Raw genomic sequence first — 230,686 nt, forward strand, 5'->3', positions numbered from 1 at the left:
TATTCGATGGCTAGTAACTATAACCGTGTGCCAAGACCTGCTGTTGTATTTGTAGAAAATGGACAGCATCAACTAGCTATTCGCCGCGAAAGTTATGAAGATATTGTGCAAAACGATCTCCCGCTAACTTTAAAAAAGGGTGAGTAAATTTGAGGAAAAATAAGTGGGTATTACTAGCGTCCATTTCAACTTTTATTTTGTTGTGGGGCGTTGTCTATTGGGTGTTGGCGTCTAAAGGTATTCTCGGACCTGGTTCGTAAGACAGAAATTGGCTTGCGGTAAAAGTACAAATCGTGTAGGATAGTCAAAGATTATGTACAGCTAGAAAAAGAGGGAATAGACAAATATGTTAATTCGATATAAGAAAGCTTTAGAGAAAATAGCAATGGGGCTACTTTCATTTATGCCTAATGAAAAAGACGTAAAAAAGCTTACAGAGACCATCCACTCCTATGAAAATGACGATAATTGGGTTTTATATTTATGGAAAAAGAATGATGAATATGTTGGCATTGTTGGGCTTGTCATTGATGAGCATAATACAGCTACCATCCAGCATGTATCGGTGATCCCTTCCTATAGGGGTGAAGGCGTAGCAACGGAAATGCTTCAAGAAGTGGCAGAACTTGGCCAATATGAAAGTGTACGTGCTACCGATGCAACACGGAGCTTGGTTCAAAAATGTATCCATTGTAAAGATGAAAAAGCAGACGATTAACAGCGTCTGCTTTTTCTTTGTTTGCTTTCTTGCCGCTCTGCAAGAATATGTGAGCGATCTCGTAGCATATGTTTATGAAGAAGATAGTTTGAACTACTAGAAGGCAAGAGCTGTATACGTGCAATCGTTAACTCCAGCAAATTGGGAGAGAGAGGGAGCTGGATAGCTTGAAAGGAATTGCCCGTTTTCAACGAAATAAGGGTCGTTGTTACTTGTGTTAGGAGTTGCTGATAATCGATTTCTTGGAAAAAAATATGGCCTTCATTTTCTTGGAAATTATGAAGTGCCTTTTCTAAAATTCGTATAGCGCCAGTATTGTTACCACGTCGCCAATGATAGAAACCTGTTGCAAGCTGCACATAGCCAACAAGCGGATGCATTTTATCACCAGGTGCAATTTCCTTCCAATATTCCTCCAGTACTTCATGGCATTCAAAAAAATCTTGATTGCCATTAAAATAAGCACAGTAATCTATAAATAAAGTATGATGCTGTGGATGCATTTTGGACTCCTTTCCACTATACTAAAAGAACATAGAATCTCAGGGTGGTAAAATAATGTCTTATGAAGTAAAATTAGAAGCCTTTTCAGGGCCTCTTGATTTATTATTGCATTTAATTCACAGATTGGAAATTGATATCTATGATATCCCAATGGCTGAAATTACACAACAATATATCGACCATATACATGCAATGCAAGTACTGGAATTAAATGAAGCAAGTGAATATTTAGTAATGGCAGCAACATTGCTGGCAATTAAAAGCCGCATGCTATTGCCGATTCATGAAGGTGAAATGGAAGACGCAGAATTAGAAGTGGACGGCCCTGACCCTCGTGAAGAACTGGTGCAACGCTTAATTGAATATAAAAAATATAAGGAAGCAGCCAGTAATTTGCAAGAGCTTGAAACGGACCGATCACAAGTATTTACAAGGCCACCAGCTGATTTAACAGGGTTGGCCTCGGATGAACAAATGGCTTTGTTTGATTTAAATGTGAACATCTATGATATGCTTGGAGCATTTCAAAAATTGATGCGTCGCAAAAAATTAAAGAAACCACTAAAAACGACAGTAGCGAGGCAGGAAAGATCAGTAAAAGATCAAATGCGTTCTGTTGTTGATTCTTTACGTTTAACAGGTGGACGTGCATCATTTTTCGAGCTTTTTCCCTATGAAGATAAGCCGACACTTATTCTGACGTTTGTTTCCCTTCTAGAACTGATGAAACGTCAGGTCGTCGTCGTAGAACAAGATGGTAATTTTGAAGAATTAACGGTTACCTTGCAGAAGGAGGAATGGGAAGATGACGAAAACTTTGATGTTACAGAGTAGAATTGAAGCCTTATTATTCGTTGTTGGAGATGATGGCTTAACGATTAAACAGCTATCGCAACTTTTAGGAGAACAGGAAGAGCTGATTGTTCAGGCGATGAGTGCATTGAGAGAAGCCTTTGACGAAGATGTAGCAAGAGGCATTACTGTGAAGGAAATTGCAGGCGTTTATCAGCTCATTACAAAATCTGAGTTTGCTGATACGATTCAAAGATTAGTAGAGAATCCAACGGCACAATCCCTATCCCAAGCCTCCTTGGAGGTGCTGGCGATAGTGGCTTACAAACAGCCCATTACACGTGTAGCAATAGAAGATTTGCGCGGTGTAAAGTGTGAACGACCAATTCAAACATTAGTGTCACGAGGATTAATTAAAGAGGTAGGGCGTTCAGAAGGAACTGGACGTGCCATACTATATGGAACGACAAAAGAATTTTTACATTATTTTGGCTTAAATACTATTGAAGAAATGCCGCCTCTACCTGAAGAGGATCTTGTTGAAACAGAACAAGAAACAGATTTATTTATGACAAAGTTCCAAGAGACATTTAGCAGTGCAAAATAATGATTAGGTATAATGCGTAGCCTTCAACATAAATATGAATCTATATTTTCCTATCACATTAAATAAGGAGTGGCTCGTTGCTTCGGTTATTTCGTTTAACACTGTTCATGCTCATGATATTAATGGTAATGCTTCCTCAAACTAGCTTTGCCAGAGGGGGAAGTGGCTATGCTGTCTTAGATGGTGCTACAGGCCGCGTTTTAATAGGGTCTAATAGCGATGAACGCTTACCTATTGCTAGCCTAACAAAAATTTGGACAGCACTTGTTGCAATCGAAAATAGTGACCTGCAAGATGAAGTTGTGATATCACCGAATGCCGCTATGGCTGAGGGGAGTTCTATTTATTTACAGGCTGGTGAAACAGTAACAGTCGAAACGTTATTGTACGGTTTAATGCTGCGTTCAGGCAATGATGCTGCGACCGCTTTAGCAGAACACGTAGGGGGTTCTGTGGAGGGCTTTGTCAAATTAATGAATGAAAGAGCTGTGATTGCAGGTCTGACTAACACGGTTTTTATGAACCCTTCTGGTCTTCATCATGATGAGCATTTATCGTCAGCAAGAGATACTGCTGAGATGTTAAGACTTGCTTTGCAAAATAAAACATTTGAGAAAATTGCTTCAACGATTCTTTATCGGGCGAATACGGTAAACGGAATGCTTTGGGAAAATAAACACCGATTATTAAGAGAAGGTTCAGGGATGGCTGCACATATAGATGATGAAACGGAGCAGCCTGTTAGTTCTTTAAAATCAGCGACTGGCACTGCGTTCGCTGGAAAAACCGGCTTTACAAAGGTTGCTGGACGTACACTAGCAACAGCCTTTCAAAAGGACGGGCAAATCTGCATTGTTGTCACTTTAAATGAATCCGATGATTGGAATGTACATCGAGGTTTATCGAATAGAGTATGGCAAGACTATAGCCTTGAAACCGTAGTGAAGAAGGGCAAATACAACGTCAACAAAAAGTTAGCTATTCGATTAGAAGAGCCCGTTCGCCTACAATTAAATAAAGAAGAAAAAGAACAGGTGCGGCAAGTTTTACATGTATCAAGAAAACGTCAAGAAGCTGTCTTGTCGATCTTTATTGGTGAAGAGCGTATTTATGCAACTCCAGTAAAAGTTGAATCAGCAGATCGTTAAAAACGATTTGCTGATTTTTTTAGTATGGAATCTCTGCTAAATGACGGATGACTATAGCATAAACAGCCAAGTGATTCAGTGCAATATGCTTTTATTTTGAGCCGTTCTTTCGTGCTCTTATAATCTGCATTATTAGACAACTAACTGCTTGGAAGAAAGGTGAGTAAATCAATATAGAAAAAGCTGACGTAACAATACATGATAAAAAATTTTTGTGCTACAAAATGTTTCAACAATTGAGCAAACACTAACAAGTAGAAGCTCAAAACGTTTTCATTTCAATATGGACTAACAATTGACAATAAGGACGATTAAAAGCTGCTGAATGATAGCTTTCTTGTCTGTTAAAATAAAGATTTTTAAGTCGATTCGCTTTTTTGCCAAATGAGTATACTGGTTATGAGGAACGTAAAATGTAGGTGCAAATGATAAGAAATTTGTGAATGAGAAATAATTTGGAATACTCAATTAAAAAATGTGAAATTTGTTTTTCTTTAATAATGCTTAAAAGTATGACATAATTTTCACAGATTAGCGGGAAAGATAACCCTATTCATTAGAGCGAAATCGAATGATGACGAAAGTGTCAATGTGAAAGAAAACTAGAGGTGAAAAAATGGAAAGATTACAAAAGGTCATTGCCTATGCAGGAGTTGCTTCAAGGCGCAAGGCAGAGCAATTGATAGTAGAAGGCAAAGTAAAAGTTAATGGTGTAGTTGTTCGTGAGTTAGGAACGAAGGTTTCTAATTCTGATACAATTGAAGTAGAAGGTGTGAAATTGGAAAAGGAAGATAAGGTATATTATTTACTTTACAAACCACGTGGAACAATTTCGGCTGTGACGGATGATAAAGGACGCAAAACTGTCACAGATTTATTTCACCATATTCCGCAACGTATTTTCCCAGTTGGTCGTCTTGATTATGATACATCTGGATTATTATTATTGACAAATGATGGGGAATTCTCCTATATGTTGACACATCCGAAGTTTAAAATTGATAAAACCTATATCGCGCGTGTCAAAGGTATTCCAACAATTGAAGGGCTTAAAAAACTTCAAAGAGGGATTAAATTAGAGGATGGGAAAACAGCTCCAGCTAAGGTTAGTATGACATCCTTTGACGAAAAAGCAGGCAAAGCAATTTGTGAAATTACGATTCATGAAGGACGCAATCGCCAAGTTCGTCGTATGTTTGAAGCCATTGGGACACCTGTTGTCAAATTAAAACGTGAACGCTTTGCATTCTTAGATTTATTCGGCCTTACACCAGGAGAATACCGTGAATTATCAAAGCATGAAGTCAAGCAATTACGTGTTTTAGCGGAGACTGGAAAGCTTGATTAAAGAACATTTGCCAAAAGAAAGTAGATACCACAATAGGTATTATTTGGGTGTTTACACTTTCTTTATGGTGAATTCGTTCATAAATCATTCATAATTAATAGCTAAGTGTTTTTGTATCATTTTGCTATAATAGGTGAGAATAGTACACCTAGTAACAGTTTGTTCAAAAGAACTGTTACACATACAATCTGGTATTGTTGACGTCAATTTGAAAGAAGTTTTTACATAATTAAAGACGTATATAAAATGAAAAAGTTCATTGGGTCTGCATTAGGTAAAAGCTTCGCGTTTACAAACTTTACGCTAAGCCGTAATTGATAGGGGGTTTATTAACTTGGAGAAAAAGAAAAAGCGTCTCGTACTGCGAACGGTCATCTTAGCACTGCTAGCGTTGGCAATCGGGTACACAGTATATGGAACAGCGACAAAGGAAAAAGTAGAGTTAGTGGCAGTAGGCTCTGAAGCACCTGACTTCACGTTAGTAGATTTAAACGGTGAAAAACATAAATTGTCGGATTATAAAGGACAAGGGGTATTTTTAAACTTCTGGGGAACTTGGTGTAAGCCTTGTGAGAAGGAAATGCCTGCGATGGACAATCAGTATCAAGAATTTAAAGATCAAGGTGTACAAACTTTAGCGGTCAATATCGCTCAAACTGATTTTGAAGTGCAGAATTTTGTCGATCGGTATGGTTTATCCTTCCCAGTAGTGATCGACAAAACGAAAAGTGTTATGACTGCTTATAATGTAGGTCAATTACCTGCTACAGTATTAATTGATCCTGAAGGCAAAGTGACTAAGATTATTACAGGTGAAATGACGGAGGAAAATATCGCTTCGTACATGGAATTAGTGAAGCCGGAATAAGGAGTATATGACGATGGAAAAAATCATTTGTGCTTGCGGTCATAGTAACCCATACGGCACGAAGCTTTGTGAGAAATGTGGTCGTCCTTTAACCGAAGAAGAACAGCAAAATAAAGTAGTTGATATGCGCTACGATGGTATGGCCATTCGCTCTAAAACATATAACAAGTCATTTATTGATAAAATATGGAATTTCTTCTCAAGTGTTAAAGTCGGTATATCCTTAATTATTATCACATTAATTGCTGCTTCAATCGGAACATTACTACCACAAGAGTTTTACGTGAAAGCTTCTGATTTGGAGAAGGGAGCTTATTACGCAGACGTTTATGGTACATTCGGTAAAATTTATTATACGTTAGGCCTTTCAGATTTATATAGCTCGTGGTGGTTCCAAATTTTAGTTGGTATGCTTGCTGTATCCATTATTGTGGCAAGTCTTGACCGGGGAATACCACTTTATAAATCATTGAAGAATCAACGTGTGAAAAGACATGAAAGCTTTATGAAGCGTCAGCGCATTGTTGCTGAAGGACAAGTGACAGCAGGCGCAGAGGAAACGCTTGATAAAGTGGCACAAAAAATGTCTGAGATGAGATATTCTGTTCGTCGAGATGGTAGCGCTCTCTTAGCTGAAAAAGGACGCTTTTCTCGTTACGGTCCGTACATAAACCATGTCGGTCTCATTATCTTTTTAGGTGGGGTCATGCTACGTCTGGTGCCAGGTTTCTATGTTGATGAATCAATCTGGGTACGTGAGGGCGAGACACGTGCGATTACTGGCATGGACGGTTATTTCATTGAAAACAATGATTTTGTTTTAGAGACACATGATAATGAACCACAGGGTGAGCAAGTAAAGCAGGGTGTAAATGTTGTTGCGAAAAATTTCCAAACAGATATTACACTATATAAGCAGCCTAAAGATGCTTTGCCAGGTGACACAGATAATCTAGAAAAAGTAAAAGACTATTCCATTCGTGTAAACCATCCTTTAAAGGAAGATGGCTTTGCGCTTTACCAAATGGATTATCGTTTAAATGAATTAAAGCAAATGAATTTCGAATTAATCAATAAAACGACTGAACAATCACTTGGTAAGGTGGAAATTGATTTAACAAACCCAAAAAAGGAATATGATTTAGGTAATGGTTCTTCCGTTCAAATTCTTGTTTATACACCAGATTTTGATGGATTTGAAAATGGGGAGCCACAAACAAAAACATCCATTCCAAATAACCCAGCATTCTTATTTAAAATGACAACACCAGAAACACCTGAAGGCGAAGTGAGCTTTGTTGAAATTATGCAACCTCCTTTAGAGCCGCTTGGTGAAAATAAATACAGAATGAAATTTGCAGCAGCAGAAATGCGTGATATGTCAGGTATTACAGTACGTAAAGATCGTACAATTCCTATCTTATTTGTTGGGGGCGTCATCTTTATGATTGGTGTTGTTATTGGTTCTTACTGGAATCACAGACGTTTATGGATTCAAGTGGAACCAGATGGCCGTGTGTTAATGGCTGCCCATGTTAACAAAAATATGTTCAGCATGAAAAAGGATTTAGATGCTGTTACAACATTTGCTGCATTGCCTCCGTATCAAGATCAGTTAGAGAAAGATGAGGCTGGCGAAGAGTCCACAAATGGTGGCATTAAAGAAAAGGAAGGTGACAACACCTTATGAGTTTGATTGACTTAAGTGGAAACCTATTATTTGTAGCTTTTATTGCTTATCTAGTTGCGACATTATTATTTGGTGGTTCAATTAAGCAAGCAAATGCTACTGGTAAAAATACTGGCAAATGGGGCAAGCTTGCCATTGTGGTAACCATTATTGGTTTCTTATCACAGCTAGGCTATTTTATTACGCGTTGGATCTATACAGGACATGCACCAGTAAGTAATATGTTTGAATTTACGACTGCCTTTGGTATGTTCATTGTTGGCGCGTTTATTTTAATTTATTTTATTTATCGTTTGACTGCACTAGGGCTAGTTGCATTGCCTGTTGCATTATTAATCATCTCATATGCAGCAATGTTCCCGAAAGAAGTAAGTCCGTTAGTACCATCGTTACAAAGTCATTGGCTAACGATTCACGTTATTACAGCAGCATTAGGACAATCTATTTTAGCCATTAGTGCTGTAGCAGGGCTCATTTATTTATTAAAAGTAGTTGATTTAACAAAGCCTTCTAAACAACGTTTTTGGTTAGAAGCCGTGATGTACTGTCTTGTAGTTGTAGTTGGTTTTGTCGCAGTGACATCTACATTCGGTGCTATGGATTATGAGTCTAGCTATAATTATGTGGATAAAGAAGGAACTACTCGTAAAATCATTTACAATTTACCGCCAATTTTCGGTATGAATGAATATGAAGCAGTTGAAGAACATGGTATGTCACCGTTAGTAGAAATGCCTGCATTAATTAATGCCAAAAAATTAACAACTGTCTTTTGGTCATTATTGGTAGGATCAATCTTGTATTTATTAATTCGTTTAATCGCTCGTCGTCGAATTAGTGCCATTTTCCAACCACTTGTTAAACGCGTTAATTTGCAATTATTAGATGAAGTTGGTTATCGTTCGGTGCTGATAGGATTCCCTGTATTTACCCTAGGTGCTTTAATTTTTGCGATGATTTGGGCACAAATTGCTTGGAGTCGTTTCTGGGGTTGGGATCCAAAAGAAGTATGGGCTCTTATTACATGGTTATTCTATGCAGCATTCCTACATTTACGTCTATCAAAAGGCTGGGAAGGTCGAAAATCTGCTTGGTTGGCATTAATTGGTTTCGGAATTATTTTATTTAACCTAATTGCTGTTAACTTAATTCTTGCAGGTTTACACTCTTACGCGTAACTTGTAAAATAACAAGCCTTTTCGCTGTGGCGAAGAGGCTTTCTTTTCTTTTCAATATGTGTCACACCATGTACAATAGAAGTTAGAGAAAGATTGGAAGAGAGGGATCGTGAAAGTGTCAGAAAATATTTCAGTATTAGTAGTAGACGACGAGGATCGTATTCGCCGATTATTAAAAATGTACCTAGAGCGAGAAGGATACCTTGTTGACGAGGCAGAAAATGGTGAACAAGCGATCGAAAAATCTTTAGAAAAAGAGTATCACTGTATTTTACTTGATATTATGATGCCTGAAAAAGACGGGCTAGAAGTGTGTGCGGAAATTCGAGAACGCGCAGCAACACCGATTATTTTATTAACTGCAAAGGGCGAGGAAGCGAATCGTGTACAAGGCTTTGAGCTTGGCGCAGATGACTATATTGTAAAGCCATTTAGTCCTCGTGAGGTTGTGTTACGTGTGAAGGCTATTTTACGTCGTTCACAGGCTTTCTCACCAACGACAAATGCCTCTTCTTCAAAAGATTTAGTAGTGTTCCAGCATTTAATGATCGATCATGATGCACACCGTGTAACGGCAGAGGGCATTGAGGTTAATTTAACACCGAAAGAGTATGAATTACTATACTTCTTAGCAAAATCGCCAGACAAAGTATTTGACCGTGAACAATTACTAAAAGAGGTTTGGCATTATGACTTCTTTGGTGATTTACGTACAGTTGACACACACGTAAAACGTTTACGTGAAAAGCTCAACCGAGTTTCTGAAAACGCTGCTAAAATGATTGTGACGGTTTGGGGCGTTGGATACAAATTTGAGGTTGTCAATGAATAGAATATGGAATAGTGTTGTCGGGAAGCTATGGGTAACCATATTGCTTCTCGTTTCATTTGTATTATTTGTTTTCACGGTATTGATGCTTGAATTTCTTCAAAACTATCATATGCAGCAAGCCGAAATATCTTTACGGCAAACAGCTGCAACAGTAGCAAGTATAGTGGATGACAATGAAACAGCGGAATCTACTTCGGAATTATTAAAAGATATCTTACCTACAGGAACCAATGCATTAATTGCAATCAATCATGTTGAAGTATCCTTTGCCATGCAGGAGGGTGTCAACAAAAAAGAAATACAAGAGACCATTTTAGCCAATAAATCGTTTCGAGAAGTATTTCAATCAGATGAACCTATTACAAAAGAAATGATGATGCCTTCTTCGACAGATCAAGAAAAAATGGAATCTTATGTCGTGCTAGGTTTCCCATTAAATGTTGAAAATGCAGTACACGGAGCTGTCTTCATCTATCAAAGCCCAGATGCACTACATAAAACCTCTAAGGAAACAACGAAAATTGTTTTTTTGGCGGCTTTCATTGCATTTGTGCTGACGACATTCTTCGCGTTTTTCCTTTCCTCACGTATTACGTCACCACTTAGAAAAATGCGAGAGTTGGCTTTTGAAATTGCGAAGGGTAATTTTGAAGCGAAAATGCCAACAACTCAAAATGATGAAATTGGTCAACTTGCTGTTGCCTTCAATCAAATGGGCCGTCAATTAAAGCATAACTTAGAGGTCATCAATCAAGAAAATGAACAACTTTCAAATATTTTGACATCTATGACAGATGCAGTTATTACATTTAACCGTGACCTTACAATATTATTAAGTAATCCACCAGCTGAACGACTTATGCAAAAATGGTTCGTCAATAAAGGCTCACAAAGTGCTAAACCTATTCCTCCAGAGCTGTATCATATGCTTGATCATGTGCTAATGTTTGAGGATAAACTAGAAGAGGAAATTGAAATGGATGGTAACTACTATACATTTACTATTAGCCCTCTTTATAGTGGTGACATGATACGTGGCGCTGTGGCTGTTATTCGTGATATGACTGAGCAACATCGCTTAGAAAAACTACGATCCGATTTTATCGCCAATGTCTCTCATGAGCTACGGACACCAATTGCCATGCTGCAAGGATATTCTGAAGCATTAATGGATGATGATTTTATTCAGGATCAGGAAGAACGTAATGAGATTACTAAAATCATTTATGATGAATCGAAGCGGATGGGGCGTCTTGTAACAGATTTATTAGATTTAGCACGCATGGAATCGGGACATATGACGCTGTATAAAGATGAATTACCGATTAATTCTACATTCGAACGTATTACTCAAAAATTTGCACAGGTTGCAAAGGAAAAACACGTTCGTCTATTGTTTGAAAGTGAATTTAATGACGATGCCATGATTAATATCGATGAGGATCGTATTGAACAAGTGCTCACAAATCTAGTAGATAATGCACTTAGACATACGGATGAAGGAGCAGTCACTGTAAAAGTTGAGCAGGAACCAACATTCGCTAAAATATCTGTTCAAGATACAGGGCACGGCATTCCTCATGACGACTTACCTTATGTCTTTGAACGTTTTTATAAAGCAGATAAGGCACGTACCCGTTCAAAAGGTGGTACGGGTCTCGGCTTAGCCATTGCGAGAAATATTGTGAAGGCACACTCAGGTAATATTATGGTAGACAGTGTGCTGAAAGAAGGTACGACCTTCACGTTTTATTTACCGTTCGATTAATAACATGTATTGCTATTAATTGGCTGTAACTTTCACGAATGTAAGACGACAAATATTATAGAACGGGGGTGGAGTGCTTTGAATGACTCCGTGTTCCATCGACTATACGATGCATATCACCAAGACGTGTTCCAGTTTTTAATATATTTAGTAAAAAACCGTACATTGGCTGAAGATTTAGCACATGAAGTTTATGTACGAGTATTGCGCTCATATGATCAATTTGCAGGTAATAGTAGTGAGAAAACATGGCTTTTTGCTATTGCCAAAAATGTAGCGATTGATCATTTTAGAAAGCAGGCTGTACGCCAGAAGCATTCACTTGATTTCTTTGACTGGGAAACGGAACAGCTCCATTCAACCACACCATCACCGGAAGATATGCTACAGGCCAGTGATGAATTTATGCAAGTAGCGTCAGCACTGGAAAACTGTACAGGCGACCAAAAAATGGTCATTATTATGCGCTATTTTCAGGATTTATCGATTGCAGAAACTGCTCAAATATTAGATTGGACAGAAGCTAAGGTAAAAACGACCCAGCATCGAGCCATAAAATTTTTAAGGCAACAGCTACAGCCGATTAGAGAACAGGAGGCGAAACGGCAATGACGCATAAGCCATTTGATGATGAGCAGCTTGAACATGTATTGAACAATGCCCCTAAGCTTTCTGACCACCGTTCAAAAGAGGACATATTAAATCGGTTAATGGCAGATGCTCGCTTGCAGGATAACAGTTACCTTCAAGAAGCGATACAACAACCAAAAGAGGATGAACAAAAGCAAAGCAATTCCTCCATCCAAGAAGAACGAACAACACGATCTAAGCTTCGTAAAATGCCAATTTTTATGAGCATTGCAGCAGTTTTTGCGTTAACGATACTTGTAGGCTCAATGGTCATGAATAATGATGTTGGACATAAAGATCAAGCTAGTACTGCCGATACGGCTACCTATTCTACTTTACAGGAAGATCTTTCTCCAAAGGAGGCTGCTACGCAAGACGAAGCACTCCAATCTCCTATCGTAGCAGAGCATGAGCGCATGTTATCTTTACGGTCATCTGTCTATGAGGAAGATGTGAAAGATGCTGTCGTTTTCCGTATTGGCTTAGCAGGGCGAGATGCGGAAAGTGTACCAATGACGTATGTGATACCAAATGAGCGAGTAGCAACGGATTTTGGAACAGAAAAACCTTCTACTTTACAGATGTATGAAAAATACGCGCCTCAAATAGATGAGAAAGCTAAAGGATTTACTGATTACCATCCTTACAAAGGTGAGCTGAAGGAGAAGGACGATAAGCTTGTCCATGTGCTACCAAAGGACAATAGCTATGATGTTGCTTCTGCTACTGTCAATGAGTACAAAGGAACTTTGGAGGATACATTCTCTGATTCTGAATATACAGAAGTTGAGATTCAAAATGAAGATGGAACACCTTATGAGTTTTCTCAAGAAGGTGAGCCAAGTCCACCTATGTCATTAACGAACGCCAAGCATTATAATTATTATATATATCAAGATGGTACAGGTGCAGAATATTTATCACCAGATTTCCGTCAAACATTTGCAAATGTCACAGAGGCGCTCACACTGATGAAAAATAAAAATGATGATGTCTATGTGTCCGTTGTTCCTGAAAACGTATCATATACGGTGACAGAGGAAGCAGAGGGCGTAGTCGTTACATTTGATCTTCCGCTTGATTTAACATCAATGGAACCGATTCGTGCCACACAACTGATTGAGGCCATGATGTTAACGGCTGCTAGCTTTGACCAACAATTACGCCTAAATAATGTTGTCCAAGAAAGCTGGGAGGGCTTTGATTTAAAAATGTTTTTACCAAAGCCTGTAGGGCCAAATAAGCAATATATGCCTTAGTCAAAGAAAATAACAATAAGAAATGGAGCATTCCTGTTCGGTGAGGATGCTCCATTTTTTTTACAATGCATACAAGTCTAATAGGTTTTTTGAGCAGAACTATTTACTTTTTGTTGATAATTCTTTATAGTAAAACTGTAGTATAAAATAATAGTGATTCATCTTCGGGGCAGGGTGAAAATCCCGACCGGCGGTAATAGAGTGCTAAACCGTTAATGTTTATTCATTAACTCGAATGGTTTAGGCAAAACTCTTTAGCCCGCGACCTGTGCAAATTTATTTGCATGGCTGACTTGGTGAAATTCCAAGGCCGACAGTTACAGTCTGGATGGGAGAAGATGGAGGTACGATCGTCATTCATTGTTATGAAATGAACTATGACCGAGCGCTTTTTTTGTATGGCTTTTAAAATAGTGCTCAAAAAATAGTTTAGATTGACGCTTATTCGTCATGCCTTTCTCCCTTGTGCTTTTTAATGCATAAGGGTTTTTTCATGCTAACAATTGAAAGATCGTCACCTTTCTTCTTGCGAGATTGAATCAGCAAAGAGGAGAGAGTTTTCTATGAAGAAAAATGTTAAACTTCAATCGTTTATTACGATTGGTATGCTGAGCAGTATTTCGTTTTTATTAATGCTTTTTAATTTCCCAATACCGCCGTTCCCAGCATTTTTGGAAGTGGACTTTAGTGATATGCCTGCATTAATAGCGGCCATCACAATGGGACCTGTAGCTGGTATTTTAGTAGAATTATTTAAAAATGTGTTGGATTGGATTTTCTCGGGTACGCCAACAGGTGTGCCAGTAGGGCATATTGCCAACTTTACAACAGGCATTTTATTTATTTTGCCAGTTAGCTTTATTTTTAATCGTTTTAAAACGACTGCTGGTCTTGTTGGAGGTTTAGCGACAGGAACAGTCGTGATGGCAGTAGGAATGAGCGTTTTGAACTATGTTATATTTTTACCGATGTACACATATTTCCTTGGTATGGAACCTGTTGTAGGTGACTCCCTTTATAAAATGATCGTCGCTGGAATTTTACCATTTAATATTGTAAAAGGTATTTTATTAACAGCTATTATGGCGTTTTTATTTACTACAATGCGCAAATGGATCGACCGCCAGCGCTCTATGTATATAGCAAAATAATGGACCATAAACCTCGAGTAGTTAGCTCGAGGTTTTTTTGTGGGAAGAAGTGATGGGACGAATAAAATTAGAAAAAAGTAGTAGAAAATGCTCGTGCTCTAGTGCTTTATTATTATAATCTAGTCGAAGAACACATTTTCATGTAGAATAGAGGGGAGTTTAGAAAGTTTGAGGAGTTTGAAGAGATGAGTGAAAAAAAGGGACAGTGGTCTAGTAAATTAGGATTTATTTTAGCATCAGCGGGTGCTGCGATTGGACTAGGAGCAATTTGGAAGCTACCGTATGTAACGGGGCAAAGTGGTGGAGGTGCATTCTTCCTAATCTTTGTGTTATTTACGTTATTAATAGGGTTGCCAATGCTATTGTCCGAGTATGTTTTAGGGCGTGGTACACAATCGGAGGCGGTAACCGCGTATAAAAAGGTTGCTCCGACAAAACCAGGATGGGCTTGGATTGGCCGAATGGGTGTGCTAGGTTGTTTTTTATTATTAACATTTTATAGTGTTGTTGGAGGTTGGATTTTTATTTACAGCGGGCTAGGCGTCGCTGGTGCTGTGATAGATCCTGCGATTGATCCAGCTGCACTATTTGGAAAAATTATAGGTACACCTTGGATTACGCTAGTAGGTTTAGCTTTGTTTACATTAGCTAACGTACTCGTTATTTCATTAGGTGTACAAAATGGTATTGAAAAGGCGAATAAATGGATGATGCCGTTACTCTTTGTGATGTTCATTGTTCTGGTTGTGCGTGCTGTCACATTAGATGGCGCAATGGAGGGAGTGAAATTCTTCTTATGGCCTGATTTCTCAAATATTACTGGTAGGGCATTATTAGAAGCGTTAGGACAATCATTCTTTGGATTAGCTGTAGGATTTTCTTGTCTTGTTACATATAGTTCCTATCTAAAAAAAGATGTCAGCCTTCCAAATTCAGCAGGTTCTGTTGTGCTCTTAACCGTGCTTGTATCATTTTTAGCGGGTTTAGCAATCTTCCCTGTTGTGTTTGCCTTTGATTTAGAGCCAGCCGCGGGACCGGGCTTGTTGTTCATGGTGCTGCCGACAGCTTTTAGTCAAATGCCGTTTGGAGAATTATTTTTAGCGATGTTTTTATTGCTATTTTTATTTGCTACATTAACGTCATCATTTAGTTTATATGAGATTATCGTAGCGGCATTTATGGAACATAGTCAGAAATCTCGTCCGATGTGGACGCTTTTACTTGGTGTAGTCGTATTGATTGCGGCTATTCCAGCGGCACTTTCTTCTAGTGTTTTATCGGATGTAACCATTTTTGAGAAAAGTATTTTTGATGCCACTGATTTTTTAGTGTCGAATATAATGCTGCCATTAGGAAATTTATTCATTGCTATTTTTATTGCCCACATAGTGGATAAGGAATTTGTAAGGAAAGAACTGTTAATGGGTAGTCACTTAGGGCAGGGCTATTATGCAACATATCGTATGTTAATGTTAGTCGTTGTACCGATCGTTATTCTAGTTGTGTTCATTAATATGCTATTACAATATTAAAATAAAAAAAGTGTATCCATTGTGGAAATGGATACACTTTTTTTATGCATCGAAAATCAAGATAAATATATTCTAAAAAAAACTATGTTATAAAACCTCACATATCTATTGCGTGAATTTCAATTTTCATGTATTTTAAGAACAGTTATAAAAACGTATGTTAACTAAATTTACATTGGAGTGGTGAAGAGTGAAACATTACACAAAAGAAGATATTATACGCCGAGTAAAAGAAGAAAATGTGAAATTTATTCGCCTACAATTTACGGATATATTAGGAACAATCAAAAATGTGGAAGTCCCTGTCAGTCAGTTAGAAAAAGCATTAGATAATAAAGTCATGTTTGATGGTTCATCCATTGAAGGTTTTGTGCGTATAGAGGAATCTGATATGTATTTAAAGCCTGACTTTGATACATTCGTGATTTTTCCTTGGACTGCTGAGAAAGGCAAGGTGGCTCGTTTTATTTGTGATATTGCCAGACCAGATGGAACGCCGTTTGAAGGAGATCCGCGCTCCAATTTGAAACGCGTTTTAAAGGAAATGGAGGAGTTAGGCTTTACTTCCTTTAATTTAGGGCCAGAGCCAGAGTTCTTCTTATTCAAACTGGATGATAAGGGGCATCCAACACTAGAGTTAAATGATAGTGGAGGCTACTTCGATTTAGCACCGACAGATTTGGGAGAGAATTGTCGTCGTGATATCGTTTTAGAGTTAGAGGGAATGGGCTTTGAAATTGAAGCCTCCCATCATGAAGTCGCACCTGGTCAGCATGAAATTGATTTTAAGTATGCTAGTGCCATTGAGGCATGTGATAACATACAAACGTTTAAGTTAGTCGTAAAAACCATTGCTGCACAGCATGGTCTCCATGCAACATTTATGCCAAAGCCATTATTCGGTGTAAACGGCTCAGGAATGCATTTTAATCTATCATTATTCGAGGGTGATAAAAATGCCTTCTATGATGAACATGCAGACTTACAATTAAGTGCAACGGCACGTAGTTTTATGGCAGGGATTATAAAGCATGTACACGGCTTTACCGCTATTACGAATCCACTTGTTAATTCCTATAAACGACTAGTGCCTGGCTATGAGGCTCCTTGTTATGTCGCGTGGTCTGCTCAAAACCGTTCACCACTAATTCGTATTCCAGCAGCTCGTGGACTATCTACTCGAATTGAATTGCGTTCAGTTGATCCAGCCGCAAATCCATACTTAGCAATGGCTGTTATTTTAGCATCTGGACTTGATGGCATACGGAAAGATTTAATGCCACCTGCAGCAGTAGATCGTAATATTTATAAAATGACAGCAGGAGAGCGAGAGTTGAACGGAATTGATAGCTTACCTTCCTCATTAGAATATGCGTTGATTGAATTAGAGATGGATACCATTGTTCGTAATGCACTAGGCGATCATATTTATGATAAATTTACAGTCGCCAAAGAAATTGAGTGGAATAAATATCGCACACGCGTCCACAACTGGGAACGTGAGGAGTATTTAACGATGTACTAAAAAGCGTTGGAGCTGTTTTGGCTCCAACACTTTTACATTTCCTTTCTTTTCATCTATTATTAGAGAAAAGGAGTGTGGGCAATGACACAAACGACCCAGGTTGTGACCATTCAAAACAATGATATTGTGCAATTTGAACATGACATTAACCGGGCTTTAGTAGATTTAAGAAGCTTTTTAATACTTGATATCAAATACAATACGCTCTATATTGGCGAACAGACAGTCATCCATTCTGCTTTAATTATTTATCAACAAAACGATTAGCAATATGTACTTGAGATGAGTCATGTCATTAAGACGTGACTTTTTTATTGAAATAAAGATAAAAGAAAGGCACGATCTTCTGGAAAAGTTAATGACAATTGGGCCACTTCATTTTTTGATTGCCAAGCAATGTCATAAATTAATTCGTCAGGATCATGAATCATCATTTGTCCGTCAATCATAACTGTTTCAAAGTAATGAACTTCCACAGCTTCATTCTGCTTACAATAAATTTCTTTTAGAATAGCCACTATATAGCCCGTTTCTTCATAAACCTCTCGAATACAGCAAGCCTTAAAATCTTCCGCTGCTTCTTTACCACCTGATGGAACAGCCCACGTTTTTTCTTCTTCCACCGTTCCTTGTAAAACCATTAATAATTGATTGTTATCGTTCAAACAAATAGCAGCAGCACCTTGCCATTTTCCCAAGAGAAAAACCTCCATTTCATTTCTATTTATACTTAATTTACCTATTAAAGAACGTAGTTGTAAATATGTGTAGGGTGGAGGGTGAAAATAAGTAGGGAGAATCGTCGGGAAAATACTTCCCTTTTAACCTGTCCAAAGTTAGCATAAAAAGACAGGTTATACAGCAATATCTATTTTATGATGGAATCAAGGAGTGAAAGCAATGAGTTGGATTGAGTCGATTCAAAAGGCCATTAATTTTATGGAGGATCATTTATTAGAGGACATTACGATTGAACAGATTGCACAGGAGGTTAATTCATCTGTCTTTCATTTTCAACGCACGTTTGCAATTTTGACGGATATGTCCATTGCTGATTATCTGCGACGAAGAAGATTGACATTAGCTGCACAAGAATTAATAGGCACGGAACAAAAAATAATCGATCTCGCCTACAAATATGGCTATGAAACTCCTGAAGCTTTTACAAAAGCGTTTCGTAAGCAGCACCATATAACGCCTAGTGAAGCAAGAAAGAAACAAGGGCCATTACAATCATACAATTGCCTGGTCATCCAGGTAAGCTTGAAGGGAGCAGAACCAATGAAGTATAAAATCGTAGAAAAAGAAAAGTTTCAAATTGTTGGAGTGAAAAGAACGTACAACTGTCAAGACGGGGAGAACACACGAGAAATTCCTCTATTTTGGCAAGAGGTAAATCAAAGTGGCTTCGACCATCAACTATACCAATTAAATAATGGCAATATCAATGGAGTACTAGGTGTTTGTGTACCAAATACAAACCAAGGACAAAAGGGTTTCATTGATTACTGGATTGCTACAGATCATGTAGGGGAAGTAGGAGAAGATCTATTAACAATGGAAGTACCTGCCTCCAAATGGGTTGTCTTTGAAGTACATGGCCCTATGCCAGATGCGATGCAAAATACGTGGAAGCAAATTTATTCAGAGTGGTTCCCGTCCAATCCATACGAACCAGCAGGAACAGCGGAACTTGAGGTTTATCCTGAAGAGGATGCCTATAGTCCTGACTCCTATTCTGAAATTTGGATTCCAATTAAATAACAAGAAAGCCAAGAATGCATGGATTAAGCATTCTTGGCTTTTATTATTCAAAAGAAAATTTATCCTTTTTTTAGGTGTGTTAAAGATGTAAAATATATGTATGTTTAAAATAAACGATTGAGTTAATCGTGATATATTTTCATGAGGGGGTTAAAGTATGATGAGAGGTACGATTCAAAACAAGCGTGTAGAAATTTCACAAGAGGAAGCACAGCATTTCTTAAAAGTAGGGCAAGTAGCACATGTTGCAACGGTTGGTGAGGAAGGTTTTCCATACGTTATTCCGTTTGTCTATGTATATGAGGGAGAAGATAAACTATATTTGCATATTGGTAATATTCGAGAAAGCCATTTTTGGTCAAATATTAAACAAAATCCTAAAATCTGTATCGAAGTGAGTGAGATGGGTGATTTACATCCAGGGAAAAAATATGCCTGTCAATCTGCACTTGTGTATCAAAGCGTGGTGTTGTTTGGACAGGTCGTACGCATTGAGGAGGAGTCGAAGAAAGAATGGTTTTTTGATGCACTGCTTGAGAAGTATGGCAATCCTGCATGGACATTTGAAAAAGAAGGCTATCCAATTCTGCCTAAAATCGAGTTGTTTGAAGTACAAATAGAGAAGTTAACAGGGAAAATTAATCATGGCATGTATCACTAAATGAAGAAGCTAAGAATGATAGAATTCTATCATTCTTAGCTTTTAAATTTGATTTCGCTAAAGCGTATAGTTAGCCAGCAAAGTAAAATTTAATTTTTTCCAGCCTCCAAGATTTTCGTGATATTGGATGCAAAATATGGCTATCTGCGCATCATTCAGTCCCTTTAACTAAATTTATCTATTATTATAAGAGAATAGAAATAACAGGAGGAGGTAGCATGATGAAAATTATAGAGGCTCATTACCCAATCATTAAACAAACCATTAAAAGAGCCCCGACATTTGTGTATAGTATACTAGATCAATTAATAGAAGGTACGGTCTATACAGACACAGAGAATTTACAAACATTATTATTTCAAACAAAATCAGGAATCTATTTTGTAGCTGGCGATTCAATTCATACGGTACTTGACGATCAGCTTGTCTGTTGTTTTCAACAGTCTATAGAGCAAAAGAAACGTTTTACCTTATTTTCTTATTCAGAACATTGGAATATTAAAATTGAACAACTGCTAAATGACCAACTTCGAAAATTAGAGCGCTATACCTTTACTTTCGATGAAAGTTTGTATGATTCTAGAGAGGAGCGGGAAGTACCCAATTTTGAGGTTATGCCTATTACTCATCATCATATAAAAAATGCACAGGCGTTTACCTATGCTTACTACGATGAATATTGGGATTCAACAGCTAATTTCCTTGAAAATGGTTTTGGCTATTGCTTAGTGCTGCAAGAGCAAATCGTTAGTGAAGCTGTCTCTATTTTTAAATCAAATGATTTTGCAGAAATTGATATTATGACAGATTCGAATTTTAGGGGGCAAGGATTAGCTGGCAGGGTTGCCCACATTTTTATCGATCATTGTCTTGCCAACCAGCTAAAGCCTTGCTGGGATTGTGATGTGTCAAATACCGCATCTATGTATCTAGGCACAAAGCTTGGTTTTACGACTCCGCAAAAATATGCTATTTATACAAAGAAGTAGCCCACGCTGTTTGCAAAAACATCGTGAGCGTCATTGTTAAAAAAATCGATGACGTAATTCGAAAACGCGATAAAACAAACGGGCATCTCTAGCCATTTTATGATTTGCATTCATATGGGGGCGGAGGCATTGTTGAAACAATTCATCACAGAACTTTGTGCTACCATGGCGTGCATAGCATTCATCATGCAATTTACAGCAACTATCCACAGCATTTTTAGGCTCACCTGGTCCTGAGCAACCAGGTCCACAGTATCGATAACCGGGATAACAAAAACCGAGCTTGCGATTTCTATTCATCTGTTAAACCTCTCTTTACGATGTTTTTACTATAAAATATGAAACATTTTTTTGAAGAAGCGGATGAAAAACTATAAGACTATTTTTGATTTGTAAGGTTCCTGTAAGCTTTAAAAAAAATAGCTGTAAGGATGGGGAGTTATGCTAGCTATAGCATAAAAGATAAGGAGTTAATTCAACATGAATCCATCTGTTACACAAAAGGAACGTATCGTTTCCTTAGACATTATTCGAGGATTAGCGTTATTCGGTATTTTATTTATTAATGTAGGTGCCTATGTGGTCCTCATAGAGGGAGGTCCTATGCCTGATATGAGTGGTATCAATGGCATCATTGATTCACTTATTGATATTTTCATTGAAAAGAAATTCTTCTCTATCTTTTCATTTCTGTTTGGCGTTGGCTTTTATATTTTTGCTTCACGTGCAGAAGCTCGTGGGGATAGACCAAGAAAGCGTTTTGCTAGACGTTTATTGGCGCTATTATTGATTGGCATTATTCATATTTTTCTATTTTGGGGTTCCATCTTAGCCATTTATGCGGTGATTGGATTTTTATTGCTACCATTTTACTCTGTCAAGATTTCAACTATTAGTAAATGGTTATTTACCATCATTTCACTTCATATTCTTGTTATCCTAGGTCAAATGTATATGCCAAATAATGCTGTTTTATCAGCTATTTATGGCTTATTAGGCAATGATGCCGTAGCGATTTTTATCATGTTTTTAAGTGGTTTTTTAGTTGCAAAAGCTGGTTGGGTTGGCGATATTAGTGAGCATGCTCAAAAAATAAAAAGAGTGCTTTATAGTACATGTCCATTCTTTATTGGATTTTCTCTATGGATTTGGTTCGCATCACAAGCAGATGACCAACAAATCCAATCAATTATTGGCTTAGGAGTTGTGCCAACAACCTATTTTTATTTAAGCTGTTTATTTTTACTATTAGAAAATAAACAAATAGCGAAGCTGCTTCAACCAATTGGACGTGTAGGACAAATGGCGTTTACAAACTATTTGATGCAAAGCTTTATTGGGACGGCTATCATTTCGTTAATGGGCTTACAAGTTGTTTCACCATCAGAAATAGTAATCATTGCAAGCATTACTTTTATCATTCAAATTATCTTTAGTGTGATTTGGTTTAAATTCTTTTCAATTGGACCATTCGAAAAGCTATGGCGATTTATGACTTATGGCAAAAAATCTGTGACAAAGCAATCATAAAACTCTGGAAATCCCAAACATGCATACTGTTTGGGATTTTTTTGCTAAAATTAATTGTATGTTTTTGTAAAAGTGAAACCTATCATGATAGACAATCGTAAACTAGAGAACAGAAATAAAGGAGCGTTTATAATATGGCAAAGCAAATGAAAAAATATATGGCTGTGACAACAGCATCTTTTATGGCTGTGCAATTAGCAGCATGTGGCAATAGCGAAACACAGACAGTAGCTTCTTCTACGTCTACCCTAGTAACGGAAGATCAAGGTCAAGGAAACACAAATGAAGAGATAGCAAGTGTTTATAATAGTGAAATGGCAGATGCCTGTGATGAATGGCAAGAAGGAGACGATGGCTCCTATGAATGTCTTGATGAAAATTCTCCTTACTATGCACAGCATTTCTTTAATGAGCTTATGTATGCAACTGCTGGAGCAATGATTGGAAGTGCTATTTATAAAAGTCGTAATTTAAAAAATGGCACAGATCGAAATGAGCAAAATGGTGGCGGTTCTGCAGTACCGCGATCGACACAAAGTGGTAATGCAAATAATAAATCTACAAATGGTATTACAAACAGTTCAAAAAATAAGGCTGGTACAACTTCAAATGGTTCAAATACTTATTCGAGTGGACAACGCTCTTATTCAACAGACAGTTCATCAAGAAACACGAACTCCTATTCTAATAGCTCCTCCTCCAGCACAGGAAAATCTGGTTTTGGTTCAGGTGGAGCATCCCGTGGCGGCTCGTCCTCCTCATAAAGTGTGGAAAGGGAGCAAATAACATGATGAATCATACACAACAACGGCAAGCGTTCTATTCAAAATTCTCAGACTTTTTTCCTGACTTTGAGGATTTAGAGTATGCGCTATATGATGTCTTAGAATTGCCAAAGCAGCAGATAAATCAACTTCACTACGCAACACAAATACTTTGGCGCATCTTTTTAAAAGTAGGGAAACAATTTAAGCATTTGTCGATTGATCAACTTTTAGCTTTAGGGATTCGCCCTGAAATGATACCGTATATTCAACTAGACTATTTACAACAGCAATCTGTTTTGGCGCGATTTGACTTTGTTTGTACAGAGGAGGGCCACATTAAATGTCTAGAGTTGAATGGAGAAACACCGTTCCTTGTACAAGAAACCTTCGAGATAAATGAGGCACTTTGTCAGCATCTTGGCTATAACAATCCAAATGATACAATAGCCTTACAAAAAACATTGTCAGGTGCGCTTTTTGCTGCTATGCAATATTTACATAATGTTAAAAAGCCAAAGGTTGTCATCACGGGTAAAGCAGCCAAAGAGGATTATGAGGAGTATTGCCAGGTACAGTTTATTAAGCGCTGTATTCCTTTTGATATTGAGTATGTACCTATCCAAGATCTCATCATATTTACTAGTGATACACCACATATAGTACAAGGTCTTTATACACCTGCAATGGAGAAAATCGATATATTATTTCGACCTGCACATCCTGTAGAGTTTTTAATGGATGATGTAGCATCAGATGGTGATCGCATTGGGCTGCATTTGTTAGAACTTGTCAAAAAACGACAGTTAGCTATCATTAATCCGCCTGCTGCTTATGTATTACAATCGAAAATCTTATTGTGGTTAATATGGGAGCGGAGAAACGATCCTTTACTCTTTACCGCTGAGGAACGGGTAGCTATTCAGCAATATATGCTACCAACCTATCTTTCAGCTGAGCCGTTTATTCGTAATAATCTTCCTTATGTGAAGAAGCCTGTTTATTCTCGGGAAGGAAATACAGTAGAAATTTACGCAGCAAGTGGGCAGAAAATAAATGCCTCCACATCCACACATTATGATGATAATTTGTTTATTTTCCAACAGTATGTGGAGATGCCTAGCATGACAATTCAATTAAAAGAAGGATATCAGACTAAAAAATGGCTAATAGGTTCATTTGTTGCTGACAATCGAGCATGTGGTTTAAGCTGTCGTGTCGGTAATCAAATAACAGAATGGGATTCACATTGGCTAGCTGTGGGTTATAGGGACTAACAAATCTAGTTTTGTAGAAGGAGGCTGGGACAAAAGAAAAAATGTTAGACCATTTACAAGTTTGGTCTAACATTTTTTTGCGTTATTAGAACACATATACTTTAATAAATTACAAAAATAACATTCATTTTTTGCTTTTTCTCAATAAAATGAGTTATGTCCCAGCCTCATCGTTTAGTCCTTATTCATTCCAGCCTTTACAGACATCAATCCATTCTTTATAAGGGGCATACGTTTCGAGTTCTGAAATCGTTACCTCAATGGCTGAATTGCTGCTACCACATGCAGGAAAAACAGTGGTAAAACGTCTCAAAGATTCATCTAAATAAATGGCTACACCTTCGTTCACACCAAAAGGGCAAACACCTCCGATATCATGACCAATCATCGTCTCCACATCGTCCTTGGATAACATCTTTGCCTTTGTACCAAACATTGCTTTATATTTTGCATTATCGATTTTAGCATCCCCTGCAGCAACAATTAATACCGCGCCATCATTCACAAGAAAAGATAATGATTTTGCGATGCGTTCGGGCTCACAGCCAAGGGCCTGCGCTGCTAATTCAACAGTCGCTGAGCTTTCTTCCAGCTCTTGTATTTTGTGTTCAACATGCCATTTTGCTAAATGACTACGTACTTTTTCAATCGCCATATGTACACTCCTCCTACTTTTATCAATGACGCCTCGTCATAATGGTGTCCTGATTCATTCGAGCTTGTTCTTCAAAAGCTCCTCTACCTTTAAAGAGGGACTTTTCTGTTTTTTTGTAAAAACAAAAGAAGTCGTTAAATCAAGATAAATTTAATTTTAGCATAATTTTCAGAATATATAGTTGTGAATGCTCTATCTTTCAAGTATGCTAACTATAGGGAGTGTAAAATTACACTGAAAGGGGGTTCCAATGTTAAAGTTTATACAAATCGTATCTGTGTTGATTGGTTTATCAGTAGTGACATTAATGGTTGCATTGATTATCACACTGAATGGCAGCATTCATTTGATACAGTTAGTTTGGACAGTACCTGTTTGTTTATTTGTCCTGTTTATTTGTAGTGTATTTAAATGGACCAACACCAAAAGACGAAGAGGATGGTTATTTGGAGTAATGGGTATTGCCTTATTAATAGCTTCCATCAAACCAATCCAACATTATTATAAAATGAGCATTCCTACTGTTGATGCGGAAATTGATGTATCTGCCTATCAGCCATTTACGCTGGGCAATAAAGTGATAAAGCCTGACACAAAAGCATCCTTACAATTGACCGAGTCATTACCAAGATTAGATGGTGCAACAGCCATGTATCCTTTGTATGCGGCTTTGGTAGAGGCTACTTATCCCAAAGGTGACTATCAGCCAGATACTAGTAGAGTTCAAGTAAGCCGAACACCTGAAGCCTATCAAAATTTAATAGCAGGAGATGTGGATCTTATCTTTGCAGCAGCACCGTCCACCTCACAAGAGTGGCAAGCAGAAAAGGAAGGTCTTACATTTGACATGACACCAATTGGACGTGAAGCATTTGTCTTCTTCGTGCATCATAAAAACAGTGTGGATAATGTCACGCTTGAGCAGGTGAAGAAAATATACGCTGGTGAAATAACCAATTGGCATGAGGTCGGTGGGGAGAATGAGCCAATCCGTGCTTTTCAACGCCCAGCAGATAGTGGAAGTCAAACAACATTAGAAAAATTGATGGGCAATACGCCAATTATGGCGGCGCCTTCTGAAGATATTGTGTCGGGAATGGGAGGAATCATTCGTGAAGTATCACAATATCGAAATTATAAAAACGCAATGGGCTTTACGTTTAGATATTATTCTACAGAGATGGTCGGTAATCAAAAAATCAAATTACTATCCATTGACGGGGTAGCCCCAACAAAAGAAACGATTCAAAATGATACATATCCTTTAGTTGCTGAATTTTATGCCATCACAGCCGGAACAGAAAATCAAAATACGCAGAAACTTATTGAATGGATACTTTCTGAGGAAGGGCAAGCGATGGTTGAAAGGGTCGGCTATGTACCAGTGGAAAATTATTAAAAGGTTTGCTATACTAAGAGCAATAATCGAATGAAAAGTTTTCTAGGGTTCCGTAGCTTTTGCTAGTCTGGTCCGAGAGAAAACCACAAATTAATTTTGTGACACGGAAGGATAAAAGCCTGGGAGATACTGTTTAATGACAGTTTCTTCAGGCTTTTTTGTTTGGCTAAAATCATGTTATTTGGCGAAAGCTGAGGAAGGTGCTTTATCAATCAGTTAATCGACCGTGTCTCATAAAATGGAGGGATTTAGGATGAATAAACAGTGGATCAGTGTCATTATAGCGGCTTGCTTTGAAGTAGGCTGGGTCATTGGTTTAAAGCATGCAACGAGTGTGCTGGAATGGATTGGGACAGTTATTGCTATTTTTATTAGTTTTTATTTACTCATAAAAGCGGGGGAGCATTTACCTGTTGGTACGGTATACGCTGTCTTTGTTGGATTAGGGACAGCGGGGACTGTTTGTGCAGATAGCTTGTTGTTTGGGGAGCCGTGGAAATTAGCCAAAATAATATGTATTGTTGTTTTACTTGCAGGAGTTGTGGGCTTAAAGCTTGTAACGGGAGAGCCGAAGGAACAAGAGGTGAATGAATAATGGCATGGATGGCATTAGTTATGGCAGGGTTATGTGAGATGATGGGCGTATATATGATTAGTAAATATAATAAAACAAAGACTATAAAAAATTTAGGGCTGCTGATTTTTGCATTTACCTTAAGTTTTGCGGGTCTTGCTTATGCGATGGAAACATTACCAATGGGTACTGCCTATGCTATTTGGACAGGAATTGGAGCAGCTGGGGGAGCACTACTGGGTATGTTATTTTTTAATGAATCAAAGGATTGGAGACGGATGGTTTGCATTGTACTTGTTTTAGGAGCAGCCATTATGTTGAAGCTATTGTCGTAAGAAAAAATGCACTTCCCCTTGTAAAAGTGGAAGTGCATTTTTTATATTATTTTTTTACGTCTTTTGTCCATTCTGCTACTTTATCTGGATTAGCTTCCACCCATTCTTTTGCAGCCTCTTTTGGATCTTTGCCATCCATTACTTCAAGCATGACACTTTCTAAATCCTCTGCAGTCCAGTGGAAGTTATCAAGCACCGAGTATACATCTGGTAAATCTTCTTTTAAGCCTTTACGAGCGAATGTATTAATTGTTTCTTCTCCACCATATACACCTTTTGGATCTTCTAAGTATTTAAGATCATATTTTGCAAATTTCCAGTGTGGTGACCAACCAGTTACAATGATTTCTTCTTTATTTTTTAACGCTTTTGCCAATGAAGTTGTCATGGCACCAGAAGAAGATGTAATAAAGTTCCAATCTGCTAAATTATCATATTCTCCTAAAGCTTTTTCTGTAGCAGCAGTAATACCAGCACCAGGCTCGATACCTGTAATAGTATGATCAGCTTCATTTGTTAAATCTTCAATAGAATTTACATTCATATAACTTGGGACAACTAAGCCAATTTTTGCACCAGCAAGGTTTTCGCCAAGCTCATCTAAATTAGCTTTATATTTCTCATATTGTGAGGCGTGTGTATGTGGTAACCATGCCGCTACCATTCCATCAGCCTCTCCTTTCGAAACAGCCTCCCACATAATCGCATTATCCAAAGGAGTTAATGCTACATCATAGCCTAAATCTTCGAGTACTTGCCCCACGACATTCGTTGAGGCGATTTCTGTATCCCATTCAACATAGGCTAAGTTGACCTCCTTAGAATCACTGTTTTTACCAGAGCTTGACCCTGTGTCGCCTCCACTACATGCAGCAAGCATGAGGCCTAGACCTAGAGCCATTCCTAACTTAGATAGTGTTTTCAGTTTCATCGAATCTCCCTTTCTATTCATCGTTTTGTATCAAACTGCCGACACCCATCGCTTGATGGCTGCAGGCGAGAAAGATTAACTATATTCTATAAAGCTTTCTTTTTATTGAAGCTTTGTGTTAAACGGTCAATGATAATCGCAAAAATAACTAAGCCTAAGCCTGCAACGAAGCCATTCCCAACTTGTGTACGCTGTAAGGCTGTTAATACTTCACGTCCTAGACCTGGAGCCCCAATCATAGAGGCGATAACTACCATAGAAAGTGATAGCATAACGGTTTGGTTAATTCCTGCCATAATCGTTGATTTCGCAAGAGGAATTTCTACTTTAAATAGTTTTTGACTAGCCTTACTACCATAAGAGTCTGCGGCTTCTACTAATTCCTTTGGTACCTGACGAATACCTAGGTTTGTCATACGTACAGTTGGGGGTAAAGCAAAAATAACAGAAGCAAAGACACCAGGCACAATCCCGATACCGAAGAAGGCAACTGCTGGGATTAGGTACACAAAGCCAGGCATTGTTTGCATGAAATCGAGTATTGGTTTAATAATGTTTTCAGCTATTGTTGATTTGGACATTAGAATACCAAGTGGAATACCGATGATGATGGATATAATACTTGAAAAGATTACAAGCGTGGTTGTCTCCATAAGGTGAGTCCATAATCCTTGGTTATAGATAAACAGCAAGCCTATTAATGAAAATGCGGCAAGCCCGAATTTTTTACCAGCTACAAAGAAGGCAAATATCACGACAAGTAATATAAGAATAATGGCTGGGATACTAATTAGTAAATCAGTGACCTGATTCATGAGTAGTTTTCCAAATTGTTGAATCGTGTTAAAGAACGCTGAAAAATTACTCGTCAACCAGTCCATAGCTGATTCAACCCACGTAGCTAGTGGAATTGTTGGAATATTATCTAAAAAATTATTCATGTGCTTCGGCCTCCTCATCGCTCGTTGACAGTGCTTGGATGACAACGCCTCTAATCAGAACACCCAGTAAGCGGTCATCTTTGACAACTGCAATAGGAGTAGGTGAATTATAGATCATTCCTAAAATATCCTGTAAAAGCATATCTGGCGGAACAGTTAACACCTCTGATTGCACAATAGAATGGACTGTTTGTTCGTGTTTTTTAGCTGCAGCCAGTGCATCATCAGCTGTAATAAAGCCTTTTAAATGTCTATTTTTATCAACAGCCATTAATAAACTGACAGCCTCTTGACGCATACGTTTAAGCGCTACTTTAGGACCGTCAAGGTCTACATTGACATAAACAGGACGCACCATAACGTTTTCTGCTGTTAATACTTTCGAACGGTCCACATCTTCCACGAATGTTTTGACATAGTCATTGGCTGGATTGGTTAATATTTCTTCTCCTGTACCAATCTGAATGATTGAACCATCCTTCATAATGGCGATGCGATCCCCAATACGTAATGCTTCATTTAAATCATGTGTAATGAATAAAATAGTTTTCTTCAATTTTTGTTGTAGATCAAGTAGCTCATCTTGCATTTCTTTACGGATCAATGGATCCAGTGCAGAAAAAGCTTCATCCATTAATAGTATTTCAGGATCGTTGGCAAGGGCACGTGCTAACCCAACACGCTGCTGCATACCACCTGATAATTGACTTGGGTATTGATCTTTGTATGCGAGTAATCCAGCATTTTCGAGAGCCTGTTCCGCTTTTGCTTGGCGTTCTTGCTTTGAAATACCTCGAACTTCAAGGCCATATTCGGTATTTTGAAGTAATGTGCGATGGGGGAATAAACCGAAGTTTTGAAAAACCATACTCATTTTATTTCTTCTGACAGTCCGTAGACTTTCTTTTCCCATAGTAGAAATATTTTCTCCATCGATATATATATTTCCGCTCGTTGGTTCAATAAGGCGGTTTAAGAGCCGTATAAGTGTTGATTTACCACTTCCTGACAGTCCCATGATCACGAAGATTTCTCCTTCGTTGACCGTAAAGCTTGCATCGTATACACCAACAGTCGCACCTGTTTCTTTTAAGATATCAGTTTTACTTTTTTGCTGTTTAACGAGTTCTAGTGCTTGGGGAATATGTTTACCAAACACTTTTGATACGTGTTCTATTTTAATTTTTTCCATAGAAGCACTCCTTTCGTAGATTATTACTATGTGAGGATAATGATACCCAAAAATAAACAAGTAACAACCTTACTGTAACAAAGAGTTGTTACTTTTGTCAAATCGACTAATAAGAAAAAAACCGTTTAAACGCTGTTATATCAGCGTTTAAACGGTTTTTAATTTGGATATAAAAAGCTTTGAACTCTGGCGAAGCTTTCATCATTTCCGACAAAATAAATAATGTCACCTTCCTCAAATGAGACATAAGGACCAGGGGATAGTAATAATTCATTGCCACGTCGTATACCAACAATGGTGCTTGATGTATTTTGCCAAAAATTTAAGGTTTGTACAGTTTGATGAATGCATGGACTATCAGCTGTCATTTCTAATTGATAAGGAATGAATGGATTGACCGAACGGTAATGCTCAGTGCGGCTAATGAGCTGCTTTGCCTTGTCTTGTAAATTAATTAATTCATGATGCTGCTTTTGAATACTCGTCAATAGTTCATTTTGTATTTCGTGAATGGATTGAACATCATGAAACTGTCTGACGAATTGTGCTGCTTTTTCATACGATTTAATAATTACGCCGCTACCTTTAGAAGCCTCAACAATTTCTAAGTCTTGTAACACGGCAATGGCTCTTCTCGCAGTCTCTGCTGAAACATTGTATTGACTTGCAAGAGAGGATCTTGCGTATATTTTATCGCCAATGCGGTATTTTCTTTCTACGATCTTAGAGGCAAGGTCGATGGCTATTTGTTGATATTTTGGCTGCTTTACTTGAACATTTTTTTCTAAGTTCATTTTAAACTTCCTTTCGTCATTACAGTACCACAGCTTATTATAGACTAGCCTGCACAGAAAAAATAGCACCTCCATAAGCTAGTGGTATATGATGAAAAAGTAATGCTAAAATTTTGGTATCTATCATTTATATTAAAAGAATAATAGCTGTTGTTTGACACTTTTTAGTTATTATTATAAACTAAGTTACGTTATGTAAGTGATGTAAAAATACATGTGCTCAGTTGGCGAATTCAGCCAACTGTTTCTATAGAAGGTTGGAGATTAATATGACAATTACGACTAAAGTTATGGACTTAGTGAAGGATAAAATGACAATCGTGAAGCATACAAATACAGAAAATATTTGTCTAGTTGGCCCAGTGAATTTACCTGTAAAACAAGGCGATTTTTCTGCATCATTTCAATGGTATAACTGGCTAACAGTTGATGCAAATTTAACGAAAGAGGAAATTATTGATGGTTTAGCAAATGCCAATTTAGCATTTTTGCAACAATCATCTGTGCTGGTGTATGGTGATTTTACCCATTCCGAGGATGCTTTAATCCGAATGCATAGTATTTGTCACACTGGTGACATCTTTGGCAGTCAGCGCTGTGATTGTGGCTACCAGTTGCATGAATCCATGAAAATGATCGCAGAGCACGGCTGTGGCGCTATATTTTATTTAGCCGATCATGAAGGTCGTGGCATAGGGTTATTCTCTAAATCTCTTGCTTATTTATTACAAGAGGAAGGGCTAGATACAGTAGAAGCAAATCATGCACTCGGCTTCCCAGATGATACTCGTTCATATGACGAGGCACTTGCGGTATTAGCTACTCTACGCACAAAACCTGTCACACTTATTACAAATAATCCGAAGAAATTGGCTGCTTTACAGGCTCGCGGTATGGCTGCCGAAGGGCATGTTCCATTATGGGGCGGTTTGACAGAGACAAATCGTTTTTATTTAGAAACAAAAGTTGAAAAATCTGGACATATGCGCGAAAAATAATAGGTGGAGGTTGTGATGATGGCAAATGTTGATGAAAAGTATATGCAATTAGCACTCGATTTAGCAGCGAGTGCCAAAGGAAATACGAACCCTAATCCACTTGTTGGGGCTGTGATCGTGAAGAATGGCGTAATTGTAGGCACGGGCTTACACAGAAAAGCAGGTGAACCACATGCTGAAGTGCATGCTTTTCGTATGGCTGGAGAGCATGCACAAGATGCTACATTATATGTAACGTTAGAGCCTTGTTCGCATTATGGGAAGACACCACCTTGTGCGAAGCTAGTGAAGGAATCTGGTGTAAGTCGAGTTGTGGTAGCCATGCAAGACCCAAACCCAGCTGTAGCAGGGCAAGGCATTCAATTGCTACGGGATGCGGGTATAGTAGTTGAGGTGGGAGTTTTGGAGCAACAAGCTCGCCGTGTTAATGAACGTTTCATCCACAATATGCTGACACAACGCCCATTTGTTATTTCCAAATTTGCTATGACTTTAGATGGGAAAATTGCCACACATACAGGGCATTCTAAATGGGTAACTGGCGAGGCTGCACGTGAGGATGTTCACTATATTCGCCATGAAGTAGACGGCATTTTAGTCGGTGTGGGTACAGTCATTGCTGACAATCCTACTTTAACAACAAGATTAAAAGAAGGATACGGAAAAAATCCAACACGTATTATTATGGATAGTTCTCTACGCACACCCGATTATGCAAATGTGTTAAATACGGAGGAAGCACATACGATTCTTGTATGTAGTGAGGACGTAAGCCAAGAAAAAATGAAGCGATTTACAGACAAAGGTGTGACGGTTTTACCAGTACGTAAAAATGAATATGGACTTCAGCTTGATGATATGCTTGAAAAGCTTTATACACATGGCATTACGGATATTTTGCTCGAAGGAGGAAGTAAAATAAATGCTTCTTTTTTACAGCAAGGAGCGATCGACAAATATGTGGTGTATATAGCGCCTAAAGTTCTCGGTGGGAATCTATCATTAACACCGTTTGCTGGTTATAGTCCTTCTCAAATGAATGAGGCATGGAATGTTGAATGGACTTCATTTGATAAGGTAGGCGAGGATTTGCGTATTATTGCTTATCCAAAGCAAGGTGAAGAAAAGTGAACTATCAAGCAGATGTTTGTATAGTAGGGGCAGGACCAGCTGGCGCACTGTTAGCCTACTTACTAGCCAAAAAAGGGCTAACAGTGATCCTACTTGAGCAAAACGCAGCACTTGGTCAGTCATTTCGAGGCGAGCACTTAAATGAAGAGGGCGAGGCTGTTTTAAAAAATCATCATCTTTTTGAGGCAGTTGAGTCACACGGTATATTACGAATGGAGAAGCTGGAGTATTACGCAGATGGTAACGCCTTTAAAACGATTTTTCCTGATGAAGCAGTAGGTCATTTAGGCATACATGTCCCACAAGCTCATTTATTAAAAGGAATTTTACAAAATACACGGCCGTTTCCCAACTTTACATGCTTGCTACATACAAAGGTAACAAAGCTCATCGTAGACACTTCTGGTCATTATAGAGGAGTTATAGCAATAAAAAATGGAAACACTATCAAAATTGATAGCCAATTAATTATTGGTGCAGATGGTCGCTATTCTACCATCCGTAAGGAAGCACATATTGATGTTCAGAAACAGAAACATGGCTTTGATTTACTATGGGCTAAAATTCCTGCACCTTCAAATTGGGAACCTTCTATAAAAATGGCACTAATCGATGATAAGCAGCTGTCATTGTTTACGCAAGTTGGTGGTTATATTCAAATAGGCTGGAATATCGAACAGGGTAGTTTCCCTCAGCTGCGCAAACAAGCTTTTACTCCTTTTATCCAGCAGCTTACAACACAATTTCCACTATTAGCTAATACAGTACAAGAGCATATTCAGTCTTGGAAAGACTTTGTTTTATTAGATGTTTTCAGTAGTCACTGTGACTGTTGGGGTACCCAGGGCATTGTATTGTTAGGTGATGCTGTCCATACGATGACACCAACTGGGGCATTTGGATTAAATAGTGCTCTAAAAGATGCCGATTGTTTGGCATCTTTGCTAAATAAAGACACGTTAGCACAATTTAATGTACAAGATTTTCAACAAATGCGTAAGCAAGCCATTGAGGAAGTATTAGCAAAACAAATTGAAAAAGAGCAAACATTTGCTTCTAACTTTATAAATAAGGCTTCTTGAAAGGGCGAACAACTAGATGAAATTTGGCTTTGATATAGATGACACTTTAATTGATTTACGAGCACACGCTTTTTTACTCTATAATAAAAAACTAGGTAAAAATGTTTCCTTTAAAACCTTTCAAGCCTTACAACGTGTAGAAATACATGAGCCTTTTGGTTTAACAGACGAAGAAGGTTATGCAATGTGGAATAGTACAATGGAGGAGATTTATTTTACGGACTGTCCTTCTTTTGAGGGGGCAATAAAAACGCTCCAAGCTCTAGCGGCGCAAGGGCATGATATTTACTATATTACATCTCGTCCCAAACAATACTGTACACAAACAAAAGCATGGATGGAGGCGCAAGGTTTTCCAATAACGGACGGTCATTTTTTCTGTGGAATGCAGGATGCAGAAAAAGTCAATATTATAAAAGAGCTTGCGTTAGATGTTTATGTAGATGATAAACCAACAGTGCTGGAAACACTTCATGATGTGACAACTAAGGTGATTTTAAAAAATCAATCCTATAACCAGCATGTGAATCTTCCACGTTTATATGATTGGCAAGAGTTTCAAGTGCTGATACAAAAATAAAAGATTGGTACAACGATTATGCGTTCGTTGTACCAATCTTTATTTTTTTAAAATCGATTCAACTTAAAGGTTGATAAATCCTGTTTACTTTTGCCATCTACAATTAATTCCGCTAGTACTTCCCCTACAGCGCTACTAAATTTAAAGCCATGGCCCGAAAAACCTGCAGCAATAATAATATTTTGATGTTTAGGCAAAAAGTCAATTATAAAATCTTCATCAGGAGTCATCGAATACTTGCATGTTTTGCCGTATTTTATTGCACCATGCTTGGGCATAAACTGATGAATGAAATTTTGTAAATCAACAAGATCTGCATCATCAAATGGGCGCAAAGGAGTATTTGGATTGATCACTTCGCCACCATCATGTCGCCCAAGTTTTAATCCTGCTCCATCAATACTAGGAAAGCCGTAGTAGGTTGAATCTGCAAATTCAAAGCAATAGGCTGGGAAATTTTCATCACGATAAAGCTCCTCATCTGCCTCAAACCATGCAAACGTTTTACGTGTTGGGGTAACTGGGATGGTTACGCCCATCGTTTGTAGTAACTCGGTTGCCCATGCACCAGCCGTCACTATTAAGTGCTTTGCTTTGTAAAGGTTATGTACAGTTTGCACCTGTACAATTTCTCCAGCTTGAATAGCAAGTACTTTTTCATTCGTCTGTAAGCTTGCACCAGCCTCTAACGCCAATTTTTGATATGCTCGAATACATGCTTCTACCCGAAGGACGCCTGCTGTCGGCTCAAAGCAAGCCACTAAATCTTCTGGCAAGAATAGCCCTGGCCATTTGTTCATCGCTTCCGCTGCTGAATAATGTTCGAGTGCTAAATCATAGAGTGCTGAGCTTGCCTTGACATTCTGAATAAAGTCACAGGTTGGTTCTCCAATATTGACTACGCCAGTTTGTAAAAATAAGTTCTCATTGGCTAAAGACTCTAGCTCTTGCCAAAGCTCACCAGCTCTTTTTACAAAAGGTACATAGCTAGCCCCTTCACCATAAGCAAAGCGAATGATTCTTGTATCTCCATGATGACTACCTTCTTCATGCGGGGGAGTAAAGGCATCTAGCATAAGAACTTTGTTACCTTTCTTTGCTAAATAATAACCAGCCGCCATCCCCATGGAGCCAGCACCAACTATTATGACATCATATACCATTCTGAATCCCTACTTTTTTGCTCTAGTATAACAGATTAGCAGGGAAGGAAACAGAAATTTTAGAAAATAAATAGGCACAACACCTGCAATCCAAATGGACTAGAGGTGCTATGCATTGTAGATACTTGCTATTTTGAGCTTGGTAGAATTTTATTAAGGAAAATCGCTACTAGCGCAGCGGTTGCGATAGGCGATCCAAATAAATATTGAACGGTTGTAGGTAGTGAATAAAGGAAATCATCAGGCAATAATGTCAGAGCTAACGTTAAAATGACAGGAATCGCAATGACATACATTTCCTTTTCGCCAATATGTTCATTTTTCATCACCTGTAATCCGCTGATGGCAATAATGCCACAGACGATGACAAATACACCACCAATGACTGCTGAAGGAATGGCTGAAATAAGTGCCGCTAATTTACCAGAGAAGCCGAAGATGATAAACCAAATACCTGCTGCTATAAATACTCGACGGCTCGCAATCCCTGTAATTGAGATAACACCTGCATTTGTAGAGTAACCCGTCACAGGTGTAGAGCCTAGTAATGAAGCAATAAAACAGCCAATGCCTTCACCAATAACGCCTCGATTAATTTGTTGATCTGTTAATGGTTTGTCGATGACATTGCTAATGGCAAACCATGTTCCTGTTGTTTCCGCCATTAAGACAATATAAATAATGACCATTGTGATAATGGCTGAGATATTAAAGCTAAAGCCGAAATCTGCAAATGGAATTTGCGGCATACTAAACCATTTTGCTTGTGATACAGGAGATAAATCTAAAACACCCATCCTATTTGCCGCAATACTGCCGCCGATTAAGGCAATGATGACAGATGCAATACGGAATAGACGCCCTTTTTGGTGGAAGACTGTCCCTAACATGACACAAATGATTAATACAATGGCTGAAATCAAAGCTAAATAGATGTTCTGATTAATGGATGCACCTGCTCCATTAAAAATATTATCACTTAAACCGACAGGCATTAAGGAAAGACCGACAACAAAGATAATCGTACCGCCAACAATCGGTGGAATAAATGTTTGAACAATTTTATTGAAAATGCCTGTATAGCCTAAAATAATGACGCAAATAGCACCGATTAAGCTGGCACCTAGCACAGTGCTCCAGCCTAAATCACCACTGCCACTTGCCGCATAGATTCCAACAATAGCCCCTAGTGGAACATAGGAAGGGCCTTGTGCCATCGGTAATTTCATACAAAAATGGGTTTGTACAATAGTCGCAATTCCTGCCGCAATAAAGGTGGATTGAATTAATGCACCTGCCTGCCCTGTTTGTAGACCAATGAGCATGGCAATTAAAAATGGCACAACGTAAACATCCATGGCCATGACATGCTGTAAACCTAATAGAGCTGATTGGCTGAACGAGATTTTTTCATCTGGTAATACGGTTAATTGTGTTTTTCTTGTTTCGTTTGTTCGTTTACTATGTTGCGTTTTCACGAAGTTGTACACCTCAAAATGATAGATTTTTAATGAATAAGAGAATGACTAGTCTCTCGTATGAACTTTACTTCCTTGCACCCATACCTCACGGATATTTTCTGGGCGTACAAGATACATTATTTTTTGGAATATATCGAGTAAATCTTCCTTTTGATCAAAAATTGGAAGCTTAGCAGTAGGGATTTTTGTATCTATAATTTGTACATCCCATGTATAGTTTTCTTGTAAACGCCCAATTGGAAGGCTTAAGCTTTCACCACCACCAGCAGTGGCTAGATAGAAGGCTTCATTAATGGTAATACGTGAATTTGGCACACCTCGTTTTTCAGCTGCAAGGGTTGTATCGACACCATCCTCTAACATTCTTGATGACATAACAGCTTGTCTTGCATTATCAAAAAGACTTGGAGAAAATCCCCCTGAAACATCTGAGCCTAATCCAATATCAATGCCCATTGCATGGAAGCGGGCGATTGGAATCACACTGTTAGCAAAATAGGCATTAGAGATTGGACAATGACCAATGGCAGTGCCTGTTTCAGCAAATAATTGAGCATCATCATCACTTAAAAAGTTACAATGAGCCATAACCGATTTATCACCTAATAAACCAAAATCATGTAAGGCTACTGCATCATTCTTATTAAATCTCTCTTTGACATAACCATGCTCCCAGTCACTTTCGCTACAGTGAGATTGAATATGAGTATCATATTTCGCTGCTAAATCACCTAAGCCCATTAAGGCATCATCTGTACAACTTGGAATAAAGCGAGGTGTGACCACGGGGTAAACACCTTGTTTAGTTGTTTTCGCTAATTCTTTTACCGCTAAAATAAACTCTTCTGTATCAGCTAATGCGGTTTGTGTGTTTGCATCTCGATAAAAATCGGGATTTTGCTCAGGATCATCCATGACCACTTTTCCGACAAGGCCACGTTGGCCCTTTTCAGCACAGATTTTAGCTAACAGTATGCTAGCTTCTTTATGAACTGTCGCAAAATATAAGGATGTTGTTGTGCCATTGGCAAGCAGCGTGCTCACTAAATCCTCGTAAACCTCTTGTGCAAACGTTAAATCCGAAAATTTTGATTCGATTGGGAACGTATAGGTGTTTAGCCAGTCATAAAGTGGAATGTCTAAGGCTGTACCCGATTGTGCCCATTGTGGTGCATGAACGTGCAAGTCAACAAATCCTGGTAAGAAATATTGACCTTCAGCTAATGGATGGAAATTAGGTTGATGTTGATATGTAGTTAATAGTTGTTGGTAATCAGTACGTTCTGGACCGACTGCTTTATCAATCATGCCGTCAGCATTTATGAAAAACAAATAATCTTTTAAAATTTGAACTTCAGTAGCAGATTTACTAGTAAAAGCTGTCCCTTTGAAAATATACGTATATTCAGTCATAAAAACCACCTTAATGTTCGTTTATCGATAATAACACGGATTATTATAGGCTATACAAACGATGAAGTCTATAAAAAAACGAATATTAATGAGTTTGTGAAAGAAAAAAAGAAGCTGTCCAACTACATTTTTACAGCTTTGACAAGCATTGATGGATGAGAAGAAGGCACATGTTTTAGCGTGCCTTCTTTTTATAGAATGGATTCATTGATGATATGAAGAAAGTTATGAAAGGAGGGGGAATGGTGCTGTTCATTTTTTCGTGTACAAAGATAGATAGGACGTTGAATATCAATATCCTTAATAAAAACACGGGCAACTTGTTGCTGCTGGATAAAGCTAGAAGCTGCTATGGACGGAGCTAGCATTGTTCCGAAACCTGCTGCAATAGCATGGATCGATTCATTAATTCCATCTAGTTGCAGTCCTACTTTCGGTGGGGGAATTTTATGCACTTTACATAAAGCATTTAAATATTCTTTTGTGGAACTCCCGTCTTCCCTTGTCACAAAGGGCTGTTCCATAAGTTCTGCGAGGGAAATCGTTTGACCTGCTAATGGATGACTGTATGGCACGATAAACCAATAATCTAAATTCATCAGAAATTGATAATTAATATCAGGATGATGGCCATCTTCTTTAACGATAAAGGCTAAGTCAGCTTTATAATGCAATAATTCCTCAATGACTTGCTGTGAATTAGCCGTTTTTAAATGGAGATTTGTTGCTGGATAAATTTGTTTAAAATGAGCCAACCATTTGGGCAGTAAAAAATGGGAAGGCACATGCGTCGAGGCAATTTGTAATTCCTCATTGCCTGTATATTTCAGTTGTTCAATTTTATATTCAATATCGATTTCTAAATCAAATAATCGCTGTGCCTGTTTATATAAAAACGTACCATTTGGTGTTAATGCAATGCCTCTCCCTTTGGATTCTATCAGGGTCAAACCTAGCTCTTTTTCTAAATTTCGTATTTGAATGGTGACAGCAGGCTGACTAATCATAAGCGTTTGTGCCGCTTTGGAAACACTATTGTGCTCAGCCACCTTTGTAAATAGCCGTAAAGCGTGTAAATTCATATGCAAGCACCTCTCATTAATTTTTTTTATGATTTTATATACATTATATATTAGATTTATTAATTTACGCTCTGTATCCTTATAATTACAGTAGGAAAAAGGGGAGGGGGATAAAAATGACTCGACAGCATATGGGGGTTGTCTTTGGAGGAATTTTATTACTAGTTGTCGCAATGGGAATTAGTCGATTTGCATTTACACCGATTTTGCCATTTATGCGTCATGATGTAGGATTTTCGTTAGAGGTGGCTGGATTTTTGGCTTCAAGCAATTATATTGGCTATTTCATTGGCGCATTATGGGCAGGATTTATTCATCGTCGACGTAAAAATATTTTATTGGCAAGTGTCGTTTTCAATGTTCTATCGGTGGGATTAATGGGCTTGCTAGAGGTGTATTCTGTATGGCTAGTTCTACGTTTAATCGCAGGCATTACAGGTGGGCTTATTTTTGTTTTAACGTCTAGCATTATGATGGATTATTTGGCGAGACATTCATTATCGCGATGGTCTGGCTATGTATTTAGTGGCATTGGTTTGGGAATTGCTATTTCTGGCTTATGTGTTCCTGCAATAGAAGCGAAATTTGCTTGGGAGGGAACATGGCTAGGTTTAGGTATGCTATCAGCTATCTTTTTACTCATTACCTTTATTCTGTGGAGAAATTTAGAGGTTCAAGACAGCATAAAAGTGATGAAAACGCTCGATACCAAAATGACAAGAGGCTTTATGCCATGGCTGATTCTATCCTATGGCTTAGAGGGATTAGGCTATATTATTACAGGTACTTTTTTGGTTGATATTATTCATAATTTCCCTTCTCTCCAAGCTTACTCCTCTTACAGCTGGGTTATTGTGGGACTTGCAGCTATTCCATCAGCACCTGTTTGGACGGTCTTATTGGAGAAGTTTTCAGCGATAAAAATTTTGTTTGTGGCATACATACTTCAAGTGATTGGCATCCTATTACCCGTATTTTCACAAACTGTATGGAGCGTATTGTTAGCATCATTTTTATTTGGTCTGACCTTTGTAGGAATTGTCACGTTAACTACTTCCTATGCACGACAGCTTTTCCCGACACAGAGCGGTTTTGTTGTATCTTTATTAACAACCTTTTATGCTTTTGGACAAATTATCGGACCGATCGTCGCAGGAAAGCTGGTTGAAGTTTATAGTAGCTATAAAGCAGCACTTGTATTTGCTGGTGTCATCGTGTTTCTTGCATTGCTCGTTATGGTAATTGGTAGATGGCTAACTGTAAAAAAAGAAGCTGTTGCAGAACATACAATTTCTATATAGCGCATAAAAGCCAGAAATCCTATTTGGATTTCTGGCTTTATCATTTACTTAAAGAAGCCGTGCCTCTATCTACATGATATTAAAAAATATAATAAAAGTCTATATATTTTTTTCTTTATATGGAAAAATAGATAAGTGCACAAAGGACGTAACGTTACGATTCTACATTGAAATGGGGACTTTATATGAACACAGAACAAGCTATTCAACGTTGGAATCAATATGCAGAGCGGTATACAGCTACCTACGATGAGCAGGGTGACAATCATCGTGTAGTACTGTTAAATCCCACCATCTTTTCTTTACTGGAAGGGCTAGATGGAAAGCATGTATTAGATGCAGGATGTGGAGAAGGATATTTAAGTAGGTTACTAGCGAAGAAAGGGGCAAGCGTAACGGCTGTTGATTTTTCACAAAAAATGCTGGATATTGCTATGGAAAGAACACAACAGCAGGAAGCTATTCAATTTTTACACGGGAACTGTGAAAATTTAGCGTTTCTAGCAGATGAGCAATTTGATGGTATTGTGTCAAATATGGTTCTTCAAGATTTAGAGGACTACAAGGCTGCATTGCATGAAATGTATCGTCTTTTGAAACCTAATAGCATTTTTATTTTTTCAATTCTGCATCCATGTTTTGTGACACCAAATAGTGGATGGATAAGACATGAGCAGCTAGATCAACAGTATTGGAAAATCCAGCGTTATTTTTATGAAGGGGTTTACCAACAACTAGATGCTGACCCCTCAATTGTGCTGTATCACCGTACATTAACAAGCTATGTGCAAGCCATTATTCAAAGTGGCTTTACCATTGAAGCTATTGTAGAGCCAAAGCCATCACAAGACATGCTAGAGAAGTATCCTCAATTTGAGGAAGATTTGCATTGTGCAGATTTTATCGTCTTTAAACTTAGAAAATAAAGGAGAGTGAATCCATGCGTTTATTTCATGTCAGTGAGAACCCTACTATTACGATGTTTCATCCTCGACTACCTGAGCGAGCAGATTTAGATGCAACCAAAGGGCTTGTATGGGCCATCAATGAGAGATGCTTGCCAAATTATTTAACGCCGAGAGATTGTCCTCGTGTTTGCTTTCATGCAGGGGTACAAACAACAGAGCAAGATAGAGGGCATTATTTAGCACAAGCTTCTCATGTAGTGGTCATTGAAAACAAATGGTTTGAAGTATTGAAGAATACGAGACTTTACCTATATGAGTTTGATAGTAATGGATTCTCATTACTGGATGATAATGCAGGTTATTATACAAGTGAATTAATACAAATGCCCATTAATGTCTCTGAGGTTAACGATATAGCTAAAGCATTATTGGAACGGAATGTTGAATTGCGAATAGTGGATCGCTTGTGGGATATCCATGACGAAATCCAGTATACAAGCTTAAATTGGTCGATGTGCAGGATGCGCTTTGCACAGCCAAGACACTAAAGAACAAGCCTCGTCATGCTGCTAGTGCATGGACGAGGCTTGTTTGTCTATTAATTAGATAAAGGTATACAGCTAATTACGAGAAGCAGGGTGATATTCATTGAATCCTACCATCTATTCTTTGGTGGAAGAGCCAGATGGAAAGCATGTATTAGATGCAGGATGTGGAGAAAGATATTTAAAGTACTACTCTAACAAATTTTCAATCTCGTCTTCCAGTACGATCAAAATGAGGTAGTTTTAAAGGGTTTAGGTATATCGTTCAAAGTGGTGTTCACTACTGAATGAAAAAGGAAAAGATACTTTTGCAGAATGGTTGATTGAAGTGGAATCAGCACCACTCCTAGGGGATTTAGCGTCACAGATGAGACACTAGAGCGAACCCAGTGAGTGAAGCCGCTCAACGGACGTCCCCCTGGAAAGGATGCTGGCGGAACGGAAATTAACTCCTCGCCTTGCTAAAAGGTCTTTTTCTGCTAGTAACATGATCCTTTTTCAACACACATTCCCTTTATAACTAGACAGCATGATAACGACCAACAGGAACAATTAAAGGTGTTTTAGAAACAGGGTCTTCAATAACCATGCTATCTAAGTCAAATGTATCTTTAATTAACTCACTTGTCACAATATCTTTTGGCGAACCTTCTGCAAGTAAACGACCATTTTTTAATGCGAATAAGTAGTCCGCATAGCGGGCAGAAAGATTAATGTCATGTAATACCATGACAATGGTTGTACCATATTTTTTATTTAAATCTGTTAGTAAATCTAAAATTTCAACTTGATATGTAATATCTAAAAATGTAGTTGGCTCATCTAAAAATAAAATATCAGTTTGTTGCGCTAATGCCATAGCAATCCACACACGTTGACGCTGACCACCTGAAAGTTCATCGATATTGCGGTCAGCAAACTCTGTAATGTTCATCATTTCAAGAGCTTCTGCAACTGCCTCATAATCTTGTTTGGACCAACCTTTAAATAATGTTTGATGAGGAAATCGACCACGGCCAACTAAATCAGCAACTGTAATTCCTTCAGGAACGATAGGGGACTGAGGTAAAAGTCCTAACACACGAGCTAATTGTTTTGGTGGCATTTGATGAATGGATTTGCCATCTAGCATGGCATGACCACCGGTTGGCTTAATCAGTCGTGCCATTGTTTTTAATAATGTAGATTTTCCGCAACCATTCGCACCAATAATAATGCTAATTTTATTACTTGGAATAGCAATGCTGACATTTTCTAAAATCGTCTTTTGCTCGTAACCAGATGTTATATGTTCAGCCTGAAGCGTATGTGTTGGTTTCATCATATATCTCCCTTTCGATTGATTCGAATTAACAAGTAAATTAAGTAAGGTGCACCAATGATTCCTGTAATAACACCTACTGGATATCTAGCTGTAAATGCGAATTGACCAATTAAATCAGCAGCCAATACTAAAATAACACCAATTAGACCAGCTGGAAGTATATTTGAAAACCCGACACCAACTAATTTTTTGGCAATTGGTCCAGCAAGGAATGCAACAAAGGCAATCGGTCCTGTAGTTGCTGTAGCAAGTGCAATGATTAATACAGAACAAAGCATTAAAATGATTCTTGTTTTGTTTGTGTCTACACCTAGAGAGGTGGATGTTTGTTCACCAAGCTCAAGCATTTCTAAATGCTTCCCGAAAAATAACAGTACAGGTGTAAATACAATGACGATCATCATTAATGGATAGAGTGACTCCATTTTCGCACCATTTAAGCTCCCACTCAACCATCTCATGGCACTTGGAATATCATGTGTATTGCCAATTAGCATTAAATAAGAGATGAATGCATTTAGCATTGCTTGAATACCAATCCCGATTAATATTAATTTGCCAATTGAAAAAGAAGAGCCTCTTGATAAAGCATAAATAATTAGGACAGTAGCTAAACCGCCAATAATTGAAGCGATGGATACAACGATATTACTTGCTTGCAGGACAATAATACAAAATACAGCAGCAGCACTTGAACCAGCTGTAATACCAATAACATTTGGATTTGCTAAAGGATTGCGCAACATAGTTTGGAAAATATAACCTCCAACACCAAATGCAAAGCCAGCAAATGTACCAGCTAACATGCGTGGTAATCGAATTGTGCCTACAGCGAAAGAGGCACCTTGTACATGTTGGCCAAGGAGAACACGGATAACATCTTCAACAGGATAAATCGTGTTACCAAGCATTAGCATTGTGCAACACAGTATTATGGAAATAACAGTCAGTACAGAAGTTATTATGACAAAGCGTCTTTTTCTTCGTTGTCTGCCTTTCATTATGGATATCAATGTTTCATTCATCATAACGCACGCATTTTCGCTTTCATCGTAATTAAAATCAAGATAGGGGCACCAATAAAGGCTGTTAAAATACCCACCTCTAGCTCACCAGGACTGCCGAGAAGTCGACCACAAACATCTGAAAACGTTAAAATAATTGCTCCTGTTAAGGCAGACATAGGAAGGATAAAGCGTATATCAGGTCCTATAATAAGGCGGACAACATGAGTTGCTAATAAACCGATAAAACCAATAGGTCCTGCTAGAGCGGTAGCAGCCCCACATAAAAGAACTCCACCTAGTGCTGCAAACATACGTAGTGTACCAGTACGAACACCTAAACCAGTTGCCACTTCATCCCCGAGTGCTAAAGCATTTAGTGCTGGAGCAGTGAAGAGGGCAATCAATAGGCCTACAACTAAAAATGGAATAAATAGCTGAATAGCGTCCCAGCTTCCAGCTCCTACACTACCAACTTGCCAAAATCGAAATTGATCCATTACATTTGTACGCGGAATCATAACCGCAACGACTAATGAAGATAAAATGGCACTTGTAGCAGCCCCTGCAAGTACAAGCTTTAATGGTGTAGCACCACTTGCACCCATAGAGCCTATTCCAAATACAAAAATAGCAGTGATAATGGCACCCGCTATTGCTAACCATATATATTGATTGGCTGAACTAATGTTTAAAAAGGCGATACCACAAACGACAAAAAGTGATGCCCCTGTGTTTACCCCCAAAATACTTGGATCTGCAATTGGATTACGTGTAACGGCTTGCATTAGTGCCCCAGAAACGCCTAATGCCGCACCACACAGTAAACTAAAAATTGTTCGGACGATTCGTTTTCGAACAACAACGGCTTCATGTGACTGAACATCAGGATGGAACAAGCCATCCATTAGTCCAGTCCAGCCAATTGTACGAGAACCGAATAGTAGCGAAGCAATTACACATAACGCAAGAAAAATGATAAGAAAAAGCAAAACTTTAGCGAAATTTTTAGGGATAAATAACTGCTTCTGTTCGGTAGCTTGTATCTTATTCATATTACTTTATATTTTTTGCTACGTCTGAGATTAATGATAAATAGTCATCAATTGTATAGGCAATTGATAGTGGGCTAGGGGTACCAGCAGCTGCAAGTGGCGTATTATCACCAATAACAACAACATTCCCATTTTGAATAGCAGGTACTTTCCCTAAAATTGGGTCAGCTTGTAATGCTGGTAAAGTTGTTTCATCTCCGTAAGCAATAAAGATTTCTACATCAGCTAAAGCATCTGCATTTTCAGCGCTTAATTCAATATAGAAGCTGCTATCATCCGAAATTTGTTTTGTAACGCTTTCAGGATATTCCATACCTAATTCCATTAAGAATTCACCGCGTGGATCTGCAGGTGTATAAACATAGAATTTTGATAAATCTGTTGGAGTAAACATAGCGAATGCAGCTTTTTTACCTTTAATAGCAGCATGTTCATTCACTTTATCTTGGATCAATTTTTCAGTGTCTTTGATTAATTGTTGACCTTGTGCTTCCATACCCATACCTTGAGCGTTTAATGTAACTTGGTCACGCCAAGAAGTTACCCAAGGAGTTTCTTTATAGGCTACAACAGGTGCGATTTGACTTAATGTCTCATACTCTTCTTGCGTAATACCAGAGTATGCAGCAAGAATGACATCTGGGTTAGAGTCAGCAATGGCTTCGAAGTCTAAACCGTCAGTATCTTGATAAATATTCGGATTTTCTTCACCAAGCTCTTTTAATTTTTCAGCAGTCCAAGGAAGCATACCACTACCATCTTGTACACCATAGTTAGCTGCAGAGAAACCAACTGGCACTACACCAAGTGATAGTGCAACGTCATGGTTAGACCAAGCAATTGTTGCTACACGCTCAGGCTTTTTCTCAATAACAGTTTCACCAAAAGCGTGTTTAATTGTAATCGGATATTGCTGTTCATCAGTAGTTTCTGATGTATTGTCTTTTGTTTGTTCTTCTTTTTTAGCAGTGTCTTTATTAGATGAATCAGAACATGCTGCTAAAGCTAAAACCATTAATGATAAAAGCATTACTATGAACATAGAATTTTTAATTTTTGACATTTTTTTTACCTCACTTTATTTTAAAAAATGATAATGATAATCCTTATCATTCAGAGAAAAATATTACGCTAATTTCAGTAAAAGTCAACAAATATTTTTGCATTTTTGATGTTTTTTTGCTTTATCACAATTATACGATATTCGGTATAAAAACTGAGCTAGAAAAAAGCGGAAATGCCCCGCACTTCTTGGTTGAGAATTCTTAAACTATTATCCTTAATTACACATCCCTAAATTGGTATATGTAACGAATTTTTCCTAGAAGAGACGTTTAGAAAGCAAGCCCCGTCCTACACTTATTGCATGGACTAGGCTTCCTTGTCTATTAGACTGTAGATGTTTGTTCGATTGGTGTGGAAGAAATATGAACTAATTGTTTGTCTTGATAAGTGAAGATGTAATCATAATTAGTTGCCTCATTGAGCATTGTTGGTAAATAATGTTTTAAATCTGCAATGCCAACATTTTCAGGGTGGAAAATCCAAGTAAGGTCCTTCCAATCAAGAATACCCTCTGCAACTTTTATAGGTGTTATATATGTAAAAGATTCAGGTAGTTCTGCTATAAAAGCATACATACAGCCATAGTTAACAACACCATCTGTCCATGTGATTTTTCCTTTATAAGTAATTTCTTCAACCGTAATACCTGTTTCTTCTTTAATTTCTCGTATAGCACCTGCTAATGGCGTTTCGTCCTGTTCAATTTTACCACCTACACCATTCCAGGCTCCCATCCATGCTGGGTAATTTCTATTCAATAAAAGAATTTGTTCACCCTTCTTTAGAAAACAAATTGTAAATTCAGCCAAAATTGTTTCTCCTTTTCTATTTAGTCGTTACTAAAAATATTGTATCAAAGAAATCATTCTATCACGTCAAAATTGCATCCTGTATGCGTGTTATAGTTAATAAAGATAGTTGAAGGAGTGAGAATCACTGTGATATTAATAAGTGCTTGTTTAGCAGGGTTAAGTGTTCGTTATAATGGCACCAACAGTTTAGATGAAAAAATACAAAGGCTTATGTTAGAAAATAAAGCGATTACTGTTTGCCCAGAGCTGATGGGCGGTTTTTCAACCCCTCGGGAGCCTGCTGAAATTGTGGGAGGCAATGGAGGGGATGTACTTGATGGCAAAGCAACCGTTATTGAAAGGACTGGGCGTGATGTCACAGAGCTGTATTTAAAAGGAGCCTATGCGACTTTACAAAAAGCACTTGAAGTAGACGCCTCTCTGGTCGTTTTAAAGGAGTATAGTCCATCTTGTGGTAGTGCAATGATTTATAATGGGGCGTTCAATGGTACTAAATTATTGGGTGAAGGGGTAACTACAGCATTACTACGAAGGTATGGGATTGAGGTTCTATTAGAAGAGCAATTTTTATGAAAGGTCGGTTTTAACGAGAGAGTAACCTTTGTCAGTTAGAAACGTCTGAACTGGTGGGAGGTGGCTTATATGCCATTAACATTCGCACATCCAGCCGCAATTTTACCTTTTTCAAGACGAAGTAAGTACATCCATTTTTCAGCACTTGTACTAGGAAGTATGGCACCTGATTTTGAGTATTTTTTTAGAGGTAGACCAATAGGTGAGATAGGTCATAGCTTAACGGGATTTTTCATTTTTAATTTACCTCTTATTATTGTGATTTACATCATTTATTGTAAGTATGTTCGGCAGCATGTAGTTCATCATTTACCAGTATGTTTACAGGATACAGCTAACCAAACAACTTCCAGGAGTAAACGACTCAATGTCATTGTCTTTGGTTATTCAGCGTTTTTGGGTATGCTCACACATGTCATTTGGGATTCCTTTACACATAAAAATGGATTTATGGTTTCGCATCTATCTATTTTATCAGAAACAATGCCCATTTTCGGTTTTCAATTCCCCCTTTATAAATACTTACAGCATGGCAGTACTTTAGTAGGCATTACGTTGATTATCGGTTATGTCTATGTTAGAGCAGCCCATCAATCAACGAATTCATTGCTCACTATTCATCCTAAACAAAAATTATTTTTCTGGATACAGGTACTTGGATTAGCAATCTTCTATGTATGTTGCTGGTCTATTATAGATGGGGTATCAGTTAGCAATTATGGTGTATGGGTGGTCCGTATGATTGATTCATTTTTCTGTAGCTTGCTAACCATTTGTTTATTGAAAACATATTGGCAAAAATAAATAATAACGAGCATGACAGGACTTCCTTTAAGTGGGAGTCCTTTTGTTCGTTACCTCCTTTTCAGTTTGGATAAAAAGAAAAATACATAGATAACGAAGCTAGCATAAACTAGTATCCAGATGAACTGCCAATAGAACTTACTAGGGATGGATTTTATTTGATCGCCAACAGTCATTATTTCTAAAGAAAGATGGAGTGGTGGTAGAACCAAAATAAGACCTTTCATTTGCGGGATTGAATCTTTTAACGTTGCGACTACCAAGGTTAATAATAAGACGCTAATGACTCCCCACCAAGTGTTTTGTTTATTTTTGACAAGCTCTCTTGTAAAGATAGCAGAGAGAGCAATCCCCAAAATCGCTAAGCTAACATGAGAGAGAAATCCAAGAAATAGGTGTGTAAAGCTTGGTTCCTCGGCAAAAGCATGGATAGCTGTGGGATAAATAACAGAAACCATACTTAAGCTAAAAGCAATCAAAATGGCAATTATAAACAGGCTGAAATGATAAGATGTCGCACCATTTGCATGTAATATCGTTATCATTTTTTGCCCTTCATCCTCTGAATGAAATAGTGTGACGGTAAACCAGCCCATCAGGAAAAAGAGGATTATAGAGGTAAATGAAAAGCTATCTAATATAGGGTTTGGGACGAATGTGTAGTTAACAACAAGACATAAAATAAAAATAGAAAAAGGTGGAATATACTGATAGGTTCTCAAATAATTTTGTAACTGATATCGGCCTAAACTAATCATGTTGTATGAACTTCTCCTTATCATTGATCGGTATGAGTTGTTTAATAGAAGCGTTTTTATCAAGTAGCTGTTGTAAAAGATGGTCAGTACGCTGTGCTTGGATATGGACAATCACTTCATAAAAACCATTCGCTAATGGTGATTGCTGCTGTATTTCCGTTACATGTAATAGATCTTTTATGTATGTAATATTCGAAATTTCAAAAATTAATTGATTGTAGGTTGTAGGAGTAACAGATAAATCCGTTTGCATCACTTCTTTATGGTGAATCATTAGAATCGTATCAACGACATGCTCCAGTAGCTTTGTTTCGTGACAGGATAAGATAATCGTCATCCCTTGTTGTTTGAGCGTCTTCAGTGTTTCTTCCAAATCATTCTGTGTTTGCAAATCCAGCCCTGATAAAGGTTCATCTAATATTAACAAGTCCGTTTCGTTGAGCATAGCCTGCATAATCATTATTTTTTGTTTCATACCTTTAGAAAAATGGGTCATTCTAGTATCCTGTACATCTTCCAGATGAAATAGTATTAATAAATCATTTATTCTCGATAAAAGTTTTTGTTTAGCCATCCCACGGATTCGCCCCATATGCTGAAGATATTCCTTGGGGGTAAATAGAATAGTGGAAGGGGCAACCTCTGGTACATAGCCAATGTTTAAAGCTTGTTTAGAAGACATAAAGGAACCATTGTCTGGCGTAATAAGCCCAGCAATCATTTTTAAGAGCGTGCTTTTGCCAGATCCGTTTTTTCCAACAATAGCAATTATTTGATTGTCGTAGATGGTAAAGGAGACATTTTCTAAAATGGAAGTACCTCTGTATTGCTTAGTGATGTTTCGTGCGTCGAGCAATATGTTCATCAATCTGCACCTACTTATACTGAAATTCATTCATTTCATTGTAAATGATTTGTAGTATGTATGGCAAAAGAAACCATTTTTATTGAAAAACAGTAAGGAGCTGTTGATGATGAACAGAACCTTACTGTATTTTTTACAGCGACCGATATTTTTTTAAACTAATGATATTTAAGGTAATAAATACTACAGCGAAACAAGCAAGAATACTGAGATTCATTATAATATCATTGAAGGAATAACCTTTATACATAACCCCATTTAATGCGTCCGCTGCGTAGTAAAGTGGCATGATACGTCCAATATTTTGAAGCCATTCCGCCATACTATCAAGCGGAAAAATGCCTGAAAAGAATACTTGTGGAACAATAACAAGCGGAATAAATTGCATCATTTGGAATTCTGAAGCGGCAAAGCTTGAAAGCAGGGCACCTAAGGATAACGATACAAGGGCAATCATCATATTAATGAGTAAGACAAGCCAAATGGAGCCTACATGGACAATATCAAGCACATAGATACCAAACAGTACGATAATAATTGTTTGTAGGAAGGCAAATAAACCATAACCGACCATATAGCCTGCTACAATTTCTGAGCGTTTGATAGGTGTTGCAAGTAAACGTTCCAATGTCCCAGATGTTCGTTCCTTTAACAAGGCAATCCCTGTAATTAAAAAGACAAAGAAAAATACGAAGAAGCCAATGAGCATGGGACTAAATATATCAAAAATGGCCGTATCCTTATCACCATAAACATAGTCTGTTTCTAAACTATCTATGGAGTCTTGAGAAGTCTGTAAAAGTTGAGCAAGCTGCATTGTTAAAGCTTTTGACTGGGAAGGATCATCATTTAATAAAGTTAACTTTAGTTCGTTTTGCTCTATTGCTAGCCATCCATCATACTCTTTGTCCTGTAGCTGTTTTTTCGAAAAATCATTTTCTTCAATAATTGTAAAATCCGTCTCTTTCAATTTGTCAATCAATGGTGCGGGACCATTAGAGACGACAAGTGTGACAGAAGCCTCGTTACTATTGAAAATAAAATACATTAATGACAAGACAAGAAGTGGGGCTAAAAATAATAAAGCAAGTGTCCGCTTATCTCGTTTCATTTGTTGTATGATTCTTGTGACGATAGCACCCATTCTCATTGTACGTCACCTCCAGCCTTTAAAAACACTTCATCAAAATCTTTTGCCTGATAATAGGCTTTTAATGCCTGTGGTGTACCTTGTGCAATAATATGCCCGCTTCTGAGCATAGCTAATTGATCGCATCTTTCCGCTTCATCCATCGCATGTGTCGTCACTAAAATCGTTTTATGTTCGTGTTCTTTTAAACGAATAAGTTCTTGCCAAATTTCCTTTTTTAAAACAGGATCAATGCCAACCGTTGGCTCATCTAAAATCAATACCTTAGGATTTTGAATAAGGGCAATGGCAAGGGACAGCCGACGTTTCATACCTCCAGAATAATTCATCACTTTAAGCTGTAAGTCATCGGTCAAACGAACAAGGCTTGCGGCATAGGCTACACGCTCCATTTGCTCCGCCTTCGATAATGAATAAAGCTTGGCAAAAAAATGTAAATTCTCTTCACCAGTTAAATCCGTATAAAGTGCATCTGACTGTGCCATATAGCCAATATCATTCAATAATTGCTTATGTGGAACAGCTAAATCTAATACTTCAATAGTGCCATTATCAGGCTTTAGCATGCCCATAATCATTTTAATTAGCGTTGTTTTTCCACAGCCTGACGGACCAAGTAAGCCCATCAATTGTCCCTTGGGAATATTTAAGGTAAGGGGGGCAATAACTTGCTTATGTTGAAATCTTTTTTCAAGGGTTTTAATAGAGATTGCATGGTTTCCCATATGGATCTCACTCCTTCACTGAACACTATGTTGATTTGATAAAAATTTTACGGTAGCATGTGAACAAATACAATCAACAGTTTGCCTGTAAGTGTTAAGTAACTGGAGGGAAGTTTGTGTCTGTACATGAAAAGATGAATTTTGAAACAAAGCAAGCCATTAAAAAGGTTTTTATCCAGCAAGTAGAGGAGGTCGGCTTTGAACGTGTGACCGTCAAAAATTTAGCGTTAACTGCCCAAATCAATCGTGGAACGTTTTATTTACATTATACGGATAAATATGACGTAATGGAGGATTTGCAACAGGAGCTATTAATGGAATTAGAACGCTATGTCAAACATGTTCAACCAGTGGAAGCATTCCAAACATTAAAAATGGGTCAATTCTATCAACCCTTTATTAAAGTGATAACATGTATAAAAGAGCATGCAACAGCCTTTCGTATGTTATTAGGAGAGCAGGGAAGTCCAGCTTTTACACAAAAGATGAAAACTATCTTTGGCAATCATATTTTGGACAGATTATCAGTGATTCGCGAGGAAGTAAAGGATCCAGAATTTCAGCAATACTTACAAGCCTTTATCGCATCTGCCATTCTGGGTGTAATTCAGGAGTGGCTTGACAAAGGCAATGAAAATTTAACGGTAGAAGAAATGGTCGCTCTCCATTTTCGATTATTACGATTTTTAGGAAATGTAGTAGCCAATAGTTAACGGCACTGTAGCGGTTGGGGATGATAATTGTCAATCTCGTTTAACGAAAAATGACTAGCTAAACTATCGCAAAGTACACCAATTAGAAAATGACTGCCAAGCATCCACCGGTAAGAGCAATCTAGTTGAATATTATCTGAACCGAACAATGTATAGATTGCCCCCTATTATTAAGTGCTTCAATGTGATAAAAGATATTAAAAATTCCAGCACGATAGGCATAGCAAGTTTTAAAGCCTTACTGCTACAACAAAAATAGACCGAAATTTAGCAGCAATAGCCTTGTTATGTTTAGCTCATAAGAAAACAACATTTCGAAGATTGTCACCAAGGTAGTAATAGTAAGGAGTATAAATGGCTAACGCATTATACGTATATAAAAAAGAACATGACGATGAGCCTTTTAGCTAGTCTCACGCATGTTCTGATGATAACCCTTTGTTCAAATTTATTTGTCATAATAATCGTTCAATGCCACTTCCAAGCGTTCTTCTAAATGCTGAGAAATATAGCTTAGCACAAATTGCTCTTTATCCATTTCAATTTGAGCTGACTTGAACATTTTAGTGAAAAAACTTACTTTATGCTTCTCTGAAAAAAGCCGTAATGCTTCCGTTCGCAAAGTAGATACAATCTCATTTTCTATATGACGCTCTCTAATCTTCTGCACAATATCCTTCACACTGTTTTCTTGTAGCTCTGAAATTTGCTGTTGGAGATGTTCATTTTCTTGTTTCAGTTCTACTGTTTCTTTTTGAATTTCCTCTACTTGAAGAGCGGAGTCTGCAGATAATCGCTGAATGTTTTGAGCAAGAAAATCCTGATTGATGTTTACTTGTAATGTTCCTTGCTCTTCATCTGGCAAAATCTGAAAGAGGCCAGTTTGAATCATCTGCTGTAGGACGTTTCCAAGCACATCAATTTTATGTGATAAATCATCAGAATCCATAGTTGTTGCGGTAATTTGATGTTTCAGCAATTGACCATTATCATCAATGCCTAGCAATAATTTTATCCCCCTCACACGATACTCATCCTTCAATAATAAAATCATTCTTAGCCTTACTATAGCAGGCAGGTTTAAACGAATATTACCATTCACATTCGGCGATGCATTGTCAAAAATGTATTGTTCAAATGGTTTTAAATAGTAGCGAAGCATAGCGTCTGTAATATCAAACCAGCCCGCGACTTCTGCTATTGTATAGTGTTTGGATTCATCGATGTCTGTTAAATAGGCATCCTGATAAAGATTCTCCTCTAAAGGCGTATGTTGTAGTGCAACAAACAATGGGTCATCTTGCACAATTCCAAGTACCATTTCTTTTGCATCATTTACTTTAAGCATCCTTTCACACCCCACTTTATTTTTCCCATGACTAATTGTTCTCTATATAGGTTTCTATTCGTTTGGCAGCAATTGTATGCCTATTTTATGTAGGAAATAATCATTAGAACAATGGACCTTTTAATCTTTTATGACTCTTGAGGAAAAAAGTCGTTCTCAGTGGGAATGTATTGATACATAAGTGATAGCGGGGGACACATATAATGTCTACTCCAATGTGTACCTCAAAATTTAATAAATCATACAAACTTCAGCAAGTAATATGTGAGGAACTAAAGAAAGACTCAAAAATCAAATTAGTTTTCAAAAACACCCTCCAACTGTTTGGAAGGTGTTCTAATAATTTAAAATTGAATTCCTGGTGACTTTTCATTGTGTACTTCATATTTGAAAAGCCGATTTTACTTAAAAACACTATGTACTATAGTAATATGAAGCTATCTTTTTCAAGTCAGATGCTTGGAAATTAGCTAAATCAATCTTGTCCATATCCGTCCTTTTAATGACCGTGGTCATTGCAGACCCAGTAGTAGGGTTACCATAATCATCTTTGAAGTGATCTTGCCAATTGATGTGGATATTACCCATATCCTCTACATCCTTTAAAATTTTAAGTAATTTAACTGTATTTTGTTGAGCATCATTTAGCTTTTTCTTTTTTGTTATGGAATCATCAATCATCAGCTTTAAATAATAGGTATCTCCCATGCTTTCAACCCTAATATCTCGATCGCGGCCATCAGTTGTAGTAGTTCCAAATAAATCAGCAGCTATCTTGGCAATACGTTCCTCTAGGGGGATACTTGTATCATTTGCAGCTTTCATATCAATAACGATGGTATCATTTTTCTCCTTTAATTCCTTTTCAGAAATTTTCTGATCGTCACCAATCCTTGTAGTTCCAATAGCACCAATTACAATAAATGTGATGATTAAAATAAACCACCATTTTTTATAAAAAGGTTTATTCATAAATGTTGTCTCCTTACATAATTCGTTATTCTATTAAATTATATCAATAATGGGAGGTATTGTCAGTGGTCACTCCATATAGCTATTTGTCAAAAATTACTCCTCTCAAAGAATGAGTAATTTTTTATATTAACTTACAAATATTTCATACAAAGATGTAACCATTATGGAATCAACCAAATATTGTAAAAACTTAAGAAAAAGTTAAGAATTCTCCTTGCAAATCTTTAAGAAATGCTCTTTATAGTTAGAACCATCAACAATGTAAGCAAAGCGAGGAGAAAACGACATGCAACTCATTACCTTCCTAACTGAATTTATCAAACATCCGAAAACAATTGGAGCAATATCACCTAGCTCCAAAAAGTTGGCTCATAAAATGGTACAACCCATTTGCTTTGAAACGGCTCAATGCATTGTCGAGCTTGGACCAGGGATGGGTTCCTTTACTACAGAGCTTGTGAAAAGAAAGCAGCCAGCTACATTGCTTATTCTCATTGAACATAATGCGATTTTTTGTGAAAAGCTACGTCATCAATTTGCACATGAAGCCAATGTTGTGGTAGTCAATGGCTCAGCAGAAAACTTAAGGCAGTTTATGGACGAACTCCATATAGAAAAAATTGATTATGTCATTTCTGGGCTGCCATTTACCTCTTTAAAGTCTGATGTATCATGTTGTATTTTAAGCAATGTGAAGGATTGTTTACGCAATGGAAAATTTATAACATTCCAATATTCACTTGTGAAAAAAGCATTCTTTCAAACATATTTTGAAGATATTTCTCATGAAAAAGTATGGATGAATATGCCGCCAGCATATGTACTAAGCTGTAAACTTGGTCATACGAGGGCTAGTTAATGGAGCTACAGGATCTTTTAGGATTCATTGAACAATATGGCTATTTTGCTTTGTTTTTTAGTTTATGGTTAGGCATTATAGGGATGCCGCTACCAGATGAGATGATTGTGATGAGTGGTGGCTTTTTATCTTCGTTAGAAAAAATGGTCGTATGGAAATCCTTTTTACTGACCTATTTAGGTGTTGTTTCGGGGCTTTCACTAGGGTATTTCCTTGGTAAAATCTTTGGACATCGAGTGCTCGACAAACTTATCAAAAAGAAAAAGGCAAAATACCTTGTAAAATCAAAGGAATTACTAAATAAATATGGTCGCTTTGCATTAGTTCTGAGCTATTTTATTCCGATTGTTCGACATATCCTACCGTACTTGGTGGGGATGAATAATATGCCCTTTAAAACGTATGCCTTGTTTTCCTATACAACAGGCTTTGTTTGGACATTGATGTATTTTACACTTGGTTTATTATTTGGCAGTCAAATGGAAGTTATTTCGATGCTGGCTATTAAATATGGTATTTATTTTGGAATTTTCAGCGTAATCATCAGCAGTTTTTATTATTTTTATATACGAAAATTAAAAAAATAGTTAAAATGAGGAAACGTTATAATGGACAAATATTTGATTATTGGTGGGGTTAGATGAGTAAAGAAACCATTTTAATTGTAGATGATGAAAAAGAGATAAGAAATCTTATCGCTATTTATTTAAAAAATGAAGGCTATCATGTGCTAGAGGCTTGTGATGGGGATGAAGGCTTACAGCTATTAAAGAAGCATCAGGTGCACTTAATTGTATTGGATTTAATGATGCCTAAAGTGGATGGTACTGAAATGTGTATGAAGGTAAGAGAAATTGCGGAAATGCCTATTATTATGCTGACAGCAAAATCTCAGGATATGGACAAGATTGTTGGCTTAACAATAGGCGCTGATGACTATGTGACAAAGCCCTTTAATCCGTTAGAGTTACTTGCCCGCATTAAATCACAGCTTCGTCGCTATCTGAAAATGAATGGCATGAATAGCAGCAATAGTGAAGAGCTGGAAATCGGTGATTTACGTATTAATACTGCAACACATGAGGTTTTTGTCAATAATGAAAAAGTCAAGTTAACACCAAGAGAGTTTGCGATTTTAGAATTGCTTGTCCGTAATCCAGGCATCGTGATGAGTGCAGAGCAAATTTATGAAAGGGTTTGGAAAGAGGAGGCTTTTCAATCAGAAAATACAGTGATGGTCCATATACGTAAAATTCGAGAGCGAATTGAAACAAATCCAAGAAATCCTCAATATATCAAAACAGTATGGGGAGTAGGATATAAAGTTGAAAAAGATCTTTAGGTTTTTATGTAAGCTCATAGGGCTCTTCAAACAAATCGGTACGAAGATAAAAAACAATATTCAGCGTAGCATTCGAATTCAACTATTTACAACGTTTATCTTATGTGCGCTGGGCAGCTTTTTGGTGTCACGTGCAGTCCTCCCATTGTTTGAGAATATCAATGAGACCGTGATGGTGGATTATAGTGCCAGTATGCAGATGATGTATTATAAGGCACAAGATACAGCAGAATTAGCGATCCAAGAAAATAGTGTTAATGTGTTAAAGCAATGGATTGACCAAGAAAATGACAAGGTGGACAGTGACCAGAATGCTTTACAAATTATTGTGACAGATGAGGGCGGGAAGATTTTATATAAAACCAAGCAGGTCAAAGAGCAAGAAATTGCTCTGCATGAAGAAATAAGAAATGTCATGGATTTTGCAATCAATCAACCGTTTAACCATACGTATCCAGGTGCGATAGAAACATCACGAGAGGCATTTACCACGTTAGTGCCGCTAACCCTGCAAGATAAAAATTATTATTTCTTCGTGAGTGGGCTTCCACAAGGTGAAGCGATAACTAGTACAAGTGAAGGGCCCATACCTTTTTTCATTGGGGTTATTTTGTTTATCGTATCTTTTTTCTATAGTACCAAGCGTAAAATGAATCAAATTGAGGCATTGGCAGAGGGGGTTATGGTCATCGCAAAAGGAAATTTAGCTTATCGTATTGAGAAAAAAGGACAAGATGAAATTGCATTACTAACCGATAATATTAACCAAATGGCGGAAGAAATTATGACAAGCATCGAAATGGAGCGAAAAATCGAGCAACAAAAAAATGAGCTTATTACAAATGTTTCACATGACCTGAGAACACCTCTTACGTCTATTATGGGTTATTTACGTTTATTAAGCGAAGAGAAGTATGAGACGAAAGAGCAGTATGACGAATATTTGAAAATAGCTTTTTCTAAATCTGAGCAATTGAAAAATTTAATTGATGATTTATTTGAGTATACCAAGCTAACGAATGATAAAAATACAATAGTACGACAACAGGTTTGTGTGAATGAGCTACTCGATCAACTAATGGAGGAATTAGTGCCCTTAGCAGAGGAAAAACAACGTATTTTTATGAAACACTTTTCTGAAGAAAAAATTTTTGCAGCGCTTGATTCGGAAAAAATTGTTCGTGTGTTTGATAATTTACTCATTAATGCTATTAATTATAGCGCTGATGATGGAAAAATTATGGTTTCTCTTGAAGGGCAAGACGATCATATGCGTATCTGCGTGGCAAATCAAAGTGATGCCTTTACAACGGAGGAGCTTGATAGTTTATTCGAGAGATTTTATAAAAAGGATCAAGCGAGAACAAATGTTACAGAAGGTTCGGGACTTGGATTAGCGATTGCCAAAAGCATCGTAGAGCTCCATGGAGGAACGATTCACGCTAAATATAAAAACGAGACATTGTACTTTATTATTACATTGCCATTAGCAGCTTCATAAGTTCAATTACAGTGGAAGAATGTAAATAGCATGCTGTCTGTGTTTATGATGACCTAGCATTTCCTGCATGGTTGCTAGGAGAGCTGTGTCCTTGATGAAGAGTTGAATTTCTGTTTGCTTGTATTGTTTTTGAAAGTCAAAAATATAGTCTGTAATGATTTGTAAGTTATAGTGGTTTTGAATCTCTACCTCGACGAAAAACGGCAGTGTTAACTCTGGCAGTTTTGTGCTCCCTCCACGACGAATCCAGACCGCTTCCTGCACATAGTAGCGGATAGGTAATTGTCGATTACTAGCGATAAAAATATCCATAAAAAGCTCCCTTCAGTATGTAATTACAGCCTAAAGGAAATGTATTCAGTCGTCAAAAGAAAACATAAGCTGCTCAGCCAAGGATTATGTGCTGAACAGCTTTTTAGTAGAAGGTGGATAGTAAAGGATAGCGTTACTAAAGTGGTGGATAGCGTTATCAAAGTGATGGATAGCAATACCAAAGTGATAGAAAGCATTTCAAAACTTTTGGCTAGTATTCTCGCAACGTTGGTAAGCATCAAGAGATTCTAAAAAATACTGTAGTATAGGAGACTGTACATCATCCTTACGATAAATAAACCACGTAGGAATTTGTGCTTGCTTGTTCGTGATCGCATGCAGTGCCAATGCTTGTGTGGCACTATATTTTTCCGCGATGGCACGAGGAAGTAAGGTAAAACCTAATCCCGCAGCAACACAGCCTAAGATTCCATCAAGTGTTCCAAACTCCATTCGATTTTGTGGGCGTACACCATCCTCATGTAACCAATGATCTAAAATAGCCCGATAGGAACAGCCATGACGGAATGTAATTACAGTGCTACTCGCTAAATCTCGCAGCTGCTTAATTGGTTTATGCTTGCTAGATGTGACAATAACAAGCTCCTCGTAGACAAACTCCTTTACCAATAGATTTTCTTTATAAACAGGTCCAGTGACAAATGCACCATCTAATTCATAATTTTCTAACCGGTCAATATTATCCTGTGAAGGGCTTGTCAAAATGGTAATATCCACCTGTTCATGAGCTTGATGAAATATGGTTAATAACGCTGGTAAGTGTAGTGCTGCAGTCGTTTCCATTGATCCAATTCGTAATACACCTTTTGGTTCTCCTGTATCCTGAACAATCTCAAAGGATTTTTCATAGAGGTGAAGCATTTTTAAGACTAGCTCGTAAAATTGTTCTCCTTTCGGTGTAAGCTGTATTCCACGATGTCCGCGATAAAAAAATGTTGTGCTATACAGCGTCTCAAGACTTTGAATTTTCATAGAGATGTTGGATTGCGTGTAATTAAGTGCTGTGGCAGCTTTAGAAAAACTACCTGTTTGGACGACTGTCCGAAAGGTCGTTAAATCATTAATATTCATAGATCCTCCAACTATCAGTTTTTTTGATACCTATTATAACGAATTAAGTCTATTTGTGATATCTGGATATTTGTTATAGTAAATTGGAAGGAGTGATTCTATGCACAAGCAAACGATTCAATATGTAATTGGTGGGATTTTTACATTGGTAATCGCCATGGGCATCGCTCGTTTCTCCTATACAGTTATTTTACCGTATATGCAAGAAACATTTGAATTTAGCCGTGCAACAGCAGGATATTTAGCCACAAGCAATTATTTAGGCTATTTAGTAGGAGCATTGGTGGCAGGGCGTTTACCTATATCAAATAAACGCATTCCTTTTTTACAGCTAGCACTCGTTATTAGCATTTTAACTACTGCCTTCATGGGCATTACGAATGCAATCCTTATATGGTACATACTGCGGTTTATCTCAGGTGTAATGAGTGCCTTTATTTTTGTCGTCATTGCGAGCCTTGTCCTTGATCAGTTAGCTAGCAGTCGTAACATGCATCTATCAGGACTTTTCTATAGTGGGGTAGGGACAGGTATTGCTTTAAGTGCCATCATTGTTTCACCAATACATGCCATTTTTCAATGGAATGGAACTTGGATTGCTTTAGCTCTGTTTTGTGTCGTATTGTTTGTGCTGATTATAAGATTCATCAAACCGATCCCACCGTATGAACAACACTTAGTAAGTCAAGCCATTGCGCCTCAGAAAGCTCCACCGAAGACGTGGCTAAAATGGTTAATCATAGCCTATAGCCTTGAGGGGCTTGGCTATATTGTCACAGGTACCTTTATTGTGTCGATTGCACAGGAGTCAACAAGCTTTCATGGAGATGCAGCTTTTGTATGGTTTGTAGTGGGCGTTGCGGCAATTCCTTCATGTATTGTATGGTCGAAGCTAGCACAGCATTATGGCTATGTAAGAACATTACTGATCTCTATGCTATTGCAAGCGTTTGGTATCGTGTTACCTGCATTCACAACGAATACGCTTACCCTTTATGCCAGTGCCTTTATTTTTGGTGCAACCTTTATGGGCATTACAACAGTTGGCACAACATTAGCAAGACATATTGTACCGATAAACAGTCATCAAATTATAGGCTATTTAACTGCTGGTTATGCATTTGGCCAAATGATTGGCCCATCCATAGCAGGGACAATGGCGAATATGACGAATAGCTATCAGTATGTATTGATAGGCGCTGCCGCCGTAGTAGTGCTTGGGGCTCTATGTTTAATTGGTGGGGTAAAATATGATAGGACGACTGCTCCCATAAGTAAATAAAAAAAGTAAGTAAGACCTATCTGCGTCTTACTTACTTTTACATTAATGGATATCTCGTTTCTTAAAGTTCCCACCACGAACTTCTGAAACATCAGAAATGACAACAAAAGCACCTTCATCGATATCCTTTATAATTGAAACTAATTTATTTTCTTCCATACGGTTAATGACACAGTTTAAAATTTCCGTTGGTTCGTTAGAGAAACCACCACGTCCATGTGTATAAGTAACACCACGTCCTAGACGAGCTTGGATCGCGTCCCCAATTTCCTCAGATTTTGCACTAACCACACGAACTTCTTTTGATTTCTCTAAACCAACTTGGATAATATCAATAACATTTTTTGCAATATAATATGTTAAAGCTGAGTATAAAGCACTCTCTAAGCCAAAGATAAAGCTTGCCCCTAAGAAAATAAAGGCGTTGATAAATAAGATAATATCGCCGACTGAAAATGGAATTTTACGTGATAATAGTACAGCTAAAACTTCAGAACCATCTAAAGCACCACCGTTACGTAATACAATCCCGATACCCACACCGAGCAGCATACCACCAGATAAGACAATCAGTAAGGGATCATTTGGGCCTAAAATGGTTTTAACATCATGTAAAAGCACCGTAGAAATGGATAATGCTGCGATACCAGCACTACTCATTAATGCAAAGGTTTTTCCAACTTGCTTATAACCGATATAAATGAACGGAATATTTAAGACAAAGAGCAGTATGCCTAACGGGATTCCGAAGAGGTGAGCCCCCATAATACTTAGACCCGTTACACCGCCGTCAATGACAGCATTTGGAATTAATACAGCTTCTAGTCCATAAGCGGCAATCACTGCTCCAATAATAATCATAATTAATTTTCGTATATTTTCTAGTGACTTTCCTTTTTTCATAAATCTTCTCCATTTCTTTACGTCAATAGTACTTAAGGTTTTGGAATAATATTTATCGCAATTGTTTTAGTCTCAGAACCTTTATTTGAGTCGGCCATATTATAGTATTTAGTGAGTAAATTGTTAAGATCATGTTCGAAGCTTACAAATTGATCAGTAGTTAAGGTTAAATCATGTAAAGAAAAAGTAGCTAAGTCGCTTTCACTTTCTTTTTCTTCAAGTGAGGATAAATAATGTTGATATTTAGACAGTAATGTTAATTGATAATAGGACATATACGTTAATTTTTGCTTCTTCGTTAGTTTTCGCCAATCCTCCTCGCTAAATTTTGCCGCATGTTCATTTAAGGCATAAAATTTTTCTGTAACTGAACGGATTTTTCGCTCTCTAACAATTTTGATGATGTTTTCGTCCATAAGGATTTGAATGTGGCGATATAAAGTAGCTTGTGGCACATCCTTAATGATTGTAATCATCTCTAAAGTACTTAAGCCTTCCTTTTTCATATGCAACAGAGCTTGTAAAATCTTCATTCTCACAGGATGTATTAAGACATCTGCTTTGCTGTGCATCAATTCTCCTCCTTCTAAAAATGAGATGGCTTTAAGGAAAGAAAGTAATATTATCAAAATGAGAACGTTATCAAATATAATATATTTTTTTTAAGATGTACAGTCATATGGCAAGTGAATTTTCCTCTTTTATAGAAGGAACAGGAAATAATTCATTGTATCACTCTCTACTAAGATGGTAGATTAAAAACATAGCAACTATCGTCCCCATCATTAATATCTTCAAAGTCATAGCCTAAATAAATACTTGTAAAAAGGGTGCAAAAGGATGAAGTATAAAGTTTTAACTATTTTACTTTGTGTGATGTTTGTATCTGGTTGTATGCCTAAAGTTTTGACTTTTGTAGGAGAAAATGAAAACTGGGAAGTGCAGTTTGAGGTAACTTCCGACAAAATGAAAAGTGATCAGTGTGGTGCAACGAGTGGCACTATTCGATATATTGGTGATCAACCTCTGCCTAAAGAAGTGAACTATACACTTAAACATGGTATAGAAACTTCTGGTTCAGATTCATTGGATAAAAACGGCGTAATTCTAATGGGGGAAGGCTGTTCCAATGCACTACAAGATACAGAGGTAGAGATAACGATCGCCAATCAGAAATGATTCCTTTAACAGTAAAATAAACACTATAAACTGTATTTCTGAATGCACTTTTAGAAAAATGTCAAAAAGAGAGAAATCGATGGTGTTCGATTTCTCTCTTTCTTTTCGCCTAGTTACGTCTACTCTCATTAGGAGAATTCATTTCGAAGTAGTTTTATTTAATTAAATCAAAAACACCGCAACTATCGTCGTCGCAACAAGCCCAATGACCACAGGGATTAAGTTTCGTCTTGCTAGCTCAAATGGGCTCACATTACAAATGGCAGCGGCTGGAATTAATGCCCAAGGAATCAATGTACTGATACCAATGAAAGACATATTACTTAGCTGATACTATAATTATTTCCCTGAAAAGCATCTTACTTCGTTTATATTCATCTTTTGTGTCAATGACAATTTGACTGAAAAGAGTACTGATTATTTGTTTTCGTTCATTGTCATTTGCTTCTAGCCATAGTTCATCAATGTTATCTACAATCGATCTGTATACATCATTGTTAAATTTCTGGTTTTGTTGAATATTATCTAACTCACTTTGTAATTCTTTTTGTTGAGTACGTAAATCATCTGTAGATGTTATTAGTTCATCAATGCTAATTATATCCGCCTCATACATAGTCTTTTTCTTTTGCATTAATTTTTCTACAGATGCTAATTCAGATTTTAAATTATTAAGTCGTTCAGTAGGTATAGAATCTGTTGGTTCATTACTCGTAATATTACCTATTAATTGATCAAATTGTGCGAATACGGTTTTAACTAAATTCTCCTCTAAGATCATATGACTCGTACAACTTTTTCCAGCCTTTTTTCCTGAACATCGGTAACCTTTTTTTCCATTTGCTTTGTGGCCAGATATTGAATGACCACAACGTCCACACTTTAGAATTTGCGAAAAGTAATAATTACTTGTCTCTCGTTTCGCTCCTGGCGTACGACGTTTATCTAGAACATCCTGAAGTGTCCAAAATTCTTCCTTTGAAATAATTTTTTCATGATTTCCATCATACAAAGTTTGTTCACGAGGAGGTTTTTTATGTCCATATCGATCAGAGTGATTTGTAATGTAACCAGCATAAACAGGGTTATTGGCAATCCCACGAACAGTATCAACATGCCAATTTTCGCTACTTCTTGTTTTATAGCCCATCTCGGTTAATTTAGAAGCAAGTTTAGTGAAACCCATTTCTTTAGAAAGGTCAAATACTTTCTTAACTATTGTTGCTTCATCAGGATTGATTTGAAGTAAATCATCTTTGTAAAAATAGCCATAAGGTGGTGTTCCACCTTTCCATTTCCCTAATTTAACCTTCTTTTCTATTCCTAATTTTACCCTCTCAGCAAGATTCTCACGTTCCCATTGAGCAATAGCAGCAACAAGTGTAATAAAGAGTCGTCCCATTGCGCTAGTTGTATCATAGACTTCTGTTGCGCTTTTAAATTTGCAATTATTTTCGTCAAGGATTTTTAGTATTTCGTATAAATCTAAAACAGATCTCGTAAGACGGTCAAGGCGATATACTAAAACTACATCGATATCTCCATTTTTAACTGTTTCTATCATTCTTTTAAAATGAGGTCGATTCAGATCCTTTGCCGAATAACCATCATCGATATATGGTTCTCCAACAGTCTCCCAACCTTGTGATAAACAATAAGCTTCTAATTTTTCGATTTGCGCTAAAATCGAGTATCCATGTTTTGCTTGTTCATCTGTTGATACCCTAACGTAAATTGCACAACGCATTTAAATCCACCTTTCTATAAACGAAAAGAGCAAACAAATGTCTGCTCCTAATGGTTATTTAAAATTCCACAATCAGTTTTTCTAATTTACCTATGATACGAATATTTTTATCAGTTTTTGGGTTAAAGATTCTTGGTGGATGGCTTGGATTTTCGCTTTGAAGAATAAAACTCCCATTTGTTCTAAACACTCTTTTTAATAATATTTCATCATCTAAACAAACAGCGGCGATTTCACCATTTTCAACTTCATCCTGTTTACGAAGTAATAACATATCACCATCAAAAATCCTTGCACCTATCATAGAATCTCCACTTGCGCGAACGTAAAAATAATCTCCGCCTTTTATCCAATCAGTTGGAGTCGAGCGATATTCTGTAGGTGTTTCGAAAACTACTAAACCTTCTCCGCATGAAACATTCCCATACACTGGAAGATTCACTTCATATGTATCGTCATATTCATCTACTTCAAAAAAATGTGTAAAAGGTACATCAAACATATCAGCCATTACCATAATTTTATCCATTAAAGGTTTATTAGCATTACGCTCCCAAGCAGAAACAGCAGTAGGTGCTACACCTAACTTTTTTGCCAATTCTTCTTGAGTTAATTTATTTTGTTTGCGTAATGCTTTAATTTTTTCACCAACAGTCACTATGTATCTCCTCCTTGATAATCATTATATATAAAAACTGTAAAAAAGTACAGTAAATCTGAAACTTTAATATCATTTTATTAAATAAGTACAGACAATATGTTATTTTGAGTTGAAAATACAGAAAATCTGTAGTATCTTAAATTCAGGAGGTGAGTAAATGTGCAATACACATTAGAACAAGCCCGCATTTTAGCTGGACTAACACAGAAGGAAATGGCTAAAAAGATGAAGATGTCAGAAAAAACGTACATTCAATACGAAAAATACAGACGTATTTTTAGAATGGATCAAGCTTATCTATTCATGAAGTATGTAAATGTACCTTTTGATAGCATTATTTTTTTTGCAGGACAACTACAGAAATTCTGTAGTTCGGATGAACTCTCTTGCACAATCTGAGTAAAAAAGAAGTGCTTTTAATCAGACAAGCTCATTCGACATATTGTGATAAAAAGGAGTGTGATTAATGGAGGGATTTAAAGTCACTGAAGAAAAAGTACGTAAATTAATCCCTATTGTCGAAAAAATTTGGTCTCGAAAGTATGGAGTTGATTTGAAACTAAGTAATTTAACAGTTGGTGGGGTTACTGTTTACCGAAATGATTGCGCAAAGTAGCGCAGTCTAAAAAAGCTTTGTACAAGCATTAGGAGAGGTGAAACCAAATGAACACAACCAACCTTCAATGGCTAGCAATGTCGGATGAAGTTAAACAGGATGAGTTGAATAAGCGAGCGAAAAAACGCTAGGTGGTGAATTAAATGTCCAATGGAAACAAGATCATCACACGTAGTAATAGCAAAATCATGATTAGAGATGGTGAGTTAACGCGGATATTAAATGCTACTGAGATACAACAATGGCACCATATTGTTACAAAGATTGAGCGATTTCAAAATAGTGAGTTGGAGAGGAGAGTTCAATGAAAATTAAGCCTGTACCAGTTGCACTAATCGCTAAGGCAATGACTAAGGCTGTTGCAGCACTTAGGAAATAAAGGAGGAATTTATGAACATTCAAAAGGCAACAAGAATTGCTTTAACAACAGGGCAATTCATTACCAGGGAAACTAAGTATTTTAAACGATACAGAATTTTGCCAACGAAATCAGATAGCTGTTTTGTAGTTCACATTGCAAAGGAATATGTTGACCAAATGGATGAAAAGTATATCCCCGGCAAACGTTGGAATCCGAAGGTCGAGGATATATTGGCGAATGATTGGGTTGTAAAGCCTCTTTAATCAAGACAAGCCCATTGTTTCTTTTACAAAGGCTACACCTAAGTCAGCCAATATGGGCAATGAAACACTTGTTAATTTTGAAGATCTTGATTTAACTTTCTCCCAAATACCAGGGTCTCTGACGTTGTCTAAGAAATTGTGACCTTCCCAAGTGAGAGCGTCAACAGAAACCGCATAAACTTCATCGCCTGCATAGAGAATATCGGCTTTTATAAAGCCAGCATCTAATAGTTTTTGGATTGTATAAATCACAGTTTCTTCAGAGTAAGAAATCATTCTGGAACTACCACAGATGTTATTCAACCAAAGAGTTTCATTAAAATTATTGGATTCGACAGTAAGCAATAAATCTCTTACACATTCTCTATTCAAAATTATATCAATCACCTACCTTTCTACCAATAGTTTAACAGAAAGGAAATATAAGGAGGAATAAAAATGAAAGCAGTAATTAACATCAAAGGTACAAAATTATCAGTGGTTGGTCTTAACATCCATGAGGACCAAATTACAAGTGTACAAGTTGTGGATGGAGAAGGCAAAGTAGCAACGCATTATGATAGCAAGCATGCATCTTATGTTCCAGAGGGCGCAAGTGTAGTCAATCTTAAAGAAGTCCTTGAATTTCCTGACGCTAATAAGGAGATTGTGGAGGACCTCAACCAGCTGATTGTTGATTCTAGGGATCATTTAAAAGATTTAGGAAATCAAATCATTCAAGAAGTATTGATCCATAATGGACTACCTTTTGGTGACAGTAGGCTCCCTAATCTAGTGAAAGAATATAAGGAACATAGTGATTACATTGATGGTGTTGCATCAGCCTTGGAGGTTGTGAAACGTGACAACTATGAATAAACAGTTGAAACGCAAAGCAGTCATTGAACAGCTACAGAAGTTTGGTGTTACCAAAGTCGAAGGACAACCACTGGAAGATGCCTTATACACATCTTTGCTAAAAACATTGGCGCGTAAACGTGCAGCACAAGATTGAAAGTAGGTGAATGAGTGATGTCAGATTTTATTGGAACATGTCCTTATTGTGAAGGTACAACATACGCAGATTCAGTGGATGTTGGTGTAGGTTATGTACAGTGTGGACCGTATCATTGTGAAAATTGCGGAGCTAGTGAAATAGGTCCTGAATTAGATGATTGGTGCTACAAAGATCGTGAAGGGAAAACTATTTACACTACAGGTAAGCGTAGGTATTGGTCTTGGTTGCGTAAAGGTAAAGGTGGGAAGTCGCGTAGTAGAGAAGACTACTCAAAACGTGTATTACGCTACGATGCTCCATTCACCAAAGAAGAATTAGAAAATGGTTTCTACCGAGGGCGGATTTCTCCATATGCAAATACAGTAAATGGTCAGTTGGTTAATCATATTGAAGCAAAAGAAGCTTACCGTCATGGATTACTTGATGAAAAACAGTTGTTATAAGGAGTGAATGAGTAATGATACAGGTTTATTGTAATGACGAAAATGGAGTAAATAGATGGTTGACTGAGCATCACGAATTAGTCTATGTAATCGACATTAAATTAGCTATGAACAATGACGGTGAGTACATCATGGTTGTCTATAGAAAAAAATAAAAGCAGGTGATTCCATGCGTATAGGCCACACACACGCTGATGTATACGACCGTGAATCAGATTACTGGCAAGACATTGAAGACGCGCAGAATGCCCAAATTAAGGCACAAAAAAACTCGTCAAAGGGCGCAACCAATGGCGAGCGTAAAAAAATATATGACACTGGTAGTGTATCACAGGAGGATGCGAAATGACAAAGACAAAAAATGAGCGTATCACAACTTTAGAAAATGAAGTAGCTGAATTGAAGCTAATCGTTCATCAAATTCGTGAAAGTAAAGTGGTTGATGGTGTGAGTTATGCGGAGGAGCCTTCCACACAGATAATTGTGGAGGACATCATCGAATTTGAAGGGCAGCAATATTGCAAGGTTGATCGTGTAGCACGTGAAGGTGATGTTGTTATTTCTTCTGCTATGACATCGTTTTTAGTTGAAAAAGGAAAGCCGTATAAAGTTTCATGTTTTGGTAGAGATCTAGTGCTTAACAAAGAAACATCTAACATTGTGGCTTTGTATAACGTTGGACGTACACCCGAAACAGTAAATGTTTACGAATTAATCAAGCCTAAACCACTAACACCAAATCAACAACGTGCTGAAATTATTGAGAAGGCGAAAGAGTTTATAGAATCAACGAAAAAAACTTGGAGTGGCTTAGTGGTTTCAGGATCTCTAAAAGGCCAGCTCCGCACAGTCGGGAATGTATATCAAGTTATCTTGGGGCAAATTTCACCATTTAGAACAAGAGTTGCAGCTTGCAATGTTGAGTTTGTTATCAATGAAGATAAACGCACAATCGTAGCTTTAATGCAGTCTATTGAATCACCAAAAATATATGCTCGTGGAATCGCAAAGTGTGATCCAAATGACGTATTCAACGAACACATTGGAAAAGCCATTGCTCTAGGACGAGCGCTTGGTCTTGATGTTAGTGAGTTTGAACAGGCGGTGCAGCCAACGGAATTTGTATCAGGACAAATCATTACTTTTGAATCTGATTTAGCAGGAGAAGACAAAGGCGCTAAATTAAAAATTATGAGCATTGAAGACAACACACTTTGGCTTGATGATGGTTTTGAAGGTTATGACTTATGTGATGAGGACTGGAAACCAAAAATCCTCAACGACACTAACGCTATTTATTGAAGGTGATTGATCTTGGAAATTTGGAAATCAATTAACGGATATGAAGGTTATTATGAGATTTCTAATTTAGGAAATGTACGCTCATTAGACAGATTTATTCAATCCAAGCGATGCAGTAAGTATTTCCTCAAAGGAAAGAGATTGAAAGCTAGTCCTGGTAAAATCGGTTATCCAGTTGTTCAATTATTCAAAAATGGAAAAAATGAAAGGATATATGTTCACAGATTGGTTGCCGAACACTTTATCCCAAAAGTAGAAGGTAAAGAAATAGTGAATCACATAGACGGAAATAAAGCTAATAATCATTATCGAAATTTAGAGTGGGTTACTCATAGCGAAAATCATATGCATGCATTTTTAACAGGTTTATTTGTTCCAGGTAGTTCAAATAAAAACGGTAAAGTCCAAGGCGAAAACAACTACAAAGCAAAATTGAAAGAAAGTGATGTCATATTCATATTGGAAAATGCCAGAAGAAATGGCGGCGATATGACTACTGTGGAATTAGCAGAAAATTTCAATGTATCCAGAACAGCAATTTCTGCAATCTTAAATCGAAGAAATTGGAAACACATTAACTAAAGGAGGATCGATAATGGCTACTCTTTACGAATTAACCGACCAATACAAAATGCTTCAAAATTTTATAGAAGAAAACAATGTAGAAGGCTTTGAACTAGCACTCTCGCAAATCATTGGTGATATTGGTGAAAAATTAGAAGGCTATGCCATGGTGCTTAAAAATATTGAGTCAGACATTGCAGGTATCAAGTCTGAAGAAAAGCGATTGGCAGATCGTCGCAAAGCAATGGAAAGTAATCTTGCTCGTATTAAAGAAAATATGGCTGATACCTTATTAACAGTAGAAGGCAATCGAGTGAAGACAGAAAAGTTTACATTCAACTTCCGTAAATCAACATCAGTACAAATTGAGAATGACGCTGCTATCCCTCCACAGTTTATCAAGGTGGAGAAGACAATCAGCCGTTCTGAATTAGCAAAAGCATTAAAAGCAGGTGAGCAAATAGAAGGTGCTCAACTTGTGGAAAATCAATCATTAAGTATTCGATAGGAGGATTATTGGTGCCTAAAATCACTATTGATCCTCGTCTAGAAAATGACAAGGAGTTAAAAAAAGTATTAGACAAAATTAGAAGTGGAGTAGCTGGGCCAACAACCTTAAAGGTTATGTATGTTGGTAAAAGATATGGCGGTTTTCATTATGGAAAAGTCATTGAAGCCACAGCACGGCACGCTAAACGTTCAAACGCTGATTATCCATATCCGAAGTATCAACCTTATAAATGGCAAATTAACGATGAAGATGGCGACTCCTACACTATCTCAAATGATGGAGAAACATTTGAAAGAGATTGGGTAGTGGTGCCAGACAATTATGAAATAGGAACAGTTTTATTAAAAGACTAGGAGGAAAAACACAATGAAAAAATTACTCAATCAAAAGGAACAACACATCGCATTCACACGTGAAGGAGCAGAAGAAATCGTATCAGCTGCCAAAGAAAATGATGCGTTGATCATGAATAAAATCAGTGAAAAGCATAATAAAAATGGTCAGTATTTCTTGGTTGATTTAACGTACCAATACGATACACCAAAAGATGCTATGGAAGGCAAGCCAAAAGATGATGCACCAGATGGTCAAATGAGCATTGAAGAAGTGCATGAAGGTGTTCCATATACAGTCAATCCAGATGGCAGCGTGAAAGTGGAAAATAATGATGAAGAATTGCCAGAATTCGAAGATCCATTTGCAGATGTAGAAGCAAAGCAAGATACATCTACTGATAATGTGCCATTTTAATAGAAAAGGAGTGTGGAAGGCATGCAAGTAGCAAATGCAATACGTGAGAAACAAAAAGCCTTGATTGGCCTAGTAGGTCCATCAGGTAGTGGTAAATCGCTATCGGCCTTACTTCTAGCCTTTGGGATTGTAAAAGAAGCACATCCTGATTTACCAGACGAAGAATTATGGGGGAAAATCGGTGCTGCAGATACGGAGCATAAACGCTTACTCAATTATGTGGGACAAACCCATGGCAATATCACAATTGGTTCTTTCAAATATATCAATTTTGAACCACCTTTTAATACGGATCGATACAACATGGCAATCAAGTTGTTAATGCAACAAGGTGTAGAAGTCATTATTGTGGACAGCCTTTCGCATCAATGGCAAGGCGAAGGTGGGGTAGTTGAAACTCACGGAGGCATGCAAGGTAACTCGTTTCAGAACTGGGGTAAGCTTGCTCCTGAATCTAGCAAGTTAGTAAAAGGTTTAACAACAGCTGCAGTTCACATGATCACAACACTACGAGTTAAAAGTGATTATGTAATTGAGCAAGTCGATGGAAAAAACGTACCCAAAAAGGTTGGTATGAAGCCAGTCCAAAAAGATGATATGGAATATGAGTTCGATACTGTATTTTCAATCGGAATGGATCACATGGCCAGAGTAAGTAAGGACATCACAAATTTATTTGAAGGTGATGAGTTTACTATCACACCTGACATTGGTTCAAAGCTTTATCGCTACCTTGAATTAGGTATTGATGTCCAAGCAGAGGAACGTGCTAGACGTGAAGAGGAAGAAGCAAATCGTTTAAGCAATGTAGCTAAGATTCGCGAGTTGTCTTCCACAGATGAGAGTGTAGCGAAGATTGTTTCAGATTGTGAATTTAAAGCAAATCTACAACTAGAAAAAATGACCGTACCAATGGTCGATAAAATCATCAATTTAATTGGAGGAAAATAATATGTTCAAAATTAATCATGAAGAAGCAAAAGGCGGATTTGAATTAATCGCAAAAGGTGATTACGAAGTTACGGTCCACAATTATGAAATGAAAACAGCTACCACAGGTAATAACCAAGTTGTTGTGGATTATGAAATTCGTAGCGATGTTAACCAACCGCACCAAGGGCAAAAAATCTTATTTGACAATTTCACAGTTACGGAAAAAGCTATGTGGCGTTTCCAAGCAATTTCGAAAGCTGCACAGTTCCCAGATGGTATGAATTTCAACTCATACAAGGAATGGGCAGACACATTAGTCGGTAAGCACTTGGTAGTAACAGTTGGTCACCGTGTAGCCACTAACGGCAAAACATATCCTGAAGTAACTGGATTTAAAGAATCAACAGCAGGAGCGCCACAAGGTAGTGGTTCAATTACAGTAAGTGAGGATGAAGTACCATTTTGATCAGTAAATAAAATTTCATAGAGAGGTCTGTTTTTGCGGACTTCTCTTTTTTATACCCAAAATTTTTGGAGAAGGTGGTTCAAATGGTAGAAAAAGTTAAAGTGACCGCAGAAATGTTCCTAACATCTCTTGAGAACATGCATGAACAATGTAGAAGTTGTAGGTTTTTCACTCATGAAAATGATGGTGAATGTAGTAAACATTCAATAAAACGTAAGGGGAAAGATAATAAGTGTGAAGATTGGAGGTACTTTGCATGAGTGAAAAAGTGAAGGTAAGTCGTGATTGTTCTCAATTAAAAAATAGAACATATTACATCGCTAAAGTTAGATTCTTTGAAGGTAATTGGGAACATAAGGCTGTTTTCTATCACAATAGGGACGGACTTGGTCAATTATGGAGTAACTCATATGAGCAAAGGCATGATATTGACTTTTCTACTTTTTATCAAATTGAAATATTAGAAGAAATAAAAGGCATCAACGAATGAAGGTGGCACCATGAAAGTAATCCCATACAACTTTAACGAAATTCCTGGTGAACTTCGCAATATGCCGAACTGGATATTGTGGAAAGCAGAACAAAAGGATAACGGTAAAATTACTAAAATTCCATATCAAATTGACGGTAATGAAGCTCGTTCAAACGATGCTCGTACATGGTCAACATTTCCCACTGCGGCAAAATTTTATAGAGATTCTAATGCAGATGGAATTGGCTTTGTATTCAGTCGTCGCGATAATTTTGTCGGAATCGATATAGATAAATGCGTTACCTATGCAAACGATGATGAAAAGCATGAAAATCCAATCGTTAGTGATTTCGCTAAAGATGTTATTGAAATGCTTGATAGTTACACGGAATTTAGTGTCAGTGGTACAGGCATTCACATCATCGTACGCGGCAGTCTACCACAATCAATCTGTGGTACAGGTCGTAAAAATGCCAAATTAGGTTTAGAGATATATCAGCATGGACGTTACTTCACAATGACTGGCAACCGCGAAAATTCGAATGAAATTTTTGATCGCACAGACGAACTTGTCGAATTGCTTGAAAAATATTTTGATGATAGCGATTTGCGAGGGCGTGTTGTAAATATTTCTGAATACGAAAACGATGAAATTAAATTATCAAATGAGCAGCTATGGCAGAAGATGTTCAATAGCCGCAACGGTGATGAAATTCGTGCATTATACAATGGACATTTAATCGATGACGACCACTCATCATCTGATATGGCATTAGCAAACCATTTAGCCTTTTGGACAGGTAAAAGTGCTACGCGTATGGATAGCATGTTCCGTGAGACTTCGCTGATGCGTGATAAATGGGACAGAATCACATACGGCGATACAGGTGAAGCGTACGGAGAGCGAACGATTGCAAAGGCTATCGCTTCTACTACCACAACTATATTGGACCATAAAAACGACAGTGAATTTTCATTTGCCATCCACAGTGATGATGTGGTGGAAGAAGTTGAGCAAAAGCCAGCACGTAAATTCAAATTGACCGATTTAGGAAACGCCGAGCGCATTGCATACGAATATGGTCACATCATTCGTTATATTCCATCGGTCGGTTGGTATGTATGGAACGGCAAGTATTGGGAGTTCGATGATAAAGGTAAGCTACACCGATTAGTCGCGAAGGTTGTTCGCAAGCTAGGCGAATCAGAGGACGAAATCGAAAAAAAATGGGCACGTCATTGCGAAAAGCATAATGTTCGTGAAAGCGCGATTAAGGATTTAAAAATTTTAGTGCCAGGAGATAGGAGCGAATTTGATATGAACAAATTTTTATTTAACGTATCGAACGGTATTGTTGATTTGCAAACAGGTCAGTTACAACCTCACGACCGAGAAAAGCGATTAACGAAAATGGCGAATGTCGAATTTGTGGAAGGCGCAAAATGCCCGACATGGCTTGCGTTCCTTGACCAAATATTTTTAGGCGATAAGGATTTAGCGGAGTATATGCAGCGTTTAATAGGCTACTCATTAACAGGTGATATTTCCGAGCAAATTATGATGTTTTTAGTCGGTGGTGGTAGTAACGGGAAATCAACATTTATCAATACAATAAAAGATTTGGTGGGCGAATATGGCAAACAGGCAAAAGCGGACACGTTCATTAAGAAAAAAGATACAGGAGCTAATAACGACATAGCTCGACTTGTTGGATCACGCTTTGTAAGTGCAATCGAATCAGAAGAAGGCGAAAAACTTTCAGAATCATTCGTTAAGCAAATCACAGGCGGTGAGCCAGTATTGGCCCGTTTCTTAAGACAAGAATATTTCGAGTACATTCCTGAATTTAAAGTGTTCTTCACTACGAATCATAAGCCAATCATCGGTGGACTTGATGAAGGTATTTGGCGCCGCGTTAAATTAATACCATTTGATTTGAACCTACCAGCTCATCAACGTGATAAAAAGTTACCTGAGAAGTTATCACTCGAAATGCCAGGTATTTTAAATTGGGCTATTGAGGGTTGCTTAAAGTGGCAGAAGGATGGATTAAAAGAGCCTGCCATCGTTACGAAAGCGACTGGGTTATACAAAGCAGATATGGATATTTTAGACCCATTCTTAATTGAGTGCTGCTACCAAGATAAAGACAATGATCAAATTAAAATCGAAGCAAAAGAGCTTTATAACGTATATGACAGTTTTTGCTACAAATCGGGTGAGCGTACTTTAGGTAATCGTAGTTTTTACAGAATGTTGGAAACTAAGGGGTATAAAAAGGAACGTGGAGCCGGAAATAAATTGTATGTTTATGGAATTACATTACTCGAGAGAGCGCCGAAAGGGGTTACTCAACAGCACGAAAACGTTACTGAGGAAGCCGAAAAAGTCGGTTTTAAGCTTGTTTAGTACCTCACGGTTACTTTAGTAACTATTTTAGCTAACCTTCGAAAAGTCAGACATACCAAGGGTTTATAGTACTTTTTATAGTTAATTAGTTATTTTTGTTATTGGGAAATCAGTTAAATAAAAAAATAAAAATAAATATATAAGTACTATATAAGAGCGTAATACCTAAATGTGAGTAACTAAATTAACTTTTTAGGGTGCGAACGAACTCAACCCCTTGTGGCTGTAAGGTTTGTGAGGTGTTATTTAACTAACATGTAGCTAACTTTTGTGGTTACTTTAGTTAGTAACGGAGCTTTTTTAAAAATATCGATAACTTACAGGAGGTAAAAATGCTTAATGAATTTATAGCCGAAAATTTAACTATGACATATAACTTTATAAAAATGCCTGCAAATGAAGTTTATGAGAGGTATTTAAAATATTGCAAAGTAAAAAAAATCGAGCCGCTGGGAGTAAGAAAGTTTTATAACAAATTGGAACGATGCGGATTCTCTAAATGTAAGGGTACAGGCAATGTACTTTCTTTTAGAGGGGTTCATTTAAGAAAATGTCTGTACTAATGATTTTATCGCAAATATGGAAATTCGGCGGTGTCATTGAACGAGATGAAATGGATGGTAGCCTTGAATTAAAAAATTCTAAGGATATTCCAGCAGAAGTTTTAAAAGCCTCTGAACCAATTTTCAATGAAATAGATGCATACCTCAAATCTGTGGAAGGCATGAAAGGCGCAGATATGACTTTGTGGAAAATGATCGTTGCATTATGTGGTTGGCAGAAAAATGAATCGATTAGCAATTTCTTAAGCAATGATGAAGTTGCATTAAATCTGTTTTGTGATTACCAAGCAAAATTGGCGGTCAATGGTTGGAAGGAAATCTATGTTGATTGGCGCCAGTATGAAAATAATGAATCAAATGAGTTGAAACAAAAAATATATGAACGGGCAATTTTATATGCTAATCAAAATAAGTGATTTACGGCCCTTCTAAGACGTTTTAGAAGACGGATGATAAATATATCCAACTTTGAAATAGAACATCTGTACGGTGCTTGATTTGAGCTAAAACAAGGAGGTTAAGAGAATGAGAGAGATTAAGTTTCGTGCTTGGGATGTTGAATCAAAAGTTTTTATCGATTGGGATAATTTTATGAATAACCAAAGTGGTAACTGGATGATGACTGCATTTAAAAATGATATTTATAAATTCCAACAGTTCACAGGCCTAAAGGACAAGAACGGCAAGGAGATTTATGAGGGGGATATTGTAAAAATCGGCGACTATCCAACGTACGAAGTAACTATAAATGAATTTACACAAATGCATGTAATAGACAATGAAATGGGAATGGAGGAACTTTGGAAAAATCATAAGGTTTGCAAAATCATCGGCAACATTTACGAAAATCTTGAACTGCTAGGTGATTCACAATGATTCACTATAAATACACAGATAAAGAGATTGATAGCGTATTAAAAACATTAACAATCGTTATCGATACGCGCGAACAGGTCAATGACCATATATTGCATTATTTAAGAAAACATGAAATCCCATTCATTAACCGTGCAATTAAAACAGGTGATTATGCTGCAATGATTCCGGCAAATGAAGAACTTGGTATCAAGCGCGATATTTGGCTATCTAGTCGAATTGAACGTAAAGCACATATGGATGAAATCACTGGCAACTTACAAAAAGATACGAAAACAGCTTTTGAAAATGAATTAATACGCGCGAAGGATATTCCTTTCACCCTTTTATGCGAAGATCCTGATGGTTATGGAAAAATGATTCGTGGTGAATATCGAAGCCAGTACAAGCCATTATCTTTACTGGGAATGCTTAATAGTTTCAAATATCGTTACAACTTCGAAATTGTATATTTGGATAAAAAATATAGTGGCAATTTTATTTATTACCATTTTTATTATCAAGCAAAGGACTTATTGAAAAATGGGGTGTTCTAATAATCATGAACATGCGCAATGGGATTCCTATTGTTCAGTCGGTGAAGAAGTCAAAACAGCCACAGGGTAGATTGTGGAAGGCCATACCTAATCCATTTACAAAATATATCGAGTTGTTCATGACAGTCGATGGATGTGAAGTCAATATTATCATGCCTTACGATTTCGAATGGATTCAGCAGTATTTAAACGAGGATTGGATCGAGAGAGGAGTGTGGGATATAGATGAACGCAGACATGCTTGATAAACGTGTAGCGATATTGAAGAAGGTCGATGCACTTACTAACCAATGTAATTGTGAGACAGCGAAAGAAATGGAAAATTGTCCTAACTGCAAACAATTAACAAAGTATGGCCAAGAGTTGCTTGCATTAGTAAACAGTCGAATTAGACTTAACGCATCAATTGATCGAGTGCCTATAAGTAGTTCAAGACTTCCTTTAACCAAAGCCAAATATCTCAAATTAAAACAAGCAGGAAAAACAGATAGATATATAGCTGATATGTTAGGTGCTTCATGTGGGGCACTACAGAATTGGAAAAAGTTAAATAATGTAGAAATGCGATTAAGAGGAAAGAGGTTAAAAGCAAAATGACTATTGAAGATCAAATACTAGCCAATCTAGTATTACGAGAGGTAAATGAGCTGTTACAAAATCAAACAGCTAAAGGCATTGCAAAGTATGGTACAACTGTCAATCCAATGGATCATACAACTATCGAATAGCTGAAGCATTACCGCGAAGAAATGATTGATGGTGCTGTATATGCGACGGTAGTAATTCAAAAATTGGAGGAAATGCAAAAATGAATGAATTAATCAAACAAGTAGAACAATGGTCAATCAATAAGGGATTAGACAAAGCCGAATCTAGTAAACAATTTTTGAAGGTAGTAGAGGAAGTTGGCGAAGTCGCGGCGGCGTTAGCTCGTAATGATAAAGACGCATTGCGTGACGGTATTGGTGATGTAATCGTAACAATGATTATCCTTGCACAACAAAACGATATGGACTTACATGAGTGTTTAAATACAGCTTACGACGAAATAAAAGGGCGGACAGGAAAAATGGTTGATGGTGTATTCGTAAAATCTAGCGATTTATAAATGTTGAGGATAGTAAAAAGCGTGTGGATACAGTGCAGTAGAAAGAAAGGTGGTGTTTATAATGAACCAACAAGAATTTGAAAACTTCATTGAAAAATATGAAGAAGAAATTCTCTTACTTGCAGAACGTGCAGGCATAAGTGTTGAAGCCTTTAAAGATAGCCTGAGGAATGTAATCGTATTTACAGAGGTATTTGTAGATAATGTGATGAGAATTTTTGATAGTGTAAATAATTTTTTTACAGAGTTAGACTTTGAGAAACTTGAAAGAAAAATAAACCAAAGACAGCAGTTATACAAATTAGATTTGAGAAGACCAAAAATCAGAAATCAAGTGATCAACAGGAAACCTCGACATCTCATTAAAAAAGTTATTTATTGATGAAATAAACAAACAAGGTAGGTGCTGCACATGCCTACGTTATCGCGTAGTGATATACAGACAATCGAAAGATATTGGATTGAGCTGGAGCAAAATAGGAAGAAACTAAAATATCGCGAATGGGAACTGTTGCATCCACATAATGAAGGTGGCGAAATGGTTGGAGGTCGTAGTAATACGATTTCTGATACGACAGCTAAGAAAGCTATGCTTCTAACCAATGACGACTATTACCAAAACCTAAAACGCATCATCAAGACTGTGGAGGACCTATACAACGAGTTAGACGATGATATGCGTACCATTGTAGATATGCGTTATTGGGATACAGATGGCTGTTATGAATGGGAGGATATAGCTGACAAGTTGTATATTTCACGTCATAAGGTATTGCGTAAACGTAACATTCTTATTGATAAAACAGCCGAAAGGATTGGTTGGGTGTGATAGATATACAAGATAATGTGTATTACATGGCTCATATTGAAACATATGAAAAAGGTTCTGAACGAGTAGTGTATAAAGAAAGTAAAGGATTATTCAAAACCTTTCGAGATGCAAGTGACTGGCTTATAAATGAGGATATGGAAGTATTCGCTGAACAAGATTGTTTTACAAATGATTTTGAAATATATTTCGAGTTAAATAATGGCGTTGAAATATATGAAGGTTATATTGAGAAATTACATGTGTTGGAAAAGTGAACTTCTTAACACCAGGGAAGTTCGCAAAAAAACAGTGTAAATTGATATTATCAAGTTTTATCAAAAGCGTACGGAAATACGCTAACGAAAATAAGCATTACAAAATAAACACGTTCGCTTGTACGTGTATGTCGGAAACAAGCGATAGGTCACGCCTGAAAAGGTGTGGCTTTTTATTATGCAATTAACTATAAATTGTGGAGGGGATGAACAATGGAACTTACAAAAGCTGAAAAGATTGTATTGGTATCAATGGTTACTGATTGTATAGGTGTCGAAGCGTTTATCGAACTATGTGGAAAAGAAACTGTTAGTAAACTTGATACACTGGCGATTGATTTGGCAGGTAATACAACTCCAAATGAAATGAATGAGATTGGTCCAAGTGTTGTAAAGAAATTAGTTGATAGCATCTTAGAAGATGAATTACCAACTCAATTAGAAGGTAGTGAATAACATGGAACCAATCTACGCTAAGTGTAACAAATCATGTGGTCACAAGTTTTATGTCCAACACTTTAAGAAAGACAAACTTCATAACTCTATCGAGAAGACATACTTCGCCTGTCCTAACTGTGGACGTGAGTATGTCTGTTTTTATACAGACGAATCAACACGTAAGCTACAGGCAAAGATGCGTGAGCTACACCGCAAGATGAAGTGGGCTGATGCTGATAGGTTGAAGCAGTTAATGCAGGACGAGGCACAACTAAAGGACACCATAGCACAGGGTATGGCAAGGGTGAAGCAAGGGGTAGAGCAGCATGAATAGTAAACCTCTACGACCATGCAACAAACCTGGATGTCCAAACCTAACACGTAATGGATATTGCGAACAACATAAGACAACCAAGGCAGACAACAACCGGTACTATGACAAGTACAATCGCAACAAAAAGCACGATCGCTTTTACCATTCGTCATCATGGATTAAATGCCGTGACTACATCAAGATTCGAGATAACGGATTGTGCCAGCATTGCCTAAATGAAAAGCGAATTACAGTCGGAGTTCTTGTCGATCACATCGTGCCACTAACTGCTGACTGGTCCAAGCGATTAGACGAAAACAATTTACAATTGCTTTGTCAATCTTGTCACAACAAGAAGACGACCGAGGATGTACAGAAATACGGTAAGAAATAGGGTATCCCCCTCCATTCGTTTCCCATATGGCAGGGGGCCCTACACCGGCTGACCGATTTCCTCGCAGAAAAACCCGTTTTTGAATATTTTTTCTGGAAAGCTAAGGAAAATGAAAGTGAGGTGATAGTATGGCAGGTCGAAATAAGCAGCCATTGCAAGTGATTCTAGGGAATGGACGTTCTAAACATTTAACCAAGGATGATATAAAAAAGCGTCAAAAACATGAAGAAAAGATGCGTGGACCCTCTGAAAACATTGAAATTCCATCGTATTTAACAGCAGCACAAAAGAAGGAATTTGCAGAGATTGCTGAAAAGCTTGTAGCGCTTGAAATTTTTAGCGAGCTTGATGTTGATTCTTTAGCGAGGTATCTGGACTCGAAGCATCAGTACTTACAACTGGTGAAAGACATACGAAAAATTAAACCAACAGAGACAGTTGAGCAAGAAAACGGCAAAAAAATTACGATTGCTAATGAGGATTATCCAAAGTTGCAACGAACCAAAAATACATTGTTTAATGAATGTCGTTCTGCAGCTGCTGATCTTGGGCTTACTATTACATCTCGTTTGAAATTAGTCATTCCTTCCCCTTCAACTGTGGAAGGCAAAAGCGAGGCGCAAAAGCGTTTCGGTGATAGGTTATGAATTGGGTTTTAGAACGGGTTTTTAACTACTGTGATGATATTCTAAGTGGAGAAATTAAGGCTAGTATTAAACATAAATGGGCGGTTCAACGCTTTATAAAAGATTATAAGGATTGTCAAAACGATGACAGTCCTTTTTATTTTGATGAAGAAGTAGCCGAGGATTTCTATTGGTGGGCAAATGAGTTTGAGCATGTGGAAGGTGTACTTGCTGAACAAAAAGTAGAACTTACTGATTTCCAATTGTTTATTTCAATAAATATTTTTTGTTTCAAAAAGAAGCGCAACGGCGCACGTCGTTTCCGTAAAGTGTATATTCAACTTGCCCGTAAAAATGCAAAATCTCAATTCCTTGCAATAGTAGGTTCATACATTGCATTTTTAGGAAACGAAAAGCAACGTATGTATATAGCTGGATGGCAAAAGGAACAATCGGATGAAGTTTATATCGCTGTCAAAGACGGTATTAATTCAAGTGAATTATTGGACGGTAAGTGGAAAGAAGCATACGGGAAAATTGAAGTGTTTAAAAATGGTTCAGTTATTGTTCCGTTATCTCGTGAAACACGAAAAACAGGTGATGGTAAAAACCCTTCTGTCGGTATTGTGGATGAGTATCACAATCACTTAACATCTGAGATTTATGATGTATTACAATCAGGAATGGTTGCTCGTAAAGAGCCATTGATGTTTGTTATTACCACAGCAGGATTCGATTTAAGTCGGCCATGTTTCGTTGAATACGAATATGTTTCACGCATATTAAATCCTGATGATGATACAGAGAACGATGATTATTTCGGTATCATTTGCGAGCTTGATCCAGGGGATGACATAAAGGATGAAAGTAATTGGATTAAAGCAAACCCTATAGTAGCTACTTATGAAGAAGGTTTAGCATCCATTCGATCAGATTTAAAAACAGCGCTTGATGTTCCTGAAAAAATGAGGTCGTTCTTAACAAAGACTATGAATATATGGGTGGACATGAAAGAAGGGGGCTACATTCCAGCTAATAAGTGGAAAGCAGGACAAATTGAAGCCTTTGAGGTTAGTGGCCGTGATGTTTATATAGGAGTCGATTTATCTAAGAAGATTGACTTAACTTCAGTAGGTTATGTTTTCCCTACGGATTATGGCTACCATGTCGGACAACACTCATTTATGCCTGAAGATGCTTTAGCAGAGCGGAGAGCTAAAGATAAGGTGCCATATGATGTGTGGATTGAAGAAGGATGGATGGATGTCACACCTGGCGCTGTAGTTGATTATAGCTTTGTAGAACAATGGATTTTGGATTTCATCAATAACAATGAATTGAATGTAATTCTATTTTGTTATGATCCATATGGTGCCACGCAGTTTGCTCAAAATATGGCTAACTATGGGTTAACTATTGTGGAGGTCCGACAAGGATTCCCTACATTATCTGAGCCAACAAAAGAGTTCAGAGATTATGTATATCAGAACAATGAACAGCAAAAAAGAATCACACATGTTGGTGATAAAGTACTTGCTTGGGCTGTCGGGAATGCTATTGCTGAAATGGCAGCCAATGAAAGTATTAAACTATCAAAATCAAAGTCCAGAGAACGAATCGATCCTATTGCAGCAGTAATTACAGCATTTGTACAAGCAAGATTTTCAACAAATGAAAGTGGAGAAGGCAATATCAGCTTTATTTCTATTCATGATTTATAAGAAGGAGGTGAGAAATTGAAACTATGGCAACGAATTAAAACTTCTGCATACATGGCATACGCTGGAGCTAGTACAGGATGGAAGGGTTCAACATGGGATTTTAGCAATTGGTTTGGTCGAACCTTTTGGGGTATCGATAACAGCCAGTTAGCAACTAATGAAACGATTTTTAGTGTTATCAGTCGATTGGCCAACACTATGTCAGCACTGCCCGTAAAACTGCATCAGCACTATGATGTTATTCAAAATGATGTTTCAGATGTGCTCATAAATGAACCTAATCAAAATATGAGTAGCTATGATTTGTTGAATTCATTAGAGGTAAGTCGAAACGAAACCGGAAACGGATATGCAGTTATCTTACGAGATATAAGAATGCAACCATCCGACATATTACCTTTAGATCCCAATTGTGTTACGGAATTTATTGATCGTGAAGATGGTTCATTATGGTATGAGGTACGTGGAGAATCCAAAAATATGTATGTTCATAACAGTGACATGATTCACGTTAAACACATTCGTGGCCCTTCAAGATGGAGAGGCCTTTCACCATTAAAAGTATTGGCCAATACCATCAAATACGATAAGGCAGTTCAGGAGTTCAGTTTATCTGAGATGGAGAAAAAAGAATCATTCATTTTGAAATACGCTGCTAACTTGGATAAAGATAAAAGAGCTGCTGTAATAGCAGATTTTAGACGGTTTTATCAAGAAAATGGTGGCATTTTAATGCAAGAACCAGGTGTTGAAATCACTGAAATGAAAAAACAATACTTTGCATCCGATACATTGGCATCAGAGCGAATTACGCGTTCAAGGGTGGCCAATGTTTTTAATGTACCTGTATCCTTCTTGAATGATGTGGAAGGTGGCACAATGGCTTCAAACGAACAATTAATGATTCAGTTTGTAAACATGACTCTTTTGCCGATTGTACGCCAATATGAACATGAATTTAATCGGAAATTACTTACAAAAGCTGATCGAAAGCAAGGTATGTACTTCAAATTTAACCTTGGTGGCCTTTTACGAGGCGATACAACAGCACGTACAAATTTCTATCAAGCGATGTTACGAAGTGGAGCTATGAAGCCTGATGAAGTCCGTATGCTAGAAGATTTGGCACCAATGGGTGGCAAGGCAAATGTGCTTTGGATTTCTGGAGACTTATATCCACAAGAAATGGATCCTGTATTGCGGAAGTCCTCTACTGCTGCATCAACTGTGGAAGGAGGTGGGAAAAGTGACTAAAAAACAATTACAAAGTTTTTTTCAAATGAAGGCGTCCGTTGATGGTAAATCTGCTGACGTTTTTATTTATGGCGAGATTACAAAATGGGCATGGGAAGAATATGGAGAAGTATCGTCTGTAACTTTTAAAAATGAACTTGATAAATTAGGTGATGTTGAAACGATTCACCTTTACATCAACAGTGATGGTGGTAGCGTGTTCGAAGGTGTAACAATCTACAACATGTTAAAGCGTCATGAAGCTAGAATTATTGTTCACATAGATGCATTAGCTGCTTCCATTGCTTCTGTAATTGCAATGGCAGGTGATGAAATTAGGATGCCGTCTAACTCTATGCTTATGGTACACAATGCATGGAGTTATGCAGTAGGGAATGCAGAAAAATTACGTAAAGCAGCAGATGATTTAGACCGTATCAATCAGTCCGCGATGATTGCTTATAAAGATAAAGCTGGAGATAAGTTGGAAGATACTACTTTGAAAGAACTTCTAGATAATGAAACTTGGCTTTCAGCTGAAAAAGCGTTTGAGCATGGCTTGTGCGATGTTGTGGAAGAAGCAAATGAAATGGTTGCAAGTGTTAGTGAAAAGGCGAAGAAACGTTACATCAATGTTCCTCAACAATTACTCCAACAATCTAATTGTAAATCTGTAATGTCTGCTGAAGAAAAGGCTTTACGTGAAAAAATTATTGCAGATTCAAAGGCGAATCTAACTTATTTAGAAACTATTCTTTAATTACTGGGAGGAAATTTTATATGAAAACTCAAACGAAAAAACTTTTAATTTCTTTAGAAAACAAAAACTCTATGAAAATGTTAATGCCACTGAACATTCAAATGTTCTCAGGTGACCAAAATCTTTACGAATTAAAGCAATCACTGATGATGATTGGCCAACAATTAAAAAAAGCAGAAGGCGAAGTTACTGCAAAGGCTTCTGATCCAACATCAAATCCAGAAGATATTAAAGCCGCTCAAAAGTCACGTGATGATTTACAATTACGCTTTGATGTAATTAAGCAACAACACGATCAAGTAGATAAAGAAGTTAAAGCTAAAATTGATGCTAACAAAGGTGTAAATCCCATCGATAACCCACAACAAAAGGTTATTGCTGCCAAAGCATCATTAGTCCGTTCTACTATGCGTGGAAAAGCGATTGATGCAGATATTCGCGCAGCACTTGGCGATGATGTAGCTTCTGGTGGTGGTAAATTCTTACCTAAAACTGTTTCACAAGATGTCATCTTAGCACCGTTAGCTAAAAATCCATTGCGTGGAAATTCTGCAGTAACACAAATTACGAATCTAGAATTGCCACGTCTATCTTTCACATTAGATGACGATGACTTCATCGCTGATATGGCTACTGCGAAAGAATTAAAAGCAAAAGGTGATACAGTAGCATTCACACGTAACAAGTTCAAAGTATTTGCAGGGGTTTCTGAAACAGTAATTAATGGTTCAGATGCAGATTTAGTTGGACATGTGGAAAATGCACTTAAATCCGGTGTAGCTGCAAAGGAAAAGAAAGTGGCATTTACAACAACACCAAAAAGTGGCGAAGAACACATGAGCTTCTATTCTGCAGAAAACGGCATTATTAAAGTGACTGGTGCAGATACTTACACAGCTATTCGTAAAGCTATTGCTGATTTACATGAAGATTACCGTGAAAACGCACAAATTATTATGTCATACGCTGATTACTCTGACATCATTGAAAAATTAGCGAATGGGAATGCTACACTATACACTGCACAACCTGAACAAGTATTAGGTAAACCTGTTATTTTTGCAGATGCAGCCACAAAACCAATCATTGGTGATCTATCATACTCACACTTTAACTATGATATTGGTGAAACTTTCGAACGCGATAAAGATATTAAAACAGGTATTGAGCAATTTGTTGTTACAGCTTACTTTGACCACCGAATCAAATTAGCATCTGCTTTCCGTATTGCAGATGTAGTTCCAGCTCCTGGAGATTAATAGAATTAGAAATTCTTAGTTTGTAGAAAGAAGGTGAATCAAATGAGCCAGTACAAAGTAATTAATCGTTTTCAAGAAAACAACCATGCAGGCCATGTTTACGAAGTAGGAGATACTTATCCAGCCGATGGTAAAAAGCTTGTTAAAGCACGCGCAGAGGCTTTGACGGAAGTCCATAAAGAATATGGCGTAGCGTTCCTAAAAGCTGTTGAAGAGCCTAAGAAAGCTCCTACAAAGCAAGCGCCTAAACTACCTTCCACAGATGAAAAGAGTGATGCTTAATGCCATTACTGGATGAGCTTAAAGAATATTTGCGTATTGATGGGAATGATGAGGATCGTTCCCTTTCTACTATTCTGCAATCATCCATTTTTTATTTGGAGAATGCAGGGGTGAAACAGCCAGAAGATTATTATTTGATTGTGGAGGACAAAGAGGTTTTTGCCTTACATCGTTTAGCTATTATGACGCTTGCTACGCATTTTTACGAGAATCGTATAGCTATTACGCCTTCCACAATTAAAACAGCCCAACAGCCTATCCCATATGGCTTACAGTCGATGATATTACAGCTAAAGTGGGTGAATCCTGATGAACCATCGCAACAATAATAACGTAGGACGTATGAACAAGCGCGCTACTTTCTTAAATCCACCAGGTACCATAACTAATGGATGGCCAAGTGAAGATTGGACTAAACATGAAACCGTATGGGCGGAATTGAAGACTGCAAAAGGTTATAAATTATTTAGTTCAGAAGCTACGCAATGGCAAGGAAAATGTGTTATTGGTATTCGCTATCGGAGTGATATACACGAAAAAATGCGTGTTGAAATTGCTGACAAAACATACGAAATGGATGCACCACCAATCAATGACAATGGTGATAATCAGTGGCTCACAATCTTTTTAAAAGAGGTGGTTTAGATGAATTTTGAAATACAAGGTATGGACGTTTTGATGCAAAATCTAATGAATTTGCCATTAGAAGAGGATGAAGAAAATAAAGCACTTAATGCAGGAGCAAAAGTAGTCAAAGAAGCTGTTGAGAAAGAAGTTCCAGTTGGAAAATCCAAAAATAAGAAAAATAAATTGAAAAATAACATTAAAATAAAACGAGCAAAAGATGGGGAAGCCAAAGTGCACACAGCTAAAGCCTACCACGGACATATCTTAGAAGGTGGGCGAAGTGCTGGAAGTAAATATGTTACGAAAAAGGGTAAACGCCAGAAAGTCACATGGGGACCAATTGCACCAAATCCATTCTTTACACGAGGTTTTGAATTAAGCAAACCGGGTGCATTAAATGCTATTGCTGATGAGATAAAGAAAGCGAAAAATCTATGATAGATATTTCTGCACATATTACAAGTATTTTGGCACCACTTAATTTAGATGTATTTTTTAACAGTGTTCCAACCGGCTCAACTATCCCAAATCAATACATTACATTCTTAGAAATCAATGCAAAGCCAGCACTTGAAGCATCAGATCAGGAATACGAGACTGAACGACTTATCCAAGTCAATGTATGGTCAAAATCCAATTACTATCAACTTGTGGAGGACATCAAGCGATTAATGGAGTCGGCAGGCTATGAACGAACATTTGAATATGATGCACCAAAACAAGAAGGCGATTCTCACTTTAACAAAGTGTTGCGATTCGTCTTTTTTGATGAATATTAAACATATTAGGAGGTCATGAAAATGGCAGCTACAACGGTAAATGAAAAACCACAAAAAATTAGTTTGAAACGTATCCATTATGCATTAATGACAGATGAACAAACAGAAACATGGGGTGATGTTAAAACATTAACAATGCCAATCTCTTTAACTCTTACACCTAACTTCTCCGAAGCATTTTTAGATGCAGGTGATCGCGTGGTGGACCAAGAAGCACAAATGGATTCCATTACAATTGCAGGTGAAACAGCAGATTTACCAACAGAAGTTCTAGTAGATTGGTATGGTCACAAGAAATCAGCAGAAGGTGGTATTATCACCAACTCAAATGATTCACCAAATGCTATTGCGATTGGCTTTGAATCAGGATCTAAACTTGTGTGGTTCTACAAAGCGAAATTAAAACCCGGTGAGGAATCCAACGCTACTCGTAAAAAAGGTGAAACAAACTACAAAGTATACCCATTCGCAGGTGAAGCTTTACCTTTAATTGATGGCATCATCAAACATACAGTAGATACACGTGATTCGGGTGTAACAGATACTCCTGAAACGTTCTTCTCTACTGTAACAAAACCTACTGAACCAACAGTACCAACACCTTAAACAGAAGTCCTTTTATAGGGCTTCTTTTCTTTTAACTAAATTAAAGTGACTAACGAAAAGGATGGATGAAAAATGCAAATTAAATTACGAATCGATGGACAAGAAAAAACATTTACAAATGACTTTGTAAAGGCACGTGTTTTCAGAAATGCTCTAAAGATGAATGAAGAAATGAGCAAAGAAGGCGATGGAATTACAGTAGCAACATTTGATGAAATGATGGGCTTTGTAGTTAATGTTTTTGATAACCAATTCACTGTGGATGACTTATGGGATGGGCTAGAAGGAGGTAATTTCCAAGATGAGATTATGCGAGTATTTAACAATGTGCTTAACATGGGTGGGCTAACAACGACGTCTCCAACAACTGAGGGAAAGTAAGTGGCCTAACAGCCTATCAAAATATTAAAAAGTTTTATCGTGAGCTATTAAAAGCAGGATACAAACTCCATGAAATTGATGAAATGGATATACATTTCTGGTTTGAACTATCAAATGAAGATGATGAGGAAATAGAGGAAGTCACAGCCGACGACATTGATTGGCTGTGATTTTTATTTTTGCCAAAAAAAGGCGGTGAGAATATATGGCAAGCATAGGAAGTTTAGAAGTCAGTCTTAGTTTAAATGCGGCGAATTTCAATGGTACTGTAGCACAGGTAAACCGAAACATGAGAGCGATGGGAAGTGAATTACAGGCTATTAGAGCAAGAGGCTCACAATATGAAAATTCATTGACTGGACTTTCTCAAAAGCAAAATGTTTTATCTCGTTCATTTGATGCTGCATCAATCAAGTTGCAAGAACAACGACGTAGATATAATGAGTTAGTAGCTAGTGGTACCGCATCGTCAGCTCAAATTGAAAGGCAAGCTAATGCGGTTAACCAAGCACAAACTCAATACAATCGCCTAGAACGTGAATTAGCAGAGGTTACAAATCAATTACGTATACAGTCATCTCAGTGGACACAAGTCGGCCAACGCATGCAAGAAGTGGGTAGCAAATTATCTGCTGTAGGCGATGGAATGATGAACGTTGGTAAGAAATTATCAATGTATGTTACAGCACCGATTGCGGCAATGGGTGTTGGGGCATTTAAAGCAGCTGTGGACTTTGAATCTGCCTTTGCAGGTGTTCGAAAAACTGTGGATGCAACTGAATCAGAATTCCAATTCTTCTCTGATGAAATCCGAAACATGTCAAAAGAGATTCCAGCAGCTGCTACTGAGATTGCTAAGGTAGCCGAGGCCGCTGGGCAACTCGGCATTAAAAACGAAGCTATTTTAGGCTTCACACGAACAATGACTGATATGGGTGTAGCGACTAATATGTCAGCGGATGAAGCAGCGACTGCTCTTGCACGGTTTGCAAATATCACAAAGATGTCTCAACAAGACTTTGACAGACTAGGGTCTACAGTTGTTGGATTAGGAAATAACTTTGCGACAACAGAATCCGAGATTATAGAAATGTCATTACGTCTAGCAGGAGCTGGAGCGCAAATTGGTATGTCCGAAGCTGATATTCTAGGTCTTGCTACTGCACTGTCCTCTGTGGGTATCCAAGCAGAAATGGGTGGTTCTGCACTATCTCGTGTAATGGTACGTATGCAAGTAGCGGCAACTACAGGGCTTGGCAAAACAGAAGAACTATCAAGAAAAACAGGCATGTCTTTACGTGAGTTGCAAATGCTTGCGGCTAATAACAGCATGGATTTTACTAGTTTGGCAGATAGTCTTGGCATGACCAACAAAGAAATGAAAAACATCGTTAATGCGGGGCTTGATCTAGAAAACTTCGCGAAAGTTGCTGGTTTGACTAGTAAACAATTTAAAGAAATGTTTGAAAAGGATGCAGTAGGTGCTATTGGGGCATTTGTAAATGGCTTGGGTAATGCAGAGCAAGCGGGCGAATCAGCCATCAATATGCTTCAAGAAATGGGTATCACAGAAATCTTATTACGAGACTCATTACTACGTGCTGGGAATGCTAACGAACTATTCGCAAGCTCAATCGATATTGCCAATAAAGCATGGGGCGAAAATGTAGCCCTAGCAAATGAAGCTGAACAACGATACAAAACAACTGAATCGCAATTAATTATCCTGAAAAATAAACTAGTCGACTTAGGTATTACCCTTGGTAATATACTAATTCCTTTTGTATTAAAAATGGTTGAATTAGTTGAACCATGGATTGAGAAGTTTGCTAGTTTATCTGAAAAAACTCAAAAGACCATTCTTATACTTGGTGGATTAGCTGCAGCTATTGGTCCTGTACTCGTTGTTGGTGGAGCTTTAATTTCAAGTATCGGCACAATTGTCAGTGCAGTCGGTGGGCTGTCCGTTGCTATAGGCGCTGCTGGCGGAGCAACAACGGCATTTGGTGCATCATTAGCTTTAATAACAGGTCCTGTTGGATTGGCTGTTGGTGGTATTGCTGCATTGACTGCAGGTGGTGTTGCTCTCTATAAAAACTGGGACACAATCGTTGAGAAAAATCCACAACTCCTAGCTGCATTTGCAGCTATTTCTCCTCCAGTTGTACTAGCTGTAGGTGCAATTAAGACTATGCAAGAGGCGATGAACCCAGCAATAGAGAAAGTTGACATGTTTGGACAGGGTGTCTCAAAAGCTACAAAGCAAGCACTTGAAGGATTTTTTGATTTAAGTGACGGTGCTGCAAAATCAGTAACAAATATGTATGTGTCTTCCACAGAGGTTACTTCAGAAATGTCTAAAGAAATTACCTCGAAATTTGATGAGATGAACAAGCAGATTGTGGAGGGCATGAAAAAAAGAAATGCCGAACAACTATCTGATTTGCAAAATTTCTTTATGTTTTCATCAGCTTTATCTTCCGAGGAAGAACAGAAAATAATGGCTGATACACAAAGACGTAATGAATGGCAACTAAAAGAACAAAATGCCATGAATGAACGTGTTAATGCCATTATTCAAAAAGCGGCAGATGAAAAACGTGAACTGACAGAACGTGAGCATGAAATCATCAATAATTACAATCAAATGATGAAAGAAAATGCTGTTCGAACGTTTTCTGAAAGCGAGCTTGAACAGAAGGTTATTTTGGAGCGAATGAAAGAGAATGCTTCAATTATCTCTGCTGAACAAGCAGCCGAAGTTGTGAAAAATGCTGTGAAGCAGAAAGAAGAAGTCGTCAAAGAGGCAGAAGAAACATATAACCAAAGGATGGCTCAAATCATCCAGATGCGTGATGAAACAGGTCAAATTAATGCCGAACAAGCTGATCGCATGATTGCCGAAGCTACTAGAGCTAAAGATCAAACAATCTTTTTGGCAGAAGAACAACATCAAAAAATTGTAGAAACTGCCCAAAAACAAGCAGAGGAACATGTTGAAAAAGTAAACTGGGAAACTGGCGAAATACTTTCTAAATGGGAAGTATTTAAAAATAAACACTCTGAAATTTTTAACACTATCGAAGAGTATTACAACAAAGTCATGGATGCCTTAAAAGAGGCTACCTCAACTGCATATGAATTTATTAAATCTGTTGTAGATGAAAAATTAAGCGGTGTTGTTGAATTTGTAAAAGACCAACTTGATACTTTGAAAGAATTTTGGGATGAAAATGGTCAATTTATTGTTTCTTTAGTGAAATTGCACTTTGAACAAGTGAAATCAACTATAGAAATGGTAATGGGTGTTATTAAGGGAATATTTGAATTCGTATGGCCACTATTGTCAAATACAGTTAAATTGGCTTGGGAAGCAATAAAATTGGTTGTTAGTACTGCAATGGATACCATTCTCGGTGTTATATCAATTGCTCTAAAGTTACTCCAAGGTGATTGGAAGGGAGCATGGGACCAATTAGGTCAAATTGGACAAAAGATGATGGACAACTTCACATCATTTTTAAAGGGTGTCAATTTGAAACAAATCGGTAAAGACATCATGAATGGCTTGATTAAAGGTATTGACAGCATGGGTGATGCTGTATGGAAAAAAGTTGAGGGTATTGCTGATGGCATTACTTCAACTGCTAAGAGAGTCTTGGGTATCAAATCGCCATCGCGTGTATTCAAACAAATTGGTTTATGGACGGGCGAAGGCCTAGTGATTGGGTTAAATGAGTCCAGTCCAAAGGTCAATCAAGCCATGTCTAATATTGGTGATGGTATTCTGAACGTATCTAAAAACTATCAAAAAGAATACACAAATTTGATCGATGAATTTAATCGAAAAAATGAAGATAAAAACGATAAGACTTTAGAAAAAATCTACAAGATCAGAAACAATGCTGCCAAAAAGAAACGTGCTTTAACTCAAAAAGAACTACAGGACATTGCACTTTTAGAGGCATCTTATAGGGATAACAAGCTTAAAGCTGACCAAGATTTCAATAAAAAGTACAAAGCACTTGTTGAAAAGTCTGAGAAGGAATATTTAGAAGTAATTAAAAATTTCATTGCTGATAAAAAATCCTTAGAGGAAATGTCCTTAATCGAAGAAGCAGCCATTTGGGAACAATCGATTGAACTGTTTGCGGAGGGCACGAAAGAACGTATTACAGCTCAAAAGGAATATCAAAAAGCTGTTGAGACGATTAATAAAGAGATTGTTGCTATTAACAAAGACTACCAAGGGCAAATGCAAAAGATCAATGATGATTTGATCAAACAAGAAAATGACCTGACTAAAGCATATGAGGATGCATTTTCTAAGCGACAATCTTCTTTGATGTCATTCGCTGGATTGTTCGATGAGTTTAAGGTTGAAATTAAAAATAGCGGAGCAGAGTTACTTAGCAATTTACAATCACAAGTTGACGGTTTTAAACAGTGGCAAGATGAGTTTGCAAAACTTGCATCACGAAACATAGATGCTGACTTATTAGCAGAATTAAGCGACTTAGGGGTTAAGGCTCTACCAGAACTAATGGCCCTTAATCAACTTACAGATGAACAATTAACTCAATATAGTGCACTGTATCAAGAAAAAGCAGCATTAGCGAGAGAACAAACTGAAGCTGAATTGGCAGGTATGAAGGAAGATACTGACAAGCAGATTCTGGCTTTGCGTGAAGCGGCTATAAAACAGCTAAATATCTTAAAAGCTGAATGGGGCTACAAAATTAAAGAGCTCACAAGCACTACAGCAACCGAATTATCGTCATTGCAACAAATTGGTGTAGATGCCGGGCAAGGGTTATTGAATGGTCTAGCAAGCATGGAAGGACCATTAATTTCAAAAGCACAGCAAATTGCTAATTCGATTGCAAGTACCATTCAACAAGCACTAGACATCCACAGTCCGTCGAGAGTAATGCGAGGTTTTGGTGTAAACATTGGCCAAGGATTAGTGTTAGGGATGGATGACATGGTGAACAAAGTTGCAGATGCTTCAAGACGATTAGCTTCATCTGTGGAGGACAATGCACCACTTTCTAGTGGTAATAGGGGCAATGTTGATAATTCTAAACACTTTAAACCGTCTGTGGTCATCCACACTAATGATAGTGGAGCTCGCGAGATGGAGCGTACATTACGTCGTATGCAGTTTGCATTTTAGGAGGTGACGACTTGTTAATTAAAGATATGACGATTACTAATAATCGTGGCGACTCGATAGTTTCTGGTCGTCACTTTTTTATTCGTGATGATTTTGCAATTAGTGGATTAGGTGCAAATGTGAATATGTCCGAGACTACTTCTGATGGAGCTCATTATCAATCGACCACTCTTTCCACACGTGATGTAGATGTACCTTTTTATATAAAAAAAACGAATGTAGAGCATTGGTGGATCGAAGAAAAGAGGCAAGATATTTACCGTGTTTGTAATCCGAAATTTAACCCAATGCGTATTGATTTCTCTACGAATTCAGGAGATCAGTTTTATGTAAATGCTAATTTAAATGCAGCACCATTATTTTATCAGGGTAGGGCAAATGATAACAGTAGATGGGTTACAGGATTACTCCAATTTATATCAAGTGATCCGTTTATTTATGAGGCAGCATCGCGAAAAGTAGATATAGCCCTTTGGGAATCAAACTTAGAATTTCCTTTAGAAGTTGTAGAGGAAGGTATTGAAATCGGGTATCGTAATCCTTCTTTGATTGTGAATGTGTTGAATGAAGGCAGTGAATCATCCGGCATGTCTATACGATTTTTGGCGCTGTCACAGGTGGTAAATCCAAAGTTGCTTAATGTAACTACGTATGAAGCATTTAATCTAAAGTACACAATGCTTGCTGGTGATGTAATTGAGGTTTCCACATACAAAGGAAAGCGTTCCATCACCTTGATTAGAAACAATGTAAAGACCAGTATCTTTAATGCTTTTGACTTTGGCACTTCCAAGTTTCTTCAATTGGAACCCGGAGATAATTTACTCCGATATGATGCAACAAGTGGCTTAGACTTTCTAGAGGTGTCTATTGAATTCACTCCGAAAAGGATAGGTGTATAACTATGAAGGAACTCTATGTATTCAATTTAAACATTGAGCTTATCGGAGAAATTAGTGAATATAAAGAGCTGCAAATTGAACGCAATTATGATAAGGTAAGTCAACTTATTTTACGCATTGCAAGCTCACCAGAAGCCATTGAATTGTTAAAGCATGACAATATTTTAACAACACAAGATGATGTTAATTATGGCTTTATCATTGAGCATTTTGATTATACGGACAAGTCAGAAACAGAAATAGAAATTCATGCGTATTCACTTAATTACATGTTGTCTTGGAGATCAATTGATTTTCAACAACGACATAAGGGCAATGTGGAGGACCTAATCAAATATTTCGTCTCGATGAATGCAATCACTCCTGATAATCCTAATCGCATTATTCCAAATTTAAGACTGGCACCAAACAAAGGTATAAACATTAATGATGAGTCGACAAAAACAGGTGGAGAAGTGATTGGCCATGTCCTTGAGATATGCAACAAACATGAGATGAGTATTGATGTATTGCTTAATCATCAAGACAAGAAATTTGATGTTGTTACTTGGCAAGGTGTCGACCGAAGTACTCAACAGGTTGTAAATCCACATGTCATTTTTAGTAAAGAGTTCGACAATATCATTAACCAAAAATACACTCATAATAAAGTTGATTACCGAACAACTGCTATTGTAGCAGGTGAAGGTGAAGGTGTTGAACGAAAGCAAGTCGTTACTAATGACAATTTAAGTGGATTTAACCGGCGTGAATTATATGTAGATGCGAGGGATTTGCAGAGTGAATATACAGATGACAATGACAATAAAAAAACGATGACACCAGCTGAATACAATGAGGCTCTTAAAAAGCGCGGAGATGAAAAATTGTCTGAATACCAAATCATCGAAACATTTGAAAGTGAAGTAGATATGTATAGTCAATTTACGTACAGCGTTGATTATAAGCTTGGTGATCGAGTAAGTGTACGAAATGACGAGATACAACGCATTTTGCATCCACGTGTTATTTCAGCCACTTTAACAAGCAATAAAGAAGGAATAACACTTAGTATTAACTTTGGCAGCAATATTCCAACTATCTACGAAAAGATAAAAAAGAAGGTGAATAAGTAATGACGATATATAGTGGTATTTTTAACAGTGTCAACGGTGATCGGAAATATAACGCATGGTGGTTTGCGAAATATTTCGCTACCTTTATAGGTAATGGTGTTTTTCCTAATCCATCCTCAAATCTTCAAGTAGCTGCATATCAGAATATGAAAGTAGTCGTTAAACCAGGTAGTGGCTGGATTGACGGCTATTTTATTTATAGTGATGGGGATCATGTGTTGTCATTAGATGTTGCAGATGGTGTTTTAAAGCGTATTGACAGAGTTGTCATGCGTCTTAATCATTTGACTCGAAAAATAGAAATTGTAGTCAAAAAAGGAACATTTGCAAGTAGTCCTGTAGCTCCTTCATTACAAAGAGATGCAGACGCTTATGAGCTAGCCCTTGCAGATGTTTCGATTAATAATGGTGCAACTCAAATTACACAGGCTAATATTACTGACCAACGATTAAATACAGCACTATGCGGCATCGTACATGGAACAGTCAATCAAGTTGATACCACTACAATATTTAATCAGTATCAAGCGTGGTTCAATGATATAAAAGGCAGCATTGCTGGTGAATTAGACATTTGGCAAGATGCTCAAGAACAAGAATTTTTAATCTGGTTTGATTCAATAAAGGATATTTTAGATGGAGATGTTGCTGGTAATTTAGCATCTCGAATAGCGAGTTTAGAGCAGGGGCTCGCTAACCATATAGGTGAACTTTCGCATATAAAGTGGATTGAAACCGTAGGAGGTACAGCAAACGCATTAACTGCTACTGTTTCTGAAATTACAAGTTATAAAAATGGTTTGGCTGTTTCATTCCCTGCCACCTCCAACAGTACCGCAGCAATGACATTAAATATAAACGGATTAGGTGCTATCCCAATCAAGAAAGCTAATGGCACCGCATTTAGTATTGCAAAGGCTAACGGAGTATATACAGTTCGTTATCATGCAGGGGCTTTTATCTTACAGGGTGAAAGCGAGGTGGAAGTAGGACGACAAATAATCACACCGAGTACGGTGAACAAAGCTATTACGGCGGGTGTTCATGACGGAACGGGTTATGTGGAAGGTAGCCCTAACCTGATCCCTACGAACATTAAGAAGGGGTCAAATATTTTTGGTGTTGTGGGTGATGCATCAACATATCCAGTACCATCGCATGGTACTACAATAGTAGGCGGTGTATATGGTCTATCACAATATGGCGGATTCTCATGGACACTTGCAAAAACCATAAAGCCAAATTTCAGTGGTAATGTAACTTTGATATTTGATTTAGCTAAAATTGGAGGCAATCTTAATGATAATGTCATGGCTTATGTTTCTAAAAATGGCACGACCATAGGTCAGGCAAATTACACTACCAATTCGTCATCCGCAACGTTATTTACAATAAATACAACTGTCGCTCCAGGTGATATCCTTAGACTATACATTACAAATGGATCTACTGGTACTACGATATATGTTAATAACATGATGTTCATGTTGGCATTCGGTGGCACACCACCTCTGGGGGTCTTTGAGAAAAATTACTAAAGGAGGATTCATTATGATAGGACCAAAATTATATTTCGATAGAACCACTGGTGAGGTCATTTTGACAATTCCAGAGCAAAATAATGCAAGTGCTGTAGCGACTACAAAGGAACAAGATTTTATTATGTTTGATGTACTTTCTGCAAGGAATCCAGAGGCTGTAGATTTCATCCAGTTATCGTATGGTCAATACCGCAACGATTTTGAAATCGCAAATAGTTGGAAGGTTGATTTAAATACAGGGCAGGTTTTATTCGAATATCCAAAGTTTGAAACGCCTATATCTGATCAGCTACTTCTTTTGCAACAAGAAAATGAGGAACTCAAAGTTGAAAATAAAGAATTGAAACTTGCGTTAGCTGAATTAGCAGAGGCACAACAGCAAGACAAAATAGAAAATCAACTAGCTATTGCAGAAGTGGTAGAAACACTACAAACTCAGGGGGTTTTATAATCATGGCTAAGCTATATTGGGATTTAATTAAAATGAACTTGCGAACAGTTGATCAAGTACCATTATTATGGCGAGAAGCAGTACAAGCATTACTCGATAACGAAAACAAGTAGACGCAGCATAAGCTAGCGTTATTTTTTATGCCAAAATGAGGTGATTACATGACAAAAAATGAAAAAATGGAAATTGACCAAGTCGTCAATTTCTTAGAAGATTCATTTTGGATTCTCAATAATATAAAATTGGAAGGTCGGTATGATTCCATCGAAGAAAATGAGCATTACAAACGGATATTAGAAGCTATAGAAGTTTTAAAATGTGAACATAATGCGCTATATGAATTAATTAAAGAAGATTAATTACTATGCCTTCCACAGATTATTGTGGAGGGCTATTTTTATACAACAAGACCTAAGCAATGCACTGTGCCGAGCAGTGCTATTTTTATTTGTGAGGTGTTGACATGGACAGTCAAACAGTAGCTTTAATAGGAATTTTATGTACGGTATTAGGTGCTTTTATAGGGGTGCTTACTTACAACCGTAATCGAGACAAGGATGTAAAAAATGATGCATCTGATTCAGCTGTAATACGCACTAAATTAGACAATATTAACGCTGGGGTAGAATCGATTCGGATTGATATTAAAGCACAAGAAATGCGTGTTACAGGGTTATCAGAGCGTGTAATACGTGTGGAGGAATCTAGTAAACAAGCACATAAACGTTTAGATAAAATGGAGGGAATTACACATGAAAATTAACTGGAAAGTACGTCTTCAACATAAGCAATTTTGGGTGTCATTAATCGCATTATTACTAGTGCTCGCTAATCAAACAGCGGGCATTTTTAATGTCGATATTACGATTTACAATGCACAAATCACAGCCGTTTCTGAAACTGTATTAAGCATTTTAGGTTTACTTGGTATTATTATCGATCCAACAACTGCAGGTGCATCTGACAGCTCGCGAGCGCTCAATTATGATGTGCCAAGAAAGGATGATTTTAAATGAAACCAGTTGAAATAGAAATTCATCCAGGACATTGGATTAATTCTGGTAGTGGCGCAACAGGAATCTTAAATGAAGTTACAGAGGCTCGTAAGGTAGCTAAACGCGTTTATGAGATTTTAAAAGCTTCAAGTGTTCCGTGCACATATTACGAGGACAACACATCGACAAACCAACGTCAAAATATTAATTATCTGGTTAGCCAACATAACAAGGATCAGGACGGTTTAATTGTCTCTATACATTTCAATTCAGGAGGGGATAGCTCAAAGCCGATTGGTACAGAGGTACTTTATTATGACCAACAAGCGTTAGCAGCAAGTATTTCTAAAGCTATATCAGGTGCTACAGGTGGAGGATTAATAAATAGAGGTGCAAAACAGCGTAAAGATTTAGGTGTTCTCGCTAGCACTTATGAGCCAGCCATTTTAATCGAGGTCTGCTTTGTCAATTCAATTGTGGACACTGCTATTTATCGACGTGATTTCGAAAAGATATGTAGGGCTATTGCAAAAGAATTAGCAGCATATTTGGGTAAAGCAGTACCTTCCACACCGTCAATTGTGGAAGACAAACCAACAGAAAAGGATGAGGACACAATGAAATTCACAAACGAGACAACTAAAGCTGCTGTACGTGACTACCTTAAACAGGCAGTAGATAAAGGGAAAATAGATAAATCGTGGATCGAGAAGTTTGATCAAGGTACGATGACAAGTGGTGATTTTGAGGGATTAAAAATTATAATCTCACAACGATAAAACAAATGCCTGTTACCTTAATTGGTAATGGGCTTTTTTTATTTCCACAATTTACATTTGATAAAATGCAGACATTCATCCTAAAATAATACAAACAAACGTTCTTTCTTGAGAGGGTGAGGTTGTATGATTAGTTTCGAACAACGCAGATTATTGCATAAATACGTTGTTTACGACATGGCTGTACAATCCCTACAGCGTGATTACAAAGTAATTGAAAACCTAAAATTAAGCAAAGTATACTTGCCGATACTAGATAAGCTTTTAGATGACATTTCCCAAGAGTGTTACAACTCTAAAAGACTGTTGTCCAAAGACAAAATTAGAGTGGTCAAGTGGGAAAAGATAGACGAGTATTTTAGTGATTTAACTGTAACTACAGCTGGAGAAGATCAAGTGTTTACTTACGCTAATATGGCACTAAAAACGCAGGTGGAAAATTTATTAATCAGTCATCAAAATAAAGACCAGGTGCTCGAATGAGGCCTGTTTTTTTGTATCAAAAAAAGCCACTCGTTTGAGTGACTGATTTATTGTGTTTCTCCATCTATGCTAATTTGAGTTGCATTCATAGCGCCTGTCATTCCTACTACATTACTGACACCTAAATCAGATGCAGCATATCCATCACCTGATAATAATCCTAATGCTTCCACAGTATCACCTATACTCACATCAATTTCATATGGAGGGAAAACAGGAAGTACATAACCGTGGTCATTCTTAATTAATAGTGCGTTTTCCATATTTCCGAATAAGCCTTCTAATGATTTAACACCAACTACTTCACCTTTGAAATAATACTCCATACCTTTGAATTTCGATTCTGTTTTATCATAAAGCATTGCTCCAGGCTTTGCAGGATATAGTTCAGCGTTGAGTTCACCCTCAGTCATATTTGCGGTTTTACTTGAAGCTGTCTCATTCTTAGGTTTATCTGTATTGTTAGATTTTTGAACAGTAGTTTGAACGTTAACTTGAGTTTCATTTGTAGTGTTAATTTCCTGTTCATGTTTGATTTCTTCAGACTTGTTTTCATCTTGTTTTTTATTTAAAGCATCAGTTGAAGTACTTACTTTTTCTTCTACTTTATCAGACTGTGTTGAATCTGTTGGTTTTTCTAAAAAACTATAAGGTATTGCTAAAACAACCATCATTGCAAATGCTATACCAGCAAATTTTAAGAATTTCATTCCTTTAGGTTTATTCATTTGTTTAAAACTAATAATTGACACAACAATAAAAACAATTAATGCAATGGATATTAACCCCACAATCCCAGCAATTGTATCTGCCATTCAAAACGACCTCCCTCTATATTTCCATTTTAGGAAATTTCACAAAGAAAGTATACAAAAAAACAGACAACCGTGACTAGTTATCTGTTTTTTTGAATTGAATGATCTCAGAAATATCCTCAATGTTTAGGGCATCGGCTATTTTCTCAAGTGCATTCTTATTTATACGAATTGTTTTATCATTTACTAATTCACTTATGGTACGAGGATTTAAACTTGTTCGCTCCACAAGTTTTTTTTGATCCCAGCCTCGTTTTTTTAATATTTCTCCTAGATTAGATCTTAATTCAACGCCCAATTTTATTCACCAACTTTCATGTCATTATGTTACTTTTATTATAAACCATAATTTACTTAAAAGAAATTAAATGTTGACATTTTACTTAAACGAAATTATGATTTACTTAATCGAAATAAATAGAGATGCATTTATTTTTTTAATTATTGATTTCTTTTAAGTAAATCGAGTGAAGAAAGGGTGATACCAAAATGCATGTTTACGTAATCCATCTAAGTACAAAAAACGGAAACAAAAGCAAAGGTACTGCAATGCTAGTGGACACAGGTTATAAAAAATTAGAACGTGCTCAAAGTGTTTTGATGAATATTGGATTTGAAATGGTTGATGAAACTAATTTCAAAAAGATGACAGAAACAGGTAGTGAGCAAAAGGCTCAAATTGTTAAAGTTCATTTTTATGACTAAGCAAGTTTGGAATAGAAGGTGAGGTGAATAACGTTGGCATTCGAATACTTAGCACAATACATAACATTCAATTCAGTAGCAGATATGGATAAGAGTGTGGAGGACCACATGGCGGTTCACTATTACCAATTAACAGAATCAGAAAGAGCCATTATTTACAAACTTGCATCACACAGCTTAGAACACACAGGTGTATGCCACTTGAAAGCAAGTACTATTGCTACAGCATTAGAGATAAGCACAAAGACGGTTTATCGATCAATGAAGAAACTAACAGAGTTAGGCATCATCGAAAAAGTACCAAGTACTAAACTGAACGGCATTAAAGGGGCTAGTATTTATCGCATTTTACCTTATGTCCCATCGAGCGTGTCCCAACGAGAGACAGTCGATGAAGCTAGTAATGACGCGGTTTGTCCTCCACAAATTGAAAACCAAGCATCTAAATCTTTTAATCTTTTAAGTTCTAAACAAGCAAATAATATTATGAGTCTTGGTAATGAATTAGCTTTGCAAGCTGAAAAGAAAAAGGAATACATGAACGAGTACCGGGTGATGTTATTTGATTTCATGAATAGCCTGCCATTAGCAGACAACTTGAAAGACGAATTGCACAAGGTTGTATTAGCTTCACAAGTAAATTCTGTGGATGAATTTATAAAAGCTAAGAACGTGCTATTTAAAATCGCTATGGATATTAAAGAAGGTACTTTAACTGTAGCAAGCACACTAAGAGCCGTATTTGTAGGGGCATACAACAAAGCTGTAGAGCGTTCTAATATGGAGCAAAGTAAATCTCCATCTATACAAGAAACTTCTGCCAATGAACGTCCAGTACCTTTCTATAATTGGTTAACAGAGCGTGATAGCCAACCACAATCAAATACGAGATCAACAATCGATAACTGGTTGTTGTGGTAAAAGGGAGATGTGAAAATGACTCATTTTGAACACATGGAGAAGCAAGGGCAACTAACTATTTTTGATTTAGAAGAAATGAAATTTAAGAAGAAATCCACAAATGTTAGTAAACCTGTTGATAAAAAACTTGTGGTTGTACCTCGTAAGGTTGGGTATATTGTTAGGTGATTTTTTATGCCCATTCGTATACCCGATACTGTGCTTGATTAAATGCCACCCGAGTATTGAAGTGGGCATATATGAAATGCTGTTGTGTCAATGGTTTGTACTGTTTTTAAGAATGCTCGATATAAGCAACTCTTACTACGTAAGAGAACCGTGACGCTGATGAAATTAAAGAAGGGATGAAAGTGTGCTGTTTGAAATTTTAACGACTTCATTAATGGGTTGTATTGCGTTAAAAGCATTCTCAAAGAGTAGGGGATTGTCCTCGAACGATAGTGGGAAGATCCAGCGCATTATGTCATTGTCTGGTTTAAATGTTCGTGATGGCAAAGATACATTAACTACGCAGCTTGTTAGGAAAAAACAGTTTGTATGGGGATGGGAATACAAATTCAGGATCCCCCTTGGACGTTCGTTCACTGATTATGAAGCAAAGCTAAAAGTACTTGAAGATGGGCTAAACAATCGCAGAAAAAATATTACCTTTAATGATTTACGACAACTGGATTTAAACAAAGACCTTCTTCAGCAACTACAAAGATTGTGGAAGACAAAACTGAATGAGCAAAAGGAAATTGAACTTGATTTTGATGGATTATTGATAATTCGAGTTTATGATAATCCATTGCCAAAGTCGGTACCATTCAGTAATGGCAAGGGTTGGGCAGTTCCAGTTGGAATTATAAGAAGCAAAAATACTTACAAATATCATGACTTTGAAATGGTGCCGCATGTAGTGTTAGGTGGTGCCACACGATACGGCAAAAGTAACTTCATCAATTCAACTATTTGCAGTCTGGTGCATTGTGAACCAGAGCACACAAACCTTTATCTAATTGATCTTAAAGGCGGAGTGGAATTATGCGACTATGAAAATATTAAACAAACGATTTCCATTGCGTACGAACCACATGAGGCCCTCCACACATTACAGTTGGCATATGACAAAATGCGGCATATACAACGTGAATTAAAGCGCAGAGGAAAGAAGAATGTACAAGAGGCAGGAATAAAGGAACGTTACTTTGTAGTCATTGACGAGGTAGGAGAACTGAATGCAACAGAGGCAGTCACAAAGGAAGAGAAACGCTTAAAGCTAGAGTGCCAGACTCTTATGTCCCAAATAGCAAGGCTAGGTGCCGGACTTGGTTTCAGGCTAGTTGTAGCTACGCAGTATCCAGTAGGTGATGTTATACCAAGGCAGGTTAAGCAAAATGCAGATGCCAAGCTATGTTTTAGAGTGCAGTCGGCTGTTGCTTCAAGGGTTGTACTGGATGCAGAGGGAGCAGAGGCATTACCAATGGTCAAAGGCCGCGCAATTTACCAAATGGCTGATAAAAGAGAAATACTTCAAACACCACTAATCACACCACAAATTATCCACGATACTATCCAACCTCATATTATTGCGAAAGGGGAGCGCGTTGAAGAAACAGCTATCCAACCGAGACGAACAGATACTGTTACTTTTGAAGAAGTTTGATTTTATGACGCGTGATCAACTAAGTCGATATTTTAATTTAGGTAAGAAGCGAAATACAAATAGGGTCCTCCACAATTTATCTAGTTATTTATCATCTATCCGAGATGGTTATGAAACAGTTTACTATTTAAATAGTCTTGGGCGATTGTATGTTGACTGTGATAAGGTCCGCAAGAAAGGTAGCCATGTACAACATACCATCATGCGAAATGAATTTTGGTTATTTTATAAAACTCCAAGGGACTGGAAAAATGAAGTCAAAATATCGGATGGTACCACTTCAATCATTGTGGATGGCATGTTTATACGTAATGGATTTCAATACTTTTTAGAGGTTGACAATTTGCAAACGATGAAAGAAAACAGGGAGAAAATTAAACGCTATAAGGAGCTCATGCCAAGCGTTGTAAAGCAATTAGGTTATTACCCAACACTTGTATGGCTAACAACAACAGAATTGCGTAGGCAACAATTAGAAGCATCCTGTGGAGGGCTAAAGTGCAAGGTATACACAATCAATGAAATTAGAGGGGGAATATAGATGTTTAAAAAGCGTATTAGAACTGAGGTAGTACCTGCAAATGAATATACAGATTATAGTGATCGTTTCGAAGGTGATGAAAAGTATGCCACATTAAGGCATGTAGCTGTAGCTGCATCAGTTCCAGCGTTAATGTCTGTAGGTACAGGACTGTATATATTCAATAAATTTAATGACGCTCATTCCTCCACAATAACGCCTGTAACTGCTCCAGTTCAACAACCTATATTGGAGCCAGTTGTAGCACAAATACCTTCTGTAATACCTGTTAATACTTTTCCGCAACAAACAGGCATAATTGCAGATAAATCACTTGAAATACTAGCAACAGTATTAGATCCTGTCGTTCAAATATTAGTAGCGATTAGTTTTCCGGTAGCTTCGGTCATCATGGTAGGAGCTTGTTTCTTCTTTATGTTTGGGAACTCAGAAAAAGCGTGGAATACCATCATGAATGCAGGGCTTGGTTATGTATTAATTCAGATGGCACCATTATTATTAGATATTTTCAGAACGATTGGCAAAGCGGTTCAATAGAAAAAAAGACCACTCCGTTATGGGTGGTCTTAGTTAATTGTCTTATATGGGTGGTAGTGTTCCGCCACCAACCCAAATAGCTGTGATTTGTCCTAAAGCAGTTAATGTTGCGGTTCCTTCACCAATGGCATTGCCAAATAGACTGCCGACAGAGCCAGCTAGGGAAATTCCCGAAAAGCCTGAGCCATCTAATCCTGTAATAGCGCCAACCACTGCTAAAGTGACCACGGCAATTTCCTTTGTTAAAGGTACTACCGCAGCAAGACCAACACCAAGATCATTGACAATTCCATGTGAGGTAGCGGGTAAATGGTCACCGAGAATTTGTGTAAAGCCAGCATCTCCAAGATAGAAAAAGGCGGCAATAGGGATGACAGGTCCGAACACTTTAAAGCCGAATTGGAATCCTTGAATCAAATAGCTTGTCGTCTTTTCGAGCCCCTCAGCTTTGTGAGTAACAACACTAAGCAAAAGTAAGATGAAAACAGAAGTTCCTCCGATTAAAGCTGTTGCATCGCCACCTTGCAATTTAAAGACAGCCATTGCAATGACATCTAAGACGAAAGCAATGGGAATGAGTACAGCAAAAAATCGTCTTTGCCCGACAGACAGTAAATTTTCCACAATTTCATGTCTATCTTCACCAGCTTCACCGACAGTATTCAAAAGTAAGGTTCCTCTTTTCATATCTCGTCGTAAGAAAAAATAAGCAACAATTGTCGTTACAATCCCCATTGTAATGACGAGTGGAATACTAGCTGAAACGACATCACCAACAGGAATTCCAGCAGCATCAGCCGTTAGTTTTGGAGCCCCTTGTATGACAAAATCACTTGATAACGCAATACCGTGCCCAAATAAGTTCATCGCCATGGCAACGCCAAGTGCTGGGAGGCCAGCCCGAATCGCAACAGGTAAGAGCACCGCCCCTAACAGTGCGACTGCAGGGGATGGCCAGAAAAACCATGAGATAAACATCATTAATAGACCAATCGTCCAATAGGCGAGTGCTGGTGTTTTAATAATCTTCGTGAAAGGTGCAACCATAACCTCATTAATACCAGAAGTCATCATCACTCGACTCATGGCAACAATAATCGAAATAATAAGAATCGTTGATAGCAGCTCTGTAATAGCATAAATAAAGCTGTTAAACACACCACTTATGGACGAAGTGAAATCGCCAGTCGCAACAATCGCTAGCATAAAGATGCCTACTACACAAATGAGGGTGGTATCGCGACGTTTAACCATAAATCCGATGATGAGTACAATAAAAACAACATAAATCCAATGGAGAGCTGTGAATTCAATCCCCATACGTTTCCCCCTCAATATTCTGATTCTATAGAATATGAAGAGAAAAAAAGATGGTGATGATTTTGAAAAATTTTGACCTAGGTGAAATGCTGTGTGAATTGAAAATAGAAATAATTAACTAATAATGATGGGAAATTAAGTTATTAATGAAGTGCTCAAATTGTAAGGAGAACTTTAAGCAATCTAAACTATAGGATTTTCTAGTGTCTTTATCTGCATCTTTGCCAACTATCTCAATGAAATGCCTCTTATTATAAACAAGTAATCAACTTAACAACCACTTTCTTAGCAAATTAAAGGGCCTCTTAAAAGATGCTTGATGTTATACAATAGTGGCCGAAAACTACACCTCAAACAAGATAATTGAAAGAAATGGATTTTTATATTAAAATACTTTTATAGATTATCGATAATCTATAATCCATAATATATAACACCTATAGCTAATCACCCTATACACTAAACTATGTTAAAATAAAGGATATAAATTTAATGGAGTGGTTTGATGGGGTTTGATGAAAGTTCAATTTCAAAAAAAACAATTGCTGAACAAATAGCTGAACGATTATTATTTCGCATATTTTCTGGTTATTATGAACAAGGTCAGCGCTTAATCGAAGCGGAAATTGCAAAAGAGTTACAAGTAAGTCATGCACCTGTCCGTGAGGCTCTTTATCTTTTACAAAAAGATGGTGTAGTCGAAAAAGTACAACATAAAGGTGTAAGAGTTAAGACTATATCGGATCAGGAATTGAAGGATTATTTGGAAGCGCTTTATTACCTATTGGATTCTGCACTTACAAAGTGTGAACCTAAATGGAATGCCGATTTGCAAAATGAACTATTACTTCGTTTTGAAGCGATGAAACAAAGAAAGTCTGCTGAAAATATTTATGAATATGTTGTTTCGTTTGCGCACTTGTTACAATTGTTTTTTGATGTTACAGGAAATATTGCGATGCTACGATTCTTTAAAGAAACCATATTTGTTACAAATGTAGCTGCACAAACAAAATGGAAAATGGATCTAGTTGAATCCTACCATCTGTCCATCAACACGTTTATCAGGTGTATAGAAGTGTCGGATTTTAATCATGCACGAGTGGCTATTAAAGATGTTATTTTATGGTACCAATTTAAATAATTTTATGGGGGTAACATAAATGAAAGCTGCAGTTTGGCATAATGTGAAAGATATTAGAGTCGAAGAGGTTGAATTACGAGCTTTAAGAGAAGAAGAAGTGAAAGTAAAAGTAGCATGGGCTGGTATTTGTGGAAGTGATTTGCATGAATACGAAGAAGGTCCAGTTTTTGTACCAGTTGATGTAAAAGCTGAATTAACAGGTGAAGTTGCCCCGCTTACAATGGGTCATGAATTTGCTGGGATTATCGAAGAAGTTGGCTCTAAGGTTACAGACTTTAAGGCAGGAGACCGAGTTGTCATCAATCCTACATTAACTTATAGAAACAAACATGAAGATGTCGATCGATATGATGGATTTAACTTCATCGGACTACATGGAAACGGTGGATTTGCGGAATATGTCAATGTCCCTGTAACAAATGTACACCGTTTAGCAGATAACTTAACATTAAAAGATGGTGCACTAGTAGAACCAATGGCTGTTGCTGTACAAGCTGTCAAAGATGCTGGGGTTACATTAGGAGATTCTGTAGCCGTATTTGGGGCTGGACCAATTGGATTGTTAACAGTAATCGCTGCAAAAGCATCTGGTGCAAGTAAAGTTATCGTATTAGATTTATCCGATGATCGATTAGAAAAGGCAAAAGAATTAGGTGCAACCCATGCCATTAACTCTGGTAAAGAAAATCCTGTACAAGCCGTTCGATCGATTGTAGCAGGTGGGGTTGATGTATCCTTTGAAGTTGCGGGAGTAGCTCCTACCTTTAAACAAGCAATTGATGTTACAAAACCACGCGGTAACATGATGATCGTTTCGATTTTTGCAAGACCAATCGAATGGAATCCAATGCAGCTTACAAACACAGGTGTTAATGTACTGTCATCAATTGTTTATACACCGTCAATTTTCCAAAGAACAATTGATGCAATGGGCTCTGGTCAACTAAATCCACAGGGTATCATCACAAGTCAAATTGAATTAGATGACATTGTTGACAAAGGATTCAAAACGTTAACAAACGACAAATCACAATCTAAAATTTTAGTCGCGATAAGTGGAGAAAATTAATAACATGGATAGATTAAAATAAATCTATCCTAACAAAGGGAGTATGGCTTATTATAGTCATGCTCTTTTCTTATAGCCTGTTTGATGATTCAAAACTGTTTTTCAAAGGATTTGCTGAACTTCATTGAGGGGAAGAGGGGCGTTGCAGCTTAAGAAAGCGTTTATACTCGATATTTTTGAAATATAATAAGAGAAGAAAAATGACAAAAAGAATCGAGAATGAATTTCACGATTCTTTTTGTCATATAGTTTAATTTCTTTCTCTTGCCCTCTGTGTGTCTCTAATATTTTTTTGAACTGTTATGGAGGCAAATAAACTAAGGACAAATGACATACCATAGAATCCTTTTTCGCTTAAAACAATACTTCCAGCATTATATAAACCAATACCCATTAATAAAATAGATACAATAAGTGCAATCCAACTAATACCATAATAAATAGTAGTAACTGGTATTCCCTCATCTTTATCTCTTACTGATTTTTGTAAAGATACTGCTGAATAGAGCCCGAATACTAAAACAGCTAAGTAATATCCTTTTTCGTTTAGTTGCATCGTTGCGTTAAATAGGCCTATAAGATAAGCAGTAACACCTACGAACAGTGCTGCCCAGGAAGCACCCTTGAAAGCAGCAGTCGGTTCTCCCTCTTTCCTTTCTACTTTTATTTTCGGATCAGGCTGTTTTCCCTTATCTAATGATGTCTCATTTTGATTAGACAATATCTTTCTCCTCCTTCTATCTCTGTATCAAAACATTCTTATTCTACAGGGATGTGATGAGAACAGAAATTTCTCTAAAACTGGCTTTTCAGTAATAAAGCAACCCCCTTTGAAGGAAGCGGCTTTATACTTGACCGTTATTTTGCTGCACTATAGATAGTCAATGTGGCTTCATCAAATTTAAAGGGACGATTATTGTTCCTTGGTAAATTTGCGCTTTACCCCGAGACAATTTTTTCTGTCCTTTGTTGCAATTCCTTTTTAGGGGCAGGAATCTGTTGTACCGATAAGAACTAGGTGTATAACTTTTTTTCATTTTATTCAAATAGACAGCTGAATATGTTAGGTAGATGTGGCTGCCTATTGTTGCTTTGCCCACTGTTATTGACGAACAATGAACGAAATAATTTAAATGGTTGATAATAGATAATGCATAAATAAAGCTGTGTAAAACCTGACTTATGGTTGAAATTAAATTGGTCAGTTGCAACAATTGTATTTAAATGCTAATAAAAGGCTTTTAAAGAAAATTTAAAAGCCTAGGCCCATTTGAAAGTGAGTAGCTGGTTTCAAAAAAGTACCCCTCACGTAGAAAGAGATTGTGCCACTGCAACCAACCTTTTTACTCCTTCCCTTAGTTGTTTTTCATTTGCATAAGAATAGCTTAAACGTATCCAGGATGATAGTTGTTTTAATGGATCACAAATTTGACCCGGTACAAAGGATATAGATTGTTCAATACTTTTAGATAGTAATAATTCAGTTGGAACATTATCTGGGAGCTGCACCCATAAATTCAGACCACCTTTTGGGCTAGTCCATCGCCAACCTGTTACAGCTAGCTCTTCTTCCATGATTTCCTTTCGAATCTGTAGGGCGATCCTAATTTTCTCCAAATGCTGTTGCAATCTTAGGGATGAAAAGTAATGGAGAAAAATTTTTTGATTGAGAAGTGGTGAGCCATTATCAGCCAATGATTTTTCTATTAGGAGTGAGTTCATTAATGATGATTGACAAATCACAGTCGCAATTCTCAAGCCAGGAGAGATATATTTGCAAAAGCTTCGGATATAAATGACTGTTCCAGCACTATCGTACGTGTAAATGGGTGGTGGTGGGGCTTGATCAAAATAGATGTCGTGATAGGCATCGTCTTCAATTAATAGAAATCGATATTGTTCAGCTAGTTCTACTAATTTTTTGCGCTGCTCGACAGAAACAGTATAACCAGTCGGGTTATGGAATGTGGGGTTGAGATAAAATAGGCGCGGCTTGTATTGTTTAATATAGTATTCAACCTGTTCTAAATCGTAGCCCTCTGGATGGATATCAACCGTTACAATCTGTGCTCCTTGTGCTCTAAAAATATCAATCGCAGCACTGTAGCTTGGACGTTCAAATAAAACGACGTCTCTTGGTTTAATAAAAGCTTGAGCGATTAAGTGAATCGCTTGCTGTGAGCCAGAAGTGATTAACAGATTATCTGCACTCAAATGAGTTTTATACTGGTTGATAAAATAGTGAGTGAGTGTTTCACGCAGCTCTAGATCACCTTGTACAGTTGAGTAGGTGGCAAGTACTTTAGGATAAAGATCAAACACTTCCTTCACATAATCTGAAAAATAATGATTAGGCAAAAGATTTGGATCAATCAACGCCTGAGAAAAATGATAGGAAACAGAGGGTTGATGGATTTCGGATAAATGATTTTTTTTTACGTATGCAGAAACAATGGGATTGTCCTGATCTAGATATTCAAAATTTTTCGTTACAGTTGATTGGACATAATAGCCTGCTTTATCTTTTACATAAACTTTGTCATGCTGTTTTAGTAATTGATAAGCTTTTAATACCGTTAATCGATGAACATTCATTTCAGATGCTAATTGTCGGACGGAGGGAATCTTGTCATGTTCTTTCCATTCTTTACGTTCTATACGGTGCAGTACATAATCGTAAACTTTGTTAAAAAGATAATCTTCATTTTGATTTGCTTTGCCCATATTGATTCCTCCTTTTCAAAACGATTGTACCACGAACCTATCTAATCTGTTCTATCCCTTTTAATCTGTTCTATTGTCTTTCTTTTATGATAGAAAAAGAGGAGGAGGTTTATATGGTACTTATTAATTATTTTTTCATGTGTTTGATTTTTGGAACGACTTTTTTAGCGATTAAAATTGGTGTTGATGCAGGAATGCCTCCGTTTTTATCAGCTGGCCTCCGTTTTTTTATTGCCGGTTTACTGCTATTTAGTTTTATGGTTTGGAGAGAAAGAACGACAATACGGGTGTTATTTCGTAAAGAGATGTTTTTTACAGGAGTGGGCTTAACCTTTGGGACGTTTGCCACATTATATTGGGCAGAACAGTATGTGACATCAGGGATTGCAGCTGTCTTATCTGCTACAGGTCCAATGATGATCATTATTATACAGACATTCCTATTGAAGCAAAAAGGAAATCGAAAATCATTTATTGGTTGTGTTGTCGGAGTCATTGGTGTTACGTTCTTGATCTTACCTAGCTTTTCAATTGAGATTAGTCCCTTCTGGATGGTTGGTTGTTTTGCCATAATATTAGGGGAAGTTTTTTATGCATCTGGAACCATTTATACGAAGCATGTCATCCGAAAATTTGAAACGACATCTCCAATTGCTTTAAATGCAGCGCAAATGATGCATGGTGGGATTTTATTAATCGTTTTGTCACTTTTTACTGAGAACATTCAGCTTCATTATCTTTTAAGCCCAGCTTCAATTGGCTCTCTTCTTTATTTAATTATTTTTGGTTCAATGATCGGCCATAGCATTTATTATTGGCTTGTTTCCCGAACGAATCCTGTTTTTCCTTCTACATGGCTGTATATCTCACCAGTCATTGCCGTTACATTAGGTGTGACCCTCTATCATGAATATATTTCTTGGCTAACAGGCATAGGTACTCTGACGATTATTGCTGGAACGGTTCTAGTCAATTTTGAAACATTGAGGGAGTTACTTTGGCGCAATAGGACTATGCTTCAGGATGTGAAAAATTAATATAGCTTGAATAAGAGAGGTAAGAAATTCTATTATTCTAAATTGATTAAATCTAATTTAAAAGGAGAATGAAGCTATGAAAATTTCTAAGGGAGTAGAGATTCTGGATCTTGAATTTAATGGGAACATCATTCATCCAACACTTTTATGGGATCAGGAAATGGCTGTTTTAATAGACACTGGATTCCCAGGTCAAATGGAAGATTTGCGCGTAGCAATGGATAAGGTAGGCGTGTCGTTCGATAACCTAAAGGTTGTGATTTTGACACATCAGGATATAGATCATATAGGCAGCGTCCCGGAAATAGTGCGAAATTGTGGAAGTAATATAAAAGTCTATGCGCACGAACTAGATAAGCCTTATATCCAGGGGGATTTACCACTTTTGAAAGACGCGCACATAGCGAATCCACCCAAGGGGAAAGTGGATGTAGCCTTGAAAGACGGTCAAGAACTACCGTATTGTGGCGGAATTCGAGTGATCCATACTCCAGGGCACACGCCTGGCCATATCAGCTTATATTTAAAGCAAAGTAAAACACTTGTTGCCGGAGATTCGATGTATAGTGTAAACGGTACACTGGGGGGAATTCATGTTCCAACTACTTTGGATATAAAGGTCGCTCGACAATCTTTGAAGAAATATTTAGACTTCGACATTGAATCTGTAGTTTGTTACCACGGAGGATTATGTAACGTAAATATTAAAGAGCAGATTCGAAAATTTTACAAATAATGATATCCTTTTTTTGAGGAACTACTGCTAAGTGGAGAAGGAAGTCTGTTTTATTGTTAGCCAGCTCATGTTATAATGAAGAGCTTAAGATGATTAAGACCTTTTTATAACGGATGCCAAGAAAAGCCTCCGCAAAATGAAAAATATGGAGGTGTAAGAGAATGAATAAGCGTTGGACGATTAGTGAAATTCAAAAGTTTGTTGAGAATAATTCGGAAAGTAAGTTGCTAACGACTGAATATCATGGTTTTTCTCAAAAGTTATTATTTAAATGTGCATGTGGAAGTAACTTTGAAAAAACATTTACGAAATTTAAAAATAAACATCAACGAAAATGTGATGTATGCCAACCGCCAAAAGAGTCACGCTAAACGTATTGCCGATTTTTATTAAAAAGAAATGGGCTTTTTCTATGTGACTGATAGAAGAAAATGTTGATTAAAATCACTTTACTCTTATAGGTAAGGTGATTTTTTTGCCTAGGATTACTACTGAAAAAGATGGTAAAGTAACATACTTAAGCAAATACAGAATAAAACATCACCAATTTAACCTTCTGTATTAATGAAATATCATGGATAGAAGCCAAACCCTTGATACATCTGGGTTTGGCTTTTTTAATATTTCCAAAATTTTTCTTTTTTCACTGAAAAACTCGGTTTGTAAACCATTATTGCCGAAAAAAAGATTGTAAAATAACAATCAGTGATTTATATTGGAGATTATGATTTTTTTCAAAATCTCAAAATCATAATCGAAATTTAATTTATATACAAGTTTTAAGAGGGAAGTGAATTAGCAAAATGTATCTTTATCCCCTATTAGTCATTATTGCAGCTAGTAGTTTTGGAATCGTTTCAACTATCATAAAACTGGCAATGCGTAGTGGCTTTTCTGTATCTGAGGCAGTGACAAGTCAGTTTTTTGTCGGCTTCTGTATAGCAGTATGTATCAGCTTAGTTACAAACAGGTCAAAATTTAGCTTTAAAGGTGTTAAAATCCTTCTATTTGCAGGTATCTTAACTGGGTTAACAAATATTTTATATGGTCATTCTTTGAACTTTTTGCCAGCTTCCTTGGCAGTAGTACTACTGTTTCAATTTACATGGATCGGTATGTTGATCTCTTGTATTACAAAACGGCAATTTCCAAGCAGAATTGAATTAATCTCTTTAATTATATTGGTAGCTGGAACCATACCAGCTGCTGGAATAATTGATGTTGATTTATCCCAAATACCTTTGCAGGGATGGTTATGGGGATTAGCAGCTGCTCTTTGTTACTCTTTATTTTTATATGTGAACGGTAAGGCAACTGCAAGTATGACAACCTCTAACCGTTTAGTATTGGTTTCTTTCTTTGCTTTTATGATTACGGCGGCTTTTCAGTCTCCAGAAATTATTTGGAATGGTACTTTGTTTAATGAGGGACTTTGGATTTATGGATTGGCATTAGGGTTATTTGGCATGATTATCCCCGTTTTCTTATTCACTATTGCAGTTCCTAAAGTTGGATTAGGTATGTCCTCTATATTGAGTGCTGTTGAATTGCCAATCGCCGTGATGGTATCTGTTATCCTATTAAGCGAAACGGTTACCATTTTGCAAATAGCAGGTATCGTCACGATCGTTGTCGGTATAAGCTTACCAACATTGCTAGATAAAGATGGATTGTTAAGTAGCGTCAAAACTAAGTACAAAAAATCCAGCAAAGAAGTAGCGAAAGGGTCTTCGATTTGAAGATCCTTTTTTCATGACAATCAAGCAATGTGATAACAATTCGGTTTTCTGATACGAATTTAACGTCCTCCTTAGTAGATTCAATTACACCTTTTATGCAACGCTGTAAATTTTTTTGTTCATACTCCGTTCATATTGTTGTCATAAGCAGTACACCTTCGTTGTATAAGCTATCCTTAACGGTTTATGAAAGTAGCCGGAATCCACATAGAGATAACGAAAGGGAGGTGTGGCACGAGAGCAATGGAGAAAACGGTGATCGCTTACCGTTCTATACTATCGTGCAAACATAATGAAAAAAATGATCATCATTTTAAGTAAATTAATAGCTGTTTTTGCTGTAGCCATCATACTTTTTTTAGCGATTGTTTTCCTAGTGAATATTGTCTGCTCTAAAATAGAGCAAGGAAAAATAGAAACTTATGGGCAGTCTGTAGCAGTGGACGGGAAAACGATGAATGTCTTCATTCAAGGAGAAGGCGAAGAAACCGTTGTGCTTTTACCTGGTTATGGAACAGCGGCACCAGCACTTGATTTTAAATTTCTAGTAGATGAATTATCTCCATTTTACAAAGTGGTTGTCATCGAGCCTTTTGGTTATGGGTTAAGTGATCTAACTGAAAAAGAACGTAGCACAGAGAATATTGTTAGTGAAATACATGAAGCTTTACAGCGTCTTCATATTGAACGTTATATTCTGATGGGTCACTCCATTTCAGGCCTTTACGGATTGGATTATGTGAACAAATATCCAGAAGAGGTGAGTGCATTTGTCGGGCTTGATAGCAGTGTTCCAACGATAAGCGAGAAAAAGATTGATTCTTCTATAATAAGAACTATAAAACTACTTAAAAAATCGGGTTTAGCGAGATTGCAAGTAAAGCTAGGGGATGACCCATACGCCGTACTACCATATGATGATAAAACAAAAGAACAATTGAGAATTCTTAAACACAAAAACATGTATAACCCAAGCCAGTTAAATGAAGCTGAAATGATGTATGAAAATTTTAAAGCAGCTGAAAATAGATCCTTCCCAAAAAATCTCCCTGTGATTTTCTTTATACAAGAAAATCATCCAGTAACTGACAGATGGATACCAGAGCATAAAAAACAAATAGAAGATTCTATAAATGGGAAAGTGATGACATTTGAAGGGGATCATTATTTATATCGTACCAAAGCAAAAGAAATCGTTGAAGGCTTCAGAGAATTTATGAAGGAAGTACAGTGAAGGTACTGAGAAAGATCCTTTATTTTATCTTATATTAATGGTCAGTAAGCGCCTTTCTCGATTGGGGAAATTAGGGTGAGCCAACTAAGTGCCTCCGATCAAGTGTAATATATTTGTTGTAGTTAATTATTTTGTGCGTATGAACAGCCAGTATCTATTTTGAAGCCAATTAAATAAAGTTCTTGAAACGAATAACCAGGCGCTCATATGAGTACCTGGCCTTTTTTATGCAATATTAGAAGTGTTCAAAAAGGTTCTGAAAGGTGTAACGATAACGCTGAAACCATCATCAGGATGCTCATGGCAAAAATCATGGGGAACAGCTCTGTAATGACATAAATAGCGCTAACCAACTACTTACTTAATAGAGTATGGGTTTACTTTTATACTGTATCTAGTACAACTTGATTATGTTTAGATCTCTGAACGGAAGTTGTTACCTAGCTTGCTTCCCAGACCAAAATAATGCCGAAAATTATAAATAAGTGGGCTCCATTTATTTGGATCAATATGATTTTCTTCAATAATAATTTCCTCATGAGCATGTACATGTATCGTTTGTGTCTCAACAATTGCAAAAGTAGGAGAATAATCTGGGATACGAATATGTTTTACCTTTGCCTCGATTTGAATGGGACACTCCATAATCCGAGTAGGAATGACCGTTGTAGAATTAATAGGTGTGAATCCACAAATATCAAATTTCTCTTTTCTATATGTAAAACCAATTTGTTTCTTAAAATCTGGAACTGGTTTTTTTCCTGTGTAAGGAGCTAACTGCTCCACATTTTCCCATAGAGAGGGGTCAGGAATATTAATGACACATTCAGGATGTCGTTCTAAATTTTCTATTGCTTTTCCACCAAGGCCAATACCTAAGACAATACAGTCTCCTAATGCCCAAGAAGATGACAAAGGGCTAATATTCACTGTTCCATCCTCATTTAATGTACTCAGTAAAATTACAGGAAATCCATAATATAAAATTTTAGGATTTATCATTTTTGTATTTGGTATTTGCTTTATTATTGTCATTTTAAGTTCCTCCTACTAAATGTTTTCGCTGTCATAACACATTGTAAAATATAAAGATTTCGATAAGCATCGAAGTGTTGATTACAAAATAATTACTTCAACAAAAGAATATGGAGGAAAGGTAAAGTTTAAAGTTCTTCATTTCATCTCCTTGATATTTCTAAATTTTTATGCCAATTTCCTTGACTTCATAAGAAAAATATGGAAATATATAAATAAACCGTTGGTCGGTTTATTTATAGGAGGTTTATGATGGCAAGGACAAATAAAAACTATGAACATAAAAAAAACGACATTTTAATTCGAATTTGGGAGGTTCTTCTGCAATATGGTTATGAAAAAATGACACTTCCGATAATCATAAAGGAATTGGGCATATCAAGAGGAGCCTTTTATCATTATTTTCAGTCAAAAGAAGAATGTGTAGATGAAGCTGTTAAATTGTTTGTTGAAAATGCGGTAGTGGAAATAAAGACGATGGATAATAAGACATTATCCGCAGATGTAAGACTTAAAATGGCAGTTCAAAATAGTATTTCTCTTTTTCATCAAAATAAAGAGCAAGATCGAATGATGAATCAACCTGAAAATGCTGTATTCCATCAAAAACTGATGATAGGTCTAACTAAATATCTTGCTCCGTATTTTGCAGAAATCATTGAACAGGGAGTGGAGGAAAAAATTTTTTACACAAATTATCCCTTAGAAATAGCTGAAATGTTATTGACACTATCAAATTTTTATTTAGATAAAGATTTATTTCATTGGGATCCAGAAACCATTCCATATAAAATAACAGCCTATGAAGAATTGATCAATAAAGGTTTAGGAACAACTGATAATATTGGCTTTTTTACTAACTAAAAAGGAGATTGGTAAATGGAAGCTGTTTTAAAATTACAAAATATAAGCAAAAAATTTAATGATTTTGATACAGTTTTACAAGAAATTAACCTTTCATTTTTTGCCCATACGTTTAATGTGATACTCGGACAAAGTGGTTGTGGGAAATCAACACTCATCAATATCATGTCAGGACTAATGAAGCCAACAAGAGGAAATGTTTATTATAAAGATTTAGATATTTCTCATGCGGAACAAAAAGAGATGATTCAATTCAGACGCTATAATTTCAGTAATATTTTCCAAGACTATTTACTATTGTCGGAATTAACGGTACGGGAGAATATTGAATTAGGGAAAACAGGGAATGCTCAAGATTTAGAATTCCGTGAACTTATAGCAAGGCTAGGGATCGAAACATTAGCAGATCGATTTCCCAATGAATTATCTGGTGGTCAGCAACAACGAGTTTCTATCGCACGTGCAATGATTAAAAATCCTGAAATTTTGTTTTGTGATGAAGCAACAGGAGCATTGGATGAGCATAACAGCAAACAAGTTGTGGACTATTTAAAGGAATTAAATAAAACCTATGGTACACTCATTATTTTTTCTACACATAACCTCAAAATTTCCACAGTGGCAGACCGTATTATTGTCATGAAGGACGGTCTTATTGAGGACGATTATTTAAATACTTCTCCACGGAGATTCTATAATGAGTAGTGTGTTTAAACAAATTTTCAAGAGTTTACTATGTGAAAAAGCGACTATGTCTGTGTTATTTTTTCTGAGCTGTTTAGGCTCATTTATGTACTTTTTTGTTCAAGTATCTATAGATGGGAATCTAAAACATTTGGCTTACAATAAAGCAAATGGGATATTAATTAATAGCTCGCAAAAAGAGCTATTGATTGCATTGCATTCTAATCAAATTTTAGCAGCTACTTTTTTAATCATTTTTTCTGTAATTGCAGCCTTTGCATTTTATATGTTTTTTTTAAAATATTACCGTAATCATCTGAAAGAAATTGGTTGCTATAAGGCTTTCGGATGTTCAAATAAACAAATAATCGCAGTTATGTTTTTCATTAATAGTAGTCTTTCTTTTATTGCCTTTATAGTAGGCTTCATATTGGGATGGGTTTGCTCAGATGTATTATTACAATTATATCGTTCATCTTTTGATATTGAATCACTTCAAAAGGGAATTTTCCCTTCAAATTTAGCAATAGATTTCCTATTTATTGTTGTATTATCGGGAATCATGGCAATAGTGCCATACTATAAGTTTTTAAAATTTGATATTTCCTCATTATTATGTAATTTCCCTGAAGAACACCAAAATAAATGGATAGTTTTCATTAGCAATAAACTATCCAATGCAGTTCCAATCAAATATCGGCGCTCATTTCGCATAGCTTTACGTAAGCCATTAGCAGTGTCTTTACTATTCCTGTCAGTAGGCTGTTTTACAGTTTTATGGATTATGAGCATGTCACTTCATTTCAGCAGTCAATATATTTATGAAACCCAGACACTTGGTAGGTCCTATAAATATGATATTCAGTTTGAAAATTATCAGCCGTATCATCCACTAGAAGAAGATAGTACTTTCTATTTAAGAAGTAATGTGAAGATTTCATGGAAAGGAAATGAAATTAATCAACAAGCAATAGGATTTCATAAAAAACCAAATTTGTTTCAATTTTATACATTAGATCACAAGGAGCTTTTCTTACCTAAAGAAAAAGAGGTGTATATAAATGAAGCTTTATCTGAACTCTATGGAATACGACAAAATGATTATATTGAAGTAAATATTAAACATAAAATCTATAAACTAAAAGTTGCTGCTATTGTGGGAAATGCAGAGAATAAGACTATTTATCTTTCAGAACCGCAATTAGCAAGTATGTTATCCATAAAAGAGTCAAGCTATAACGGAATACTTTCAAACACTGTTCCTAAACAGTATGAGAATAAATCAATAATAACAGAAAAGGAACGTTTAGCTTATTTACAAAAAAATAATGTTTCAAATAAAATAAGTGCAGTGATAAATCAACTATTAGGATGTATGATTGGCTGTTTGCTTCTTTATCTTGTCATACTGCTAAATTTTCAAGATTGCACAAGAAATATTCTTATTTTAAATATGTTAGGGTATTCTGCAAAGTCCATTAACAAAATGTTAATCAGTATTTATAAACCTCTTTTAAATGTGGCATTTATCATTATGGTTTCATTAAGTGTTATAGTTTGTCAGTTCATACAAAAAAGCCTCTCGATAAAAACGGGTGATTATATACCGTTTCAAACGAATTTGTTTATAATTGGCGGTATATGGTTGTTGCTAAATCTACTTTATCATCTTATCCACTGTAGATTTAATAATAAAATTGAAAAAATTCAAAATGCAGAACAGACTAAAAAATACATCCTTTAACACCAATATAAGTAAAATGATGTGACTATTAAGGAGATAGCAAACGAAGATGTTTTGAATGTAAAGAAATGCACCTCAAGGAACAGTGCATGGTAGTTGAAGATGCTGTTTGTTTTATCTTTCGTACGAGGGAAACTAAGGAATACAACATTAATTTTATGAGCAGGGTAAATCATATTACTATATGAATAACTTCTTCTACTGGTAGAAATCTAAAGAGAATTCAATCCCCATTTGATTATGAACGGTGGGGATTATTTAATGCTTATACAGTAAGCAATTTCGAAAGAATGGATGACAGAAATGAGCGAACTAACTGTATCATCTTTGTTTAAATGTGAGCATTCACCATATCCTAAGGGGTGCTTGAAAAGATGTATAAAATAGTGGTTGTAAAGTACAATAAGATGGGATATTCATAAGCTAAATTTCATTACGAGAGTTATCTACTATTTTCTTCATTCAATATAATTCTGTCTCTCTAATTTAGAAGGGTTAAATACGATGTTTAAAAATAAAAGGATTACATTAAAAACGAAAATACTAGGGTTAATTAGTTCCCTTATACTTCTCATTATTACGCTGCTTGCAAGTGTCTTTGCTTATTTACAAGCAGTAGATACTAGAAATCAAGTAGAACAATTAGCATTACAAGCGGCAAAATCGATTTCACTTATGCCTGAATTAAGAGATGCAATTGAACAAGAGGACTTAGAAACTCAATTTCGTCCTATCGCTGAGCAAGTGATAGATCAGGTAAACGCAGCAAATATTATCATTGAAAATCGTGATAAGATCATTTATTCTCATGTAGAAAATGATATTGAGGAAAGTGGTTTAGATGATACCAATGATCTAGCACTGCTATTTGGAGGCTCAAATATTTTTGAAGTTGAGCGAAGCAGTGGCTCCGTTATTATTGGGAAAGTGCCAATAATGGCCGACTATGGTGATTTCCAGCGCATAATTGGAGTCGTTTCGGTAGAGTTTTTGGAAACAGACATTTATCGAAATATTATTAGTAGAATTAAGACCATTGTCATTGCCTCTATTGTGATACTAATGCTCGGTATCATAGGTGGTATTTTTCTAACAAAAAGTATTAGAAAGGATACCTTAGGTTTAGAACCACACGAGATTTCATCGCTATACCTAGAAAGAAGCGCAATTCTTTTGTCTATTAAAGAAGGAATTCTTGCGATTGATCAAAATGGATTGTTAACATTAATCAATCATTCGGCTAAGAAAATGATGAATCTTAATGAAGAAAGATTAATTGGTCAGCATATCAATGACGTTCTAAAGAATTCAAAAATTGAAGAGGTTTTGCAAACAGGAAAAATGATGCACAATGTTGAGATTCTCTTGAATGATATCGTTTTTATCTTTAACGTTATTCCTATTATAAAAAACAATCAAATTATGGGGGCTGTATCTAGTTTCCGTGATAAGACTGAATTAAAGAATTTAATCAATACTATATCAGAGGTTAGGGCTTATTCAGAAGGCTTACGAGCGCAAACCCACGAATACACCAATAAATTATATTTAATATCTGGTTTGCTCCAATTAGAACGATATAAGGATGCTTTTGATTTTATTCAAAAGGAGTCAATCACCTATCAACATAGAAATCAAATATTATTTAATCAAATTCATGATGCTAATGTGCAAGCAATTTTGTTAGGGAAACTAGGGAAAGCTTCTGAAAAGAAAATAACATTAGAAATTGATCCTGATAGTCATGTCGATCCTTTGCCAAGCAATATTGAGGTAACAGATATTATTACAATTATCGGAAATCTCATTGATAATGCCTTTGATGCGGTCGCTAATCAACAAAGTAAGAAGGTATTGTTTTCAATTACTGGCTTTGGTAATGACATCATAATAGAAGTAACAGACAACGGAAAAGGGCTGTCTGAGGAACAAATAGATACCATATTCACTTTGGGCTATTCTTCTAAAGGGGAGAATAGGGGGTATGGCTTATTCAATGTTAAACGAATTGTGGAGTCATTAAGGGGCACAATTGAAGTGCATAATGATAAGAGTGGAGGAGCCATTTTTACAGTATACCTGCCAAAAAGGGCTTTCATATGAGGAGAGAAGTAAAGTGATAAAAGTTGTGATTGCAGAGGATGACTTTCGAATTGCACAAATACAAGAGGGATTTTTGAAGAGAGTATCTGATGTAAGCTTGGTTGGGAAGGCGTTAAATGCTAAAGAAACATTGAACCTGCTTGAGCAAGAAGAAGTTGATTTACTTCTATTAGATATTTATATGCCCGATGAGCTTGGAACTGATTTACTTCAGAAAATAAGGGGAGACTATCCAAATGTAGATATTATTATGGTTACGGCAGCAACTGAAAAAGCTATGCTAGAAAAGGCTATGCGTTTTGGCGTTTTCCACTATCTTTTAAAGCCGGTAACAATGGAAAAGTTTATTGAAATCATCGAGGAATATAAAAGGAAAAAAGAGCTCTTTAATAGTAGGGATGAAATCGATCAGTCAATTATTGATAGTTTCTTTGGCACTTCTGTCCAAACTGTGATGAATCAAAAGGACCTTCCTTCAGGGGTGGATCGTTTAACCTTGCAAAAAGTCAAAGAAATAATGTTTGAGCTTAAAGGTGGCGTTTCAATTGAGGAAATGGGGGAAAAGATGGGGGCATCTAGAACAACGGCAAGAAGATACCTAGAGTATTTGGTTTCAATCAACGTCTGTACAGCTAAACATGATTATGGAATTGTCGGAAGACCTGAAAGGAAGTATTACCTAATATGACAAAACACTGTAAATTTATGATAAAGGTCTAACGAATGAAGAAGAAACAACTCATGTTATTCCTACTGTTCATGATAATTCTCTTTACTTGCTCTACAAATGAATTTAAAATCGAGGAACCAATCACAAAAGAGGTAACGATTATTGCACCTAGCTCAATTGGTGGGGGATGGGATGTAACAGCTAGGGCTATGCAAGATATATTGATAAGTGAAAATTTGATGAATCAGAATATTTCTGTTATTAATAAAGTCGGTGTTGGCGGGGAATTAGGCTGGAAATATACAAAGGATCAAACAGATTCAGTAATAGCCATTAATTCAAGTCTACTTATCACTAATTATTTATTGGGTCAAAGTAAATTAACGTATAAAGACTTTACACCAATTGCCACCTTAGCGACTGAATGGGAAGTTACCATTGTTTCAAAAGGTTCGAAAATATCCAGTGCTAAACAGTTAATGGACGATCTCAAGAAAGATCCGCATGCTTATAAAATCGGTGTTTCCCCAAGGCTTGGAAATGATGATCAACTTTCCTTTGTATTAGCTAGTCAACAGGTTGGGCTGAAAACGGAACAGCTCGACTTTTATGTTTATGAAAATAGTGAACAAGTGGTGGAGGCATTATTAAAAAAACAAATCGATGTTGCCACGATGTCTTTATCAGAGGCGAAAAAATATGCTGAATCAAATCAAATAAAATTACTAGTGATTTCTTCTGAAAAAAGATTAAAGGAGTTACCAGAGGTTCCGACATGGGCTGAGCAAGGAATTGATTTAGTTTTTGAACATTGGCGTGGAGTGATGGGGCCTCCGAACATGTCAAATGCTGAAATTGAATTTTGGGATGCAACAATCGAAAAAATGGTGAAGACTGAGAAATGGAAGAAAACGCTTCAAATGTATATGTGGAATGATTTTTATAAAAATAGAAGAGAAACGATTATTTTTCTAGAAAATCAAAGTAGGATGTATGAACAATTAATGGGTATTCATATGGATTCGTAAATAAAGGGGCCGCTACATCTTAAAAGTAGCGGTCCCTTGTACTTAGTACTAGCTTAATGATAAGCCGATAGGAATACACAGTGGTGTTTGATCAACAGGATTTTCAATAATACAGCAATCAAGTCCAAATGCTTCTCTAATCATGCTTTTGGTAAATACTTTTTCAGGCGGCCCCTCTTGAAAAATTTTTCCTTTAACAATGCTAATAAGGTGGTCAGCATATTGTGCTGCCTGATTTAAATCATGTAAAACCATAACAATTGTTCGACCATGAGTTACGTTTAAATTGCGTAACAATTCTAGTATTTCAATTTGATGAGCCAAATCTAAATAGGTTGTTGGTTCATCTAATAATAAAAGATCTGTGTCTTGTGCTAAAGCCATTGAAATCCAAGCCCTTTGCCTTTGCCCTCCAGATAGCTCATCCAATGTACGATCTACAAAATCGGTCATTTTGGTGGCCATTAACGCACGGTTTACAATCGCATCATCTTCCAGCGTTTGTCTAGACAATAAACCTTTATGTGGATGTCTACCATAATAACAAAGATCTTTAACAGTTATATCTTCCGGAGCTTCTGGACCTTGAGGTAAAATAGCCAATTTCTTTGCAATTTCTTTAGAAGATTGCTGATGAATGGCTTTTCCATCTAAATAGACTATTCCTTCTTGAGGTGTTAATAATCTAGCTAAGGAGCGCAAAATAGTTGATTTGCCGCAACCATTCGACCCAATAATAACACTAATCTTACCTTCAGGAATGACTAAATTTATATCATCAAGGATTTGAGTTGATCCATAGGACAGTGAAAGATGCTCGGCTGATAATGTTGTCATAAATGTTCACCTTTCTTATGCTTTTTTTCGTTCAGCACGTAATAAATATAAAAAATATGGTGCACCAATCACTGCTGTAATGATACCAGCAGGTATTTCTATTGGAGGAAATAGACCTCTACCTAGGCTATCAGCGACTAAGAGAAGGATAGCACCGAAGAGCGCAGAAGCAGGAAGTAAAACGTTAAATTTAGATCCTACAATTCTTCTGGCAATATGAGGAGCGATTAAACCAATAAATCCGATAGAACCTACTGTGGCAACACATACGCCAATTAAAATAACGGAAACGCTTAGTAAAATATATCGCAAAAATTTTGAGCGTTCTCCAAGACCTGTAGCTATATCATCACCAAGGCTCAAAATATCTAATTTAGCAGTTAATCCAAATAGTATTGGGATAAGAATGAGGCATGGCAGCAAAAGATACACTTGGTCCCATCCTCTTGCCCAAAGACTTCCAGTCAACCATAAAAGAGTCATGCTTACATCATCTGGAAACTTAATCATTAAATATTCTATCCCTGCTTGACATATTGCTCCTAAAGCTATTCCCACTAAAGCCAACGTATTTGGCTGAGCACCTTTTTTATAAACAAACAGCATTAGAATGGCAGCAATGATAGCTGCTCCAATAAAAGCTGAAAGGGGAAGAAAAATAATAGGTGACGTTGGGAATAGAACAATGATGATAACGGCTGCTAAACCAGCCCCTTTCGTAACGCCGATTACATCTGGAGAGGCTAATGGATTACGGAGAATTCCTTGCAAAATTGCTCCAGCTGTTGCTAGTCCAGCTCCTACGATGATAGCGATTATAATACGGGGAATACGATAATTGTTTAGTATAAATCTTTGACTTTGTGTTCCTTCCCCAATTAAATTGTGAATGATTTCTGATGGTGTAATGTAAATAGCTCCTAAACCTAGACTTACTATTGATAAAATGAAGATGATGATTAAAAGCACAGGGAGAATAAGCTTAGGATGAAAATATTGTTTTTGCCTAAACTGTTGTCTATTATTCATTGTTTAATATGCCTTCCTTTCCTTGCTAAATAAAGGAAGAATGGTGCCCCAATGATTGCTGTAACTATTCCAACTGGCGATTCAAAAGGGTAAGCGATAAATCGAGCGAGAATATCTGCGTAAACTAAAAGTATAGCCCCAAAAAGTGCAGAGAATGGAATGATTCTTTGATAATCTCCTCCTAGCACTCTCCTAACAATATGAGGAACAATTAATCCTACAAAGCCTATCGGACCTGCGACAGCTACAGAAGAGCCAGCCAAAATAATGACCAGTATTCCAGCTAGAGTACGGATGCGATTTACTTGTTGTCCGAGACCTTGGGCAGTGCTTTCTCCTAGGACAAGTATAGAAATAGATCGAGAAAGTAATAAGGCAATGAATAGCCCAGAAATAGACCATGGAAGAATGATCATAACATGTGCCCATGATTTTCCATTAATTGACCCCACTAGCCAATACAGAACATCCTTTGCCTGCTCACTAAAAATAATGATTCCTTGAGTTAAAGAGGACAAAAGAAAATGTACGGCCATTCCAGCTAACGCCAGTTTTACATGTGTCATTCCTCCTCCGGAAGCAAAGGAATAGACTGTTATTCCTCCTATTGCTGCCCCGATAAAAGCAGAAAAAACGAGTGATGGGGAAGAGAGAGAAGGAAAGAGGGCGAAAGCAGTGACAATAAACAATGAAGCACCTGCATTCACACCAAATACTTGTGGGGAAGCTAATGAATTTCGAGTAATCGCCTGCATAAGAGCACCTGCTACGGCTAAATTAGCACCAACTAATGCTCCGATGATAGCTCGGGGCAATCGAAGGGTCTGAATAATTAATTGATCTTTTGATGGATTGGTTTCGAAGAAGGACTTCAAAACCATTAATAGATCGACATCTGCTACCCCTACAGAGACACTAATGATAATTCCTAAAATCAATAAAACGATTGCAGTTATTGCTGTACTATATATTTTTACTTTACCTTTAACTATAGATTCCATTAACTACAACACACTTTCTTACAAAAGATAAGACTTACTAGAAAGAGAAGTAAGTAGAATACCTTACTTACTCCTCTTTTATTTATTTTATTTTTCATTCAGCTTTGTTAATGTGTCTTTAGCAATTGCTTCTGCTGAAATAATGCCTCGGAATCTTGTCCATAAATCTCTATCAACACTATAAATCTGTTCATTTTTTACTGCTTTTAAGTCTTTCCAAAGTGGATTTTCCTTCCATTCATCAGTAAGCAGTTTACCTTCATTATTAGCTAAAAGTAGCACATCTGGATTGATTTCTACAAGTTGTTCCAGACTCATTTCAACATAAGGTTGTTCGTTCTGAATGGCCACCTTCAGACCTAATTGTTCAAGCAATTCACCATCATAAGAAGAAGTAGTATGTGCTTGAAATGATGTATCTCGTACAACCGCAGGTAAAACAGTTAGATTCGAATCATGGCTTAGCTTTGAATTAATTTCGTTTATAATTTGTTTATGTTCATTTAATCTCTTTTCAGCAGCTTCCTTTTGATCTAATGTTTCTGCAATTGTTTTAAAAGAGTCCAAATTATCCTGGTATGTCGATTCACGACTTTTTAAGACAATTGTAGGAGCTATTTGCTGTAAATCTTTGTAAATAGCACTGTGTCGCTCAGCATCTGCAATGATTAAATCTGGCTGTAAAGAGCTAATAATCTCTAAGTTAGGCTGTTCACGAGTCCCTACAGATGTATAATCTATGTCACGACCAACAAGCTTGGCAATCATATCCTTTTTATTATCATCCGCAATTCCTATAGGATTAATTCTTAAAGTATTTAAAGAATCAACAAAAGATAACTCTAGAGTAACTATCTTTTGAGGGGTATTAGTAATAACAGTTTCTCCCATCTCGTGTTTAATTGTTCTACTATTTGATTCTTTTGCTTCCGTAGAAGTTTGTTCCTTTTTCTCTGTCTCTGTATTTTTTTGAGCAGCATTGCATCCAGTTAAAACCATCATGACTGTTAATAACAGTAATAGCATTACACCACTCAATTTTCCTAACTTAGTAAATCCTTGCATTATTCTAACCATTCCTTTCTGGTAATGAAAATGATAATCATTAACAGGGATTATAATAGAATGTTCAATGCGGAGGGTCAATATAAAGAAAGTTATGTGACATAAAATTAATAGGAGTAAAAAGTTCATTTTGAACATTTTGTTCATAGCGGATAACTAAGTTGAATATTCGCTTCGATAACATCGGGAAAGTGAGGGGAATAAACAGATATTTTATTTTCACCACCTACATACTTCCTTTAAATTCATACGAATAGATACGATTTTTTTGGCATACAAAAATCCCCTTTAAGTCTCAACGTATTGTAGTTTTTTACGTTCTAATGAAAGGGGATAATATCATGTCCTCAACAGGGTGAAGGTGATCTTTTATTTTTTAGCTCCTTCATCCTTTATGAAAACATTTATATTAAATTTTTTAATTGAATTTTCAGTAATGGAGTTTAATTCATCTACAGTCCATGATTGGGGCTTGAAACGATAAGCTTTTTCTGAGAAATTGAAGACATCAGTGTTTATTTCCAGCCCTTTATTAAATGTACTTTGAAACTGTGATAAAATAATATTTTTAATATCATTTTCAATTGTTTCTTTGCCAATATTTTTTGGATTTTCTCTGATAGAAGCTTTTATTTCTAAATTAAGTATATATTTAGGAATCGAATTATCCACAATTTCTATATGATAATCTATAGTATCAATAAACATCGAAACAGACTTATCCTTTATTGATAATTTCATGTTTTTAAAATCCTTATTAAACCAATCTAACCCTGATAGTTCTTCTTCCTTTATCCAGCCATTGAATTTTTGATGTGAAAGAAAATAGGCACCACTTATTTTTAATATATCTTTAGATGTATTATCCTCCATCCAATAATCTTCACTAATCTGTATGGAAGGAACCATTATTGATCCAACTGGTTCATAATATCTTTTAATCATGTCTTGTACAGTACTGGTGGAGATGAACGAATTAAAGAATAATTGTTCATTTGGATCATAAGGAAATGTTAAGATAGGTGGTTTATAAAAGAGACCATGTACATTCATTATCTCTTTAATATTATCATCTTCAAATCCATAAGCTAAAGTATTGTAACGTAAATAGTAATCCCTACTAAAAAAATCAAAAAATTCATCTAAATGTCCATCCAATATATTTTTGGAAATAAAGAAAGTTTGTATATGTCCATAATACAAAGGGTTAACAGAATTCTTTTCTATATCATCGATTGCTCCCTGTATTGTTTCACCTTCTCCATGTCCAACAACAATTGGAGCAGGCTCAGATGAAATGCCAGGATCTGAGCCCGCAACATTCGTAAATCCGAAAGCTTGAAAATATAAATGATACGCATCATTAGAATAATCTATACCAAGAGCGGTAATATAAACTTCACTTTGTATTTCCTTCGTACCTAAACAACCGCCTAGCATAAATAATAAAGGAAAAATGAATGTTATTTTAATTGTGCAAGTATAGTAATGGGACAATTATAATCTCCCTTCTGCTGAAAAAGCAGTCAGTCTTTTATTTTAATTCTAAATGGCATTTTCAAAAAACCTTTAATAAGATTGGGTATACTTACTTTGTAAAATGTAGAAAGGTAAGGATGCCCGAAACTTTCTAATGATGAGATATATGTTAAGAAAAATAAGACGCTTAAAACAAAGCCATACATTCCAAAAAAGGAGGCAATTACTAATGTAGCAACTCTTATTAAAAATACATTTCCTAGTATATTTTGATTAATTAATGTATAGCTAGATATAACAGTAAGTGCTCCAATTACTAATGTTGATGGTGATGTAAATCCTGCTCTTATGGCAGCATCACCAACTATTAAGCCTCCTAAAACTGCAACTGTTTGACCTACAGCTTTAGGTAAACGTATGCCCGCTTCTCGAAAGAGGTCAAAAAAAACGAGCATAATAAGAATTTCGAACGAAGAAGAGACGGGTAGTCCAATTTTAGATGCAGATATTGAAACTAGTAAGGGAAAGGGTAACTGGTTAAGTTGATGGACAGTTAATGCAATCCAAAACCCAGGTAAAAATATACTTGTTAATAAAGAGGTAATCCTTAAAATTCGTGAAAAACTCACAAATAAAAAATTAGTTTGATCATCTTCCGGGGCTTTCAAAATAAGTAGTAAATTTGCGGGTCCAATTAAACAGCTTGGACTTCCATCTACCAATATGACAAAACGGCCCTTATTGAGAGAACTTACTACAAAATCGGGTCTTCCTGAATAATCAAGGAGAGGGAAGAGGGTCAACTTATCATAAAGTAATTCTTCAATATGATAACTACTTGCAATATTATCTACTTTTATTTTATTTAGTTTGTTTTGTACATTCTTTAAAGTGGTCTGATCAATATTGTTCTCAATGTAGAGCAATAAAACTTTTGTTTTACTTATATCACCAATTGTAAACTGGTCACTTGATAAATTTTTACTTTTTAATCTCATTCTTATTAAAGAAAAATTGGTATCTATATTTTCAATAAACCCGTCTCTGGGTCCTCTTAATGAGACTTCCATATTTGATTCTTCAATGGATCGTTCAGGTAGTTTAGCTAAATTGGTTGAATATAAGCTGTTTGATGGAACATGAAAAAAATATAAAAAACCTGAGAAAATTTTGCTATTTATTTCATCTGTCTTCGTTCTGAACTCTTTTCTCTCCTGTACTTCTAAATAGCGATTTATAATTTCGACATCGTGTAAATGGCCTTGTTCAGCCAAAAATCTAATATTTGGTAATAATGAATTCAAAAAAAGTACACTATCAATTAAACTATGGCAATAGATAAATATAACTTCATGTTTTTCGTTATTAAACATATAGAATTTACTACTTACCGTTATATCTGATTGGTGACTTAATTCTTTATAAAAAAAATCCCTATTTTCAGTCAAGATTATGAACTCCCTTTTGCTTTTTTTCTAATACGTAGAAAACAGTCATAAATAAGAATAAAAATACAAAAATAGAAAGGAGATAAGTGCTTTTTATAAATGACAAAAAATCAGAAACAGACCAAGGAATTAATAATCCTATTGTTAAACATAGATAACAAATGAATAATATTAATTTTCGGTTTTTAAAAAAGGAAGATACAATATACATAAATAAACATATGCGAATAAAAGCCACTGATAATATTTGGAGAACAGATAAAGAATCCAATCTTGTAAAGTACTTACCAAATGATAAAACCCTCCATTGCTCGTTTAGAGGAAAGAGCATTTTCTGGGTTATATAAATGCCGAATTCAGATATAGCAGTCGCGATGGAAATAAAAACCAATAGGACAAATACAATAGAAAAAACGAGTATTCCTTTTCTTTTCATTCTCTCTTTTACATAACCATTTAAAACAATTAAAATAAAACCCATTTCTAAAATACCAATACATATGTATAATATTCCCCATAAAATGGACGGAGTATTACTTGTATATACTGGTAACAATAGTTCATATTCATTGTTCATTGAGTTCCCTAAGTTGAGGAGTACAAACAAAAAAATGTAGAGTGAACAAATAATTATGGACTGGATAGCTATGGTTTTGATCCCTTTTAAGGAACCATAAAAGCATAATAATATAAATAAAATAACTGTTATAAAATATGGATAATCAGAGTTAAAACTTTCATCTGCCCAAATAATTGTAAATTTGAGTGAGACGAAAGTAGATGAAATAAAATAAACTATATATGAAGTAATGATGAATAAATAGAGTGGTCTGCTAGTCTGGACAGATGTTAATTCAAGAAATGAAGTATTATTTGTTGTAATTCTAGAAATAAACAAGGCAAAAAAGAATATTGGGATTACACTAGCTAATGCACTTATCCATGCTTCACGTTCGACCACTGTGAAAATTGTGGGAATTAAAACGAAATGTGCTAAAAAACTAACTGATAAGAATAACAAACAATATACATGTATTGGTTGTAAAACTTTGTTCATTTTATCTTAAACCCCCTCCTAACAATACTCCCCATGTTTGTTGTCATCTAATCTAAATAGACTTCTTTTTATTATTAACACACATGAACCCCGTTATAGCTCTAGCTCAAAATTTCACTCTCTTCATGGAAGTTAAAATGAGGCATTGCATAAATAATTAATCTAACAATGATGCTACTAATTATCAAAGCAAGTTAAAAAACTATCAAAAGTAGATTTTGATTTATTTTATATAACTGCTAAGATTTAACTAAATTAAAGCCTTTTTTAACAGTGCGAAACTGAGAAAAGGTTTATAAATTATTAAAAAAAATTACATAGATTATAAAATTTAATGAATATTTTTATGATTTAAATGAAAAGGGGGACTTTTTCAATTTGCTTAAGAAGAATATGATCATTTTAGAAAACAATCTTTATTTGAAAATGGGTTTAGTGAAAATACTGGAAAGTGATTACAATATCTATTCAGAAATTGACTTATCAAAAAATCTTTATGATTTAATGAAACATTACAAGCCAGATATTATTGTCATTAATGATCTAAGTAAAAATAACCTAAAACATGTAAAACGGATTCGATCCGAATATCCTAATACATATGTTGTTATTCTTACTTCAATTATTTTAGAGGACGAGATTCATGAGGCTTTGTTAGCTGGCGTCTCAGGTTATGTTTTATATAATATAAAATCAAAAGAATTAAGAAAGGCAATAGATTTAATTTCCAAAGGTGAATACTACTTTAATAGTTCGACAATGACCATTTTTATAAAAAGTTATTTAAAACTTTTTGATTCGAAGGAAATCATATCTCATCTTTTTACAAAGCGTGAATATGTCATTTTGCTCATGCTTGCAGAAGGTAAAAATATACAAGAGATTAGTCAAACACTTAATATCTCGGAAAAATCGATCAATATAAATATTAATAAAATTTATAATAAATTATCAGTGAAGACTCGTATTCAAGCAATAGATAAAGCAGTTAAAAACAGGTGGATTCCTTATAATTTAGCTATATCTAATTTATATGTAAATTATAATAAAAAACGTACATTACTATAATGGAAGAAATCCGAATATTATTTATATTCGGATAATTTTGTTTTATTGGGGAATACTCCCTTTTAAGCAGCTAGCTCATTTTCTTTTAACTGATTTGTATCTACATAAAGCTTTCGACACCAAAATCGTTAATTGCCATAACGAAATTTCTTATATTACAAATACTTCTTTTTTCTTATATCTAATTATCAAATTATGCTTCATTTGAAACAAATGTTGATTTTGAAGACATGTGAATAGATGTTATGGTATTTGTTAATTAGAGATAAAGAGGTACCTAACATAGGTATTTTTGATTATTTCAAATGAATTTAATAGGGATTCTTTGCTCGATAGGTTTTAAAAAAAGTGCAATAAACCATAATGTAGTTACCAGTTCTATATATGCGTATTTTCGGCGTATTGATAGACAAATTAGTAAGAAATAGAGGTGAGAGTATGTACAATTTTTTAGATCGTTTCACTTTACAAAAGGTGCAATTATTAGATCATATCCATAATGAAAAACGTTTCTTTTCTAGTCAGGAGTTGGCTAAAAAAATGGATTTATCTGAAAGAACCATCTTAAAAATAGTAACAGAACTCTCAGGTGATTTACAAAAATTTGATGAAGCTACTTTTTTAAAAGAAATTAAACATAAGCAATTTAAATTAGATTGTAAAGATTATTTTTCAATTAAAGCAATAGAAAGATATTACTTACAAAATTCTTTAGCATATAAAATCTTTAATGATATTTTCTACAATAAATTAGTCGATTTTAATATGTTTATTATAGAGAATTTTACAAGTCAAGCTTCTATATATCGCCAAATAAATAAGATTAAACCTTTATTAAAAGAATTTCAATTAAAATATACATCTCAAGATTTTATTACACTTGAAGGATCTGAAAAACAATTTCGCTATTTCTATTATTTATTCTATTGGAATTCATGTTGGGGAGAAATTTGGCCTTTCACAGGAATATCTAGAGAAGAAATATTAGAAGTAATTAAGGGGTATAATCGAGAACTTCCAATATCTGTTTTATATTTGCTGGCGATTTGCTTAATACGAGCTAAAATGGGTTTTGTCATAGAAGAAGACGCAGCATATACAAGATACACAGAACATCATTATCAATATGAAAAGTTTTCACAAACATTTAGTTCTTTATTTAAAAAATTCACAGCCCTTAATGATGAAGCAATAGAAAAAGAGATAAAGTTTTCATTTTCATTTCTAGAATCTCAACATCGTTATGAGAAAAATGAAAGTACAATAAGTTTAATGATGAATTTTGCTCAATACCATAATCAAGAATTATTTGTGCAAGCTACTTTGTATTGGATGGAGAAATTCAGGGAGTTTTTTTCTATTACTTTAGATATAGAGGAATATGGCGTATTGTTTGTAAACTTACTTAACCTTCATTATTATACGGTGAATTTTTCTGGTCCTGCATTTCTATTTAAAGAGGATCTTTATAAAAAGAGATTTGATAGTCATGCCACTATACAAATTGAAATTATGAATCAATTTTATGATTATCTCTTAGAGAATGAAGCATTTTATAAGATTTTTGAACGTAGGGAGCTTTTAATTGGTAGATATCATCGATTACTAAAACAATCAATCGACGTACTTAAAAGAAGCACAATAAAGGTAAAAATATACTCTGTGATAAATGATGTTCCTTATTTATTTGATAAGGTCAAACGCGTTTTTTCGCATGTTGATTATTGCACAAAAGATGAAGAAGCCGAATTGATAATCACTGATCGCCTATACTTAAATATTGCTAAAGATAAAGAAGATATTTTTGTGTGGAATTCTATACCTGAAAGGGAGGATTTTTTCAGACTAGGTAAAAGACTTCAAAAAATTTATTTTACTAAAGAACAACAGCCAGACCAACTACTTTTAAAAACATTATTAAGTCAAGTATAGAGTGGGGGAATTTAATTGATCTTGAGAAAAGGATACTGGGATAAAAATTATTGGATTATTTGGAATATTGAATTTAAAAATGATAGAAGGAGAATATAAAACTAAGTTATACATGATGAAAAATATTATTGATATAAATCTATTATCATTGATTTTAAAATACATACTTTTGTTGGGTCTGATGTTTTCTTGAAAATTACTGGAGGAAAGGATACTAGACTCATAGATGATAAAAAGTTAGACAGAGCAGACTATACATCAGAGGTTAGAATGGTACCGTGCTATATAAATATAGTTTGGATAATAGAGACACGAACCAATGATAAAGTAAGACCATCCTATTACCTATTGTTATTAAATGAATAACCAGTAAAACAAACAAATTTTCGTGTACTACATTTTCGAATCAGAGGGGATAATTATGATGTTACGCAATCTTTCCACAATGAAAAAATTATTAATCTTAATGTTAATATCCATATCTACAGTTGGTATTATTCAAGTGGTTGGGTATAACACGATGAAATCTTTAAAAAATAATATAGAGGATATATTTAAGGACCGCTTAGAACCAGGGATTATATTGACTGATTACAGGCTAAATAATCGTGTTATTTTAACAGATATGTATAGATCCTTCCTTTATACTGATGAAAAAACGATAGAATTAATCAATAATGAGGTGAACAAAGCTTTTGAAGATAATGAAATGAATCTTCAATTACTTAATGACACCAACTTGAAGTCAGATGAAGCAGAAATTATAAGTGAACTGGTGGAACAATATCCAATTTTTAAAGAGACTATGGAGCAAGTATTCCAACTGAGTCTTGCTAATAAGAATGAGGAAGCGTTAAACCTCTATTATTCTATAGGTGAGCCTGAGTATAATAGTATTTTATCAAAAGGTTTAAAGTTAACAGAACTGAATAGAGATTATGCAAGCTCTTTATATAAAGATAGTGTAGACCAAGTAGATAAAAATACTAGAAATACAATGATCATTTCAGTGGTATTAAGCATACTGTATGTTGTAATTGGGTTTATTGGTGTTCGAAAATATATAACTGCTCCAATAGAAAAAATAAAAACTGCTGTTCAACGAGCAGAAGCGGGAGAATTAAATTTTAGTGTAGATTATAATTCTAAGGATGAATTTGGGATATTATCTACCTCACTTAATCGTATGATTGCTCAATTACGAGATTTAATTGGTCAGGTAAAGCAATCGTCTGAACATATGGTAGCATTTTCTACAGAACTCACGGCAAGTACAGAACAAACAAATTCAGCTAGCGAGCATATTGCGACTGTTACGTTAGATATTGCAAGCGGATCAGAGCATCAAGTTAGAACGATAATAGAAACAGAAGATATTGTTACACAAATGGTACAAGATGTCCAAACAATTGAAAGTAATTCAACTAGCGTATCAGAGGCAGCTATCCACGCAGAACAAATATCAGTGGATGGGAATGAAATCATTAAAAACGCTGTTCAACAAATGGACAAAATCCAAACTTCTATCGATAATCTAAATAATGTGATCTTTGGTTTAGGTGATCGCTCTTCAGAGATTGGACAAATCGTAGAAGTTATAACAAGTATTGCTGAACAGACTAACTTACTAGCATTAAATGCAGCGATTGAAGCGGCAAGAGCAGGGGAAAATGGTAAAGGTTTTGCTGTTGTTTCAGAAGAAGTTCGAAAATTAGCTGAAGAATCCTCTTTATCCGCACAGAGAATTTCTGTGTTAATTGATGGAATTCAAACGGAAACGAATAGAGCAGTAGAATCAATGCAGTTCACAACAAATGAAGTGGTTATAGGTATGAATAGTGTAAACACCGCAGGAGAAGCCTTCAAAAAAATTCAACATGCTACCAAACAAGTATCTGTTCAAGTTCAGGGGATTTCTACTTCGGTAGAACATATGGCTATAGAAATGAATAATATGACTGATTCGATGAAGCAAATCAATGGAATCGCCCAAAGTTCTGCAGAAGGAACACAAAATATTTCTGCAGCTACAGAGGAACAGCTAGCCTCAATGGAAGAAATTACAGCATCTACTTTTACACTTTCTAAAATGGCAGAAGAATTACAAAATAAAACAAATATGTTCAAAGTATGACGTGTATGATTTATTTGAAATTCTTAGGCAAAGATAAAATGGTTTGATAAACAGACATTATGAACTATAAGCCAATAAATTAGTATTAAATGTTACTATAGTATTTCACACGAAATGTATTTACATTTAACTATTTAACGATCGACCAGGAACTCATATAACAAGTGAGTTTCTGGTCTTTTTTATGTGGAATCATAAGAATTAGACAGATTCCTCATCAATGATATAAATCCATATGTTTAAGATTTTATATGCATATGAAGATGCAAGCGTACCTCTTACAAAAAATATAACAGCTTTTGTACAAGTGTCTCCTAATATATACGGTTATGAATTTGCATTTGATCGACTATCAATCCAATAGTTGCTACAAGGATTTAAGATGGGGTAATCCTTCCATTGCTATTACTATTTACAACTTCGCGGCTTTCTATATTTGGGGGATACAATGAATCCCTCAATTTTTTACTAATTATTGAGGACGTTAAATTATTTACATAACCAAGGAAGTGTTGAAATAGTATTAAAAGTGTATGCATATATTGAACTTTAATCCTCAAATATAGGAGTGGGGCAAGTGAAGGATATAGAGTTGTTTTTAAAAAAATTACATTACTTTGATAATAAATTTAAGTTATTTATTTATAACAAGGATCATCTACTAGTTGATTATTTAGAGTTGTGTGCGTTAATTGATGAGTATTCTTCTTTTATTATAAATCATGACAATGAAACACAATGGAATAATTTAGGGCGGTCAATTGAAATAGTATCATTAGTTCAAAATCTACGAAAGAACTCTTCTGTTTGTGTCCAAATCATGGAAAAATACCGGGCTTTATTATTAAGTCATGAAGAAAAGGAGATGACAGATTACTTTCGTAATATAGGAGACTGTATTGGCAAGGAATTCGGAGGTTTTCAAGTTACTAGTCAATCGAAGGTGCTTTTAATAGGATCTGGGTCTTTTCCTATAACATTATTAATGGTTGCGGAACAAACAGGAGCAGACGTTTTTGGAATTGATATTGATGATGAGGCGATTCAGTTGGGGAAACATGTAGTAAATAAATTAGGAAGTCATTTATCCATTCAGATTGACAAGAAGACAGTAAGGGAGCTCGCAGTTATGGAACAGATTAGTCATATTATATTTAGTTCAACTGTAAGCAGTAAATATGACATATTAGACCAATTATATGATGTAACAAATAAAGATGTACTGATTGCTATGCGTTATGGAAATGGGTTAAAGTCTCTTTTTAATTATCCAATGCAGAAGGTAAATAAAAATAAATGGCATATAATAGAAGAAATTATCCATCCTCAACATGTCTTTGATGTTGTTTTATATCAAAAGGTACAATGAATTTAATAGGTGAGGAGAAGACTATGTCTTATTTTAATAAAGTATTACTGTTAGGAACAGGGCCTACAGTAATTCAATTAGCTGTGAATTTCAAAAATTATTGTAATAGTAAAGTAGCTATTGCAGGTCGAGAATCTTTACGCTCCAACATTTTCTTTGACACGATCGTTCAGCAACAACTTGCACTCAAAGTATTTATTCAAAATACACAACATCAGGCTGTTGCGGGAAAATGTACGATTGATGCGTTTTTTAAGGGTTATCATAAAATATCTGGAAATTGGGATACCGTAGTTCTTTGTGTTACTACAGACTCTTATCTTTCAGTATTAGCACAAATTGATACGAAAGTGTTGAAGCAGGCTAGCTGCTATATATTAATGTCACCTACATTTGGTTCTAGTCATTTAATAGCAAATTTCCTAAAGAATCTAACTCCTCAGGCAGAGATCATTAGTTTTTCAACATATTATGGGGATACTAGATGGATAGATGGAATACCATCAAATGAAGTATTGACAACAGGAGTGAAGAAAACAGTTTATGTAGGTTCAACTTACTCAAAATCACATAGACTAGATAAATTATCTGAATTATTTCATCATTTAGGGATTCATTTAAAAAAATTAGCTTCTCCCCTTGAGGCAGAAACAAGAAATATTTCTTTATACGTACATCCTCCCTTATTTATGAATGATTTTTCATTAAAGGCAATATTTGATGAGGATAGTATAACAAAGTATGTGTATAAGCTTTATCCTGAGGGTCCTATTACTTATACAATAATTCGGCATCTATTAAATTATTGGAAAGAAATGATGGAAATTGTGAAACACTTCGATATTCAACCTCTCAATCTATTAAAATTTATGGTAGACGATAATTATCCATTGCAGCCAGCAAGTATAGACGGACAAGAAATAGAGAATTTTAATAAACTCGAATCTATACATCAAGAATATCTGCTCTATATTCGTTATGCATCCTTATTAATTGATCCATTTTCTATACCAAATAAAGAAGGAAGATACTTTGATTTTTCTGCCGTTCCTTTTAGAGGTATTTATAAAAATCTTGATGGAGAATGGGATATTCCTAGAATGCCAAAAGAGGACTATTTCCGTATGAAAATCATTCAAGGGATTGCGCATGCCCTGAAATTGAAAAGCCCGACGCTTGATTATTTTGTACAAACCTATGAAGAAAAACTACAACAAGTTGTGGCTTCATCTAAGCATAAAATCTTTTCTGATGCCTTTCAAATAAAATCTTTTTCACAAGAAATAGAGATGATTTGTAAGGAGTTAATTTTGAGTAAGAAAACAAAAGAAGGAGAAGAAGAATATATAAAATGATAAAAAGCTATTAAGTTTACAATAAGGTTTAACAAAAAAGCCACTATAGCGGTGTGCGAAAACTAAGGGCAATTAGCGGACCTTTCAAAATTCTTTAGACATGGCTCAGTTTCCGAGTTTTTCATGCGTAGTGCAAGCCACCAATTAGTAGATGGGTGGTTCTATTTCAAATTGACAATGATAATCATTATCGATAAGGTGGGGATAGTCGAAAGTCATCATGCCCACCTTTTCGCATTTCAGGGGCTAAACATGATCAGTAATTTGGCTGAGATGACTCAACCCGCCGATTGATTATGGAATCCTTAAAATCAGTTCTCGATGCCACTGAAACTTACTTTGAACAGTAGCTTGTTGAGGGGTCCATGCTATTTGTTGTCAAAAGCCATTACTAGTAAACAATTTTGAAACGAGGTATGCAATTTGAAAATCGATGTGAATCAGTTAGCAGAACATTTAGCACATATTCCTTTCCAAGTAGAAGGAATATATCGATATACGAGTTATTTAGGTGTGCCGTACGCTGATTATACAGATTCCTTTCCTGGATTTATTTTTCCACTTACAGGGAAAATACAATTTCAATTTAATGGCACGCCTTATATCTTTTCACCAGGAAAAGTTGTGCATGGTGGTGCAAAAATGAAACTAGATCAAAAAAATTTTGATAATGCGAACTGGGAATATATTCTTGTTTTATACCGAATATGTAACTCAGAACTACAAGAGTCCAGTTTTTCTCATCAGCATTTTGAATTATCGACTGGACAATCTCCTCGTCTTATTGAATTACTTATGCGTCTTTGGCATGTGTATAATCAGCGCGGAGGTATTTCAATGTTTCAGACCGAAATGCTGTTTCGCGATGTACTGAATGAAGCCTTATTATGTGTTGCTAATAGGCAAAATAGCTGTGAATCACATACTTTATTCGAACGGGTATCTTCTTATATTCATGAATACTATCATCAAAGCCTTACAATCCCCTTGCTTGCAGAACAATATAACGTGAATCGAAATCGACTTTCTTATGTATTTAGAAAACATGCAGGTATGGGACCAGCAGAATATTTATTAAAATATCGTATCAACATGGCGCAAAAAATGCTTTTTACAAGTGATGCGCCTGTACAATATATTGCGCAAACTGTTGGAATTGCTGATCCCTTTTATTTTAGTAGAGTGTTTAAGAAACAATTTGGTCTTTCTCCTACTGAATATCGAGAGAAGTTCATCAATAATCCATGCTAATTTCAACAAGCATCCATTCAAATCCGAAAATTCCTTTACTATACTAATAGCGTATCAAAGATAATTTGTTGGAGGAATTTCGGATGCACAAGATCAAAGGACTATTATTCTCAACGCTATTATTAGCAGGCATACTAGCAGGTTGCAATGAAACATCAGTTGAAAAGAAAGGAGTAGCTACAGAAGACACTTCTACCTCTGCGGTTAATGCAGATGCAACTCATTGGCCAAGAACCATTAAGGATGCTTTAGGTAAAGAAATTGTTATCGAGAAAAAACCAGAAAAAATAGTTTCCCTATGGTATTTTTATCCTGAAATACTAGTTGCATTAGGTGAGCCGCCTACAGCTTCTACTGACAAAGAGTATCTATCTTCTTTATCTTATTTAAATGGAAAGCTAGATTCAACTGAAGAATTAGGAGATAAATTGTCTCCTAGTATTGAAAAAATTTTATCGACTGAGCCTGATTATATTTTAGCAACGGAACATCATGAAAAATTATATGAGTCACTAGAAAAAGTTGCGCCAGTCATTACGCTGAAATCTAAGGACATCTATGATGAATGGCAATATGGCCTTCGTACAGTAGCCGAGATTATTGGAAAGGAAGACGAAGCGGAAAAAGTAATTGATAAAATGATGCAAGAAATTACAATTGGTCGTGAAGCATTAAAGTCGATTCAAGGAGAGTCAGTAGCACTTGTGTTGTCTTGGGATGGAAAAACTTTTAATGTTCTAGGTGAAGAAAATCCTGTATATATTCTTGCGTTTGATAAAGAAAAGGGATTGGGGCTTACACCAGATATCACATTTAAAGGAAAAAATAATCAGTTTACTGCATTCGAAGGAATTTCAACAATTCAAGCAGACCATATTTTCCTTATAGGTGACATTACAAAAAAGGAAACATTAATGAGTGAATTACAACAAAGTAATGTATGGAATAATATGAACGCCGTAAAAAAAGGGAATATTCATTTAATGGATACTTCCGCTATTACTGGTGGTCCATTAGCTATTGAATACGCTTTGCAAAATATAACAAATGCCCTGCAAAAACAATAAAACGAAGAATTTAATTCGAGAAACAAACAGTGTTAAGAAGGTCAATAGATGATAAGGAGAGATGGTTATGCCCTACCAAGTTATAAATATAAAAGAAAATTTGTCTCAAATAAATGAGCTCTGGTCTCCGAAAGTTGTAGGTGAAATAAACGACTTTCAATTCAAACTAATTAAGATTGATGGAGATTTTATATGGCACGAGCATCAAGGTGCAGATAAGGTATTTATTGTGCTAGAAGGAGAAATGTTCATTGCTTTTCGTGATGGCCAGGTAAAAATTTCTAAGGGAGAGATGTTTATTGTTCCGGGAGGAGCAGAGCAAAAGCCTTTCGCTGAAAAGGAATGCCATATTATGTTGGTTGAGCCTAAAGTTGCTGTAAACACTGGCGGTATTGAGTCTAAATAAACGGCATCAAACTCTACAGAGGAACTAATGTTTGTCATTAGTCCGAATTCAATATTTGAGAAAAGGGTTCACGGCTAACTGAATGGGCAGTAAATGGATTAAATTGCTGTATCGCAAATCGTAGAATTAACCTCTAGATAAATAAGTAGGACAAGAGGCAACATACAATGAAGGAGACCGTTCGTGTTAATTAAACGGTCTTCTTTTTGTTTTTCTTATATTTATACTTCACTTCATTACATGTGGTCTATCTTCTGGATTCTGATTACCTACCTTTGCTACAGCATATGCAATAGTAAAATGAGATTGTTTATTTGATTTCTTTCTATTGATTTTAATGAGTAGCTAAAATTGAAAAGATTGAAATTCATTCTAGGTAAAATATATTATTTTCATTTAATGCCATTTTTTTAACCTGATTTTAACCTTTCTACATTAATTTAGTGTAAGAGATACATCATTAAAGGAAGGTGTTTTAAATGGATCCATATGTTGGAGAAATTCGAATGTTTGCAGGTAATTATGCTCCAGATGGCTGGGCATTGTGCAATGGGCAACTCATATCCATTGCAGAAAATGAAGTACTTTATTCCTTAATTGGTACAACTTATGGCGGGAATGGACAAACGACATTCGCGTTACCAAATTTTCAAAGTAGAGTAGTTGTCCATCAAGGACAGAATCAAGCAACTGGTACGAACTATGTGATAGGTCAAATAGGAGGGGTGGAAACTGTCACTTTAAACACTTCACAGCTTCCAGCTCATACGCATCAAGTAAATGCTTTCTCACTTGAAGGTACAACACTGAGTCCTGAAAAAGCTGTTTGGGCAAAAAATATACAATATTCAACACAACCAGCAAATAGCACAATGAATGCAACAGTCGTTTCAAGTGTTGGAGGAAATACTCCTCATGACAATGTAATGCCGTTTCTGACAATTAGTTTTATTATCGCTCTTTACGGTATATACCCATCATTTTGATTAGGAGGAATGAAAAGATGAGTGAGCCATATGTAGGTGAAATCAGATTATTTAGCTTTGGAAGGGTCCCAAGAGGATGGGCATTATGCGATGGTCGAGTTTTGCCAATTAATACAAACCAAGCCCTATATTCCATATTGGGAACAACTTATGGTGGCGATGGCAGAACGACATTTGCATTGCCTGATTTAAGGGGGAGAGTTCCCGTTCATGTAGGTAACGGTGTCTCACTAGGACAAAAGGCGGGAGAAGAGACACATGTATTAACTATAAACGAAATGCCAGCTCATACACATGCAGTCAACGGTAGCTCGGACAGTGCTACGGTGAAAGCGGCTGCGGGTAATGTATGGGGGGCATCCACTAATAATATCTATTCTGATAATCAACTGAATACTTATATGAACACACAAGCATTATCAACATCAGGAAGTTCACTGCCCCATCAAAATATGCAGCCTTACAGTGTGGCAAATTATTGTATGGCTCTAGTAGGAATTTATCCATCAAGAAATTAAGAAAAAAGGAGATGCAGGAAAATGTCAGAAGCCTATATTGGAGAAATCAGAATATTTGGCGGTAATTTCGCACCAAAAGATTGGGCTTTATGTAATGGTCAGCTCTTATCAATTACTTCCAATACAGCATTATTTGCCATTTTAGGTGCAAATTATGGAGGAGATGGAAGGACCACCTTTGCTTTACCGAATCTAAATGGTAGGGCAGCGCTTCATCAAGGAACAGGAGCTGGATTAACATCGAGGAGTGTTGGAGCATCAGGGGGTGAAGCTACTGTTACGCTATTAACAACTCAAATGCCTAGTCATCATCATATAGCTGCTTGTAACAATGTTCAAACTTCAAATAATGACCCAACTGGAGCAATATGGACAGAGCAACAGGGAAGAGGCTCTGTCCCTGTCTATGCGACACAAGTAAATACACAAATGAGTTTATTGGCAATAGATGTAGTGGGTGGGAATCAACCACATAATAATATGCAACCATATCTTGGGTTGAACTTTATCATTTGCTTAGCTGGAGAATGGCCTCCAAGGAGTTAAGAATGAATGAAATGAAGGATGTGAAACAATTATAAAGGAGTAGTGTAGAGAATGGGGAAAAAGATAATAGCCATAACCTTGTGTTTTATGTTAGTAGTTTATAGTCAATTGACAGTCATATTGTTTGTTGCCCCTTTAAAAGCAGAGGCGGCTAATTGTGGAACGTCTAATTATCCAACTTGTGTTCAAGATTTAACACAAGCAAATTGGCTAAGTGATACAACGAACGGATTTGAAGTGTCTGGCATTGTAGGGAATGATGGTATTCATTTATTCACGTATAGTAATGATGCACAATTTCCAGCTGGCTATTATTTTAATGCAGATGAATATTCAACACCAAAATCGATTAGAATTTCTGCAGGTGAAAGTTTTTCAGGTGGTGTCTTTGATTTAAAAACGTTAAAGATTAATACTATCAATTCACATGCCGAAAATGATGCCTTGTCTCTGACGATTCAAGGGTATGATGAAGTAGGAAATCCAAAAGGAAATCCAGTTATTTTTAAGACAATTGCCAAGCATGACCCTATTTATGATATACCTATTAATATTGAGGGTATTAACTCTTTTATCATTACTGCAAGTGTGCAATTTATCAATACTGTACAGGCGGGGTTGTGGGATTTAACGTTTACGGAATTTACGATAGATATACCAAATAATAACCCTCCCAATAACCCACCGACATCTAGTAATGGAACCGTAAATGTAAATGAGGGGCAAGTGTATACATTTGATAGTACTTCCTTCACTTTTAATGATGCAGATGCTGGAGATACTTTGAAACAGATTCAAATCTCTACAATTCCTAATAGCGGACAACTTTTTCTCGATAACAATAATAATCAGCAATTTGAGGCAGGGGAAGCTATTGCAAATGGTGAGACAATAAGTAAAGCTGACTTAGATGTAGGTAAATTCAAATATATGACGGAAAATGGCTCTTCTGCATCTTTTACATTTAAGGTAAGTGACGGTATTGACTATAGCACTGTCTATACAATGAATCTAGTCGTCAATGCACGTCCTTCCGTGACCATTCCAACAACTATATCTAGCCCAACAAATAGCAATCCAATTTCTATAACGATTGTTTTCAGTGAGCCAGTGACTGGTTTAGCGGCTGGAGATATAACTGTTACAAATGGAACTATTCTATCTATCACAGGAAGTGGTGCCACATATACTGCCCAAATATCACCAAGTGTGGATGGAGCAGTGAAAATTAAAATTCCTGAAAATGTAGTTGCTAATAGCAGTGGCGCATTGAATAAAGCATCTGCGGAATATCAAATAATCTATGATAGTACACCACCTACGAATATTGAACTCAGTAATACTACTATAGAAGAAAAGAAGCCCATTGGTACAACTGTTGGAACAATGACGGCAACAGACTCAGGAAGTGCACAAACTTTTACGTATTCACTGCAATCTGGGGATATAAGCTTCTTTACAATTGATGGAAATGTATTAAAGACAAATGCCCCGTTTGCCTATGATACGAAAAATAGTTATAAGATTACGATAAGAGTAACAGATGCTGCTGGTAATACGTTTGATAAGGAATTTACAATTCAGATTATTAAAAATCATGCCCCAACAGGCACTATTATGATTAATGGTGGAGCAGGCTATACAAATACTACTAATGTTACTTTAACAATGACTGCAAGTGATTTAGAAGGAGAAGCGATAGAAATGCGCTTGTCAAATGATGGTACTACTTGGTCCGGTTGGGAGCCGCGTTTATCTTCAAGAAATTGGACATTGTCACCTGGTGAAGGTAGTAAAACCGTTTATATGCAACTAAGGGATACTGGTGGCAATATATCGAATACATTATCAAATACAATTGTATTAGATACGACCCCTCCTACCATAACAGGAGTGACAAATAACGGTGTTTATAATACAGACGTAACAATTAGTTTCAGTGAAGGAACAGCGACATTAAATGGTGCTCTCTTTACAAGTGGAAGCATTGTAAGTACATCTGGAAATTATACTTTGGTAGCAACAGATAACGCAGGTAATACAACAACAGTTTCATTTGTGATTGATAAAACGATGCCACAAGCTGTAGAGGTGACGATTAAGTCGAATAATCATGATCCGACAAAGGCCAAGATAGGGGATACTATTACATTAACAATTAAGACAGATAAAAGTATTCAAGCACCTACAGTTAAGATTGCAGGAAAAGCCGCAACTGTCAATGGAGCTGCAACAAACTGGCAAGCAACATATATGGTAACAAATGGAGATATGGAGGGGACAACACCCTTCACCATAAATTTCAAAGATTTACTAGGCACTCCAGCAACAGAGGTCACTGATGTAACTGATGGAAGCTATGTCATAGTTGATAGTAGGAAGCCAACTGTTCAGCAGGTGACAATGGCATCTAATAATGCCAATCCATTAGTCGCGAAGGTAGATGATATTATCACAATAGATTTTGTGACAAGTGAGGATATTCAATCACCCAATGTAACGATTCTCGGACAAACAGCCATCATAACCGATAAAGGTGATGGAGATGCTAAAACTTGGCAAGCAAGCTATACACTGAAATCTGGGGACACAGAGGGACCAATTAGCTTTGCAATTGATTATCGGGATTTAATGGGGCATGAGGGCATACAGGTAACGGAGGTTTCTTCAGGATCAATTGTGATATTTGATAAAAAATCTCCAGAAGTAACAGCTTATTTCCCAATACATCAAGCAATGGATGTACAGTTTACAGAAAATCTCGTATTAACATTTAATGAAAAGGTTTTACCTGTAACGAATAGAAATATTGTCATTCGTAATAGTTCAGACAATCAAGTTGTTGAAACAATTGAAGTTACGCAAGCAAACGTCTCTATCATTAATGAATCCGTGACAATTAATCCTACATTAGAATTAACCCAAAATACAGCTTACAGTATTCAAATTGATGCAGGTGCCTTTACTGATTTAGCGGGTAATGTGTATGAAGGTATTACTGATAATACTACCTGGAATTTTACAACGGGCGCACTGCCAACATATACAGTTACGTATGACGGTAACGGAGCTGAAGGAGGTAAAGTGCCAATTGATTCGAAGCAGTATATTGCTCACGAATTAATTAAAGTTATAGGCAATACAGGTAATTTAATGAAAGTCGGCTATACATTTATAGGATGGAATACAAGGTCTGATGGAAAAGGTGTTACTTACAAAGAGGGGCAAACCATTCAAATGGGGAAAGTGAATTTGATGTTGTATGCTGTATGGACAAAAAACATTGTACCGGGAGATGGAGGATCGTCCACTCCAAGTCCAGCACCTGAACCAGGTCTGCCAAGTAATCAAGTAAAGGTGAATGTTGTAGATCCGAATAAGCCAAACGAGGTTCTTCTTCAAACAGTGTTAACACGTCTATATATCAACGGTGAGATACAAGATACGGTAGCGTTTTCAATTGCCAATGCACAAGAGTTTCTTCGGAAATTAGTGAAGCTGGAAGAAAAACAATCTCGAATTGTCATACCAAATATGGAACCATCTGCAAGTGAAACAAAGGTGATACTTGCTAAAGAGGCAGCTAAACTATTAGTAGAAGGAAAATCTAGCTTTGGGATAGATATGAGGAATGTTAAAATCGAAATTCCATATAATTCAATGTCAGATTTCAACGAGGATATTTATTTCCGAATTGTACCGATTAAGAGTACAATCTCACAGGAAGATATTGAAGAGCGTGAAAGGGCATTGGGATTAACAAAAGGTACGAAAGTGAAAGTTATCAGCCAACCATTAACAATTGAAACGAACTTGCAAAATCGTCAAGTGTCATTGCTACTACCACTGCCAAAGAACCTGACATCCGTGCAAGAAAGAAATATAAGGGTTTATGTAGAACATAGTAATGGTACATCGGAATTATTGTCTGGAAGATTGGTAGAATTCAATAAAGGGCAGACAGGTATCATTTTTGATGTACAGCATTTCTCTACTTTTTCTTTAGTACATTTAGAACAAAAAGAGCTAGAGAGAACATCCGTCCCTTACATCCAAGGCTATGAAGATGGTACTTTCCGTCCGAATGAAAGTGTTACACGTTCACAAATGGCCGTAATGTTGGCAAGAAGTTTGAGTAATAATAATGTACCAGAAGTAACTGGAACTTTTTATAGAGATACAGCTCATTCATGGGCTAAACATGATATTGAGTATATCCGTACACAAGGAATCATGGAGGGACGACAAGATCATTCTTTTGGCCCCAATGATGAAATAACAAGAGCTCAAATGGCAGTTATTGCTATGCGTTGGCTTAATAAGCAATGCTCAGAGGAGACGACTGCTACTCCTTATTGCAATCTAAAGATAGGTGATAAGAAATACCATGATGTAGCTTCTACGCATTGGGCTGCCCAGGCAATAGAGGCTATTAGTGAGATGGAGATCATGGTAGGTTCTGGAAATGGACAATTTAGCCCAGATGAAAAGCTAACACGTGCCCAAGCAGTAAAGGTATTAAATCGAATTTTTAATCGTCCAATACCAACTTTAGATTCAGAACCAATCTTCAAGGATATACCAAAAGAACATTGGGCCTTTTTTGAAATTCAAGCAGCTACAATGAAATAAAAACATAATGAACTTTTTAACGGATTTGGAATTGCATAACTTCCAAATCCGTTTCTTTATTATTGATTTTTTATAACTGATAAAAGACTCCATATTCGATTCATCTAATTCTAGTAACACTGCACGAATTAAAAGCACATTCCTTAATCGAGCTACAGCAGGAGATGACCCGAAAAAACAAGAGATAATCAATTTTAAAATATGTCAATGGAAGTTTTATTTTGAGACACCACTTTTTTCATAAAAATAGAGATTTTTTTCTTATCAATCTGTTTTCATTGCTTCATAGACTTTTTGATTCTTACTTAACTTTTAAAATTGTTTAGGAAAAATAATCTATTTTGTATTAGTATTGACAAATTAATGTATACATAATATCATTCAATTAGTGATAATGATTATCATTATCATAATTAATATGTCGAACACGCAGAATAATAAAAAGGGATATTTTCTAATATCCCTTTTTATATGCATAGTGTTGATAATGATTATCAATTGAAAGGGGGTTTTACTATCAAAAGGTTAATTTCAGTAATGTTAGTCGCATTTTTAACAATTTTCGTTACACCTAATTTAAATGCTTCTGCTGCGCTTGCAGATGGGAAATATACAATCAATTACCAAGTGAATAAACCAGATTCTTCATCTGCTTCGATGGCAAATGATTACTTTTTGAAGCCTGCAACAATTATTGTTCAGAATGGTACTTCAGTTGTACAAATGAAGATGAAAAAAAGTGCGTGGATAACGAAATTTCAATCAAGTACAGGCGGTAATAAAGTCGTCAGCGAAAATAAGGCAGAGGATACACGTATCGTCCAATTTGCATTACCTGCTTATACATCGAAAACTGCTGTTACGATGAAGGTGGACATTGATGACTTAAATTATCATCATGAATATACAGTAGATTTTGTATGGGATGCGGCATCATTGAAAAACGAAGATGGTAGTGCAGTAGCAGCTACAACAGTACAAAATAACTCTAACACGACTAAAAAAACAGATAATACTGGTAAAACAGATATTTCGTCAGTTAAAGAAAAAGAAGTAAATCCACAAACAAGTGATGCTTTTCCAATAGGTATACTTTTATTGTTCTGTGTCAGTGGATTTATCCTATTTAATTTTAAAAAACGCATGAAGGAAGAAATCCATTGAAATATTTCGGAAGCACCCTCATCTACTTCACTCAGGTAGGAGTAGGGTGCTTTTTAAAAGGAGTGAATGGACATGATAAAAGAAACAAAAGTAAATAGTAGAAAGTTACATATGGTGGTGCTATGTATTATTTTTGTCGTTCTTTCAGCATGTACTAATTCAATTAAGGAAAATGAAAATAAGGTAAAAGAAAAAAAGGATGAAAATAAGACAACTGTTCAAGATGAAAATCGAATTATTCCAACGACAGTTGCAGTTGCTCATATTTTAGATGCACTAAATTTAGATGCCGTCGCTATTCCTACGACGATATATGATTTACCTAAACGATATGAGGGTTTACCCGAGGTTGGTAGTCCGATGTCACCTGATATGGAAATTGTAAAATCCTTGAATCCAACAGAGGTTTTCTCAGTGACTACGTTGGAGGCAGATTTGAAAAAGACATTTGATGAAGTTGGTATTAATGCTTCATATGTGAATTTACAGAGTATTGATAGTATGAAAGCTGCTATTTTAGAAATTGGAGAAAAATATAAACGGACAGAAGAGGCCACGAAGCTAGTGACGGAGCTAGAAGGAAAGATTACAGCCATTTCAATGAAGGCAGAATTAAATGAATCACCAAAGGTGCTGATTTTATTAGGCATTCCAGGTAGCTATTTGGTGGCAACAGAAAATTCATATATTGGAGACTTAGTGAGATTGGCTGGAGGTCAAAATGTGATGAGCGGGCAAGAACCGGAATATTTACCGTCTAATACGGAATTTTTACAACAAAGCAATCCAGATATTATTATTCGTCTGGCACATGGTCTGCCTGAACAAGTTGTGGAAATGTTTAATGAGGAATTTACTACGAATGATATTTGGAAGCATTTTGACGCAGTAAAAAATGGACGTGTTTATGATTTAGATGAACCGTTATTTGGCACAACAGCAACGCTTGCAGTACCTCAAGCGCTAGAAGAATTAATTAACATTATGTATCCATAATGAGAAATGTAGAGGACTGAGATGAATAAAAAAATAAGTAGTTTTTTAGTTGTAAGTCTATTACTTTTAGTCGTTATTATATATTCAGCCATTACTGGCTCTATTAAAATGGATACGATGGAGTTTATTAGGGCTCTTTTTGGGGAAGAAAACTCAAATTACACAGTCATTAAAGATTTACGATTTCCACGGATTATTGTTGCTTTATTTGCAGGAGCATCATTATCCATTTCCGGCGTATTATTGCAGGCAGTTATGCGTAATCCATTAGCCGATGCAGGTGTAATTGGCATCTCAGCGGGAGCATCATTTGTACAATTATTAATCATTACATTATTTCCAATGATGTTTTTCTTTACGCCATTATTAGCTTTTTTTGGAGGAGCCTTTGCTTGCTTTTTAGTATTTATGTTGTCCTGGAAATCAGGATTAAATCCTTTGAAAATAATTTTAGTGGGTATTGCGATTAATGCGATGTTTACGGGTCTAACAGAAGCCTTTGTTACGCTATGTAGCTATATGAATGTGATGGTTGGCGGTGTAGGTGGCTCTAATTTATCGATGCGAACTTGGAGTGATGTACGTTTAATTTCATTTTACGGTTTGATTGGTTTACTAGCTGCTCTTCTAATAGCCTCTTGGTGCAATTTATTGGCTTTACAAGATAAAACGGCCAAGAGTCTAGGCTTTAATGTAACACGTGCACGACTATTTATTGCAGCGATAGCGGTATTACTAGCGGCTATTTCAACTGCTACAGCTGGTGTTATTGCATTTGTCGGTTTATTAGTACCGCATATTTCAAGAAGGTTAGTAGGATCAGATCATAAATGGTTAATACCATTCTCGGCATTAGCTGGTGCCCTGCTAATTTTAACTGCCGATACATTAGGTAGAATATTAGTTGCGCCACTGGAAATACCAGCATCCACAATCATGGCGATAATCGGTGGACCATTTTTAATCTTCTTAATTCGAAAAGATAAATAAAGAGAGGTGAGTGTATTGAACGTTTCTCAAATTAAACTATCTTATGATCAGAAGCAAAATCATTTAGATGGGGTTACGACAACTATTGAAAAGGGAAAAATCACGACGATTATTGGCCCGAATGGTTGTGGAAAAACAACATTATTAAGTGTTATTTCACGTAATAATATGCCGCAACAAGGATCAGTAACGTTAGAACAGAAGGATATAATGACATACAAGGCCAAGGAATTTGCGAAAAAACTAGCCATTGTTTATCAGCAAAATTCAGTGCCGCAAGATATCACGATTGAAAAACTAGTTGCTTATGGACGGGTACCCCATCAACAATTAATGAAAAGAAATGTTGAAGAAGATGAGGCGGCAGTCAATTGGGCACTGTCAGCAACAAATTTAACACAGAAACGTACATGTAAATTGGATGCATTATCGGGTGGTGAACGTCAACGTGTTTGGATTGCCATGGCACTTGCTCAAAAATCATCCATTCTTTGTTTAGATGAGCCAACAACATATTTAGATATTTTTTATCAAATAGAATTAATGGAGTTAGTGAAGAAATTGAACAAAGAACATGCTCTAACAATTGTGATGGTGTTGCATGATATTAATCAAGCAATAAAATATAGCGATCATATTATTTTGATGAAAGACGGTAAAATATTATGCGAAGGTGCACCTATAGAAACCGTAACAGCAGAACGGATGAAAGAAGTGTATGGTGTAGAAGTGATTATTCAAACGCATGAAAGTGTTGGTACATATATGATTCCATTAAGCATTTAGGAAAATTATATGAGACAGATTAGCAGCTTCTTAGAGTTAATGAAGGTAAATTTTTAATCCTTTTAAATTTACAGTAAATATTTCAATGACAGTATGTTATTTAGCATTATTTACACAAAATAAAATAACAAAACATATTTTAACTTTCTTGACAATAATAGTTTGTGAGTTATAATTGGTGAGAATGAGAATCATAATCAATTAAAAAGGTAGATTTACTCACTAACATCCATGTAATTAATAGATGTTTTTCTTTTAATTTTAATTGAGAATGGGAATCATTTGGGTTTGTGGTAGTACTAGTTAAATTGTTTATACAAAAGGAGGTAATAACGCTTAGGATAGGTTGAAATAATTAAAAAACTCAGGAGGTTAGAGTATTGAAGAAATTTTTACAATATGTAGCAATGATAGTGTTGATGTTAGGTGCAGTATTACCTGGCTTGGGAATGGAAGTAAAGGCGGAAGAGAATACCGGATCTAGCTGCGTAGTTGACTATTCGGCAAATATCAAAATGCTCAACGAACAGCAAACAGCAGATTCAATGATGAATAGCTATGTTCAAAAGGAAGCTACTGTTCAACAAAAAGATGGTCAATTTACAGTAGACATTACTGTGCCACAAGCATATACAGCGTGGTACCAGGATTTTAAAGTAGAATCTGGCGGAGAATTAAAAAAAGCTATTGAAAAAACAACAGACACTAATGGTAACGATATTTACACATTCGTAGTCGATCAATATGAGCAAACAATAAAGGCATGGGTTGATGTTTATATTCCAATGCTATCGTATGATCATGACTATATAGTGTATTTAAAAATTGCTGATGTTACGGAAGTTAATCGTGTATGTGATGAAGCAACAGAACAACCAGAAGATAACAAAGATGAAATTATTACAAAAAACGTTCCTTTCACATTTTTAACAAATAATAAAACATATGATACGTATTTTAAAAGTTATATTAATTATGCTGATTTAGCGACAATTGGTGAAGAAAAATATGCCTATATTAAACTAACAGGTCACACATATGCATTTACGACACTAAAAGTAGGCAGTGAAAACGGAGAAGACGTAAAAATCGTAAGCTCTGAAGGAGAAGGCAATTCATTAGTACGTGTTATAAAGGTAAAATTAGATGCTGATTTAAAGGCTACAGTGATTATGTCAGGTGACAAGTATCCAGCAACACCGTTTACGTTTGATTTTGCACCGATAAAAGAACAAATTGTATATTTACCTGAGCATTTCAACTCGAACAATCAAGTAATTGAGTTTGGACTGACACCTGTTAGCTCTGGTGCACCTGCTCATACAATAATCGCATCCCTTTTAGGACAAGCATATGCTACAAAAACAGCAGACAATAAAATTGCTGTAACAATTAATTTAGTTGTAAATGGTACAACGAAGGGCTTTTCTGTAAAACAAGGAAATAAAATGATTGCAGAATGGACAGCAGGGGACACGAAAAATGTCATTAAATTTACAGTAGATTCATTAGAAAATTTAGCATTCACGTCAACAACTGAGCGAAATGGGAATGCATCCACAATGAGTACGACAGTTGAAAAAGTACTATTAACGGGTGAGATTGCTAAGCAAGAGGAGAATAGTTCGGAAGGAAATACCAACGGCAGTGAATCAGGTTCTGGGGAGAACAATAATAATTCAAATACCGGTGGCAATAACAATTCTAACACTGAAAACAATGAACAATCAACTAATGGGCTGTATACAGTGAACTTTACGTTCTTAAATGAATCAGGTACGGGTAGCTCTATTATGAACACATATGTTGATAATCAAGCATATGTAGTGAAAAATGGCTCTTCCTATCAAGTTCAATTAACACTAAAAAATAGTTCATGGATTACTGGATTTACAGTGAATGGTGCAACACCTAGTACAATTAGCGATACAAATGATGTACGAGTAGTGCAATTTACAGTATCGAATTTAGCTACTCTTCAAAATGCGTGGGTAAAAGTCGATATTGCGGATCTTAACTATCATCATGACTATAATATTCTATTAAAATTTGAAGAAGCGTCACTTTCAAAGATTAATGATAGTACAACATTCCCAAGTACAGGTGGTTCAACTAATAGTGGTTCAACAAATGGTAGTTCAACTAATAGCGGAACAAATACAAGTACTACAGGGAACTTTAGTCAAGAGGGAGTAGTTAAATTTGAATTTGCAAACAATACAAAAGAGATAGCTGTCTTCCTACAAAAAGCAAAAACAGTATTTGAAAATAACAAATATAAAGTTATGCTTTCATTAAATATTGAAAATAACTTACAAAATTTTATTGTCAAACAAAACGGTAAAGAAATTGCAAAATGGTCGAATAAAGTAGCTTCATTAGTACCGATTGCAACTGCAAAAACAACAACACTTTCATTTGAAATTGCTACACTAGATAATCTTGTTTTTGAAGCAATAACGGCGGATAAGACGATTTCCACAAATGTATCAGCAACGACAACAAAGACAAATGAAAAGAATACTCGTCAGTCCATTACGTATAAAATGGTGGCTGATCCAAACGGTAATATGGCTGATTTTATTACAAACTATTTAGCACCATACTTCACGAAAGCTGAATTAGTAACACTTGACGGTAAACGTTATATTGAAATGACACTAATTGGTAAAGCTTATGGTTTTGAAACACTTGCTTATATTGATGAAAATGGTAAGCAACAAAAAATCGAAGTGATAAGTTCTACAGGCGAAAAAATGGATCAAGTACGTGTTGTACGTTTACCATTAATTCAAGATCGCAATGGCGTAACGAAAATATTTGTAGATTCAGGTAGTTTAGGTTATGGGGCGTACACATTATTCTTTACGTTTGATGTGCCAACTTTAGAGGAAGAAACAACAAACTCTAATAATACAGAGAAAACGGATAATATTAAAAATCCTTTTACAGATATTGGTAATATATTCAGCAAAGATGAAATTTTAGCTTTATACGCTGCTGGAATTTCAACAGGTACAACAGCTACAACATTTAGTCCAAATAAAAATATAACTCGTGCACAATTTGCAGTAATGGTCGCTCGAGCTTTAAATATTCAATCTGCTAAAGCAACCGCGTTTAAAGATGTTAAAGGTCAGTGGTTTGAAAATGAAGTACAAGCACTTGCAGAGGTAGGTATTGTAACAGGTGTAAATGCCACAACATTTAACCCAACAGCAAATATTACACGTCAGCAAGCAGCGGCAATGATTTTACGCATGCTTGAATATAAAGGCTATAAAGTAACGGTTGATAAAAATGCCTTATCCTACAAAGATGCTAATCAAGTAGTTGACTACTCAAAGCAAGCCGTATCGGAATTACAGGCACTAGACATTATGACAGGGTCTAATGGCTATTTAAATCCAGAAAGTAATTTAACACGTGCTCAAATGGCGAAGGTTTTAAAACGATCACTAGAATTAGTCAATTTAATTGATTAATAATTAAAGCAAGATACTATTACTATCCCATAAACTCCTCTAACAGTTGGATGAGGTGACTATATCATGTGCTTCTATGAGGTTTTCAGCTTGAGCTATTGCCGAAGGGGGTCGCCTCATCCAATAAAAAAATGCAATTCAAGTAGAAATTGAATTGCATTTTTTAAACATTTATACATCCGATTTTTTTTGTTTGCCTAAAACAAGCGTTTACTTTTCTAGGCTAATCTTATAGTGAAGACATGCGAATGTTAAGGGAAGCGTTCTAAACATAAAATTTGGCCAATATTAACTGCAAAAGTAGAAATACGGTGATTTATTTTGAAAATAGTTCATAAAAACTGTTGTCTTAGAAGAGGGATCCACAATAAATTATTGTGGAGGTTTTATAAAATAATTTAAAAAACGTTCTTAAACGATGCGAGTTTGAAATGCCAGGCTGTAAACTCGATGAAAAACGTCTAAGAACGTATAGTTATTATTCTTGTATTTTTACTGATATGTGTAATGTTAATCTTACAGATGGAAGAGGGAGCTGGCACATCTTTATCCTTTTAAGAAATCCTTGTACAGAAATTGCTGCTACTTTACTAAAGTTGCAGCAATTTCTGAAATAACAACCCGGTTACCCATTATTGGGGAAGACTCATTGTTTTCTTTGTTACCGATCTCTTCACGACGGTGTAAATTTTTAAAGTCATCTGATTCGCGCCATGCTTTGAATTGCTCGACTGTATCCCAGAACATCATAACGTTCATTTCATCGTGATCTTCTGGTTCAGAGCAAACGTTCACTTCAACTTTATTAAACCCTTCCCAGTTCAATAAATTTTTATCAGATATAAATAATGGTGCCATTTTATGAGCAAAACCTTTTTTTACTAAAAAACGGTTAGTTACTGTAATCATCTATTATATTGACCCCTTTATGACATTTTTAATTGATATTGATTTTCATTATCAATTAAAACATACATTAATTGGCTATGCAATAAAAAATTTTAAAAAATAACATTAAAAACGTTTGTTGACAATTATTTTTATTTCAAATAGAATCATAAACAACTGTATGAGAATGATTATCAATTTCAATTTGGTTTTTTTTTAAAAAGAAAGGGTTGGTAGTTACTATGAAGAAGTTTAAATTTCTATTAGTAGGTGCGTTAGCATTAGTATTAACAGCATGTGGAGAGGAAAGTAAACCAGCAGATGTGGGTGCTTCAACAGATAAAATAGAAATGGAACAACAAGTTGAAACAGGGGGGGCGGTAACATTAATAGATGACCTTGGAAATAAGCATGAATTTGAAGCAATACCGAGTTCAGTTGCTACATTAAATCCAGGAATGATGAATATTTTGCTTGCATTAGGTGCAAACGTTACTGGTCGACCAACGATTACATCCGATATGAAGGCAGAAGTAAAAGCTATTCAAGAGATAGGTAACCCACATGAACCATCATTTGAGCAAATTGCTGCATTGAATGCGGAAATACTTATTGTGCCACTTAGCTTCCAGCAGTTCGCTAAAACGGTAGAAGCTACAGGTACGAAAATTGTGTACTCAAATATGAATTCAGTAGATGATATAAAAAAGACGATTACAAAATATGGAGCATTATTTAATAACACAGCAAAAGCGGAGAAGTTAGTTGGACAAATTGATGAGGAAATTGCAAAAGGCTCAACAAAATCAACGTTAGATGCTCTCATTGTTTACGGTGCACCAGGTACATATTTAGCCGCGCTTGATAATTCACTATACGGAGATATTTTAAATAAGGCAGGTGGTAAAAATATAGCAGCTGATTTACCAGCGACAGATAAGTTTCCAACATACGCAACATTAAGTGTTGAGAAAATTGTTGAACGTAACCCAAAAATAATTATGCTAATTACGCACGCCAATCCAGGAACAGTAAAAGAAGGTTTTGAAAAACAATTGAAAGAAAACGCAGCGTGGAAAAACTTAGATGCAGTAAAGAATAATCAGATTATCTTTTTACCAGCAGAATTGTTTGATAATCCTGGTACACAAGTTGTAGAAGCTATTGACTATATGCGCGGGCTTTTAAAGACAGCTGAAGAAGCAGTTAAATAATTTTATTGTGGGGAAATAACGATGATAGCAGAAGCGGAAAAATATGCACACCCACTTGCTAAAAAACGAAAAATAGCGCTAATTGTGTTACCTATACTATTAATCATTGTGAGTATTGGCAGCCTTATGATAGGACAAGTTTCGTTTTCAGTAAGTGAAGTGTTTAATGGAATTTTGAGTTCAGAAGATACTATGGCACGACGAATTGTTTGGGAAATCCGAATGCCCCGTATACTAACGGGTATGATTATTGGTGTTTGCTTGGCTATTGCGGGTTCGATTTTACAAGGAGTCATGCAAAATCCATTAGCCGATCCAGGAGTTATTGGAATTACTTCTGGCGCTGGAATGATGGCTGTAGCGGTTATGGTTGTATTTCCTGGCTATATTATTTACTTACCTATAGCAGCTTTTTTAGGTGCTTTTGTAGCGGCAATGATTGTGTATTCATTATCGGTGAAAAAAGGTGGCACATCCCCAATGCGAATTATTTTAGTTGGGGTAGCCATCAATGCACTTTGTGGTGCAGGAACAAATGCATTAATGATTCTTTATAGCGATCGTGTACAATCTGTATTGCCGTGGTTGTCAGGCGGTTTAACGGGTGTTGGTTGGATGCAATTAGAGATGATTGTCTACTATGTCCTTGTAGCTATTATATTATCAATTTATGCGATTAAACATATTCGTATAATGCGTCTAGGCGATGAAATGGCAAGTCTTTTAGGACACAATGTTGAACGCAGTCGATTCTTTTTAATTGTATTAAGTACGTTACTAGCAGGAATTGCAGTAAGTGTTGCTGGTTTAATTGGTTTTGTAGGTTTGGTAGTACCACATATTTTACGATTAATTATCGGTGGAGATCATAAGTATTTAATACCTACTTCAGCATTGGCTGGTGGCTTACTTGTTGTTTTCGCAGATACAATTGCGAGAACTGTATTTGATCCTATTGAATTTCCTGTTGGCATTTTACTAGCATTTATCGGAGGGCCATATTTCCTGTATTTAATTCATAGAAAGGGGAATTCCATTGCTACGAACTGAGCATATCAATTACCAACATGAGTTCACCAACTTCCAGTTAGATGATATTTCCTTGACAATCAATGAAGGAGAAGTTGTTAGTTTAATAGGACCAAATGGCTCGGGAAAATCAACTTTATTACGTGTAATTTCACGTCTTTTAAAGCCGAATAGTGGGGCAGTATATTTAGATGAGCGGAATATTCATGAAATGAAGTCTAAAGAAGTGGCTAAAACATTAACGATGCTCCCACAAATGAATAATCATCAATTAGATTTAACGGTGCGTGAGTTAGTTGAATTTGGGCGTCATCCGCATAGTGGAGGGAAAACGTCGCTGTCAAAAGAGGATATAAAAATTGTCGATTGGGCAATTGATGTAACTGGATTGAATCACATGCAAAATCGGGTACTACCTTCGATGTCTGGAGGAGAACGCCAACGTGCTTGGATTGCAATGACTGTAGCACAGCATCCCAAAGTTTTGCTATTAGATGAACCAACAACATATCTAGATATTGCTCATCAATTAGAAGTGATGGAGCTTGTAAAAGAGTTAAATCATAAATACAATATGACCGTTATCATGGTGTTGCATGATATTAACCAAGCTGCACAAAATAGCAAACGTCTAATTGTACTAAAAAATGGGAAAATTCATTATGATGATTCACCTCATTGTGTAATATGTAAAGAAATGTTTCAATCCATTTTTGAAATTGATGCTGAAATTTATATGCAGCATGGAAATCCTGTCTTTACCCCAGTAAAATTGTGTTCAAGTTCTTGTAAATGAACGTATTTTTTCTATGGTCACAAGATGCTTCTGTTAGAAATAGTAATTTGAAATTTATGAAGCATCTGTAGCACATATAAAATTAACTTATTCCATTGAAGTAAAGGAGTTTATAAAAATGATTGGTATAATTTATTACGCTTATGGCGCACCAAAATCTTTAGACGATGTTACACCTTATTTTTCACATATTATGAATGGTAAAACGCCACCACCTCATGTGATTGAAAATATTACAGCGCAATTTAAAAAATTAGGTGGTGTTGATCCGTTAGCAGCCAATACGAGCCGTATTGCTAAAGGGCTGGAACATGCTTTACAGCAACGCTTAGCCCAGCCTGTAAAAGTATATAATGCTTACAAACATACAGAACCTTACATTCCAGATGTTGTTAACACGATGCTTGAAGATGGTATCTCAACTTTTATTACGCTACCTGTAAATCCGATTATGTCTTCAGGTGCTGCTGCGTTTCATGATGAAGTAAGTGCATTGCTAGCTTCTCATGATGTTACTATTATAAGTGGTCAAAATTGGCATTTAAATACAGAATTACTTGCTGTTTATAAAGATCGTGTTCATCGTGCCTATGAATGGATTTCCACTGAAAAACGAACGCACACTCATGTTTTATATACCGTGCATAGTCAGCCAATTAATCCTGAACGTAATGAACTGTATGTACGCCAATTCTCCGAATTAGCAGAGGCCATCTCAAAAGCTGCTCAAATTGATAACTGGCATATTACCTATCGAAGTGGTCATGGCAAAGGTGACTGGCTTGCTCCAGATGTAAAGGAAAAGATTAAAACATTACATGCAGAAGGTGCTCAAGGTTTTATCACATGTGAACTCCTTTCACTTTCTGCGGATATTGAATCCTATTTTGAAATCGGAAGTGAATGTCAAAAAATTTGTGAAGAACTTCAAGTTGATTTTGCCCAAGCGGAATTTCCAGGTGACAGCTACGATACCATTCAAGCATTAGCTACCATTGTTGAATCATTTATTCTGGCACAATAACAAAGGCTCAATCATATACATCATCGAAGCGCTCCCACGGATGTAGTGGTTTAGCCAAGGCGACAACATACCTTAGTTTAATGGAGTTTCTTGTATTATAACGCTAAATTTTATGACTATGATGTAACTGACGATCAACTAAAAGACGCTTTAAATCCACCGTCTGAAGCAGCAAAATATTAGTGAAGATGAAGTTACTCACTGGAGCAAAATTGCTGGTCGTCAAACTGCTTTAAAGGATGAACATTGTGTAATAGTCGTTCGCCCTGTCATTATAAATAAGAAGATATAGCCATCTGATACCGATATTGAATTGGTGTCAGATGGCTTTATTGTTTTAAAATTAGAAAAGCAGCAGATACAGTTTAAGCACACTTCTATTACTGTTCCTTGCTCCGTTTTTAAATAATATTGCTAAAAAATGCGAGATAGTTAGTTGATGATAGAAAATAGCTTTTAAATATTTTTGTGAATAAAGTTTAGGGGACTGGGGTTAATATTCATTTAATCGATTTAGACAAAATAATTTTAGCAATCAACTAATTATTAACCTAGAATTTAACACTGATAGAGCTTTAATTTTGTTCAGCTATTATATTAAGAAAGTAATAAAACAAATGTAAATGAAAAAGAACTGATTACATATAATCCCTTTAAGTAGGTGAACTTTATGCCTATTCTATCTATTTTTCTATATTATAGAAATTTTCTATGAAAAGATTACCTATATAACCAATCTAGTAGTAAAATTACCTTATTTTTAGCGTTTATTTATTGGTAATCTAGTTATATTATTGTCTTGTAAAGCAAATTACAGTTTGATTGGGATATTTAATCTTGGTAAATTTAGAAGTTTGCTTTCCCTATAATTGGTTGTAATTATTATTTGCGAGAACAATTTATACATATTTTAACAATTGAATAGCGCGATAATATTGTTCTCACAGAATAATATAATTTATTAGAATTCTGGAGGAATATACTATGAAGAAACAAAACAAAGGTCGTAAATTTTTCGCAACTACTGCAACAGCAGCACTTGTAGCATCAGCAATCGTACCAGTAGCATCGGCTGCCGAATTTAATGATGCAGATAGCATTTCATCTTGGGCAAAAGAAGCTGTACAATTTTTAACTGACAAAGGCTACATCCAAGGTGATGAAAAAGGGAACTTCAACCCAGCTGGTACGCTTACTCGTGCAGAAGCTGCTGAAATTTTATCAAAAGCTTTAGATTTAAAAGCTACAGGAACAGAAGATTTTTCAGATGTTGATGAAAATGACTGGTTCTATAATGCAGTACTTGCAACTTCACCAGAATTATTTGATGGTATGGGTAATGGCAGATTTGAACCTAAAGCTCAATTAACAAGAGAACAAGCTGCGAAAGTTATCGTACAAGGCTACCAATTAACAGGTAAAGCAGACCTTAGCCAATTCGCAGATGCTTCGAAAGCTTCTAAATGGGCTGTATCTTACTTAGAAACGGCTGTTGACAACGGCGTAATCAATGGTAAAGGTTCATTATTAGCACCACAAGATAAAATCAGCCGTGAAGAATTCGCTACTATGGTAAAACGTACAATTGATGCAACTGTGAAAGAGGTAACACCAGCTGTAGCATCTGTAAAAGGGTTAAATGCAAAAGAGCTTGAAGTAAAATTCAACACAGCTGTTGATGCAAAAGATGCGGCAATCACAACGAAGTATGCTATTGAAGGCGTAGCTATCACAAGTGCAGTAGTGGCTGAAGACGGCATGTCTGTTACTTTAACGACTGATAAGGAGTTAAAATTAACTAACGGAAAAGTGACTGTAAAACCAGTCAAAACAAAAGCAGATGCTAAAGTTTTAACTGAAGAATTTAACAATTTATTAACTTTTGCAGATACAACACCTGTTAGTGTGAATACTGTAGAAGCAAAAGGTACTACAGCAGTGATCACTTTCGATGAGCTTGTACAAAATGAAGGAACAGTAAGCTTAAATGGTACTGAACTGTCAAAAGATCGCTATACTTTATCTGGTAAAAAATTAACAATTACTGGATTGACAGCTGAGCAAACTTATAAAGTAGATATTGTTGGTGCCACTGATTTCGCGAATAATATCGCGAATCCTATCGCTGTGAACTTCACAGTTGCTAAAGCAGATGTAGATAATTCAAAACCAACTGTTTCAACAGCTGTAAACGGTACAGAAATTACGTTTGATTTCTCAGAAGAATTAATGAAACAAAAATTTGTTGTAGATGCTGATGCTTCAGTTGAAGGGTATGCGAAAGTAACTGTAGGATCAACTGTTTTCTACTTAAAAGATGCTGATTTGAAAGATGTAGCTGATAAAACTGTATTCACGATTGATGCGAAAGCAGTGTTAGGTTCATCAACATTTATTAATACAAATATTAAAGTAGAAGGACAAAAAGATGTAGCTGGAAATGCTGGAGACGCATTTGAGTTCAATGCTATTCTAACTAAAGATACAACGCCTGCTACACTTGTCTCTGCTTCTACAAAAATGTTAGTAGCTGATGATGTGAAGGTAACTACAGATGTAGATGCTTTATACCTTACTTTTAGTGAGCCTGTCAAAGTAGATGGTATTTTAACAATTAAAACTCAGAACGGTATTGCTTACACTGCTGGAAAAGAAATAGCGGTAAAAGACGTTAAAGGTACTGGTTACGATGTAGATGGTAATGGCAAAATTGAGGGTGCAGAGAAAAACACAGTTAAAGTTGACATTGATTTAGATAGCAATTCAACATACACATTTGAATTATCTGCTGGAGCAGTGAAAGATTTATCTAAAAACGTGACTGCAGAGACGATTACATTTAATGTTACAACTGGAACGTTCGAAGCTACACCTGAAACACCTACAGATTCATTAGTATTTGGAGCTACACCAGTTGTTGTAACAAATAACAATGTATTCACTGTTGAATATGCTACAGATGTGACTGCTACAGCAACAAATGCTGCTAACTACACACTTGGCGGAAAAGAGCTACCTGCTGGAACTCAACTTCAATTTGTAGATGGTACTAAAAAAGTACGATTCACTTTACCTGAAGGTTCTATTACTGCTAATGGTAATTATGTACTTGAAGCTAAAAATGTAGTTGATACAAAAGGAAATACACTTAAAAATGGGAAAGCTACAACTCAAGTAACACTGAAAGAAAATATTGTCCCTGTAGCTTCTCAAGTAACAGTAGTAGATAATAAAACATTTATCGTAGACTTCTCTGAAAGTATTGTAAATGAAGCTACACCAACAGGTTTAACAGTGAAAATTGCTGGCTCTACTGTGAAAATTACTGCTGCTGTTGTAGAAAACGGTAAACTTAAAGTGACAACTAAAGATCAATATGCTTTAACAGATAGCATTGTAGTAGAATTCAAATCAACTAACTTAGCTGATGTGAATAACAATAAAGTAAAAGACGGTTCTATTTCAAAATAATTCAACCTGTCAATTATAAGAAGCCCTGTAGAGATATCTCTACAGGGTTTTTAGTTTTATGATAATCTATGAATTTTATTTATAAGGGAACTTTTGCGGAATAGGCCCAAAAGCAATCCAATGGTATTTGAAAAATCTGCCCATTAACAGCACAATCATCCATGTAATAAATAGAGCAAAGATAAAGCCGCCAGCACTCCATAGGTGATAGAGGACACTATTGCCGCCAGTACTAATTTGTCTGTAAAGGAAAAGGAAAAATGGATGCAATAGATAGACGCCAAATGATACTACTCCTAAGTTTATGAAACCGTTGACCCATGCATGGTTCCATTTATTATAGATCCAATAAGAAAGCTGTAATAAGACGATACAGGCTGTTAAAGATTGGAGCTGAAAAACTAGTTCAAATATGGTGCTGTTCACTAAATAGGTTTGTGACGAAAAAACATAGTAATATAAATAAACATTATAGATAGTAGATAATAGCCCTACACACCATATAAAAAGGAGGGGGATAGGAAAATTTCCTTTTTTTAATTGAAGCCATCCTTTATATTTTTCAAAATAAATACCTAAAAATGCACCAGCTAAAAAATAGCAAATATAAGAGAAAGAAATACTCCCTCTATAGGGATACTGCCAAAACTCTGCATTTAATAGAATAAAGGCCCATTGAAGAACGAAGCCAATCCAAATTAGATGAGGAGATAGGGCTGGCTTTTTCTTTAAAACATATAAGAATAAAGGGAATATAAGATAGAACTGTACAATAATAAAAATATAATATAAATGAGTGTACGCTTTTCCTATTAATAGTTTTTCGAGAAATTCAACACTAAATAAAGCATGCCATGTGGATACTAAATCATGTGTCACATAAAATTGCATGGCTGTATAATAAAAAATTGAAAAAAAGAGATAAGGGACGAGTATTTGTGTCACTCTTTTTTTATAAAAACGAATGATAAGCTCTTTCGTGAGTTCTTTTTGTATATAGTTGTAAAATAAAACGAATCCGCTTAAGAAAATAAAAACAGGAACAGCGAATTTGGGAAAAATATTGAGAAATACATATAGTGGATAAAATTTTGACTCATTAGATAATGCTGTAACAGGTGTACTAGTAGAATGGATGAGGAGTACAGCAAGAATGGCTAATGCACGCGTAATATTTAATTCATTGATATGTGCTCGCTTCATATGATCATCTCCAAAAGTTGATTATGGTTTTCAGTTCCCAAAATGCTGCCTACATACTCTATGGGTATGCTCGTTAATGATAAATTAGACAAACATTATCGTCTGAATTTGTCTAAAGTGAGCAAGTGGGTCGTTCATGAATTACTATAAATGGCCATTATGTCAGGGAGATGTCAGCCATAAAAAAAGCTACCACGCTTTATATGCGTAGTAGCCTTTGTATCATTGATGAAGACTATCAATATTTTCTGGGAAATAAAAAGGGAAATGAGATAGTGTATCAAACCTTTTAAAATTTAAGTCGAATAGCTTATAAAGTAACAAGAATTCTTCCTCTTGCTTGACCTTTTAGTAAAAGAGGTAAAACATTTGGAAGTTGCGGTAGTGTGACCTCTTGCTGAATGAAATTGTCAAGGTTTGCTGGTTTAAAATCTGTCGCAAGGCGCTGCCAGATGTTTAAGCGAATATCCATTGGACAATAAACAGAATCAATTCCAAGTAAATTTACCCCTCTTAAAATGAAGGGGAAGACACTTGTAGGAAGCTGTGTGCCTGCAGTTAAACCACTAATCGCAACAGCACCTCCGTATTGAATTTGACTTAATAAAGAGGCGAGTGGCTCTCCGCCAACAGAATCAACAGCAGCCGCCCATTTTTGTTTACCTAATGCTCTAATCTTCCCATCATAAACTTCTTCCCGAGTAATGATTGAAGTAGCCCCAAGATTATTTAAAAAGTCCTGTTCAGCTTTTTTTCCTGTGCTTGCTTCTACTTGATAACCAAGTGTTGAAAGAATAGAGACCGCAAAACTACCGACACCACCTGTTGCGCCAGTAACAAGAATTTTTCCTTTTTCAGGGTTAATGCCATTGTCCTCTAATTTTTTGATAGACAATGCAGCCGTAAATCCTGCAGTACCAATTACCATTGCTTCCTTGAGCGAAAGCCCTTTTGGAAGAGGCACAATCCATTTAGCAGGGATACGAGCATATTCACTAAAACCACCAAAATGGGAGACCCCTATTTCATAGCTAGTCGCAATGACCTCATCACCTTCGTTAAAGCGAGGGTCTTCAGAGGAAACAACGACTCCAGCTAAATCAATACCAGGAACAAAAGGATAGGAAGTAACGATTTTACCATCAGGAATAGAAGCAAGACTATCTTTATAATTAATGCTTGAATAATGAATCTTAATTAATACCTCACCTTGTGGTAGGTCTGCTAATGTCAATTCGTTTACTTTAACTGTAAATTCTTCCTCTTGATTGACAACTAACGCTTTAAAACTTCCTATTGTCATAGTAAACATCCCCTTATCATTTAATTCCAATAAACAGTAACAAAATTATTCTGACCGGTCAATATAAAATTGGAGTTTACCTATTCTTCCTGTATAATAGCTTTAACTTGATTCAGTATATGTTTTTGTATTGTTATGTACAGAAATCCCTCTCATTTATAATGGGAGATAGCCGTTGAATCCTCATAAAGCCGCCAGCGGATGTCACAGTTTTTAGAAATGAGCTTTCGAGCAAAATCAAAAAAATCTGGATGCATTGTTTCTTCGCGTACAAGCGAAGCGTCAGCGGCAATTACACTAAGGCGTAATTGATTAAATCACCGGAGGCATCTATGAAAAAGAAAGAGGAAGAACGTAAAAAACAAATTATGAAAGCAGCCTTTAATGCTGTTTCAAAGTTAGGTTATGATAAAGTTACACTACAAGACATAGCCGATCATGCCAATGTTTCAAAAGGGGTAGTTCACTACTACTTTACAAGTAAACAAAATATATTATTGGCATTACTGGAATCCACTACGAGCAAAATCTATAGTGTTGAAATACAAGAAATAGGCAAATATCAAACAGCTATAGAAAAGCTTCAAGCCTACTTAAACGCTGTTTTTGTGTCACCCCAAGATAATAAAAAGTTTTACAGAGTCTATTTAGATTTTTTAGCCAAGGCAAACGGCAATGAGGATTATAAAAGAATCAACTTAAAATTTTATGAGAATTGCTGGGGAATTGGTCAAGAAATTATTGAATTAGGAAAAAGGGAAGGTGTGTTTAGCCCAAACATTGATTCCTTAGCCTCTGCAAAAATGATGAGAGCAATGATTGATGGTTCGTTAATACAATGGTTAACTTGTGATTTAGAAGAACAACATAAATTTTATAAAGAAACCTGTTTGAATAGTATTGTGAAATTATTAAAATAGGGATAATAAAGCCTAATTACTATTGTAGTAAGGCTTTTTTATGTAGAAAAAAAGGGGTTAATTTGAATAAATTAGAAATTATTTATCAATATATTATCTTTTTTGCTAAAATAACCGTCTGAATTTTCAAAAAACAATGGAAATAGAATATTTTTAATATTCATTTTGGTAGTTTATGTAAAATAATCGCTTAAAATAGGAAAAAATTGTTTTAATATTCACTGGAATAGCGTTTATGCAATCGTTTATACAAGTAAATATCTATGTTTTCAATAATTTAAACTGTATAAAAATTAAAAATAATGTCGAGTTGAGTCAGTATATCATTTTCTTTATACTGTGAAAGTAATTATCGGAGAGGAGAAATGATCATGAATAAAGAAGTGACAATTATTGGGGTACCCATGGATTTAGGCCAAACTAGAAGAGGGGTAGACATGGGACCAAGTGCTATTAGATATGCAGGGGTAACGGAACGACTTGAGGACCTTGGTTATTCCATACATGACGAAGGGGATTTAACCATTGACATCGAACAGGAAGATAAAGAAATAGAAGGAAAGACAAACTTAAAAAATTTAAAAACGGTCACAGAAAGTAATGAAAAACTAAGCCAGAAAGTAGATCATGAAATTTCCTTAAAACGTTTTCCTTTAGTTTTAGGTGGAGATCATAGTATTGCGATTGGCACATTAGCAGGTGTCTCAAAGCATTATGAGAATTTAGGTGTCATTTGGTATGATGCACACGGTGATCTAAACACAGGTGAGACATCTCCTTCAGGAAATATTCACGGTATGTCTTTAGCTGTAAGTTTAGGTCTTGGCCATCCTGCACTAACGAATATCGGAGGCTATGCGCCCAAAGTTAAGCCTGAAAATGTTGTGATTATTGGTGCTCGTGATTTAGATCCAGGTGAAAAAAAGCTTATTAAAGAAATTGGTATTAAAGTGTATACGATGCATGAAATCGATCGTTTAGGGATGACAACTGTAATGTCACAAACAATTGATTATTTAAAGGAGCGTACCGACGGTGTTCATTTATCTTTGGATTTAGATGGACTTGATCCAAACGATGCGCCAGGTGTAGGAACCCCAGTTGCAGGTGGTATTAGTTACCGTGAGAGCCATTTAGCGATGGAAATGCTATCAGAAGCAAATATCATTACTTCTGCAGAGTTTGTTGAGACAAACCCAGTATTAGATCAATATAATAAAACGGCAATTGCTGCTGTAGCTTTAATCAGCTCTCTATTCGGTGATACATTACTGTAAACAAAGGATAGTGACATCATTTCTCTCGTAAAGGAAGAACTTTTCTTAGACTATAAGGTCGCCACAACCAAATATAAGAAAGTAGCTCTCCCTAAATAAAGTTTACTATAGAAAAAGCAAATGCTCTAGCATATCAATAGCCTTTATTTTGTCAGAAAATTGACAGTTTATAAAATATATTAACTTGAACATCTAGTATTTAAATTTCAAATAGTTATCTGTCGTGCACGAAAAAAAGAAAGTGCTTACAAGATAATTAGTGTAAGGAGTTTTTTATGGCAGCAGAACAATATGAATTGAAAAGAAGTATGAAAGCTAGACACTTATTTATGATTTCTCTCGGAGGATGTATTGGAACTGGTTTTTTTCTTGGCTCAGGGTACACCATTAATCAAGCGGGGCCAACCGGTGCCATTCTAGCTTATTTAGTAGGCGGAGCAGTAATGTATTTAACAATGCTATGCTTGGGTGAATTATCTGTTGCTATGCCAGTATCTGGTTCATTCCAAACATATACGACGAAGTTTATCGGTCCTGCCACTGGTTTTGCTGTTGGCTGGCTGTACTGGCTAGGCTGGGCAGTAACTGTTGCACTCGAATTTTTAGGTGCTGGACAACTTATGCAAAGGTGGTTTCCTGATTCTCCAGTATGGATGTGGTGCCTAATATTTGCTGCACTGCTCTTTGTCTTGAATGGTTTATCTGCAAAAGCCTTTGGCGAAGCAGAATTTGTCTTCTCAAGCATTAAAATTTTGGCCATCCTGATGTTCCTTGCGGTTGGGGGAGCAGCTATGTTTGGGCTGATCGATATGAAAAATGGAACAGATGCCCCATTTCTTACTCATTTTTATGAGGGTGGTCTTTTTCCAAATGGTTTAACAGCACTGCTCATTACCATGATTACCGTGAATTTTTCATTTCAAGGTACAGAATTAATCGGTATTGCTGCTGGAGAGAGTGAAAATCCCGAAAAAACAATCCCTAAATCTATTAAACAAACTGTGTGGCGTACGCTGTTCTTCTTTGTGTTATCTGTCTTTGTATTGGCAGCTATGATTCCTATGGATAAAGCGGGTGTTGTTGAAAGTCCATTTGTTGTTGTATTAGATAGTATAGGGATTCCGTATGCAGCGGATATTATGAATTTTGTTATTCTAACAGCTTTATTATCGGTCGCTAACTCGGGTTTATATGCTGCAACACGTATGCTGTTTTCTCTTTCCGTTGAAAAGATGGCAAGTCCATTGTTAGGGAAGGTGAATAGAAGAGGAATTCCAATGAATGCATTATTGATTACCCTTGCTGTTGCTGGTTTGTCATTATTGTCAAGCGTATTTGCCGCTAATACCGTATTTGTGTGGCTTTTATCCCTAGCAGGTTTAGGTGCACAAATTGGGTGGATTGCAATTACTGCTTCTCAAATTGCATTTAGACGCTCCTATTTACGCCAAGGAGGAAAAGTGGAGGATTTAAAATTCAAAGCACCATTCTATCCGGTTATTCCTATTTTAGGATTATTGGCAAACTGCATCGTTATGGCAAGCTTGGCTTTTGATCCCGCTCAACGATTAGCCCTTTACTGTGGTGGAGCTTTCTTCATTGGCTGTTATATTGTTTATTATTTAAAAGTGAAAAAAGTTACAAATTTAGTAATAAAACAACAAGAAGTCCAGTTAAAATTAGATCAAAAAATGTATCTTTAAGTAATAAGAGTAGCTGTATTATGTGGCTACTCTTTTCTTTATTAATAAAGAACAACAAAGACGAAACTACCAAAGAATAGTTCCAAAATAAAACGAAAAAATTTATCGTTTTTCGATAAAAAAATATTGAAATAGGATAATTTATCGTTTATTCTTCATACAAGAATAAATTTAGTTTTGAGCTAATCTGAGGTGGATTCATGTTAAAAAATTTTGTTAAAGATTTAGGAATCTTTACGTATCAACAATCGTTATCCTGTATTTTTCCTGTTGTAATATTTATTACACTTGCATTTTCTAGAGCTGTTCCAATACCAGGTGTAGCAAGATATGATTTCATTCTAGTCATCTGTCTATTGACGCAATACTTGATGTATAGATTTGGATTAGAAACAAAGGATGAAATAAAAGTCATCTGTCTGTTTCATATTATTGGACTTGTGCTAGAACTGTATAAAGTGAATTTTAATTCTTGGTCTTATCCTGAAGAGGCATGGTCAAAAGTAGGAGGTGTGCCATTATATAGTGGATTTATGTATGCTAGTGTGGCGAGTTATATTTGCCAAGCCTGGCGTAGATTCGATTTGAAAATCGTGAGTTGGCCAAAAAGTTATGTAGCCATTCCACTAGGAGCCATGATTTACTTCAATTTCTTCACCCATCATTTTATTTATGATTTTAGATGGCTGTTAATGGCATTACTTTTTGTGGTGTTTTATCGAACAATGGTCAAATTTAAGGTGCGAAATAAAATCTATCAAATGCCCATCGTTGCGTCTTTCTTTTTAATTGGCTTTTTCATTTGGATTGCTGAAAATATCGCTACTTTCTTTGGGGCATGGTCATATCCTAATCAAGAGGTAGCATGGTCGATTGTGCATTTTGGCAAAATAAGCTCTTGGTTTTTACTTGTAGTCATTAGCATTCTGATTGTTGCACAGCTTAAATTATTTTATCGAGATGCAGGTGAATAAATAAAGTGCATAACTAACTTTCATTTCAATATTTGAAAGTTGTACCCATCCCTTTTCATAAAACTGTCCCTTTTTTAGAGGGCAATCCTGCTGTAGACTCCTCTTTAGTAGAGGATAGGGGGATAAAAAGATGAAAACAGACATTCGAATGCTGCAAAGAGCTTGTACAGATGAAAAACAAATTCAACCATTTTTAAAAGACGCACAAACCGCTTTTCTTGGTTTAGTGGATCAACATACACCATATGTTCTGCCACTAAATTATGTCTTCAAAGATGGGAGTTTTTATTTCCACGGTGCCAATGAAGGCAGGAAAATAGACATCCTAACAGCCAACCCAAATGCATGTATTTCTATATGCGAGAATTATGGAACAATGGTAGATCCCATTCCTGCTAACACGGATACAGCTTATATGAGTGTCATCGCAAATGGTTTGGTGGAAATTGTCACAGATTTAGATGAGGCTACTGTGGCAATGCAGGCAATGCTTGATAAATATGTCCCAGGTTATTATCACGCCCCTTTGTCGAAAACACATATCGAAAAGTATCAATCATCACTCGGGAGTAAGACGCTTGTTCTGAAAGTAAGGCCAACCAATTTAACCGTAAAAGAGCATAAATTAAATGAACAAATGCACTATTATTCAGGCAGAGTGGTAACACAGGATTTGAATCGGAAATCTACTACTGTGGCGACCAATTGAACAAATTAAATATCGAATAACGATAAGGCTTGGGATTCAATATGGAAAGTAGAGTTGGAAAGAGGTTTTTTCCATCTCTACTTTTTTATTGCGCTTTAAATAACCTATTCTTATTAATAGATATAGCTATTCGTAAGTGCTATAATGCCTGTGAAAAATCATTGGAAATTGTGTAAGTAGAAGGAGAGGACAATTCATTTGAATATTTTAGTTGTTGACGATGAAAAAGAAATTGCAGATTTAATTGAGTTATATTTAAAAAATGAAAACTACCATGTATTTAAGTACTATACAGCTCAAGAGGCTCTGGCGTGTATTATGCGGGAAAATGTGGATTTAGCTGTTCTCGATATTATGATGCCAGAGATAGATGGCTTTACCATTTTACAAAAAATCCGAGAAACATTTAATTTTCCAGTGATTATGCTTACGGCAAAGGAAGAAGAGATTGATAAAATAAATGGATTTTCTTTAGGAGCAGATGATTATATAACAAAGCCATTTCGTCCATTGGAATTGGTTGCTCGTGTCAAGGCACAAATAAGAAGATTTACATTGTACAACCAAGGTTCGAAGCAAACAGAAGATATCATTGATTTCGCTGGTTTGATGATCAATCAGAACACACGGCAGGTCTTTTTAAATGAAAGACAGGTATCCCTAACCCCTACGGAATTCGCAATTCTATGGTATTTGTGTACAAATCGAGGGAAGGTCATTAGTTCAGAGCAATTATTTCAAGAAATTTGGGGGGACAAGTATTTTAACAGCAATAATACCGTAATGGTTCATATACGACATTTAAGGGAAAAAATGAAAGATTCTGCGGAAAACCCAAAATTTATTAAAACTGTTTGGGGAGTGGGGTATACCATTGAAAAATGAGTTTGGCGGATTGAAGAGGAAGATGATTTTACAAATCGTTTTTATTCTTATTATAGCAATCATAATAGGTTTTATAATCAACTTTGCATTCATTGATGGTGTTTTACAAGCTCCCTTTGCAGATGCTTTTATAGCCTTTTGCGAAAATGTCTTGCAGCTCGATTACTTTGCTGCACAAAATGCCTACAATGTGTTATTTCAACAAAATAAACCTCTTTGGCTTACTATAGGATTTATCCTATTATTGTTGATCATTTTTTATATTGCCCTCTCTCGTTTTACTCGTTATTTTCATCAAATTAGTAACAGTATCATTATGCTTGCAGATGAGTCAGAGAAGGAAATTCATCTTCCGACAGAGCTCGATTTTTTAGAGAAGAAATTAAATGATGTGAAATATAAATTAGAAAAGCGTGCGAGGGATGCACAAGAAGCAGAACAACGTAAAAATGATCTGGTTGTTTATTTAGCCCATGATATAAAAACACCCTTAACATCTATCATTGGTTACTTAAGCCTTTTAGATGAGGCAAGGGATATGCCTGTTGAGCAAAAAGAAAAATATGTAACGATTACATTAGAGAAATCCTATAGACTAGAACAATTAATCAATGAGTTTTTTGAAATCACAAGATTTAATTTACAATCCATCGTTTTAGAGAAAGACCTTATTCCTCTTAACTATATGTTAATGCAAGTAGCCGATGAGTTTTACCCATTGTTAGCACCAAAGGGTCAAAAAGCCATCGTCAATATAGATGGAGAGATGACTATCTATGCAGACAGAAATAAATTAGCAAGGGTATTTAATAATATTTTAAAAAATGCAATTGCCTATAGTGAACCCAATAGTACAATCGAAATTAGTGCACAAAATGAAAACAATCAAACGTTTATTTCATTTAAGAATACAGGGAAGACCATACCGCCTGAAAAATTAAAGATGATATTCGAAAAGTTTTACCGTTTAGATAGTGCAAGGTCTACACAAACGGGTGGTGCTGGACTTGGTTTAGCCATTTCAAATGAAATTGTGCAAGCCCATGGAGGGACAATTACAGCTACTTCTCATCACAATCAAACCGTGTTCATAGTTATGATTCCAGCCAATTCTTAAGAAACCTTAAGAATTCACTAATAGTTAATTAAAAATAAGCTCCTTTTTTTATGGTTCAATAAAAGCATAAAGAGAAGGAGTTGTTTTTATGTTCACAAGAAAAGGTATTGTAAGTATATTGTTCCTGTTCATGATCGTATTTGTTTATTTGATATTGAAAGAAACACCTGTAACATTACGTCAGGAGATGGTTGATTCACCAAAAGTAATATCGACGATGAGTAGCGATATGCTCAATATCGATTTATATAGTTCTAATGCCATTTTAGTGAATTTAGATGAAAATCAAGTACTATTAGATAAAAATAGTGAGGAAGTCATTTATCCTGCATCTTTGACGAAAATGATGACTGTTTTAGTCGCGATTGAGCAAATTCCAAGCTTACAAGATGAAATCGTTTTACCTAAAAACATCTTTAATGATTTATACGAGGAAAATGCTTCAGTGGCAGGTTTTCTTCCGAATGAGAGGTTGACGATAGAGGATTTATTGTATGGTTCCATGCTGCCATCAGGTGCAGAGGCATCCATTGGTTTAGCTGAATATGCTGCTGGTTCAGAACGGAAATTTGTAAAGCTTATGAATGATAAGGCGCAGCAACTGGGAATGAAAAATACTCATTTTATGAATACAACAGGACTGCATCATCCAGATCATTATACAACTGTGAAAGATATGTCACTACTCTTACAATATGCCTTAACAAATGATGAGTTTCGAAATGTTTATACAGCAGAAAGATATTCTATTAAGTCAACGAACCTTCATCCGGAGGGTATTACATTTACTAATCGAATGTTTCAGCATATGACATCAAGTGTATTGCCAGGAGGGAAAATCCTAGGTGGCAAGACGGGTTATACAGAGGATGCAGGATTATGTTTAGCAAGTTTAGCAACTGTTAATGGACAAGAATATGTGTTAGTGACAGTAGGAGCTGAAGGAGGTCCTCGGACGGAGCAATATAACATTACGGATGCATTTTCTGTGTATAGTCAATTGTAAAACTGGTGACTATTTTCTATATGTTTTAATTTTCAATCTTTTTGAAGATGCTATATAGTGAATATATTCACCTTGAAGGAGAGGGTACTATGGGAAGATTAGTTCATTTTGAAATCCACGTAAATGATATGGAGCGGGCAAAGCATTTTTACGGGAAAGTATTTGGCTGGTCATTTCAAGACTGGAGTGACTATGCAGGCATGCCGTACTTTGGAGCAGTGACAGGTGAGGAAGATGAACTTGGTATTAATGGTGCGTTAATGCAACGACAAGGCCCACCACCAGAAGTCAATCAAGCGTTGAATGGCTTTGCTTGTACCATGGGTGTCGAAAGTTACGATGGAACAGAAGCCAAAATTCTTGAAAATGGTGGCAAAGTAGCTATATCGAAACATGCTTTACCTGGGATGGCATGGCAAGGCTATTATATCGATACAGAAGGCAATATTTTTGGCATTCACCAACCTGATAAAAATGCAAAGTAGCATTCGCTCCATAGTTGAGGGGTAATGCTCAAAAATGGGGAAGCCGCTTCAGTTGGAGGCTGCGCTGAGAAAGTGAGGGAGTTGCTTAGAAAAGATTGGTCTCGGCTCATTGGAAGAGAGAACTCCTTATAAACATGAAGAAACCACTCCAAAGCTAGAAGACAGCACCTGATCAAAAATGAACTTTTCTCACAACCATCTACAATAGTAAAGACCTATGTTCATTTTTTCTTGAACATAGGTTTTTTTGATCTCACTATAGAATGGTGATATTTGTAAATATATGATGTTTTGTTTTGTAAAATTTGGTATGGTTAAATTATGGAAATATTAAATATCTACATATGATCAAGGAGTATTTGTGATGAAAAAGAGAAAGTGTTTATTTAGTTTAATCGCATCCATAGGGTTATTAGCATCTTGTAGTAGTGGTGAGGTTGAGCCTGATACGACGAATGAAAAAATGTATATTTCATCTATTCAAAAAAAGGAAGCCTATGAAATTCAACAGCCTGCAAAAAGTAATATTGCGCGAGGCTTAATGGTTAACAATATGAATAATGCGTTAAATATAAATGAAATAGAGAGGGGACTCATGGATTTATCTGTGAATCATTTTGCAACTGAAAAGTATTATTTGCAGGAAGGTCAATATTTGGATGAGCAAATGATTAAGCAATGGTTAGGGAGAAAAACAGAGGAAGGTATTGGCTTGAATCCAGCCATTGAAACTAGAACTGGTGATGTTTTAGAGGATGAGAAAAAGTATCCGCTAATTCTCTCTCATGTAGTAGAACATAATTTTATTCATAAGGAAAGTAACAAGCTAGAGGGAATGTCGATTGCGATATCGTTAAATGAATTTTATGATATACGTGTATCGGATGACAAAGGGTTAATTTACACAGGACAAGTGAAAGTAGATCAAAATGATGATGATAGCAATGATGTGAAAAATTACGGCAAAAAAATAGCTGGCAAGATCATTCAGGATATAAGAAACAATAAAAAGATACCGGAAGTCCCTATTTATTTAACTTTATATCAGGAATCCAACATAAATGATATTATTCCTGGCTTATTTTTAGCTGAAACCTTTATTGCAAAAGGAGAAAATACTATAGCAAAGTGGTCTGAGATTGATAAAAAGTATTACTCATTTCCATCAGAGGCATTATATAGCTTAGATCAAAATATGTATAATAAATTATTAATTTTTAAAGAAGATATTCAAGCAGGGTTTAAGCATTTAAACCCTAAAATTATAGGGAGACTTCGCTATGAAGAGGGCAAATTAACAGATATTAAAATGGAAGTACACGCGCCGCTAATCAATGATGCAGAATTAGTAGGCTTGTTACAACTGATTAGTACAAAATTAAATACGATTTTATTTGAGTATATCCCTATTACCGTTCGGATCATTGATCAGAAGAAGGATGTGGGAATTGTTCTATGGGAACCGACAGAAAAACAAATTTTCGCAAATCCTATCTAACTATCATGTAAAAAGTCGTCGCAACTCAAATGAGAGACTCATGATTTTCCATGGGGCATAGTAAACGAAAAGTAATAAATAGCAATCAAAATAACAGGTCCTTATTCATTAGGTACCTGTCTTTTTTTGTATGTAAAGGATTTGGTTGCAATATTTAAAAAGTAAGCCTATTATGAAAATGATAATCATTTTCAATTAAAGAGAGGAGAATATAACAATGAGAAGACATCTTATTATTGGCATGCATATAGCTGTACATGGTAATCATGGTAAGAAGGGTGCGTTACTTGATGAACATATTGCATTTGCACAGCGTGCTGAGGAAGCTAAATTAGATTTTTTATTTAAGGCTGATTATTTAGTAGCACATCCAGAATTAATGGCTAAAACAAAAGGAACGGTTGGCTTAGATCCTAGCTTTTTAATGGCAACGGTGGCACGAGAAACTAAGCAGATTGGTTTAGTGACTACCATCTCGACATCCTTTATACCACCATATTTGATTGCACGTCAATTGCAATCGTTGAATTGGATTAGTGAGGGACGAGTAGGCTGGAATATCGTCACTTCCATTGATGGGGCCAATAATTTCAGTAATGAACCTATGGCTTCATCAGAGGAGAGGTATGCTAAAGCCTCAGAATGTATAGAGGTCGTGAAACAGCTATGGCATAGTCATCCCTATGAAGTATTAGAAACAAATGGTGATTTAGAGAAAATAAATGAGCTTGTCAAGCCGATTGAGCATGAGGGTGAGTTTTTCCATATTAATGGCCCTTTAAATCTACCTATGCATCCAGCAGGAGATATACCATTCTTCCAAGCAGGTGCATCGGATGTAGGTCGTCAATTTGCGGCTACTGTTTCCAATGCGATTTTTGCAGCGACACCTGCTATGGAGGTGGGTGTTGAAATGCGTAATGACTTGCGTAAACGCGCGGTTGAGGTTGGTCGTTCAGCCGATGATATTCGGTTATTACCAGGGCTCTATTTCTTTATAGGCGATACATATGAGGAAGCACTCGAAATGTACCGTCAAGCACATGCACATTTAACACTTGAGCGTCGCTATAGTGCTCTAGAATCAGTGATAGGCATGGATATTCGTCATTTGGCACTGCAAGATCAGATAACGGCTGATATGCTGCCGCCAAAAGATCAAAAAGTACGTAGTAAAACACATGCCGATTTGGTGCGTCGTTATATTATCGACAATGAACCAACTGTTGAGGTATTGCTTGCACGTCCAGAAGTAATTGGCTCAGCTCACCTTGTGGCAATCGGCACGCCACAGGACATTGTCAATCAAATCATTACTTTTTATGAGGAGGGTGCATTGGATGGCTTTATTGCTGTACCAGGTGGACCTCCGAAATCTTTAGATTTATTCTTTAGTGATGTGATCCCTATGCTAGTAGAGCGGGGGCTATTCCGTGCTGAATATGAAGGGAGCACATTACGTTCCCATTTAGGTCTAGATGTACTATTACCCAATTAATAGATGAAAAAGGTGATGTCAACGGCAGAAACAGTCATTTTGAAAGGCGAGGGGTTGATTTCTGTTCCGCCAGCGTCCTTTCCAGGGGCGTCCGATAAGCCGCTGCTCCAATCCACCATGTGGTAAAAGGATAGACTCTTATTTTCAATGTGGAGAAGTGATGAGTGACAACACCAGTAGTGAATACCTTCACTTTATTTGAAAAACTTTGCTAACAAGAAATATTTTTATAGAGTGGAAGGCTACTTGACTCCCGTGGGATAGCAAGACAGGCGAGCCTCTAAACGGAGCGGCTCGGCGCTCGCCCACAGGAAAGCAAGTAGCCTGCAACGGAAATCCTTTTTCACCTTTCACAAAAATTCTATGGATCGTTTTGTTTTTCAACACTATGAAAGGGCAAAGATATAAACTTTGCCCTTTCATGTTGCTAGAAACTCATTCGAATATTTATGGGGTAAAGATATGGTGATTCAGGCTGTTCAATTGTTACCCAATCATCAATATGAATAACGGGTAGGCTTGCACCCTCATAAGTTGTTTGACCGATTGTACCGATTACCTCAATCCATGTATCCTCTTTGATAGTTGGAACCTCAGGAAATTCTGTCAAAAAGCCTACGATACTTGCATCAGCAACACAATGGGTAATAAGGAATCTGGAAACCACTAGTTGCTTTTCTGTAAAGCTATCTTCTTTCAAAACAAAGCCTTTTAACTGGATTTGCTTCCCTAAATAGTTTGCTAGATGTTGATGCATGTCCTCGTAATAAATCGTATAATCCTCATCTGTCATTTTCAGCATAGTTTGTTGAGATAGCTGTTGCTTTAATTGTTCATATTGCCTTTTTGTCATTTCCTGCTTTTCCTCCATTAGTTTAGGGTCAGGATCATGCTCGTCATAGATATTTTCATCAATCGTTTCATTTGAAGTGAGGTAATCCTCAATTTTGGATGGTTGACTTTGCTGAGTGAGAAAGAAGGCCCCACCCTTTTTATCAGCGATTGCAGCATCTAAAATTTTGGCAGGCACGAAGAAGCCCGTCAAAATCGGTGTCATAATAATAAGATAGGCTAGCCATTTTTTGCGTGTAAAGACTGAATGACCATGGTCATGATGTGAACAGCAAGCATGTCCACTGTCGTCGCAATGATGGGTCGTCTGGGTAAATGATATGACTCTTGTTAGCTGAACAAGAAACAGTATAAAAAATAAAATGGCAGCTGTTTGGCTAAGGCTTTCATATTTGGGGTTAATGAATTTTGTTAGTTCCCCGGTCCAATGCAGGCTCGCAATCATAGCTGAGAAAGCAAGTAGAATAAGGGCTCTTAGCGCTTGCTGAACGTGAAATTTCATGGTTTTCCCCCTTAGAGATACGGTGAAAGAATCCATATACTAATATAGACAATGATAGCCACTAAGGCGGCTAACCAGAAGACAAATTTGAAGCGAAATACGCTCATTAACATAATGGTATTTTTCAAGTCAATCATGGGACCAAAAACAAGAAATGCAAGAATGGATGGGGTTGAGAAAGTAGCACTAAAGGATGCCCCAATAAAGGCATCTGCCTCCGAGCAAAGTGAAAGAATAAAGGCTAAGCCCATCATGACCAAAATAGAGGAGGATACGCCATCTCCAATTTCTACGAGTGTTTTGGTAGATACATAGGTTTGGACAAAAGCAGCTAAAAATGCCCCAATAATTAAGTATTTGCCCATATCAAAAAATTCATCAATGGCATGTTTGAACATATTGAATAGTTTTGTGACAAAGGATGTTGGTTGGTTAGCTGTTGCCAATGAATGAGGTTGTAAGGAGCTTTTAAATTGTGATCCTTTAAAAAACAAGCTAATGAGTAATGCTACGACAATAGCGATAACAAAACCTAGCAGCATTCGTAAGCTGGCTATTTTCAAATCATTTCCAAATGCCATATAGGTAGAGAGAATAACGATTGGATTAATGAGTGGGCCAGTTAACATAAAGCCTATAGCTGCATGTATCGGTACACCTTTGGCAATCAATCTTCTCACAATAGGCACGATTCCACATTCGCAGGCTGGAAATAATGCGCCTACAAGACAGCTCATGACAACGGCCATTACCGCATTTTGAGGAATCCACCTTTGAATATGTTCCTCTGTGATAAAAATCTGAATAAAGCCCGCAATGATGATACCAATTAACACAAACGGTAATGCCTCAATTAAAATACTTAAAAAAATAGTATGCAGACTGAGTAAAGAGGAACTTAAATCACTTAATGCTGAGATATTGAATAACAGGAATGGTAGCAAGCTTCCTAATAGCATGAAGATGAACCAAAAATTCAATACATATCTTGATAGATGGAGACGTTCCACATGTACCTCCTTAAAGTGTAATGATTACGTTTTAAAATATGCAAGTGGTACTGCAAGTATGACTTTTACTATGTAAAAAGAAAGTAAAAGCTGGTCACGAACATTCTTTTACTTTCTTTATTATTGATGGACATCCTTATTTCTATATTGCTTAGGGGTGATACCTGTAAATTTCTTGAAAACTTTAATAAAATAGCTTTGATCTGTGAAATTAAGTAATGAACCAATGTCTAAAATGGGGTAGCTTGTATAGGTTAATAGCTTTTTTGCCTCTTCAATCCTTTGTTGCTGAATATATTCACTAAAGGAAATCCCTACTTCCTTTTTAAATAAGGAAGAAAGATAATTGGGGCTTAAGTGGCAAATTGCTGAAAGTTGATTGAGTGTTATTTCACTATATAGTTGATTTTCGATCGAATGGATGCAGGTTGTAATGGGTGCTGAATATTTGTTTTGCTTAGCTTGTGACACACGATGTGTAAAATCATAAATGGCTTCCTCCATTAACGAAAGAATGTCGATTAAGCTGCTTTGATCCTCAAGTTTTTGAATGTAAAAATCACTTAATGTAAAGGCTGTTTCTTCATTTAATCCACCTTCAATAGCAGCACGACAAATTAGTGCAATTCCTGTAATCATCAAATATTGTACACTTCTTAAATGATTGTGCTTTGAAAGCACTCCAAGTTGTGCTTGTCCGACAATGGAATAGTTCAAGACTTCGTTTAATTTCTCCATCCGCCCATTTTTCACATTGTCTAACAATATTTTTTCATAGTAAAGATTTGTATGCACACTATCTTTTCTTCTTGCATAGGAAAGTTCAAGCGCAGTATGTCCCTCATGACGAATAAGGGGCTTTAACGCGTGGTTGTGGTGAATCACAGCTGTTTTAGATATTTTTTTTTGGTAGATTGAATAATAAACAAATAAACTGATGGCTAAGCATTGCTGATAATGGAGAGTAGGAAACAAATCAGGCTCATGATAAATAGTTGATTTTATAGTGTCTTCTATTACTGGTGAAAGGGACGGCCCAACTACAAGCGCCCCTAAATATTGATTGTCTACTGTTAAGTTAATATAAAAATAATTGCATTCAGCTATAGAGAAAAAAATAGGATAGCTATTTGAAGCCGTATGATATGGGTATGTTTTTAGCTGTTCCTTTAGAGAAATATAGGATGGATTACTGGTATATTCTGCTGATGAATATTCAAAAACTACTTCTCCCGCTACATTAATATAAGAGACAGGGAGATGATGTATTTCAGAAATTAGTTGACTTATATATTGAAGATCGATAGTGGATATTTTCACATTTCTGCACCCCCGTTCGTAATAATACTATCAAAATGAAAGCAGTTTCAATTTTTATTGTATAGACAATGAGAAAGTACTATTTTGTGTAAAATAATACAATAAAAAAGAGAGAAGTAGCAATAAAATAGACAATGACTTCAAAATGTTAGGGAGGAATAGAAGATGGATCTTTTGAATAAAATTGCAGTTGTAACAGGTGCTGGAAGCGGTATTGGAAGAGCCAGCAGTTTGAAGCTTGCTAGCAATGGTGCAAAAGTGGTAGTCGTTGATTTCAACAAAGCAACAGGGGAAGAGACATTAAGCTTGATTAAAAAGCAAGGTGGAGAAGGTATCTTCGTTCAGGCAGATGTTTCGAGAAACGAAGATGTTCAAAAATATGTAAATGTTGCTGTTGATACTTATGGACGCATTGATATATTTTTCAATAATGCAGGAGTTATTCAAAAAATTTCTCCATTAACAGAGATTGAGGATGTAGAGTATGAACGTATTATGGCTATCAATGTGAAAGGTGTATTCCTTGGCTTAAAATATGTTTTAAAGGTAATGGAAGAACAAGGTAGCGGCTCTATTATTAATACGGCTTCAACAGCTGGAATTCGTAGTGAGCATAGTATGGCTGTTTACTCTGCAAGTAAGCATGCAGTAGTAGGTTTAACAAAAGCAGCTTCTTTAGAGTATGTAAAAAAGGGGATTCGAATCAACGGAATTTGTCCAGGAGGCGTAGAGACAGCATTAACAAACAGTGTAACAACTATGTTTGAAACAGGTGGCTATATTCCAGAAGAAATTCCAAATATGAGAATGGGACGCTATGCAAAACCAGAGGAACTGGCTGAAATGGTTGTTTTCCTAGCATCAGACAAAGCAAGCTATATGACAGGCTCAATCGTGGTAGTTGATGGCGGCTTAACTTTATAATAAAAAGAGGAAATCCAGTGAACATTATTCACTGGATTTCATGTTGTTGAAAAAAGGTAATGTCAACGGCATAATAAGCAATTTTGTAAGGCGAGGGGTTGATTTCCGTTCCACCAGCGTCCTTTCCAGGGGGCGTCCGATGAGCCACTTCACTTACTGCGTTCGTTCCAGGGTCTCCTCTGTGACGCTGGATCCACTCCAATCAACCATTCTGCAAAAGTGTCTTTTCCTGAACAAAATAGCCCATTATTTATATTATAAGAGAGGATAGCCTCTCTTACTTTCAATGTGGAGAAGTGATGTGTGACAACACCCCTCCATAAAAGAGTAGTGAATACCTTCACTTTTTTGCTAAAAAGTGAACATTTTTATTTTATGGATTGGAGTGGAAGGCTACTTGACTCCTGTAGGATAGCGAGACAGGCGTGCCCCTGCACGGTAGCAGAGGAAGCGGCTCGGCGCTCGCCCACAGGAAAGCAAGTAGCCTACAACAGAAATCCTTTTTTACCTTTCACATAAATTCTATGGGTGGTTTTGTTTTTCAACACTAAGAAATCCAGTGAACATTCATTCACTGGATTTTGTTTGGCAAAGATATTATAAGGTGAATTTTTTCAGCTCATGCATCAATGTATCTGTCATACCTTGCAGATCGTCAATTTTAGCGCTAATTTTTTGGAAGGCAAGTAACTGATCCTGTGTCGAAGCTGAAATTTCTTCTGTACCTGCTGCTGTTTCTTCTGTAATAGCTGAAATATTTTCTATCGTACTATTCACTTGCTGGCTCATTTCATTCGTTTGAACCATTTCCTTTGTAAGGCTTTGTAAATCATGATGAATGTCTGCGATATGTGTCGCAATGACAGCAAATGATTGTTCCGTTTCTACCATTGAATGGGACTGTTCATTTGAAAGCTGATATCCTCGCTCAGCCGTAGTAAGAATATGTGAGATGCCATCCTGTATATGTGTGACCATAGAAGTAATTAAATTCGTTGCATTCTCCGTTTCAGAAGAAAGCTTTTTCACTTCCTCTGCGACAATGGCAAACCCCTTACCGGCTTCTCCAGCACGGGCAGCCTCAATGGCAGCGTTTAAAGCTAATAGATTTGTTTGGCTAGCAATAGTGTGGACAGCATTGGCCGCTCCTTCAATTTCTGAAGTGAATTGCGAAAATTGCGTAACAGCCTCTTTAATATCAAGTGATGTCGTCGAAATATCTTTTGCAATGGTTGATTGTTTTTCTAATGAATATTGACCATTTTGAACAGCCTCTAATGCCTGTTTACCATTGTTAGCGGATTGCTCACTTGTTTGCATAACCCCCTTAAATTGGTCGGTCATATTATTCATAAGGATGGCCACAGATTGAATATCTTCTGACATCGTATAGCTACCTTTTGCTAATTCGTCAGTAGATGTGGCGATTTGATTACTGCTTTCATGAATATTTCTCATATGGCTTGTCACATCTTGTGTGAATACGTTAACATCCTTACCGATATGATCGATGGATTGTACAGTACTTTTCAAATTATTCATCATCTGTGAAAAGCTTTCCGATAGTTGATCAATCTCGTATCGACTGTTTGGTTGATAGGAGAGTGTAGAGGTATCTATAGTTAAATCTCCTGTAGCTGCCCCCTGTGCACACTCTACAATCTGATTAATCGGTTTGGTAATTCTTTTTGCTGCCACATAGGAATAAATAATCGTTGCCAAAATTAATAGCACACTGCCGATGATTGTAGTGGTTGTAATAAAACCAATTTTTTGCTTTGTCACTTGTATCATCTCTTGATACCATTCGTTCGTTTCTTTTTTGAGCAAATGCATATCGTTTAAAATACCTTTAATTCGGATAGATTGCTTTTTTATTTCAGAGCGGTTGTTTTCTTGAAAGCCGCTTTCTGTAGCTTTTTCTAGGTCATCAAATTTATCAGAAATTTTGTCGATAATCTGTTGATGGTCAGGTATTCTTGTGAGAGCAGCCAATGCTTCTAAATTGCTTTTTGTTTCTTGTAAAATAGCAAGTGCTTCATTTTTATTCGCTTCACTATCTAAATAGGTATAATTATTTAATGATTGGCTGGCCACAACCAAACTTTGCTCCAGCTCTTTCACTGCAAGCAAAAGTTTCGTGTCATCCTGTGCGGTTGTTTGGATATTAAATGTTTGAATGATAATAAAGCCAATCATAGCCATAGCCAGTACGATTGGGATGAGTGTATTCATAAATAATTTTTTACGTAATGTCACTGGCCATTCCCCTTTTCTGCAGTAACTTTTATCTTGCCCGAGATAATGGCTTCTTGTGCCTTTTCAATGGCAGCCTGTTGCTCTGATGTTAGTTGAATGACACGAATATCAGCTAGTCCCACACCTTGATCTGCTAGCCCTAATGCAAACGATTTTTGGGTAATTTTTCCGTCCTCTACTAATGTTTTAGCAAGTTGATAGACAGCAAGATCCACATTTTTTAGCATGGATGTGACAACCGTCTTTTCGGCAACAAAAAATTGATCGATATCAACACCCGCTGCATAAATCCCCATTTCCTCGGCCTTTTTAATGGCGCCGAAACCAGTAAAGCCAGCTGCATGATAAATAAAATCAACGTTATTTTTTATATATTGATCTGCTATTGCTGCACCAGCCTGCGTGTCATCAAAGGTACCCGCATATTCGCTCATAATGTCAATAGTTGGTTGTACATAACGAGCTCCTTCGATAAAGCCATTTTCAAAGTGATGAATAACAGGGGCATCTGCACCACCAATAAAGCCAATTTTCCCTGTCTTGCTTGTCATAGCAGCAACCATACCAACTAAAAAACTGCCTTCTTGTTCTTTAAAGGTAATCGAAATAATGTTGTCAACATCAGATTGCCCATCAATCAATATGAATTGTTGGTCGGGATATTGTTTCGCAGTTTTCTCTAGTGCTTCCTGTACAGAGAAACCAAGACCAATGATGATATCATATTTTTCTGCTACAAGCTCGTTCAGCTTGTCCTCATAATCACCATCAGGAGCCTCTTTGTAATCAAACAAAATGCCAAGCTCATCTCGAGCCTTTTCGAGCCCTTTAAAAGCTGAATCATTAAATGATTCATCGCCTAGTCCCGCGTCTGATAGTAAAACGCCTATCTTATATCCTTCAGTTGATGTCTCTGTCTGTGCGGATGAACAGCCTGTTAGCAATAGACCCATCAAAAGAAAAGTAATCATCAATTTCTTCAAAATGTTTGTACCTCCTGTTGTTTATAGCCTATATATCGGCAAAATGTGAATTTTTTTAGTCTGATGTCAGACTACAATGAAAATAAATTTTTATGTAGAGCATAAGAATAAATAGTCATTTCTATATACATAATAAGTTAATATTATAAACCTAGATGACTAATTAAGTAATATATTTATGAAGATTTCTACAGCAAGCTCTGTATGCCTAATCAATAATAAAGCCTAACGCAGATAGCGTTAGGCTTTCATGTTGTTGAAAAAAGGTAATGTCAACGGCATAATAAGCAATTTTGCAAGGCGAGGGGTTGATTTCCGTTCCGCCAGCGTCCTTTCCAGGGGGCGTCCGATGAGCCGCTTCACTCACTGCGTTCGCTCCAGGGTCTCCTCTGTGACGCTAAATCCCCTAGGAGTGACGCTGGTTCCACTCCAATCAACCATTCTGCAAAAGTGTCTTTTCCTGAACAAAATAGCCCATTATTTATATTATAAGAGAGGATAGCCTCTTACTTTCAATTTGGAGAAGTGATGTGTGACAACACCCCTCCACAAAAGAGTAGTGAATACCTTCACTTTTTTATGGATTGGAGTGGAAGGCTACTTGACTCCCGTGGGATAGCGAGACAGGCGAGCCTCTAAACGGAGTGGTAGCGGTAGAAGCGGCTCGGCGCTCGCCCACAGGAAAGCAAGTAGCCTGCAACGGAAATCCTTTTTCACCTTTCACATAAATTCTATGGATGGTTTTGTTTTTCAACACTATGAAAGCCTAACGCAGATAGCGTTAGGCTTTACTATATGTTCTAAACAGCTCCGAATAATTTTAATAGATTAATAATAATAATGCCGATAACACCGAAATCTGAATCGCCAAAGGTTGTGCCTTCATAGCCGATGTCGCCCATAAAGATTAGGAGTATGGCTGGAATAAAGCTAATTAATAGACCATTAGCAAAGGCCCCAGACATGGCACCGATTCTGCCGCCTGTAGCATTGCCAAAGACGCCAGCTGCAGCTCCCGTGAAGAAATGGGGAACGAGGCCAGGGACAATCACTTTTAAACCAATGAAGGGGAGGATAAACATAGAGACAAGTCCTGCTAAAAAACTAAAGATGAAACCAATGATGACAGCGTTTGGTGCAAAGGGGAAAATAGTTGGGCAATCTAGTGCTGGTTTTGTGTTTGGGACAAGCTTATCAGCAATGCCTTTAAAGGCTGGAATAATTTCAGCAATTAACATACGGACACCCGCCAAAATAATATAGACACCTGCAGCGAATGTGATCGCTTGCATAATAGCGAAAATAATAAAATTAGAGCCAGCTGATAATTGTGCCTCAATATAGGAGGGGCCTGCGAAAAGGGCAACAATGACAAAGAATACGCTCATTGTTAAAGAAATAGCGACAGAGGTATCTCGTAAAAAGCCTAATGATTTTGGAACCTGTATGTCCTCAGTTGATTTCGTTTTATTACCAAAGAGCTTACCAATCTTTGCAGAAACATAGTAGCCAACACTGCCGAAGTGACCTACAGCAAAATCATCACTACCTGTTATTTGCCGAACAGTGGGTTGTAAAATGGCAGGGAACACTACCATACAAAGACCAAGAATGATAGACCCTACGATAATAAGAGGTGTACCACTCATTCCACCAACTGACAATGAAGCCGCGATTAAACAAGCCATAAATAATGTATGATGCCCAGTTAAAAAGATATACTTTAATGGCGTAAATCGCGCAAATAATAGATTCATTATCATACCAAATACCATTATCAATGCTGTAGCTGTACCAAAATTAGTCTGAGCAGCTGCCACGATGGCCTCGTTGTTGGGAATGACTCCCTGTACTTGAAAGGCATGATCAAACATTTTACTAAAATGGTCTAACGAGCCAATCAAGACAGTGGCACCAGCACCAAGAATGACAAAGCCCATAATTGTTTTGAATGTACCTGAAAGAACAGTGGAGCTAGATTTTTTTTGAATGAGTAAACCAATAAAAGCGAATAGGCCGACTAGTATAGCTGGTGTTCCTAAAATGTCATGCATGATAACATCCAACATATCAACACCTCATCCTATCCAAATTTTCCGTACTTAAAGCAAAGGTTCTAGCTTTTCTTTTATTTCCACAATACTCATCATATTGACGATGCTCACAATGGTTCCATTGTCTTTCGCTAATTCATTCACAATGTCTGCTGCCCCTAAATAAATATCTGCTTTCTCCGCCTTTGCAGATGCTAAGTCTGTATGGGTTACCTCAGCATTTTTACCCAATGCCTCTAATGCCTTGTTTACATTCCATTCTAAAATCAAGCTACTACCTAAACCATTTCCACACACGACTAAAATTTTCATCCTGGTGACTCCTTTGTCGTATATTGTTTGATTTTTTCACAAATCATGTCTGCATGCTGACAGGCAATCAGGCCTTCAATATGGTCAGGGTCTTGTAACACTGCTGCCAAATCAGCTAACGCCTGTAGATGTGACGTATTGTCGATGGCAGCTAGCACAATTAGTAAGTAAACAGGCTGATTAGGGCTAAAAAAAACAGGCTGCTGTAACCGGAGCAAACTCATGGCAAGCTCATAAACACCATCAGATGGCCGTGCATGGGGAATGGCCACTTTTGGTGTAATGACGATGTAGGAGCCATATTGCTCAATAGATTGAATCATGGCTTCGACATAGCGTTGCTCAATTTTATTTTGCTGTACTAATGGTCTTGCAGCTAAATGAATCGCTTCTTGCCACGAATGGACAAAGTTTGCAAGCTGTATACAATCCTTTGTCAGAAGCCTAGTTAGCAAGGACAACCCTCCTTTCTTAAAAATATCCTCCCATTTCATGTTATTACGACTACCTGTGGAATTATGTCATAACAGGGGATATTTTTAATTGCTTTGCTACATCGTAAACCGAAGTTTTGACAAATTCATCAAGGGTATGATCTAAACGCGTTTTCGGATAAATCAACTGAATCTTTCTGTGAAGCGTCACATCATCTAAATCCTTCTTCATCAGTACACCCGATGTTAATTCCTCTTCTATTAAGGCAATAGATAGAAAAGCCACGTTTTTTCCAAAGGTCAGCATTTTTTTATGGTGCTCACAGAATCCAGCTCAATCGTATAAGTAGAAGGCTGGAAAGAGTCCATCCACTTCTCAATGAAGTGATTAGTGGAGCTAGAAGAGGTATGCAATAAAAGCTTATTTTTAAGAATATCTTCTTTGGTGCTGTCCTATTTAGTCGCTAGTTTGTGTGAAGGGCTAAATGCCAAAACAAGTGCATCTTCCCCAATTGTTTAATAATGCAGGAAGGGATTTTCCTGTTGGGTCTCTATGATAAGCCCGAAATCGAATTCTTGAAGTGCTCCTTTTTTTTCAATTTCAGGTGCTGTTTTTACGTCTAATGAAATGCGGATATCTGGTAAGCTGTTGAAACTTGATGAATTAAATCTGGCATAAAAATATGAGCAGGTAAGCCACTTGCCCCAAAACATATCGTGATATACGCCTTCTCCTGCCAACGAAAGGTGTTTTGATTTTATTTGTCCCTTCAGTATGAAGACAGCTATATCGAGAAGAGATCTATTTTTATGTTACTATTTTTGAATAGTGAAGAGTGATTTTATGGTAATTAAGAGGAGGATATAATATGGTGCAAACAGTTATTTTAGAAGGATTTGAAAATCGTCAACTTATTACGACACAATCAAAAGTAGAGCCATATAATATGTATATTATGAGTAGAGATATAAGTGAAAGTTGGAGCTATTTAACTGGTTATTATGAAGGTATTGTTCGCTATAATTATCAACTTAATCAATTGCTAATTCCGAATGGATTTCAGTTATCAAGTAATTCTTTTTATAATGAATATTTTTATTGCAGCAGATTGATGTGGGAAGGAAAAACTGCAAATTTAATATTAAACCAAATTGATTGCAAAAACCTAATTTTAAAAGATTCAATAACATTAAAAATAGAGGATAATAGTTCCAATCCTGAGAATTCTTCTTTATCTGAAACAGAGCTGTATGGCTTGGGAGAAAGATATTTAGTTGTATGTGTACCACAGATAGAATCGCAAAAATTTACTAGGCACTCAAATTGTATTCTCGTAGATTTTTTAGAAAATAAGTATTACTCAATACCTGAAAAAATAGGACAGGATGATACCTTTTTAAATGTTAATAACATAAAAGTAATTGATAAAAAAAATAAAAAATTCGTTTATTTTACAACTGGCTCATTATCCTACAGTAATAAAAAAAATGCATGGAATCATAGGGAAAAGGAAAATTCAAATTTTACTGAGAGCATTGTAATCATTGACTATAATTTATTTATAGAACAAATAAAAAATGATTTGCCAATTTCAGAGACTTGTATAGTAGATCAATGTGATAATAGTGAAAGCTTTGTATTGGAAAATAATAAAAACGAATGTGTTTATTGGTATAAACATAATCTTAGAGATGAAACATATATTTTGAAAATGTTTAATCCATTCAGTGAAAATTATCTAGAAAGAATTATTGATGGGAAGTATGATGTCATCTATTTCTTTAATGATGATTTATATGGAGTAAAAGAAAGCGAACATACACAAGTATTATATGATGCCAGTAATAATAAGGAGTTATATACAGTAGGAAATTCATGTTATTTCTATTATGGAAACAAAGAATGGATTGTTTTCTTTGAAACGCCAACTAATAGTTTTAATATGAAATGGATTGTTTATGATTTAATTCATAACAAAGAAGTTGCTTCAATTGAAAGCCCTCATCCAACAGTAGATTATATTAAAGAAAATAATACGATTATATTTATAAAATAATTGCCTCTCCTCTTTTTGCTTGGGGTATGGTAGCAGGGAGTACGAAGGGAGCCTATCATACTTTTGTCTCTTACGATACGGTTGATGCGAGTGCTGCCCAAAAATTGATTCTCGAAAATTCGGCAAAGAAAATTGTAAATTGGCATTCAGAAGCATGGTATAAAAATACGTTAGCTCAGGTAGTAGAATATGGATCTGCTAATGCCATAACTTATAAAGAAGCTTTCTAGGGCAAGAAGCGGATATTGAGGTGTGGCAGTACAAAGGAGACATTATGGTGGAGCTTTCTACAAAAGCAGATAATGCCAACCAAGCGGCTGTTATCGAAAAGCAATGGTATGAGCAGCTATTATCTGCAGGCTACTTAAGTATAGATCAGCGTGGAAAAACCGCATTTGTCATGAATAAATAAGTAAGAACATAATAAATTCGCAGCATTTTGAAACAATGAGAAAGATTTTGTATGCTCATTGATAGAAATGAGGCGAATTTTTCTTTTGTGAATTGAGATATTAAAAAAGTAGGTCTATGTTGTTCTAACTTTGATATTTTGGCTTACACTTACTATAGGACGAACTTTGGATGATATGAGGGGGAATTAACATAGCGAAGAAAATGGGCATTGTTACGCTGCTATTATTCGGTGTTTACGTGCTTTGTATGTACTGGTATATATTCCATAGCGGCGGAGGAAAAATACCTAGTGCTTTACAAGGAACGGTGGCAGATCCAGTAATGTTTATGTCTGGTAAGGAGCTTTTTTTAAGTGGTGAATATTCAAAAATACGGAATTTTTTATTCTTTGTAGCGACTCCTTTGGAATGGCTTATTTACTTTTTGATTTTATTATTGGGCATCTCCCGTTATTTTGAAAAAGTGACGACCTCCCAAACGAAGTGGAAGCTATTGCAAAATGCAGGCTACCTATTCCTGCTATCCCTATTGCTCTATATTGTTTTATTCCCGCTTGATTATTATCGCTATTACCTCAGCAAAAGCTATGGCATCAGTACGCAAGCATTTGCGTCTTGGATGAAAGATGGTGTTATTGATTTTTGGGTGAACTTTGGGATGAGCTTCATCATTGTGACGGTTATTTATTGGCTCATTAAAAAGAGCGAGAAACGGTGGTGGCTTTACGCTTGGCTATTAACCATCCCCTTTACAATCTTTGTGATGTTCATCCAGCCAGTTGTCATTGATCCTTTGTACAATGATTTTTATCCGTTAAAAAATAAAGAGCTGGAAACGAAGATACTCTCAATTGCTGAGCAGGCGAATATACCAGCAGAGCATGTTTATGAGGTCAATATGGCACAAAAGACCAACTCCTTAAATGCTTATGTGACAGGGATTGGTAGCAATTCGAGAATTGTACTGTGGGATACCACATTAAATAGACTGACGGACAATGAAATTTTATTTATCATGGCACATGAGATGGGCCATTATGTAGAAAAGCATATTTATTTTGGCATTGCAGGTTATTTATTGCTTACGTTGGTGGGGTTATGGTTTACAGCGAAGGTTATGCGACGTTTGGTTGGACGCTATGGACAGGTACTGAAAATCAATAAAGTTGGCAGCATTAGCTCATATCCATTATTTTTGCTCATTACCTCTATATTGTTATTTGCCTCTAATCCAGTGTCGAACTTCATCTCAAGATATCAGGAGACAAGAGCAGATCAGTATGCAATTAACCTCATGAATGATCGTGAAGCGGCCGTAACAGCTTTTCAAAAACTAACGATTTCAGGATTAAGTGAGGTCAACCCTCCGCTTCTTGTTAAATGGTTCCGCTATACACATCCGCCGATGCTAGAGCGTATTTATAAGGTGGCCGATACAGGTGATCACAAACAGACTGCCCCTTTAAAGGAAGAACAGAAGAAAAAGTAGGAATATAGGTTTTTCATCAGCAGAAATTGGGTAATCTATGAGAAAGATATATCAAAATTTGGTCGTTGATTGATAGGGGATATCATTATGCGTAATGTGATTATAATTACTCTTTCTTCCATTTTAGTGGCCTTTGCCTATAATTATTTATTAATTCCCCATGAAATCTTGAGTGGTGGATTGAGTGGTATCGCCATCATGCTTGGCATTATTACCCCTTGGAATACAGGGGTATTAAATTTACTGCTTAATTTGCCTTTACTGATTTTAGGTGTGATGAAGCTTGGTAAGCGATTTATCAGCTATACGATTCTTTCTGTAGCCGTTTTGTCAGTGAGTTTATATGTTATTCCAATTCACAAGGCAACACAAGATCCTATCCTTGCATCCCTATTTGGAGGAGTTATTGTAGGCTTTGCGATGGGTATGATTTTTCGTGCAGCAGGCTCCTCTGGGGGCTTTGATATTATTGCCATGCTACTAAGTCGTAAACGAGATTTTCCACTCGGTACATTAATTGCTGCTATGAATGGTGTTGTAGTGGCAGCTTCTGGCTTTGTCTTTAGCTGGGACGCGGCATTATTAACGCTTGTTTCCATTTATGCAACAGGAAAAGTGGTAGATACGATTCATACAAGCCATATTAAATTAACGTTGATGATTATTACGAGTAAAGGGGAAGAAGTCAAGCAGCAGCTGTTGCAAAAACTTCATCGTGGTGTAACGATTATCGATGCGAAGGGAGCCTACTCTGGTGAAGGACGAAAAGTGTTAATCACTGTCATTACGCGTTATCAACTCGCGGATGTAAAAAGTACGATTAAGGAAACCGATCCAAAGTCGTTTGTGAATATCCTACAGACAACAGAGGTTATGGGCATGTTTGATCGAAGTACGAACTAAATAAGGCTAGTCCCTACACACGTTTTAGGTTATACTAACCATAATCGAACGTGTGTTTTATTTTGTGTCGAAAGGGGAAGAAATAGATGGAAAAAGAAATGATTCATGCTCATTGTCTACAACTACAGGGAACGATTTATGACTATAAGGAGGAATGGCAAGCAGACCGCTATCATATTGGTGGGAAAATGTATGCCATGATTGGGGGAAATGCTACAGGTAAGCCTGTATTAACGTTAAAATGCGAACCTGCACGAGCAGAGGAATTACGAGAATCCTTTGTCAGTATTATACCTGGCTACTATATGAATAAAACGCATTGGAACTCCATTTATATGGATGCTGAAGATGTCCCAATGGATTTGGTAGAGAATCTTATTAAGCATTCGTATGAGCTTGTTTTCAGTAAATTAACGAAAAAAGTACAGCAAGAAATTCAGTTGTTAGAAGTGACAAAATAAACAAAGAAAGTTAAACTGTCTCAATCCAACTGAAAATGCTATAGGGTGGAGAAAATAGATGAGAAAATTCTTGTTATTAGCAATAGTCACTTTGAGCGCTTTATTATTGTTAGGAGGCTATCGTTTAACTGCATTAAGCGCTGCAAAAGCCAATTTTTTTATGACACCTGAGTATAAGATTGTTGAAAAGATTCAAGAAGGACACGATATTTTTTATTTGTTTAAGCGTGATAAAAAAGAAATCTATCAAACTGTTTTGGTACAAAAAAACGTATTTCTATATAAAAGGGTTTATGCTACAGGTATCTCCTCCACGAATGATTCCTTAGAGACAATAGGAGGCATGAGCTATCGTTTGAATCATGAAGGAACTTTGTTTGTTGTATTATCTCATGATGAAAATGTTTCCTATATAACAATTAACTCAAAGCAAGGAATTATCAAAAAATCCATTGAACATAGTAAACTAGTTTCGTTTTATATACCTTATGCGCAGCAAATTGATTTATTAGAAGCTGTTGCTTATGATAAGAACGATCGCCCAATCTATTATTATGGCTATGATGATGCTGATAATTTAAGATGGAATCGTGTGGATGAATAAAAAATAGCTGAGGGAACTGTTAAATTTTCATTTGCTTGATCCCACAGCTATCTATTGGATAAATCCTAAGAATTATACCCACGCTCACCATAAGGATTTAGCGTGTCGAGCCATTTTTGCTCTAGCTTTTCAAGCTCTTTTTTGGCATCGAAATAGCCATCTTCTTTTTTCTTTAAATATTCAACGATTTTCACCTCAAAAGCATCTTGACCAAATGAATTGTAGTCCGCTTGAAGCTCCTTATTCGTATGTGTATTCGTTTTGAGCATAAACTGAAAACCATTTAAACGTTTTAAATTATTAAAGCTCCCCACAAACACTTTCCCAGTTTCTGTATTAGTCATCGTAAAAACGCCCGCTTCAATTTTCATGTCCTTATACATCTCTTTTAACTCTTTTTTATGATCCATTTCAAAAACCTGCCTTCTTATTTTTTAACCCAGTAAGCGCTACCGTCAGCTTTGCGGTCCAGAAAACCGTATTCAATTAAGTAGCGACGTATATGAACGTAGTCTTCATACATCGGTTTGATGATTTCATTTAATTCTTTTTCTGTATATTGTTTTTCTTTGTCAAAAAGCATTGTAATGGCACGAAGTACTATAATTTTTTGTTTTTCACGCTTAGGAAAACGAACTAGCTCCTTGCCAACACCATGTGGAAATAATTTCGCCAATAATTGCTGTTCTTCTGAGAGAGTGACATTATAGCGATCGTCAACCATTGTAGCTGTTTTATGAATAGACACAAATGGTTCCTCCTTTCGATCTTGTTCCTTCAATAATTCCATCATTACCAACAATGTTTTGGCTTGGCGTTCCTTTTCCTTTAAAGCAAAACGATGATGGCGAATGGTCGTGGCACTACCAATCTCTAATTCCTCTTTTATTTCCTGATCTGATCTACCTTCATAAAATAAGCGTAAAATATGGCTTTGATGTTCTGTTAAGCCTGTCATTTTTTTATTGAGACCGTTTAAATAATGAAAAACAGATTGATGTGTCATTGTCATATGCTGCTGCATCATTTTTTCGGCTTCATACAATAAGCCTTCATAAGGATAAATGATTCCTTTCTCTACTTTTTCACCGCACAGAAGGCAGGTGAAATGTGTTCCCTCATTGGTATAACCCTTTTTGAGGTCATCGATAGGAGCTTGCCAAAATAGTTCATTTACATCCATAGGGGAATCCTCCATAAATACAAACAATATTTATTTTTGTTTATTAATTTATATTTAAAATAACAAATTGTTTGTTTAAATGCAATAAAAAAACACATCATTTCCTAAACGATGTGTAAATCTGTTAGCTAAAATTTATTTATATTTTCTTTTAAATAACATCATAGATGCTAGCGTAAGTATGACGATTGTACAAACGATAATGATGAGGCTAGTCGAAGTACTGAGTGTTTTTCCATGAAGCTCGTAGACAATGCCATAATTGATTTTATAGTCTTCCACATAGGAAGCAGGCACACCTTCAAAAACATCGCCAATAGAGCTATCCATAAATGCATTGCGTAACAGTAATGTTGTATGACTAATGGGGAAATACATGATTAAATTTTGAGCAAAGCCTGGTAGAGCACCAAGAGGTACATAGACACCACATAAAAAGCCGAGTACTGTCCCGACGATTGTGCCGAGTGTTGAAAAAGCATTTTGCGTGGACACAAATAATGAAAGAAATAAATTAAAGACACTTGCTAGCAGGACAGATAAAAACAAAATGCCGAGTACATGAACAAAATCCCCAAAGCTTAGGAGCTTACCACCTGTTGCTATAAGAAAGATTTCACAGCCGATGAGTGCGATAAAGGAAAAAATACTGCCGATGATAAACGCATTGATGACATAGCTTAGCTGAATCGTTGAACGGGAAAGGGGAGCTGTTAAAAAATCTGCTTGTGCTTTTGACTCCTGATCCTTAACGGCAATGCCATATGCACCGAGTGTAGTAGAAACAGCAATCATGGACAGTAATCCTGCTACAAGCCATTCATTGACCATCGTCATTAATTCTGGTGTTGCTTCTGTTAGTCGTTCAATGGCATCTACCTGCATTTTTTGGAGAAAGACAGCGTACAGCACAATGACAATAATGACTGACAGTAGGGAGAAGAATACCTGCGTTTTATCTCTTCTAAATACTTTATTATTCCGCTGAACTAGACTAATTAATGCTTCCACTACGCGATCTCCTCCTCTGCCATAATATGAAGAAAGACATCATCCATCGATCCTTTAATGACCTCAAAGGAAGCAATGAGTTTCTCTGCTTGTTTTAATAGGGTCAGCGCATGTAGAGTAGAGGATAAACGAATAGTATATATCCCTTGTTTCTCTGTATAAGAGAGCGCATTTTCCTCTAGCCACCTTACACCTTTCAATGGATTGTGAAAAACGAGAGCCATTGAATCATAGGCATATTTTGTTTTCAGCGCATCGGGTGTACCCTGCGCGACAATTGTCCCTTGCTTTAAGACAAGGACTTGATGGGCTACTGCTGCTTCCTCCATATAATGAGTTGTTAAAAAAACGGTCATATTAGTTTCCTGTTGAAGCTGCTTGATAGCCTGCCAAACGAATTGTCGTGTTTGTGGATCTAAACCCGTTGTAGGCTCATCTAGAAATAAAATACTAGGGCGATGAATAAGTGCACGAGCGATATCTGCTCGTCTTTTTTGTCCACCAGATAATGTTCCGTATTTTTGCTTTTCAATATCATCTAAATGCAAATAGGTGGAGACAAATTGATAATTTTCTGTGAGCTGTGTTTTTGATAAACCATATGTTTGACCACGATGCAGGATATTTTCGCGCACAGTTAATCGTTCATCTAATATACTTTGCTGGAAAACGACACCGATGGATTTGCGAATATCCCCATTATCATTGCTTGCGTCAAGAGTGAAACCATTGATGGTTACTTGACCGCTTGATTTTTTTAATAATGTACAAAGTATTTCAATGGTAGTAGATTTACCAGCACCATTTGCCCCTAAAAAAGCAAATAGAGTGCCTTGTTCAACTGTAAAAGAAATGCCTTTGACAGCTTGCTGTTCGCCATAGTGTTTACATAAATTCTCAACTTCTATTGCAATGGTCATCTTTGTTAATCCTTTCTTTTTTGAATTTCTCGATTCATTTTTTCAATATCCCTTATTTGAAAAACATATATAATACACCAAACAATGGAATAAATGATGGCTTCCGATAGCAACACATATGTCACACCTGAATGCTCAAACCAGTTCCCGAAGTAGCCTGCCGTTAATACACATGCTGTGACAACTATTAAATGTAAAAGTAGCTGAATCGTAAAAGGTATTGGCTCGATATCAAAAATGGCGGAAAATAGTCCAATCGCAATACCAAGAAGGGTAGCAATGATAATCTCCTCCAGTAATTCTGCTCCTGACATAACCGCATTGTTTGAAAGGACGCTTAATGTGACTAAGATGTAAGAAGAGCTAAGGGAAATGAGTAGTCCAATAATCATCATGCGTAAATACTTCATGCTATAGATCCCTCCCAATACCTAAATGTCGCTTTAATTCTTTTAAGTATTTTCGACTGACATGAATGGCTACTTCATTTTCGAGTAATAGTTGTGTAGTGCCGATTTTGCCCATTTGAATAGAGGCGATTTTATGGATATTGACAAGTGTAGATTTGCTCACGCGTACAAAATCTTTGGCTAGCTGTGCCTCTAGCTCATATAATTTTCGCTTTGACTCAAACTCTTGCTCATCCGTTTGTAAAAATACTTTGGCACCCTCCGCGTAAATGGAATAAATATCAGAAATTTTTAATAGATGAATTTCTTGTTGGAAATACCCGTCTAGCATCGTCGTTTGGGATGCTTGAAGCTGTTTCATCAATCTTTCAATTTGCTCATTATATTCGTTGGCATGAATATGAACCTCTGTTTCTTCAAGTTCATGATTGATGGTTAAATGAATTTTCATAGGAGGCCTCCTTTTAAAACACTGAATCAGGTATTACTAATGTAGCATAGAAAATTTTAACAAGGATAAAATCTACGATAAGAGGTTTTATTTTATAGATAACGAGTTCTTTTTAAGCGATACAGTTCACAAGTCGGCCTGGTAGAAAAAAAGATGCTTAAACGTCATAATAGGCTTATCGAGTTGAAGGGGTTGCTACCATGTTTGTTTTTGATAAGCATATGTTCATCACATTATGCATTGGTTTAATAGGTGCTGTGATTTTTCAATTTTTACATATACCGATGCCTTGGTTGCTAGGTGCGATTACAGCGGTGCTCATCGTGCAGCTGTCAACCAACGTACAATTGAAATGGCATCATTCTTTTCGTAATATTGGTTTAATCGTAGCGGGGTACTCCATTGGCTATGCTTTTACACCAGAGGCTGTTCAGGATATTAAGCTTTTTTTAGGGAGCATGGTCATTTTAAATATATTATTTATTTTGCTATTTTTCGCTGTTAGTTTTCTTGTAGCAAAGCGCACCGATTTGGATTTTGCGACTGCCTTGACGTGCTGTGTCCCTGGTGGCATGTCACAGGTTGTGGCATTTGCTGAAGAACAAGAGGAGATGGATATGGTAGTTATTACGTTCTTTCAAATCCTTCGTGTCCTTTTAATCGTCGGCTTTGTTCCTTTAATGGTAGCAGGCGCTGGTAGTAGCAGTTCTATGATTGATGGAATGTATACATTTAATCTTGTTGGTATACTTGTGGTATGTGGTGTAGCAGGGTGGCTAGCTCAAAAGTTAAAAATTCCAACAGGCTATATGCTTGGACCAGTGTTTTTACTAATGGGTATTAATATGGCAGGGGTAGAGGTACCCAAGCTACCATTATCATTACTGCATATTGCTCAACTCATGCTAGGAATTTATATCGGCTTATTGTTGAAAAAAGAGGATCTCCATTTATCGAAGAAGCATATTTTTTATGCATTTGTCTCAGCAGGTATTTTTATCGGAGCAGCTTATGGTCTAACATTTGTGATGACAGTGTTGTACAGTCTCGACTTTAGGACAGGCTTTTTAAGCATTGTACCTGGGGGACTTGATCAAATGGGAATTATCGCCGCTTCTGTACATGCAAACGTGGCAATCATGACGGCTTTTCAGCTATTCCGTGTACTAGTGGTCTCGATCTTCCTTGTGCCCGTGGTAAAAATGTTTGTGAAAAAAGTGAAAACATGAGGGGATAGTAGTACACTAAACCCTCATGTTTTTCTTTTATTTAATATTTAAATTGATGAATCAAATCCTGTAATGTTTCAGCGTTTCTCGTTAGCTGTGACGCAGCATCATTAATATCATCCATTGATAATAGATTGGTTTCCGCAATCTGAGTAACGACTTTTGATTGCTCACGAGCATCTATGGCAATTTCGGCCATAATTTGTGTGGAAGCATTGGCTTGTTCAATTCTTGCATATAACTCCTCTGCAATTCCTGAAACCTCTTGAATCTTATTCGTTACAAGCGACACTTTGGTTGTAATTTCTTCAAAGGCTTTACTTGTCGTGTGAACCACCTCGGCACTTGTTGTGGCTTCTTGCTTACTTTGCTGCATGTGAACGCGGGCTTCCTTAGAAAGCTGTTGCATAGTATGGATTGTGTCTGTAATTTCTGCTGCAGAAGTTTTGGATTGTTCCGCAAGTTTACGAACCTCTTCTGCAACGACAGCAAAGCCTTTGCCATGTTCACCAGCGCGTGCTGCTTCAATGGATGCATTGAGTGCTAGTAAATTCGTTTGCTCAGCAATCGCATGAATGACTTCTACAATTTCATCAATTTTATTAGCATGTGTGTCAAGGGCTGCAATGGAATTAGCACTTTCTTGAACAGCCTCTGACATCCTGCGCATTTGAAGCTGCATATCTTGTGCCGCTTCTTCTCCATGTTTAGCTGTATCCCAAGCATCGGATGCATAGGAGGATACTTCACCATTTGTTTCCGTAACGAGCTGAATCCCTCCAGCAATATCTTGCATTGCTTCAGCATTCTCATGAGCACTATGCTTTTGTGTACTCGCACCACTCGCTAATTCTTGCATATTAGCTGTTAATTTTTCTGTCGTTGCCGTAGTTGATCCCGCAGTGGCAGACAATTCCAAAGAGGATGCGGATACCTGATTGGCCGTTTCATCTACTTGTTGCATCATGCTTCGTAAGGTGGTAAGCATGGCATTAAAGGATTTTGCGACTTGGCCAATTTCATCTTGCGAGTTCACCACAATTTGCTGAGTTAAATCGCCTTTCCCAGCTGAAATTGTTTCTAGCTGGTGATTTAATTGTTTCAAAGGTTTGACAATACCTCGTACGAAGAGCATGCCCGCAAGCACAGCAATGATAGCAGAAATCACAGCTATAATGCCCGTTTTTAGCAACATTTTTTGAGCTACTACATCAATGTCAGAAGAAGGTACGCCAGCGAAAATCATGCCAATAATTTCTCCATTTTTAGTTTTTATGGGTTTATATTTTGTAAAGTAGGGTTTGCCCACAACTTCAGCTGTACCAGAATATATTTTCCCTTTTGTTAAAACTGTGTCCGCTACTTTTGGATCGACAGTTGTGCCAATAGCACGTTGACCGTCAATGACAATATTTGTGTTAATACGTGTTTCTCCAGAAAAAATCGTAATCGCAGCCTGTGATAATTCTCCTAATGTATCAATAAGTGTTGTTTCCTTTGCGATGTTGACGTTTCCTTTGTACAGTTCCCCGTTTTTTATTTGCCAATCACCTGGGTGTGTTTGATCAAGATTATGTATACTTACATCTAAAATTTGATTGAGCCTTGTTTGGTACTCATTTTCTAAAGTTTTTTTCATTTCGCTTGTATTCATGAGACCGATGGCAATTAGCACAAACCCAATGATAACTACAATTAATAAGCTCATTTTACTTTGCATTCCTAGCTTTTTCATTAAATGTCCCTCCACATTTTTAGCTACATCATAAAACATGCATGAAAAACCATTACCAATAACCTAAATATTGAAATTAATTGGTAAATAATTTCTATTTTATATTAGTATATAACTAGAATGTCTATTTGTATATTTATAAAATTTAATGATTAGTGAATTTTTTCCTTTCCAAATAATCTGACTAATGTTATGATACCTATAACTATTATGAACGGAGGTGAAAAGGAATGAATAAAAACGCTACGAAAACATGTGTAAAAGTGGATACAGCTATGTATTTTGCACGTGTGATTACTTTCGATTTTGCGAACAACGGGATAGGTCTGTCCATTTTTAAGCAAAATCAAATAACAAACGTAGCGAATTAACCATTCTTTTTCACACATTTATATGAGAAGAAGACTGCTTGTTAAGGAGCAGTCTTTTTTGTGTTCTAAAGATGTTTTCGCACGTTTCATTGGAGGAAAAAACGATGCAAATGAAAGCTGAACAACTACAAAAAATTATGGGTGGCAATATAGTATTCGAAAATTTACAGCTAGAGGTAAATAGTGGCGAACATGTGGCGATTGTCGGTGTGAACGGCAGTGGTAAAACGACTCTCCTACAGCTACTTGCAGGTGTAGAAATACCTGAAAAGGGGCGAATTATTAAAAGTAAGGAAGCGACGATTGGCTATTTACATCAAATTCCCCACTATCCACAACATGCTGTGAAAGAAGTGCTGGAGGAGGCATTTTCGGATATTTATGCAATGAAAGCAAGAATGACAGCACTTGAGCAAGAAATGCAGTCAACGGTAACGGATAAAATATTATTGCAATACGGGCAAGTGCAGGAGCAGTTTATGTTGCTGGGGGGCTATGAAGTAGACACCCAGTTAGCCATGATCGCAAATGGACTAGGTATTACGGATATGCTAGAACAGCCATTTCACAGTTTAAGTGGCGGAGAAAAAACAAAGGTAATGCTTGGGCAAATTTTATTGAAAAAGCCTTCTATTTTGTTGTTAGATGAACCAACGAACCATCTTGATATGCAGGCAATTGAGTGGCTTGAAAACTATGTACGAAACTTTGAGGGCATTGTCATTGTCGTCTCTCATGACCGGCATTTTATGAATCAAGTAGCGCAAAAGATTATCGAAATTGAGGATGGAGAAGCTTTTACGTATAACGGCGATTATGATGCTTTTATAGCACAAAAAGAAGCAAAGGTTGAACAACAGTTTGCAAATTATGAAGAGCAACAAAAGAAAATTAAAAAAATGCAAGAAACGATTAAACGTTTAAAGCAGTGGGCGAATGAAGCGAACCCGCCAAATGCGTCTATGCATAGACGTGCTAAGAGTATGGAAAAAGCACTGGCACGTATCGAGCGAGTAAAGAAGCCAATCACCAAAAAGAAAATGAATTTAGCGCTAACAATGGCTGAGCGTAGTGGCAAAGAGGTAGTGCTATTAGAAGGGGTTCATCATGGATATGATAAACCTTTATTGAAGGACAGCAACCTCGCTGTTTATTTTGGGGAAAGGTTGGCGATTGTTGGGAACAACGGTAGTGGAAAGTCAACGTTATTAAAAATGATGCTAGGGGAAATCGTTCCGAAGCGTGGAATCTGTTATGTTGGTAGCAATGTGAAATTTGGCTATCTCTCACAGCAATTTGAACATCAAAATCCTTCTATCCGATTAATTGATGCCTTTCGTGAAAATGTTGCAGTGTCAGAGGCTGAAGCCCGGCATATTCTCGCACGATTTTTATTCTATGGCTATGATGTCTTTAAAAAAGTGAAGGACTTAAGTGGTGGAGAAAAAATGCGTCTACGTTTGGCACAACTAATGCATGAGGATATTAATGTACTAATCCTAGATGAACCGACCAACCATTTAGATATTGAAGCAAGAGAAGTTTTGGAAGAGACACTAGAATCCTTTGAAGGCACAATCATCGGTGTGTCTCATGACCGCTATTTCTTACAGAAAATTTTCGCGAAAACAGCATGGATAGATAATCAAACAATTCAGGTTTTTGAGGGAGATTATGAGTGGGCTAAACAAAAAAGACAGGAATTCACAAAGAAAACGATTGAAAAACAACCAGCAAATAAAACACAGCCACCTAAAAAAGAACTACTGATTGAACAACAAATTGAAAAATTAGAGATAAAACTACAACAACCATCGCTTGCTAAAGAACAACGGCAGAAGCTTGAAATACAATTAGAACATTTATATGAAAGATGGTTAGAGGGGGGCGCAGAGCATGTTTAATTTAGAACGCATTATGCAGCTAGATATAGAGTATGTGAAGAGTTTCAGTGAAGTGGAGATTTGTAAGGAGGGGGTCTTATTTTACAATCAGTCTATTCCAACCTATTATGATGCAAATCATGCACAGATTTGGAGAAAGATTGAACAGCCAGATGCGTTTTTACAAGCTATCAAAGCGTTTTATCAATCAAAATCTCTGATTCCACGGATTTATTTATATAATCTTGAAGAAAATCAGTTATGTATGAAAGCATTAGAATCACATGGCTTTCAATATGAGCATTTTGTCAACGAAATTCAGTACTGGAACGGTGAATATGCGATACTTCCACCTAATCCTGCCATTCAAATTGAGCGTGTAACGGATGCAAATATGGAGGAAGCATTAGCAGTAGAAATGAGCATTGCTGCATTTGGAGAGCCTTCATTAATAAAAAAGGCATTTGAGCAAACCTATCATTCGTCACATTTTACGTATTATCTATTAAGACTAGATGGGGTGGCGTGCTGCTCGGCAAATATTTTTGTGTCAGGAAATCAAGGAAGGATCGAAAGTGTTGCAACAACTGAAAACTATCGTGGTCGAGGTTTAATCGGTTATATGCTGCAACATATCCAACAGCAGTCAGTGAAACAGGCATTAGAGGATCTTTGGATATTACCGATTAGTGAACAGGTTGCCAACGTCTATGACAAGGCAAATTTTAAATCGGTGGGCTCCATTGCATCAATTCATGCGTTTACTGAGGGGAAGAGCATTCAAGACATTCGTCAACAGGCTTAAATAGATACACATAAAGATTGCCAAATTCCTGTAGTGCTTACAAGGAATTTGGCATTTTTATTTAGAACTGTACTTGCCAATTTTGATTACAAGTTACTTTGATGAAGGGATGCTTTAAAATATAATCAGCCATTATTTCGGTCATATCAATTTGTATTTCTTTTACAACGGGGCAATTTCTTAAAAAGTCAAAATTCCCTGCTCCTGTAGCACGATAGCTGCTCATTACGACATCAAATTCCGCATCCATTTGGATAGCCTTGCCATTGTACAAAAGTTTTGTCACACGTTCACCAATCGGTTTGGATATGTCAAAGATGTATTCGATACCCTCCCACATATCATAATTATAGGGCTGTGCCTTAGGATAAAGAAATGGCTCTGCCACTTTTAATTGTCCTGCCTCGACCGTAAAATAACTAGCAGATTGTTCAAGGGACAGCAAGATGTCCTGTCCGGTTAATCGAAGTACCTTTAATGTATTGGCATAGATGTAGTTTGTAACAATATCACGCATGGTGACAGCTTGCTTTAAGCCACCTCGTTCATCATGGAAAAGAGCCGTACAAGAAATAGAAGTTCCGGATGTCGCCATTTGAATGCGATTGATAAACTCTATATAAGGATGCTCTTGAATGCGTGCTAGAAACGGATCTTCGATTTGTAAATCTCCTTGGATCACACCAATCGTTTCATCTAACCAGGCTTCGGTTTTTTCAAATGTAGGAGAGATAAGCTGACAAACAGCTGCATTAGGTATTGTACTTTCAGCGCTATAAATAAGAGATGGTGTATGAGAAATCGTTTGGATCGTATGCTGGTCATCCATCTCGATTTCGAGTTGAATGCTACCGAGACAAACTCCTTTAGTACCAGGTTGAACAACGGATTTTCCCATAATAGTTGTGCAAATCTCACGATGTTGATGACCAGAAATAATAATGTCGACGTCATCAATTTCTGCGCACATGCGGTACCCTTGATTTTCACCATCCTCTGCTTCAAGCAATTCTCCCGTTTCAAGATTTCGCTCAAATCCCCCGTGATAGCAAAGAATGAGAACATCAATTTGTTCATTAGCACGAATCCATTTTGCCCAGTAGCTAGCACTCGAAAAGGCATCCTCAAAGTGAAGGCCTTGGATATGGAGCGGTTCTTCCCATTTTGTTACAAAATGCGTGGTCACACCTAAAATAGCCAATCGAACACCATCTACTTCTTTTAGTATATAAGGCTTCGTAAATGGCTTGCCATCCTCTGTCACGATATTTGCTCCTAGCCATGGAAAATTGGATTGGCTCCTAATAGATTGTAACGTCTCTTGACCATAATTAAATTCATGATTGCCGAATACCATGGCATCATATTGAAGCTCATTGGCAACTTGAATCAATGGATTCGGTTCTTGTGCTTGGAATTTCTGGTGATAAAAAGTCATGGGACTTCCCTGAATAAAGTCACCATTATCAATTAAGAGGGTAGGCATTTCAAGCCGTTTTTCCTCGATGATGGTTGCTAGCTTTGCTAAGCCAATTGCTTCATTATGATTGTTTCGGAAAGTAGTTGGCATAATATAGCCGTGGATATCGCTAGTTGCAAGTATTTGTATGGTTTTTATCGTCATAAGTGATCCTCCGATTAGTAGTATATCCACAGTATATAAAGTAATAGCCAGGAAAATAGCGTATTTACAATATCAAAATACTATTTTACGAATTAGATACATAGATTTACTCTCTTTTAACACTAGGAAAATATTAACTGTATATACTGAGGAAGCATTTCAAAAATGGGGAGGATAACACTTTGAAGAAATTACTACTTTTGACGTTAATGTGCATGCTTTCTGTGTTCTTGATGGCATGTGGAAATGAAGTTACTAGTACATCAAGTGCTGATAAAACTGTAGAGACGTCTACTGAGGCAAGTGGCAATGAATCAGTAGACAAATTAACGATTGGCTTTGTGCCTTCACGTAATCCAGATGAAATTATTACAGCAACAGAACCTTTAAAGGGGTTGCTGAAGGACGAGCTCGCAAAATTAGGCTTTGATGTAGGTGAGATCGATATTACAGTAGGAACAAATTTTGAAGCAGTGGGTGAAGCCTTATCTGCAGGTACGACCGATATTGGCTTAATTCCTGGGGGAACTTATGTGCTCTATGATGATGGTGCAGAAGTCATTTTAACAGCTACACGTGCAGGCTTAAATAATGACTCTGATCATCCAATTGATTGGAATAAAAACAAGCCAACTGCTCCGACAACAACACAGGCCACTTCTTATAGAGCCATTTTGGTGGCAGGGCCATCTGAAAAAGGGAAAGCATTAGCAGCGAAAGTCAATAACGGTGAAAAATTAACGTTTGAAGATTTAAATGATGCTACTTGGAACGTCATGTCCTCTTCTTCACCAGCGGGCTATATTTATCCAACATTATGGTTACATGAGAATTTTGATAAAACAATTCCTGATTTAACGAAGGTTGTTCAGGCGGATTCTTATGGGAGTGCCTTTGCCCGTTTAGCAGCAGGTCAAACGGATGTTTTGGTCACATATGCAGATGCACGTCGCGATTATGAAGAAAGCTGGCAAGGCGAATTTGCCCGCTCTGCTTCCATTTGGGAGGAGACAGATTTGATTGGTGTTATGCCCGCTATTTATAATGACACGATTAGTGTGAGTAAAAACTCAAAGGTTATGACAGCAGAGTTGAAAGAGGCAGTTCAACAGGCATTCATAAATATTGGCAACACTGAAAAAGGGAAAGAAGTGATTGCTATATATAGCCATGAAGGCTATCAGGCTGCAAAGGATAGTGACTATGACAATGAGCGTAAAGCACAGAAATTAGTGCAAAATCTAGGTTCGAACTAAAGTCAGTCTTGAAGGTGAAGAATCTGTGGCTTGCGGTTATCCCGCAGAAAGCAGATTCTTCTTTCATTCATTCATTCGGTGAGATTCTTTTTTAGAAATGGAGCGGTACAATGATTGAGTTTAAGGAAGTAGAAAAACGTTATCCAAATGGTTATCTTGCCTTACAGCAAATTAATCTTCAAATTGAGCAAGGTGAATTTGTGGCTATCATCGGTTTATCGGGTGCAGGAAAATCAACACTGTTGCGCTGTATTAATAAAATGCATGATATTACGGGGGGAACATTGCATGTTAATGATGTGAATGTGCACCGACTCAAGGGCAAGGGTATTCGCCATCTACGCCGTAATATTGGCATGATTTTTCAATCTTTTAACCTTGTTACTCGTGTATCAGTTTTGCAAAATGTGTTGGTTTCCTTTGTACCGACTATGCCTGCCTGGCGAAAAATTTTAGGCATTTTTACGAAAGAGGAAAAGCGTAAAGCATTAATGGCACTTGATCAGGTTGGCATTTTAGATAAGGCCTATGTACGTGTCGATCAGTTATCGGGTGGACAGCAACAGCGTGTTGCCTTAGCTCGTACGCTTGCTCAAAATCCTCAAATCATTTTAGCTGACGAGCCTGTTGCATCGTTAGACCCTGTAACAGCAAAGCAAGTTATGGAGGACTTTAAACGGATTAACCAAGAGCTAAACATGACCATTTTGATTAACATTCATCATGTTGATTTGGCATTAGCTTACGCAACACGTGTTATTGGTGTACGTGGTGGTGAAATTGTCTTTGATGGACAAGCCGATGAAATCAACGAGGAAACGCTTGCGTTCATCTATCACAATACGAATCAGGAAAGAGGCGTAACGAACCATGCGATGGAAGCTGCTATCACCGAAAAAAATAGTATTGCCTAATGGCAAAGAAGTGCTGGGAAAACGGTCATTCAAGCCAATCGTGTGGCTTATTCTATTCGTATTAACTGTGCTTGCCATTCGTATTACAGGCTTTAGCTTAGAAATTTTAGTGAACCGAATTCAACAATTTTTTGTCATCCTACAACAGATGATTCCACCGAATTGGGCCTACTTATCAAAGCTATGGCAGCCGCTCTTCGATACGATTAAAATGTCGTTATTTGGCTCTATTGCGGGGGCTATATGTGCCTTACCAATAGCCATCCTTTCAGCGACCAATATAACCAAGCATAGAGGAATTGCGCTGGTAAGTAAGTTTATTTTAAGCCTACTTCGAACTTTACCGACACTGATTATTGCACTTATTGCGACATTTATTTTTGGGCTTGGAACGATGGCTGGCACAGTAGCCATTTTCCTATTTACCATTGCATATGTTGGAAAGCTATTATATGAGCAAATAGAAAACGCTAATATGGAAGCCTACGAGGCCATGCAGTCGATGGGGCTAACGACCATTCAATCCTTTCGTTTTGCCATCCTGCCACAAATCCTTCCTAACTACTTGTCGACATCATTGTTTTGCTTTGAAGGGAATGTTCGTTATGCGTCTATTTTAGGGTACGTCGGTGCAGGGGGAATCGGCCTGCTGCTCAATGAAAGTTTAGGCTGGAGAAGCTACGAGAATGTGGGCATGATTCTTTTAATGCTTGTTGGTACTGTTTTTATCATTGAAACAACGAGCGAATATTTCCGTAAAAAATTAATGTAGAGGTGATGTTATGAATGCAATCGGAAAACAATTACAGTTACAACCAAATCGACGCATGTCATACATCATGATAATTGTGATCGTTTGTCTTTTATTTATTTGGTCTATAACAACGATTCATTTTGAGAATATATCAGTAAATGGGATAAAAATCGCTAAAAATATATTTGTAGGATTGCTGAATCCCGATTGGTCATTATTAGTCAATACGACAACAGCAGGTGTACCTTATTTATTAATCGAAACGATGGCCATAGCATTTCTTGGAACCATTGTCGGCGCATTGCTAGCCATCCCTTTAGCCTTTTTGTCGGCTTCTAACATTGTGCCAAAGCCTATTGCTTTTGTTGTCCGTTTACTGTTAATAATCATTCGTACGATTCCTGCCATTGTCTATGGTCTTATGTTCATCAGAGTAACAGGCCCTGGTCCATTTGCTGGTGTACTGACGATGTCATTAACTTCTATCGGAATGCTGTCAAAGCTCTATGTTGATGTTATTGAGGACTTAGATAAAAGTATTCTAGAGTCAATGGAGGCGATTGGTTGTACGTTGCTGGAAAAAATACGTTACGGTATTTGGCCACAGCTAACAGCATTATTTTTATCCATTGTGATCTATCGTTTTGATATGAATTTACGAGATGCAACCGTACTCGGCTTAGTTGGAGCAGGTGGAATCGGTGCGCCATTAATTTTTGCGATGAACGCATATAAATGGTCTGAGGTAGGGTCCATTTTATTGGGACTTGTCCTGCTTATTTTACTCGTGGAGTATGTTTCGAATCGCATACGTACGAAGCTTGTCAAAGGGTAAGTATGAATTGATGAAAACTAGTAAAATCCTGAATAGTATCGACTATTCAGGGTTTTTCATTTATTGTTAAAAAGAAGGATTTTCAATTATTAAAAGTTTTTTACTTGAAAAAATGTCGTATTCGATTTATTGTCTTTAGAGATACTTGTTTAATGGACTTGGAGGATATAAAATGCACGGAATTTATATACGCTATAATGTCTCAGAAGAAACCCAAGCAGCACAATGGCCCAAAAAAATGGATGCATTTGCGTATGTTCAACGAGGAAAACCACAACAAGACAATGTTAGCTTGCTGTCAAAAGAAGAGCTGAAAAACCATGCCATTCGCTATATTAAAAGCTTAAAAGACAATGCAAGTGTACATTTAGTAGAGCAACGCAACGGCGAAATTGAACATTTTGATCGACGTTATATGGAATCATTAAAGTTAAAAGAAAGCATCGATTCACAACTTATTAATCTAGAAGAAATTCGTTTATTATTACAATTAATGAATGTCTTGAATTTATCGCATGCATTTGGAGAAAATGCTGGAAAGCTATTGCGTCAAATTACCCCTTATGCAAAAGATGTGGAGCATCCAACATTCCAAACAACACGTGTTGAGCGCCATTTCTATTCGGAATTAATTGAACAAATTGAAATGGTCTATGCCCGAATTATGCGTCAACACAACCCATCAACGACTGAAATGCAGCAATCAGAAAAGCTCTGGACAACAGTCTGTGAGCAAGCAATAGAAAAGGTAGAAGCCCGCATTGAACGTTTATCTTCTATCAAATTAAAGCATGAGAAAAATTTACTAGAGTTTAATCACTTAAAACAGCAAAATATCGAGGCGAAGGAACGCTTAGATCTAGCTGTGAATGAACTGGATGAAATTTTAAATGTCCTAGAATCATAAGAAAGCATGTCTACCGATTGGAGTTCACAGTCGATAGACATGCTTTTTATGTTGTAGACGGATAGAAACGCCAAAGTGACGGATAGAACCTTTGATATGAAGGATAGAAATGAGAAAATGATGGATTAAGCCATAGAAGTGACGGATAGCACCACTCTTGCTTTACTTTTCCTCATTTTGATCGCGTTTGGTTTGGCGTGAAATACGCAGTAAATCAAGTACAAGCAATACGACAATGATATAGAAAAGAGGGCTAGTAAACGATAAACCGATTTGCGACTGGCCACCAAGCAATGTTAAAACAATCCATAAACCAACTGTATACAGCGTCAAACCAATATAGGCTTTTTTGGACAATTTTTTATATCTACCTTTATCGATAGCTAGCTGTATGATAACTAACACGACTAATAGAAGAAGAATGATTTTTTTAGTTAAGACTGCTGCAATCGTTGTGTCAGGGAAAAAATCATTCACGAATAATAATGTGAAAAATACTAGAATTAAAAAATTTAAGATCGTTGAAAGTTTCATGCCATATCTCCTTAGTTGCCAAAATTCTTTTCTATTGTAACATGGTTCAGTTAGAGAGAAATGAAATTATGATATATTGAAGCGAAAATTATGTATGGGGTAGGAAATATTAATTTTTATTGAAAGAATCATGATATCTTTTTAGCATTGTCGCAAATTGCTCACGTGTTAAGAAATTTTGAGGATGAGTGCCATCTGTAATACCTTTATTTCTTAACCACTCCCACGCAGCATTATGCATGTTTGAGGCTTTTCGAGCAGGGACAATAGCTTGCTTTGTTTTTAAAGCCTCCTCAAGCTCTTTTATTTTACTGAGTAATTCTGTATATTGTGACATTGTTAGTTCTCCTTTATTAGCTAAGATAGTATTTGTTAAAGAAATAAATTTCATCGGATCAATAGCATTTGGCTGACCTTTTGCCCATAGACCGTCATGAATTTCAAAATGAAGATGAATCCCGTATGCTCGACCAGTTTTACCCATCACACCAATTTGCTGTCCTTGCAAAACTCTTTGACCCACATGAACACAATAAGAATCTAAATGTGCATAATTCGTTTCGTAAATTTTGCCGTTAATGATATGCTTAATCATCACTACATTCCCATAGCTACTTAACGCTTGGGCACGACTAATGACCCCTGTAGCACTAGCATAGATGGGGACTTTTCCTGTTGAAGCAAGATCAATACCTTGATGCCATTCTTGTCCAAATCCTATATTTCTCCAACCAAATTTGCTTGTTAATCTTGCATTTCTTACAGGACAAATAAAATTTACCATTATCGTTCATCTCGTTTCGGTTTTTTATACATTAAGGCACGTGATGAATCACTTACGCTAGCTGTTGTTGGATCTAAAATGGCATTATATGTACTTACGGCCATTAAGGCTAATATATATGGATTAGAAGCTGCGTTGACGATCAGGGTCCAAACACTATACCAAGATGTTAAATCAGCTCCTGTGATACCGTAATAAGCGAATAGAGGGGTAATGATAGATAAGCCTAATGTAATCCAAAATTGAGGATTATAAATGCGAACTTTCCAATTGATTTTCATAAATATCAAGTCCTTTCCTAGAGACCAAAAGTTTTTAAAATGAAAGCACCAATTATTATCGTGGGAATGAGAATCCACCAGTGAAGGTATTGTTTTATCGTATCGCTAATTGAAATATTGTCCTTAGCCGTTTCATGTTTTAAATCGTCTTCAATGCTGTCAACACGTCTTCCTATATCTTTGACGTCTTCTTGTAATTCAACTTGAGACATATTTAATTTTGTTAAATTTACGTTGATGTTGTTAAAAGTTTTATCCATTCTATTCAATTGTATTTGCTGATGTTTATTCATTTCTTGTTGTTGTTCAGATACTAATGTTAAGCGATACAATAATTCATGATTACCCTCTAATTTTGAAATTCGGTTTTCCTGATTCTTTATTTCCACTTCCGCACTAGCCAATCTTTCACCAAATTTTTCATTTTCCATGTAATCACCGACTTTTATCTAAATTAAAAAAGGATAGATGATGAATGCATCTATCCTTTAAAGTATGAAATTACTTAGTCATCTCACGATCATTGAGTAATTGGATATCTTCGAAAATTTCACAAAATCTATCGTAGAGCACCGCTTTTTGACCTGTAAATTCTAATTCACAGTTTAAAATAATATTTTGTAAAGTTGTCAGCATTTCAATTTTATCTGCCGTTTCTTCCATAATGAAGTCCTCGTTCATCATTAACATAATTTGCATTTGTGCTTCTTTTTCTGCTTCTTCAGAAGGGAATACAACAACCTCTTCTTCCTTATTATGTATTTCCTTTGTATCTGTAACTATTTCGCCACTTTCATCTTTTAAAGCATAGTCATTAATTAGCTGTTGTCTTTCCATTTTAATAAGATCTATTTGATCTTCCAATAATTTAATGAATCTCGTGCGCATTCTTGATTCCTTGCCTTTGAGAATTAAATTAAAAAGAAAAGATTGTAGTTCTCCGATTTCATAGTTTTTCATCATCATATTTTTATACTCCCTTTTTACATAATAAATGCGTATCCAGACACTGTACCATTAACGATAATTAATGTTGGCACATTATCTACCATTAGAATACGCGGCTCAATAATAGTTGGTGCCTCATGATTAGCCCATGTTGGAATGGTAATCTCAGTATGTATTAAACGTCTGTTTACAGATATTTCAGCATAAACTTGTGACACGATTTTAATATCAATTACCGTATCAACTTGGGTGACAGATTTTATATCAATTTCAGTGGAAGCATCATTAATGTATTTAACGAAGATTTCTGTGTCTTTCTCTGCTTCTTCATACTGTTGCACAGTTACAACTACATCAATAAAAGGCTTCGTTATAATGATTTCAGTTACAACATCAGATTTGATATTCGCTTCAATTTCTGCCAAAATATCATTTCTATGTTTTACTTCAACTTCTGCTTCAATTTTTAGTTTTGAGATATGAATTACAGTTTGAAGATTACCTGCTTTTTCAACTTTTGGTGTGATTTCAATAGCTATTTGGGGTCTATTAACACAAATTTCAGTATTAACACGAGAAACCCAAATATCGTTAATATCAATTTCCGTGAACACGTCTTTTTGTCCGTATCGAGGAACACTGATTTCAACGTTAATTGAAGGTCTTGTTACTGAAACAGTTGTATCAACTGAATTATTGTCTTTTCTAACACATGTGATTTCAGTTAAAGTAAAAGGTTTATTAATTGTGACCTCAGCTAATGTTCTACTAACAAGAGGCCTTCTAGCACTAACTTCAACTAGAATCTTACTCTTATCACGAATTGCAGAAATGATTTCAGTCTCTACATAGGGCTTAATTGCGATGATTTCAGTGAGAACCTCAGCGTCTATGGGAACTTCGGCTCGGTGAACATAAATTTCAGCTATAGTTTTTTCTAACTTGAATACTGAATCAACAGTAATTTCTGCAGTTTTATCGGCATTATTTTTTCTATATGCAAAAATTTCAGTTAAGTGTTGGCTTCTACCTTGAGAGAATATTCTTGAATCGAAGTATTTTACAATTAATTCAGGTGGTGAAATGGTTTCTCTAGTATGGAATATAGTCTGACCATATTCGGTTTCATTAGATAAACGTATAATAAAGCCATTGTTAATTTTTTTGAGCGAAACCCATGATTCAACAATTTTAAGTACATCAAATTCTATGTATCCAAGGTTTTTATTAATAGTGAAATCGTCTGCAATTAAATCAATAGGGATTGGCCTATTCAGGTGAGTAATGTTCGTTTCATACCATTGGCTATTGGCATTTAAAATTTCTAGCTTAATGTTTTCGGGGACTGAACCTTTGTAAAATAAGCGTAAATAGGATTCTTTTAAAACATAGGATTTATTAATGGAAGATAAGTCAAATTGAACAAATGAGCGCCAAATATCGTCTTGGCTACGTCCAACAACCATTGATGAATTTTCACCATAGTTAATAGATTGGTAAGACACATCTTCTCTTGTGAAAGCGTCTTGAGTAGGAGTGAACATATCTGTAACGATAGGTGGTTGTTGCACTTCATAGATAGCCCACATTCTATTGTGAGGAGGTACTTCTATTTCAGTCTCTAAGAAATGATAACCAATTGGTTGAATCTCTGTGTAAATATCGGAGTTTCCACGATACATGATGTTCAAATAAGTATCTTTTTGAGAAGTATCTAAAGCACGAGAAATAAGTTCTGTTTGTGTAAGACTTTCTTTTTGGGGTCTTGCAATAATTTCAACATTATGTTCTAGTTCTCCTACTGCAATAAGTTTGTATTTTGCATTAAAACGGTTGTTAGGCTTCACCTCAATCTCAGAAAATAGACTTTGCCTTCCAATCCCAACTATATCAATTTCTGTATCAACTGAGCATTGATATTTAGGATTCATTTCTTTAAATATTAAGTTTGAATCTTCTTTGAACGAGGAATTTTTAAAATCTCGATCCTCCATAAATTCACTTCCTATCACATTGTATTGTGATTAGGCTTTGTCTGCTCTCACGATTATGTCAAATGAACCGTTAGCGTCAGGCGTTGAACCTAATTCAGTTTTTAATCGAATGAAGAATGACATTTCTTCGTCATTTTTTAGTACACCACCTAGTCTTAAATCTGGCTGAGGTGCGAAAGGAGAAAGACTTGTGCTAAATTCACATGTCATTCCAGTAGGGAAGTCTGCTGTGTTTGCATACAAGTGAATATCCTTAATGTCATAGCCATATTGATTTTTAAGGATAACTTCATGCTCAATTGTAGTTTGACCTGCAATGATGATACCAAAATCAAGATATTGAAGAACTTCACCGATTTCACTAGAGAAGTATTGACCATAAACATCTTTGAACATAAGACCTGTATATGTTCCCATAAACTGAGTAGACCAATAATCAGTAGTACCAAAGAAGTCTTGGAACTCTACTTTAAGCGTGTTCCAATCATCAATTTTAATATCCTTACTACCAATTGCTAATTCAATATTCTGAGGTGATTCACCTAGTTTAGTAAAGCTTCCATCAGAAGGGTAGAAGTGACCATTGTTTAGTAACACACGATACTGAACACGCGTTAAATCATCATCACTTAACACGCCTTTAAGAACATTAGCGTCAAATGAAATATCAATCTTAGCAGTAGTATTTAAAATATATAAGCTTGTATCTGCAATAGTTGTAGTATCACGAGGAAGATAGTCTTCAAATGAAATTGTCTCAACAATTGTTTTGATTGTGTCACGAGGATTATCTACTATGAACATACCAATATTGATATATTCACTAGCCCAAGTACGCCATTGCAGGTCAGTGATACTATTTAAGTCTTTGTAAGTCATACCTGTTGACATGATTTTTTGAGGACTCGAAGCATCAGCTACAACAAATCTCTTATCTTTTTTATCCCATACATACCATTTATCAGGTGTTTCTCCACCAACAAAGTAACGAGCTTCATCACGATAGGATTGAGAAATATCATGAACGAACACATTATCTAAAGAGCCATATAAGCGTTTAGGGTTGACCAATTTGATGAATTGAGGTTGTGGTACAGCTTTCATATCAAGCACCCTTTGAGCAGTATCAGAGCCTTCATCCGTCCATGTGACAATTTCAAAGTCACCTTCAATATCATCTATAGGCGACCAATTAGCTTCAAGGATTAAATCAGCATTTGTTACAGCTTCATCATCTGTGTAATAAAGAACCTCAACACTTTCACCAAATTCATCATAAATATCAAAAGGCTCAACGTTTGTTGATACAATAATATCTTCATTAGACTCTGTATAAATGGCTACTGTAGGTAGTTCACCAATATAGTCATAAACACTATAAGGCTCAACACCTGTCTCTACGGCAATCTTAGTAGTGTCTGAATCAGTGTAGTAAATTGCTTGAGCTGTATCACCTAATAAATCTTGTGCCTTAAAGCTCTCTTTGTTTAACACAACAGATGTAAATTGTTTATCTTCAAAGTCAGACCACATAATCACTGACTTATCCCCTGAAAGTTCTTTCCATTGAGCTTCTGTAATATGGTCTAGGTTGTTCATCCCATATTGGATGAAGTTTGCTTCGGTTGGTGTCGTTGTTTGCCATGATGTGCCGTTGTGGTATTTATGTTGTGTGTTGTGTTGGACTAGGTATTTGTCTGGGATGGGGGAGATTACTTTGTCATATATTTCAATTTGGTCTAATTGCCCATTAAAGAATTGACCTGTAGTTAAGTCAGGGTAGCAAGCGAGTATAAAGTTTTTAGTAGAAAGAGTTTGCTCTGTTCCAAGTGGTGTTTTTTGGGCAACAGGTGTAATAATATTATCAACATATAGTTTTGCACTATTTGTTGAAGTAGTTCCATCCCATGTAAATAGAACATCATGCCACTTTCCATCGCAAATGTTATTTGAAACCAAGCTAAATAAATTTCCTGTTGTTTGTGAAACACCACAGTTCATAGTTCCATTGCTATTTAAGACAAAATAAAAACTATTCTGCCCACTATAGCCATTAGACATTATCCACTTGTAAGATGATGGTAAAGAATCAACTTTAATTTTAAATCTAATGCTTTTGACACCTTTTGGAATAATATTAGCAGGTAGAGAAACATATTGATTACTACCATTAAAATTTATTGCATTTCCCTTACCATTCCAACCTGTTACACGTTGAGGGTTATTATATAAAGTACCTGTGTAGCCACCAATAGCATCCATAGCATTTCCACTAGGTTCATCAAAGCCAATAAAGGTTTCTCCATATTTACTTAAATTATCTTTACTATTAGCCATTGTATTGACCTCCAATATTTTTTCACATTAAAAGGACAGCTAATTTAATAGTTGCCCTCAATCATTGCTGTTTTAAAATCACTGCCAATAGGAATAGTAAACAAACTACCATTCTCTAAAGATGTTTTATTATTACTTAGAATCTCATATTCAGTTGTAGTTTTAGTAAAATCAATTGGTTGACTATCAACTGCTGAATCAATCTCTTTTACTACACCACCCTGAGCTAACATCATATATTCTGGTGTGTTAGGAATCTCTTTTACACGAGTTGAGGTAGGAGATAAAACAAGGTTTTTATTATCTGTTGTTTTGACTACTAAGCGCTTTTGTTCAAAGTCAGAAGGGGTGAGAGCTTTGTTGTAAATTTGTAAATCATCTAATTGACCTAAATACCATTCTTGATACCCACTAACATTTAAGTATCCCAGTCTCAGTGGGTTCTTAGGAGTGATAATATTTGCAATAGACCGATATATTCCAATAAAGGTTTCATCAATATATAATTGAATCACATTACTTTTTTGAGTCAATATTAGCTCATGCCATTTATTATCCCTATAATCATAATTTAGAATTTGATTTGTAATTATTGCACTTGTACTGCTAAGCCAATATAAGACTCTTAAATTACCGTCTGCTTTATTGACAATTACTCCAAAACCATTGATGTTTAATGCCGAAGAATCTAATTGACGCCCTGCTGTAAATAAATATCCTCCACCATTTGTTGGAGATTTAAACTTTATCTTTATTGTAAATTCTTCCAAAGCGGATGGAGTGTAGTCTGTTACAACATATTGACTACTTCCATTAAAATTTAACGATGAGTCTTTACCATCCCAACCCATAGCTCTCGTTGCGCCTGTTACTGTGCCAACATAGTTATTCAATCCCAATTTATCATAAACATCACCACTTTTTTCATCAAAACCAAACCATGCGACACCATATTGTGCCATTAATTGCTCTGTAGTTGCCAAATTAATTCACCTCTCTTTTGATTCCGAAAGCAATTTCACCTATTGCGACATATAAACTTCCACCATTGTTTTCTAAAATATCTAGTTTATAGTATCTATACTTAACAGTACTATCTAAGACAAACTGACGACTCTGCGTATGATTAGACCAATACTCATTGTTATAGCTTTTTATAGTTTCATAATTAGAACCATCATTTGAGCCAAGTAAATTAAATTTTTTTGGCATAGAGTTGATACCAACATTTGCAGTAACATTTTGTCGAGGTGTTAAATTAAAAACATTAACACTAGTAGATGCTCCAAAATCAAGTTGAATCCAACCTGTTACTACTCCATTTGATGTAATCCAAGCGTTATTTCCACCATTTGGAAGGTCGCTTAGAGAATTGTCAAATGCTCTAAATGGTAAATAATCATTACTATATGAACTACTAGCACTTGCTACCAATGGAGATGGGGTAGTATTGGATGTCATTTTAGTTTCATACCAAGTGTATAAAGGCTCAAAATCCTTGTTCTCTACCAACTCTTTGATACTCAAAGTATTAATTTTACCAATATCGTGTGTAAACACTTTACCACTCGTGCCATCAACAGGTGTGACATTAAAGTATCTATGCTTATCAAAAGGTACATCTAATTGAATAAACTTACCTTGTTCAATACCATGCTCAATAATGCTTTCAGTTGTGTTATCAGGAAGGTGAATAAGAGTGTTATCTGATAGGGAATAGAGTTTATCTGTTGTTGGATTTTTAATAGTCATTTTTTTTGTTTTTCCATATGGAGAATAGCCATCAGGCATCTTATAAACGAAATTAGAATCACCAAAATTAGCAGTATATGAGCCATCGATTGCACTACCACCGTCACTAATTGCAGGAAACACTTCTCCCATACTTTTTAAATCTCTAAATGCGACTCCTTGACTTACACCATTTTTCATAAACTCAATAGTACCCAAGTCCAAGTCTAACAAAACACTAATTAAATCACCTGTTGTATATGGCGCTCCATATTCACTTTTTGGATTCCATTTTTGCCCATTTGTATAGTAGTATCTTACATCAATGTTACTTAAACTCGAAGATAATAGAGAAGCGTTTGAGCCAATTATCCCAATCAAAGGCGCTCCTGCTGTATTCACCCTTATTTCCCAATACCATTTTCCATCAGAAACTCCTTCTGTTGCCCTAACTGAGTTAAGGTGATTTAATGAGCTAACAGAAAGCCCATCCTCTGAAATTATACAGCTAGCCCCTTTGCTTATTCTATCCCATGTCATATTATCATTCCTTTTGTCATATGATTTTCAAATAAAAACTCAGCACTAGTTAAAGCTAATGCTGAGGGGTTTTCTATTTGTTTGTTTTATCATTATATTCTCTGTTTTTTTAAATATTTTATCTTCTATAACATAGTCTATATTTCTTATAGGCTTATTCATATCAATCAATCTAGTGCTTCCATAGTTAACAAAAGATTTCACCGAAGAATTGTTGAGAATCATAAGAGATGAACCTATAAGTGAGTAGACTATATCAACGACACCTGAATATGTTGCATAGCCATTGTTATCATGCATGTGAAATCTATAGTAACGATACTCTGCAACATAGTTAAAACTAAATTTTCTGCTCTCAAATATTCCCCAATTAGTTTGATTGTTTATTCTAAGTATAGGATAAAAAGTAATTCCATCATTTGAGCCAAATATAGTAAAGTTTTTTGGGCTTGATGTTGGATTAACACCCATTCCAACCACTTCAATATGATTTACTCTTTTTTTATCCTTGAAATCAATTTGTACCCATTGGTCTGTTAGTAAAGAAGATGAAGTTATCCAACAGTTATTTACATCAGTTCTAGTGCCATTAAATGCAAGCCAAGCAGGGTAACTTGATGAATATATGCTACTTGCACTAGCAACTAATGGACTAGGTGCTGTGTTTGAAGTCATTTTTGTTACATGTTTAACATTGTTTGATTCATAAGAATAGATGCTATTGTTTGATTTTAGTAAAACACTTCTTAAAAAAGTTAATGTTGGTGTTAACACTGAGTAGACTTGGTTCTCCACATAGGTTGAAGTGTTGTATTTTTCTTGTAACAATAAGTTTTGAGTTTCATCTATAGCAATTATTTCAACTGCGTTTTGTTTTCTATCTGTGCCATTCCCACAATAAGGAACAAAATCAATCCTACTTATTTGCACAGACTTATCAAAAGATATTTTTATTGTGTCTGCTGAACTACTTAGCCAATAGTTAATGCTTGGATAATTAGTAACAATTGATTTATCAGTATCAAATGGAGAATCTACAAAATAATAAGTACCCCAACTATTTGTGACACTTACCGTACCTGTTATATCTGTTCCTTGAATGTAGAATATATTAGAAGTTAGACCATTCTTTAAAGAAAACTTTATAGGATATATCTTGTCATTTTTATCGTATAGTCTAATCCCACCAATAGTGTAGTATGTGCTTGCTTTAGTACACTTAAAAGCTATCTCTTTTACCGCCATTTTATCACCTCATTTTCAATTAAAACTAATACTTGTTGGTTTTTTATCTAGGTTTTGTATCCAAAGTCCTTGTTCTTTTAGAGTGTCTGTATCTTGTAGCATGTATCTTTTGTTTTTATAGGTGCTTTGTAGTTGAACATTAGAATTAGTGAAATCTTTATAAGCCTTTATATTTTTTGCTTCATACAAATAATCATCTACAAAAAAGTATTTAATTTCACCTAGAAATGGCATGTTTGTTTGAGGTATATAAAAATAAAAATATCTGTATTTTACTGTAGAGTCAAAGAATAGTTTTTTTGTTGCTCCACTACCTAGATTTAATGAAGTGAAATTTTTTATAGTGGTAAAATCTGTGCCATTGTTAGAGCCTGACACATCAATTCCGCTTATAGAGGTATTCCCACCATGAGTTAAATAAATGCCACTCACTTTCTTTTCTTTTCCAAAATCAAAAGTTAGTTTAAGTTGTGTTCCTGCCCCACTGCTACCTGTTCTAACATATGTGCCATTATTTCCATCGAAAGCTAAATACGGTGGATAAGTAGAGTGGGCGTTTGAATCAAACACTTTTAAAGGAGAAGGGGTATTATTAGAAGTCATTTTTGTTTCGTGAATAATTTCTTCTTCTAAAACAGTATAAAATTTGCTATTTTTTTTGTAGAGAATAGCTCCTGCCATTATTTCACCTCAACTTTAATACTTCTTATATCAAAATATTTCTTTAAATCAATAGTCTCACTAAATATCTTTCCAACTTCTCCAACATCTAATATGTCATTTCTTTGTGTCATTGCAATAGGCTCTAAAGTTACTAATCTACGGTCAAGTTTGGGAGATAGATATATACCTTTTTCAAGAAATTGAGTTGAAGTAGGGAGAGTGTCTGAAACCGTTGTCCAACCTTTAGCTGTTTCAATTTCAAACATTTCTAGCTCACCAATAGCAATATAGCTCGCATTACCATTGTTACTATAGACATATATTCTGTAGTGTTTATAAGCTGTTTTGTTACTAAATGCAAATGTTCTTTTCTCAGTTGTTCCCCAACCTGTAGAATTATTTACAGTGTGCAAGTCAACCCAATCTACACTGTTGGTTGAGCCTTGAAACACCCAACTTTTAGGCATCCTTGCTGAACCTTCTGAGTAATTGAATGGAACTAGAGAGTATGCTACTACTGTTTTTGGTAGATTAAATTCAAATGATAGCCAACTGTTAGTAACTATTCCTGTGGGGGTGTGCCAAGCATCTGTTTCAGAGGAAGCATAAACTGTATTAGTCTTGTTGAAAGCTTTGTAGGCATAAGCGTAATATGTTGTTCCACCTAGCTCACCACTAGCTCTTGCAATTCCATCAGGAGAAACATTGCTATTAGTCAAAGTAGGAATAATATTACCTGTCAAAACTCCATTGCTGTACTTTTTATATAATCCATCATGATAAATTAAAGATTTATCAGGAACAAAGTATGTTTTAAAATAAATTTCTCTTATGTTAGTGGGGTAAGTTCCTCCACCTGATTCGTTATTTTTTCCTCTTATTGTTAACTTATCATTTTTTTTAATTGTTAACATTGGTAGAGGATGGTCTACATTATCATTAAAAGTTCCTATGAGCTTACCATTCAATAGTATTTCTTTATTAATGAAAGCATATTGACTTCTAATAACTTTAATGCAATCTATATATAGTTTTCCCTCTAGTCCACTGAAAATAATGTCTATATTAATTTGAGCGCCATTACCATAGGATAGATAAGTAGTTTCAGTTCCATCAAACACTTCTGAGTTACCACTAAGTATGCTTTTTCTGTCGCCTTTTCCACCCCAATTGTCATAGCTTGTTACAATATCCATTTACAACACCTCTATTTTATCTATTCTTTGCCATTGGCTACGAGTGATTTTTTGTCTGTGTAAACTTCCTGTGTCTGACCAAGTTGAATCTAATTCTTTGCCAAAAGAGTAATCACGTTTAAGACTCAGTGAAGTTGTTCCAATTTCATAGAAATCTAATTCTCCTATTCCTGTGTATAAAGCATTACCATTGTTTTCAGACCACTTTATTCTGTAAGCATGATATTGTTTGCCAATTGGAATCTCAAACTCTTTTGTGGTGTTTACTGCGCTCCAAATTTGATTGGTTCTAGTGTCTAAGTTATACCATGTTCCATTAGCACCATCTGTTGTATCATTGCTCCCTTGAAGTATCCAACTTTTAGGCATATATGATATTTGACCACTAGCACTAGAGCTTGTAAGCTTATATTTAGCGACTCTCTTTTTTGTATTAAAATAGAATCCTAGGGAACCAATCTTTTCCCCTGCAACAGAGCAGTAGTATGTTGCATTGTTCTTATCAAAAGCATGCCAAGCGTCAAAGCTAGTGCTATAGAAACTGGAAGCAAAAGTGAATCCTTCTACATAGGATATATTTGATGTTAATTTAGGGATAATATAACTACCTGCTTTAACGCTTTTTACCTCAAGATATTCATTGATACTAAAATCGCTTTTAGCTATGAGAAAAACATCAGTCACAAACCCTGCAAACAAGTCAATTCTAACCTGAATGTACTGTTTAGTTTCAGACTGTATAGTTCCATCTTCTGCAATAGCAACCCAATCAGACCAATCATAATTATTTGATGAAACCCTCGTTAACACAGCGAATGAGCTTGCACCTGTTCCTGTGCTGTCTGTAAACACTTTCTCAAAGTCTTGAAAAATATCTCCTAAATCAATTACATCAGAAGTCCAAGAACCTTGCTCTACATAGATAGGGTTTCCTTCACCATCTACATCAATATCAACTAACTCTAAAAAACCTGTGTCTTTGTTGATTTTTGTTTTATCGTGTGTTCCAGAGACACCAATAGATAAACCTATTTTTTTCTTCTCTGTATTGCCACCTATAAGAGCCATATGAGCATTTTCCTTTCTTATTATTAAATATGTATTATATTACCTTCTTGTCTATCTCCTGTATCTATCGACTCAATACCATCAATGAAGTTAATAAAACTACCACTTACGTTTGTAAATGAATTATCTAAAAATAATACAATTAGTTTCAAGTTTTTAGGTGATTTAATTTCTCCAATTTTAGCGTTTAATCCTTTGCTGACAAGATTGTCTATTAGATTTTTAAGTGAGTATTTCCCTGTGTCTATGTGTAGACTTTCTCATTAGCAGATTCAAATCAAGATAATTTATTGTTAGTCGTTGTTATTTCTAAGGAAGTATTTTTATTAGGTAGATGTAACCAAAATCTTTTCATCATGTTTTTCCTCGCCTGCATTAGTGTTTAATTGTCCAATTTATCTGACCTGCTCTATCGGCTTCCAAAGGGGCATAAAAGCGTTCTACTTCAATACCTCTTGATTTGAATACTAAGTATCCATTCAGGAGCTTGTTGGAAGTTAGCTTTATCTCCATACAAGCACTCTCATTAAAAGGAAGTGAAACGAGAGGTTGAAAGAATAGCTTAATATCATTTTTCTTGTAAATTGTTTTGTAGCCAAAATTAATTGACTTTAAGTTTGATTGCTGAATACCTTGCACGTTATTGTAATCAGCGTAAGCTTCTTTATATGTAATAAGGTCTTTATATTCAAAGTTTGTTGTTAAATGAAAAATTTCTCCATTTTCATCAATATAATCAATTTCAATTCTTCGACCATTCAGGTTGAAAGAACCATCAGACATTTCGAAAAAAAATTTCATTCCTTGACCAAACAAACCAAAACGAATGACCTGGTTTTTCTGAATTAAATAAAAATCATTCTTCTTATGCGTGAGAAGGTCATACTCGGCATAGTTTTTACCATTAGCATAATCAGCGTTCCAGTTGAAGGGAATAGCGATTGCTTGAGTGTTTCTCAAATCTTCGAATAGCATTTTTATCAATCTCCTTCATTGCATTGAAGTTTTTCTTTAAAAAAAGGGTAGGGGAGAAGCCCCTTACCCTGTTAAGCTGTTATATTATGTCTTGAATCTTTTTAAACATAACGATAAGAAACGCGTTGAACTAACAGGTTTTTACCTGCTGACGCTGTGATAGGCACGTCTGCATACACAGAAACCTGAACGAAATTACCGCCTGCTAAATTAGCGTTATCACCATTAACGTCAGTGTTGTTGGCTAAACCGAGAATCTCTTTAGCATTAGGAGTCTTGTCGATTTTGATAGCCACATATTCGACACTGCCATCAAAAACAGGACTTCCTTCAACAGTCATCCATGTTGTTGGCTCATTGGTCTCCGTCTTACCTGCTTTAGTGACTTTATAGATAAAACCATTACCTTCTGTTGGTTGAATATAAGTATCTAATGTTAAAGTTTTAGAAGCAGACCAAACTTGAGCAGTAGAAGCATTCACATTTGTTGTAGTTCCGTTTGTACCCAATTCTTTTGTCCCAGAAGGGTTTTTTGTACCTACGCCACCTTTACCAACAGCTGTGAAAGAGGATTCATTCAATGAATCAACTCTGACATGGAACCAGTTATCACGAACAGCTTCAACAATATTTCCTGTTGAGCCCCCATCGCCACCATTTCGATCACGAGTTGTAAAAACAACTTCTTCCATTTTAGAGGCATCTTCTGATTCGCCTCTGTTGTTCCAAATATAGAAAACCTTGATAGCTGATTGTGAGTCAGCGTCGACTGTACCATAGTTTACTGTTTGTGTAACTTCGCTTGATTTTTCATTAGTTCCTTCATACCATGAAACCACAGGTGCTTTTGTCATAATTAAATTCCTTCTTTCTAATAAATTGTTATAGGATATAATGGATCTCTTCAAAAGGATCATTCTATTGCTACTTTTACATTCACCGATAAGTTTTGTGCATCTACAGAAAAAGAAGGGATGTATAGTCTAAATACATCTCCCTCCTTCACTTTAGTATGTTTTAACTTATATGTTTTCATATCAAAATAACTATTTGCTTCGATTATTACTGGACTATCCGTAATATCTACCCAGTCTTTAAAATTTGAAGATTTTTGTATTTGAATAGGCGTAGGCTGTATTCCTTTAGTAGAAGCTAGTGCTTTTACATCAATAACCTCGCCGTCCCAGTCAAAAACTACATGTGGATCTTGGATTCCTTGCAAAACGTCCTTTGGAATAATGAAAACGATTGTTTTCTCATTGACAAATTCAGTTATATTTTGAACCTTAACGAATTGTTCTTTACTCATTAATCCGTTTATTACTTCGTTGGCTAATGGCACATTCCCACCTAAGGCATCGATAGGAATCCATGCCTTTCCATTCCAACGATAACGTATACCCGTATCATAAACCTGTG

245 protein-coding genes and 2 riboswitches (2 of these 247 running past the window's edge) are annotated in these 230,686 nt (G+C 36.3%); of the genes, 165 read left to right on the plus strand and 80 right to left on the minus strand.

Annotation, left to right across the window (positions count from 1 at the left end; translation table 11 throughout):
* Positions 1–147 carry the end of a diaminopimelate decarboxylase gene (lysA, locus tag AC6BKE_RS13240; RefSeq protein WP_036127923.1) on the plus strand. The gene continues 1,173 nt to the left of window position 1, outside the view, so the window shows 147 of its 1,320 coding nt (coding positions 1,174–1,320); its start codon lies beyond the left edge, outside the window; the stop codon is at positions 145–147.
* Between the two features lie 199 nt (positions 148–346).
* Positions 347–718: a GNAT family N-acetyltransferase gene (locus AC6BKE_RS13245; protein ID WP_036127920.1), complete on the plus strand. Its 372-nt coding sequence runs from the start codon at positions 347–349 to the stop codon at positions 716–718.
* On the opposite strand, the gene AC6BKE_RS13250 is transcribed toward AC6BKE_RS13245, so the two are convergent.
* Positions 715–1,221 carry a DUF309 domain-containing protein gene (locus AC6BKE_RS13250; RefSeq protein ID WP_036127917.1) on the minus strand — a complete coding sequence of 169 codons (507 nt, stop codon included), beginning with the start codon at positions 1,219–1,221 and terminating at the stop codon, positions 715–717. The two genes, AC6BKE_RS13245 and AC6BKE_RS13250, sit on opposite strands and share 4 nt — an antisense overlap.
* A 55-nt stretch (positions 1,222–1,276) precedes the next feature.
* Between AC6BKE_RS13250 and AC6BKE_RS13255 the strand changes: the two genes are divergently transcribed.
* From AC6BKE_RS13255 to AC6BKE_RS13325, 15 genes are all read left to right on the plus strand, one after another.
* Positions 1,277–2,056 (plus strand): segregation/condensation protein A, encoded by a 780-nt coding sequence (locus AC6BKE_RS13255; protein WP_058843273.1) that lies wholly within the window; start codon positions 1,277–1,279, stop codon positions 2,054–2,056.
* Entirely contained in the window at positions 2,028–2,621 is a 594-nt protein-coding gene (gene scpB / locus AC6BKE_RS13260) for an SMC-Scp complex subunit ScpB (protein WP_036127911.1), read from the plus strand. Before AC6BKE_RS13255 ends, scpB begins: the two co-directional genes overlap by 29 nt.
* Before the next feature lie 77 nt (positions 2,622–2,698).
* Positions 2,699–3,769, plus strand: coding sequence for a D-alanyl-D-alanine carboxypeptidase family protein (locus AC6BKE_RS13265; RefSeq protein WP_058843274.1), 1,071 nt, complete (start codon positions 2,699–2,701; stop codon positions 3,767–3,769).
* A gap of 616 nt (positions 3,770–4,385) precedes the next feature.
* The gene (locus AC6BKE_RS13270) at positions 4,386–5,117 is read left to right on the plus strand and encodes a pseudouridine synthase (protein ID WP_036127908.1); all 732 of its coding nucleotides are present in this window, start codon (positions 4,386–4,388) and stop codon (positions 5,115–5,117) included.
* 334 nt (positions 5,118–5,451) lie between these two features.
* Positions 5,452–5,985, plus strand: coding sequence for a thiol-disulfide oxidoreductase ResA (gene resA / locus AC6BKE_RS13275; RefSeq protein ID WP_036127905.1), 534 nt, complete (start codon positions 5,452–5,454; stop codon positions 5,983–5,985).
* 13 nt (positions 5,986–5,998) lie between these two features.
* A complete protein-coding gene (gene resB, locus AC6BKE_RS13280; RefSeq protein WP_036127902.1) occupies positions 5,999–7,675 on the plus strand; it encodes a cytochrome c biogenesis protein ResB in 1,677 nt (558 codons plus the stop codon).
* Positions 7,672–8,853 (plus strand): c-type cytochrome biogenesis protein CcsB, encoded by a 1,182-nt coding sequence (ccsB, locus tag AC6BKE_RS13285; RefSeq protein ID WP_340833828.1) that lies wholly within the window; start codon positions 7,672–7,674, stop codon positions 8,851–8,853. The genes resB and ccsB overlap by 4 nt, the downstream gene beginning before the upstream one ends.
* Before the next feature lie 115 nt (positions 8,854–8,968).
* A complete protein-coding gene (locus AC6BKE_RS13290; protein ID WP_004232215.1) occupies positions 8,969–9,685 on the plus strand; it encodes a response regulator transcription factor in 717 nt (238 codons plus the stop codon).
* Positions 9,678–11,453 carry an ATP-binding protein gene (locus tag AC6BKE_RS13295; protein WP_058843275.1) on the plus strand — a complete coding sequence of 592 codons (1,776 nt, stop codon included), beginning with the start codon at positions 9,678–9,680 and terminating at the stop codon, positions 11,451–11,453. The genes AC6BKE_RS13290 and AC6BKE_RS13295 overlap by 8 nt, the downstream gene beginning before the upstream one ends.
* A 78-nt stretch (positions 11,454–11,531) precedes the next feature.
* Positions 11,532–12,065 carry an RNA polymerase sigma factor SigX gene (gene sigX, locus AC6BKE_RS13300; protein ID WP_036127894.1) on the plus strand — a complete coding sequence of 178 codons (534 nt, stop codon included), beginning with the start codon at positions 11,532–11,534 and terminating at the stop codon, positions 12,063–12,065.
* Entirely contained in the window at positions 12,062–13,342 is a 1,281-nt protein-coding gene (locus AC6BKE_RS13305; RefSeq protein ID WP_058843276.1) for an RsiX family anti-sigma factor, read from the plus strand. Before sigX ends, AC6BKE_RS13305 begins: the two co-directional genes overlap by 4 nt.
* Positions 13,343–13,498: 156 nt before the next feature.
* Positions 13,499–13,686: riboswitch (FMN riboswitch) on the plus strand.
* Between the two features lie 219 nt (positions 13,687–13,905).
* Positions 13,906–14,493: an ECF transporter S component gene (locus AC6BKE_RS13310; RefSeq protein WP_036127840.1), complete on the plus strand. Its 588-nt coding sequence runs from the start codon at positions 13,906–13,908 to the stop codon at positions 14,491–14,493.
* A gap of 185 nt (positions 14,494–14,678) precedes the next feature.
* On the plus strand, positions 14,679–16,025 hold the full coding sequence (locus tag AC6BKE_RS13315; RefSeq protein ID WP_036127836.1) for a sodium-dependent transporter: 1,347 nt from the start codon (positions 14,679–14,681) through the stop codon (positions 16,023–16,025).
* 190 nt (positions 16,026–16,215) lie between these two features.
* Positions 16,216–17,550, plus strand: a complete 1,335-nt coding sequence (gene glnA, locus AC6BKE_RS13320; RefSeq protein WP_499856903.1) for a type I glutamate--ammonia ligase — start codon at positions 16,216–16,218, stop codon at positions 17,548–17,550.
* An 81-nt stretch (positions 17,551–17,631) separates the two neighbouring features.
* Positions 17,632–17,817, plus strand: a complete 186-nt coding sequence (locus AC6BKE_RS13325; RefSeq protein ID WP_036127831.1) for a sporulation protein Cse60 — start codon at positions 17,632–17,634, stop codon at positions 17,815–17,817.
* Positions 17,818–17,861: 44 nt separating this feature from the next.
* Here the strand turns inward: AC6BKE_RS13325 and AC6BKE_RS13330 are convergent, their stop codons facing one another.
* On the minus strand, positions 17,862–18,248 hold the full coding sequence (locus AC6BKE_RS13330) for an NUDIX hydrolase (RefSeq protein WP_230593962.1): 387 nt from the start codon (positions 18,246–18,248) through the stop codon (positions 17,862–17,864).
* 202 nt (positions 18,249–18,450) lie between these two features.
* On the opposite strand from AC6BKE_RS13330, the gene AC6BKE_RS13335 reads away from it, so the two are divergent.
* The 3 genes from AC6BKE_RS13335 (at position 18,451) to AC6BKE_RS13345 (ending at position 20,964) form a co-directional block, all read left to right on the plus strand.
* Complete coding sequence (locus tag AC6BKE_RS13335) at positions 18,451–19,314, plus strand: AraC family transcriptional regulator (RefSeq protein ID WP_036127825.1); 864 nt, start codon at positions 18,451–18,453, stop codon at positions 19,312–19,314.
* Positions 19,315–19,471: 157 nt separating this feature from the next.
* On the plus strand, positions 19,472–19,975 hold the full coding sequence (locus tag AC6BKE_RS13340; RefSeq protein WP_271912610.1) for a pyridoxamine 5'-phosphate oxidase family protein: 504 nt from the start codon (positions 19,472–19,474) through the stop codon (positions 19,973–19,975).
* 218 nt (positions 19,976–20,193) lie between these two features.
* Positions 20,194–20,964 carry a GNAT family N-acetyltransferase gene (locus AC6BKE_RS13345; protein ID WP_499856904.1) on the plus strand — a complete coding sequence of 257 codons (771 nt, stop codon included), beginning with the start codon at positions 20,194–20,196 and terminating at the stop codon, positions 20,962–20,964.
* A 36-nt stretch (positions 20,965–21,000) separates the two neighbouring features.
* Here AC6BKE_RS13345 and AC6BKE_RS13350 read toward each other — a convergent pair whose 3' ends face one another.
* Positions 21,001–21,264 (minus strand): Parvovirus coat protein VP1-like protein, encoded by a 264-nt coding sequence (locus AC6BKE_RS13350; RefSeq protein WP_499856905.1) that lies wholly within the window; start codon positions 21,262–21,264, stop codon positions 21,001–21,003.
* A gap of 180 nt (positions 21,265–21,444) precedes the next feature.
* Between AC6BKE_RS13350 and AC6BKE_RS13355 the strand changes: the two genes are divergently transcribed.
* The 3 genes from AC6BKE_RS13355 to AC6BKE_RS13365 all read left to right on the plus strand — a co-directional run bounded on the left by AC6BKE_RS13355 (position 21,445) and on the right by AC6BKE_RS13365 (position 24,535).
* On the plus strand, positions 21,445–22,494 hold the full coding sequence (locus tag AC6BKE_RS13355; protein ID WP_499856906.1) for a DUF418 domain-containing protein: 1,050 nt from the start codon (positions 21,445–21,447) through the stop codon (positions 22,492–22,494).
* Between the two features lie 134 nt (positions 22,495–22,628).
* Positions 22,629–23,258: a hypothetical protein gene (locus AC6BKE_RS13360; protein WP_499856907.1), complete on the plus strand. Its 630-nt coding sequence runs from the start codon at positions 22,629–22,631 to the stop codon at positions 23,256–23,258.
* 23 nt (positions 23,259–23,281) lie between these two features.
* Positions 23,282–24,535 (plus strand): glutathionylspermidine synthase family protein, encoded by a 1,254-nt coding sequence (locus tag AC6BKE_RS13365; RefSeq protein WP_499856908.1) that lies wholly within the window; start codon positions 23,282–23,284, stop codon positions 24,533–24,535.
* A 181-nt stretch (positions 24,536–24,716) separates the two neighbouring features.
* On the opposite strand, the gene AC6BKE_RS13370 is transcribed toward AC6BKE_RS13365, so the two are convergent.
* On the minus strand, positions 24,717–25,190 hold the full coding sequence (locus tag AC6BKE_RS13370) for a YbaK/EbsC family protein (RefSeq protein WP_036127760.1): 474 nt from the start codon (positions 25,188–25,190) through the stop codon (positions 24,717–24,719).
* A 250-nt stretch (positions 25,191–25,440) separates the two neighbouring features.
* On the opposite strand from AC6BKE_RS13370, the gene AC6BKE_RS13375 reads away from it, so the two are divergent.
* From AC6BKE_RS13375 to AC6BKE_RS13385, 3 genes are all read left to right on the plus strand, one after another.
* Positions 25,441–26,589 carry a PstS family phosphate ABC transporter substrate-binding protein gene (locus AC6BKE_RS13375; RefSeq protein ID WP_499856909.1) on the plus strand — a complete coding sequence of 383 codons (1,149 nt, stop codon included), beginning with the start codon at positions 25,441–25,443 and terminating at the stop codon, positions 26,587–26,589.
* A 31-nt stretch (positions 26,590–26,620) separates the two neighbouring features.
* Positions 26,621–26,717, plus strand: a riboswitch (guanidine-I (ykkC/yxkD leader).
* A gap of 125 nt (positions 26,718–26,842) precedes the next feature.
* Positions 26,843–27,184 carry a DMT family transporter gene (locus AC6BKE_RS13380; RefSeq protein WP_036127755.1) on the plus strand — a complete coding sequence of 114 codons (342 nt, stop codon included), beginning with the start codon at positions 26,843–26,845 and terminating at the stop codon, positions 27,182–27,184.
* Positions 27,184–27,498: a DMT family transporter gene (locus tag AC6BKE_RS13385; protein WP_036127751.1), complete on the plus strand. Its 315-nt coding sequence runs from the start codon at positions 27,184–27,186 to the stop codon at positions 27,496–27,498. The genes AC6BKE_RS13380 and AC6BKE_RS13385 overlap by 1 nt, the downstream gene beginning before the upstream one ends.
* Before the next feature lie 46 nt (positions 27,499–27,544).
* On the opposite strand, the gene AC6BKE_RS13390 is transcribed toward AC6BKE_RS13385, so the two are convergent.
* The 4 genes from AC6BKE_RS13390 to AC6BKE_RS13405 all read right to left on the minus strand — a co-directional run bounded on the left by AC6BKE_RS13390 (position 27,545) and on the right by AC6BKE_RS13405 (position 31,356).
* Positions 27,545–28,429 carry a glycine betaine ABC transporter substrate-binding protein gene (locus AC6BKE_RS13390; RefSeq protein ID WP_036127748.1) on the minus strand — a complete coding sequence of 295 codons (885 nt, stop codon included), beginning with the start codon at positions 28,427–28,429 and terminating at the stop codon, positions 27,545–27,547.
* A gap of 86 nt (positions 28,430–28,515) precedes the next feature.
* Positions 28,516–29,370, minus strand: coding sequence for an ABC transporter permease (locus AC6BKE_RS13395; RefSeq protein WP_036127746.1), 855 nt, complete (start codon positions 29,368–29,370; stop codon positions 28,516–28,518).
* Positions 29,363–30,562 (minus strand): quaternary amine ABC transporter ATP-binding protein, encoded by a 1,200-nt coding sequence (locus tag AC6BKE_RS13400; protein WP_036127743.1) that lies wholly within the window; start codon positions 30,560–30,562, stop codon positions 29,363–29,365. The genes AC6BKE_RS13395 and AC6BKE_RS13400 overlap by 8 nt, the downstream gene beginning before the upstream one ends.
* A gap of 158 nt (positions 30,563–30,720) precedes the next feature.
* Positions 30,721–31,356, minus strand: coding sequence for a GntR family transcriptional regulator (locus AC6BKE_RS13405; protein WP_036127739.1), 636 nt, complete (start codon positions 31,354–31,356; stop codon positions 30,721–30,723).
* Between the two features lie 269 nt (positions 31,357–31,625).
* On the opposite strand from AC6BKE_RS13405, the gene AC6BKE_RS13410 reads away from it, so the two are divergent.
* Genes AC6BKE_RS13410 through AC6BKE_RS13425 form a run of 4 tightly spaced genes read left to right on the plus strand, consistent with a single transcriptional unit; the run spans position 31,626 to position 35,147 of the window.
* Positions 31,626–32,354, plus strand: coding sequence for a GTP cyclohydrolase II (locus AC6BKE_RS13410; protein WP_036127735.1), 729 nt, complete (start codon positions 31,626–31,628; stop codon positions 32,352–32,354).
* Between the two features lie 18 nt (positions 32,355–32,372).
* Positions 32,373–33,485 carry a bifunctional diaminohydroxyphosphoribosylaminopyrimidine deaminase/5-amino-6-(5-phosphoribosylamino)uracil reductase RibD gene (gene ribD / locus AC6BKE_RS13415; RefSeq protein ID WP_058843287.1) on the plus strand — a complete coding sequence of 371 codons (1,113 nt, stop codon included), beginning with the start codon at positions 32,373–32,375 and terminating at the stop codon, positions 33,483–33,485.
* Complete coding sequence (locus AC6BKE_RS13420; RefSeq protein WP_036127728.1) at positions 33,482–34,567, plus strand: FAD-dependent oxidoreductase; 1,086 nt, start codon at positions 33,482–33,484, stop codon at positions 34,565–34,567. Before ribD ends, AC6BKE_RS13420 begins: the two co-directional genes overlap by 4 nt.
* A 16-nt stretch (positions 34,568–34,583) precedes the next feature.
* Positions 34,584–35,147 (plus strand): 5' nucleotidase, NT5C type, encoded by a 564-nt coding sequence (locus tag AC6BKE_RS13425; RefSeq protein ID WP_036127725.1) that lies wholly within the window; start codon positions 34,584–34,586, stop codon positions 35,145–35,147.
* A 47-nt stretch (positions 35,148–35,194) separates the two neighbouring features.
* Here the strand turns inward: AC6BKE_RS13425 and solA are convergent, their stop codons facing one another.
* From solA to AC6BKE_RS13445, 4 genes are all read right to left on the minus strand, one after another.
* Complete coding sequence (solA, locus tag AC6BKE_RS13430; protein ID WP_036127723.1) at positions 35,195–36,310, minus strand: N-methyl-L-tryptophan oxidase; 1,116 nt, start codon at positions 36,308–36,310, stop codon at positions 35,195–35,197.
* A 128-nt stretch (positions 36,311–36,438) separates the two neighbouring features.
* A complete protein-coding gene (locus AC6BKE_RS13435) occupies positions 36,439–37,788 on the minus strand; it encodes a uracil-xanthine permease family protein (RefSeq protein ID WP_036127721.1) in 1,350 nt (449 codons plus the stop codon).
* Positions 37,789–37,836: 48 nt separating this feature from the next.
* The gene (gene guaD / locus AC6BKE_RS13440; protein WP_499856910.1) at positions 37,837–39,204 is read right to left on the minus strand and encodes a guanine deaminase; all 1,368 of its coding nucleotides are present in this window, start codon (positions 39,202–39,204) and stop codon (positions 37,837–37,839) included.
* 191 nt (positions 39,205–39,395) lie between these two features.
* Positions 39,396–40,286, minus strand: coding sequence for a LysR family transcriptional regulator (locus tag AC6BKE_RS13445; RefSeq protein WP_036127713.1), 891 nt, complete (start codon positions 40,284–40,286; stop codon positions 39,396–39,398).
* A 116-nt stretch (positions 40,287–40,402) separates the two neighbouring features.
* Between AC6BKE_RS13445 and AC6BKE_RS13450 the strand changes: the two genes are divergently transcribed.
* The 3 genes from AC6BKE_RS13450 to AC6BKE_RS13460 all read left to right on the plus strand — a co-directional run bounded on the left by AC6BKE_RS13450 (position 40,403) and on the right by AC6BKE_RS13460 (position 43,043).
* Positions 40,403–41,587, plus strand: coding sequence for a YbfB/YjiJ family MFS transporter (locus AC6BKE_RS13450; RefSeq protein ID WP_499856911.1), 1,185 nt, complete (start codon positions 40,403–40,405; stop codon positions 41,585–41,587).
* A gap of 185 nt (positions 41,588–41,772) precedes the next feature.
* Positions 41,773–42,513 carry a class I SAM-dependent methyltransferase gene (locus AC6BKE_RS13455; protein ID WP_036127705.1) on the plus strand — a complete coding sequence of 247 codons (741 nt, stop codon included), beginning with the start codon at positions 41,773–41,775 and terminating at the stop codon, positions 42,511–42,513.
* Positions 42,514–42,527: 14 nt separating this feature from the next.
* Positions 42,528–43,043 carry a DUF6886 family protein gene (locus AC6BKE_RS13460; protein WP_089932095.1) on the plus strand — a complete coding sequence of 172 codons (516 nt, stop codon included), beginning with the start codon at positions 42,528–42,530 and terminating at the stop codon, positions 43,041–43,043.
* Positions 43,044–43,560: 517 nt separating this feature from the next.
* Here the strand turns inward: AC6BKE_RS13460 and AC6BKE_RS13465 are convergent.
* From AC6BKE_RS13465 to AC6BKE_RS13485, 5 genes are all read right to left on the minus strand, one after another.
* Entirely contained in the window at positions 43,561–44,361 is an 801-nt protein-coding gene (locus AC6BKE_RS13465; RefSeq protein WP_036127699.1) for an ABC transporter ATP-binding protein, read from the minus strand.
* Positions 44,361–45,392, minus strand: a complete 1,032-nt coding sequence (locus AC6BKE_RS13470; protein WP_058843291.1) for a FecCD family ABC transporter permease — start codon at positions 45,390–45,392, stop codon at positions 44,361–44,363. The genes AC6BKE_RS13465 and AC6BKE_RS13470 overlap by 1 nt, the downstream gene beginning before the upstream one ends.
* Complete coding sequence (locus AC6BKE_RS13475; RefSeq protein WP_170829786.1) at positions 45,389–46,423, minus strand: FecCD family ABC transporter permease; 1,035 nt, start codon at positions 46,421–46,423, stop codon at positions 45,389–45,391. Before AC6BKE_RS13475 ends, AC6BKE_RS13470 begins: the two co-directional genes overlap by 4 nt.
* A 1-nt stretch (position 46,424) precedes the next feature.
* Positions 46,425–47,486: an iron-siderophore ABC transporter substrate-binding protein gene (locus AC6BKE_RS13480; protein ID WP_036127692.1), complete on the minus strand. Its 1,062-nt coding sequence runs from the start codon at positions 47,484–47,486 to the stop codon at positions 46,425–46,427.
* Between the two features lie 325 nt (positions 47,487–47,811).
* Complete coding sequence (locus AC6BKE_RS13485) at positions 47,812–48,297, minus strand: NUDIX hydrolase (protein WP_036127689.1); 486 nt, start codon at positions 48,295–48,297, stop codon at positions 47,812–47,814.
* 129 nt (positions 48,298–48,426) lie between these two features.
* Here AC6BKE_RS13485 and AC6BKE_RS13490 point away from each other — a divergent pair, with 129 nt between their 5' ends.
* On the plus strand, positions 48,427–48,873 hold the full coding sequence (locus AC6BKE_RS13490; protein ID WP_036127686.1) for a 2-thiouracil desulfurase family protein: 447 nt from the start codon (positions 48,427–48,429) through the stop codon (positions 48,871–48,873).
* A gap of 69 nt (positions 48,874–48,942) precedes the next feature.
* Complete coding sequence (locus AC6BKE_RS13495) at positions 48,943–49,677, plus strand: DUF4184 family protein (protein WP_036127684.1); 735 nt, start codon at positions 48,943–48,945, stop codon at positions 49,675–49,677.
* A gap of 50 nt (positions 49,678–49,727) precedes the next feature.
* On the opposite strand, the gene AC6BKE_RS13500 is transcribed toward AC6BKE_RS13495, so the two are convergent.
* The 4 genes from AC6BKE_RS13500 to AC6BKE_RS13515 form a co-directional block, all read right to left on the minus strand.
* On the minus strand, positions 49,728–50,435 hold the full coding sequence (locus tag AC6BKE_RS13500; protein ID WP_036127682.1) for a hypothetical protein: 708 nt from the start codon (positions 50,433–50,435) through the stop codon (positions 49,728–49,730).
* Positions 50,428–51,300, minus strand: a complete 873-nt coding sequence (locus AC6BKE_RS13505; RefSeq protein ID WP_036127678.1) for an ABC transporter ATP-binding protein — start codon at positions 51,298–51,300, stop codon at positions 50,428–50,430. The genes AC6BKE_RS13500 and AC6BKE_RS13505 overlap by 8 nt, the downstream gene beginning before the upstream one ends.
* A 133-nt stretch (positions 51,301–51,433) precedes the next feature.
* Entirely contained in the window at positions 51,434–52,450 is a 1,017-nt protein-coding gene (locus AC6BKE_RS13510) for an ABC transporter permease (RefSeq protein WP_499856912.1), read from the minus strand.
* The gene (locus AC6BKE_RS13515; protein WP_499856913.1) at positions 52,447–53,175 is read right to left on the minus strand and encodes an ABC transporter ATP-binding protein; all 729 of its coding nucleotides are present in this window, start codon (positions 53,173–53,175) and stop codon (positions 52,447–52,449) included. The genes AC6BKE_RS13510 and AC6BKE_RS13515 overlap by 4 nt, the downstream gene beginning before the upstream one ends.
* A gap of 116 nt (positions 53,176–53,291) precedes the next feature.
* Between AC6BKE_RS13515 and AC6BKE_RS13520 the strand changes: the two genes are divergently transcribed.
* Positions 53,292–53,888 (plus strand): TetR/AcrR family transcriptional regulator, encoded by a 597-nt coding sequence (locus tag AC6BKE_RS13520; RefSeq protein WP_499856914.1) that lies wholly within the window; start codon positions 53,292–53,294, stop codon positions 53,886–53,888.
* Positions 53,889–54,336: 448 nt separating this feature from the next.
* Here AC6BKE_RS13520 and AC6BKE_RS13525 read toward each other — a convergent pair whose 3' ends face one another.
* Together AC6BKE_RS13525 and AC6BKE_RS13530 are read right to left on the minus strand one after the other, a co-directional pair.
* The gene (locus tag AC6BKE_RS13525; protein WP_089932100.1) at positions 54,337–55,236 is read right to left on the minus strand and encodes a hypothetical protein; all 900 of its coding nucleotides are present in this window, start codon (positions 55,234–55,236) and stop codon (positions 54,337–54,339) included.
* Between the two features lie 414 nt (positions 55,237–55,650).
* Positions 55,651–56,208 (minus strand): hypothetical protein, encoded by a 558-nt coding sequence (locus tag AC6BKE_RS13530; protein ID WP_499856915.1) that lies wholly within the window; start codon positions 56,206–56,208, stop codon positions 55,651–55,653.
* A gap of 289 nt (positions 56,209–56,497) precedes the next feature.
* Here AC6BKE_RS13530 and AC6BKE_RS13535 point away from each other — a divergent pair, with 289 nt between their 5' ends.
* The 4 genes from AC6BKE_RS13535 to AC6BKE_RS13550 are packed head-to-tail and all read left to right on the plus strand — an operon-like array spanning position 56,498 to position 59,913.
* Positions 56,498–57,070 carry a class I SAM-dependent methyltransferase gene (locus tag AC6BKE_RS13535; protein ID WP_499856916.1) on the plus strand — a complete coding sequence of 191 codons (573 nt, stop codon included), beginning with the start codon at positions 56,498–56,500 and terminating at the stop codon, positions 57,068–57,070.
* Positions 57,070–57,657 (plus strand): DedA family protein, encoded by a 588-nt coding sequence (locus AC6BKE_RS13540; protein WP_499856917.1) that lies wholly within the window; start codon positions 57,070–57,072, stop codon positions 57,655–57,657. The genes AC6BKE_RS13535 and AC6BKE_RS13540 overlap by 1 nt, the downstream gene beginning before the upstream one ends.
* A gap of 53 nt (positions 57,658–57,710) precedes the next feature.
* Positions 57,711–58,412 carry a response regulator transcription factor gene (locus AC6BKE_RS13545; RefSeq protein ID WP_271912643.1) on the plus strand — a complete coding sequence of 234 codons (702 nt, stop codon included), beginning with the start codon at positions 57,711–57,713 and terminating at the stop codon, positions 58,410–58,412.
* Complete coding sequence (locus AC6BKE_RS13550) at positions 58,396–59,913, plus strand: sensor histidine kinase (protein ID WP_499856918.1); 1,518 nt, start codon at positions 58,396–58,398, stop codon at positions 59,911–59,913. The genes AC6BKE_RS13545 and AC6BKE_RS13550 overlap by 17 nt, the downstream gene beginning before the upstream one ends.
* Positions 59,914–59,919: 6 nt before the next feature.
* Here the strand turns inward: AC6BKE_RS13550 and AC6BKE_RS13555 are convergent, their stop codons facing one another.
* Together AC6BKE_RS13555 and AC6BKE_RS13560 are read right to left on the minus strand one after the other, a co-directional pair.
* Complete coding sequence (locus tag AC6BKE_RS13555; RefSeq protein ID WP_499856919.1) at positions 59,920–60,225, minus strand: hypothetical protein; 306 nt, start codon at positions 60,223–60,225, stop codon at positions 59,920–59,922.
* A gap of 198 nt (positions 60,226–60,423) precedes the next feature.
* Positions 60,424–61,317 carry a LysR family transcriptional regulator gene (locus tag AC6BKE_RS13560; protein ID WP_499856920.1) on the minus strand — a complete coding sequence of 298 codons (894 nt, stop codon included), beginning with the start codon at positions 61,315–61,317 and terminating at the stop codon, positions 60,424–60,426.
* Positions 61,318–61,417: 100 nt separating this feature from the next.
* Here AC6BKE_RS13560 and AC6BKE_RS13565 point away from each other — a divergent pair, with 100 nt between their 5' ends.
* On the plus strand, positions 61,418–62,599 hold the full coding sequence (locus tag AC6BKE_RS13565; RefSeq protein WP_499856921.1) for a YbfB/YjiJ family MFS transporter: 1,182 nt from the start codon (positions 61,418–61,420) through the stop codon (positions 62,597–62,599).
* A gap of 42 nt (positions 62,600–62,641) precedes the next feature.
* Here AC6BKE_RS13565 and AC6BKE_RS13570 read toward each other — a convergent pair whose 3' ends face one another.
* Both AC6BKE_RS13570 and AC6BKE_RS13575 read right to left on the minus strand, forming a co-directional pair.
* Complete coding sequence (locus AC6BKE_RS13570) at positions 62,642–63,502, minus strand: YitT family protein (RefSeq protein ID WP_036127272.1); 861 nt, start codon at positions 63,500–63,502, stop codon at positions 62,642–62,644.
* A gap of 32 nt (positions 63,503–63,534) precedes the next feature.
* Positions 63,535–64,074 (minus strand): helix-turn-helix domain-containing protein, encoded by a 540-nt coding sequence (locus AC6BKE_RS13575; protein WP_036127271.1) that lies wholly within the window; start codon positions 64,072–64,074, stop codon positions 63,535–63,537.
* A gap of 268 nt (positions 64,075–64,342) precedes the next feature.
* Between AC6BKE_RS13575 and AC6BKE_RS13580 the strand changes: the two genes are divergently transcribed.
* Positions 64,343–64,681, plus strand: a complete 339-nt coding sequence (locus AC6BKE_RS13580; protein ID WP_340812673.1) for a hypothetical protein — start codon at positions 64,343–64,345, stop codon at positions 64,679–64,681.
* 162 nt (positions 64,682–64,843) lie between these two features.
* Here AC6BKE_RS13580 and AC6BKE_RS13585 read toward each other — a convergent pair whose 3' ends face one another.
* Genes AC6BKE_RS13585 through AC6BKE_RS13595 form a run of 3 tightly spaced genes read right to left on the minus strand, consistent with a single transcriptional unit; the run spans position 64,844 to position 67,086 of the window.
* Positions 64,844–64,999 (minus strand): hypothetical protein, encoded by a 156-nt coding sequence (locus AC6BKE_RS13585; RefSeq protein WP_499858345.1) that lies wholly within the window; start codon positions 64,997–64,999, stop codon positions 64,844–64,846.
* Between the two features lies 1 nt (position 65,000).
* Positions 65,001–66,428 carry a recombinase family protein gene (locus AC6BKE_RS13590; RefSeq protein WP_499856922.1) on the minus strand — a complete coding sequence of 476 codons (1,428 nt, stop codon included), beginning with the start codon at positions 66,426–66,428 and terminating at the stop codon, positions 65,001–65,003.
* A 58-nt stretch (positions 66,429–66,486) separates the two neighbouring features.
* Positions 66,487–67,086, minus strand: a complete 600-nt coding sequence (locus AC6BKE_RS13595) for a LexA family protein (RefSeq protein ID WP_036125898.1) — start codon at positions 67,084–67,086, stop codon at positions 66,487–66,489.
* Between the two features lie 162 nt (positions 67,087–67,248).
* Here AC6BKE_RS13595 and AC6BKE_RS13600 point away from each other — a divergent pair, with 162 nt between their 5' ends.
* From AC6BKE_RS13600 to AC6BKE_RS13615, 4 genes are all read left to right on the plus strand, one after another.
* Positions 67,249–67,488 (plus strand): helix-turn-helix transcriptional regulator, encoded by a 240-nt coding sequence (locus AC6BKE_RS13600; protein WP_036125900.1) that lies wholly within the window; start codon positions 67,249–67,251, stop codon positions 67,486–67,488.
* 67 nt (positions 67,489–67,555) lie between these two features.
* Positions 67,556–67,705: a hypothetical protein gene (locus tag AC6BKE_RS13605; protein ID WP_155273211.1), complete on the plus strand. Its 150-nt coding sequence runs from the start codon at positions 67,556–67,558 to the stop codon at positions 67,703–67,705.
* A gap of 143 nt (positions 67,706–67,848) precedes the next feature.
* On the plus strand, positions 67,849–68,013 hold the full coding sequence (locus AC6BKE_RS13610; protein ID WP_499856923.1) for a hypothetical protein: 165 nt from the start codon (positions 67,849–67,851) through the stop codon (positions 68,011–68,013).
* A gap of 82 nt (positions 68,014–68,095) precedes the next feature.
* The gene (locus AC6BKE_RS13615) at positions 68,096–68,329 is read left to right on the plus strand and encodes a Thoeris anti-defense Tad2 family protein (protein WP_499856487.1); all 234 of its coding nucleotides are present in this window, start codon (positions 68,096–68,098) and stop codon (positions 68,327–68,329) included.
* On the opposite strand, the gene AC6BKE_RS13620 is transcribed toward AC6BKE_RS13615, so the two are convergent.
* Positions 68,330–68,716, minus strand: coding sequence for a DUF2513 domain-containing protein (locus AC6BKE_RS13620; protein WP_499856490.1), 387 nt, complete (start codon positions 68,714–68,716; stop codon positions 68,330–68,332).
* 51 nt (positions 68,717–68,767) lie between these two features.
* Here AC6BKE_RS13620 and AC6BKE_RS13625 point away from each other — a divergent pair, with 51 nt between their 5' ends.
* From AC6BKE_RS13625 to AC6BKE_RS13870, 50 genes are all read left to right on the plus strand, one after another.
* Entirely contained in the window at positions 68,768–69,187 is a 420-nt protein-coding gene (locus tag AC6BKE_RS13625; protein WP_499856924.1) for a hypothetical protein, read from the plus strand.
* Positions 69,171–69,323, plus strand: a complete 153-nt coding sequence (locus AC6BKE_RS13630; RefSeq protein WP_499856925.1) for a hypothetical protein — start codon at positions 69,171–69,173, stop codon at positions 69,321–69,323. Before AC6BKE_RS13625 ends, AC6BKE_RS13630 begins: the two co-directional genes overlap by 17 nt.
* 17 nt (positions 69,324–69,340) lie before the next feature.
* Positions 69,341–69,769, plus strand: a complete 429-nt coding sequence (locus AC6BKE_RS13635; protein ID WP_499856926.1) for a hypothetical protein — start codon at positions 69,341–69,343, stop codon at positions 69,767–69,769.
* Between the two features lie 169 nt (positions 69,770–69,938).
* On the plus strand, positions 69,939–70,118 hold the full coding sequence (locus AC6BKE_RS13640; protein WP_499856927.1) for a hypothetical protein: 180 nt from the start codon (positions 69,939–69,941) through the stop codon (positions 70,116–70,118).
* Complete coding sequence (locus tag AC6BKE_RS13645; RefSeq protein ID WP_499856928.1) at positions 70,115–71,071, plus strand: hypothetical protein; 957 nt, start codon at positions 70,115–70,117, stop codon at positions 71,069–71,071. The genes AC6BKE_RS13640 and AC6BKE_RS13645 overlap by 4 nt, the downstream gene beginning before the upstream one ends.
* A gap of 12 nt (positions 71,072–71,083) precedes the next feature.
* Positions 71,084–71,653, plus strand: coding sequence for an NUMOD4 motif-containing HNH endonuclease (locus AC6BKE_RS13650; protein ID WP_499856499.1), 570 nt, complete (start codon positions 71,084–71,086; stop codon positions 71,651–71,653).
* A 13-nt stretch (positions 71,654–71,666) separates the two neighbouring features.
* Positions 71,667–72,143 (plus strand): siphovirus Gp157 family protein, encoded by a 477-nt coding sequence (locus tag AC6BKE_RS13655; RefSeq protein WP_499856500.1) that lies wholly within the window; start codon positions 71,667–71,669, stop codon positions 72,141–72,143.
* Positions 72,144–72,154: 11 nt separating this feature from the next.
* Positions 72,155–72,499, plus strand: a complete 345-nt coding sequence (locus tag AC6BKE_RS13660; protein ID WP_499856501.1) for a hypothetical protein — start codon at positions 72,155–72,157, stop codon at positions 72,497–72,499.
* Between the two features lie 13 nt (positions 72,500–72,512).
* Positions 72,513–72,896 carry an organic solvent tolerance protein OstA gene (locus AC6BKE_RS13665; RefSeq protein WP_499856502.1) on the plus strand — a complete coding sequence of 128 codons (384 nt, stop codon included), beginning with the start codon at positions 72,513–72,515 and terminating at the stop codon, positions 72,894–72,896.
* Positions 72,897–72,917: 21 nt separating this feature from the next.
* Complete coding sequence (locus AC6BKE_RS13670; protein ID WP_499856929.1) at positions 72,918–73,847, plus strand: DEAD/DEAH box helicase family protein; 930 nt, start codon at positions 72,918–72,920, stop codon at positions 73,845–73,847.
* A 1-nt stretch (position 73,848) separates the two neighbouring features.
* Entirely contained in the window at positions 73,849–74,295 is a 447-nt protein-coding gene (locus tag AC6BKE_RS13675) for a DUF669 domain-containing protein (protein ID WP_340812465.1), read from the plus strand.
* Between the two features lie 256 nt (positions 74,296–74,551).
* Positions 74,552–74,785: a hypothetical protein gene (locus AC6BKE_RS13680; protein ID WP_340812466.1), complete on the plus strand. Its 234-nt coding sequence runs from the start codon at positions 74,552–74,554 to the stop codon at positions 74,783–74,785.
* 10 nt (positions 74,786–74,795) lie between these two features.
* Positions 74,796–77,177 (plus strand): phage/plasmid primase, P4 family, encoded by a 2,382-nt coding sequence (locus AC6BKE_RS13685; RefSeq protein WP_340812467.1) that lies wholly within the window; start codon positions 74,796–74,798, stop codon positions 77,175–77,177.
* A gap of 332 nt (positions 77,178–77,509) precedes the next feature.
* Positions 77,510–77,740, plus strand: coding sequence for a primase-like DNA-binding domain-containing protein (locus tag AC6BKE_RS13690; protein ID WP_499856930.1), 231 nt, complete (start codon positions 77,510–77,512; stop codon positions 77,738–77,740).
* Complete coding sequence (locus AC6BKE_RS13695) at positions 77,728–78,156, plus strand: hypothetical protein (protein ID WP_340812468.1); 429 nt, start codon at positions 77,728–77,730, stop codon at positions 78,154–78,156. The genes AC6BKE_RS13690 and AC6BKE_RS13695 overlap by 13 nt, the downstream gene beginning before the upstream one ends.
* A 109-nt stretch (positions 78,157–78,265) precedes the next feature.
* Positions 78,266–78,616 (plus strand): YopX family protein, encoded by a 351-nt coding sequence (locus tag AC6BKE_RS13700; protein ID WP_499856931.1) that lies wholly within the window; start codon positions 78,266–78,268, stop codon positions 78,614–78,616.
* The gene (locus AC6BKE_RS13705; protein ID WP_197224435.1) at positions 78,613–79,152 is read left to right on the plus strand and encodes an ERCC4 domain-containing protein; all 540 of its coding nucleotides are present in this window, start codon (positions 78,613–78,615) and stop codon (positions 79,150–79,152) included. The genes AC6BKE_RS13700 and AC6BKE_RS13705 overlap by 4 nt, the downstream gene beginning before the upstream one ends.
* Positions 79,153–79,157: 5 nt before the next feature.
* On the plus strand, positions 79,158–79,397 hold the full coding sequence (locus tag AC6BKE_RS13710; RefSeq protein WP_499856932.1) for a hypothetical protein: 240 nt from the start codon (positions 79,158–79,160) through the stop codon (positions 79,395–79,397).
* Complete coding sequence (locus AC6BKE_RS13715) at positions 79,378–79,749, plus strand: hypothetical protein (protein ID WP_499856933.1); 372 nt, start codon at positions 79,378–79,380, stop codon at positions 79,747–79,749. Before AC6BKE_RS13710 ends, AC6BKE_RS13715 begins: the two co-directional genes overlap by 20 nt.
* Positions 79,746–79,880 carry a hypothetical protein gene (locus AC6BKE_RS13720; RefSeq protein ID WP_499856934.1) on the plus strand — a complete coding sequence of 45 codons (135 nt, stop codon included), beginning with the start codon at positions 79,746–79,748 and terminating at the stop codon, positions 79,878–79,880. Before AC6BKE_RS13715 ends, AC6BKE_RS13720 begins: the two co-directional genes overlap by 4 nt.
* A gap of 80 nt (positions 79,881–79,960) precedes the next feature.
* On the plus strand, positions 79,961–80,260 hold the full coding sequence (locus AC6BKE_RS13725) for a MazG-like family protein (protein ID WP_499856935.1): 300 nt from the start codon (positions 79,961–79,963) through the stop codon (positions 80,258–80,260).
* 61 nt (positions 80,261–80,321) lie between these two features.
* Positions 80,322–80,642: a hypothetical protein gene (locus AC6BKE_RS13730; RefSeq protein WP_499856936.1), complete on the plus strand. Its 321-nt coding sequence runs from the start codon at positions 80,322–80,324 to the stop codon at positions 80,640–80,642.
* A gap of 30 nt (positions 80,643–80,672) precedes the next feature.
* Positions 80,673–81,089: a DUF722 domain-containing protein gene (locus AC6BKE_RS13735; protein ID WP_498460633.1), complete on the plus strand. Its 417-nt coding sequence runs from the start codon at positions 80,673–80,675 to the stop codon at positions 81,087–81,089.
* Positions 81,086–81,346 (plus strand): hypothetical protein, encoded by a 261-nt coding sequence (locus AC6BKE_RS13740; protein WP_499856938.1) that lies wholly within the window; start codon positions 81,086–81,088, stop codon positions 81,344–81,346. Before AC6BKE_RS13735 ends, AC6BKE_RS13740 begins: the two co-directional genes overlap by 4 nt.
* Before the next feature lie 213 nt (positions 81,347–81,559).
* Positions 81,560–81,802 (plus strand): hypothetical protein, encoded by a 243-nt coding sequence (locus tag AC6BKE_RS13745; protein ID WP_340812478.1) that lies wholly within the window; start codon positions 81,560–81,562, stop codon positions 81,800–81,802.
* Between the two features lies 1 nt (position 81,803).
* Positions 81,804–82,118 carry a hypothetical protein gene (locus AC6BKE_RS13750; protein ID WP_499856941.1) on the plus strand — a complete coding sequence of 105 codons (315 nt, stop codon included), beginning with the start codon at positions 81,804–81,806 and terminating at the stop codon, positions 82,116–82,118.
* Positions 82,111–82,491 carry an HNH endonuclease gene (locus tag AC6BKE_RS13755; RefSeq protein ID WP_499856942.1) on the plus strand — a complete coding sequence of 127 codons (381 nt, stop codon included), beginning with the start codon at positions 82,111–82,113 and terminating at the stop codon, positions 82,489–82,491. Before AC6BKE_RS13750 ends, AC6BKE_RS13755 begins: the two co-directional genes overlap by 8 nt.
* Before the next feature lie 128 nt (positions 82,492–82,619).
* Positions 82,620–83,138 (plus strand): phage terminase small subunit P27 family, encoded by a 519-nt coding sequence (locus AC6BKE_RS13760; RefSeq protein ID WP_499856943.1) that lies wholly within the window; start codon positions 82,620–82,622, stop codon positions 83,136–83,138.
* Positions 83,135–84,838 (plus strand): terminase large subunit, encoded by a 1,704-nt coding sequence (locus tag AC6BKE_RS13765; RefSeq protein ID WP_499856945.1) that lies wholly within the window; start codon positions 83,135–83,137, stop codon positions 84,836–84,838. The genes AC6BKE_RS13760 and AC6BKE_RS13765 overlap by 4 nt, the downstream gene beginning before the upstream one ends.
* Before the next feature lie 15 nt (positions 84,839–84,853).
* Positions 84,854–86,092 carry a phage portal protein gene (locus tag AC6BKE_RS13770; protein WP_499856946.1) on the plus strand — a complete coding sequence of 413 codons (1,239 nt, stop codon included), beginning with the start codon at positions 84,854–84,856 and terminating at the stop codon, positions 86,090–86,092.
* Positions 86,085–86,831 (plus strand): head maturation protease, ClpP-related, encoded by a 747-nt coding sequence (locus tag AC6BKE_RS13775; protein ID WP_445668843.1) that lies wholly within the window; start codon positions 86,085–86,087, stop codon positions 86,829–86,831. Before AC6BKE_RS13770 ends, AC6BKE_RS13775 begins: the two co-directional genes overlap by 8 nt.
* Positions 86,832–86,902: 71 nt before the next feature.
* On the plus strand, positions 86,903–88,090 hold the full coding sequence (locus AC6BKE_RS13780) for a phage major capsid protein (RefSeq protein WP_499858308.1): 1,188 nt from the start codon (positions 86,903–86,905) through the stop codon (positions 88,088–88,090).
* 42 nt (positions 88,091–88,132) lie between these two features.
* Entirely contained in the window at positions 88,133–88,372 is a 240-nt protein-coding gene (locus AC6BKE_RS13785) for a hypothetical protein (RefSeq protein WP_499856948.1), read from the plus strand.
* On the plus strand, positions 88,372–88,701 hold the full coding sequence (locus AC6BKE_RS13790) for a head-tail connector protein (RefSeq protein WP_499856950.1): 330 nt from the start codon (positions 88,372–88,374) through the stop codon (positions 88,699–88,701). The genes AC6BKE_RS13785 and AC6BKE_RS13790 overlap by 1 nt, the downstream gene beginning before the upstream one ends.
* Entirely contained in the window at positions 88,682–89,017 is a 336-nt protein-coding gene (locus AC6BKE_RS13795) for a phage head closure protein (RefSeq protein ID WP_499856952.1), read from the plus strand. Before AC6BKE_RS13790 ends, AC6BKE_RS13795 begins: the two co-directional genes overlap by 20 nt.
* Positions 89,018–89,437, plus strand: a complete 420-nt coding sequence (locus AC6BKE_RS13800; RefSeq protein WP_499856954.1) for an HK97-gp10 family putative phage morphogenesis protein — start codon at positions 89,018–89,020, stop codon at positions 89,435–89,437.
* Positions 89,434–89,778 (plus strand): hypothetical protein, encoded by a 345-nt coding sequence (locus tag AC6BKE_RS13805; protein WP_499856955.1) that lies wholly within the window; start codon positions 89,434–89,436, stop codon positions 89,776–89,778. Before AC6BKE_RS13800 ends, AC6BKE_RS13805 begins: the two co-directional genes overlap by 4 nt.
* 21 nt (positions 89,779–89,799) lie before the next feature.
* The gene (locus AC6BKE_RS13810; protein ID WP_499856957.1) at positions 89,800–90,384 is read left to right on the plus strand and encodes a major tail protein; all 585 of its coding nucleotides are present in this window, start codon (positions 89,800–89,802) and stop codon (positions 90,382–90,384) included.
* 72 nt (positions 90,385–90,456) lie between these two features.
* The gene (gpG, locus tag AC6BKE_RS13815) at positions 90,457–90,765 is read left to right on the plus strand and encodes a phage tail assembly chaperone G (RefSeq protein ID WP_499856959.1); all 309 of its coding nucleotides are present in this window, start codon (positions 90,457–90,459) and stop codon (positions 90,763–90,765) included.
* A gap of 205 nt (positions 90,766–90,970) precedes the next feature.
* The gene (locus AC6BKE_RS13820; RefSeq protein ID WP_499856960.1) at positions 90,971–95,941 is read left to right on the plus strand and encodes a phage tail tape measure protein; all 4,971 of its coding nucleotides are present in this window, start codon (positions 90,971–90,973) and stop codon (positions 95,939–95,941) included.
* An 11-nt stretch (positions 95,942–95,952) separates the two neighbouring features.
* A complete protein-coding gene (locus AC6BKE_RS13825) occupies positions 95,953–96,843 on the plus strand; it encodes a phage tail domain-containing protein (RefSeq protein ID WP_499856961.1) in 891 nt (296 codons plus the stop codon).
* A 2-nt stretch (positions 96,844–96,845) separates the two neighbouring features.
* A complete protein-coding gene (locus AC6BKE_RS13830; protein WP_499856962.1) occupies positions 96,846–97,958 on the plus strand; it encodes a siphovirus ReqiPepy6 Gp37-like family protein in 1,113 nt (370 codons plus the stop codon).
* Positions 97,958–99,496: a hypothetical protein gene (locus tag AC6BKE_RS13835; protein WP_499856963.1), complete on the plus strand. Its 1,539-nt coding sequence runs from the start codon at positions 97,958–97,960 to the stop codon at positions 99,494–99,496. The genes AC6BKE_RS13830 and AC6BKE_RS13835 overlap by 1 nt, the downstream gene beginning before the upstream one ends.
* Before the next feature lie 13 nt (positions 99,497–99,509).
* On the plus strand, positions 99,510–99,950 hold the full coding sequence (locus AC6BKE_RS13840) for a hypothetical protein (protein WP_499856965.1): 441 nt from the start codon (positions 99,510–99,512) through the stop codon (positions 99,948–99,950).
* Positions 99,951–99,952: 2 nt separating this feature from the next.
* On the plus strand, positions 99,953–100,063 hold the full coding sequence (locus AC6BKE_RS13845; RefSeq protein WP_008174510.1) for a CD1375 family protein: 111 nt from the start codon (positions 99,953–99,955) through the stop codon (positions 100,061–100,063).
* A 48-nt stretch (positions 100,064–100,111) separates the two neighbouring features.
* Entirely contained in the window at positions 100,112–100,309 is a 198-nt protein-coding gene (locus AC6BKE_RS13850; protein ID WP_499856966.1) for a hypothetical protein, read from the plus strand.
* Positions 100,310–100,413: 104 nt separating this feature from the next.
* Positions 100,414–100,713 (plus strand): hypothetical protein, encoded by a 300-nt coding sequence (locus AC6BKE_RS13855; RefSeq protein WP_237497350.1) that lies wholly within the window; start codon positions 100,414–100,416, stop codon positions 100,711–100,713.
* Positions 100,703–100,966 carry a phage holin gene (locus tag AC6BKE_RS13860; RefSeq protein WP_499856967.1) on the plus strand — a complete coding sequence of 88 codons (264 nt, stop codon included), beginning with the start codon at positions 100,703–100,705 and terminating at the stop codon, positions 100,964–100,966. The genes AC6BKE_RS13855 and AC6BKE_RS13860 overlap by 11 nt, the downstream gene beginning before the upstream one ends.
* On the plus strand, positions 100,963–101,724 hold the full coding sequence (locus AC6BKE_RS13865) for an N-acetylmuramoyl-L-alanine amidase (protein WP_499856969.1): 762 nt from the start codon (positions 100,963–100,965) through the stop codon (positions 101,722–101,724). The genes AC6BKE_RS13860 and AC6BKE_RS13865 overlap by 4 nt, the downstream gene beginning before the upstream one ends.
* A 126-nt stretch (positions 101,725–101,850) precedes the next feature.
* Positions 101,851–102,207 (plus strand): YhjD family protein, encoded by a 357-nt coding sequence (locus AC6BKE_RS13870; protein ID WP_499856970.1) that lies wholly within the window; start codon positions 101,851–101,853, stop codon positions 102,205–102,207.
* 47 nt (positions 102,208–102,254) lie between these two features.
* Here the strand turns inward: AC6BKE_RS13870 and AC6BKE_RS13875 are convergent, their stop codons facing one another.
* Together AC6BKE_RS13875 and AC6BKE_RS13880 are read right to left on the minus strand one after the other, a co-directional pair.
* On the minus strand, positions 102,255–103,022 hold the full coding sequence (locus AC6BKE_RS13875) for a hypothetical protein (protein ID WP_499856972.1): 768 nt from the start codon (positions 103,020–103,022) through the stop codon (positions 102,255–102,257).
* A 76-nt stretch (positions 103,023–103,098) separates the two neighbouring features.
* Positions 103,099–103,320: a helix-turn-helix domain-containing protein gene (locus AC6BKE_RS13880; RefSeq protein WP_340812499.1), complete on the minus strand. Its 222-nt coding sequence runs from the start codon at positions 103,318–103,320 to the stop codon at positions 103,099–103,101.
* A 191-nt stretch (positions 103,321–103,511) separates the two neighbouring features.
* On the opposite strand from AC6BKE_RS13880, the gene AC6BKE_RS13885 reads away from it, so the two are divergent.
* The 6 genes from AC6BKE_RS13885 (at position 103,512) to AC6BKE_RS13910 (ending at position 107,374) form a co-directional block, all read left to right on the plus strand.
* Complete coding sequence (locus AC6BKE_RS13885; protein WP_499856973.1) at positions 103,512–103,727, plus strand: hypothetical protein; 216 nt, start codon at positions 103,512–103,514, stop codon at positions 103,725–103,727.
* Between the two features lie 33 nt (positions 103,728–103,760).
* A complete protein-coding gene (locus AC6BKE_RS13890) occupies positions 103,761–104,648 on the plus strand; it encodes a helix-turn-helix domain-containing protein (RefSeq protein WP_499856974.1) in 888 nt (295 codons plus the stop codon).
* A gap of 15 nt (positions 104,649–104,663) precedes the next feature.
* Positions 104,664–104,816, plus strand: a complete 153-nt coding sequence (locus tag AC6BKE_RS13895; RefSeq protein WP_499856975.1) for a hypothetical protein — start codon at positions 104,664–104,666, stop codon at positions 104,814–104,816.
* A gap of 184 nt (positions 104,817–105,000) precedes the next feature.
* The gene (locus tag AC6BKE_RS13900) at positions 105,001–106,296 is read left to right on the plus strand and encodes an FtsK/SpoIIIE domain-containing protein (protein ID WP_499856977.1); all 1,296 of its coding nucleotides are present in this window, start codon (positions 105,001–105,003) and stop codon (positions 106,294–106,296) included.
* A gap of 4 nt (positions 106,297–106,300) precedes the next feature.
* Positions 106,301–106,837 carry a replication-relaxation family protein gene (locus AC6BKE_RS13905; protein ID WP_499856978.1) on the plus strand — a complete coding sequence of 179 codons (537 nt, stop codon included), beginning with the start codon at positions 106,301–106,303 and terminating at the stop codon, positions 106,835–106,837.
* Positions 106,838–107,374, plus strand: a complete 537-nt coding sequence (locus tag AC6BKE_RS13910; protein ID WP_499856979.1) for a hypothetical protein — start codon at positions 106,838–106,840, stop codon at positions 107,372–107,374.
* 42 nt (positions 107,375–107,416) lie between these two features.
* Here AC6BKE_RS13910 and AC6BKE_RS13915 read toward each other — a convergent pair whose 3' ends face one another.
* A complete protein-coding gene (locus tag AC6BKE_RS13915; protein WP_499856981.1) occupies positions 107,417–108,694 on the minus strand; it encodes a hypothetical protein in 1,278 nt (425 codons plus the stop codon).
* 505 nt (positions 108,695–109,199) lie between these two features.
* On the opposite strand from AC6BKE_RS13915, the gene AC6BKE_RS13920 reads away from it, so the two are divergent.
* Together AC6BKE_RS13920 and AC6BKE_RS13925 are read left to right on the plus strand one after the other, a co-directional pair.
* Positions 109,200–109,838 (plus strand): GntR family transcriptional regulator, encoded by a 639-nt coding sequence (locus tag AC6BKE_RS13920; RefSeq protein WP_058843316.1) that lies wholly within the window; start codon positions 109,200–109,202, stop codon positions 109,836–109,838.
* A gap of 19 nt (positions 109,839–109,857) precedes the next feature.
* Positions 109,858–110,907 carry a 2,3-butanediol dehydrogenase gene (locus AC6BKE_RS13925; RefSeq protein ID WP_499856983.1) on the plus strand — a complete coding sequence of 350 codons (1,050 nt, stop codon included), beginning with the start codon at positions 109,858–109,860 and terminating at the stop codon, positions 110,905–110,907.
* A gap of 250 nt (positions 110,908–111,157) precedes the next feature.
* On the opposite strand, the gene yiaA is transcribed toward AC6BKE_RS13925, so the two are convergent.
* On the minus strand, positions 111,158–111,628 hold the full coding sequence (yiaA, locus tag AC6BKE_RS13930; protein WP_036127227.1) for an inner membrane protein YiaA: 471 nt from the start codon (positions 111,626–111,628) through the stop codon (positions 111,158–111,160).
* Between the two features lie 584 nt (positions 111,629–112,212).
* Positions 112,213–113,631 carry an aminotransferase-like domain-containing protein gene (locus tag AC6BKE_RS13935; RefSeq protein WP_089932120.1) on the minus strand — a complete coding sequence of 473 codons (1,419 nt, stop codon included), beginning with the start codon at positions 113,629–113,631 and terminating at the stop codon, positions 112,213–112,215.
* A gap of 113 nt (positions 113,632–113,744) precedes the next feature.
* Between AC6BKE_RS13935 and AC6BKE_RS13940 the strand changes: the two genes are divergently transcribed.
* From AC6BKE_RS13940 to AC6BKE_RS13960, 5 genes are all read left to right on the plus strand, one after another.
* Positions 113,745–114,668: a DMT family transporter gene (locus AC6BKE_RS13940; RefSeq protein ID WP_271912654.1), complete on the plus strand. Its 924-nt coding sequence runs from the start codon at positions 113,745–113,747 to the stop codon at positions 114,666–114,668.
* A gap of 76 nt (positions 114,669–114,744) precedes the next feature.
* Positions 114,745–115,404, plus strand: coding sequence for an MBL fold metallo-hydrolase (locus tag AC6BKE_RS13945; protein ID WP_499856985.1), 660 nt, complete (start codon positions 114,745–114,747; stop codon positions 115,402–115,404).
* Between the two features lie 161 nt (positions 115,405–115,565).
* The gene (locus tag AC6BKE_RS13950) at positions 115,566–115,775 is read left to right on the plus strand and encodes a hypothetical protein (protein ID WP_058843320.1); all 210 of its coding nucleotides are present in this window, start codon (positions 115,566–115,568) and stop codon (positions 115,773–115,775) included.
* A 432-nt stretch (positions 115,776–116,207) separates the two neighbouring features.
* Entirely contained in the window at positions 116,208–117,143 is a 936-nt protein-coding gene (locus tag AC6BKE_RS13955; RefSeq protein WP_058843321.1) for an EamA family transporter, read from the plus strand.
* A gap of 292 nt (positions 117,144–117,435) precedes the next feature.
* Positions 117,436–118,377 carry an alpha/beta fold hydrolase gene (locus AC6BKE_RS13960; protein ID WP_499856986.1) on the plus strand — a complete coding sequence of 314 codons (942 nt, stop codon included), beginning with the start codon at positions 117,436–117,438 and terminating at the stop codon, positions 118,375–118,377.
* Between the two features lie 414 nt (positions 118,378–118,791).
* Here the strand turns inward: AC6BKE_RS13960 and AC6BKE_RS13965 are convergent, their stop codons facing one another.
* Positions 118,792–119,412: a flavin reductase family protein gene (locus AC6BKE_RS13965; RefSeq protein WP_058843323.1), complete on the minus strand. Its 621-nt coding sequence runs from the start codon at positions 119,410–119,412 to the stop codon at positions 118,792–118,794.
* A gap of 252 nt (positions 119,413–119,664) precedes the next feature.
* Here AC6BKE_RS13965 and AC6BKE_RS13970 point away from each other — a divergent pair, with 252 nt between their 5' ends.
* From AC6BKE_RS13970 to AC6BKE_RS13995, 6 genes are all read left to right on the plus strand, one after another.
* On the plus strand, positions 119,665–120,276 hold the full coding sequence (locus AC6BKE_RS13970; protein WP_058843324.1) for a TetR/AcrR family transcriptional regulator: 612 nt from the start codon (positions 119,665–119,667) through the stop codon (positions 120,274–120,276).
* A 15-nt stretch (positions 120,277–120,291) separates the two neighbouring features.
* Positions 120,292–120,981 carry an ABC transporter ATP-binding protein gene (locus AC6BKE_RS13975; RefSeq protein WP_058843325.1) on the plus strand — a complete coding sequence of 230 codons (690 nt, stop codon included), beginning with the start codon at positions 120,292–120,294 and terminating at the stop codon, positions 120,979–120,981.
* The gene (locus AC6BKE_RS13980) at positions 120,974–122,704 is read left to right on the plus strand and encodes an FtsX-like permease family protein (RefSeq protein ID WP_499856987.1); all 1,731 of its coding nucleotides are present in this window, start codon (positions 120,974–120,976) and stop codon (positions 122,702–122,704) included. The genes AC6BKE_RS13975 and AC6BKE_RS13980 overlap by 8 nt, the downstream gene beginning before the upstream one ends.
* 504 nt (positions 122,705–123,208) lie before the next feature.
* The gene (locus AC6BKE_RS13985; RefSeq protein ID WP_036124914.1) at positions 123,209–124,807 is read left to right on the plus strand and encodes an ATP-binding protein; all 1,599 of its coding nucleotides are present in this window, start codon (positions 123,209–123,211) and stop codon (positions 124,805–124,807) included.
* 13 nt (positions 124,808–124,820) lie between these two features.
* On the plus strand, positions 124,821–125,495 hold the full coding sequence (locus tag AC6BKE_RS13990) for a response regulator (protein ID WP_058843327.1): 675 nt from the start codon (positions 124,821–124,823) through the stop codon (positions 125,493–125,495).
* A 35-nt stretch (positions 125,496–125,530) separates the two neighbouring features.
* Positions 125,531–126,505: a tripartite tricarboxylate transporter substrate binding protein gene (locus tag AC6BKE_RS13995; protein ID WP_036124911.1), complete on the plus strand. Its 975-nt coding sequence runs from the start codon at positions 125,531–125,533 to the stop codon at positions 126,503–126,505.
* A gap of 48 nt (positions 126,506–126,553) precedes the next feature.
* Here the strand turns inward: AC6BKE_RS13995 and AC6BKE_RS14000 are convergent, their stop codons facing one another.
* From AC6BKE_RS14000 to AC6BKE_RS14030, 7 genes are all read right to left on the minus strand, one after another.
* Positions 126,554–127,342, minus strand: coding sequence for an ABC transporter ATP-binding protein (locus tag AC6BKE_RS14000; protein WP_036124909.1), 789 nt, complete (start codon positions 127,340–127,342; stop codon positions 126,554–126,556).
* Positions 127,343–127,357: 15 nt separating this feature from the next.
* The gene (locus AC6BKE_RS14005; RefSeq protein ID WP_058843329.1) at positions 127,358–128,371 is read right to left on the minus strand and encodes a FecCD family ABC transporter permease; all 1,014 of its coding nucleotides are present in this window, start codon (positions 128,369–128,371) and stop codon (positions 127,358–127,360) included.
* Positions 128,368–129,372 (minus strand): FecCD family ABC transporter permease, encoded by a 1,005-nt coding sequence (locus AC6BKE_RS14010; RefSeq protein WP_499856989.1) that lies wholly within the window; start codon positions 129,370–129,372, stop codon positions 128,368–128,370. Before AC6BKE_RS14010 ends, AC6BKE_RS14005 begins: the two co-directional genes overlap by 4 nt.
* An 87-nt stretch (positions 129,373–129,459) precedes the next feature.
* A complete protein-coding gene (locus tag AC6BKE_RS14015) occupies positions 129,460–130,437 on the minus strand; it encodes an ABC transporter substrate-binding protein (RefSeq protein ID WP_499856991.1) in 978 nt (325 codons plus the stop codon).
* 369 nt (positions 130,438–130,806) lie between these two features.
* Positions 130,807–131,934 carry a Ger(x)C family spore germination protein gene (locus AC6BKE_RS14020; protein WP_499856993.1) on the minus strand — a complete coding sequence of 376 codons (1,128 nt, stop codon included), beginning with the start codon at positions 131,932–131,934 and terminating at the stop codon, positions 130,807–130,809.
* Between the two features lie 29 nt (positions 131,935–131,963).
* Entirely contained in the window at positions 131,964–133,364 is a 1,401-nt protein-coding gene (locus AC6BKE_RS14025) for a spore germination protein (RefSeq protein WP_089932134.1), read from the minus strand.
* Complete coding sequence (locus AC6BKE_RS14030; protein WP_499856994.1) at positions 133,357–134,421, minus strand: GerAB/ArcD/ProY family transporter; 1,065 nt, start codon at positions 134,419–134,421, stop codon at positions 133,357–133,359. Before AC6BKE_RS14030 ends, AC6BKE_RS14025 begins: the two co-directional genes overlap by 8 nt.
* A 378-nt stretch (positions 134,422–134,799) precedes the next feature.
* Between AC6BKE_RS14030 and AC6BKE_RS14035 the strand changes: the two genes are divergently transcribed.
* From AC6BKE_RS14035 to AC6BKE_RS14115, 17 genes are all read left to right on the plus strand, one after another.
* Complete coding sequence (locus AC6BKE_RS14035; RefSeq protein WP_499856996.1) at positions 134,800–135,489, plus strand: response regulator transcription factor; 690 nt, start codon at positions 134,800–134,802, stop codon at positions 135,487–135,489.
* Positions 135,490–135,927: 438 nt separating this feature from the next.
* Positions 135,928–137,421, plus strand: a complete 1,494-nt coding sequence (locus AC6BKE_RS14040; RefSeq protein WP_036127189.1) for a helix-turn-helix domain-containing protein — start codon at positions 135,928–135,930, stop codon at positions 137,419–137,421.
* Between the two features lie 421 nt (positions 137,422–137,842).
* The gene (locus AC6BKE_RS14045; protein WP_499856998.1) at positions 137,843–139,555 is read left to right on the plus strand and encodes a methyl-accepting chemotaxis protein; all 1,713 of its coding nucleotides are present in this window, start codon (positions 137,843–137,845) and stop codon (positions 139,553–139,555) included.
* Positions 139,556–140,132: 577 nt separating this feature from the next.
* Complete coding sequence (locus tag AC6BKE_RS14050) at positions 140,133–140,924, plus strand: nicotianamine synthase family protein (RefSeq protein ID WP_036127188.1); 792 nt, start codon at positions 140,133–140,135, stop codon at positions 140,922–140,924.
* Positions 140,925–140,947: 23 nt separating this feature from the next.
* Positions 140,948–142,279 (plus strand): opine metallophore biosynthesis dehydrogenase, encoded by a 1,332-nt coding sequence (locus AC6BKE_RS14055; RefSeq protein WP_036127187.1) that lies wholly within the window; start codon positions 140,948–140,950, stop codon positions 142,277–142,279.
* Between the two features lie 423 nt (positions 142,280–142,702).
* Positions 142,703–143,530 (plus strand): helix-turn-helix transcriptional regulator, encoded by an 828-nt coding sequence (locus tag AC6BKE_RS14060; RefSeq protein ID WP_271912674.1) that lies wholly within the window; start codon positions 142,703–142,705, stop codon positions 143,528–143,530.
* An 83-nt stretch (positions 143,531–143,613) separates the two neighbouring features.
* Entirely contained in the window at positions 143,614–144,597 is a 984-nt protein-coding gene (locus tag AC6BKE_RS14065) for an iron-siderophore ABC transporter substrate-binding protein (RefSeq protein WP_499857002.1), read from the plus strand.
* Between the two features lie 67 nt (positions 144,598–144,664).
* Positions 144,665–145,003, plus strand: a complete 339-nt coding sequence (locus AC6BKE_RS14070; RefSeq protein ID WP_036127180.1) for a cupin domain-containing protein — start codon at positions 144,665–144,667, stop codon at positions 145,001–145,003.
* A gap of 479 nt (positions 145,004–145,482) precedes the next feature.
* A complete protein-coding gene (locus AC6BKE_RS14075; protein WP_036127178.1) occupies positions 145,483–145,989 on the plus strand; it encodes a phage tail protein in 507 nt (168 codons plus the stop codon).
* A 17-nt stretch (positions 145,990–146,006) separates the two neighbouring features.
* Positions 146,007–146,507, plus strand: a complete 501-nt coding sequence (locus AC6BKE_RS14080) for a phage tail protein (protein WP_058843341.1) — start codon at positions 146,007–146,009, stop codon at positions 146,505–146,507.
* A 21-nt stretch (positions 146,508–146,528) separates the two neighbouring features.
* Positions 146,529–147,053 carry a phage tail protein gene (locus AC6BKE_RS14085; protein WP_058843342.1) on the plus strand — a complete coding sequence of 175 codons (525 nt, stop codon included), beginning with the start codon at positions 146,529–146,531 and terminating at the stop codon, positions 147,051–147,053.
* A gap of 51 nt (positions 147,054–147,104) precedes the next feature.
* A complete protein-coding gene (locus AC6BKE_RS14090; protein WP_499857004.1) occupies positions 147,105–151,685 on the plus strand; it encodes an S-layer homology domain-containing protein in 4,581 nt (1,526 codons plus the stop codon).
* 471 nt (positions 151,686–152,156) lie between these two features.
* Positions 152,157–152,849, plus strand: coding sequence for a heme uptake protein IsdC (gene isdC, locus AC6BKE_RS14095; RefSeq protein ID WP_082673684.1), 693 nt, complete (start codon positions 152,157–152,159; stop codon positions 152,847–152,849).
* A 72-nt stretch (positions 152,850–152,921) separates the two neighbouring features.
* Positions 152,922–153,845 (plus strand): heme ABC transporter substrate-binding protein IsdE, encoded by a 924-nt coding sequence (gene isdE / locus AC6BKE_RS14100; RefSeq protein ID WP_330493514.1) that lies wholly within the window; start codon positions 152,922–152,924, stop codon positions 153,843–153,845.
* Between the two features lie 21 nt (positions 153,846–153,866).
* Positions 153,867–154,835, plus strand: coding sequence for a FecCD family ABC transporter permease (locus AC6BKE_RS14105; RefSeq protein ID WP_036127110.1), 969 nt, complete (start codon positions 153,867–153,869; stop codon positions 154,833–154,835).
* Positions 154,836–154,850: 15 nt separating this feature from the next.
* Positions 154,851–155,621, plus strand: a complete 771-nt coding sequence (locus AC6BKE_RS14110) for an ABC transporter ATP-binding protein (RefSeq protein WP_058843346.1) — start codon at positions 154,851–154,853, stop codon at positions 155,619–155,621.
* A 380-nt stretch (positions 155,622–156,001) separates the two neighbouring features.
* On the plus strand, positions 156,002–159,106 hold the full coding sequence (locus tag AC6BKE_RS14115; RefSeq protein ID WP_499857006.1) for an NEAT domain-containing protein: 3,105 nt from the start codon (positions 156,002–156,004) through the stop codon (positions 159,104–159,106).
* Between the two features lie 582 nt (positions 159,107–159,688).
* Here AC6BKE_RS14115 and AC6BKE_RS14120 read toward each other — a convergent pair.
* On the minus strand, positions 159,689–160,015 hold the full coding sequence (locus AC6BKE_RS14120) for an antibiotic biosynthesis monooxygenase (RefSeq protein ID WP_036127104.1): 327 nt from the start codon (positions 160,013–160,015) through the stop codon (positions 159,689–159,691).
* 221 nt (positions 160,016–160,236) lie between these two features.
* On the opposite strand from AC6BKE_RS14120, the gene AC6BKE_RS14125 reads away from it, so the two are divergent.
* The 5 genes from AC6BKE_RS14125 to AC6BKE_RS14145 all read left to right on the plus strand — a co-directional run bounded on the left by AC6BKE_RS14125 (position 160,237) and on the right by AC6BKE_RS14145 (position 167,528).
* Positions 160,237–161,208: an ABC transporter substrate-binding protein gene (locus AC6BKE_RS14125; RefSeq protein ID WP_058843348.1), complete on the plus strand. Its 972-nt coding sequence runs from the start codon at positions 160,237–160,239 to the stop codon at positions 161,206–161,208.
* Positions 161,209–161,229: 21 nt separating this feature from the next.
* Positions 161,230–162,258, plus strand: coding sequence for a FecCD family ABC transporter permease (locus AC6BKE_RS14130; protein WP_058843349.1), 1,029 nt, complete (start codon positions 161,230–161,232; stop codon positions 162,256–162,258).
* Positions 162,245–163,033, plus strand: a complete 789-nt coding sequence (locus AC6BKE_RS14135; protein WP_036127098.1) for an ABC transporter ATP-binding protein — start codon at positions 162,245–162,247, stop codon at positions 163,031–163,033. Before AC6BKE_RS14130 ends, AC6BKE_RS14135 begins: the two co-directional genes overlap by 14 nt.
* 118 nt (positions 163,034–163,151) lie before the next feature.
* Positions 163,152–164,057 carry a ferrochelatase gene (locus AC6BKE_RS14140; protein ID WP_036127096.1) on the plus strand — a complete coding sequence of 302 codons (906 nt, stop codon included), beginning with the start codon at positions 163,152–163,154 and terminating at the stop codon, positions 164,055–164,057.
* A 984-nt stretch (positions 164,058–165,041) separates the two neighbouring features.
* On the plus strand, positions 165,042–167,528 hold the full coding sequence (locus tag AC6BKE_RS14145; protein ID WP_036127095.1) for an S-layer homology domain-containing protein: 2,487 nt from the start codon (positions 165,042–165,044) through the stop codon (positions 167,526–167,528).
* A 75-nt stretch (positions 167,529–167,603) separates the two neighbouring features.
* Here the strand turns inward: AC6BKE_RS14145 and AC6BKE_RS14150 are convergent, their stop codons facing one another.
* Together AC6BKE_RS14150 and AC6BKE_RS14155 are read right to left on the minus strand one after the other, a co-directional pair.
* Positions 167,604–168,731, minus strand: coding sequence for an acyltransferase (locus tag AC6BKE_RS14150; RefSeq protein ID WP_058843351.1), 1,128 nt, complete (start codon positions 168,729–168,731; stop codon positions 167,604–167,606).
* A 310-nt stretch (positions 168,732–169,041) separates the two neighbouring features.
* Positions 169,042–170,034 (minus strand): NADPH:quinone oxidoreductase family protein, encoded by a 993-nt coding sequence (locus AC6BKE_RS14155; protein ID WP_499857007.1) that lies wholly within the window; start codon positions 170,032–170,034, stop codon positions 169,042–169,044.
* 332 nt (positions 170,035–170,366) lie between these two features.
* On the opposite strand from AC6BKE_RS14155, the gene AC6BKE_RS14160 reads away from it, so the two are divergent.
* From AC6BKE_RS14160 to AC6BKE_RS14210, 11 genes are all read left to right on the plus strand, one after another.
* Entirely contained in the window at positions 170,367–170,954 is a 588-nt protein-coding gene (locus AC6BKE_RS14160) for a TetR/AcrR family transcriptional regulator (RefSeq protein ID WP_036127086.1), read from the plus strand.
* Between the two features lie 371 nt (positions 170,955–171,325).
* The gene (gene rocF / locus AC6BKE_RS14165) at positions 171,326–172,231 is read left to right on the plus strand and encodes an arginase (RefSeq protein WP_058843353.1); all 906 of its coding nucleotides are present in this window, start codon (positions 171,326–171,328) and stop codon (positions 172,229–172,231) included.
* Positions 172,232–172,506: 275 nt separating this feature from the next.
* Entirely contained in the window at positions 172,507–173,934 is a 1,428-nt protein-coding gene (locus tag AC6BKE_RS14170) for an amino acid permease (RefSeq protein WP_058843354.1), read from the plus strand.
* Positions 173,935–174,134: 200 nt separating this feature from the next.
* Positions 174,135–174,908 (plus strand): DUF817 domain-containing protein, encoded by a 774-nt coding sequence (locus tag AC6BKE_RS14175; RefSeq protein ID WP_058843355.1) that lies wholly within the window; start codon positions 174,135–174,137, stop codon positions 174,906–174,908.
* 130 nt (positions 174,909–175,038) lie between these two features.
* A complete protein-coding gene (locus tag AC6BKE_RS14180) occupies positions 175,039–175,617 on the plus strand; it encodes a pyridoxamine 5'-phosphate oxidase family protein (RefSeq protein WP_058843356.1) in 579 nt (192 codons plus the stop codon).
* A 192-nt stretch (positions 175,618–175,809) separates the two neighbouring features.
* Positions 175,810–176,502 (plus strand): VanR-ABDEGLN family response regulator transcription factor, encoded by a 693-nt coding sequence (gene vanR / locus AC6BKE_RS14185; protein WP_197412989.1) that lies wholly within the window; start codon positions 175,810–175,812, stop codon positions 176,500–176,502.
* 22 nt (positions 176,503–176,524) lie between these two features.
* The gene (locus AC6BKE_RS14190; RefSeq protein ID WP_197412990.1) at positions 176,525–177,619 is read left to right on the plus strand and encodes a sensor histidine kinase; all 1,095 of its coding nucleotides are present in this window, start codon (positions 176,525–176,527) and stop codon (positions 177,617–177,619) included.
* Between the two features lie 88 nt (positions 177,620–177,707).
* Positions 177,708–178,625 carry a D-alanyl-D-alanine carboxypeptidase family protein gene (locus AC6BKE_RS14195; RefSeq protein ID WP_058843359.1) on the plus strand — a complete coding sequence of 306 codons (918 nt, stop codon included), beginning with the start codon at positions 177,708–177,710 and terminating at the stop codon, positions 178,623–178,625.
* An 89-nt stretch (positions 178,626–178,714) separates the two neighbouring features.
* The gene (locus tag AC6BKE_RS14200; RefSeq protein WP_036127069.1) at positions 178,715–179,110 is read left to right on the plus strand and encodes a VOC family protein; all 396 of its coding nucleotides are present in this window, start codon (positions 178,715–178,717) and stop codon (positions 179,108–179,110) included.
* Positions 179,111–179,474: 364 nt separating this feature from the next.
* Positions 179,475–180,608: a CamS family sex pheromone protein gene (locus AC6BKE_RS14205; protein WP_342535437.1), complete on the plus strand. Its 1,134-nt coding sequence runs from the start codon at positions 179,475–179,477 to the stop codon at positions 180,606–180,608.
* 211 nt (positions 180,609–180,819) lie between these two features.
* Positions 180,820–182,106 carry an NtaA/DmoA family FMN-dependent monooxygenase gene (locus tag AC6BKE_RS14210; RefSeq protein ID WP_369802718.1) on the plus strand — a complete coding sequence of 429 codons (1,287 nt, stop codon included), beginning with the start codon at positions 180,820–180,822 and terminating at the stop codon, positions 182,104–182,106.
* 427 nt (positions 182,107–182,533) lie between these two features.
* Here the strand turns inward: AC6BKE_RS14210 and AC6BKE_RS14215 are convergent, their stop codons facing one another.
* The 3 genes from AC6BKE_RS14215 to AC6BKE_RS14225 form a co-directional block, all read right to left on the minus strand.
* Entirely contained in the window at positions 182,534–183,460 is a 927-nt protein-coding gene (locus AC6BKE_RS14215; protein ID WP_499857012.1) for a TIGR03943 family putative permease subunit, read from the minus strand.
* Between the two features lie 11 nt (positions 183,461–183,471).
* Positions 183,472–184,470, minus strand: a complete 999-nt coding sequence (locus tag AC6BKE_RS14220; RefSeq protein WP_101966345.1) for a permease — start codon at positions 184,468–184,470, stop codon at positions 183,472–183,474.
* A gap of 120 nt (positions 184,471–184,590) precedes the next feature.
* Entirely contained in the window at positions 184,591–185,790 is a 1,200-nt protein-coding gene (locus AC6BKE_RS14225) for a helix-turn-helix domain-containing protein (protein WP_180957766.1), read from the minus strand.
* 165 nt (positions 185,791–185,955) lie between these two features.
* Between AC6BKE_RS14225 and AC6BKE_RS14230 the strand changes: the two genes are divergently transcribed.
* The gene (locus tag AC6BKE_RS14230; RefSeq protein WP_036127043.1) at positions 185,956–186,714 is read left to right on the plus strand and encodes an SDR family NAD(P)-dependent oxidoreductase; all 759 of its coding nucleotides are present in this window, start codon (positions 185,956–185,958) and stop codon (positions 186,712–186,714) included.
* A gap of 597 nt (positions 186,715–187,311) precedes the next feature.
* Here AC6BKE_RS14230 and AC6BKE_RS14235 read toward each other — a convergent pair.
* The 6 genes from AC6BKE_RS14235 to AC6BKE_RS14260 form a co-directional block, all read right to left on the minus strand.
* On the minus strand, positions 187,312–188,973 hold the full coding sequence (locus AC6BKE_RS14235) for a methyl-accepting chemotaxis protein (protein ID WP_036117349.1): 1,662 nt from the start codon (positions 188,971–188,973) through the stop codon (positions 187,312–187,314).
* Positions 188,970–189,956, minus strand: coding sequence for a BMP family lipoprotein (locus AC6BKE_RS14240; RefSeq protein WP_058843790.1), 987 nt, complete (start codon positions 189,954–189,956; stop codon positions 188,970–188,972). The genes AC6BKE_RS14235 and AC6BKE_RS14240 overlap by 4 nt, the downstream gene beginning before the upstream one ends.
* Positions 189,957–190,756: 800 nt before the next feature.
* Entirely contained in the window at positions 190,757–192,025 is a 1,269-nt protein-coding gene (gene ulaA / locus AC6BKE_RS14245) for a PTS ascorbate transporter subunit IIC (RefSeq protein WP_036127027.1), read from the minus strand.
* Positions 192,026–192,058: 33 nt separating this feature from the next.
* Positions 192,059–192,322 (minus strand): PTS sugar transporter subunit IIB, encoded by a 264-nt coding sequence (locus AC6BKE_RS14250; protein ID WP_058844267.1) that lies wholly within the window; start codon positions 192,320–192,322, stop codon positions 192,059–192,061.
* Complete coding sequence (locus AC6BKE_RS14255) at positions 192,319–192,777, minus strand: PTS sugar transporter subunit IIA (RefSeq protein ID WP_058844268.1); 459 nt, start codon at positions 192,775–192,777, stop codon at positions 192,319–192,321. Before AC6BKE_RS14255 ends, AC6BKE_RS14250 begins: the two co-directional genes overlap by 4 nt.
* A 61-nt stretch (positions 192,778–192,838) precedes the next feature.
* Positions 192,839–193,063: a hypothetical protein gene (locus AC6BKE_RS14260; protein ID WP_244504847.1), complete on the minus strand. Its 225-nt coding sequence runs from the start codon at positions 193,061–193,063 to the stop codon at positions 192,839–192,841.
* 562 nt (positions 193,064–193,625) lie between these two features.
* Between AC6BKE_RS14260 and AC6BKE_RS14265 the strand changes: the two genes are divergently transcribed.
* The 7 genes from AC6BKE_RS14265 (at position 193,626) to AC6BKE_RS14295 (ending at position 198,683) form a co-directional block, all read left to right on the plus strand.
* The gene (locus AC6BKE_RS14265; protein WP_499857017.1) at positions 193,626–194,813 is read left to right on the plus strand and encodes a hypothetical protein; all 1,188 of its coding nucleotides are present in this window, start codon (positions 193,626–193,628) and stop codon (positions 194,811–194,813) included.
* A 26-nt stretch (positions 194,814–194,839) separates the two neighbouring features.
* On the plus strand, positions 194,840–195,043 hold the full coding sequence (locus tag AC6BKE_RS14270; RefSeq protein WP_231745051.1) for a hypothetical protein: 204 nt from the start codon (positions 194,840–194,842) through the stop codon (positions 195,041–195,043).
* 47 nt (positions 195,044–195,090) lie between these two features.
* Positions 195,091–195,225, plus strand: coding sequence for a hypothetical protein (locus AC6BKE_RS14275; protein ID WP_255358802.1), 135 nt, complete (start codon positions 195,091–195,093; stop codon positions 195,223–195,225).
* A gap of 191 nt (positions 195,226–195,416) precedes the next feature.
* On the plus strand, positions 195,417–196,715 hold the full coding sequence (locus AC6BKE_RS14280; protein ID WP_308302772.1) for a M48 family metallopeptidase: 1,299 nt from the start codon (positions 195,417–195,419) through the stop codon (positions 196,713–196,715).
* Positions 196,716–196,802: 87 nt separating this feature from the next.
* Complete coding sequence (locus tag AC6BKE_RS14285) at positions 196,803–197,618, plus strand: YitT family protein (protein ID WP_036127018.1); 816 nt, start codon at positions 196,803–196,805, stop codon at positions 197,616–197,618.
* Between the two features lie 86 nt (positions 197,619–197,704).
* Positions 197,705–198,079, plus strand: coding sequence for an MmcQ/YjbR family DNA-binding protein (locus AC6BKE_RS14290; protein WP_036127016.1), 375 nt, complete (start codon positions 197,705–197,707; stop codon positions 198,077–198,079).
* Positions 198,080–198,137: 58 nt separating this feature from the next.
* On the plus strand, positions 198,138–198,683 hold the full coding sequence (locus AC6BKE_RS14295; RefSeq protein ID WP_058844271.1) for a hypothetical protein: 546 nt from the start codon (positions 198,138–198,140) through the stop codon (positions 198,681–198,683).
* 65 nt (positions 198,684–198,748) lie between these two features.
* On the opposite strand, the gene AC6BKE_RS14300 is transcribed toward AC6BKE_RS14295, so the two are convergent.
* The 6 genes from AC6BKE_RS14300 to AC6BKE_RS14325 all read right to left on the minus strand — a co-directional run bounded on the left by AC6BKE_RS14300 (position 198,749) and on the right by AC6BKE_RS14325 (position 202,658).
* Positions 198,749–199,093 (minus strand): GIY-YIG nuclease family protein, encoded by a 345-nt coding sequence (locus tag AC6BKE_RS14300; RefSeq protein WP_058844272.1) that lies wholly within the window; start codon positions 199,091–199,093, stop codon positions 198,749–198,751.
* A 17-nt stretch (positions 199,094–199,110) separates the two neighbouring features.
* Positions 199,111–199,866 (minus strand): DUF2087 domain-containing protein, encoded by a 756-nt coding sequence (locus tag AC6BKE_RS14305; RefSeq protein WP_036127011.1) that lies wholly within the window; start codon positions 199,864–199,866, stop codon positions 199,111–199,113.
* 135 nt (positions 199,867–200,001) lie between these two features.
* Positions 200,002–200,877: an ABC transporter permease gene (locus AC6BKE_RS14310; RefSeq protein ID WP_499857021.1), complete on the minus strand. Its 876-nt coding sequence runs from the start codon at positions 200,875–200,877 to the stop codon at positions 200,002–200,004.
* Positions 200,877–201,797, minus strand: a complete 921-nt coding sequence (locus AC6BKE_RS14315; RefSeq protein WP_271912709.1) for an ABC transporter ATP-binding protein — start codon at positions 201,795–201,797, stop codon at positions 200,877–200,879. Before AC6BKE_RS14315 ends, AC6BKE_RS14310 begins: the two co-directional genes overlap by 1 nt.
* Before the next feature lie 5 nt (positions 201,798–201,802).
* Positions 201,803–202,207 (minus strand): DUF3021 domain-containing protein, encoded by a 405-nt coding sequence (locus AC6BKE_RS14320; protein WP_499857023.1) that lies wholly within the window; start codon positions 202,205–202,207, stop codon positions 201,803–201,805.
* A gap of 1 nt (position 202,208) precedes the next feature.
* Complete coding sequence (locus AC6BKE_RS14325) at positions 202,209–202,658, minus strand: LytTR family DNA-binding domain-containing protein (protein WP_058844274.1); 450 nt, start codon at positions 202,656–202,658, stop codon at positions 202,209–202,211.
* A 200-nt stretch (positions 202,659–202,858) separates the two neighbouring features.
* Here AC6BKE_RS14325 and AC6BKE_RS14330 point away from each other — a divergent pair, with 200 nt between their 5' ends.
* Positions 202,859–203,887, plus strand: coding sequence for an AbrB family transcriptional regulator (locus AC6BKE_RS14330; protein WP_499857025.1), 1,029 nt, complete (start codon positions 202,859–202,861; stop codon positions 203,885–203,887).
* A 40-nt stretch (positions 203,888–203,927) separates the two neighbouring features.
* Here AC6BKE_RS14330 and AC6BKE_RS14335 read toward each other — a convergent pair whose 3' ends face one another.
* Complete coding sequence (locus tag AC6BKE_RS14335) at positions 203,928–205,622, minus strand: methyl-accepting chemotaxis protein (protein WP_499857026.1); 1,695 nt, start codon at positions 205,620–205,622, stop codon at positions 203,928–203,930.
* A gap of 230 nt (positions 205,623–205,852) precedes the next feature.
* Between AC6BKE_RS14335 and AC6BKE_RS14340 the strand changes: the two genes are divergently transcribed.
* From AC6BKE_RS14340 to AC6BKE_RS14350, 3 genes are all read left to right on the plus strand, one after another.
* Positions 205,853–205,993, plus strand: coding sequence for an RAxF-45 family protein (locus AC6BKE_RS14340; protein WP_004232534.1), 141 nt, complete (start codon positions 205,853–205,855; stop codon positions 205,991–205,993).
* A gap of 104 nt (positions 205,994–206,097) precedes the next feature.
* Complete coding sequence (abc-f, locus tag AC6BKE_RS14345; RefSeq protein WP_499857028.1) at positions 206,098–207,897, plus strand: ribosomal protection-like ABC-F family protein; 1,800 nt, start codon at positions 206,098–206,100, stop codon at positions 207,895–207,897.
* Positions 207,890–208,681 (plus strand): GNAT family N-acetyltransferase, encoded by a 792-nt coding sequence (locus AC6BKE_RS14350; protein WP_342544852.1) that lies wholly within the window; start codon positions 207,890–207,892, stop codon positions 208,679–208,681. The genes abc-f and AC6BKE_RS14350 overlap by 8 nt, the downstream gene beginning before the upstream one ends.
* 61 nt (positions 208,682–208,742) lie before the next feature.
* On the opposite strand, the gene AC6BKE_RS14355 is transcribed toward AC6BKE_RS14350, so the two are convergent.
* Positions 208,743–210,305 (minus strand): bifunctional metallophosphatase/5'-nucleotidase, encoded by a 1,563-nt coding sequence (locus tag AC6BKE_RS14355; RefSeq protein ID WP_499857029.1) that lies wholly within the window; start codon positions 210,303–210,305, stop codon positions 208,743–208,745.
* 182 nt (positions 210,306–210,487) lie between these two features.
* Between AC6BKE_RS14355 and AC6BKE_RS14360 the strand changes: the two genes are divergently transcribed.
* The 5 genes from AC6BKE_RS14360 (at position 210,488) to AC6BKE_RS14380 (ending at position 214,971) form a co-directional block, all read left to right on the plus strand.
* The gene (locus AC6BKE_RS14360) at positions 210,488–211,561 is read left to right on the plus strand and encodes a phosphate/phosphite/phosphonate ABC transporter substrate-binding protein (RefSeq protein ID WP_271912722.1); all 1,074 of its coding nucleotides are present in this window, start codon (positions 210,488–210,490) and stop codon (positions 211,559–211,561) included.
* 110 nt (positions 211,562–211,671) lie between these two features.
* Positions 211,672–212,475 carry a phosphonate ABC transporter ATP-binding protein gene (gene phnC, locus AC6BKE_RS14365; protein WP_036126991.1) on the plus strand — a complete coding sequence of 268 codons (804 nt, stop codon included), beginning with the start codon at positions 211,672–211,674 and terminating at the stop codon, positions 212,473–212,475.
* A complete protein-coding gene (phnE, locus tag AC6BKE_RS14370; protein ID WP_499857033.1) occupies positions 212,432–213,247 on the plus strand; it encodes a phosphonate ABC transporter, permease protein PhnE in 816 nt (271 codons plus the stop codon). Before phnC ends, phnE (AC6BKE_RS14370) begins: the two co-directional genes overlap by 44 nt.
* A gap of 10 nt (positions 213,248–213,257) precedes the next feature.
* On the plus strand, positions 213,258–214,064 hold the full coding sequence (phnE, locus tag AC6BKE_RS14375) for a phosphonate ABC transporter, permease protein PhnE (protein ID WP_101966341.1): 807 nt from the start codon (positions 213,258–213,260) through the stop codon (positions 214,062–214,064).
* 172 nt (positions 214,065–214,236) lie between these two features.
* On the plus strand, positions 214,237–214,971 hold the full coding sequence (locus tag AC6BKE_RS14380) for a hypothetical protein (RefSeq protein ID WP_036126981.1): 735 nt from the start codon (positions 214,237–214,239) through the stop codon (positions 214,969–214,971).
* 162 nt (positions 214,972–215,133) lie between these two features.
* Here the strand turns inward: AC6BKE_RS14380 and AC6BKE_RS14385 are convergent, their stop codons facing one another.
* From AC6BKE_RS14385 to AC6BKE_RS14460, 16 genes are all read right to left on the minus strand, one after another.
* A complete protein-coding gene (locus AC6BKE_RS14385) occupies positions 215,134–215,505 on the minus strand; it encodes a hypothetical protein (RefSeq protein WP_036126979.1) in 372 nt (123 codons plus the stop codon).
* Positions 215,506–215,614: 109 nt separating this feature from the next.
* The gene (locus tag AC6BKE_RS14390; RefSeq protein WP_499857036.1) at positions 215,615–216,289 is read right to left on the minus strand and encodes a M23 family metallopeptidase; all 675 of its coding nucleotides are present in this window, start codon (positions 216,287–216,289) and stop codon (positions 215,615–215,617) included.
* Positions 216,289–216,570, minus strand: a complete 282-nt coding sequence (locus AC6BKE_RS14395; protein ID WP_141904014.1) for a phage holin — start codon at positions 216,568–216,570, stop codon at positions 216,289–216,291. The genes AC6BKE_RS14390 and AC6BKE_RS14395 overlap by 1 nt, the downstream gene beginning before the upstream one ends.
* A gap of 17 nt (positions 216,571–216,587) precedes the next feature.
* Positions 216,588–217,001, minus strand: coding sequence for a hypothetical protein (locus AC6BKE_RS14400; RefSeq protein ID WP_499857037.1), 414 nt, complete (start codon positions 216,999–217,001; stop codon positions 216,588–216,590).
* Positions 217,002–217,071: 70 nt separating this feature from the next.
* Complete coding sequence (locus AC6BKE_RS14405) at positions 217,072–217,536, minus strand: hypothetical protein (protein ID WP_499857038.1); 465 nt, start codon at positions 217,534–217,536, stop codon at positions 217,072–217,074.
* Positions 217,537–217,553: 17 nt separating this feature from the next.
* Positions 217,554–219,512, minus strand: coding sequence for a DNRLRE domain-containing protein (locus AC6BKE_RS14410; RefSeq protein ID WP_499857040.1), 1,959 nt, complete (start codon positions 219,510–219,512; stop codon positions 217,554–217,556).
* Between the two features lie 30 nt (positions 219,513–219,542).
* The gene (locus AC6BKE_RS14415) at positions 219,543–221,849 is read right to left on the minus strand and encodes a LamG domain-containing protein (protein ID WP_499857042.1); all 2,307 of its coding nucleotides are present in this window, start codon (positions 221,847–221,849) and stop codon (positions 219,543–219,545) included.
* A 44-nt stretch (positions 221,850–221,893) separates the two neighbouring features.
* A complete protein-coding gene (locus AC6BKE_RS14420) occupies positions 221,894–222,832 on the minus strand; it encodes a LamG-like jellyroll fold domain-containing protein (RefSeq protein ID WP_499857043.1) in 939 nt (312 codons plus the stop codon).
* 1 nt (position 222,833) lies between these two features.
* Positions 222,834–224,120, minus strand: a complete 1,287-nt coding sequence (locus tag AC6BKE_RS14425) for an SPRY domain-containing protein (protein ID WP_499857044.1) — start codon at positions 224,118–224,120, stop codon at positions 222,834–222,836.
* A gap of 45 nt (positions 224,121–224,165) precedes the next feature.
* Positions 224,166–225,365, minus strand: coding sequence for a discoidin domain-containing protein (locus AC6BKE_RS14430; protein WP_499857046.1), 1,200 nt, complete (start codon positions 225,363–225,365; stop codon positions 224,166–224,168).
* Positions 225,366–225,380: 15 nt separating this feature from the next.
* Entirely contained in the window at positions 225,381–226,046 is a 666-nt protein-coding gene (locus tag AC6BKE_RS14435) for a discoidin domain-containing protein (RefSeq protein ID WP_499857048.1), read from the minus strand.
* A complete protein-coding gene (locus AC6BKE_RS14440; RefSeq protein WP_499857050.1) occupies positions 226,046–227,224 on the minus strand; it encodes a discoidin domain-containing protein in 1,179 nt (392 codons plus the stop codon). The genes AC6BKE_RS14435 and AC6BKE_RS14440 overlap by 1 nt, the downstream gene beginning before the upstream one ends.
* Positions 227,225–228,292 (minus strand): hypothetical protein, encoded by a 1,068-nt coding sequence (locus tag AC6BKE_RS14445; RefSeq protein ID WP_499857051.1) that lies wholly within the window; start codon positions 228,290–228,292, stop codon positions 227,225–227,227.
* 375 nt (positions 228,293–228,667) lie between these two features.
* On the minus strand, positions 228,668–229,267 hold the full coding sequence (locus AC6BKE_RS14450) for a hypothetical protein (RefSeq protein ID WP_499857053.1): 600 nt from the start codon (positions 229,265–229,267) through the stop codon (positions 228,668–228,670).
* Between the two features lie 101 nt (positions 229,268–229,368).
* Entirely contained in the window at positions 229,369–230,121 is a 753-nt protein-coding gene (locus tag AC6BKE_RS14455; protein ID WP_499857055.1) for a hypothetical protein, read from the minus strand.
* A gap of 59 nt (positions 230,122–230,180) precedes the next feature.
* A protein-coding gene (locus tag AC6BKE_RS14460) for a hypothetical protein (RefSeq protein WP_499857057.1) crosses the window boundary here: on the minus strand, positions 230,181–230,686 show its end. 643 nt of this gene lie beyond the right edge of the window; the window shows 506 of its 1,149 coding nt (coding positions 644–1,149); its start codon lies off the right edge, out of view — the gene reads right to left on this strand; it ends in the stop codon at positions 230,181–230,183.

This window comes from Lysinibacillus sp. COL-1, assembly GCF_059814265.1.

Excerpts from the sequence above, each read along its gene's own strand:
- AC6BKE_RS13745 (WP_340812478.1), top strand. The coding sequence starts at position 81,560 with ATGGAACTTACAAAAGCTGAAAAGATTGTATTGGTATCAATGGTTACT.
- AC6BKE_RS14455 (WP_499857055.1), bottom strand. The coding sequence starts at position 230,121 with ATGACAAAAGCACCTGTGGTTTCATGGTATGAAGGAACTAATGAAAAA.
- AC6BKE_RS13925 (WP_499856983.1), top strand. The coding sequence starts at position 109,858 with ATGAAAGCTGCAGTTTGGCATAATGTGAAAGATATTAGAGTCGAAGAG.
- AC6BKE_RS14395 (WP_141904014.1), bottom strand. The coding sequence starts at position 216,570 with ATGAAAATCAATTGGAAAGTTCGCATTTATAATCCTCAATTTTGGATT.
- AC6BKE_RS14415 (WP_499857042.1), bottom strand. The coding sequence starts at position 221,849 with ATGGCTAATAGTAAAGATAATTTAAGTAAATATGGAGAAACCTTTATT.
- AC6BKE_RS13670 (WP_499856929.1), top strand. The coding sequence starts at position 72,918 with ATGCAAGTAGCAAATGCAATACGTGAGAAACAAAAAGCCTTGATTGGC.
- AC6BKE_RS14085 (WP_058843342.1), top strand. The coding sequence starts at position 146,529 with ATGTCAGAAGCCTATATTGGAGAAATCAGAATATTTGGCGGTAATTTC.
- AC6BKE_RS14285 (WP_036127018.1), top strand. The coding sequence starts at position 196,803 with ATGCGTAATGTGATTATAATTACTCTTTCTTCCATTTTAGTGGCCTTT.
- AC6BKE_RS13370 (WP_036127760.1), bottom strand. The coding sequence starts at position 25,190 with ATGGCGATTGAAAAAGTACGTAGTCATTTAGCAAAATGGCATGTTGAA.
- guaD (WP_499856910.1), bottom strand. The coding sequence starts at position 39,204 with ATGACTGAATATACGTATATTTTCAAAGGGACAGCTTTTACTAGTAAA.
- AC6BKE_RS13975 (WP_058843325.1), top strand. The coding sequence starts at position 120,292 with ATGGAAGCTGTTTTAAAATTACAAAATATAAGCAAAAAATTTAATGAT.
- AC6BKE_RS13455 (WP_036127705.1), top strand. The coding sequence starts at position 41,773 with ATGAACACAGAACAAGCTATTCAACGTTGGAATCAATATGCAGAGCGG.
- AC6BKE_RS13405 (WP_036127739.1), bottom strand. The coding sequence starts at position 31,356 with ATGAACTTAGAAAAAAATGTTCAAGTAAAGCAGCCAAAATATCAACAA.
- AC6BKE_RS14355 (WP_499857029.1), bottom strand. The coding sequence starts at position 210,305 with ATGACGATAAAAACCATACAAATACTTGCAACTAGCGATATCCACGGC.
- AC6BKE_RS13625 (WP_499856924.1), top strand. The coding sequence starts at position 68,768 with ATGAAAGCAGTAATTAACATCAAAGGTACAAAATTATCAGTGGTTGGT.
- AC6BKE_RS14230 (WP_036127043.1), top strand. The coding sequence starts at position 185,956 with ATGGATCTTTTGAATAAAATTGCAGTTGTAACAGGTGCTGGAAGCGGT.
- AC6BKE_RS13555 (WP_499856919.1), bottom strand. The coding sequence starts at position 60,225 with ATGGATATTTTTATCGCTAGTAATCGACAATTACCTATCCGCTACTAT.
- AC6BKE_RS13785 (WP_499856948.1), top strand. The coding sequence starts at position 88,133 with ATGAGCCAGTACAAAGTAATTAATCGTTTTCAAGAAAACAACCATGCA.
- AC6BKE_RS14315 (WP_271912709.1), bottom strand. The coding sequence starts at position 201,797 with ATGACCATTGCAATAGAAGTTGAGAATTTATGTAAACACTATGGCGAA.
- AC6BKE_RS13875 (WP_499856972.1), bottom strand. The coding sequence starts at position 103,022 with ATGGCAGATACAATTGCTGGGATTGTGGGGTTAATATCCATTGCATTA.
- AC6BKE_RS14380 (WP_036126981.1), top strand. The coding sequence starts at position 214,237 with ATGCACGGAATTTATATACGCTATAATGTCTCAGAAGAAACCCAAGCA.
- AC6BKE_RS13950 (WP_058843320.1), top strand. The coding sequence starts at position 115,566 with ATGAATAAGCGTTGGACGATTAGTGAAATTCAAAAGTTTGTTGAGAAT.
- AC6BKE_RS13865 (WP_499856969.1), top strand. The coding sequence starts at position 100,963 with ATGAAACCAGTTGAAATAGAAATTCATCCAGGACATTGGATTAATTCT.
- AC6BKE_RS14175 (WP_058843355.1), top strand. The coding sequence starts at position 174,135 with ATGTTAAAAAATTTTGTTAAAGATTTAGGAATCTTTACGTATCAACAA.
- AC6BKE_RS13450 (WP_499856911.1), top strand. The coding sequence starts at position 40,403 with ATGACTCGACAGCATATGGGGGTTGTCTTTGGAGGAATTTTATTACTA.
- AC6BKE_RS14090 (WP_499857004.1), top strand. The coding sequence starts at position 147,105 with ATGGGGAAAAAGATAATAGCCATAACCTTGTGTTTTATGTTAGTAGTT.
- AC6BKE_RS13715 (WP_499856933.1), top strand. The coding sequence starts at position 79,378 with ATGAACGCAGACATGCTTGATAAACGTGTAGCGATATTGAAGAAGGTC.
- AC6BKE_RS14170 (WP_058843354.1), top strand. The coding sequence starts at position 172,507 with ATGGCAGCAGAACAATATGAATTGAAAAGAAGTATGAAAGCTAGACAC.
- AC6BKE_RS13505 (WP_036127678.1), bottom strand. The coding sequence starts at position 51,300 with ATGAACATATTGCTCGACGCACGAAACATCACTAAGCAATACAGAGGT.
- AC6BKE_RS13575 (WP_036127271.1), bottom strand. The coding sequence starts at position 64,074 with ATGCACAGCAAAGCAGATGTCTTAATACATCCTGTGAGAATGAAGATT.
- AC6BKE_RS14075 (WP_036127178.1), top strand. The coding sequence starts at position 145,483 with ATGGATCCATATGTTGGAGAAATTCGAATGTTTGCAGGTAATTATGCT.
- AC6BKE_RS14390 (WP_499857036.1), bottom strand. The coding sequence starts at position 216,289 with ATGGTAAATTTTATTTGTCCTGTAAGAAATGCAAGATTAACAAGCAAA.
- AC6BKE_RS13610 (WP_499856923.1), top strand. The coding sequence starts at position 67,849 with ATGTCCAATGGAAACAAGATCATCACACGTAGTAATAGCAAAATCATG.
- AC6BKE_RS13870 (WP_499856970.1), top strand. The coding sequence starts at position 101,851 with ATGATTAGTTTCGAACAACGCAGATTATTGCATAAATACGTTGTTTAC.
- AC6BKE_RS13805 (WP_499856955.1), top strand. The coding sequence starts at position 89,434 with ATGATAGATATTTCTGCACATATTACAAGTATTTTGGCACCACTTAAT.
- AC6BKE_RS14070 (WP_036127180.1), top strand. The coding sequence starts at position 144,665 with ATGCCCTACCAAGTTATAAATATAAAAGAAAATTTGTCTCAAATAAAT.
- ulaA (WP_036127027.1), bottom strand. The coding sequence starts at position 192,025 with ATGTTGGATGTTATCATGCATGACATTTTAGGAACACCAGCTATACTA.
- AC6BKE_RS13970 (WP_058843324.1), top strand. The coding sequence starts at position 119,665 with ATGGCAAGGACAAATAAAAACTATGAACATAAAAAAAACGACATTTTA.
- AC6BKE_RS13385 (WP_036127751.1), top strand. The coding sequence starts at position 27,184 with ATGGCATGGATGGCATTAGTTATGGCAGGGTTATGTGAGATGATGGGC.
- AC6BKE_RS13635 (WP_499856926.1), top strand. The coding sequence starts at position 69,341 with ATGTCAGATTTTATTGGAACATGTCCTTATTGTGAAGGTACAACATAC.
- AC6BKE_RS14260 (WP_244504847.1), bottom strand. The coding sequence starts at position 193,063 with ATGCTGACCTTTGGAAAAAACGTGGCTTTTCTATCTATTGCCTTAATA.
- AC6BKE_RS13500 (WP_036127682.1), bottom strand. The coding sequence starts at position 50,435 with ATGATTAGTTTAGGCCGATATCAGTTACAAAATTATTTGAGAACCTAT.
- AC6BKE_RS13735 (WP_498460633.1), top strand. The coding sequence starts at position 80,673 with ATGCCTACGTTATCGCGTAGTGATATACAGACAATCGAAAGATATTGG.
- AC6BKE_RS13840 (WP_499856965.1), top strand. The coding sequence starts at position 99,510 with ATGATAGGACCAAAATTATATTTCGATAGAACCACTGGTGAGGTCATT.
- AC6BKE_RS14010 (WP_499856989.1), bottom strand. The coding sequence starts at position 129,372 with ATGGAATCTATAGTTAAAGGTAAAGTAAAAATATATAGTACAGCAATA.
- AC6BKE_RS13570 (WP_036127272.1), bottom strand. The coding sequence starts at position 63,502 with ATGAAAAAAGGAAAGTCACTAGAAAATATACGAAAATTAATTATGATT.
- AC6BKE_RS14080 (WP_058843341.1), top strand. The coding sequence starts at position 146,007 with ATGAGTGAGCCATATGTAGGTGAAATCAGATTATTTAGCTTTGGAAGG.
- AC6BKE_RS14160 (WP_036127086.1), top strand. The coding sequence starts at position 170,367 with ATGAAAAAGAAAGAGGAAGAACGTAAAAAACAAATTATGAAAGCAGCC.
- AC6BKE_RS14305 (WP_036127011.1), bottom strand. The coding sequence starts at position 199,866 with ATGGATGTAAATGAACTATTTTGGCAAGCTCCTATCGATGACCTCAAA.
- AC6BKE_RS13725 (WP_499856935.1), top strand. The coding sequence starts at position 79,961 with ATGAATGAATTAATCAAACAAGTAGAACAATGGTCAATCAATAAGGGA.
- AC6BKE_RS14400 (WP_499857037.1), bottom strand. The coding sequence starts at position 217,001 with ATGGAAAATGAAAAATTTGGTGAAAGATTGGCTAGTGCGGAAGTGGAA.
- AC6BKE_RS14015 (WP_499856991.1), bottom strand. The coding sequence starts at position 130,437 with ATGCAAGGATTTACTAAGTTAGGAAAATTGAGTGGTGTAATGCTATTA.
- AC6BKE_RS14105 (WP_036127110.1), top strand. The coding sequence starts at position 153,867 with ATGAATAAAAAAATAAGTAGTTTTTTAGTTGTAAGTCTATTACTTTTA.
- AC6BKE_RS13345 (WP_499856904.1), top strand. The coding sequence starts at position 20,194 with ATGATGAAAATTATAGAGGCTCATTACCCAATCATTAAACAAACCATT.
- AC6BKE_RS13460 (WP_089932095.1), top strand. The coding sequence starts at position 42,528 with ATGCGTTTATTTCATGTCAGTGAGAACCCTACTATTACGATGTTTCAT.
- AC6BKE_RS14180 (WP_058843356.1), top strand. The coding sequence starts at position 175,039 with ATGAAAACAGACATTCGAATGCTGCAAAGAGCTTGTACAGATGAAAAA.
- AC6BKE_RS14265 (WP_499857017.1), top strand. The coding sequence starts at position 193,626 with ATGGTGCAAACAGTTATTTTAGAAGGATTTGAAAATCGTCAACTTATT.
- AC6BKE_RS13425 (WP_036127725.1), top strand. The coding sequence starts at position 34,584 with ATGAAATTTGGCTTTGATATAGATGACACTTTAATTGATTTACGAGCA.
- AC6BKE_RS13530 (WP_499856915.1), bottom strand. The coding sequence starts at position 56,208 with ATGAATAAACCTTTTTATAAAAAATGGTGGTTTATTTTAATCATCACA.
- AC6BKE_RS13540 (WP_499856917.1), top strand. The coding sequence starts at position 57,070 with ATGGAGCTACAGGATCTTTTAGGATTCATTGAACAATATGGCTATTTT.
- AC6BKE_RS13965 (WP_058843323.1), bottom strand. The coding sequence starts at position 119,412 with ATGACAATAATAAAGCAAATACCAAATACAAAAATGATAAATCCTAAA.
- AC6BKE_RS13510 (WP_499856912.1), bottom strand. The coding sequence starts at position 52,450 with ATGAGAATGGGTGCTATCGTCACAAGAATCATACAACAAATGAAACGA.
- AC6BKE_RS14295 (WP_058844271.1), top strand. The coding sequence starts at position 198,138 with ATGAGAAAATTCTTGTTATTAGCAATAGTCACTTTGAGCGCTTTATTA.
- AC6BKE_RS14385 (WP_036126979.1), bottom strand. The coding sequence starts at position 215,505 with ATGAAACTTTCAACGATCTTAAATTTTTTAATTCTAGTATTTTTCACA.
- AC6BKE_RS14065 (WP_499857002.1), top strand. The coding sequence starts at position 143,614 with ATGCACAAGATCAAAGGACTATTATTCTCAACGCTATTATTAGCAGGC.
- gpG (WP_499856959.1), top strand. The coding sequence starts at position 90,457 with ATGCAAATTAAATTACGAATCGATGGACAAGAAAAAACATTTACAAAT.
- AC6BKE_RS13665 (WP_499856502.1), top strand. The coding sequence starts at position 72,513 with ATGAAAAAATTACTCAATCAAAAGGAACAACACATCGCATTCACACGT.
- AC6BKE_RS13845 (WP_008174510.1), top strand. The coding sequence starts at position 99,953 with ATGGCTAAGCTATATTGGGATTTAATTAAAATGAACTTGCGAACAGTT.
- AC6BKE_RS14300 (WP_058844272.1), bottom strand. The coding sequence starts at position 199,093 with ATGGATCATAAAAAAGAGTTAAAAGAGATGTATAAGGACATGAAAATT.
- AC6BKE_RS13470 (WP_058843291.1), bottom strand. The coding sequence starts at position 45,392 with ATGATGAATGAAACATTGATATCCATAATGAAAGGCAGACAACGAAGA.
- AC6BKE_RS14325 (WP_058844274.1), bottom strand. The coding sequence starts at position 202,658 with ATGAAAATTCATTTAACCATCAATCATGAACTTGAAGAAACAGAGGTT.
- AC6BKE_RS14005 (WP_058843329.1), bottom strand. The coding sequence starts at position 128,371 with ATGAATAATAGACAACAGTTTAGGCAAAAACAATATTTTCATCCTAAG.
- AC6BKE_RS13995 (WP_036124911.1), top strand. The coding sequence starts at position 125,531 with ATGAAGAAGAAACAACTCATGTTATTCCTACTGTTCATGATAATTCTC.
- AC6BKE_RS14215 (WP_499857012.1), bottom strand. The coding sequence starts at position 183,460 with ATGAAATTTCACGTTCAGCAAGCGCTAAGAGCCCTTATTCTACTTGCT.
- ribD (WP_058843287.1), top strand. The coding sequence starts at position 32,373 with ATGGCAAATGTTGATGAAAAGTATATGCAATTAGCACTCGATTTAGCA.
- isdC (WP_082673684.1), top strand. The coding sequence starts at position 152,157 with ATGCATAGTGTTGATAATGATTATCAATTGAAAGGGGGTTTTACTATC.
- AC6BKE_RS13360 (WP_499856907.1), top strand. The coding sequence starts at position 22,629 with ATGGCAAAGCAAATGAAAAAATATATGGCTGTGACAACAGCATCTTTT.
- AC6BKE_RS13705 (WP_197224435.1), top strand. The coding sequence starts at position 78,613 with ATGATTCACTATAAATACACAGATAAAGAGATTGATAGCGTATTAAAA.
- AC6BKE_RS14330 (WP_499857025.1), top strand. The coding sequence starts at position 202,859 with ATGTTTGTTTTTGATAAGCATATGTTCATCACATTATGCATTGGTTTA.
- AC6BKE_RS13860 (WP_499856967.1), top strand. The coding sequence starts at position 100,703 with ATGAAAATTAACTGGAAAGTACGTCTTCAACATAAGCAATTTTGGGTG.
- AC6BKE_RS13465 (WP_036127699.1), bottom strand. The coding sequence starts at position 44,361 with ATGAAACCAACACATACGCTTCAGGCTGAACATATAACATCTGGTTAC.
- AC6BKE_RS13295 (WP_058843275.1), top strand. The coding sequence starts at position 9,678 with ATGAATAGAATATGGAATAGTGTTGTCGGGAAGCTATGGGTAACCATA.
- AC6BKE_RS13855 (WP_237497350.1), top strand. The coding sequence starts at position 100,414 with ATGGACAGTCAAACAGTAGCTTTAATAGGAATTTTATGTACGGTATTA.
- AC6BKE_RS13910 (WP_499856979.1), top strand. The coding sequence starts at position 106,838 with ATGTTTAAAAAGCGTATTAGAACTGAGGTAGTACCTGCAAATGAATAT.
- AC6BKE_RS14190 (WP_197412990.1), top strand. The coding sequence starts at position 176,525 with ATGATTTTACAAATCGTTTTTATTCTTATTATAGCAATCATAATAGGT.
- AC6BKE_RS13400 (WP_036127743.1), bottom strand. The coding sequence starts at position 30,562 with ATGGAAAAAATTAAAATAGAACACGTATCAAAAGTGTTTGGTAAACAT.
- AC6BKE_RS13765 (WP_499856945.1), top strand. The coding sequence starts at position 83,135 with ATGAATTGGGTTTTAGAACGGGTTTTTAACTACTGTGATGATATTCTA.
- AC6BKE_RS13565 (WP_499856921.1), top strand. The coding sequence starts at position 61,418 with ATGCACAAGCAAACGATTCAATATGTAATTGGTGGGATTTTTACATTG.
- AC6BKE_RS13800 (WP_499856954.1), top strand. The coding sequence starts at position 89,018 with ATGAATTTTGAAATACAAGGTATGGACGTTTTGATGCAAAATCTAATG.
- isdE (WP_330493514.1), top strand. The coding sequence starts at position 152,922 with ATGATAAAAGAAACAAAAGTAAATAGTAGAAAGTTACATATGGTGGTG.
- AC6BKE_RS13395 (WP_036127746.1), bottom strand. The coding sequence starts at position 29,370 with ATGAATAATTTTTTAGATAATATTCCAACAATTCCACTAGCTACGTGG.
- resB (WP_036127902.1), top strand. The coding sequence starts at position 5,999 with ATGGAAAAAATCATTTGTGCTTGCGGTCATAGTAACCCATACGGCACG.
- AC6BKE_RS13375 (WP_499856909.1), top strand. The coding sequence starts at position 25,441 with ATGTTAAAGTTTATACAAATCGTATCTGTGTTGATTGGTTTATCAGTA.
- phnE (WP_499857033.1), top strand. The coding sequence starts at position 212,432 with ATGCGATGGAAGCTGCTATCACCGAAAAAAATAGTATTGCCTAATGGC.
- AC6BKE_RS13810 (WP_499856957.1), top strand. The coding sequence starts at position 89,800 with ATGGCAGCTACAACGGTAAATGAAAAACCACAAAAAATTAGTTTGAAA.
- AC6BKE_RS14350 (WP_342544852.1), top strand. The coding sequence starts at position 207,890 with ATGTTTAATTTAGAACGCATTATGCAGCTAGATATAGAGTATGTGAAG.
- AC6BKE_RS13535 (WP_499856916.1), top strand. The coding sequence starts at position 56,498 with ATGCAACTCATTACCTTCCTAACTGAATTTATCAAACATCCGAAAACA.
- AC6BKE_RS13915 (WP_499856981.1), bottom strand. The coding sequence starts at position 108,694 with ATGGGGATTGAATTCACAGCTCTCCATTGGATTTATGTTGTTTTTATT.
- AC6BKE_RS14120 (WP_036127104.1), bottom strand. The coding sequence starts at position 160,015 with ATGATTACAGTAACTAACCGTTTTTTAGTAAAAAAAGGTTTTGCTCAT.
- AC6BKE_RS13515 (WP_499856913.1), bottom strand. The coding sequence starts at position 53,175 with ATGGGAAACCATGCAATCTCTATTAAAACCCTTGAAAAAAGATTTCAA.
- AC6BKE_RS13245 (WP_036127920.1), top strand. The coding sequence starts at position 347 with ATGTTAATTCGATATAAGAAAGCTTTAGAGAAAATAGCAATGGGGCTA.
- AC6BKE_RS14200 (WP_036127069.1), top strand. The coding sequence starts at position 178,715 with ATGGGAAGATTAGTTCATTTTGAAATCCACGTAAATGATATGGAGCGG.
- AC6BKE_RS13850 (WP_499856966.1), top strand. The coding sequence starts at position 100,112 with ATGACAAAAAATGAAAAAATGGAAATTGACCAAGTCGTCAATTTCTTA.
- AC6BKE_RS14270 (WP_231745051.1), top strand. The coding sequence starts at position 194,840 with ATGGTAGCAGGGAGTACGAAGGGAGCCTATCATACTTTTGTCTCTTAC.
- AC6BKE_RS13640 (WP_499856927.1), top strand. The coding sequence starts at position 69,939 with ATGCGTATAGGCCACACACACGCTGATGTATACGACCGTGAATCAGAT.
- AC6BKE_RS13340 (WP_271912610.1), top strand. The coding sequence starts at position 19,472 with ATGATGAGAGGTACGATTCAAAACAAGCGTGTAGAAATTTCACAAGAG.
- AC6BKE_RS14055 (WP_036127187.1), top strand. The coding sequence starts at position 140,948 with ATGTCTTATTTTAATAAAGTATTACTGTTAGGAACAGGGCCTACAGTA.
- AC6BKE_RS13885 (WP_499856973.1), top strand. The coding sequence starts at position 103,512 with ATGCATGTTTACGTAATCCATCTAAGTACAAAAAACGGAAACAAAAGC.
- AC6BKE_RS13750 (WP_499856941.1), top strand. The coding sequence starts at position 81,804 with ATGGAACCAATCTACGCTAAGTGTAACAAATCATGTGGTCACAAGTTT.
- AC6BKE_RS14425 (WP_499857044.1), bottom strand. The coding sequence starts at position 224,120 with ATGACATGGGATAGAATAAGCAAAGGGGCTAGCTGTATAATTTCAGAG.
- AC6BKE_RS13755 (WP_499856942.1), top strand. The coding sequence starts at position 82,111 with ATGAATAGTAAACCTCTACGACCATGCAACAAACCTGGATGTCCAAAC.
- AC6BKE_RS13685 (WP_340812467.1), top strand. The coding sequence starts at position 74,796 with ATGAAAGTAATCCCATACAACTTTAACGAAATTCCTGGTGAACTTCGC.
- AC6BKE_RS14140 (WP_036127096.1), top strand. The coding sequence starts at position 163,152 with ATGATTGGTATAATTTATTACGCTTATGGCGCACCAAAATCTTTAGAC.
- AC6BKE_RS13940 (WP_271912654.1), top strand. The coding sequence starts at position 113,745 with ATGGTACTTATTAATTATTTTTTCATGTGTTTGATTTTTGGAACGACT.
- AC6BKE_RS14045 (WP_499856998.1), top strand. The coding sequence starts at position 137,843 with ATGATGTTACGCAATCTTTCCACAATGAAAAAATTATTAATCTTAATG.
- AC6BKE_RS13645 (WP_499856928.1), top strand. The coding sequence starts at position 70,115 with ATGACAAAGACAAAAAATGAGCGTATCACAACTTTAGAAAATGAAGTA.
- AC6BKE_RS13675 (WP_340812465.1), top strand. The coding sequence starts at position 73,849 with ATGTTCAAAATTAATCATGAAGAAGCAAAAGGCGGATTTGAATTAATC.
- AC6BKE_RS14250 (WP_058844267.1), bottom strand. The coding sequence starts at position 192,322 with ATGAAAATTTTAGTCGTGTGTGGAAATGGTTTAGGTAGTAGCTTGATT.
- AC6BKE_RS14430 (WP_499857046.1), bottom strand. The coding sequence starts at position 225,365 with ATGGCGGTAAAAGAGATAGCTTTTAAGTGTACTAAAGCAAGCACATAC.
- AC6BKE_RS13980 (WP_499856987.1), top strand. The coding sequence starts at position 120,974 with ATGAGTAGTGTGTTTAAACAAATTTTCAAGAGTTTACTATGTGAAAAA.
- AC6BKE_RS14335 (WP_499857026.1), bottom strand. The coding sequence starts at position 205,622 with ATGAAAAAGCTAGGAATGCAAAGTAAAATGAGCTTATTAATTGTAGTT.
- AC6BKE_RS13585 (WP_499858345.1), bottom strand. The coding sequence starts at position 64,999 with ATGTCTTTCATTGGTATCAGTACATTGATTCCTTGGGCATTAATTCCA.
- AC6BKE_RS13795 (WP_499856952.1), top strand. The coding sequence starts at position 88,682 with ATGAACCATCGCAACAATAATAACGTAGGACGTATGAACAAGCGCGCT.
- AC6BKE_RS13445 (WP_036127713.1), bottom strand. The coding sequence starts at position 40,286 with ATGAATTTACACGCTTTACGGCTATTTACAAAGGTGGCTGAGCACAAT.
- AC6BKE_RS13560 (WP_499856920.1), bottom strand. The coding sequence starts at position 61,317 with ATGAATATTAATGATTTAACGACCTTTCGGACAGTCGTCCAAACAGGT.
- AC6BKE_RS13475 (WP_170829786.1), bottom strand. The coding sequence starts at position 46,423 with ATGAATAAGATACAAGCTACCGAACAGAAGCAGTTATTTATCCCTAAA.
- scpB (WP_036127911.1), top strand. The coding sequence starts at position 2,028 with ATGACGAAAACTTTGATGTTACAGAGTAGAATTGAAGCCTTATTATTC.
- AC6BKE_RS13410 (WP_036127735.1), top strand. The coding sequence starts at position 31,626 with ATGACAATTACGACTAAAGTTATGGACTTAGTGAAGGATAAAATGACA.
- AC6BKE_RS14155 (WP_499857007.1), bottom strand. The coding sequence starts at position 170,034 with ATGACAATAGGAAGTTTTAAAGCGTTAGTTGTCAATCAAGAGGAAGAA.
- AC6BKE_RS13355 (WP_499856906.1), top strand. The coding sequence starts at position 21,445 with ATGAATCCATCTGTTACACAAAAGGAACGTATCGTTTCCTTAGACATT.
- AC6BKE_RS13655 (WP_499856500.1), top strand. The coding sequence starts at position 71,667 with ATGGCTACTCTTTACGAATTAACCGACCAATACAAAATGCTTCAAAAT.
- AC6BKE_RS13710 (WP_499856932.1), top strand. The coding sequence starts at position 79,158 with ATGAACATGCGCAATGGGATTCCTATTGTTCAGTCGGTGAAGAAGTCA.
- AC6BKE_RS13350 (WP_499856905.1), bottom strand. The coding sequence starts at position 21,264 with ATGAATAGAAATCGCAAGCTCGGTTTTTGTTATCCCGGTTATCGATAC.
- AC6BKE_RS13695 (WP_340812468.1), top strand. The coding sequence starts at position 77,728 with ATGTCTGTACTAATGATTTTATCGCAAATATGGAAATTCGGCGGTGTC.
- AC6BKE_RS14435 (WP_499857048.1), bottom strand. The coding sequence starts at position 226,046 with ATGGCAGGAGCTATTCTCTACAAAAAAAATAGCAAATTTTATACTGTT.
- AC6BKE_RS13955 (WP_058843321.1), top strand. The coding sequence starts at position 116,208 with ATGTATCTTTATCCCCTATTAGTCATTATTGCAGCTAGTAGTTTTGGA.
- AC6BKE_RS13985 (WP_036124914.1), top strand. The coding sequence starts at position 123,209 with ATGTTTAAAAATAAAAGGATTACATTAAAAACGAAAATACTAGGGTTA.
- AC6BKE_RS13525 (WP_089932100.1), bottom strand. The coding sequence starts at position 55,236 with ATGCTTAAAGTAAATGATGCAAAAGAAATGGTACTTGGAATTGTGCAA.
- AC6BKE_RS13820 (WP_499856960.1), top strand. The coding sequence starts at position 90,971 with ATGGCAAGCATAGGAAGTTTAGAAGTCAGTCTTAGTTTAAATGCGGCG.
- AC6BKE_RS13335 (WP_036127825.1), top strand. The coding sequence starts at position 18,451 with ATGAGTTGGATTGAGTCGATTCAAAAGGCCATTAATTTTATGGAGGAT.
- AC6BKE_RS13390 (WP_036127748.1), bottom strand. The coding sequence starts at position 28,429 with ATGAAACTGAAAACACTATCTAAGTTAGGAATGGCTCTAGGTCTAGGC.
- phnE (WP_101966341.1), top strand. The coding sequence starts at position 213,258 with ATGAATGCAATCGGAAAACAATTACAGTTACAACCAAATCGACGCATG.
- phnC (WP_036126991.1), top strand. The coding sequence starts at position 211,672 with ATGATTGAGTTTAAGGAAGTAGAAAAACGTTATCCAAATGGTTATCTT.
- AC6BKE_RS13605 (WP_155273211.1), top strand. The coding sequence starts at position 67,556 with ATGGAGGGATTTAAAGTCACTGAAGAAAAAGTACGTAAATTAATCCCT.
- AC6BKE_RS14445 (WP_499857051.1), bottom strand. The coding sequence starts at position 228,292 with ATGGCTCTTATAGGTGGCAATACAGAGAAGAAAAAAATAGGTTTATCT.
- AC6BKE_RS13700 (WP_499856931.1), top strand. The coding sequence starts at position 78,266 with ATGAGAGAGATTAAGTTTCGTGCTTGGGATGTTGAATCAAAAGTTTTT.
- AC6BKE_RS13590 (WP_499856922.1), bottom strand. The coding sequence starts at position 66,428 with ATGCGTTGTGCAATTTACGTTAGGGTATCAACAGATGAACAAGCAAAA.
- AC6BKE_RS13580 (WP_340812673.1), top strand. The coding sequence starts at position 64,343 with ATGAAGTATAAAGTTTTAACTATTTTACTTTGTGTGATGTTTGTATCT.
- AC6BKE_RS13310 (WP_036127840.1), top strand. The coding sequence starts at position 13,906 with ATGAAGAAAAATGTTAAACTTCAATCGTTTATTACGATTGGTATGCTG.
- AC6BKE_RS14340 (WP_004232534.1), top strand. The coding sequence starts at position 205,853 with ATGAATAAAAACGCTACGAAAACATGTGTAAAAGTGGATACAGCTATG.
- AC6BKE_RS14410 (WP_499857040.1), bottom strand. The coding sequence starts at position 219,512 with ATGGAGGATCGAGATTTTAAAAATTCCTCGTTCAAAGAAGATTCAAAC.
- AC6BKE_RS13480 (WP_036127692.1), bottom strand. The coding sequence starts at position 47,486 with ATGTCAAAAATTAAAAATTCTATGTTCATAGTAATGCTTTTATCATTA.
- AC6BKE_RS13730 (WP_499856936.1), top strand. The coding sequence starts at position 80,322 with ATGAACCAACAAGAATTTGAAAACTTCATTGAAAAATATGAAGAAGAA.
- AC6BKE_RS14320 (WP_499857023.1), bottom strand. The coding sequence starts at position 202,207 with ATGAAGTATTTACGCATGATGATTATTGGACTACTCATTTCCCTTAGC.
- AC6BKE_RS13680 (WP_340812466.1), top strand. The coding sequence starts at position 74,552 with ATGAGTGAAAAAGTGAAGGTAAGTCGTGATTGTTCTCAATTAAAAAAT.
- AC6BKE_RS14290 (WP_036127016.1), top strand. The coding sequence starts at position 197,705 with ATGGAAAAAGAAATGATTCATGCTCATTGTCTACAACTACAGGGAACG.
- AC6BKE_RS14000 (WP_036124909.1), bottom strand. The coding sequence starts at position 127,342 with ATGACAACATTATCAGCCGAGCATCTTTCACTGTCCTATGGATCAACT.
- AC6BKE_RS13270 (WP_036127908.1), top strand. The coding sequence starts at position 4,386 with ATGGAAAGATTACAAAAGGTCATTGCCTATGCAGGAGTTGCTTCAAGG.
- AC6BKE_RS13305 (WP_058843276.1), top strand. The coding sequence starts at position 12,062 with ATGACGCATAAGCCATTTGATGATGAGCAGCTTGAACATGTATTGAAC.
- AC6BKE_RS14440 (WP_499857050.1), bottom strand. The coding sequence starts at position 227,224 with ATGGATATTGTAACAAGCTATGACAATTGGGGTGGAAAAGGCGACAGA.
- AC6BKE_RS14205 (WP_342535437.1), top strand. The coding sequence starts at position 179,475 with ATGAAAAAGAGAAAGTGTTTATTTAGTTTAATCGCATCCATAGGGTTA.
- AC6BKE_RS14145 (WP_036127095.1), top strand. The coding sequence starts at position 165,042 with ATGAAGAAACAAAACAAAGGTCGTAAATTTTTCGCAACTACTGCAACA.
- AC6BKE_RS13365 (WP_499856908.1), top strand. The coding sequence starts at position 23,282 with ATGATGAATCATACACAACAACGGCAAGCGTTCTATTCAAAATTCTCA.
- AC6BKE_RS14040 (WP_036127189.1), top strand. The coding sequence starts at position 135,928 with ATGTACAATTTTTTAGATCGTTTCACTTTACAAAAGGTGCAATTATTA.
- AC6BKE_RS13895 (WP_499856975.1), top strand. The coding sequence starts at position 104,664 with ATGACTCATTTTGAACACATGGAGAAGCAAGGGCAACTAACTATTTTT.
- AC6BKE_RS13835 (WP_499856963.1), top strand. The coding sequence starts at position 97,958 with ATGACGATATATAGTGGTATTTTTAACAGTGTCAACGGTGATCGGAAA.
- AC6BKE_RS13545 (WP_271912643.1), top strand. The coding sequence starts at position 57,711 with ATGAGTAAAGAAACCATTTTAATTGTAGATGATGAAAAAGAGATAAGA.
- abc-f (WP_499857028.1), top strand. The coding sequence starts at position 206,098 with ATGCAAATGAAAGCTGAACAACTACAAAAAATTATGGGTGGCAATATA.
- AC6BKE_RS13325 (WP_036127831.1), top strand. The coding sequence starts at position 17,632 with ATGACACAAACGACCCAGGTTGTGACCATTCAAAACAATGATATTGTG.
- solA (WP_036127723.1), bottom strand. The coding sequence starts at position 36,310 with ATGGTATATGATGTCATAATAGTTGGTGCTGGCTCCATGGGGATGGCG.
- AC6BKE_RS13760 (WP_499856943.1), top strand. The coding sequence starts at position 82,620 with ATGGCAGGTCGAAATAAGCAGCCATTGCAAGTGATTCTAGGGAATGGA.
- AC6BKE_RS13935 (WP_089932120.1), bottom strand. The coding sequence starts at position 113,631 with ATGGGCAAAGCAAATCAAAATGAAGATTATCTTTTTAACAAAGTTTAC.
- AC6BKE_RS13315 (WP_036127836.1), top strand. The coding sequence starts at position 14,679 with ATGAGTGAAAAAAAGGGACAGTGGTCTAGTAAATTAGGATTTATTTTA.
- AC6BKE_RS13790 (WP_499856950.1), top strand. The coding sequence starts at position 88,372 with ATGCCATTACTGGATGAGCTTAAAGAATATTTGCGTATTGATGGGAAT.
- ccsB (WP_340833828.1), top strand. The coding sequence starts at position 7,672 with ATGAGTTTGATTGACTTAAGTGGAAACCTATTATTTGTAGCTTTTATT.
- AC6BKE_RS14195 (WP_058843359.1), top strand. The coding sequence starts at position 177,708 with ATGTTCACAAGAAAAGGTATTGTAAGTATATTGTTCCTGTTCATGATC.
- AC6BKE_RS13255 (WP_058843273.1), top strand. The coding sequence starts at position 1,277 with ATGTCTTATGAAGTAAAATTAGAAGCCTTTTCAGGGCCTCTTGATTTA.
- AC6BKE_RS13830 (WP_499856962.1), top strand. The coding sequence starts at position 96,846 with ATGAAGGAACTCTATGTATTCAATTTAAACATTGAGCTTATCGGAGAA.
- AC6BKE_RS13380 (WP_036127755.1), top strand. The coding sequence starts at position 26,843 with ATGAATAAACAGTGGATCAGTGTCATTATAGCGGCTTGCTTTGAAGTA.
- AC6BKE_RS14030 (WP_499856994.1), bottom strand. The coding sequence starts at position 134,421 with ATGAACAAAGTTTTACAACCAATACATGTATATTGTTTGTTATTCTTA.
- AC6BKE_RS13945 (WP_499856985.1), top strand. The coding sequence starts at position 114,745 with ATGAAAATTTCTAAGGGAGTAGAGATTCTGGATCTTGAATTTAATGGG.
- AC6BKE_RS13615 (WP_499856487.1), top strand. The coding sequence starts at position 68,096 with ATGAACATTCAAAAGGCAACAAGAATTGCTTTAACAACAGGGCAATTC.
- AC6BKE_RS14130 (WP_058843349.1), top strand. The coding sequence starts at position 161,230 with ATGATAGCAGAAGCGGAAAAATATGCACACCCACTTGCTAAAAAACGA.
- AC6BKE_RS13960 (WP_499856986.1), top strand. The coding sequence starts at position 117,436 with ATGAAAAAAATGATCATCATTTTAAGTAAATTAATAGCTGTTTTTGCT.
- AC6BKE_RS13495 (WP_036127684.1), top strand. The coding sequence starts at position 48,943 with ATGCCATTAACATTCGCACATCCAGCCGCAATTTTACCTTTTTCAAGA.
- AC6BKE_RS13250 (WP_036127917.1), bottom strand. The coding sequence starts at position 1,221 with ATGCATCCACAGCATCATACTTTATTTATAGATTACTGTGCTTATTTT.
- AC6BKE_RS14150 (WP_058843351.1), bottom strand. The coding sequence starts at position 168,731 with ATGAAGCGAGCACATATCAATGAATTAAATATTACGCGTGCATTAGCC.
- AC6BKE_RS13905 (WP_499856978.1), top strand. The coding sequence starts at position 106,301 with ATGACGCGTGATCAACTAAGTCGATATTTTAATTTAGGTAAGAAGCGA.
- AC6BKE_RS14125 (WP_058843348.1), top strand. The coding sequence starts at position 160,237 with ATGAAGAAGTTTAAATTTCTATTAGTAGGTGCGTTAGCATTAGTATTA.
- AC6BKE_RS13780 (WP_499858308.1), top strand. The coding sequence starts at position 86,903 with ATGAAAATGTTAATGCCACTGAACATTCAAATGTTCTCAGGTGACCAA.
- AC6BKE_RS14405 (WP_499857038.1), bottom strand. The coding sequence starts at position 217,536 with ATGATGATGAAAAACTATGAAATCGGAGAACTACAATCTTTTCTTTTT.
- AC6BKE_RS14450 (WP_499857053.1), bottom strand. The coding sequence starts at position 229,267 with ATGCTATTCGAAGATTTGAGAAACACTCAAGCAATCGCTATTCCCTTC.
- AC6BKE_RS13690 (WP_499856930.1), top strand. The coding sequence starts at position 77,510 with ATGCTTAATGAATTTATAGCCGAAAATTTAACTATGACATATAACTTT.
- AC6BKE_RS13920 (WP_058843316.1), top strand. The coding sequence starts at position 109,200 with ATGGGGTTTGATGAAAGTTCAATTTCAAAAAAAACAATTGCTGAACAA.
- AC6BKE_RS13720 (WP_499856934.1), top strand. The coding sequence starts at position 79,746 with ATGACTATTGAAGATCAAATACTAGCCAATCTAGTATTACGAGAGGTA.
- rocF (WP_058843353.1), top strand. The coding sequence starts at position 171,326 with ATGAATAAAGAAGTGACAATTATTGGGGTACCCATGGATTTAGGCCAA.